Raw genomic sequence first — 230,686 nt, 5'->3', positions numbered from 1 at the left:
GATAATCGAGCAAAAGAAAGTCTGGTTGTTGATTTTATCCATCAAACCGATTTAGATAAAATTCCTGATAAAGCAACTATCATTGATGAATTTTTCCGCTTTGCTCAGCAAGAGCAAAAAAGAGAAGCGGATAGCTTAATTGATAGCGAAAGTTTAAATATAGATGCAGCAAAACGGTATATAATGACCTCTCTCAAACGAGAATATGCTAGCGAAAATGGGACAGATTTAAATGATCTTCTACCTAAAATGAGCCCGTTAAATCCACAATATAAGACTAAAAAACAGACGGTTTTTCAGAAAATCGTGGCTTTTGTAGAGAAGTTTAAAGGGATTGGCGGATTTTTATCTTAAAGTATATATGGGTTATGTCCCATCCTTCTTTTATAATCAAGCAATTTAAAATTTGTAACATCATTCTGATATAGAAAACTATGGCATTACTTAATTTATCCAACGCCTATTTAGGCTTTGGCGATCATCCTTTATTAGATCACACCGAATTACACATTGAGCCGGGCGAGCGGGTTTGCTTGGTCGGGCGCAACGGGGCGGGCAAATCAACTTTAATGAAAGTGCTTGCCGGCGAAGTGCAGCTTGATGACGGCAAGTTAATTTTTGAAAAAGATATTGTGGTGGCTCGTCTTGAGCAAGACCCACCTCGTCATATTCAAGATACGGTGTTTGACTATGTAGCGGAAGGTATCGCCCATTTAAGTGATCTTTTAAAGCAATATCACCACATTTCGCAGCAAATGCTGACCAATTACAGCGATGAGTTGTTGGCAAAATTGTCCCATATTCAAGCCCAATTAGAACATAACAACGGCTGGCAGTTTGAAAATCGGATTCAAGACACCTTGAAATTATTGGAGCTTGATCCTGAAAAACGCCTATGCGAATTATCGGGAGGTTGGGTTCGCCGTGCCGCTCTTGCTCGTGCCTTAGTGGCTGATCCGGATATTTTATTATTAGACGAGCCGACTAACCACTTGGATGTGGAAGCGATCACGTGGCTTGAAGATTTATTGCTCAATTTTAAAGGCTCGATCATCTTTATTTCCCACGACCGTTCGTTTATCCGCAAAATGGCGACCCGTATTGTGGATTTAGACCGCGGCAAATTGGTTTCTTATCCGAGCAATTACGATCAATATTTGGCAGAAAAAGCCGAAGATTTACGGGTTGAAGCTTTACAAAATGAGTTGTTTGACAAGAAACTCGCCCAAGAAGAAGTTTGGATTCGCCAAGGCATTAAGGCTCGCCGTACGCGTAATGAAGGGCGTGTGCGTGCGTTAAAAGCCTTGCGGGAAGAACGCCGTAACCGCCGTGAGGTGCAAGGTACTGCGAAAATTCAGCTCGACCAAACTGCACGCTCCGGCAAAATTGTGTTTGAGCTTGAAAATGCAAGTTATGAAATTGAGGGCAAAACGTTGCTCAAAAACTTTACAGCAACGATTCAACGTGGCGATAAAATTGCTTTAGTTGGTCCGAACGGTTGTGGTAAAACGACTTTCATTAAGCTCTTGTTAGGCGAATTACAGCCAACTTCTGGTTCAATTCGCTGCGGTACAAAATTAGAGGTTGCCTATTTCGACCAGTACCGTGCTGAGTTGGATTTAGAAAAAACCGTAATGGATAACGTGGCTGATGGCAAACAAGATGTGGAAGTTAATGGCGTGAAACGCCATGTGTTGGGCTATCTGCAAGATTTCCTCTTCCCACCGAAACGGGCGATGACCCCGGTGAAAGCCTTGTCGGGTGGGGAACGTAACCGTTTGTTATTGGCAAAATTATTGCTGAAACCGAATAATTTATTGATTCTGGACGAACCGACCAATGATTTGGATGTGGAAACGCTAGAGCTGTTGGAAGAGATGCTTGCCGATTATCAAGGCACGTTGCTGGTGGTGAGCCACGACCGTCAATTTATTGATAACACGGTGGAAGAGTGCTACTTCTTTGAAGGCAACGGCGTGCTGAATAAATATATCGGCGGCTATTTTGATGCGAAACAGCAGCAAGATAATTACCACGCTACCCGTGCAGATAATTTGCAAAATTCCGCTAAAAAAGAACCGCTTGCAGCAGAACAACCGAAGCAAGAAAAGCCAAAAAATGAAGCGAAAAAGGTCAAGCTTTCTTACAAAGACCAACGTGAGCTGGATGAGTTGCCTGCAAAAATGGAAGCCTTAGAAGCCGAAATTGAAGCTCTGCAAACCGAGGTAAACAGTGCTGATTTCTTTGCTAAAGATCAGGCTTACACTCAAGCGAAATTACAGCAGCTTGCGGATACAGAACTCGCGTTAGAGCAAGCCTTTGAGCGTTGGGAAGAGTTGGAAAATATTAAAAATGGGAACGTTTAAAATGGCAGAGAGAATCGACAACTACGAACAGCGCTTTGGTGGCATTGGTCGCCTTTATACGCCTGAGGGGCTGGAAAAGCTACGCCGTTCGCATATTTGTGTAATTGGCATTGGTGGCGTGGGGTCTTGGGCGGTAGAAGCTTTGGTTCGTTCGGGCATCGGAAAAATTACCATGATTGATATGGATGATATTTGTGTGACCAACATCAATCGCCAAATTCATGCAATGAGTGGCACGGTGGCTCAGCTGAAAACCGAGGCAATGAAAGAACGCATTGAGCGAATTAACCCTGAATGTGCGGTGGAGATTATTGATGATTTTATCACCCCTGAAAATATTCCGGACTACCTTAATCGTGACTATGATTATGTAATTGATGCGATTGACTCGGTGAAAACTAAGGCGGCTTTAATTGCTTACTGTAAGCGTAATAAAATCAAATTAATTACTACCGGCGGGGCCGGAGGGCAGACTGACCCAACACAAATTCGGATTACCGATTTAAGCAAAACCGTGCAAGATCCTCTGGCGGCAATGGTTCGTGCCTTATTGCGTAAAGAGTATGGATTTAGCAATAAAAGTAAATTTGGTGTGGAATGTGTTTCATCTACTCAGCAATTAATTTTCCCGAAAATGGGGGAGGGTTGTGAAATTTCCGCTACAATGAATTGTGCCAACGGCTTTGGTGCGGTAACAATGGTCACTGCAACTTTCGGTTTTTTTGCGGTTAGCCGTGTAATTGATAAACTATTGAAGTAACAAGCGGTCTTATTTGAAGAATATCTTGCAAAAAAGGAGCGAAAATGGCAGTACACAGAGTAAACCCGAAAGGTAGTATGGAGCAGCTTTCCCATTTGGAAATGCAATTATTGGCAAAAAATACGCAAGGGAATTTATATCAACTTTATCGTAATTGCTCATTAGCAGTCCTGAATTCAGGAGCTCATACGGATGACAGTCGAGCCTTGTTAAATCAGTATCCTGATTTTGAAATCCGCCTACTCACTCGTGAAAAAGGCGTATCGCTGGAGTTACATAACCCACCGGAAAGTGCCTTTGTTGATGGCAAGATGATCTTAAATATTCAATACCATCTTTTTGCGGTGTTAAGGGATATTGTGTTTGTTAATGCGTTGAAAAATACGATCCGACCGTTTGAAGAAACCTCTTTGGAGACTTTAACAACCAATACGGTATTTTCAATTTTGCGTAATGCAAAAGCGATTGAAATGAATACTGATCCAAATTTAGTTGTGTGCTGGGGCGGCCATTCTATCAATGAAATCGAATACCAATATTGCCGCGCAGTAGGGCAAGAATTTGGCTTGCGTGAACTTAATATTGTGACCGGCTGTGGTGCTGGGGTGATGGAAGCTCCGATGAAAGGAGCGGCAATCGGCCATGCTAATCAGCGTTATAAAAATGGGCGTTTTATTGGGATTACTGAGCCATCGATTATTGCTTCTGAGCCACCTAACCCGATTGTTAATGAATTGGTGATTATGCCGGATATTGAAAAACGCTTAGAAGCCTTTGTGCGTTTGGGACATGCGATTGTAGTTTTTCCGGGTGGTCCGGGTACGTTGGAAGAATTACTTTATATTATCGGTATTAAATTAAATCCGGCGAATCATGCACAAAAATTACCGCTTATCTTAACAGCCCCGAAGGAGTCGGCAGAATATTTTTACGCTATTGATAAATTTATTGGCAAGGTATTGGGTGAGGAAGCTCGTAGTTTGTATGAAATCATTATTGATGATCCGGTTTTGGTTGCACGTAAAGTGAAACAATCTATGTATGAAGTTAAAAATAGCCGTTATGAAAGTGGCGATGCTTACAGTTTTAATTGGTCGTTAAAGATTGAAGAAGATTTTATCAAGCCGTTTATTCCAACTCATGAGAATATGGCGAATTTGGACTTGAGTCTAAATCAGCCTTCAGAGAAGTTAGCAGCGAATTTACGTCGTGCTTTTTCCGGCATTGTAGCAGGGAATATTAAGCCGGAAACTTCAGACTTAATTGAAAAATACGGTGTATTTAAATTGCACGGTGATAAGGCTTTAATGGAGAGTATTGATCAGCTGCTAGAAAATTTTATCGTTCAGCATCGTATGAAGATACCGACAGGAGACGCTTATCAACCATGCTACGAAATTATAAAAAATTAAGCTGATAGAGACAGATTTATGTATTTAAAGCAGATTGAAATTTCAGGTTTTCGTGGTATTAATCGCTTATCTCTCCCTTTACTTCCCAATATGGTATTAATTGGTGAGAATGCATGGGGAAAATCAAGCTTAATTGATGCCCTTAGCCTGATTTTTAATCTTGAAAATGAGTTATATCAGTTTACTTTTAAAGATTTTCATATCCAATATTCTCAAACGCCTAAGCAAGTGCAAGATATTGAACTTGTGTTTACTTTTTCTGAAGAACAGGTAGATGAGCATTTATCGGAAAGATTTTCTCCTTATCTCTCGTTCTTTTTTTCTTTAAATGAGCAGTTGCGGCAATTGTCGCTAAAAGTCAGCGGTAAATTAACCAAAGATAGTGTGATAACTGAATATCATTTTGTCGATCACCATTTAAAACCGATTTCACTTAATCAATCTGAAAAACTTATTAAGCGTTTTATTCGGCAACATTCGGTTTACCGCCTACGTGATGCACGTTTGAATAAGCGGGTACATGATGAGCTACTTCTACAGAGTCACTATGAGAATCAAGATGAGTTTCAACGAGAGCTAAGTGCACTTTCCTCGCTTTTGAAATATTATTTTCTAACGGCTCAAAGTCGTACTTTGATGAAAACCGGTATGCAAGATACCAGCTTATGGTGGGAAAAGGTGAAATCGCTATGTTTGCGTCTTAAGCAGAATGAGATCCTAAGAGAGAAAGTTCAACACCATATTTCAGCATTATTTTTGTTCAATCAAGAAGCTAATAGCATAGATAAGCCGATTATCCTATTTGAAGATCTTAATGCTCAATTACACCCTAGAATGATCGCGATTTTTTGGGAATTGCTAAGCTTGTTACCAAGCCAACGTATTACCACAACCAATTCAATGGAGGTGGTTTCTCAAGTGCCTTTAAAAGAAATTTGCCGTCTGGTTCGCTATCAAGATCATACTCAGGCTTATCTTTTAGATAGAAGCCATCTTGGTAGAGATGATTTGCGGAAATTGACCTTCCATATTCATCATAACCGCGGCTTGGTTTTATTTGCTCGAGCGTGGATTTTAGTAGAAGGCGAAACAGAAGTATGGATTCTAAGCGAGCTGGCAAGATTGCTTGAGATTAATTTGGAAATGGAAGGTATCAAAATTGTCGAATTTGCCCAATGTGGGCTACGTCCGCTTATCAAATATGCAAGAGCAATGGGGATTGAATGGTATGTTTTAACCGATGGTGATGAGGCAGGGAAGCGTTATACAGAAACAGTTAAAAGTATGGACGAAGATTTTTCTAAGCGCTTGACTACTTTGCCACAAAAGGATATTGAACATTTCTTCTATAAAGCGGGGTTACGCAATGTATTTGTCCGTTTAGCAAATTGGCGCTCACAAGAAAAATTTCCGATATCTTATATTATTAAACGAGCTATCCAACAGACATCAAAGCCCGATTTAGCGATTGCTTTATCTAATGAAATGCGAAATCGAAGTGAACATTCCGTTCCGCCTTTATTTAAAAAATTGTTTATAGATGTGCTAGCGTTGATAAATAAGGAGAGTCAATTGAATACAAGCGGTTAAATTTAGCAAAAAATTTGCAAATTTTAACCGCTTATTATCAGTTAAGCTTGAGCTTTATTGATTAAGAACTGAGTCAATAAAGAAACCGGGCGACCTGTTGCCCCTTTGGCTGCACCTGATTTCCAAGCAGTACCTGCGATATCAAGATGTGCCCAGGTATATTTTTTGGTGAAGTTAGATAAGAATTGTCCTGCGGTAATCGCCCCACCTAAACGCCCGCCGATGTTGGCTAAATCAGCAAAGTTCGATTTAAGCTGCTCTTGGTATTCCTCGCCAAGAGGCAAACGCCATGCTTTGTCATCAGATTGATCTGCTGCATGTAATAATTCATTTGCCAAGCTATTAGAGGTACTCATCAAACCGCTGTTATGATTACCAAGAGCAATCATACAAGCGCCTGTTAAAGTGGCAATATCAATAACTAATTCCGGCTCAAAACGCTCAACATAGGTAAGAGTATCGCATAGTACCAAACGTCCTTCTGCATCGGTATTTAACACTTCAACTGTTAAGCCGGACATCGTAGTAAGAATATCGCCCGGGCGGTAAGCTTTACCATCTACTGCATTTTCACAACCGGCTAAAAGTCCAATGACATTAAGCGGTAATTTCATTTCAGCAACCGCTTTCATTGTGCCGTAAACACTTGCTGCACCGCACATATCATATTTCATTTCGTCCATTGCTTCAGCCGGCTTGATAGATAAACCACCTGAGTCGAAAGTTAAGCCTTTTCCAACCAGCACTATCGGCTTATCTTGAGGATTTGGGCTACCTTTATATTCAATGACTGCCAAGAATGCCTCATTTTCCGAAGCTCGAGAAACCGCTAAATAGGCGTTCATTCCCAATGTCGCCATTTCTGCTTCATTAATAATAGTTGTTGATATAGCTTCATATTCCTCCGCTAAGCCTTGAGCTAATTGGGATAAATATTTTGGATTGCAAACATTAGGTGGACAATTTGCTACATTTTTAGCACTTGTGATGCCTAATGCAACAGCTTTGCCGTGTTCTAATGCTCGTTCTGCATCGGCTAAATCTTTGCGATGGGCAACATTAAAAATTACGCGGCGTAACTCACGGCGCACTTCCGGCTTGATGCTTTTGAAATCGTTATAGGCATATTGGTTTTCTTGAATAGCCTCAACGGCAAATCGCACATTCCAATAAGGCGTTCTGGCTTTAACATGTAATTCTGTTAAAAAACAGACCATTTCCATTGAGCCGGTTTCATTAATTGCTTGAACGGTTTTTTGGATAATTTGTTTATATTGACGTTCGGTTAATTCTCGTTCTTTACCGCAGCCGACTAATAACACTCTATCAGCGGGTACATTCGGCACATTGTGTAATAAGAGAGTTTGGCCTGCCTTGCCTTCTAAATCACCTCGTCTGAGTAAGGCGCTGATATAGCCTTGACTTAATTTGTCAAGTTGTTCTGCAGAGGAAGACAAGCGTCTTGGTTCATAGACTCCAACGACCAAGCATGCTGTTCGTTGTTTTTCTACACTGCCGTTTTTTACACTAAATTCCATTATTATCTCCTTTTAAGTGAGCTAAAATTGCGGTTAACTTAACGATTAATGAGTTAAATTACAAGTAGTTATAGCGGAAAATATACCCTTAAATATAAATTTTAAACAGATTATTGTTTAAGGTTGAAATTTTGCTAAATTTTGTTGTCAAAAAAGGCGATTTGACTTGTTTGTAGGGCTGCTTACTTTATACTAGCAGGGGATTTTGATACCGAATGGAAGAGTGGAGAGAACATGAAACGGTTGTTTAGAAAGAGCCTGATTATCGGCATAGCCGGATTATTTATGCACACATTAGCTGTTGCAAATGAAGAGGCGAACATTACACGTTATGAGCAGGCAAAAGTACGTCTATCTTACGAAGGCAGTGTTGGAAATTTGCTTCAACAGTTATCTCAGCGTCTGAAAGTCGGTTTTATTGCCTATGATATTGATATTAATCGTAAAGTCGTCATCCAAAATGAGAATGAAACAGCGATTAAAATGATTCAAGAGCAGATTGAAAATCAGTTATCTGATGCGGATATTCGTTTTGAAAAAATTGGTAGTCGTCTTTTTATTGTTATCTCTGCCAAAGGTGGAGAGCCTTTAATAAAGGCTCCAACGCAAGGAGAGCAGTTTGTGGGCGATATTGTGTTTGAAAGCTCAGAGGAGAAAACAGAGATTGCTTCAAATGCCCCAGCTAATAATGCGAGCTCAAACCGATTACAAGAAATTTTTAATATTGCGACAGATAAAGCATCTTTAGCGGCAGTTAAAAATAAAAAAGCACCTCAATATAAAACGGTGAGCAAAGAGAATTTGGGGCTAAAAAATATTCGGGTAACGCCACTCGGTACATTTTTGATTTTTGAAAGCGATATTGAAGCAGCAAAATTTAAAGTAACAGGGCAGTTTGAAGAGATGGCACAAGGCGAAAATATTGTTGCAATTTTGCATCAAAACAGCAATCCGCCGGCTAAAATAGAAATAGAAAACGAGCAAGGCAAGAAATTAATTCTTGAAGTTCATGCTGTTCAATCTAAAACGCAGAAGAAAAAATGAAAACAGAGTGATAAAAGCGCACGGTTGAATCCGTGCGTTATTATTTTCAACGCGTGATTTTTTAGCGTAAAAAAGGTATCATTACCAGTTCATATAAGCATAGATTTAGTGGATTTTGCAAAATATTTGGAAAAAAAGACCGCTTGTATCTATTCGATTTTTAGGATTTTTAAACATAATAGAGATAAAAACCGTGATTTTAAGTCGATATTTAACCAAAGAGATATTTAAAAGCCAAGTAGCGATATTGTTTATCCTATTATTGATATTCTTCTGTCAACAATTAGTCAGAGTGTTAAGTTCTGCGGTCAGTGGTAAAGTACCGGCAGATTTAGTGGTTAGCCTATTAGGTTTAGGTATGCCGACTATGGCACAATTAATGCTGCCGTTATCGCTTTTTATTGCCTTACTATTAACGTTGGGGCGTTTTTATGCGGAAAGCGAAATTACGGTTATGCGCGCTTGCGGTATTGGACAAGGTTTATTGGTGAAAGCCGCGATGTTTTTGTCTATTTTTACCACCGCACTGGCGGTATATAACGTTTTTTGGCTTACTCCATGGGCAATTAATAAGCAAAGTGAAATCTTAGCAGAGGCAAAAGCAAACCCTCGCTTTGCAGCTCTTTCTGCCGGACAATTTATGTCTGCCGGTGGCTATGTTTTATTTATTGATAATATTAAAAATAATAACTTAAACGATATTTATGTTTTCCAACCTGAACAACAGAAAAAAAACAAGCCATCGGTTGTAGTTGCTGAAACAGGGACGTTACAAGGTTTACCTAACGGAGATCAAGTGCTGACCCTTTCAGAGAGTAAACGCTTTGAAGGGACGCCTCAAAGTGCGGATTTCCGTATTTCACATTTTGAGCATTATTCTGCTTATTTAGGCTATCAAGATGTTAATTCTGATGAAAAATTAGTTCAGCGTGCCAGTTTTACCCAATTAATGGAAAGTAAAACCCCTGAGGCAAAAGCAGAATTGCATTGGCGTTTAGCCTTGATTTTTGCTGTACCGCTGATGGCATTATTAGCCGTGCCGATGAGTAGTGTTAACCCTCGCCAAGGGCGTTTTGCTAAATTATTACCGGCACTATTGCTTTATTTAATCTATTTCTTACTACAAAGCTCGTTGAAATCTTCCGGTGCTTTAGGCAAAGTGAATCCTGAGATTTTAATGCCGGCAGTATCAATTGCATTTTTGCTGTTAGGCATTTTGCTCAATGTTTGGGATAGTAAATTTATGTCGAAATTACGTTATCGTTTTAGTGCTAAATCTTTTACCAATAAGGCGGTCGCATAATGAAACTTTTCTCAATGAATATTTTAGAACGCTATATCGGCAAAACGATTTTATCTGCTATTTTCTTAACCCTATTTATGCTTGTGGGGCTTGGTGCGATCATTAAATTTGTAGAAGAATTTCGTGATGTCGGGCGTGGTTCTTATGATGGTTTAAAAGCAGCCTATTACACTTTTTTGACCATCCCCCGAGATATCGAAACCTTTTTCCCGATTGCTGCTTTATTAGGTTCATTACTTGGCTTAGGTAATCTTGCCAGCCGTAGTGAATTGGTTGTTATGCAGGCTTCCGGTTTTTCCCGTTTTCGCATTGGTTTAGCGGTAATGAAAACCGCGTTACCCCTTGTGATTTTTACCATGATTATCGGTGAGTGGGGCGTGCCGCAAACAGAGCAATTTGCTCGTAATATGCGTTCTGTGGCACAAAGTGGCGGTTCAATGATCGCAACTAAAGACGGTTTTTGGGCGAAAGACGATAATTCTTTTATCTATATCAAACGTATCAATAATGAGAAAAGTCTGAGCAATATTCTTATTTACGAATTTGGTGAAGGTGAGCAAAAACGTGAGTTACAATCAGTGCTAAAAGCAGGATCGGCAAAATATGACGATGGCAAAGGTTGGATGCTTTCAAAAGTGGAAAAGTCGCAAGTAGGTGATAATCAAATTGAGCAGGCAAAACAGCCGGATCAAATTTGGCAAACCAGCCTTACACCAAGTAAGTTAGGTATTGTTTCACTTAAACCGGAATCGCTTTCTATCTCGGGATTAGCGGATTATGTTGGTTTCTTAAAAGATACCGGACAAGATTCAAAGCGTTTTGAAATTACCTTCTGGCGTAAGATTTTCCAGCCGATCTCAATGGCGGTGATGATGTTGCTTGCGATCTCCTTTATCTTCGGACCGCTTCGTAGTAGCACGATGGGAGCGAAGATAGTGATCGGTATCGTCGCCGGTTTTATGTTCTACGTTGCCAATATTGTGTTTGGCAACTTAAGTTTAATTGCCACTTGGCTACCCGTGCCGATTGGTGCCCTGATTCCAAGTTTGCTTTGCTTAATTGTCGTTTGGTGGCTGTTAAGCAAAAAACGTGATTAATATCTTTTAACAAGCGGTAATTTTTGCAAAATTTTTTGCAAAAACGACCGCTTGTATATTCTTTAAATTCTAATGCTTATGTCTGATTGTCGTTTCGTTCATTTAAAGGTTCACAGTGATTTCTCAATGATTAACGGTTTAGCCAAAGTGAAACCCTTAGTCAAAGCGGCGGTTGCCAATAATATGGTGGCGATGGGCTTAACCGATTTTACCAACTTTTGTGGCTTGGTTAAGTTCTATGGAGAAGCTTTAGGAGCTGGGATTAAGCCTATTATCGGGGCGGATATTTATGTACGTACTGAAGCGGGTAGCGAAGAATATTTTGAACTCACTTTACTTGCTAAAAATAATAAAGGCTATCACCATATTACCCAAATTCTTTCTCGTGCTTACCAAAGCGGTTATGTAGAATTTCCATTAGTAGAACGTGAGTGGCTTGCTGAACTAAATGAGGGCATTATTGTTCTGTCCGGCGGTCGAATGGGCGATGTGGGCAAGGCATTATTAAAAGAAAATCTGCATGAAGCGGCAGAAAAGCTGGCCTTTTATCAGCACTATTTTCCTAATCATTTCTATCTCTCTCTTTGTCGCACAGGGCGTACTGATGAAGAACGCTACATTAAACAAGCGGTCGAATTTGCACAAAAAAATGCAATTCCTCTGGTTGCGGTTAATGATGTCGTTTTTTTAAAAGAAGATGATTTCGACGCTCATGAAATCCGTGTAGCCATTCATGATAGCTTTACTTTAGATGATCCCAAACGCCCGAAAAAATATTCTTCAAAACAATATTTTCGTAGCGAAGAAGAGATGTGTCATTTGTTTGCCGATCTACCTAGTGCATTAGCAAATACGGTCGAAATTGCTAAACGTTGCTCGGTAACCGTTCGTTTAGGCGAATATTTTCTGCCTAATTTCCCAACGGGCGATCTTTCTACCGAAGATTTTTTAGTCAAAAAATCGCAAGAAGGCTTGGAAGAACGTTTGGAATTTCTATTTCCTGATCCTGAAATCCGTAAAGAAAAACGCCCTGTTTATGATGAACGTTTGCAGGTTGAGTTAGATGTAATCAATCAGATGGGCTTTCCGGGTTACTTTTTGATCGTGATGGAATTTATTCAATGGTCTAAAGATAATGATATTCCGGTTGGCCCGGGGCGTGGTTCGGGAGCGGGCTCGTTAGTGGCTTATGCACTAAAAATTACTGATTTGGATCCATTGGAATTTGACTTGCTTTTTGAGCGTTTCCTGAATCCGGAGCGTGTTTCTATGCCCGATTTTGATGTCGATTTCTGTATGGATGGGCGAGATCGTGTAATTGAGCATGTGGCAGAAACTTATGGTCGTCAAGCCGTATCACAAATTATCACATTCGGAACGATGGCGGCAAAAGCCGTTATTCGCGATGTGGGGCGTGTGCTTGGGCATCCGTATAGCTTTGTGGACAGAATTTCTAAACTGATTCCGCCTGATCCGGGTATGACTTTAGAAAAAGCCTTCGCTGCAGAACCTAAATTGCCAGAGCTTTATGAAGCTGATGAAGAAGTTAAAGATCTGATTGATATGGCCCGTAAGCTTGAAGGAGTAACCCGTAATGCCGGTAAACACGCCGGTGGTGTGGTGATTGCACCGACTGCGATTACTGATTTCTCGCCGCTTTATTGCGACTCTGAGGGGCTTCATCCTGTTACCCATTTTGATAAAAATGATGTGGAATATGCAGGGCTGGTAAAATTTGACTTCTTGGGCTTGCGTACCTTAACCATTATTAAATGGGCATTAGAGATGGTTAATGCTCGTTTGGAAAGGGAAGGTAAACAGCCTGTTCGGATTGAAAGTATTCCGCTTGATGATAAGAAATCTTTTGACCTTTTATTAGCTGCGAAAACAACGGCGGTATTCCAGCTTGAAAGTCGTGGGATGAAAGATCTGATTTCACGCCTTAAACCAGACTGTTTTGAAGATATTATCGCGTTGGTGGCATTATTCCGTCCCGGTCCGCTTGAATCTGGCATGGTGCAGAACTTTATTGACCGTAAACACGGTAAAGAAGAGGTGTCTTACCCTGATCCGCAATACCAGCACGAGTGCTTAAAGCCTATTTTGGAGCCAACTTATGGGGTTATTGTTTATCAAGAGCAGGTGATGCAAATTGCCCAAGAGCTTGCTGGCTATACATTGGGCGGAGCGGATTTACTTCGCCGTGCAATGGGTAAGAAAAAACCGGAAGAGATGGCTGCTCAACGTGAAGTCTTTGAAAAAGGGGCAGAGTCTAAAGGAATTGACGGTAAATTAGCCGGTCAGATTTTTGACTTGGTAGAAAAGTTTGCCGGCTATGGGTTTAATAAATCGCACTCGGCAGCCTATGCACTGGTCTCTTATCAAACTCTTTGGCTCAAAGCTCATTATCCTGCGGAATTTATGGCCGCGGTAATGACCTCCGAGATGGATAATACCGATAAGATCGTCGGATTTTATGATGAGTGTATTAATATGGGGCTAACGGTTGTGCCACCGGATGTAAATAGCGGTAAGCATCGTTTTAGCGTCAATGAAAAAGGTGAGATTGTTTACGGTTTAGGCGCAATTAAAGGTGTAGGTGAGGGGCCGATTGAAGCGATTTTAGACGCTCGACATCAAGGGGGGCGTTTTACCGATCTGTTTGATTTAACTGCTCGCGTGGATCTGAAAAAGATTAACCGCCGTACCTTTGAGAGCCTAATTATGTCGGGTGCTTTTGATAAATTAGGCCCACATCGTGCAGCCTTAATGAAAAACTTAGAAGATGCACTAAAAGCCTCCGATCAGCATAGTAAAATGGAAGAGTTAGGGCAGAGCGATATGTTCGGTGTACTAACCGAAACCCCTGAAGAGGTACAAAATGCTTATGCCAATACGCCGAAATGGTCGGAGCAAAAGGTCTTAGAGGGGGAGCGTGCGACCTTAGGGCTTTATTTGAGCGGGCATCCGATTGGTCGGTTCTTAAAAGAACTTTCGCATTATTCACCAAATCGATTAAATGAGTTACAGCCAACTTTCCGCGGGCAGATGGCAACGGTGTCGGGTATGGTGATGGCATCAAGAGTGGCTGTCACCAAGCGGGGAAGCCGTATTGGTATCGCGACTATTGAAGATCGTTCGGGTAAGTTGGATATTACCCTTTTCTCCGAAGCTTTAGAGAATTTTGGTCATTTAATGCAGCAAGATCAGATTATTGTTGCTACCGGCTCAATTCAGTTTGATGACTTTAGCGGTGGGCTGAAAATGTCGGCAAGGGAAGTGTTATCGCTTGATGAAGCTCGAGCCAGATTTGCGAAGAGTTTGGCGTTAGCGATTAATCAGGAACAATTATCTGCAGATTTTATTAAAAAATTGACCGCTATCATCAGCCCATATAAAGAGGGAACACTACCGTTACATTTCTATTACCAAAGCCCAGAGGGCAGAGTATTGCTTAAAGGCGGGGTTGAATGGCGGATAAACCCGAATGAGGTAATGTTTAATGAGCTAAAAGAATTACTCGGAGAAAGTGCGGTTGAATTAGAATTTGAATGGTAGAGTTAAAAATAATAAAGGTGAGCTTTTGCCCACCTTTATTCTTATATGCTTATTTGTACTTTTTGTGATATTCACGTTTGATAATTTCAAGATCTGAAATCATCATTTTCGCTTCTTGTAACTCACCAGCTTGGACTTTTTCATCAGCTTTTTTCACCACATCAATCAGTTTTTGCATACCGGCTTGATAATCGTCTTGAGCTGCTTTATCACCTTCTACGCTATTTGGAAAGATAGCCTTAGTTTTCTCTGTGATTTGAATGAAATCCTGAGCGGTTTGTGTAAATTCTTCGATAGAATTAGCTCGCATTAATTTATTTGCATTCATATTCATTTGCATCATTTCCATTTTAATGCTTTGAGCGTGGCTTAATGTTGAAAATGCAAATAAAGTTGTTGCTAAAAAGAGTTTAAGTTTCATAGTCTTCCCCACATAAAAAAACAAATTCTAATCTATTAACTTGCCAATATGCAATATTTCTTAGAAAATACACCGCTTACGCTTTTCACTTTTGAAAAGCCCTGACTTGTTATCAGAAAAGAGAATTACCTATGACATTAAAATACGCCAAACCTGAGCTACTTTCGCCTGCAGGTTCTTTAAAAAATATGCGTTATGCCTTTGCTTACGGGGCAGATGCGATTTACGCCGGTCAGCCACGCTATAGCTTGCGTGTGCGTAATAATGAATTTAACCACGCTAATTTAAAAATTGCGATTGATGAAGCCCACGCTTTAGGCAAGAAATTTTATGTGGTAGTAAATATCGCACCACATAACTCAAAACTAAAAACCTTTATTAAAGACTTAAAAGTTGTAGTGGATATGAAGCCAGATGCCCTGATTATGTCAGATCCGGGCTTGATTATGCTTGTGCGTGAAAATTTTCCGGAAATGGATATTCATCTTTCGGTGCAAGCGAATGCAGTAAACTGGGCAACAGTGAAATTCTGGCATCAAATGGGTTTAACCCGAGTAATCTTATCTCGTGAATTATCTCTTGAAGAAATTGAAGAAATCCGCGAACAAGTGCCGGATATGGAACTTGAGATCTTCGTCCACGGTGCATTATGTATGGCGTATTCAGGTCGTTGCTTGCTTTCAGGCTATATCAATAAACGTGACCCAAACCAAGGAACTTGTACTAATGCTTGTCGTTGGGAATACAAAATGGAAGAGGGTAAAGTAGATGAAGTCGGTCAAATCGTACCAAAATACGAGCCTGAAATTGAAGTGAAAAATGTGGCTCCGACTTTAGGTAATGGTGAGTCAACCGATAAAGTTTTCCTTTATACGGAATCACAACGTCCAGACGAGCAAATGACCGCCTTTGAAGATGAACACGGCACCTATTTTATGAACTCAAAAGATTTGCGTGCAGTACAACATGTTGAGCGTTTAACGCAAATGGGGGTGCATTCACTTAAAATTGAAGGACGTACTAAATCGTTTTATTACTGTGCAAGAACCGCACAGGTTTATCGTAAAGCGATTGATGATGCTGCAGCCGGAAAACCGTTTGATGAAAGTTTAATGGATACCCTTGAAAGCCTTGCACATCGTGGCTATACAGAAGGTTTCTTACGTCGTCATACACATGATGAATATCAAAATTACGAATACGGTTATTCTATTTCAGAGCGTCAGCAATTTGTTGGTGAATTTACCGGCAAACGCAATGAGCAAGGAATGGCTGAAGTGGCGGTAAAAAATAAATTTCTAGTGGGCGATTCCGTAGAAATGATGACGCCAAAGGGCAATATTGTGTTTAAAATTGAGCGTATGTTAAATCGTAAGCATGAAAATGTAGAGGCAGCTCTCGGTGACGGGCATTTTGTCTTTTTAGATGTACCGTCAGATATTGATCTGGATTTTGCTTTACTAATGCGTAATTTGGTCAATACTAATACACGTAATCCGCACCAAGCCTAATTTTTGAATAAAATAGGATTAAACCACGAAATAGAGCCTATTTCGTGGTTTTATTTTATGTATAATAGTAAGTTGTTTGCAAAAAATGACCGCTTGTAAAGGAAAGTCCATGCTGCGTCTATTATATATTTGTTTAAGTTATTTCTTACAGCCTCTTGTTCTGTTTTTAATGTGGTATAAAGGTCGTAAGCAACCTGCTTATAGAAAGCGTTTATGGGAGCGTTACGGTATCTATGATGAGTTGGAAAAGCCGAAAGCAAAAGGTGTGGTTATTCATGCTGCATCTGTTGGGGAAGTGATTGCAGCAACACCTTTGATTAAAGCAATTAGCAAAAAATATCCTGATCTTCCTTTAATTATTACAACTGTTACGCCAACCGGATCTGATCGCGTGCATGCGGTATTTGGGGAATCAGTATCACACTTTTATTTGCCTTATGATCTGCCGGATGCTATTGAGCGTTTTTTAAATTTTGTTGATCCAAAACTGATTATTGTCATCGAGACTGAATTGTGGCCTAACTTAATCCGCAAAGTGAACTTACGTAAAATTCCGTTTGTGATTGCCAATGCTCGATTATCGCCTCGTTCTGCAAAACGTTATGGTTGGGTTAAACAGAATATTAAAGTGATATTGAATCAAATTTCATTGATTATGGCTCAAGATGAAGTAAGTTCAGAGCGATATCTTAATTTAGGCTATGATGCTAAAAAGTTGGTGAATACCGGAAACTTAAAATTTGATTTAGAAATTACGCCGGCACTTTATGATGAAGTGCAGGAAACAAAGAGAAAACTAAATTTAGTTAATCGACCTGTTTGGATTGTGGGTAGTACGCATGAAGGCGAAGAAAAGCTAATTTTAGATGCGCATAAGATATTATTAGAATCTTACCCTGATTTAGTGCTGATTTTAGTTCCTCGCCATCCGGAGCGTTTCAATTTAGTTGAAATGCTCATTGAAAAATCAGAGCTAAATTATATCAAACGTTCTGCGAATAAAGCCTTAGATAAAAATACGCAAGTTTTATTAGGTGATACTATGGGTGAGATGATGTTGTTATACGGCTTATCAGATATTGCCTTTGTTGGCGGTAGCTTGGTTAAACACGGTGGACATAATCCACTTGAGCCGATAGCCTTCAAAATTCCGGTCATATCCGGTTTATTTACCCACAATTTTCCGGAAGTGTTTGAGAAGTTACGCCAAGTAAGAGGAGTAATTGAAATTGAAAGCTCTGTAGAAGCAGTAACTGAAAGCATTAAATTATTAAGAGAAAACCCTCAAATTGGGCAAGAGATTGCAAAATCAGGTTTTAGTGTGTTGATGGAAAATCAAGGGGCATTAAAACGTCATATTGATCTACTTACCCCTTATTTAGAGAAATAAAATGAGTTACAAAGTTATTTATGCTGGTACCTTTGATCCGATCACCAATGGGCATTTAGATGTGATTAGAAAAGCATCGCTACTCTTTAGCGAAGTAATAGTAGCGGTAGCTGAAAATTCAAGCAAACAGCCGCTTTTCAGCTTAGATGAGCGTGTTAAATTAGTAAAGGAAAGCTGTATAGAATTAGGGAATATTGAAGTGATTGGCTTTAGTGGTTTGCTTGCTGATTTTGCTAAATCACATAATGCTAAGGCGTTGATTCGTGGTATTCGAGGGGCTGATGATATTGACTATGAAATTCAACTGGCTCAGCTAAATCAAAAATTATCGGGTAGTTTAGAAACGATTTTTTTCCCTCCTTCGGTGGAATGGCGCTATCTCTCTTCTACAATGGTCAGAGAAATTTATCGACATCATGGTGATATTAGCCAATTCGTGCCGCAAGCGGTCAAAAATGCCCTAAATCTTACAAATAAGAAATTGCAAAATTAAGGTAAGAAAATGAACCAAGATAAACAGAATTTAATTTGGATGGACCTTGAAATGACAGGCTTAGATCCGGAAAAAGAACGTATTATTGAGATCGCTACCATTGTTACTGACAAAGATCTGAATATTTTAGCTGAAGGACCGGTTATCGCAGTACATCAATCCGACGAATTATTAGCAAAAATGAGCGAATGGTGTGTTAAAACTCATACAGCAAATGGCTTAATTGAACGGGTGAGAGCGAGTAAATTAACTGAACGTGCGGCAGAATTACGCACACTTGATTTTTTAAAACGTTGGGTACCGAAGGGAGTTTCCCCGATTTGTGGCAATAGCATTGCGCAGGATAAACGTTTTCTTTATAAATATATGCCGGATTTAGCAGATTATTTTCACTATCGCCATTTAGATGTTAGCACTTTAAAAGAGCTGGCAAGCCGTTGGAAGCCGGAATTATTGGAAAAATTTTCTAAAGGCAATACACATCTGGCATTAGATGATATTCGCGAATCGATTAATGAATTAAAATTTTATCGGGAACATTTTATTAATTTAGATGAAAATAATGGATAATTCACTTTCTTTTTACTGTGAAAATGAAACTAAATTACTTGAATTTGGTCAATCATTCGCAGCAAAACTTAAAAGCTATTTGTTGCAAGAACCGTCACACTCATTGGTGATTTATTTAAATGGTGAACTAGGAGCAGGCAAGACCACCTTAACACGTAGTATTGTTCGAGCATTGGGACACCAAGGTAATGTGAAAAGCCCGACTTATACGTTAGTTGAGGAATATCAATTGAATCCGATAAGTGTATATCACTTTGACCTATACCGTTTATCCGATCCGGAAGAGCTGGAGTTCATGGGAATTCGAGATTATTTTAAACCCCAAACACTCTGCCTGCTGGAATGGGCAAGCAAAGGTGAAGGCATGATTCCATATGCCGATTTTGTGATCCAAATTGATTATTTGAGTGATGGGCGACAGCTTACTTTGGTAGCTCAAAACCAAATAGCAGCAGACATTTTTGTAAATTTTAATCAGAATTAGACCGCTTGTAGGGAAGGGAATGAATAAGGTTATCAAATATATTGTTTTTAGTGCATTAAGTGTATTCAGTTTTTCTACTTTCGCAAAAACGATAGTAGCAATTGATGCCGGACATGGTGGCAAAGACCCCGGTGCAATCGGCAAAAATTTGGGGCTGAAAGAAAAAAACGTCACACTTGCGATCTCAAAAGAACTAAAAGCCTTATTAGATGCCGATCCTAACTTTAAAGCAGTTATGACACGCAGCGGAGACTATTTTATCCAATTGCCTGAGCGAACTGAAATTGCCCGTAAACACAAAGCGGATTTACTGATTTCTATCCATGCGGACTCATCTCCAAAATCAGATTCTATTAAAGGGGCTTCGGTTTGGGTGCTTTCTAACAGCCGAGCCAGTGATGAAATGGGGAAATGGCTTGAAGACCATGAAAAGCAATCTGAATTATTGGGAGGGGCTGGCTCAGTGCTCTCTAGCAATAACGAGCGTTATTTAAACCAAACCGTACTTGATTTGCAATTTTCTCATTCACAACGTTCCGGTTATGAATTAGGTAAAAGTATTTTAGCGAAAATGGGAAATATAGCATCACTTGCAAAATCTTTCCCACAGCATGCCAGCCTTAGTGTACTTCGTTCACCGGATATTACCTCGGTATTAGTGGAAACCGGCTTTTTATCTAATGCTACAGAAGAAGCAAAATTGGCAAGCCCCAATTATCGTCGTCAAATTGCACAAGCCATTTATAAAGGTTTAATTACCTATCGTGCTCAAAATTCGGTTTCAGTTTCCGGCTCAACAAGCAATAAAAAAGCGGTAAAAGAAGAAAAAATAGAGCCAAAATCTAAGGCAGATTCTACAAAAGAATCAAACAAAAGAGAGAATAAAGAAACTAAGAAAGACAGTAAAAACAACAAGGAAGATAATAAAAAAGAGCAATCAAAAGCTGATACTAAAGAAAAACAGACCGATAAGCAAAAAGCTAATAAAAAGGAAGATGTAAAAGAAAAATCGTCCAATAAAGAAAAAGAGAAGAAAACCTCAGAAGAAAGAACAACTTCTAAAAAGGAAATTAAAGTCTCTTCAAATGGCTATCACGTTGTGCAGAAGGACGAAACAGTTTACTCAATTGCCCGAGCTTACGGCACTACGCCACAAAAATTAAGTGAGCTGAATAATCTTAAAAATTATCAGATTACAGTGGGTAAAAAATTGAAGGTGAAATAAGAGATAAAGGCTGATGAATCAATTGATCATCAGCCTTTTTACTGGATTAAGGAACCGCTAGAATTCGGCAATTACATAAATCATCACTTTCGAATTCGGTTACATCACCTGCTACTTTATTTGGAATTGGGAATAAGCGAACGGTAAGTGGCTTGTTTAGTCTAAATGCCATTGTGCCGGTATCTCGCATTAGTGCTGCAATTTGCTCAATGGTTGCTTCACTCGAAATTGGCACAGTATCAAGCCCAATGCCACAGACGGCACTATAAGTCAGTAGTGCTCGGATATCGAATTGCTCTTTTTGTGTGCCTTCAGCCAGTCCTAAATCTTCTGTTACTGCAAGCATTAATCCGGAAAACCCGACAAGCGGTACATTTTTGACAGATTTAAACACTTTTGTCAGCAGGGCAGAGGCTTCAACTGTGCCAGCGGCGCCAAAGAAAGGGACACCCATTAATTCATAAACTTCTGTCATGGAAGCACAATTTTTAGATGGAGCGGCCGAGCTATCCATTCCGGCGAATTCAAATTTCAATGAATCTTTTACCGAATTTACGGCACTTAGAATTTCATCAACGTGATATTGTAAGGCTTGAGACATTGTTTCATAGCATTGGTGATAAAAATCATTATGCTGAGTTTGTTTTAGCTCTTTTAATACTGCAACCAGCAAGTCAGGTGTTTCCAAGCCAATCACAAAGCTATTTGGTAGCTGGCTTGAATGATAGCTTGCCGGAAAATAAGGAATGAATGGCTTGCAGTTAAAGTTAACGGTAAAGTTAAAGTTCCCTTCTCCTCTAGGGGTAATTTCAGCAATCTGTTTTATAATTTGAGCAGAGTGCAAAATCTTTTCATTATCTAAAATACCAAATTCATCTAAATCAACATTCACGCAAGCATTAGATAAATCACCATAGTTTAAGATGAGTTCCGGCAATAATGCAAGCTCTTCAGCCGTTTTAGCTTCACCAATAGCAAATCGGATGCGTAAACCACTATCGCTTAGCTGGCTTAATAACTGTTTTAGATAAGCTAAATCTTGTTTAGCCGTTTCAATACTGGTTAAATCTAAGTATTCGCCAAAGCCATTTGTTACAATCCGAATAGATTGCAAAATATACCCTTGTTTTTGGATTGCAGGAACGAGAATATCAAATTCGGCTTTAGCCGATTTCAATGCATCTTGCCATTGTGATTTATCTTTCGTTAGGCTTAAAAATAATGTTATCGTTCGTACACGACAAAGGGATTTATTTTGGTAGGTTTGCATTAATTCACTCCTTATATTTATGTTATGGTTCTTATCTGAATTGATTTTTACAAAAAAACTCTAAAAATTAACCGCTTGTTAAAGCAAGTAATTCCATCTGCATAATACTATAAGTTCGTATATTTAGAGTAGAAGTTTATTTGTTGCTGAATTCTACAAACGATTATTTTCCCTCCTTGAAAGAGCTGTTTACAGCTTTACAGCATTGGCAAGCCAACATTTAAAAATATTGCTCTTTATGATTGCTTGGTTTAGCCAAACCGCCGGCAAGTAGGGGTGTTTTATCCTCTAGGGCTACCACCTCTACTACTCCAACCGCAAAAGCTCCGGTGCACTGAAGGCGGTGATCGAAGCTCTGCGTTGGAAAGGCGAACAAGCGGTCTAAATTCGACGGAAATTTGCAAAATTTTGCTAGAAAATCACCGCTTGTTGGCTTAAAGTGTGAATTGTTTTTTTATTTAAAAGGTGAATGTTATGGACTTTTACATATTGGTTGCAATTATTGGAATCGTTATAGTTATTGCTATATCGCTTTTTATTGCATTGCTATTCCGCCGGGTCGTAAAGACCAATGAAGTACACATCGTGCAATCGGGAGGTAAGACGATATCTTACGGTAAAGATACCGGCAATGGTAATGTTTATTATGCGTTTCCTTCTTGGTTGCCGCTGATTGGGGTCAGTACGATCGTGCTACCGGTCTCGGTGTTCTCGATTAAAATTGATAACTATGAAGCCTATGATTTAGAGCGTTTACCTTTTGTGGTGGATATTACCGCGTTTTTCCGTGTGGCAGATAGCAATTTAGCTGCGCAGCGTGTTTCGGATTTTCACGATATGAATATCCAACTGGTTGATATTATTCAAGGCTCGGTGCGTTCTATTTTATCTAGCCGTAATCTAAATGATATTTTGCAGGTGCGTTCTGAATTGGGTGATGATTTTACTGCTGCCGTCAAAGAACAGTTGAAAAATTGGGGGATTGAGCCGGTGAAAAACATTGAGCTGATGGATATTCGGGATAGCGGTGGTTCTAAAGTAATTTTCAATATTATGGAAATTAAAAAATCCTTTATTGAAAAAGAGAGCCGTGTTGAAGTGGCTCGTAACCAAAAAGAAGCACAGATTGCCGAAATTGAAGCGAAGAAAGAGGCGGATGTAAAACGTCAAGAAGCAGAAAAAGAAGTAGGCTTAAAAACCGTTGAAAATCAGCGTGAGGTGGCGGTTTCTAATGAGCAAGCTCAACAGTTGGTGAAACAGCAAGAAAAAATCACCAAAGAGCGTGAAATGGAGGTAAAACGGGTTGCGGAAGTAAAGCAAGCTGAAATTGCTAAAGATGTAGAAATTGTGAAAGCGGATCAAGATAAACGCACTCAAGAAATTAAAGCAGAAGCAAATCGAAATGCGTTAATTATTAATTCAGAAGCCGAGAAACAACACCAAATTTTGGTGGCTGAAGGGGAAAAACAAAAAGCATTTTTGGAGGCAGAAGCTTTATTGGAAACTAAAGATAAAGAGGCTCAAGGTATTGCTAAAATTGGTTCGGCTGAAGCTGAAGCTAAACAAAAATTGGAAATCTCTTTAGTATCGGGGCAGATTGAGCTGGCAAGAGAAATTGGTGGAAATGAGGGCTATCAACAATATCTGGTCAGTATTCGCCAAATTGAAGCGAATCAAGCTATTGGTATTGAGCAAGCCAAAGCACTTTCACATTCTGATATGAAATTTATCATTAATGATGCACGTGTAGATAAAGGGATTCAGCGGGTAGGTGAGCTTTTTAGTTCAACAGGCGGTACAAAAATTGCTGCAACCTTAGAGGGCTTAAATCAGTCTGAATTAGGCAAGGCATTAATTGAGAAGCTTTTAGGTCATTCTCAAGGTAAGCCGTCAGAAAAAGAGTAATAAATAAAGGTTGGTAAATTTTATGTTTACCAACCTTTTATTTTTTGGGCTTTTTAATAATTATTTAACGCTTATTTTCCATAAAACGCTTTGGTCATAATCGCTTCCATGTCTTCAATCATGGCCAAGCGTGGGTTTGCCGGGGTGCATTGGTCTTCAAATGCGTTTAAGGCAAGTTCACGGCGGGCTGCCAAGAACTCTTGTTCATCAACGCCTTGTTCACGTAAAGACATTTTTACACCGCAGCGCTCCGCTAAGTCATGCACTGCTTTTGCGTAAGATTCTACCCCTTGTTCTGGTGTGTCTGCCGGTAAGCCGAGCATGCGGGCAATGTCTTGGAAGCGGATATCTGCCACGTAGTTAGTATATTTTGGCCAAGTAGCAACTTTTGTTGGGCGGGTGCCGTTATAGCGGATAACATGTGGTAGTAAAATCGCGTTAGTACGCCCATGAATAGTATGGAATTTACCGCCGATTTTATGTGCCATTGAGTGACAAATTCCTAGGAATGCGTTGGCAAATGCCATACCTGCCATGGTTGAGGCGTTGTGCATTTTCTCACGAGCCACTTCGTCAAACTCTTTGACTGATTTCTCTAAGTTTTCAAATACTAACTTGATCGCTTGTAGAGCTAAACCGTCGGTATAGTCGTTGGCTAAAATTGAGGTGTAAGCCTCGGTTGCGTGGGTTAATACGTCTAAGCCGGTATCTGCTGCCACGTGGGATGGAACAGTCATCACCAGAGCAGGATCGACAATCGCAATGGTTGGGGTGAGCGAGTAGTCTGCTAATGGGTATTTGATATCGCCATCGGTAATTACCGCAAATGGTGTGACTTCAGAGCCTGTACCGGAAGTCGTTGGAATGCCGACAAATTTTGCTTTACGTCCCAATTGTGGGAATTTGAATGCACGTTTGCGAATATCCATGAATTTTTGCACTAAATCACGGAAATCGACTTCCGGTTGTTCATAGAATAACCACATGATTTTCGCCGCATCCATTGGTGAGCCACCGCCTAAGGCAATGATGGTATCCGGCTGGAAGCTACGCATTAATTCCGTGCCGCGTTTGACGGTGTCTAAACTTGGGTTTGGCTCAACGTCAGCAAAAAGTTGGTAAGTAATTGGATTACGGCGTTGGCGTAGTTGTTCGGTAATTCTATCTACAAAGCCTAAATCTACCATTGAACGGTCTGTTACGATCATCACTTTGTGGACATCGTGCATAGATTTTAAATATTGGATTGAATCACGCTCAAAGTAGATTTTTGATGGCACTTTAAACCATTGCATATTGTTTCTCCGTCTGCCCACACGTTTGATATTAAGTAAGTTCACTGCACTGACGTTGTTGCCTACGGAGTTTTTACCGTAAGAGCCACAACCTAAAGTGAGAGAAGGTAAGAAGGAGTTATATACATCACCAATGCCTCCAAAGGTAGATGGTGAGTTCCAAATCACACGAATGGCTTTAACACGTTCACCGAAGGTTTTAGCTAATTCTTTGTTTTCGGTATGAATTGCTGCACTATGACCTAAACCGTGAAAGTTCACCATTGCTTCGGATAATTCCAAGCCTTGTTCGGTAGAGTTAGATTTGAGTAGGGCAAGTACAGGAGAGAGTTTTTCACGTGTGAGAGGTTCGCCTTCACCTACAAAGGCACATTCTGCTAATAGAATATTGGTTTTTTCAGGCACTTTAAAGCCTGCTTGCTCGGCAATCCAGGCTGCAGGTTTACCCACAACTGCGGCATTTAATTTTGCCCCTGCACAGTTTTCATCTTTTGCTTTATCTACGCCGAAAATATATTTTTCAAGCAAGGCTTTCTCTTTTTTATTGACTAAATACACACCGTAAGATTGCATTTCTTTAATAAATTCGGCATAGATTTCTTTATCCACAATTGCCGCTTGCTCAGAAGCACAAATCATTCCATTATCGAATGATTTCGACATCACAATATCATAAACTGCTTGTTTTAGTTTTGCGGTTTTTTCCACATAAGCCGGTACATTACCTGCCCCTACGCCTAAAGCCGGTTTTCCACAAGAATAGGCGGCTTCAACCATGGCATTTCCTCCGGTTGCAAGAATAGTGGCAATGCCAGGATGTTTCATTAAAGCAGAGGTGCCTTCCATTGAGGGTTGAGCAAGCCATTGTACGCAGTTTTCCGGTGCGCCTGCTGCAACAGCTGCATCTCGTACAATTTGAGCTGCATGTGCTGAGCATTGCTGGGCAGATGGGTGGAAGGCAAATACGATAGGATTACGGGTTTTAAGAGCGATGAGGGCTTTGAAAATAGTTGTTGAGGTTGGGTTGGTGGTTGGCGTGATACCGCAGACAACACCGACCGGGTCGGCTATTTCGGTAATGCCTGTTACATCATCTTCATTAATGATACCGGCAGTTTTTAAATGTCGCATATTATTGACAACATATTCGCAGGCAAACAGGTTTTTAGTTGCTTTATCTTCGAATACACCGCGACCGGTTTCTTCATAAGCGTGCATTGCTAAAATACCATGTTTATCTAATGCGGCAACAGAAGCTTTAGCAACAATGAAATCGACTTGCTCTTGGTTGAGTTTTTTAAACTCTTCAAGTGCTTTTAAGCCTTTTTCAACAAGCGAATTAACTTCCGCTTGGGCATCGTATGGTTGAGTGTGTTTAGCCATAGTTTGGTTCCTCATAAGTTTAAATTTGATAATTTTTTTAACTTTTGAAATTATTACCCAAAAGAGTTATTTTGTCGTTAAAAATTATACTTCTTGATGTGTTGTTTTGATCTATATCAAGGTTTTAAAAAATGACATATATGCTATAAAATATAAATACGTTTATTTATATATTCTTGAAGAAAAATCACTTAATTTTGATTAATACCAACTAGATAGAGATGATTATTTTTGGCAGTTTGAGGCAAAAAGTGTTAGGATGGGTTACTGACAAGTTTGTTTTAGATTAAAGATTTATGAAGGATATTTTACGTATTGCAACCCGCCAAAGCCCACTCGCTTTGTGGCAGGCTAATTTTGTAAAAAGCGAATTAGAAAAATATTTTCCTAATTTGTCTGTTGAACTGGTGACTATGGTAACAAAAGGCGATGTTATTTTAGATACTCCTTTGGCAAAAATTGGCGGTAAAGGATTGTTCGTTAAAGAATTAGAACTGGCGTTATTGGAAAATCGGGCAGATATCGCGGTACATTCAATGAAAGACGTGCCAATGAGTTTTCCGGAAGGATTAGGGTTAGCGGTAATTTGCGAGCGTGAAGATCCAAGAGATGCTTTTGTTTCAAATAAATTTAGTAGCTTGGATGAATTGCCGGCAGGTTCGGTTATAGGGACTTCCAGTTTACGCCGTCAATGTCAATTAATGGCGAAATATCCTCATTTAACAGTAAAATCTTTACGAGGAAATGTGGGGACTCGTTTGAGTAAATTAGATAATGGTGAATATGATGCTATTATTTTAGCCTCTGCAGGTTTAATCCGTTTAGGGTTAAAAGAGAGAATTCGAAGCTATATTCCGGTCGAGCAATCGTTACCGGCCGCAGGGCAAGGTGCAGTAGGTATTGAAACTAGAGTAAACGATGAGCGTATTTTAAACTATGTTGCAAAATTAAATCATAATTCGACCGCTTGTTGTGTGATAGCTGAGCGTGCGATGAACACTCGTTTGCAAGGCGGATGTCAAGTGCCGATTGGTGGTTTTGCGACGTTAGCAGGCGATGAGATTACATTGAATGCCTTAGTAGGCTCGCTAGATGGTTCACAAATTATTCGAGCTTCCGGTAAAGCTAATATACAAAATGCCGAGCAGTTGGGTATCTCGGTTGCTGAGCAATTATTGGCACAAGGTGCAGATAAAATTTTGGCAGAAGTTTATAAAGACAACGCATAAGATAATGAATGTACTTGTTACACGTCCTGACAGTAGGGGACAAGAATTAGCCGATATGTTGAATGAGCAGCAAATTTTTGCTATTCATCAACCGCTATTTACAATTGAGGCCGGCAAAGATCTGCCGCAGCTTCCATCCGTTTTATCCCGTTTGAAATCGGGAGATTATGTTTTTTCTGTGTCGCCTAATGCAGTGGAATATGCGGTTAAAACGCTTGCTGATACAGGATTTCATTTCCGTGCTGATCTGAAATATTTGGCGGTAGGGCAAAGAACGGCTAAATATTTTACAGAAAAAGCTGAACAAGCGGTCATTTATCCGATAGAATCTGAAAATAGTGAGGGAGTATTAGAGCTGCCTGAAATGCAGAATTTACGAGATAAGACAATTTTGATTTTAAGGGCAAATTCTGGTCGGGAATTGTTAGCTGAAAAAGCGACTTTGCGTGGGGCAAATGTACAATATCTTGAATGTTATCAAAGAGTTCCTGTAACCGATGATATTCCTGAAAAAATCAGCTTATGTAAGCGTTTAGGTGTGGATACAGTTGTAATTACCAGTAGTGAAATTTTAACTTCATTGTTTGAGCAGACAAAAGAGAGTTGCCGTGAATGGTTGCTGGGGTGTAACCTTGTAGTAGTAAGTAATCGCATTGCAAAAATTGCCAGACAGATGGGCTGGCAAGCAGAGCAGATTTTTTTATCATATAAAGCTGATAATGTAAGCTTAATGAATACATTATTTAAAATTGACAACAAATCTAACTAAGGTGGCGAGTATGTCAAGACAAAAAAAAGTACTTGAACAAGTAGAAAATAAGATTGAAGAAGTGGGAGATAAGACTCAACAAGCGGTCGATTCTACAGAATCTTTTGCAAAAAAGGAGGCTGAGAAGGCTGTTATGAATGAGTCTGCTGAAAATATTACTCAAGTTGAAGAAAATATTTCTACTGAAAAAGCAGTAGAAGAAAAAGTTCTCGTTCAGCAAAAATCAAGTGGTAAAGGGTTAGCATTATTATCTTTATTAGTGGCTCTTGCTGTAGGTGGTGCCGGCTATTTTCTAGGAAATCAAAAATTTAATGAGCTTGATGCTCAAATTAAAGCAGTTTCTAAGAAAGTAACTTTGCAAATGCCGGTACAAACTGCACTGGAAATGCCGAATTTTGATAATGAAAAAGCACAAATTAATGAACTTGCAGCACATTACCAAAAAGCGTTAGAGCGTATTAGTCAGCTTGAAAACGCACAAACCGGCTATACTCAGCAAATTAGTGGATTACAGTTACAGCTACAAAAATTAAATAATACTTCTGGTTCTGATAAAACATTCTGGTTGTTATCTGAAGCTGATTTCCTATTAAATAATGCACTCCGTAAAGTCGTATTGGATAACGATATTGAAACAGCAAAAAATCTTTTATTGGAAGCAGATCAAGTATTAACGCAAGTGCCTACTGCCATTAATGTGCGTGACGCAATTAAGGCTGATTTAAATACGTTAGCGAATATTAATGTTGTCGACCAAAATGCGTTAATGCAGCGTGTAGCAAATTTAGCTAATAAATTAGATGACTTGCCTATTTTAGAAAATGAGCAAAATCAAGCATTGAATTCAAACAATCAAGTAACGGATTCAATTGAAGATTGGAAAACCAATTTGGAGAAAAATGCGACTTCTTTCTTAGATCATTTTATTCGTATTTCTAAACGTAATGAAGCCGATGAAAAAGCTTTTGTTGCACCAAATCAAGAAATTTATTTGCGTGAAAATATTCGCTTACGTCTTCAAATTGCGATTTTAGCAATTCCACGTCAACAAAGTGAGTTGTATAAAAAATCGTTACAAACGGTAGGTTCTTGGATAAGAAGTTATTTTGAAACCTCAAATGAAAATGTGCAAAATTTCTTAAAAGAGATGGATGACTTAGCGGAGCAAACTATTTATGTAGATGCGCCTGATTCATTACAAAGTTTGAAAGTATTAGCACAGCAAATTAATAAAGTACCTCAGGCAGTTGAAAAAGTAGAAATTCAAGCTGAAAAAGAGCTAGAGCAAGTTGAGCCGGTGAAAGAAGATGCAACTTCTGAACAACCACAATCGACAAAGCCTTCAGTACAATAAAAGGAGAATAATATTATGTTTAGAACTCTCTTTTTAATGCTTTTATTATTAGCCGGGTTGATTTCAGGTCCTTACCTCGCAGGTAGTCAAGGCTATGTAAGAATTGAAACTGCATCAACAGTGATTGAAATGAGCATTGTGATGCTAGTAGTTTTCTTTGTTATAGCGATGGCGGTAGTTTATGGCTTGGAATGGATATTTACCAAAGTTTGTAGAATGAGTAGTGGCGCATATAACTGGTTTTCAACCCGTAAACATAAAAAAGCACAGCAGGAGACCCTAGAAGGTCTAATGCGTATGAGCGAAGGTAATTATTCCAAAGCAGAAAAATTATTCAGTAAAAACGCTAAACACGCCGATGAACCCGTGCTTAATTTAATTAAAGCAGCAGAAGCTGCACAACAAAACGGGGATGATTTGGCGGCAAACAAATATTTGATTAAAGCCGCTGAAATTGCCGGGCCAAATAATGTAGCGGTGGAATTATCCCGCACTAAAATTTTGTTACAGCAAGGTAAGATCCCCGCAGCTCGTACAGCGATTGATAGTTTATTAGAACTTGCTCCGCATAACGATGAAGTTTTACGTTTGGCTATTCAAATCTACAAAGATTCTAAAGCCTATGTGGCGTTAGACAGATTACTAACTGAAATCGGGCAACGCAGTTTCTTAACCGCAGAAGAGTACGCCGAGTTAGAGCATTTTGTAGATGATGGTTTACAGGATGAACGTTTACAAGAAGAAGGGCAAGAAGGGCTATTGTATTGGTGGGAAAACCAACCAAACCGCCGTCGTAAATCGGTGTATAGCCGTGTAGGTGTGGTGAAACGTTTAATTGATAGTGATGATCACCAATCAGCGGAAGACATAGCGTTAGAAACCTTAAAGAAATTTGAGGATGAACAACTAAACAGCTTGTTTGTTCAGCTTACACGCTTACAGGTTGCTTCAGACAGCAAATTATTAAAAGTGTTAGCAAAACGTGCAGATAAAGCAAATGTAAAATATACAGATGATTACGCAAGAGCATTAGGTTATATTTATACACGTGACGGCGAATACCAAAAAGCGAAAGTACAATTTGAGTTGTTATTAGAACATGATGAGTGTATTGCAGATGATCGTATTATGGCGTTACATGTGGCAGAGCAAACAAATGATATAGTACTTGCAAATCGCATTCGTGAAGAAAACTTAAAACAGGTCAACATGGATGTTCAAGCTAAAGCAGATGGCATTCTTGCCTTGCCTGAAAATCTAAATGAAAGCAAGACATTATAGTATTTAATAAAATAGCAGGAAGTTCCTGCTATTTTTTTACTTTAATTAAGCTTTTTTCGAAAACAATTTCATTATAGGTAAGATAATAATACAACAAATTAAGCCGACTATAATACCTACAACTAAATCAACGAACATTAAATAGTTTGGCGCGATTTGTAATTTCTCTACAAAATGATGGATTGCCGGTAAGCTATGGGAAAAGATTCCACCTCCTACTAAGAACATTGCGATAGTACCAATAACAGAAAGTGTTTTCATAAACCAAGGCATTGTAAATAATAAGCCTTTCCCGATCGCTTGTGAGAACGCACTTTTTTTACGCATTAGCCACAAACCGATGTCATCTAACTTAACGATTAAGCCTACTAAGCCGTAAACAAACACGGTAATGCCGATACCGATAGCAGAAAGAGATAAGATTTTAATGAGAGTAGAGGAGTCTTGTAAAACCCCTAAAGCAATAATGATAATTTCGGCTGATAAAATAAAATCTGTACGGATAGCACCTTTAATTTTATCTTTTTCCGACAGTTCTTCGGATTCGCTATGCTCGTTTTTATGTAAGAATTTGTGCAGTAATTTTTCTACACCTTCAAAGCATAAATAAGCTCCACCGATCATCAACAATGGGATGATAGCTTGAGGCAGAAATACTGATAGAAGTAAGGCAAGTGGAATTAAGATCACTTTATTGATAAATGAACCTTTTGCAACTGCCCAAACAATAGGTAATTCGCGTTCAGGTAAGATATTTTTACCGCTGACTTGATTCGCATTTAAGGCTAAATCATCGCCAATCACACCTGCTGTTTTTTTTGCTGCAACTTTTGTCATAATAGACACATCGTCTAGCACAGCTGCAATATCGTCTAACAAAGTAAATAATGACGCAAATGCCATATTTTTTCCTCAATATTGGATTTATAAAAAAGCCGAACTTTTCAGCTCGGCTCTCATATTTAATATTTGAAATTAGCGACGTAAACCTAAACGTGCGATAGTTTCTGAATATTTAGCAAGATCAGTACGTTTTAAGTAGTCTAATAATTTACGACGACGAGAAACCATACGTAATAAACCGCGACGACCATGGTGATCTTTTTTATGCTCAGCAAAGTGTGCTTGTAAGTGGTTGATTTGAGCTGTTAATAATGCAATTTGCACTTCTGATGAACCAGTATCTTTTGCATCACGACCAAATTCAGCAACGATTTTTGCTTTTGCTTCTACGCTTAGAGACATTTTAATTTCCTTTTTGTTAAGGGTTGATAATACATCAATAGCCGATCTCTAACCCAGCTACGACAGGAATTGTAAATTCTAAAGAGAAAGCGGTTAAATTTCAATAAAAATTTGCAATTTATTTCTAACTCCAGAAAGAGTATAATCAATGCCAATTTTTATCAATAGATTTAGGAATTTTTAAATGATTGAAAGTATGCATGAGCGGACGAATGGACCGGTATTTAAAATTATTTTTGCATTGATCTCTATTTCATTTGTCATAGGTGGTATTAGTGGTGGCTTAATTTCATCTGATAACTCAATTGCTAAAGTCAATGGAGAGGAAATCAGCCAGCAAGTGTTTAATAATGCAGTAAGTCGTCAGCAAAATATTTTGAATGCAGAAATGGGTAGCCGTTTTTGGGATTTAATGGATAATCCCGAATATGCTGCTCAATTTAATCAATCTGTACTGAACGGCTTAGTGGATGAAGAGCTCTTACGGCAATATGCAAAACAGTTAAAGCTTGGTATTAGTGCTGAGCAAATTAAGTCGGAAATTGTAAACAGCCAAATTTTCCAACAAGACGGCAAATTCAGCAACGATTTATATCAACAAACTTTACGTAATAACGGCTTAAGTGCAGATGGTTATGCAGCGATTGTGCACGAAGGTATGTTGCAATCTCAGCTACAAGAAGGCATCGTAAACAGCGATTTTACCGTACCGGCACAGCAAGAGCTATTGGCAAAATTGTTATTACAACAGCGTGAAGTGCGTTTAGCGGAATATTCAATTGCAAAAGAAATGCCAAATCAGATCGCTTCACAAGAAGAATTGAAAGCTTATTATGATGCCAATAAAGCAAAATTATTAGCGCCTGAAAAATTAGTAGTTGAATATGTGTCTCTTTCACCAAAAGATATTGAGAAAAAAGTCCAAATTACTGATGAGCAGATTCAAACTTATTACGACCGTAATAAATCTGAATATATAACAAAAGGCGAAGCTCATTTAGCTCATATTCAATTAACTAATGAAGAGCAAGCAAAAGCAGTTGAACAAGAGCTAAAAAATGGTGCAGATTTTGCTACTTTAGCAAAAGCGAAGTCGATTGATAGCTTGTCTGCCGCCCATGGCGGTGATTTAGGTTGGGCTAAAGCGGGTACTTTCCCAAAAGCATTTGAAGATGCAATAGTAAATTTAAATGCGGGTCAAATCAGTAATGTGGTGAAAGTGGATAATGCTTACCATATTATCAAAGTGCTGGAACGCAAGCCGGAACAGGTTATTGAATTAGCTCAAGTAAAAGATCGTATAGTGGATACTATTCGTCAAGAATTAGTACTAACCGAATATTCAAATACTGCTCGTGAAATGGCAAACAAAGCATTTGAAAATAATAGCTCATTGGAAGAAGTTGCAAAAGCAGGTGGTGTTGAATTACAAAAAACAGCACAATTTACTCGAGCAAATGTACCTGCAGCTTTACAGCATGAAAAAGTGTTAAAAGCGTTATTTGATGGGGAGTTACGTCAAAATAAGCAAAATTCTGATGCTCTAGAAATTGGTACGGAAACTCAACCGAAAACCTTATTCGTACGAGTGAGTGAATATGATGCTGAGCGTGTGCAAACTTTTGATGAAGCAAAGGCTGCAGTTGAGAATTTCGTAAAAGCTGAGAAAGCGGAAAAAGCGTTACAGAGTAAGGCTGATGAAGCTCTTAAAGCATTAAATGAAGGTAAAACAACTGATGTGAAATTTAATGCACCACAAACTTTAGTGTATATGCAAGCAGAGGTGGAGAATCCGACCTTAGCCAAAACGGTGTTTGCAATGAAAAAAGAGGCAGACAAAACAAGCTATCAAGTTGCGCGCAACCAACAAGGTGATATTGTGATTGTTGCATTAGATAAAATCAAGGAGGGAGATGCTGAAAAATTTAATACTTTAGCTCCACAATTCGCAGAAGCAAATCGTTTGATTTTACGTAATGAATTGTTAAAGGATCTTCGTGCAAGAGCTTCTATTGAAGTGAATGAAGAATTTATTAATCAGTCATCTCGTTAATTGTCTAAGTTTTTAAACTAAAAGTGCCCATAATCTGAAATGGTTTTGTGGCTTTTAGTTTTGTCTCCTTTTAAATTACGCTATATAATCATGTAGAAATATCGTTATTTGAGACCGTTGTTGTGGATATTATTGTTAATTTTGCTATCTATCTTCAGTTCTTTATCGGGCTTTTTGCTATTGTAAATCCATTTGGTTCTTTGCCGATTTTTTTCAGTATGACTGCCCATCAATATGAGGGGGAGCGTAATCGTACAAGTTTGGTTACTGCTGTATCAATTGGCATTATTTTGCTTGTCAGTCTTTACTTTGGAAACTTGATTTTAAATGCCTTCAGTATTTCTTTAAGCTCATTTAGAGTTGCCGGTGGGATTTTGATTGTTAGTATTGCGATGACAATGATCAGCGGTAAACTGGGCGAACATAAACAAAATAAAGAAGAAAAAAATGAGGATATTACTGAATATGAAAATATAGGTGTTGTCCCGCTTGCTATGCCGATTATGGCAGGCCCGGGGGCAATAGGTTCAACGATAGTTTGGGGAACTAGGTACCATAATTGGGAGGATTATGTCGGATTTAGCCTTGCTATTATTATTTTTGCATTGATCTGTTATATTTTATTTCGTTATTCAGCTCCTCTGGTTAAGAAATTAGGTAGAACCGGATCGAATGTTGTGACCCGTATCATGGGGTTGATTTTAATGGCACTTGGCATTGAAATTATTGTAGCGGGGATTACTACACTATTCCCCGGGCTTCTTGTTTAATAACCTTGATTCGTTTTTAGGAGACTTATGTTTAAATCTCTACAAGCGGTTAAATTTGTAAAAAAACTGGCAAAAATAACCGCTTGCATGCTACTCATTACTGCTTGTGACAAACTAAATAGTCCTAAATCAACTCAAATCTCACCAATTGAAAGCCACACTAGTGAGCTATTAAAGCGTGCAATTTATTCAGATATATTTGTACTTGATCCTCATAAGGTGAATGCTTCTGCAGATGCGGCACCCTTAAGAGATCTATTAGTGGGTTTAATGGCATACGATGCTAAAGGTGATATCATTCCTGCAATTGCTCAGAATGGATTTAGCGAAGATGGAAAAGAGTGGTTGTTCATTTTAAATGAGAAGGCAAAATGGTCAAATGGCGATGCAGTTACCGCACACGATTTTGTTGCTAGCTGGCAGCGTTTAATTGAACCACAAAATTGCTCACCTCTTGCAAAATATCTAGTCTATATGGGCGTAGAAAATGCGAAAGCGATTCAAGATAAAGAAAAAGAGGCCTCTGAGTTAGGTGTCGTAGCATTAAACGATCATTCTCTACAAATTCGCTTAAATCATCCTAATTATTTATTGCCGGAAATGTTGGCACATGCCGCATTATTACCTACCTATCACGGTATAGCTCCAAATTCAGAAAATTTTGTTAGTAATGGTGCTTACCAACTTGAAGAAATAATACCCAATAAAATGGTATTAAAAGCAGTAGATACAAATATTCCCTTTCAAACAGTAGAATATCAGTTAATTAAACCGGTTGATAATTATACTCGCTTTGATATTGTGGAAAATCCACTTTACAGCCAAAAAACGAATATTGTGAAATTTCCACGTCTATGCTCTTATTATTATGAATTTAACTTTAGTGACCCAATACTAAGTAAAAAAGAGATTCGAGAAGCATTAAGAACAATGGTTGCGTCTGCAAAGATTGGTCAAGAGCATGGCATTCCAAGCCAATCTGTTATGCCACATAATCTGATCAAAGATAGAGAAAAAACTTGGAATCCGATAGTTGTTGAGCAGTTATTAACAAAAGCAGGGATTCATCAAGATAATCCGTTGAAACTGAAGCTGTTATATGATGAAAGTCATATCAATATTAAGATTGCAAACCAAATTACTCGAACGCTTTCACAATCTGAGCTATTTCAAATTACACCTAAAATGGTTGATTGGGAAACCTTAAGTAAATTGAGATATCATAAGGAGTTCCAGTTAATAAGATCAGGTTGGTGTGCAGATTATCCTGATCCTGTGATGTTTTTACAGAAATTTCACTCCAGGAGTCCAGATAATCATTCAAATTATAAAAATGAATTAGTTGATCAAAAACTTGAACGACTACAATTAGAAAACTTAAGTTTAGAAGAGCGTAATCAACTGATTTTAGATATTAATGAACTGCTTTATCATGATGTAGCAGTGCTACCGCTATTTCAATACCAGCATCGGGTTGGGATGGTTTCCTCCCTTTTAGGTATTGATCTTAATAATGATAGCGAAGTAATTTATAGCAAGGATCTACAACGTGTTTCAGCACAAAAGGATTAATATGATGAATCAATTAACAGAGCAGCAACTTGTTGAAATTAAAAGTGTTTTACAACAATTTTCGCACCCAACATTGCAAAAAGATCTTATCGCATTAAATGCTTTTAAAAAGGCAGAGTTAGGTGGAAGTATTTTACGAATTGAAATAACTATGCCCTTTGCTTGGAATGGTGGTTTTCAGGCACTAAAATCAGAGACTGAAGAAAAATTGAAGCAAGTTGCAGCAGCAAGCGGTGTAAAATGGGTACTAAATTACCAAATTGCTACCTTAAAACGTGCGAATAAGCATCCGGCTGTGAATGGTGTGAAAAATATTATTGCGGTTACTTCTGGTAAAGGTGGCGTAGGGAAATCGACTACATCAGTAAACTTAGCATTAGCGTTGCAAGCCCAAGGAGCAAGAGTGGGGATTTTGGATGCGGATATTTATGGTCCATCAATTCCCCATATGCTGGGAGCAAAAGACCAACGTCCGACTTCACCGGATAATAAGCACATCACACCAATTATCGCACATGGTCTGCAATCTAATTCAATTGGTTATTTAATGGATGAAGATAATGCAACCATTTGGCGGGGCCCAATGGCAAGTAGTGCGTTAAGCCAGCTACTGAATGAAACTTGGTGGAATGAATTGGATTATTTAGTGATTGATATGCCGCCGGGTACGGGGGATATTCAATTAACGCTTTCTCAGCAAATTCCGGTAACAGGTGCGATTGTTGTTACTACTCCACAAGATATTGCACTATTAGACGCTATTAAAGGAATTTCAATGTTTGAGAAAGTTTCTGTACCGGTGCTTGGTGTGGTGGAAAATATGTCGATGCATATTTGCTCAAACTGTGGTCACCATGAAGCCATTTTTGGGACCGGTGGGGCAGATAAAATAGCACAAAAATATGGAACTCAAGTGTTAGCACAACTGCCGCTACATATCCGTTTACGTGAAGATTTAGATGCCGGTGTGCCAACGGTTGCTGCGGCACCGGATCATGAGATTAGTCAGGCCTATTTTGCCTTAGCGGAAAAAGTAGCTGCTGAGCTCTACTGGCAGGGAAGTGTGATTCCATCCGAGATTATGATTAGAGAAGTAAAATAGGATCAGAGATTTTTGTTTTAGGGACGCACTTTGGTGCGTCCTTATAGTTTTAGCTATTGCTTAACCATTTCTCAACTAATTCTTTCGTGGTTTCTTTATGCACCCACATACTGCCAAGTTCCGGGTGAGGGAATTTGCTGTGGTTATAGCCAACAAATTGACGGAAATCAAACACCGCGTGCGGGTAGCCGTTGATCAGCAAGAAGGCTTGATAACCGCTTTCGTCCCAACAAATTTCTACTCGGCGTGGCTCGTGTAGCGAGTTTTGTTCAATATCACTAATGCTAAAAACAAATAAGCTATCTACCACCGGCTGTTCGGTTTGGTGTAAATCCATTGCATAAAAATAGCCGGTTTCTTCATCAATTTCAAACATCACCACCAAATGTTCATGCTGAGTGGAATGAGCCCCATTGCGGTAAGGTTCATTGAGTAAAATGTGATCGGTTAAAACAGAGTAGAGCATTGAGTTATCCTTATATAGAAAAATGCCACTGATTTCTCAGTGGCATTTGCAATTTTATATCAGCAATTACGCTTGACCTTTAATCTCACGACGACCGTTGAACGGAGCCGGTGTGCCAGCACGTTCTAACGCTTCTTCGATACGGATTAATTGGTTGTATTTCGCTACACGGTCAGAACGGCTCATAGAACCGGTTTTGATTTGACCTGCTGCTGTACCAACTGCTAAATCTGCAATGGTCGCATCTTCAGTTTCGCCTGAGCGGTGAGAGATGACTGCGGTGTAACCTGCATCTTTCGCCATCTTAATCGCTGCTAAGGTTTCAGTTAATGAACCGATTTGGTTGAATTTGATTAAGATAGAGTTTGCGATGCCGTTTTCGATACCACGAGCCAAGATTTTGGTGTTGGTTACGAATAAGTCATCACCTACTAATTGAACCTTGTCGCCTAATACTTTAGTTTGGTATGCGAAACCTTCCCAGTCAGACTCGTCTTGACCGTCTTCGATAGACACGATTGGGTACTCTTTGCATAAGCCTTCTAAGTAATGAGTGAATTCTTGTGAAGTGAAGGTTTTGCCTTCGCCTTTCATATCGTACACGTTACGTTCTTTATCATAGAACTCAGAAGATGCACAGTCCATTGCTAAAGTTACATCTTTACCTAACACATAACCCGCTTTTTCTACCGCTTCTTTAATACATGCTAATGCATCAGCATTAGACGCTAAGTTTGGTGCGAAACCACCTTCGTCACCTACCGCAGTATTTAAGCCTTTTGCTTTTAATACTTTTGCAAGATTGTGGAATACTTCTGCACCAATGCGTAATGCTTCTTTTAATGTTGATGCACCAACCGGTTGAATCATAAATTCTTGAATATCAACGTTGTTATCTGCGTGTTCACCACCGTTGATGATGTTCATCATCGGTAACGGCATAGAGTAAACGCCCGGAGTACCGTTTAATTCAGCGATGTAAGCATAAAGAGGTAAACCTTTAGATGCCGCTGCCGCTTTAGCGGTTGCTAAAGAAACGGCTAAGATTGCGTTTGCACCGAATTTAGATTTGTTTTCTGTACCGTCTAAATCGATCATGATTTGGTCGATTTCTGCTTGTGCAGTACCTTCTTTACCTACAAGTGCATTTGCAATTTCGTTGTTTACTGCTGAAACCGCTTTTAATACGCCTTTACCTAAGAAACGACCTTTATCGCCATCACGTAATTCTAATGCTTCACGTGAACCGGTAGAAGCACCAGATGGAGCAGCTGCTAAACCAACAAAGCCACCTTCTAAGTGAACTTCTGCTTCAACAGTTGGGTTACCACGAGAGTCGATGATTTCACGACCGATTACTTTAACAATTTTTGCCATTGTTGATATCCTCTAATGTGAGAGTTAATAGAAAAAAAGAATAGATATATATTAAAGCGATTTTCTGCTTTTGTCTTTTAAAAACCGCAATTCCGACAAATAATTTATCACTAATTTGATCTAAGACGATATTCGCTAAGATTATAGCAATATTTGCAAAAAACGGCAAAAAATTGACCCCTTGTAATGCTTACTTTTTGACTAAAAACGCCAAGGTTTCGTAGTGTGCAGTATGCGGAAACATATCAAAAAGTTGTACTTTGTGTAATTCATAATTGGTCAGTGATTCAAAGTCTTTTGCCATTGAATTAGCATTACAACTTGAATAAATCAAATAGGGCGAGCCGAGCTGATCAAGAAATTCTGCTAACGGTTTGCCAATACCTCGGCGAGGTGGATTGACAATCACTAAATCTGGCGTTGAGCCGGTTTCATTTAACGCAAATTGAGCTGAATCTAGTGAGGCGAATTTTACTTTATTTAAGCCAAGTTCGTTTGCTGATTTAGTTGCACTTTCAATAGCTGAAGCTGAAATCTCAATGCCGGTTAATTCCACATTAGGATTTTGACAAGCCAAGGTATTGGCACAATGTAAGCCAAAGCCGCCGACACCGCAGAAAAGATCCCAAAATTTTCCAATGGGCAAATCTTTAATCCATGTTTGTGCTGTCCGATAAAGTTCACTGGCAACTTGTGGATTAGTCTGAAAAAAGCCTTGTGGACGAATAAACAGCGGTACTCCGTTGAAATATTCTTTAATCACTTTCTGTTCAGTAAGAAAAATTTCCTTTTCGCCCTCGAGTAAAGCTGCGTGTTGGGGCTGAATATTAAGGCTCACCACTGAGTTTGTAGGCAACTTTTCCAACAGCTTTGGCAGCTCTCGTTCGACTAATGCTCGTTTGGTTTCGCTTCTTACCACAAAGCGTAACATAAGTGATTGATTATATTGGCTTTCGGTAATCAGAATATATTTCAGCTCACCTTTTTTCTTCGCAATGTTATACGGCACCAAGCCTGCTCGGGCGATAAAGTCTTTCAGAATGGGAAATAGTGTCGTAAATGAAGTAGGGTAGAGTGAGCAGTCGGTTAAATCAATGCCGCTTTGCACATCATTTTGATCTTTTAAAATACCGAGAATCGGACGTTCCACACTGCCGGAAACTATCATTTTGGCTTTATTGCGAAAATGAGAAAGAGGAGAGGAGACAAGCGGTAATATTTCCGTTTTATTTTGCAAAATAAAAGGTGAAATTAACCGCTTGAGATCAGCTAATTTATCGGATAATTGAGTGCTATAAGGCTTTTCAAGCCATTGGCAAGAAGTACAATTACCACGTTCAAAATGAGAACATTGCAACATATTAGGCATTGGCTTCTTTCCACTCTAACCATTTGTTTTGTAAGGTGGTTAGCTCAAGTTGTGCTCGCTTGTAGCGGGAGCTATTTTCCAGCTCTTGCCAACTGATTGTTTTACGTTTCATCAATGATAAATGACGTTCTTTTTGAGCTTGGGTTGGTTGATATTTCAAGCTATCTAATACTTGAACAACGCCACCCGGTTCATTGCAAAGTAAGAGTAAATCACAACCTGCTTGAATAGCTTTTTCCGAACGTTCTACGAAATTCCCCATAAAACCGGCACCTTTCATGCCTAAATCGTCTGAGAAAATTACACCGTTGAAATTTAATTGTTTACGTAGCACTTCTTTTAACCAATAGATTGAGCCGCTTGCAGGCTGGCTATCACATTGGGTATAAACTACGTGTGCAGGCATAATTGCGGAAAGCTTACCTTTAGAAATAAGCTGTTTGAATGGTTGGATATCGTGCTCAAAAATCATTTCTCGTGGACGATCATCAAAAGGGGTTTCTAAATGTGAATCGGCTAATACATGCCCGTGACCGGGGAAGTGCTTACCTGTGGTCGCCATGCCTATTTCAATCATGCCATCGATGAAAGCCTCAGCTATCGGTAAAATTGCACTGGGATCTTGCCCAAATGAACGGTCGCCAATTGCTTTGCATTCATGGCCTAAATCCAATACGGGGGCAAAACTTAAATCAATGTCTAATGCAAACATTTCAGCAGCCATTAGCCAGCCTGATTCTTTTGCGATTTGGGTAGCTTCGGCTTCGGTTGTGGCAAGTTGTTTGAAAGATTGCATTGCCGGTAATTTGGTAAACCCTTCACGGAAACGTTGCACACGTCCGCCTTCTTGATCGACTGTAATCAACAGTGGCTTTTTCACCCTTTGGCGAATGTCTTTCACTAATGCTTGCATTTGGGCTTTATCATAAAAATTACGGGTAAATAAAATCAGCCCTGAAACCAGAGGATGTTCTAACATTTCCACTTCTTCTTGGGTAAGTTCTTTATCTTTAATATCAATCAGTAACATAATTTTGAGTTAGAATAATTTGTAAAAAAATTGGGTAAAACGACCGCTTGTTAGGGGTATTGTACATTAAAAAGCCCTTGATTTTCATCAAGGGCTGTTAAAAGGATAAGCAATTATACTTGTTCAAGCTTTTCTTGATTGCTACGCATCTTTATGTTGAGCATTTCCACAATCACGGAGAAGCCCATTGCGGTGTAAACAGCTGCTTTTGGTATGTGAATATCGAAACCTTCGGCAATTAATACGATACCGATTAAAATCAAGAAGGCGAGTGCTAAGTTTTTGATAGTTGGATTATTATCTACGAAATCGCCAATGCTTTTTGCTGCTAACATCATCACTGCCACTGCAATCACAATCGCGATTACCATAACCGGAATATCTTTTGCCATTGCAACAGCCGTAATCACAGAATCAAGCGAGAATACAACATCAAAAATGGCAATTTGAGTTAAAATCATGAAAAAGCTTGCTGTTTTACTAGTTGCTTGGTTTTCTTCATGGGATTCGGCAGCGATAGATTCTTTTAATTCCATTGCACTTTTTACGATAAGGAAAATACCGCCGAGTAATAAAATCAGATCACGTCCAGAAATTTCATTGCCTGCAACGTTAAAGAGAGGATCGACCAAGCGCATCATCCAAGCGAACGAAAGTAATAGCAGGATGCGGGTTCCCATCGCAAGAGCCAAGCCAATAATACGTGCAGATTGGCGTTGATGTACTGGTAGGCGAGAAACCAAAATACTAATTACAATAATATTATCGATACCTAACACGATTTCAAGCCCGGTTAAGGTTAAAAGTGCGATCCAGGCTTCGGGGTTTGCAATCCAATCAAACATAAAATATCCTTCAAAAAATAGGGGGATTAATTGTTTTTTTCTATCCAAAAAAGGAGGACATCATATAGAGAGTTGAGCAAAATTTAAAGGGGGTAATGCAAAAAGTTTTGTAAAATTTCAGCCGTAAATTGTTTGCGTAAATAAAAGCCTAAAGGCAGAGATTGCACCAGCTCACCTTTATTATTGATCGCGGGGGCAAGTGAGTGGCTATTCCTACCTTTTGGGCGAAGCTGCAATACCTCTCCAAGTGTAGCGTTAATTTCATTAAGCTTACCTAACACAATCATTTCCATAAGCTCTTCCCAATCCTGTTGCAGACGATATTCTTGCTCAACGGAAGGCGACCATAAAATCGGCTGCCCTATATGGCGTTGGTAGAGTGGAATTGTGCGTTTACCTTCAACCGGAATCCATAAAACACGAGAGAGTTTATGTCGAACATGGCAACTTTGCCAAGTAATGCCATTATTCTGTGTTAGTGGCGCAAGGCTGACAAAGGTTGTTTCTAAAGGCAAGCCTTTTTCATTAACAGGAATAGTTTTAAGTTCAATACCAAGGTGTGCAAAATCTTGTTCGGCTTTACTACCGGCTTTTGCACCTAATGCCGTTTCAATTAACATACCCACCCAGCCTTTATCTCGTTTTAAATCCATGGGTATAGGCATATTCAACATTTCGGCAATTTCACCTAAGGTAAAGCCTGCCAACCATTGTGCTTTGGTTAGCAATTCCTGTTCAGTATGAGAAAAGCTGGCAAGCTGAGGCGAATTTTTCATAGAGAAGAAAGGATACAAGCGGTCAAATTCTATTATTTTTTTGCAATTTGTAGGGCGAATCAATATTCGCCCTTTTCGATATTATCGGCTGTAGTAGGGAGGATTCATTTTAACCCTAATAATATTCTACATCCAAGCATTGCTACGAATAACACCCACGGCAATGCCTTCAATCTCAATATATTCTTGGGTTGGGTTGACCACAATTGGCTTTAACTCATCGTTTTCAGGATGCAAATAGATTAATTCGCCTTTTTTCTCTAAGCGTTTAACGGTGACTTCATCATTAACACGGGCAACAACCACTTGACCGTTACGGGCCGAGTTAGTTTTATGAACGGCTAATAAGTCGCCATCCAAAATACCGATTTTTTCCATGGAATTGCCGTTTACTTTTAGTAAATAGTCAGCAGCCGGGTTAAACATCGCACCGTTTACCGGATAATGATTTTCTACGTGTTCAACAGCTAAGATAGGGGTGCCGGCAGCCACTTTACCAATAAGCGGTAAGCCTTCATCTGCGTCATTAGCTGCTTCAGCTTCATCATTAACCAAAATACGAATGCCTCGAGATGTGCCTGAAAGCATCTCAATATAGCCTTTACGGGCAAGTGCTTTTAAATGCTCTTCTGCTGCGTTGGGTGACTTAAAGCCTATTTCTCTCGCAATTTCCACACGTGTTGGAGGCATTCCTGTCTTTTCAATATGATTTTTTACGAAATCAAAAATTTCTTGTTGGCGAGCAGTTAAATGTTTACGCATTTGAATATCCTTACTGGCTTTATATACAGAAAATGTTGATAGTATATACAGTATTTTTGGTTTTGTAACTAATAATTTCACAAAATTATGTAAAAAATTATGGTAGAATGGTGTGTCTTAGAGGTTAGACCTCCAAAAATAACTATTCTAAAGGGATATTAATATGTCTGGCTTATTAAATTGTTATCGAACCCTATTAAATTTACCTCTTTCACTTTTAGTGAAGTCTCGTGCTATTCCTAATGATCCTATAAGAGAATTGGCACTCAACCTTGAGCAACCTATTGTCTATGTGTTGCCATATACCTCACAAACCGATTTATTGATTTTACAAAAAAACTGTTTGGCATTAAATTTACCCGATCCATTGCAAGATAATATGATTGATGGTCAGACTTTACCCCGTTTTGTCTTTTTAGACGAAGGTCGCCGTTTCTTTAAATCAAAGGGGGCAAAAAGCGAAACAGAATCGCTTTTTTATCGTTATTTAGATTTACATCGTGAAAATCAAGAGTTAGATGTGCAAATAGTGCCTGTCTCTGTGTTATGGGGGCGAGCTCCGGGTAAAGAAGATGCTCGCTATTTACAGGTTTTAACCTCATTCCAACGCTTTATTTCAATGATTTGGTCGGGGCGTGATAATTTTGTCCGTTTTTCTCAGGCGGTATCTTTGCGTTATATGGTTACCGAGCATGGAGCGGATGAAAAAATTGCTCAAAAAGTGGCAAGGGTAGCTAAAATTCACTTTGCTAAATTACGTTATTCTGCAATGGGACCTCGTTTGCCTAATCGTGAGGCAATGTTTAATAAAATCCTTAATTCTGAGGTGATTCAAGCCGCCATTGCAGAAGAAGCTAAAAAATCTTCTCCGGAAAAAGCGCGTAAAGAAGCTGAAAAAATTATTAATGAAATTGCCGCAGATGTAAAACATGAGAGCTTAAGAGTAGCAGATCGTGTGTTAAGTTGGCTTTGGAATAAATTATATCAAGGCATTAATGTAAAAAACGCTGATCGTGTACGTAAATTAGCCTTGGAAGGGCATGAGATTGTTTATGTGCCGTGTCACCGTAGTCACATGGACTATTTGCTTTTATCTTATTTACTTTATCATCAAGGTTTAGTTCCACCACATATTGCTGCCGGTATTAATCTGAATTTCTGGCCGGCAGGTCCGATTTTCCGTAGCTGGGGAGCATTCTTTATTCGTCGTACTTTTAAAGGAAATCGCCTGTATTCTACAATTTTCCGTGAATATTTAGCAGAGTTATTTTATCGCGGTTATTCGGTGGAGTATTTCATCGAAGGGGGGCGTTCTCGTACAGGACGTTTGTTAGAACCAAAAACAGGTATGATGTCGATGACCTTACAGGCTCTTCAGCGTGGTTTAAATCGTCCGCTTAGCATTGTGCCTGTGTACATCGGTTATGAGCATGTGCTTGAAGTAGATACTTACGCTAAAGAATTACGCGGTGCAGCCAAAGAGAAAGAGAATGCGGGTTTGGTGTTGCGTGTGATTAAAAAACTGAAAAATTTAGGGCAGGGTTATGTTAATTTTGGTGAGCCGATTCAAGTAAATAATTACCTTAATCAACATTTCCCTGAGTGGAAAGAGTCATCGGAGGATAATCGTCCTAAATGGTTAAATGAGGCTGTAGATAACATCGCAAACCAAGTGATGGTCAATATTAATAAGGCGGCAGCGGTAAATGCGAAAAACTTGGTCGGTTCTGCTTTATTAGCGTCCCGTCAGCGTGCGTTATCTCGTGAGCAGGTAATTGAACAGCTGGAAAGTTATGTTCAGTTATTTAGAAATGTGCCTTATTCAAAAGAGGTTACTTTACCCGAAGAGTCTGTGGAAGATATGTTAAATCATGTTATCCAATTGCCTCGTTCAGGCGTTTGCATTGAAAAAGATAGTTTTGGTGAGTTGATTCGTTTAGATAGAGAATCAGCCGTACTGATGACTTATTATCGTAACAATGTTCAGCATCTGTTTGTATTGCCGGCTTTAGTGGCAAGTATGGTGTTACACCACGAAGCGATTTCAAAAGATTTGGTAATTCAAGCAGTAAACCGAATTTATCCGTTCTTACAAGCTGAATTATTCCTACATTTTAAACAAGAGGAAGTCAGCAAGCATATTGAAGCTATTATTGCAGAATTTGTTCGCCAAGGTGTAATTAAAAACGAAAGCGATATGTTGATGATTAGCCGTCCGCATATCCGTACACTACAACTGCACTCTGCGGGCGTGCGTGAGATTTTACAACGCTACTATATCAGCTTGAGTGTGTTACTCGAGCAGCCGGGAATCAGCCGAGGTGCTTTGGAAAAAGAGAGTAGTTCGATTGCTCAGCGTTTATCCGTATTACACGGCATTAACGCACCGGAATTCTTTGATAAAGCAATTTTCTCAACCTTTAGTGCAAGCTTAAAAGAGCAAGGATATTTCGATGCTTCAGATAATTTGGTTGTTGAAAAAGTTAAAGAAACGGAAAGTTTGCTATGTAGCTTAATTTCAATTGAAGTTCAACAAACTATTCAAGGTTCTATGGTAAAACTTGAAGTGGAAAAAACAGAGCAAATTGAAGTTGAGAAAAAAACTCAGAAAGAGGCGTAAGCAAGCGGTTATTTTTACGTTAAAATTTGCAAATTAGAGATGAAATAAAAAAGCTGAATGTAGCAACATTCAGCTTTTTTAATTTTTAATACAAAAAGATTATTTCGGTTCGCCAATTGGTAAAATGGTTCTACCAAAGCTTTCGTTGATAATATCTGCAGCGGCTAAGTAGAATGCACAGAATGCAGTTAATAAACCAAAGTTTCCACCAATATTTGTTAACGAACTGTTATGGGTAAAGTCACCTGCGGCTAACAAGTAGAATGTAATGGTTAAGAATAAGAAAATCGCTTGTAATGCACGAGCTTTCGCAAGAGTGCCAATAAACATCATTAATGTAAATGTTCCCCAAGCTACTAAATACCAGCCGATAAATTCCGGCGATACTGTTGATGCGAAAAATACTTTAAATAATGCAAAAGACCACCAGAATGCACCGTAGCTAGTGAAAGCAGTAAAACCAAAAGTATTACCTTTAGCGAATTCAAACATACCTGCGATCATCTGTGCTGTACCACCGAATGCAAATCCCATTGCTAATACTAAGCCTACATTTTCACCGCTGAATGTGCCATTGTTGATTAAGCTAAGTAAAAAAGTAGTCAATGCAAAACCGCATAAACCGAGCGGAGCCGGGTTAGTTCCTGAATTTGGAGCTGACATTTAAAACCTCTATATTGTTATTTTTTGCGTAAATTAACGCTATTTAATTCCTATGATTTCTCTAAAAAGAGAGATCATTTTTCGACCTAAAATTTAGGGCGATAAAGTATAGCGATTTTGCAATGAATTGACTAGAAATTTCATATTTTATAGCAGTTTTTTGTGAAATTTTTCAGAAAATCGACCGCTTATTATGTTTTAAGTTGTTATTGATGAATGAGAGATTAAAACACAACAAATGATTGCTACTTTTTATTTTTTTAATTTGGCTCGCTATAAATGAGCGGTATTATTAAAATCAATAACTTCAACCTTACCGTTATCTACTTTCACTTTTGTAATCGCGGTGTTGATCACAAAGCAATGTTTTTCTTCATTACGGAAATCTTGCCAAGGAATACCTTTTAACACTGCGGTTAATAAAGTAAGCGTCATGCCATGAGAGACGATTAATACATGCTGATCATTTTTATGCAGTTCAGCAATGTGGTTAAATGCATTGGTAACGCGTTGATAAAGCTGCTCAAACACCTCGCCTCCATTGCTTTGGGCTTGGTATTCCGCCGGTGTGCGCTTCATTACCCAATATTCGTCATGTTCTTGTAAATCAACAGATTTTACGCCCTCCCAAGAGCCAAAATTAAATTCATTGAGTCCCCAGTGGTGGAAATGGGGAATATTGGATAGCTCATTTTCTGCTAAAATATAGTTAGCGGTATCTTGGGCGCGTTTTTGCATACTGGAATAGGCAGCACGAAATGGAATATTTTTAAGGGCAACTCCGGCTTTTTTCGCTCCGTTAATCCCTTCTTCTACTAAAGCTGAATCGCCTGAACCTTGTAATCTACCTTCAATATTCCAGACGGTTTTACCATGTCTGACTAAATAAATTGTAAGTGCCATTGAATTTCCTTGTTAAAATAATCAAAAAATTAAAAGAGATTATAGCAAAATGAATACAGAATTGATGATTTGTTATCAACATCATGATTTTATTATTATCAATAAGCCTGAGGGGGTAAGCGTGCATAAAGACGAGGAAGAGATTGGCTTAACTGAACAGGTAGCAAAACAGCTTAATGTCGAACAGGTTTGGCTGGTTCACCGTTTAGATAAAATCACCTCCGGCTTATTGATTTTAGCTTTAAATAAAGAGGCCGCAGTGCGGTTTTATCATTTGTTCGAGCAGCACAAAATTCAGAAAACTTACTGGGCGTTGAGTGATAAAAAGCCGAAGAAAAAGCAAGGAAAGATTGTGGGGGATATGGAAAAATCCCGTAATGGGGCATGGAAGCTGTGCCATAGTAAAGAAAATCCCGCAGTCACACAATTTACCTCTTACTCTGTCGAAGTTCCTTTACGCCATTTTCTTCTGCAACCCAAAACCGGCAAAACACATCAGTTAAGGGTTGCGATGAAAAGCTTAGGTAGCCCGATTTTAGGTGATAGGCTCTATTCGGGAACGGCAGCAGATAGAGTTTACTTACATGCTTATCAGCTTGATTTTGAATATGATGGCGAAAGAATCTGCGTAAATGCAGAGCCTACAAGCGGTCAACTTTGGCAAAAAATTTGCCAATAGATAAGCTTATTTTACCAACCGCGATAACGCCCAAATCCATGATGATATCCTATGCTAGGATAAATTACAGGCCTTACAATTTGTGTTGCAGTGCTTTTAGCTCGTTTATCACTTTGGTTTAATGGCTCGTCATTTGGTTTCTCATTTGGATTAACAGTTTGTTTGGAGATAATACGTTGTTGGTAATCTGCCACTGCTTGCATATCCATTGGCACACTACTCTGTTGAACTGGTGTTGAGCAAGCTGTTAGCATTGCTGGTAAGGTAATTAAAATCAGTTTTTTCATATTTCCCTCATTTGCAAAAAATATCAGCTTTTTGACCGCTTATTTGGAATTTAATTCATGAAAATAGTCTATTTTCTAATAAAAAAGGACGCCTATTAAGGGGCGTCCTCATCTCTATTCTTTAAATTAAAGAGCAGATTTTGCTTTTTCAACAAGTTCTGCGAAAGCAACTTTGTCGAATACAGCGATGTCAGCTAAGATCTTACGGTCAATTTCAACAGATGCTTTTTTCAAGCCGTTGATGAATTTGCTGTAAGATAAACCATTTTGACGAGCAGCCGCGTTGATACGAGCAATCCATAATTGACGGAATTGACGTTTACGTTGACGGCGGTCACGGTAAGCATATTGACCAGCTTTAATCACTGCTTGGAACGCAACGCGATAAACACGCGAACGCGCACCATAATAACCTTTAGCAGCCTTAAGAACTTTCTTATGGCGTGCTCTTGCAATAACACCACGTTTTACACGAGCCATTATTTAATCTCCTAAATTGTCTTTGGGCATTTGCCCACATTTATAAACTAAAAATTAACTAATCCGTACGTCCGTACTTATCTACGCAACCTAAAAAAGGCTTATGCGTATGGTAAGCAGGCTACTACTAATACTTGGTCAGCTTTTGCAACCATTGATTTGTGACGTAAGTGACGTTTACGTTTAGTGGTTTTCTTAGTCAAAATGTGACGTAAGTGAGATTGTTTACGTTTGAAACCGCCTGAAGCTGTTTTTTTGAAACGCTTAGCAGCACCACGTACTGTTTTAATTTTAGGCATTGTTTTAAAAACTCCGCATTGTTTAAGTTTACTTCATTGTCATTAGGCGGATTACACATTCTGAAGCCGAATAATCATTCGGCTATATGGAAATCTCTTGGAAGCACTAATCACATTCCTATGCAATTAACATTACTATTTCAAAGCAAATCAGGCTGCTGAGTCTGCCTGTTTGCTTTGTTGCTTAAAAAAGCTTGCGAATTTTAGCGAAAATATGACCGCTATGCAAGTAAAAATAATAGATTATTCCGATAAAAAAGCACATAAAAATTATGTGCTTTATATAAGGTCAGATTATTTTTTCTTAGGTGCGATGACCATTACCACTTGACGACCTTCAAGTTTGCCCGGTGCTGATTCGATCATTGCGACTTCTGCTGTATCGGCTTTTACACGCTCTAATACGTCCATACCAATTTCTTGGTGAGCCATTTCACGACCACGGAAACGCACGGTAATTTTTACTTTATCGCCGTCTTCCAAGAAGCGCATAATACTGCGAAGTTTCACTTGGTAATCACCTTCATCAGTACCCGGACGGAATTTGATTTCCTTCACTTGGACAACTTTTTGTTTTTTCTTTTGCTCTTTTGCAGCTTTTTCTTTTTCGTAGATGAACTTACCATAGTTCATAATACGACAAACCGGTGGTTCAGCATTTGGGCTAATTTCAACTAAGTCTAACTCAGCTTCTTCAGCCTTTGCTAATGCTTCTTGAATTGATACGATACCAACTTGTTCACCATTTTCATCGGTTAGGCGAACTTCTTTCACGCCACGAATTTCATCATTAAGACGGTGGGCACGATTTGTCTGAACACGTTTTACAGGTTTAATAGTATAATTCCTTCTAGGTTGGTTAAAATCGAGTGCATAGCAGACGATATATATTGTTATAGTGCTCGTTTTTATCTGTATAGAAAACAGGTAAACGGGCGAATTTTATAGGATTTTCAAACTATATGCAATAATCAATGCTTAGTTTACAGCCTATTTTCGGTTATTTTGATGTTCTTTGATTAAGGTCATAAAAGCTTCGCCAAAACGCTCAAATTTCCTTTCCCCTACACCGTTTATTTCTAACATTTCTATTTTACTTGTCGGCAAAAATTCTGCCATTTCTTGTAAAGTCGCATCATTGAAAACAATATAAGGTGGAATATTTTCTTTATCTGCAATTTGTTTACGCAGGAAGCGTAACCGAGCAAAGAGATCTTTATCATAACGTTGGCTGGTTTGTTTCTGAACGAATGCCGTAGCTGAAATACCTAAACGTGGTAATGCCAGTTGTAGAGGTTTCTCTCCGCGTAAAAAAGCTCTGGCACTTTCTGTAAGTTGTAGCGCAGAGTGATTAGCAATATTTTGATAAATTAGTCCTAAGTGAATGAGTTGTCGAATCACATTCAACCAGTAATTTTGGCTTTGTTCTTTGCCGATACCGTAAACGGATAGGGTATCGTGATTATGTTCACGAATTTTAAGATTATTCATACCCCGCAATACAGCAATTACATGGTGTTGGCCAAAAATTTGACCTGTACGATAGATTACAGACATGACTTTTTGTGCATCGAGTAAGCCATCATATTTCTGTGGAGGGTCTAAACAGATATCGCAGTTTTTACAAGCTTCTTGCTTGTGTTCACCGAAATAGTTAAGTAGCACTAATCTGCGACAGGTTTGTGATTCAGCAAATGCTCCTATGGCTTGTAGTTTATGCTGTTTAATATTACGTTGCTCGCTTTCCGGTTCTTCCAGTAGTATTTTTTGTAACCAAGCATAATCAGTTGGATCGTAGAAAAGAACGGCTTCTGAGGGTAAATCATCTCGTCCTGCTCGCCCTGTTTCTTGATAGTAAGATTCAATTGAGCGAGGTAAGTCAAAGTGCACTACAAAACGAACATTTGATTTATTAATTCCCATTCCAAAGGCAATGGTTGCCACTACAATTTGGATATTATCCCGCTGAAAGGCATTTTGTACTACTTCACGTTGTTCAAAACTCATACCAGCGTGATAACCCATAACACTAATTTTGCGTGCAGAGAGTTTCTCGGTAATTTCTTCTACTTTTTTACGACTATTACAGTAAATAATGCCGCTTTTACCTTGCTGTTTATGGATAAACTGGACTAGCTGTTCTAACGGTTTGAATTTTTCTTGCACTGTATAGCGAATATTAGGGCGGTCAAAACTGCCTAAATAAATATGTGGCTGCTGTAAGCGTAAATGATGCAGAATGTCTGCTCGAGTTGTAGGATCTGCCGTGGCAGTTAAGGCCATTAACGGTACATTTGGAAAGGTATTACGTAATCTACCAAGTAAGGTATATTCCGGGCGGAAATCATGTCCCCATTGGGAAACACAATGAGCTTCATCTACCGCAATAAAACTGATTTTACATAGTGAAATAAATTGGAAGAAGCCTTGAGTCATTACTTTTTCTGGTGAAAGATAAAGGAGTTTTAATTGTCCGGATAAAGCTTTTTGCTCGACTTGCTGCTGCTCTTCAATGCTTTGGGTTGAATTGAGATAAGCGGCTTCAATACCGTTAGTAATGAGCTGATCAACCTGATCTTTCATTAACGAAATCAGTGGTGAGATCACAAGGGTGATGCCTTCCAAGCAAAGGGCAGGCACTTGATAGCAAAGAGATTTTCCACCACCGGTCGTCATAATGACTAAGCAATCGCGCTTTTCTAAAACGGCATTAATGACTTCTTCTTGCCCGTCTCGGAATTTTTGGTAGCCAAAAACATTATTTAAAACAGAAATTGCGGTGGTGTTCATTGTGTATTATTTTGTTGAGGCGAAAGAGCCTGCAAGCGGTCTATTTTTAGGAAAAATTTGCAAATGTTACAAGGACGCACATAGCGTCCTGCAAGATTATTAGAATGTAATTTCTTCACCGTGTCTGGCAAAGGCTTCGGTTAAGTGTTGCCAAAAGTTACGACCTTCCGCAGTGACCCATTCGCCCGCTACATTTTTAAAATGGAAACCACCTAATTTGCTAGCAAGCCAAAGCTCTAACATCGCTTCTTGTTTGTTGATGATGATTTGAGATTCATCGTCAAAGGTTAGGGTACAAACCGCACCTTGAATTTCGGTGTCCACCGATAAACCTTCGTTATCAATGGTTTCTTCAATTTGCTGCCATACTTGCTCTACGGCTTGGTGGAATTGTGCTGTGTTCATTTTATTCTCCAAAATATTTAGGGAACAAGCGGTTAGATTTGCAAAATATTTTACAAATTTGACCGCTTGCGATCATTTAATTGAGGGAAGTTCCGTCATCGCCCAGCGTGGTTTTACGCTCACGCTTAAGTCGGTTTGTTCGCCATTTTTTAAGCGTAAAAAGCCGGTATAGGCAATCATTGCTCCGTTATCGGTGCAAAATTGTGGGCGAGGGTAGAATACTTCGCCTTTTAATTTTTTCATCATATCGGCAACATCTGCTCGTAATTGCTTATTGGCACTTACTCCACCTGCCATTACCAGCCGTTTATAACCGGTTTGCTCTAAAGCACGCTTGCATTTGATTAAAATGGTATCGACAACAGCTTGTTGGAATGCATGAGCAATATCGCAACGAGTTTGTTCGTCTAGCTCGCTATTTTCATTTAGATTCGCTTTAATAGTATTCGCAGCAAAGGTTTTTAAGCCAGAGAAGCTAAAATCTAAGCCCGGGCGGTCGGTCATTGGACGTGGAAATTTAAAACGCTCCGGTGTACCTGATTCGGCAAGTTTTGACATTGCAACCCCTGCCGGATAGTCTAAACCCAATAGTTTGCCGGTTTTATCAAATGCTTCACCGGCAGCATCATCAATGGATTCGCCCATTAATTCGTACTGACCAATTCCATCGACTTTGACTAATTGAGTATGCCCACCGGAGATCAGCAATGCAACAAAAGGGAATTCGGGGGCATTTTCTTCAAGCATTGGGGCGAGTAAATGCCCTTCCATGTGATGAACACCAAGAGCCGGTACTTGCCATGCATAAGCAAGGGATCGCGCTATGGTTGCTCCAACAAGTAAGGCTCCAACTAATCCCGGCCCTGCGGTGTAAGCAATACCGTCAATATCAGTAGAGCTAAGCCCTGCTTCTTTTAAAGCTTCGTGAATTAAAGGTAGTGTTTTTCGGATATGATCACGAGAGGCAAGCTCCGGCACAACACCGCCATAATCTGCGTGCATATCAATTTGGCTATAGAGTTGATTGGCAACTAATCCTTTTTCTTCATCATAAATTGCAACCCCTGTTTCATCACAAGAGGTTTCAATACCTAAAATTCGCATGATTTCCTTAAGTTAATTTTTAAATTAATGAGACTAAAAGGGGCGAATACTCGCCCCCTGAAATTATCTTATGCCTGATTAAAATTGCTCGCCGTATTTCGGTTTTTCAGGATTTGGTAAGGTTTTGTTTTCGTATTCTTGAATTAAAGCATCCGTTTTTTGTTCAGAGTCTTGAATTCCCATTTGCTTAAATGCTTCTTTTAAATATGGAAGTGCTTCTTTAGTAGCCATAGTATTTGGGTAGAAGCGTAACATTTCTTCAACTCGGTTTACGACGGCCACGTAGGCGTTACGTTTATCGTAGAATTTTACTGTTGATAATTCATGTTCAGCTAGGCGGTTGAATAAGTAGTTCATCCAGTTTTGAGCATCTTGAGCATACTGACTTTGAGGGTAGTGCTGCACGATAGTCTGGAAGTTACCGTAAGCATTACGAACGTTGTCAACAGCTCGAGAAGCTCTGTTTACGCCAAAGAAATCTTGAATAAAGTTATCGCTTAAACGTGCGTTAGAAAGGCCAGCTAAGTAGAATACATAATCCATGTTTGCTGAATTCGGGTAAGAGCGAGCAAAACGCTCTGCGGCATCTAAGGCTTTATAATATTCAGCCACTTTATATTGTGCATAAATTAAACTTAATTGAGTCTGCTCCCCAATACCTGTATATTGACCACCTTTAGCACCCACAGCTTCTAAATAGCGAATGGCGGAGTTATAATCACCATCTTGTAAATAATTTTGGCCTTTGCTATAAAGATCTTGAACAGGGGATGATTCAAGTTCTTTATTAGAACTTGAACAACCGGCGACCATAAGCCCTGCTAATACTAAAGTGGCAAGAGATTTAAATTTACGCATATGTTTTACCTATAAAAAGTGTCTGGAACGGAAAGTTCATGTACAATGTCCTCAGACTAAGAATAACTTATGAAGTTCATCTCTATTTTATATAACATCAAGCAAGTAAGCAAATGACTAATTAGGATTTATTATTTAATGACTCAACAAATGATTTTAAAAGCGGAAGTTACTGCAGATTTATTAGGGGCTCGTTTAGATCAGGCTCTCGCTCAGCTTTTTCCGGATTATTCCCGCTCACGCATTAAGGTTTGGATTGAAAGTGATTTAGTGAAAGTAAACGGTAATATTGTCAACAAAGCAAGAGAAAAAGTCTTTGGTGGAGAAAGTGTTGAAATTGCAGCCGAAATAGAGGAAGAAATCCGTTTTGAACCGCAAGATATTCCATTAAATATTGTTTATGAAGACGATGATATTTTAGTAATTAATAAGCCAAAAGATTTAGTTGTGCATCCGGGGGCCGGTAATCCGGACGGCACAGTATTAAATGCGTTATTGCATTATTACCCACCGATTGCAGAAGTGCCGCGTGCTGGCATTGTTCATCGTTTAGATAAAGATACCACAGGCTTAATGGTGGTAGCGAAAAATATTCCTGCTCAAACCCATTTAGTTACAGCCTTGCAAAAACGTAGAATCACCCGTGAATATGAAGCGGTAGCAAGCGGCATTATGACCCAAGGTGGAAAAGTGGATGAGCCGATGGCTCGTCATCCCACCAAACGCACTGCGATGGCAGTTCATCCGATGGGTAAACCTGCAGTAACACATTATCGTATTATGGAACGTTTCCGTAACTATACACGTTTACGCTTGCGTTTAGAAACCGGGCGTACTCATCAAATTCGTGTACACATGGCCCATATTGCTCACCCGTTGTTGGGAGATCAGCTTTATGGTGGCAGACCTCGTCCACCGAAAGGGGCAAGTGAAGAATTTTTAGCGGTATTACGTGGATTCCAGCGTCAGGCATTACATGCAACAATGCTCAGATTAGAACACCCAATTACAGGTGAGTTGATGGAATGGCACGCTCCACTACCGGAAGATTTCATTGAACTGATTCAAGCTTTAAAAGCAGATTATGAACTTTATAAAGATGAGTTAGATTATTAAAATTTAAAGTTGCATTTGATTTTCAAAGTTGTTATAGTCGAATCGTTTTCATAACTAACCAAAAAAATAAGGAGCCTATTATGAAAAAATTAGTATTAGCAATTTTAGCAACAGCAACATTCTTAACTGCTTGCAATACTGTTGATGGTGTGGGTAAAGATGTTGAGAAAGCAGGTGAGAAAATCCAAAAAACTGCTCAATAATTATTTAAAAAAAGCCTCTGAAATTTCCAGAGGCTTTTTTTTCTTACCAAATTAAACTAATTAAAAAAATTAACATCATCGGAAATTCTAACATCCCAATCTGTTTTACATTCCAACCCAAACCAGGCACAACAATTGCTCTGGATAATGCAATTAAATAAGCAAAAAAGACCGCTTGCATGGAGCATATAATATAAAGTATTGCCAATAATAAATGTGAGAGAATACTTATTTCCATATAAATTGGGTTGCGACGTTCCCTCACCATACTTTTAACATAAAATGTGGTCGCGATAAAAAATAAGGTTGGATGGAGTAAAATTTCAAAATTATAGCTTTCGCTTACCAAATAGAAACTTGCCATGCCTATTACGCCAAAAATTAAAATACCGGCAATATCATTGAATAAATTACGTTCATCTTTTTGTTTTGCATAATAAATTTGAGTCAGTCCAAGCGGTAGAATTATCACTAAAAATTGCAAAATAGTCGGTTTGGTATAAATCACCGGCAAGGCAAAAAGAAGGCTAAGCCCAAAATAGATTTTTGCCCATTTTTTGTTACGCTCGGTGGGCTTTTTGCTAAATAGTGCCAGAAACGGGTAGGAGAACAGGTAAAGTGATAACCACGAAAGAACGAAAAAAATGTGCAAAGGGATAAACTGACTTTCTATGATGGCATAAATAAAGGGTAAAATTGCCATTGCTAATGCACCATGTTGATTGGAAATTACAGGTTTATCTTGTAGTATCATACTTTCCTTCTGATTCGGATATCAATAAAAAAGGCGACTAAAACAGTCGCCTTTTAATTCTAAGAAAAGTTAGAATAATTTTCTAGAGGCTTCGTACAATTCTTCTTTAAACGGACGACGCATATTATTAATCGCATCAATAATATCGTGGTGAACTAATTGTTCGTTTTGAATCCCTACACAGTGACCGCCAAAACCTTGTAGTAATAATTCTACTGCATAAACCCCCATGCGAGAGGCTAGAATACGGTCAAACGCACAAGGCGAACCACCACGTTGAATGTGACCTAACACCGTTGCACGGGTTTCATTACCAAAGCGAGCTTCGATTTCTTTAGCAAGCGCATGTACATCGGTCATTAATTCGGTAATCGCAATGATTGAGTGACGTTTGCCTTTATGGAAGCCTTCTTCGATACTTCTCATCAATGATTCTTTATCTAAGCCTTTTTCCGGCACGATAACGTATTCACAACCACCTGCTAAGGCAGCACTTAAGGTTAAATCACCACAATGGCGGCCCATAATTTCCACAATCGAAATACGTTGGTGAGAGCTTGAGGTATCACGTAAGCGGTCAATTGCATCTAATGCGGTTTCTAATGCCGTTTGATAACCGATGGTGTAGTCGGTTCCGACAATATCATTATCAATCGTGCCGGGAATACCAATGCACGGGTAGCCGAATTCTTCGGTTAATAATTTTGCGCCCATATAAGAGCCATCCCCACCGATAACAACTAGCGCGTCAATATGATATTTCTTCAATGTTTCAACACATTTTTTACGGACTTCAGGTCTTTTAAAATCAGGAAAGCGTGCAGAGCCTAGGAAAGTACCGCCACGATTGATGGTTTCTGACACAGAACGTCTATCAAGTGGGATGACTTTATCGTGATAAAGTCCATAATAACCATCTTGGATACCGCAAACTTCTAAACCTTCATTTAATGCAGTACGCACAACACCACGAATAGCCGCATTCATACCCGGAGCATCGCCACCACTAGTTAATACTGCGATTTTTTTGATTTGTTTACTCATCTAAAAACACCTTGTTGATAAATTAAAGTTAAATTGAAAACTGGTGCAAAGGTTACAATATTCAGCCTTTTCGTTCTACTAAAAAATGCGTATTTTTTGATTTAATTCTAGCTATTCCCGTAAAATGGCTAAAGCAAAATCTAAAGCGTTGAAAAACTGTTCAACATCTTCTTGAGTATTATAATGAGCCAATGAGATTCGAAGTGTTCCGACCTCATCCAAATAACGTAAATAAGGTTTGGCACAATGCTCACCATGGCGAATGGCAATTTTACTTTGGGTTAAAAAGGCAGCAATATCAGCAGGGTGCTGATCTTTTATAATAAAGCTGATTGTCGGGGTGTTTTGCTGCCCGATAATTTGTAAATTTTGATAAGAATTTAACCGCTTGCGAGCGTATTCCGCTAAAGCATAAAGTTGATTATTCAGCCCTGAGAAATCGACTTTTTCTAACCATGCCAGTACCTGCCCGAAGCCAATAATACCGGCAATATTTGGCGTGCCTGCTTCCAATCGGTAAGGCAAATCTGCTACAGTCAGCTCACTTTCAGTAATGTTTTTCAGCATTTTGCCGCCGAATACAAGCGGTCGAATTTGTTCCAAACTTTGCAATTTGCCGGTCAGCACCCCAACACCGTTCGGACCATACATTTTATGGGAGGAAAAGGCGTAGAAATCGGCATCTAGTTTCTGCACGTCCACTTGCTCCGAACAGACCGCTTGAGCAATATCCAACAGGATTTTCGCCGAAGAATGCTGGCGAATAATCGGAATTAAGGTTTCCACAGGCTGACGCACGCCGCTCACATTTGAAACTAAATTTAATGCCACAATCTTGGTTTTAGGCGATAACACTTGCTTTAACGTTTCAGGTTGAATTTGATAATCTGCATTTAACGGCAAAACAATTAATTTAGCCTGCCTGCGTTCTACCAACTGCTGCCAAGGAATAAAATTGGCATGATGTTCGGCAATTGAAATGACGATTTCATCGTCTTTCTCAATTTGATGTTCTAATCCGTAGGCAACCAAGTTAATACTTTGCGTTGTGCCGCTTGTCCAAATTACAGCTTCACGAGCTGCCACATTAAAGCGTTTCATCACCAAATCACGAGCCAGTTCATATTGCTGAGTTTGCGGCAAATCATACTGACTGCGATGCACTGAACCGGCAGAAGCATAAAATTCAGAGGTTGTTTGGATTAGTACATTTGGTTTCAGTGTTGTCGCCGCAGAGTCTAAATAAGTCCAGCCTTTAGCTTGGGTAAAAAAGGGGAAATAGGTACGAAATTGGGTGTTAGGCATAAGTTAATTCCTAAGATTTTTTTGAAAATTTAGTTACCAAGAAAGCACTTATTATAGAGAAATGTTTTGAGATAAGAAGCATTTCAAGAAATAAATAGATTTATTTTGTTAAATTTTTGTTAAATCGGAGTTGACTAATAAAATTGTTTTTTTATAAAATCCGCATAAAAAATATGGTCTATTTGGAGAGGTAAAAAATAAACTTACTAACGTATGAGAAGAATAAGATAATCTATATTTTTTTGGAATGCTCTGAAATATATTCTATTCATTTTAACCTAAGGGAGGTTATATGAAATCTTTTTTAAAAAATACGAATAAAATCATAAATATGTTTTTGTTTTATATTTTTATATATTGTATGTCGTTAATAATATCATCATTTTTTAATGTGCATGTTGCTTATTTTTATTTTGGAATATTGATTTTTCTTTACTGTTTTAATAAGTTGAAAAATATTTATCCTTGATAAATAGGTGTTTTATTGAATTAATAATATTTGGTTTAGGAAAAGTAATGAAAGAATTAGCGATTTTAATGTTGAACCTTTTTATTCATCTAGGGTTGATTATTACCCCTTCCTATTTTGTTTTTTCTTTTTTTTATAAAAAATTATTTTTAAAAGATAAAGTTTTTTTAATGGTGTTTCTATTTATAATATTAAGTTTTTTGTTTTTTTATATTGAAAAATTATTTTTGACTTATTTTAATATTTACCCAGTGATAATTTATTTTTAACGCAAAGGAGAATTAAAATTGAAAGATTTAACTATTAATGATTGTCAGCTTATTTATGGTGGATTTTCTGGATTAATACTAAGAGGAGCTTTAAAAGGAGCAGCAGCTGGCACAGCCTACTATGGAGCAAGTAATATTAGTAATCCAGAAAATATGACTTTTCAAGGAGCTTTGGGAGCCGCTGCTGGAGGAGCAGTAGGTGGAGGTATAGGTGCGAAATTTGGTTCTTGGGGGGCTTCTACGATAGGTGGTGTTGTTTCAGGAATATCTGATAATATAATTAAGAGTATGGGGGATGATATTCGAGGAAACAGTAATAATAAGTCAGGTTCAAACTATGATTGTGGTGATGGTACAGATTATCAAGGCTAGTGGAGATGAAAATGAAGATTCAATTTCCAATTTCTTATCAAGAATTTTGTGAAAATTATTTTGAGAAACAGCCTTTATTAATGAAAGGAGCAATAAAGCAACAAGATTTACTCTCTTGGAATGCTATCAATGAAGTATTACCTCGTTGTGATTTACTTTCTGAAGATGCAATTAAAGTAATGTATAAAGGCAAAAGAGTACATAAGAAAGATTATTTAGAAGAATATAATGATCTAGGTACTATTCGTTATAAATTTCAAGAAGAGCATTTGTATAGTTTTTTAAGAGATGGTGCAACGTTAGTTGCTAATGGTATTGTTAATGAACCAAGTGTAGATTGCTTTTCACAAGAAATAGCTCAATTTACTGGCTGCCATATTTTTTCAAGTTTATATATTGCTTTTAATACTGAGCGGTCTTTTAAAAGTCATTGGGATAGTCGTGATATTTTTGCGGTGCAAATGCAAGGTAAAAAACGTTGGATTATTCATGCCCCAACTTTTAAAAATCCATTATATATGCATCATAGTAAGGATATGCCTGAATATGCTCCTAATCTTGATGATGTTTATATGGACATTGTTCTTGAAGCTGGTGATATTCTTTATTTACCTCGTGGCTGGTGGCACGATCCTATTCCTGTTGGAGAAGAAACTGTGCATTTAGCTGTAGGCATTTTTCCTGCTTATACTCATAACTATCTGACTTGGGTATCTCAAAATATGGTTGAGAAAGAAATTGCCCGAGCTTCTTTATCGCACTATGAGTCAGATAAAGAGTTGATAGTACAGCTGGCAGAACAAACAGCAGAATATATTAAAGATAAAGAGAATTATCGCAAATTTATAGAGAATTTTTATGATCAGAAGCGGGTTGAAAAGCCGCTTAATTTAGAAACTTTAGGAAATTATCAATATAATTCTATTTTAGAAAATCAAAAAATTTCATTTAAAACCAAAAATCACTACTTTGGTTATGAAGATAAGATAATTTCAAATGGATATGGTATTTCTCTTGACGAAGAGTTTGGAAATGTTATTAAATTTCTTAAACGGGGGCAGGAAGTTTCATTAAATGATATTTTAGAAAAAGTATCAGAAGATAAACGAGATAAAGTTTCTCAGCTTATTTGGCAGTTATCTTATATTGGCGTTCTAAAATTGAGTTAAATATGTAAGGGTTTTCATATATAGTTATTTTGTTAGCCTCATAATAGATGCTAATATTAAAATAATTTATTTGGTTAAACTATTTGTTCTCTACGTTTAATTCTAAATATAGTAATCTTATAAGTTATCCTGAATAATTCAGAAAAAATAGAGTATGACAGATGTTTAAGAGAGAATAAGACTTATTTCATAAATAGCAATCATTGAATAATATATCTTGTCTGTATAGATGTAAGATTCATTAATGTATGTAATTAAATTTTAGTGTGGGTGTTTTATGAGATTTGTTACTGTAATTTATATTGCATTTGTTTATCCATTGTTACCATTCGAGTGTAATACAGCTGTTTATGATATAGTGTTGTTTTGCTTTTTGTTTGCTTATTCTCTTCTTAAGAAGAAATGTTAGTGATATATTTATTTAGGCTGATAGTATTCAACTTTTTTAACATACTTATTCTACTAACTTTATATGTTTATAAGATTAATTTTTAATGTATATAAAAATAAATATACTAATGTAGTAGTATGAAATTGGTATTATATGTTCAGAGAAGAAGCTATTGCGTATCAGTCAAAAAAATGGAAGAGCACAGCTGTACTATTTAGCAGAGTGCCTTCATGGTTAGTCTTTTCCATTTCTTTCTTCATTTTTGCTGCATTTATTCTATTTGTTGTTTTTGGTAGTTACACCCGCCGTGAAACAGTAGTAGGCGAGCTGGTGATGCAAGCACACCCGATTATCCTTTCTGCCCCGAAGTCAGGCTATATTTCCGAAAGCTATATTGAACCTCATCAGCAAGTGAAAAAGGGCGATCCGTTATTTAAAATTACCCTAGATAGAATTACTCATAGTGGAAATATCAATGTTAATTCTATTCTTTCTTTGAAATCACAAATTATTGCAACGGAGAAAGCGATTGACGCATTGCAGAAGAATAAAGCTGAAAGTATTGCCAGCCTTGAAAAGCAGATAAAGAACAATCGCAAAATATATCAAGATAAGCAGACTTATATTGTAGAAGTCGAAAAAAGTATGCTGGACTATGCCGATTTAATTAAACGGTATGAGAAACTATTAAAAGTCGGGCATTCCAGCCACGATGAAGTAAATCTGCAAAAGTCACGCTATTTTCAACAGAAATCGTTATTTAATGAATTAAAGCAGGAGATTGTTCAACTACAGTCTGCGATATTAAATTTAGAGAATGACATTGAAACTCGCAAAACGGAGTTTGATAACCAAATTATTCGTTATGAAATACAAAAAAGTGATTTATCTATTCGTTTAATGGAGTTTGAGTCCATTTCAGAGATTATGGTGAATGCCTCATTAGACGGCAAAATTGAAAGCACCAATGTGACGGTTGGGCAAATTATTAAAGAAAATGATCCGCTTGCACAAATCCTTCCCTATAATAAAGGCGACTATCAATTAGTGATGTGGGTGCCAAATAGTGCGATTTCCTTTATTAAAACAGGGGATGAAGTGAATATTCGCTACGAAGCATTTCCGTTTGAAAAATTTGGACAGTTTAAGGGAGAAATTAAAACGATTTCAACTTTGCCTGCTTCTTTGCAGGAATTAAGTTTCTATAAAAATCTACCCCTAAGTTAGACCAGGGAATTCCTCTTTATAAGATTATCGTGGATATTGCTGATCAAAATGTGCAATATAATGATAAGACTCTCTATTTTATGAGTGGAATGAAAGCAGAAGCTACACTATTTTTAGAAAATCGGAAACTCTATGAATGGATGCTCTTTCCTATTTATCAGCTTCGTAAAAATATGGAGTAAATAATGAAAGGAATCGATCAGTTAAAATTTGGTTTTCTGCGAAAAATGCCGATGATTTTACAAACGGAAACGGCTGAATGTGGTTTAGCGTGTTTGGCAATGGTGCTAGGTTATTATGGAAAGAATACTAATTTATTTGAACTGCGCAGCCAATATGGTACCTCTTCCCACGGGATAAATCTGCAAACATTGATGTCGGTTGCCAAAGATTGTGGCTTAATTACTCGTGCCTTATCCCTAGAATTAGAAGAAGTCTCTCAGCTCCGTTTACCTTGTATTCTGCATTGGGATTTTAATCATTTCGTTGTTTTAACGCAGGCAACAGAAAAATATTTCATTATTCACGATCCTGCATTTGGTAAACGGAAATTATCTAAAGCAGAATTTTCGAACCATTTTACCGGTGTAGCATTAGAAGTCTGGACGGAAGTAAAATTCGAGAAAACCAAAAATCAAAATACCATTAGTTTATATGAAACATTAAAGCATATTTCCGGCATTAAAGGGGCATTAGTGAAAATTTTTGCTCTTTCAATGTTAATTGAATTGATTGCCTTGTTAATGCCGATTGGTACGCAATTAGTGATGGATCACGTTATGCAAGCAAAAGATCAATCATTATTATTGATTATTTGTATTGGTTTATTCCTATTTACGTTTTTTCGCACAGCAATCAGTATGTTTCGCGCTTGGATTTCTTTGAAAATGAGTTATTTAATTGATTTTCAATGGACAGCCAGTTTCTTTTCTCATCTATTAAAATTACCGCTAGATTTCTTCGAAAAGCGACAAGTTGGCGATATTCACTCTCGATTTAGCTCACTCAAAACGATTCAAAAAACCTTAACCTCCAGTATCGTTGCAACCATTATTGATACGATTATGATCATTAGTTTAATCATTATGATGGTGCTATATGGTGGTTGGTTGTTTTGGGTCGTACTTGCATTCTCCTTTATCTATTTTATATTAAGAATGATCACCTATTTGGTTTACCGTCAAATGAATGAAGAGCAAATTATTAAAGGTGCTAAAGCACATTCTCATTTTATGGAAACCTTATATGGTATTATAACGTTAAAATCATTAGGGTTAGAAAGTAAACGACAAGAGCAGTGGATGTCTTTAAATGCGGACGCATTTAATACTTCAATTAAAGTTACTAAATTCGATATGCTATTTTCAGGCATTCATACTTTTATTTCAACCATTGAGCAGATTTTAATTCTTTGGATTGGAGCAACGATGGTGATTGAAAATGTGATGACACTGGGTATGTTTGTTGCCTTTAATGCTTATCGTGGATCATTTTCTGCTCGAATGGGAAATTTAATTGATATTGTATTTAATCTTAAAATTTTATCATTACATCGGGAGCGTATTGCTGACATTGCTTTAAATGAAGTCGAAGATGAAACGAAATACCAAGAGATAATTATTGAAAATCATCAAGCCAATTTGGAAATAAAAGATCTCTGTTTTAAATATGATCCTTTTGCTAAACATGTGATTGAGCGTTTAAATTTAACCGTTAAAAGCGGTGAAAGTGTTGCTATTACGGCACCCTCCGGTTATGGAAAAACCACATTATTAAAACTGATCGCTGGTTTATTAAAACCGACTTCAGGCACTATCTTTTTTAACGGTGTTGATATTTACCAACTGGGATTAACACAATATCGTACTCAAATTACTTGTGTATTACAGGAAGATAAATTCTTTTCCGGCTCTATTTTGGAAAATATTGTTAGTTTTGAAAGTAATTATAATCGGGAATGGGCAATTGAATGTGCAAAATTAGCCAATATTCACGATGATATTATGGCAATGCCGATGAATTATGAAACTTTATTAGGTGAATTGGGTAATAATTTATCTTGCGGCCAACGTCAGCGACTATTTATTGCCAGAGCTTTATATAAAAAGCCCCAAATTTTATTGATGGATGAAGCAACTAGCCATTTAGATGAATCTAATGAAAGTGTAGTGAATGAAGCAATTTCACAGCTTAAAATCACTCGTATTATTGTCGCACACAGGCAGTCAACTATTCATTCGGCTGATAGAATAGTCGATTTAAATAAGCTAAATTAATTCCTATTTTGTTGGGATTGGCGGTAAAGTTTGTTGCAAGGAATACCGTCATTATTGCCGTCTAATTCTTTCCAACCACATTGGTGGAAGTAGTGCTGAGCCATTTTATAATTACCAATTTGGTTACAACTAAGTTTGGTTTGGCAGTTGATGGCATTGGAAATATTTGCAAAATTTTCTCTTTTTTTAACCGCTTGTGAGTGAGTTGGTTGGATATCACCTTTTCGCCATTCGGAGGGTACAATAGGATTAGGAGCTTGCCATAGCCCTACTTTAGCCTTTTGGGCTTTATCTTGAGCTTGTTGGTAGCCAGCTTCTTTGTTATAGGCCCATGCCATGCCTTGTTGAATGAGAGTTAAATTGATATTTTTTCCGTTTTCATCATAGACAACTGCAAGCATACGTTGGTATCGGTCATAGCCGCTGATTTTAAGCGTAATATTCTTCTTAAAGACTAAATTTGCCAGAGCTTGTTTGGCTTTGGTTCCGTAAGGTTGAGTTTGTTCTGGTGCATCAATATGTTGTAGTCTGACTTTAAGAGAAGTTTTATTGATTAAGCAGCTTAGCGTATCGCCATCGCTAATAGCCACTACTTTGCATTGAAGTGTGTGTTTGGCAGCGTAGCTAACCGCTGCGGATAAAAACCAGAAAATAAGAGTATAGAAATATTTCATAAAATAAAAATATAGGGTGTAAACACCCCATATTTTATCAGATTTTATCTGTTTTTGATTATTTGCTTTTTTTCAGTCTGGTAAAGAAATCTTTAGTTTCTGTCAGTATAACCTTACGTAATGCAATAAGTGCAATTAAATTCGGGAATGCCATTAATCCGTTTACAATATCGGCGATTGTCCAAATGGTGTCTAATTTTAAAAATGGTGCAGTGGCGATTAAGATAATAAAGAGCAAGCGGTATAGCTTAATGTATTGAGTGCGACCACGGGTTAAATAGACAAAGCAGCGTTCACCGTAATAACACCAGCCTAAAATTGTAGTGAAAGCGAAGAAAATCAAGCCAATGGTTACAATGACTGCACCAAATGGGCTATCTAAACCTTGAGTGAATGCGGTTGTTGTTAATGCAGCACCTTTTGCTTCTCCCATCCAAGCCCCTGAAATCACGATAACAAGACCTGTCATAGTACAGACAATAATAGTATCTAAAAATGTACCGGTCATTGAAATCAAGCCTTGGCGTACAGGCTCTTTTGTTTGAGCTGCTGCTGCTGCAATCGGGGCTGAGCCTAGGCCTGATTCATTGGAGAAAATCCCCCGAGCAACCCCGAGTTGAATGGCTTGCATAACGGTAAAACCAAATGCGCCACCTAATGCAGCTTGTGGATCAAAGGCTGCGTGAACAATAGTTACAACTGCCGCAGGTACTTTTTCTGCATTAAGTAAAATAACGCATAGTGAAGCTACTACATAACCAATTGCCATAAATGGCACTACGATAGTAGCAATTTTTGAAATGCGTTTTACGCCACCTAAAATAATGGCAGCAACAATTAAGGTCAAAATAATTGCAGTGAAGATAATAGGTACGTCAAAGGTTGATTCCAGCACAGTAGTAATACCGTTTACTTGCGGGAAGGTACCGATACCAAATAAAGCAACTAAAACACCGAAAAAAGCAAAAGCTTTGGCAAGCCAACGCCAATTTTTACCCATACCCAGTTCGATATAATACATTGGGCCTCCGGCAACAAAACCGGATTTGTCTTTAGTGCGGTATTTAATCGCAAGTAAGCCCTCTGCATATTTAGTTGCCATACCGAATAAAGCGATTAGCCACATCCAAAATAATGCACCGGGTCCACCTGAGTGAATTGCGGTCGCAACACCGACAATATTTCCGGTGCCGATAGTCGCGGCTAATGCAGTTGAAAGGGCGGCAAAAGCGGAAATATCGCCGGATTGGCCTTTGCCGGTTTCCGGCTTGAACATATAAACGAATGCACGTCCAAGTTGGGTGAATTGAATGCCTTTTAATGCAAGTGTGAGGTATAGCCCTACACCTGAGATCAAAATAAGTAGGGGGGCGCCCCAAATAAAACTATTGATATGGCTTAAAATAGTGTCGATAGACATTTGAAAATTCCTCGTAAAAACTGCTTACAAGGAAAGAAAAGGAATGATAGAAACAAGCGGTAAAAAAACGGTAAATTTTTGCAAAAAACAGGCAAAATATGACCGCTTGTAGCCACTACGTTGAGTTCACTTTTCTCCCCTGTCCTTTTGCCTGAGCGTTTCACACATTAAGAAGCTAATGTATTTTCGCCTTCGGCGTCCATTTTCTATTTACTAATTACTAAAATAGAGTGGATCTCTCCAAGGGTTCGTCCAGTAACAGTCCTCGCAACTAAGAAAGTCGCACCTGAAAGAGTTTACCTCGTCGGTGAAATGTTAATTCATTTCTCTCCAGCTACCTTCATCCGAACAGTCTGATTTATTTCATAAAATGAAATAAAAAAGAGTTGCCAAATTCTAGCAACTCTTTTTGATTCGTCAAGGGTAATTTAGCGATATTTTTTACCTTTTGGTGCCTCTTCTAAATCACTAAATAGCACGGCATATTTTTGTGTCGCTTTATTTGATTCTAATGCTACTTTACATGCCATAGTAAGTGGTACGGAAAGTAACATTCCAACTGTGCCGAGTAGCCATCCCCAAAATAGAAGAGAGAGAAACACAACAAGGGTAGAAAGCCCCAGTTTTTTACCCATTAATTTAGGTTCTAGTGCATTACCAATAATCATATTAATAACAACGATACCGACTAACGTACCTAGCCCTGTTGAAAAGCCATTTAGTACCAGTGCTTGAATCACAATCGGAATGCCGGCTAGAATTGAACCGATATTCGGCACATAATTAAGTAAAAAAGTCAGTATTGCCCATAATATAGCATATTGTACATCTAAAGATTCTAACAATATCCACACCAAGCTTCCGGTCAGCAGACTAACAAAAGTTTTTACGCCAAGGTAGCCAATAACACCGTCAAGCACTTGGTTGATGTACTCTTTTTCATTTCTAAGATCATCATCGGGGCTAAGTGCTAAGGCTAATTTATATTTTGCAACAGGCATTTCCAATAGCATAAAAATGACAACTAAAAAGATAACAAAGATATTGGATAATGCGCCTGAAAGCCCCATCAACAGCTTACTTACCAAATTCATGAGTGCACTTGGGTCAAATTTACTCATGATTTCTTCTTGTGAAAGCGAAAGTGGTATATGCCATTTTTGTGCGAATGCTATTACCGCGTTTACTCGAGAAGAAAGCTGAGTTTTATATTGGGGGATAGAGTTGGTAAATTCTTGCAATGTATTGTTAATGATGCCTGCGAGAAATGTAAACCCTAATATAAACGCAATAAGTAATATGGTAATTGCTAACCATAGTGGGATTTTCCGTTTAGTCATAAATTTGATCATCGGTGAGCAAATGATCGCAATAAACAGAGAAAGCAAAAATGGTACAACAATTTCATTTGATAATTTAATACCCGCTAAAATAATAATAATCGAAGCAATGGCGACAAGTGTTTTAGTGGAATGTGTCATAAAAATCCTTATTACAAGCGGTCAAAAATCAGTAATTTTTTACTTACTACACTTCGGCAAAGCCTAGGCTCAAATGCAAGTATTGGGCAACTTAGTGATTTTCAAACCAACTTTCTAAAATTAAACAAGCAGAAATGGAATCTACTTTCTCTTTTTTTAATGCCTTATAACCACCACGAGAAAAAATTTCAGCTCTCGCTTCAACAGTGGTTAAACGCTCGTCTTGTAACTCCACAGGTAGATTAAATCTGCCATTTAAGCGATTGGCAAATTTTTTCGCTCGTTGGGTTAAAGGTTGTTCGGTTCCGTCCATATTTAGTGGTAATCCGACAACTAATAGATCCGGTTTCCATTCTTTTAACAATTTACCGATTTCTTCCCAATTGGGAATACCGTCTTGGGCTTTAAAAGCCGGTAAGTTTTGCGCTGTTCCGGTAATACTTTGGCCTACAGCGCAGCCGATACTGTTTGTTCCAAAATCAAATGCGATTACAGTTTTTGGCATTAAGCTCTCCCTGCTTTTGAGGGGATGCTTAAAATCCCCATCATCTCATAGGCTTCTGACCAACGTTCTAAATAGCTTGTTTCAAAGAGCGTTTTTTCATTCGCATCCGACACAATCCAATAATTTTGTGCAATCTCTTGCTCAAGTTGGCTGCTTCGCCAGGTTGAGCAACCTAAGCAAACAATAAATTTTTCCGGCGATTTTGGTGTACCGAAAGAGTCTAGCACATCTCCGGAAGTTGTTAACGTAATTTTATCGGTGATCGGATAGGTGTGGATAAAGTCATTTGCTGTTTTAGTGTGAATAATAAATCCCCGATCTTGATTAACCGGCCCGCCGCTTAATACCATTTGATCTTTTTTATAATCACGCTGATTCGCCATTTGGAAATCCATGCGGGTAATAAGCTCAAGTACAGATAGATCGGTTGGAGTATTAATCACAACACCCATCGCACCTTGTTGATTATGTTCGCAAATATAGATAACTGTGCGATCAAAATATTCATCATCCATTTCCGGTGTCGCAATTAAAAATTTACCTTGCAAATTTTCTAACATTAAATATCTCCAAAACACACCTGCAATGCCGTAATTGCAGCAAGTGATGCGGTTTCTGTACGTAATACACGTTTGCCCAATAAGACTTCGGTAAAGCCTTCAGATTCAGTCATAGCAATTTCTTCTGCGGATAATCCACCCTCAGAGCCAATCAATAAACGAACACCGGCTGTAGGCATATTAGGTAATTGGCGAATTGTGTATTTGGCTCGTGGGTGCAGATTAAGTTTAAGCATCTCATCCTGTTCTTTACACCAGTCTGTTAGTTTCATAATCGGGCGAATTTCGGGGATTTCATTTCTTCCACATTGCTCGCAAGCTGCAATCGCAATTTTTTGCCATTGTTGTAGTTTTTTATCTTGTCGCTCGTCGTTAAGTTTTACTCCACACCGTTCTGACCAAAGTGGCGTGATAGTTTTAACTCCAAGTTCCACCGATTTTTGAATGGTAAACTCCATGCGATCGCCACGAGAAATCACTTGCCCTAAATGAATAGGTAAATTGGATTCTCTGTTATCTAGCTCACTTGAGTCAATTTTTGCAATAATTTGTTTTTTTTCGACCGCTTGTAAAGTTGCATTAAAAATGTGGTTCGAACCGTCAAATAAAATAATTTGCTCGCCTGCTTTCATACGCAAAACACGTCCAACATGATTGGCGGCATCTTCGCTTAAAACGCAACTTTGTTGATAGGCTAGTGGTTCAGGGTGATAAATTCTTGGGATTCTCATTGGGTATATATCTATTTAAAATCAAAGGCAGACTAATCAATTCAGATTGTCTGCCTTATATTAAGGATAAATGCTTGAACAGTAAATTAAATTTTGTGTTACTTTTTATTGCTTTTGAATAACAGCATCGAAATGAATAAACCACAAGCGGTCAAATTTTTCCTATTTTTTGCAAAAAACAGAAGAAATTTAACCGCTTGTATAGCCTTATAAAGGCAGGTTATTTGAATTGATGAATAGCGTTTGCCACTTCGTTGTCGTTATAAATTGCTTTTACAACATCAGAGTAAGCTTGGTCTAACACTTTTTTGATTTCATCATTATCGGCACCGAATGCACCTTCATAGCCACGAGTTGCGTTGAAGTTTTTGCTGAAGTTGCCTCTTGCACCTTGAACGGTAACTTCAACACCTACTTGAGCATCTGCTTTATAGCGTAAGTTACCTTGTTCTACAGTTGCAAAGAATTTACGGATATTGACGATAACATTCGCATTTGCCGCACCTTGTACAATTTGAAAGCCTTTAGCGTTTAAGTCTTGTTGTACTGCTTGTTGGAACATCGCTGCAACTTCCGGTACTGCCGTTAAGCGAATTACTTCACCGTTTTTGGTGTAACTTGCGATTTCGCGTGAGGTACGTAAATCTTGAGTCATTACACTTACCGCAGCGGTTTGGTTATTGGTATTAAATACCGCAGTTGGTGTTGGGGTAGAGAATGTAAGTGTATTTGATTGGTTTTGGCAGCCTGTTAATAATGCTGCGGCAAGGGTAGTTGCTAAAACTAATGTTTTTTTAGAGAGTTTCATATATTAAGTCCTTCCTTTTAAAGAAATTGTGAGAAATATCTTTGCTAGTATAGTATTATTCTATTTTAATTTTCAATTAAAGAGAGCAAAAATGTCAGTAGAACAGACAATTATTCAGAAAATTAATTCCGAATTTTCGCCCGTTTTATGCAAGATTGAAAACGAAAGCTATATGCACAGTTCGGGCAGAGGGGCTGAATCTCATTTTAAATTAACCTTGGTTTCGGATAAATTTGAGGGGCAAAGGGCAGTCGCGCGTCATCGAGCAGTGTATGCTTGTTTGGCGGAAGAATTAGCAAAGGGTGTTCATGCTTTAGCATTGCATTTATATACTACCGCGGAATGGGATGCTATTGATGGAAGAGTACCTGATTCGCCAAATTGTTTGGGAATCGGTCATTAATTGATTAAAAAGTGATTTATTTTATTTTGTAAATAAAATGCTTGAAAATTATCAGCAATATTGATATATTTACGCCCATCTTTTTGTTTGTTTCGGTGAGATGTCCGAGTGGTTGAAGGAGCACGCCTGGAAAGCGTGTATATGCGAAAGTGTATCGGGGGTTCGAATCCCCCTCTCACCGCCATTCATACTGAAAGATTCCTTACTGTTTTCATAGATATTTCCTTGGTTAAGTTAAAGTAGATAATACTTTTTCATTTTTAGGTTATCCCCAAGCATACCTTGCTTGGGGATTTTTTTATGGCAGAATCAGGGGCGGAAAATAAAAAAGAGATTCGTGAGAATCTCTTTTAACTCATGTTTAACGTACCTTTTGCAGTTTATAATTGTGTTTGCTTTTTACCGTGTTACCGTTTGGATCGCAAATTTCAACATGACTGTCAGATACTTGGAATGCAAGGTTGCCGGAAGCTTTTTCTAAGCGAATTACATTGGTTTTGTTAGGCTCCCAGCTATAAGTGCCGTTATCACGGTAAGCATATTCTTTTTTATCTTTGAAATATACAGTGTCATATTGGTAAGTTTTATCGGCATTTAAGGTAAGTTTTGCTTGGATTTTTTCACAATCTACACAAGGTAATTCACCCGCATAAATGCCTGTTACGCTTTTTTGTGGTAGTAATGAACACGCACTTAAGATTGCCGCTGTAAATCCAACTAATGCGATTTTTTTCATACCATTTTCCTCTTCTATTAAGTTATTTAATGCTTGGATTTACTCTAAATTCAAGTTGCGTTATTTCAGGTAAATCTGTTTGTATCTGTTGTAGTAATGTTATTTGCTGTAATATTAAGCCCTGACGAACGGTAGCATTTTGCACATTAATGATAAGTTGATTATCAACTAAATTTGCTACACGGTAAAGTCCACGATATGACCCGGGCAGTAATTTTTCCACTTTTTGATTCAAATTATTGATGAAGTTTGCTTTTTCGACAAGTCGGCTAAGAGTAGAGTTCTGTAAAACTTCATTAATATTTTTAGGTGCTGAATTTTTCATCTTTTTACCATTTTTGTCAGTTTTCTACTTGATTTTACGTTACTTGACCCAATAATTTGCTTATTCTACTTAAATTTAGCGTATAATCACTTAAATTTTCGATTTAATCTATTTTAATGAACTTATTTTTTAGACACTTTCATAAAAATCCGTTTTGGTCGCAATTACTCTTAGGTATGTTTGCGATGCTTGTCTTACCTGAAATTCAAGCAATAAATCCAAATGAAAGTGAGCAAGAAACTGTTATCAATCAATCTGTTGTGCAATATGCTCAGTCTGGGTCTGATGCTGAACAACAATCTCCCTTTATCGTAGAACAACGCAATTTGCTTGTGGAAATTAAACCACAAGCGGTCAGTTTTTGCGAATTTTTTGCAAAATCTTACCGCTTCGATAGACAAAATGTGTATCCGATTCGAGCCGGTCCGGTTGCTTAAATATAAATTTTAGCTTCACCATCATAAAACTTTACATATTTATATTTAGGATTTAGGAAAAATACAATGATTTCAAAATTAATGACAGCTATTTTCGGCTCAAGCAATGACCGTATCTTAAAGCGTTTAAAAAAACGTGTTGCACAAATTAATAAATTAGAGCCTGTTTTTGAGCAATTATCTGATGCAGAATTACAAGCAAAAACCACAGAATTTAAACAACGTTTAGCGGAAGGTGCCAGCCTAGACAGCTTGTTGCCCGAAGCCTTTGCTACCGTGCGTGAAGCAAGCCGCCGTGTAATGGGAATGCGTCCATTTGATGTGCAATTAATTGGCGGTATGGTGCTAACAGAGCGTAATATTGCCGAAATGCGTACCGGTGAAGGTAAAACTTTAACCGCAACCCTACCTTGTTATTTAAATGCCTTAACCGGTAGAGGGGTTCATGTGGTGACGGTAAATGATTACCTTGCCCGCCGAGATGCGGAAACAAACCGTCCCTTATTTGAGTTTTTAGGCTTAACTGTTGCCGTGAATGTGCCGGGCTTACCACCGGAGGTAAAACGTGCTGCCTACCAAGCGGATATTACTTATTCTACTAATAGTGAATTAGGTTTCGACTATTTGCGTGATAATTTGGCTCACGATAAAAACGAACGTTTCCAGCGTGAATTGCACTACGCTTTAGTGGATGAAGTGGATTCAATCTTAATTGACGAAGCCCGTACACCGCTTATTATTTCCGGACCGGCGGAAGATGCCACCCAAATTTATCAAGCGGTAGATCAAATTATTCCACACCTTATCCAGCAAGATAAAGAAGATACCGAAGAATATACCGGCGAAGGAGATTTTACGGTTGATCTGAAAAATAAACAGGCTCATTTAACCGAGCGTGGTATGGTAAAGGTAGAAGATTTCCTTACCCAAATGGGCTTAATGGAAGAGGGCGAGAGTTTATATCACCCGGCTCGTATTTCGCTACTACATCATGTTAGTGCGGCATTGCGTGCACATAAGCTATTTGAACGTAATGTGGACTACATTGTAAAAGACGGTGAAGTGGTTATTATTGATGAACACACCGGCCGTACTATGGCAGGTCGTCGTTGGTCAGATGGCTTACACCAAGCCATTGAAGCGAAAGAGCGTGTGAATATTCAAGGCGAAAACCAAACTGTTGCTTCTATTACTTACCAAAACTATTTCCGTTTATATGAAAAATTAGCGGGGATGACGGGAACAGCAGACACCGAAGCCTTTGAGTTCCAACAAATTTATGGCTTAAACACGGTTGTGATTCCAACTAATAAGCCGGTGATTCGTGATGACCGCACAGACTTAATGTTCAAAAGCGAAGCGGAGAAGTTTGCGGCAATTATTCATGAAATTAAAGATTGTATTGAACGCAAACAACCGGTATTAGTTGGTACGGCATCTGTTGAAAAATCGGAATTACTCTCTGCAGAATTAACCAAAGCGGGTATTCCTCATAACGTATTAAATGCGAAATTCCATGCCCAAGAGGCGGAAATTGTTGCCGAAGCAGGTGCACCGGGTGCGGTTACTATTGCAACTAATATGGCTGGTCGTGGTACCGATATTGTGCTTGGTGGTAACTGGAAAATGGAAATTGCCAAGTTAGAAAATCCAACCCAAGAGCAAATTGATGCAATCAAAGCCGCGTGGCAAGAGCGTTATGAAACGGTGATGAAAGCCGGTGGGCTGCATATTATCGGTACAGAACGCCACGAATCTCGCCGTATTGATAACCAGCTACGTGGTCGTTCCGGTCGTCAGGGAGACCCGGGTTCATCACGCTTCTATTTATCGCTAGATGATGCGTTAATGCGTATCTATCTCAACGAAGGTAAACTTAATATGATGCGTAAAGCCTTTACCGAAGAGGGAGAGGCTATGGAGTCAAAGTTATTGACTAAAGTAATTGCATCGGCACAGGCAAAAGTAGAAGCCCATAACTTTGACGGTCGTAAAAACTTATTACAATATGATGATGTTGCGAACGAGCAACGTAAAGTCATTTATGAACAACGTAATCATTTATTGGAAACGGATGATATTGCTGCAATGATTGAAACCATCCGTGAAGATGTATTTGATAGCACCATCAGCCAATATATTCCGCCGCAATCTATTGAAGAAATGTGGGATGTGCCCGGCTTAGAAGAGCGTTTACAACGTGAATTTGGCTTAGAGTTACCGATTTCTCACTGGTTAGAAACAGAAAAAGATCTCCATGAAGAAACCTTGCGTGAGCGTATCTTAAATATTGCGAAAGAAGAGTATAAAGCTAAGGAAGAAAAAGTTGGCTCGGAAGTGATGCGTAACTTTGAAAAAGGGGTAATGCTGCAAAACCTTGATGAATTATGGAAAGAGCATTTATCGTCAATGGATTACTTGCGCAAAGGGATTCACTTACGCGGCTATGCTCAAAAAGACCCAAAACAAGAGTACAAAAAAGAGTCTTTTGCAATGTTTACCAATATGCTTAACACCTTAAAATTAAATGTGATTAGCATTTTAAGCCGTATTCAAGTGCGTAGCCAAGAGGAGATAGAAGCTGCTCAACGCCAACAAGCTGCAATAGAAGCGGAGGCTGCCAAACAATCTGTACAGGAAGCTGATGTTGTTACAAATGCAGAAGCATTAACAGACGAAGAGCTGGCAAATTTAAATATCGGCCGTAACGATCCTTGCCCTTGTGGTTCAGGTAAGAAATACAAACATTGCCACGGTAACAAGGCGAAATACGCATAGTTAAACAAGCGGTCATATTTGGCAAAAAATTTGCAAGCGATTTGCAAAAAAATGTCTAAATATGACCGCTTGAGATTTATTTGAGGTAAGAAATGATGTCAAAACCTATTGTTCAAGTCTCAGCAGGGATTATCCGTAACGAATTTGGGCAGATTTATTTAACTCAACGTTTAGAGGGGCAGGATTTTGCACAATCTTTAGAATTCCCCGGCGGTAAAGTCGATGCGGGTGAAACTCCCGAGGAAGCGCTAAAACGTGAATTGGAAGAAGAAATCGGTATTCAGGTGCTAAGTGCTTTCCCGTATGACTCTTTTAGCTTTGAATATCCAAACAAGATCATTGAATTTTTCTTCTATTTAGTTGAAGAATGGGTGAATGAACCTTTTGGTCGAGAGGGGCAAGAAGGCTTTTGGATTGCTCAATCCGATTTAGACGAAGGCGCTTTCCCTCCGGCAAATGCAGAATTAATTAAGCGTTTAAAAGCAGAAGTGTAATCTCTAATAAATTGACGTAAGGGCGAATCACTATTCGCCCTTTCTTTTTGGCAAAATTTTAGTAAAAAATGACCGCTTGATATACCTAATAGATGATGATTGTACCGGATTTAGCACAATTTATGCTATTGAGGGGCGTCATTAAAGAATGGTAATAAAATAATAGAAGCAGGAATCGTAATTGGTGCTGCAATGACCGCAATAGTGTCATCAAAGCTAAATTCTATGTTTTTCTGATAACTTTTCGCTTTAGCAATTATAGGTTGCTTAAATTTATACTTTTCTAGTATTTCCTCACGGTTTTTAAACCGTGTGATTTTCCCTCCAAGACCGGCATAGCTTTTCCATAGATATTCTTTTGAATGATTAAATTCAAAGCCTAACTTTTGTAGAGCTTGAATATCGCTCATACCTAAATTTTTTACAAGAAATTGCGGGCTGTACTGAATTTGAATATTTTCATCATAGATTTATAAGGTAATTCGGTGATTATTGATCTTGCTTCCATACGGACCTTGAAGAAGTTTATTCAAAAAATAGATAACATCTGAAGCTTTTGTATTCCCCACCAGAGTTTTATCAAATACCGCATCAATTGTGGAACCAATGAAATAAATTTTATCCGTTTCAACCAAAATAGCTTGCACAGGCTCCCCAAACTCTTTTCCTCTAAAATCATAACTTTCGTTAAAGCATGCGGAGAGGAACCATAGTGAGCAGAGCATTAAGTATTTTTTCATTTTATTATCCTATCTTTAAATTAAGAGTTTAAATGATAAAGAGAATTTGAGGTTTTCTAAACATAAACCGATTTTTTAAGGATAATGTTTTATCAAAAACGGTCAAATTTGTAAAATTTTTTACAAATTTGACCGCTTGCTCTTGAAACTCCGAAATCTGCCTTTATATTGTTAAGCATTGCGCTTTTGGGCGTAAAATTTTAATCATTTAATTTTAAGAGAAGGAACATAGCATGGCACTTCGTCCATTACACGATAAAGTTATTTTAAAACGTGAAGAAATTGAAACAAAATCAGCTGGTGGTATTGTTTTAACCGGTTCGGCAGCAACAAAATCTACCCGTGGCAAAGTAATTGCCGTAGGTAGTGGCCGTATTTTAGATAATGGCTCAGTTCAGCCCTTAGCGGTTAAAGTAGGTGATGTGGTGATCTTCAATGAAGGTTATGGCGTTAAAACTGAAAAAATTGATGGCGAAGAAGTGTTAATTCTTGCAGAACACGATATTTTAGCGATTGTGGAATAATTCTTAAAATAAGGAAAACAAAAATGGCAGCAAAAGACGTTAAATTTGGTAATGATGCACGCGTAAAAATGTTAAAAGGCGTGAATATTTTAGCTGATGCAGTAAAAGTCACTTTAGGCCCGAAAGGTCGCAATGTGGTATTAGACCGTGCTTACGGTGCACCGACTATCACGAAAGATGGTGTGTCTGTGGCTCGTGAAATCGAATTAGAAGATAAATTCGAGAATATGGGGGCACAAATGGTGAAAGAAGTAGCGTCTAAAGCGAACGATGCGGCAGGCGACGGTACAACTACTGCGACTGTGTTAGCTCAAGCGATTGTAAACGAGGGCTTAAAAGCCGTTGCCGCAGGCATGAACCCGATGGATTTAAAACGCGGTATTGATAAAGCGGTTGCCGCGGTGGTAGAAGAGTTAAAAGCGATCTCAAAACCATGCGAAACCTCAAAAGAAATTGAGCAAGTAGGTACTATTTCTGCAAACTCTGATTCAACCGTTGGCCAATTAATTGCTCAAGCAATGGAAAAAGTGGGCAAAGAAGGTGTGATTACGGTTGAAGACGGTACAGGTTTAGAAGATGCGTTAGATGTGGTTGAAGGTATGCAGTTCGACCGTGGTTATTTATCGCCATATTTCATCAACAAGCCGGAAGCGGGTACGGTTGAGTTAGAAAATCCATACATTCTTTTAGTAGATAAAAAAGTATCTAACATTCGTGAATTATTACCGGTGTTAGAAGGTGTGGCAAAAGCAGGTAAACCGTTATTAATTATTGCTGAAGATATTGAAGGTGAAGCATTAGCAACTTTAGTGGTAAACACAATGCGTGGCATTGTGAAAGTGGCTGCAGTAAAAGCACCAGGCTTTGGTGACCGCCGTAAAGCAATGTTGCAAGATATTGCGATCTTAACAGCCGGTACTGTGATTTCTGAAGAGATCGGCATGGAGCTTGAGAAAGCAACTTTAGAAGAGTTAGGCCAAGCAAAACGTGTGGTGATTAGCAAAGATAACACGACTATTATTGACGGTATTGGCGATGAAACTCAAATTAAAGGGCGTGTAGCTCAAATTCGTCAGCAAATTGAAGATTCAACTTCAGATTATGATAAAGAAAAACTGCAAGAGCGTGTTGCAAAATTAGCCGGAGGTGTTGCGGTAATCAAAGTAGGTGCAGCAACAGAAGTGGCGATGAAAGAGAAGAAAGATCGCGTTGATGATGCTCTTCATGCAACCCGTGCAGCGGTGGAAGAAGGTATTGTTCCGGGAGGTGGTGTAGCATTAGTGCGTGCAGCAACCAAAGTAGGTGCAACCTTAACCGGTGATAACGAAGAGCAAAATGTGGGAATTAAACTTGCATTGCGTGCAATGGAAGCTCCATTACGTCAAATCGTCGCGAATGCCGGTGAAGAGGCTTCAGTAGTGGCACGTAACGTGAAAGACGGCAGCGGTAACTTCGGCTATAACGCAGGCACTGAGCAATATGGTGATATGCTTGAAATGGGAATTTTAGATCCGACTAAAGTAACCCGTTCGGCATTGCAATTCGCAGCATCTATTGCGGGCTTGATGATCACAACAGAATGTATGATCACCGATCTTCCTAAAGAAGAAAAATTAGACCCGGCTGCAATGGGCGGTATGGGTGGAATGGGCGGAATGATGTAATCCCATTATTGATTTAAATAAATGAAAGCTACTGAAAAATCAATTCAGTAGCTTTTTTAATTACTAGAAGTGATAGTACAAGCGGTCAAATTTACTAAAAAATTTGCAAATAAAAAACCAAGCTATTTAAGCTTGGCTTTAAAATTATTGGTGTTTCTGTTTAAGGGTATTTAATGCTGTTAAACCTTTCTCACAACTTTTAAGTTGTAGAGCAGAATCCATTTTTAAGATTTGCTGTTTGGTTGAAGAAAGTTTATTTTTCATTTTGCTGACTTGTGTATGTGTACCTGGTTGTTTTTCTGCATCAGATACAAGTTTGTCTGCGGTATTAAACATTTTCTCACATTCAGCCGGTAATGTTTTACTTAAAGTAGGTTTTGCAACTGTAAGTGATGAGGTTTTAACACTCGCGACGGCAGTAGCTGAAATAAAGGCTCCGGCAATCAGCGTTATTCCTAAAATTCTTGTTAGCATGCGTTCTCCACACATTAAGTGTTTATTTGAAATGATGCTTTTATCTATTTAGTGTTTAGTGATAAAGCGAAAGGATACTATCAAAAGTTTAATTTAAAGTCATCTATAATTTGATCTTTTTTCTGAAATAGATCGATAAAACTGAAATATAATAAAATGGTAAAATATTTGTAACCAAATTGTTATTTATTCCCTTGTCATCTAGTCGGGTATATAACATTTATTATATAAATTAATCAATTTTGTGAACAATATAACAAAATTGCTATTTTTTAATTAGCTATTTACAGGTAGAATAACTGCCGACACTTTATTATATAATTAACCAATTTGGGTTATTTGTTAGAATTTAGTGAAATTTGTGGGTGATTACTTTTTAGTAATCTAAATGTTCAAATTAGTATATTAATAATAAGAGGTTTGAGATGTTAGACGTAGTAGAACTCTCACGTTTGCAGTTTGCTTTGACTGCACTCTATCACTTCTTATTCGTACCACTTACATTAGGTCTTTCTTTCATTCTTGTTGTGATGGAAACACTTTATGTAACTACGGGTAAAGAAGTATATAAAGATATGACTAAATTCTGGGGTAAGTTATTCGGTATTAACTTTGCTCTAGGGATTACAACTGGTATTACAATGGAATTCCAGTTTGGTATGAACTGGTCGTACTATTCTCATTATGTGGGTGACATTTTTGGTGCTCCATTAGCAATTGAAGGTTTAATGGCTTTCTTCCTTGAATCTACATTTGTGGGATTGTTCTTCTTCGGTTGGGATCGTTTATCAAAAGGTAAACATTTATTAACAACATACTGTGTTGCATTTGGTTCTAATCTATCAGCGTTATGGATCTTAGTCGCGAATGGTTGGATGCAAAATCCTGTTGCTTCAGAATTCAATTTTGAAACCATGCGTATGGAGCTTGTTAGTTTCTCTGAGCTTCTTTTAAACCCTGTTACACAATCTAAATTCTTACATACTGTCACAGCCGGTTATACCTGTGGTGCTATTTTCGTATTAGGTATTAGTTCTTACTATATCTTAAAAGGTCGTGATTTAGGATTTGCGAAACGTTCATTCTCTGTTGGTGCAAGTTTTGGTATTCTGGCTATTATTTCTGTTCTTGTCATGGGTGATGAGTCTGGGTATGAAATCGGGAAAGCTCAGCCAACTAAATTAGCTGCTATGGAAGGGGAGTTTGAAACTCAGCCTGCACCTGCGGCTTGGAATGCTTTTGTGATTCCAAATACAGCTGAAATGAAAAATGAATTCTCAATTCATATTCCTTATGCAGCAGGTATCATTGCAACTCGTTCTTTAGATACTGAAATTAAAGGCTTAAAAGATATTCGTGTAGTTAATGAACAACGTGTTCGTAACGGTATTCAGGCTTATGCTTTATTAGAAAAACTGCGCTCAGGTAATTATACAGAAGCAGATAAAGCTGCATTTAAAGATGTTCAAAAAGATTTAGGTTTTGGTTTATTGTTAAAACAATATACGCCTAATGTTGTAGATGCAACTGAAGAGCAAATTCAAAAAGCAGCAGACAATACTATTCCGAATGTAGGACCTACATTCTGGGCATTCCGTATTATGATGATTGCTGGTGGCTTGATGTTGTTCTTAATTATCTTTGCATTCTGCCAGAATATACGCGGAACTGTAGGTAATAACCGTTTCTTATTAAAAGCCTTATTATGGGGTATTCCATTACCTTGGATCGCAATCGAAGCCGGTTGGTTCTTAGCAGAATATGGTCGTCAGCCATGGGCTATCTATGAAATTTTACCTGTAGGTGTTGCAAACTCTGCGCTTACAGCAGGTGAGCTCTGGTTTACGATTGGTTTATTATGTGGTCTATACACACTATTCTTAGTTGTGGAAATGTATTTAATGTTTAAATATGGTCGTCTTGGTCCAAGCTCATTAAAAACAGGCCGCTATCACTTTGAACAATCTGCAAAATAATAGGGGTTAAAAATGATCGATTATGAAATTCTCCGCTTTATTTGGTGGATCTTAATTGCGGTATTGTTAATTGGTTTTGCCATTACAGATGGTTTTACCATGGGAGTATTAAATCTTTTACCTGTAATTGGTAAAAGCAATGTTGAACGCCGTATTATGATCAACACTGTTGCTCCACATTGGGATGGTAACCAAGTATGGTTATTAACTGCAGGCGGTGCAATATTTGCTGCTTGGCCAACAGTATATGCGACCTCTTTCTCAGGTTTCTATATTGCAATGGTACTTGTATTAGCTGCATTATTCTTCCGCCCGGTTGGTTTTGAATATCGTGCTAAAATTGATGATTCAAAATGGCGTAGTGCCTGGGATTGGGGGCTATTCCTCGGTGGATTTGTCCCATCATTAGTATTTGGGGTTGCATTTGGTAACTTATTGCAAGGTGTTCCATTTGAATTTAATGGGATTAACCAATCTCTATATACAGGTTCATTCTTAGGTTTACTAAATCCATTTGCCTTGTTATGCGGTATTGTGAGTTTAATGATGTTAGTAACTCAAGGTGCAACTTGGTTACAGATGAAAACAACAGATGAGCTACGCAATAATTCAAGAAAAGTGGCACAAGTTTCTGCACTAGTAGTATTGGTAGCATTCGTTATTGCTGGTGTATGGTTATCTTTCAAAGATGGTTTTGTGCTGACTAGTGAATTAGATCGCAATGCTCAATCATTACTGACTAATAAAACAGTTGCAGTTGAAACAGCAGCATGGTTTAGAAATTATACAGAAATGCCAGTTTTATGGATTATTCCTGCATTAGTTGCAATTGGTGCATTATTAACGGTTGTTAGTTCAAAGGCGAATCGTTCTGGCTGGGCATTTTTCTCATCTTCTGTGATGCTTACAGGGGTGATTTTAACAGCAGCGGTTTCGATGTTCCCGTTCATTATGCCATCGATTACACACCCTGAGATGAGTTTAACTGTTTGGGATTCAACAGCAAGTCAATATACATTAACGGTAATGCTTATTGTTGCATGTATTTTTGTACCAACCGTTTTAGGCTATACCATCTGGTCATATATCAAAATGTATGGTCGTTTAGATGCTAGCTATTTAGAAGAAAACAAAGCAGCTTACTAATAAGGAGAGTTTATTATGTTTTATGTAACTTGGGTCTTAGGTGTAATGCTTGCAATTTTCTTTGCAACCGTTATCACAATCAGTATTGAAAAAACAGGTAAGTTTGACGAGTAATGATTAATGCTCTTTATAACTTAACAGCAAAGGGCTTGCTAAAAGCCCTTTCTTTCATTTTAGCTACAGCATTAGTTGCAATGATTTTGCTAAATTCTACCGCTTTCGCTACACATTTTGGTGGTAGAATACCTTATTTGGTTATTCTTGTATTTTATGGTATGGCTATTTTATGGATTCATGGGGTTGGATTTGAAATTAAATCGACTCTCTGGAAAGTTATTTTCTTACCATTGATTGGTTATTGTATCGTTATTCCATCTTTATGGATCCTATTAGTGAGATAGAGGCTTTGACGCCTCTTTTTTATTGGCTTGAGTTTAAAATATTTTTACTATTTTAGTATAAAATCTACTTGCACAAAGATTCTTCTATCTCTAAAATAACATATAGTTTGCGCCTAAATTTTGGGCGTTTTTTTCATTTTGAATAAGAGAAATGAGATCTATGAATTTTCCGATTCGAGTTTATTATGAAGATACGGATGCTGGTGGTGTTGTTTATCATGCGAATTATCTTAATTTTTTTGAACGTGCAAGAACGGAGTTTTTAAGGCAGTACCATTTTTCTCAGCAGGCACTCTTTGCTCAATCACTTGCTTTTGTAGTGAAAAAAATCGAGATAGAGTATAAACTGCCTGCTCGCTTAGATGATTTGTTAACGGTCGAAACGACTCTATCAGAATGTAAAAAAGCCACTCTTATATTTGAACAAAAATTGTGTAAAGATGGAGTGTGTTTGAGTAGTGCAACGGTGATTGTTGCAAGTGTTGATCTTGTCAAAATGAAACCGGTGGCAATTCCTGATGATATACGTCAAGCATTACAAATAAAGTAATTTTATATTTAAAAAACTATTCGGAGTTTTATTAATGCAAACTGAATTTAGCCTTCTATCGTTATTTTTAGAAGCAAGTATTGTAGTAAAGATCGTTATGTTGATCCTCATTGTCTTCTCAATTTTATCTTGGGCAGTCATTATTCAGCGTAGCAAAGTATTAACTAAGACCCTTAAAGATTCACTGGCATTTGAAGATCGTTTTTGGTCTGGTGAAGATTTAAATCGTTTACATCAAGGGCTGGAAAATCGTCGTGAAGCATTAAATGGTGCTGAGCAGATTTTTTATGTTGGTTTTAAAGAATTTACCCGTTTACAACAAGCAAATCCAGATGCTCCGGAATCGATTATTCAGGGTTCTACTCGCGCGATGAATTTGGCACTAAACCGTGAAATGGAAAGCTTAGAAAACTACATTCCCTTCTTAGGCACGGTAGGTTCAATTAGTCCGTATATCGGTTTATTTGGTACAGTATGGGGAATTATGCACTCCTTTATGGGGTTAAGTGCCGTGAAGCAAGCAACATTACAATCTGTTGCACCGGGTATTGCAGAGGCGCTAATTGCAACAGCGATTGGTTTATTTGCAGCTATTCCGGCTGTAATGGCATACAACCGTTTAAATTTACGCTTAGGTAAGGTTGAACAAAATTATGTGAATTTTATTGATGAATTTACTACCTTACTTCACCGTCAGGCGTTCTCAAAAAAATAAGTAGTAGAGGCGGTTTGCAAAATTTTATAAAAATTCAACCGCTTGATAATAAGTGTGAATAGCACATAAAGATTAATCATAGGTGTCCAAGCACCTTAAAAGAGGAAGTTATGTCTCGTCGTTTAAAACGTAATGACATTAAATCTGAAATTAATATCGTACCATTCCTAGACGTGTTATTGGTGTTGTTGCTTATTTTTATGGCAACAGCACCAATTATTAGTCAGAGTGTGGAAGTTAATTTACCGGAAGATACACACAGCCAATCGGTTTCTAATGAAGATAAAACGCCTGTTATTTTAGAAGTCGCAGGTGTTGGCGAGTATAAATTAAAAATTGATGGTAACTATATACAAAGTAATGGACAGGATAATCTTTCGGAAGCTGAAGTGATTGCTTATGCAGGAGAGGCTTTCCAAAAAGATAATAATACTTTGTTTTTGGTTGCCGGTGATAAAGTTGTACCTTATGAAGAGATCATGAAAGGTATCACATTACTTAAAGATGCAGGTATTAAATCAGTAGGTTTAATGACCGAAGGTAAATAATAAGCCAAGGATACAGTGTGAAATCTCAACAAGATAGACTAGAGCTTGCAGTTATTATTTCAATCTTATTACATATATTGTTAATTGGATTATTATTACTCGGGTCTCTTTTCACGAAAACAGAGCTTGCTGCCGCTGGTGGTAGTGGTGGAGATAGCGATAGCTTTGAGGCTGTGATGGTTGATACAGGGCAGGTTGCCGCAGAGTATGGTCAGTTAGTGGCGGAAAAAAAAGGAACTAAAAAACCAGAAGTAGAGCCTAAAGAATCGAAGAAAGAAACTGTTGAGGAAGTGGAAGATAAACCGACTCCGGAGGAAATCCAAGAGCAAAAGCAAGCCCAGCTAGCTGCTATTCAAGAAAAACAACGTCAAAAAGAAATTGAACGTCAAGAAAAACTTGAAGAGCAGAAAAAGCAGGAGCAAGCTAAGCAAGAAGAATTGAAAAAGCAGCAAGCAGAAGAAGCAACCCGCAAAAAAGCTGCTGAGGCAGCCAAGTTAAAAGCGGATGCAGAAGCGAAACGTTTAGAAGCTGCTGCAAAACAAGCTGAAGAAGAGAAAAAAGCAAAAGAAGCTCAGCAAAAATTGGAACAACAGAAGAAAGTTGAAGCTGAGAAGAAATTACAAGAGCAGAAAGAGCTTCAAGAAAAATTAGCTAAAGAAGCTAAGGAGAAAGCGGAAAAAGAAGCCAAAGCGAAGGCTGAAAAAGAAGCTAAAGAAAAAGCCGAGAAAGAAGCCAAAGCGAAAGCTGAAAAAGAAGCTAAGGAAAAAGCTGAGAAAGAAGCCAAAGCAAAGGCCGAAAAGGCAGCTAAAGAAAAAGCAGAAAAAGAGGCAAAAGCTAAAGCAGCCGCTGAAGAAAAAGCTGCACAAGCTAAGAAGAATCAGGCATTGGATGACTTCCTAAGTGGCGGTGATGTCGGTGGTGGTTCAAGCAAAGGTGGTAATAAGAATTCATCTGGTTCACAGGGCTCTGGTGGTACAAGTGGCTTAGGGCAAGGTGCAAATGTAGATGGTAATGCATACGGTCAGAGAATTAAGAAATTAATTCAGTCTAAATATCGTGTTGATCCGAGTTTTGCCGGCAAGCAATGCGATGTTAAGATTTTCTTAAGTCGAGACGGTACAATTACTAACTATCAAGTTATAAGTGGAGATAAGGCAGTTTGTGATGCAGCTGTAAGTGCAATTGTGGCAACTAGGAAGGTTCCAGCAGCACCATCGGATGCAGTGTATAATATGTTTAAATCACCAACACTTGATTTTAGTTTAAGAGTTAAATAATTTAGAGGATTAAAAATGAAATTATTCTCTCGTATAGCGGGTGTAATAAGCATTGTGTCTGCATTAGTCTCTACATCAGTAGTTGCAGATTCAGATGTTCGGATTTCAATTGATGAAGGGGTGAGTATGGCACAACCGATTGCGGTTGTACCATTTAAGTCCAGTGGTGTACCTGCAGATGTAGCCCAGATCATTTCTGACGATTTGCGAAATAGTGGTAAATTTACACCGCTTGAACGTTCTCAAATGCCGGCACAGCCAGGTTCTGCAAGTGAAGTAGTTGCAGATCAATGGAGCGCTATCGGTATTGATAACATCATTGTTGGTCAAGTTAGCCCTGCAGGCGGTGGTTATAATGTTGCTTATCAGTTAATTGATACATTAGGTACATCGGGTACTGCAGGTGGTGTTATTGCTCAAGGTTCATTTATTGTGCCGGCAGCACAAATTCGCCAAGGTGCTCATACTGTAAGTGATGAAGTTTTTGAAAAATTGACCCAAATTCGTGGTGCATTCAGAACAAAAATTGCATACGTTGTTCAACGTGGAGTATCATCATACGAATTAAGAGTATCAGATTACGATGGTTTTAATGCATTTACAGTCACTAAAAGTAAAGAACCTTTGATGTCACCAGAATGGTCTCCGGATGGTAGTCGTTTAGCTTATGTAACGTTTGAAAACAAAAAAGCACAAGTTGTAGTACACGATTTGCGTTCGGGATCACGCCGAGTGGTTGCAGCATTGAAAGGGCATAACGGTGCACCATCATTCTCACCGGATGGTTCTCGTATTGCTTTTGCATCAAATCAAGATGGTGAGTTAAATATTTATGTTGTGGGTAGTTCTGGTGGTACGCCAAGTAAATTAACAGCAAATGCTGGTAATAACACAGAACCGAGCTGGTCACCGGATGGAAGTTCAATCTACTTTACTTCAGACCGTGCAGGCTCTCCACAAGTTTACAGAATGAGTTCATCAGGTGGTGGTGTAAGCCCAATGGGTGGTCGAGGTAGCTATAATGCTAAAGTATCATCTGATGGTAAGAATCTAATCATGATTGCCGGTGATAAAGTTGTGAAACGCGATCTCGCTTCGGGTGGCACAGAAGTATTGAGTTCAACTTTCTTAGACGAAAGTCCAAGCATTTCACCAAATGGCATCATGGTTATTTATAGCTCTACCAAAGGTACGAGCAAAGTGCTACAATTGGTGTCAGCAGATGGGCGTTTTAAAGCTAATTTGCCTGGAGCAGGTGGACATTATAAATTCCCTGCATGGTCACCATATTTGATCAAATAATAAATATTCTCTTCTATTAGGAGCAACAAATGAAAAAATTTGCTAAAATATTAATGGTAGCAGTACCAGCTTTCGCATTAGCAGCATGTAGCAGCTCATCTGATGATGCAGCAGCTAATGCAAACGCAAACGCAGCAAACGTAGCTGGTGAGTTCGGTGGCTTAACAGCTGAACAATTAAAATCACAATACAATACAGTATACTTCGGTTTCGATAGCTATGCAGTTGAAGGTGAATACCGTCAATTATTAGACGCTCACGCTCAATTATTAGCTAAAACTCAAGGTAATGTAACTGTTGCTGGTCACGCTGATGAGCGTGGTACTCCAGAGTACAACATCGCATTAGGTCAAAAACGTGCAGATGCAGTTAAAAGTTACTTAGCAGCTAAAGGTGCTAACAACACTTCAACTGTGTCTTACGGTGAAGAGAAACCAGCTGTATTAGGTCACTCTGAAGCTGATTACGCGAAAAACCGTCGTGCAGTTTTAGAATACTAATCCTTAGTTGATTCTATTACATTGAAGCCCTGAGTTATCAGGGCTTTATTTTTATCCTATTTGCTCTTATATCAATTATCAATCTCGCTCAACTTTAAACATTTCTAAAACAGCGTTATAGAATCACCAAACATAATTGTTTTCTTTTTGAGCTTGATATTATGGCCTTTTATCCCCATTAATTACTTAATTAGCTTTAGTCTAGTTTGATGGATGTTTCTTTTGCCTAGAAAACAAGCAAAATGAAAAATTAATCTTTGTGGCAAATTTTGCTAGAATAGCTGCAATAGTCTTTATAGAAAGGATTGAAAATGCAATTTATCGGAAAAATCGTTGGCTTTATTTTAGGTTATCAAATGTTTCACGGTCTATTCGGTGGAATATTAGGTGCTTTTATCGGACATCTGGCTGATAAAAAACTTTATGAATTAGGCTCAGTTCGTTCCAGTATTTTTGGTAAGAATTTAACCCGTCAATCATTATTTACCCAAACTACCTTTGCCGTTTTAGGACATATAGCAAAAGCAAAAGGTCGTGTAACTGAGGCTGATATTGAATTAGCAAGAGCATTAATGGCTCGTTTAAAACTAGATGATGCAGCCCAGCAGTTAGCACAAAATGCTTTTACTTTAGGTAAAGAGGCTGATTTCCCATTACGCCAAGTAATTCAAGAATTTAGGGAAGCTTGCGGACAAAGAACGGACTTATTACGCTTTTTTGTGGAAGTGCAGATGCAAGCCGCATTGCAAGATGGTGAACTAGATGCTAAAGAGCAACAAATTCTCTTTACCATTGCTGAAATAATGGGGATGTCTCGTTTCCAATTTGAACAAATGATTGCGATGATTATTGCAGCCCAGCAATTCCGTACAGGAGGTTATTATCAACAAACAAACGGTGGATATCAGCAATCGCAGAGCAGCTCTTATGGAAGCTATCATCAATCAAGCAATGCACCAAGTATTGAGGCTGCTTATACTGTATTGGGGGTAACCGCACAAGACGATCACAATACCGTAAAACGTGCTTACCGTAAGCTGATGAATGAACATCATCCCGATAAATTAGCAGCTAAAGGTTTACCTGATGAAATGATGGAACTCGCCAAAGAGAAAGCACAACAAATTCAAGCTGCTTATGACTTAATCTGCAAAATCAAAGGATGGAAATAATGGACTCACGTTTGCATATTATTCCGCTGTTTTTAGCTATATTGATTACGGTAGTTGCAATTTGGTCCGGGCTGAATCCAACAGACAGAGCGGTTTGGTATGCGGAGGTGTTTCCTATTTTTGTGGTTTTTGCCTTATTAATTGTTACTTACCCTAAATTCCAATTTAGCAGTTTAGCTTATTTTTTTATGTCGCTTTGGTTGATCATGCATTTAATTGGAGCAAAATATACCTTTGCCAATGTGCCGTTTGATTGGGCGAATCAGTTTCTTACCCCAATTTTAGGTGAAGAACGCAACCATTTTGACCGTGTGGCTCACTATATTATCGGTTTCTACAGTTTTCCAATGGCAGAGTGGCTGATGCGTAAGCGTAAATGTGGAATGGGAGTTGCTTTTTTCTTCTCACTTTTCTTTATTATGGCGGTAGCGGCTTGCTATGAAATTATTGAATGGCAATATGCAGTAATTGAAGGCGGCAATGCAGGTATCGAATTTTTAGGCTCGCAAGGCGATATTTGGGATGCACAAAAAGATATGCTTGCTGATACCCTTGGTGCTTTAACTGCATTGAGTATTTATCTCGTTGCACGCCCTGATTTACATATTAGAGATAGACATTTTTAACTTTTCAAGCGGTTATTTTTTCTCAGTTTTTTGCAAATTTTTGTCAAAAGTGCTTGCGTTTGAACATTGGCTTTGCCGATAAGTGCGGGTGTGGAGAGTAAATGTAACCGCTTGTATTTTTATTTTAGATAATGAACACAATTCCAAAAGTGATTCTTGCCCCTATGCAAGGGGTGTTAGATCCATTTGTCCGCCAGCTTTTAACGTCTGTAAATGAATATGATCTCTGCATTTCTGAATTTGTGCGGGTTGTTGAGCAACGTTTACCGAAAAAAGCGTTTTACCGACTTGCTCCTGAATTATACCAAAGTGGATTGACCGACTCCGGCACGCCTGTTCGGGTACAAATTTTAGGGCAACATCCTCAGTGGCTTGCAGAAAACGCGGCGTTAGCGATTGAACTTGGCTCGCACGGGGTTGATCTCAACTGTGGTTGTCCGTCAAAAACAGTGAATGGTAGCAATGGCGGAGCATCGTTATTAAAAGATCCGGATTTAATTTACCGAGCGACTCTTGCAATGCGGCAAGCAGTTCCTACCGATAAAATTGTGTCGGTAAAAGTTCGTTTAGGTTGGGATTCCGCCGAGCAATGCTTTGAAATTGCCGATGCGGTGGCTCAAGGTGGAGCGAATGAAATCACGGTTCATGGGCGAACAAAATCGGATGGCTATCGGGCAGAACGCATTAATTGGCCAGCAATTAGTGAAATTCAAAAACGGCTCACTATTCCAGTGATTGCCAACGGCGAAATTTGGGATTTTGAATCTGCAAAAAATTGTCAAAAAATCACCGCTTGTAATGCGTTGATGATTGGGCGTGGGGCATTAAATACGCCAAATTTAAGTAAAGTAATTAAATATAATGAGCCGAAAATGGTTTGGAATGAGGTATTACAACTGCTATACCGATACGTCAAAATGGAAAATCATCAAGACACCGGTTTTTATCATGTTGCCCGGATTAAACAATGGCTACGTTATCTTGATAAAGAATATCCGCAAGCGGTGGAATTATTTGAAATTTTAAAAACCGAACACGGATATGATGGTCTAAAAGCACATATTGAAAATGCAGTAGAGCAGCTATAGTAATCCATGTAAAGGGTAAGCGATGACAAAACAAATTTTTAATGAATCAGAGGTTGTTCACTCTGAAAAAATCGAGCCGAAACAAGAATTCGATATCAATGAAGTACTGGTTGAAGATGATGTAAAACAGGTTGAGGCAGAGCTGATTATTGAAGAAAGCCTAAAACCTTCTCGCTTTTGGATTAGGGTATTGCTGGCAACGCTTATTTTATTTGGAGTGGCGGTAATTGCTCAAAGTGTTCAATGGCTGATGGATACTTTTCAACGAAAAGAGTGGATCTATTTCGCTTTTTCTATTGTCTTTTTTATTATCAGCCTGACAGGTATTGGGGCGGTAATTTCCGAATGGCGGAAATTGGTTTATTTGCGTAAGCATCAACAAAATCAACAAACCAGCCGACAATTATTACTGGAAAATTTACCCTCAAATGATGGCGAACAAGCGGTTAAATTTTGCGAAAATATTGCAAATAATCTGAAAAATTTGCCGTCGGTGACACAATCGGAAAAACGTTGGAAAAGCCAGCTCAATGAAGCCTATAACGCAAAAGAAGTGCTATATCTGTTTAGCGAAAATGTGCTAAAACCGATTGATAAAGACGTGAAAAGATTGATTTCTAAAAATGCAGCGGAAAATGCAGTGATTGTTGCAGTTAGCCCTCTTGCGATAGTAGATGTGTTGCTGATGGCGGCAAGAAATATTGCGTTAGTGAATAAAATTACGCGAGCATACGGAATGGAGCTGGGTTACATCAGCCGTCTAAAACTGTTTCGGATGGTGTTAAGTAATATGGTGTTCGCCGGTGCTACGGAAATTGCGACTGATGTAGGGATGGATTTCTTTTCGCAAAACCTTACCGCAAAACTCTCACTTCGAGCGGCTCAAGGTATTGGCGTGGGGTTACTCACCGCAAGGCTAGGTATTAAAGCGATGGAGTTTTGCCGCCCTATTGCCTTCCAAGCTAACGAACGCCCGAAAATTTCTGCTATTCGCCAAGAATTACTCACCTCAATGAAAGACAGGGTGTTTAGTAAAAGTGAAATAAGGGAAAAAGAGAGAGTTTAATTTTATAGCGCATTTTGGCAATCAAAAAGCCGATTAAGTTTTTTAATCGGCTTTTCTTGTTTATAGAGGTTAATGGCGGAAATGACGCATTCCTGTGAGTACCATGGCCATACCGTGTTCGTTTGCAGCATCAATTACTTCTTGATCACGCATTGAACCACCTGGGTGGATTACGCAAGTAATTCCGACTTTCGCCGCTGCATCAATACCATCACGGAATGGGAAAAATGCATCAGATGCCATCACACAACCTGCAACTTCTAAGCCTTCATCTTCGGCTTTAATGCCGGCAATTTTCGCTGAATAGACACGACTCATTTGACCGGCACCGATACCGATAGTCTGACCGTTTTTCGCATACACAATCGCATTTGATTTCACATATTTCGCCACTTTCCAGCAGAATAATAAATCTTTCAATTCCGCTTCTGTTGGTTTGCGTTCAGATACCACTTGTAAATCTTCGATTGAAACTGACCCTTGATCCGCATCTTGCACCAATAAGCCGCCGTTCACACGTTTGTAATCTAAACGTTTTTCTGCTTGGCTAAATTCACCGCACTCTAACACACGCACGTTTTTCTTCTTAGCCAGAGCTTCTTTAGCCTCTTCAGAAATACTTGGGGCGATAATCACTTCCACAAATTGGCGTTCTGCAATGGTGTTTGCTGTTTCACCGTCTAATTCACAGTTAAAAGCGATAATGCCACCGAATGCAGAAGTTGGGTCGGTTTGGTAAGCGCGGTTATAGGCTTCCAAAATATCTTCACCTAGCGCCACACCGCAAGGGTTAGCGTGTTTAACGATCACACAAGCCGGTTGTGAAAATTCTTTCACACATTCAAGAGCGGCATCGGTATCAGCAATATTGTTGTAAGAAAGGGCTTTTCCTTGTAGCTGTTTTGCGGTGGAAACAGACGCTTCTTTCACTTCATTTTCCACATAGAACGCAGCATTTTGGTGAGCATTTTCACCGTAACGCATGGTTTGCTTACGCACAAAGTTAAGGTTTAATGTACGAGGGAATTGACCGCACACTTGAGTTAAATCTTCTTCCTCAGCCCCTTGATAAGGTGGCACTTTCTGGCCGAAGTAGTTGGCAATCATTGAGTCGTATTGTGCCGTATGTTCAAATGCTTTTATTGCCAAGTTGAAGCGAGTTTCTAAGGTCAAACTGTTTTGGTTTTGATCCATTTCAGCAAGAATCGCATCAAAATCGTTGTTACTTACCACAATCGCCACATCTTTATGGTTTTTGGCGGCAGAACGCACCATAGTTGGTCCACCAATATCAATATTTTCCACAGCATCTTCAAGACTACAATTTGGATTAGCAACTGTTTGTGCAAAAGGGTAAAGATTGACGACCACCATATCAATGCGTTCGATACCATGCTGATTCATTACTTCATCATCTGTATCACGACGACCTAAAATCCCGCCGTGTACTTTCGGGTGAAGGGTTTTCACGCGACCGCCCATCATTTCAGGGAAGCCGGTGTAGTCAGATACTTCCGTGACAGGTAAACCCGCTTCAGCCAATAATTTCGCTGTGCCGCCTGTAGAAAGCAATTTTACACCGCGGGCTACGAGCCCTTGTGCAAATTCGACAATGCCTTTTTTATCAGACACACTTAATAACGCTTGTTGAATCGCCATTTTTTCTAAGTTCCTTAAAATGAGTGTTAAAATGTGAAATAAAATGCGGATATTATAAGGCAAACGTTTGCTTTTTTCATCTGCAAGCGGTCGAATTTACGCAAAAATTTGCAACGTATTTTTGCAAAAATGTTTAAAAATATAACCGCTTGCAAGCTTTTTGAAACCCAATAAAATACCAAGAGAAAACACCTACAACAGGAGGCATTATGATTAATCATAATTTAGAGAATTTAGAATTTGAATATTTCGATGAAAACGGCGTAAAAGCGGGAAAATTGCGTTATCGCTACATTAAAGAAAATGTGATTGATGCTTACACCACAAGGGTGGATGAAGCCTTTCAAGGCAAAGGTATTGCCGGCGAGCTTTACAACGCTTTAATGGCTTTTGCAGTAGAAAATAACCTCAAAATCAAACCAAGTTGTAGTTATATTGATGTGAAAATGCAACGAAGCCATCGAGATTTAATTGCTTAGAGAAGATCAAGCGGTCGTAAAATATCGGAAATTTACGACCGCTTGTGTCATTTATTCATTAAATAACGCCATATATAAGCTATTTTCAAAGGCATTGAGTGGAGCACGTTTAGTTTTGCTTTCCAGCTCGCCTGTAGAATAGCCGTTGATAAACTGCACAAAGGCGATGCGTTCGCCTCGGGCGTTTTTCATAAAGCCGGCGAGGTTGTAAACGCCTTTTAGAGCGCCGGTTTTGGCAATCAGGTTTTTCGCCAGCGGCTCGCTGGAAATGGAGCCTCTGCCGGAAATCGTGCCGTCTACGCCCGCAATGGGAAAGGAGTCAAATAGCTGTAAAGTCGCTTCATTTTTTGCGATATATTCCAAAGTTTCCAGCATTGTATTAGCGCTGACCTGATTATGACGGGAAAGCCCTGAGCCATCAGCAACCACACTATTATTAAAATGAATGTTCGCTTTAGATTTCAAGAAATTACGAATCACATAACTACCGAGCTGGAAAGAGGCCGGGCGGTTATGTTGTTTATTGGCAATCGTTCTAAATAGGGCATCAGCAATTTGGTTATCTGATTTTTTCATCATTTTTTTCAGCAAAATCGGTAACGGCTCAGAATAATGTTCTGCCAGTAACGCGCCTGCTTGGGTATTCAGTGGCTCTTTGATTTGTCCGTTAAACTCAATACCTAAATTTTTTAAGTGAGATTTGATAATATTGGCCCCGTAGTTGCTTGGATCTTGTACCGAGAAACTTAAGCCGAAAGGCTGAGATTGGCGAGCCATGCAGCCTTTAATTTGATAGCGGTTGTTATCGTTCACCACAACATCAAGTTGGCAAAAAGGTGCTTCTTTACCATCTACGATATAAGCAGAGCTAAAAACTTGTACCGGGTAAGAAGATGGCACGTTAATTTTAGCGAAATTGCCAATATGTTGATCGGCATCTAAAGTCACATAAAAACAGTTATGATCCACGTTAATTGCTGCCGGTGGTGCGTTAAAACACATGGTTAAATCATTCCAAATCCAACCGGAGGCTTTGTCGTGGCTGGCAAAAACAGATGTATCTAAAATCAAATCACCTTCAATTTTTGTAATGTTTTGTTGCTTTAATTTGCTAATTAATTGATAAATTTGACCGCTTGTTAGTTCTGGATCTCCGGTAAAGCGAGCAATCAAATTCCCTTTTAATATGCCGTTTTCAATAGAGCCGTTGGTTAATAATGCCGTTTGAAAACGGAAATCATCGCCTAAAGCTAATTTAGCTGCCAATGCGGTAAAGACTTTTTGCGTACTTGCCGGTAGCATAAAGATATCACTTTGATATTGGGTAATAATTTGGTTAGTCTCTAAATTTTTCGCAATAAAACTTACTGAGGTACCCGGTGGTAAGGCTTTTATGATTTCAGTAGTGTTGATTTCTGCCTGTGTAAAGGTTGGGATAAATAAAGCAGATAAGACAAATTTTTGAAAAAAAGTGCGAGTGAAATTTTTAAAAACCATAATACATAATAAAAGGGGAGTTGAAATTTTTAACGAGAAATTGAATAATAGCCCTTTCAATTTCATTCGTAAACCGATAATTTTTAGTAAGGAAATAGATTTAATGAAACAAATTCCTATGACTGTGCGTGGTGCAGAGCAACTACGTGAAGAATTGGATTTTTTGAAAAATGTGCGTCGTCCGCAAATTATTGATGCAATCGCAGAAGCTCGTGAACACGGTGATTTAAAAGAAAACGCCGAATATCATGCTGCACGTGAGCAGCAAGGATTCTGTGAAGGTCGTATTCAAGAAATTGAAGGTAAGTTAGGTAATGCTCAAATTATTGATGTCACCAAAATGGCGAATAACGGCAAAGTGATTTTTGGGGCAACTGTTGAGTTAGTGAACACAGATACTGATGAGGAAGTGACTTATCGTATAGTGGGTGATGATGAAGCGAATATTAAGGAAGGCTTAATTTCGGTCAATTCACCGATTGCCCGTGGATTAATCGGCAAAGAAGTGGATGATTCCGTTAGTATTACCACCCCGGGCGGTAAAGTTGAATTTGATATTGTGGGCGTAGAATATATTTAGTTGCTCTCTAAAAAATTTAAAGCCATTTGAGGGAACTCAAATGGCTTTTTTGCTATTTAAACAATACGTTAAACAATCTCACTCGGCACGAAGAAATAGGCGATTTCTCGTTTGGCAGAGTCTTCCGAATCTGAACCATGAACGGAATTTTCACGCATACTTAATGCATATAAATCACGAATTGTGCCTTTTTCACGATTCTCCGGGTTTGTTGCGCCCATTAATGTGCGGTAGTGAGAAATTGCCTCTTCACCTTCTAAAACAGACACTACAATCGGACCGGAGATCATAAAATCTACTAAAGGCTCAAAAAATTCTTTGCCTTTGTGTTCTGCATAAAAGCCTTCGGCTTGTTCACGTGTAAGGTGAAGACGCTTGAGGGCTTTAACCGTTAAACCTGCCGATTCTAAATGTGCCAGAATCTTGCCGATAAGATTGCGGCGGGTTGCATCGGGTTTTATGATAGAAAGGGTTTGTTGGATCATATAGTTTCTCCTATTTCACCTGCATTCCCGGTTGTACACCGCTATCTGCATCTAGCAAGAATAAATTTGCACCGCCTGAGCCGGCTGATAAGATCATTCCCTCAGACAAGCCAAATGACATTTTGCGTGGTGCAAGATTCGCAATTACAATTACGAAACGTCCGATCAACTCTTCCGGGTTCGGGTAGGCTGCTTTAATGCCTGAAAACACCTGACGTTTATGGTCGCCTAAATCCAGTTCAAAGCGGAGCATTTTGTCTGATTTCGGCACTGCTTCGCAGTTTAATACTTTCGCTGCTCGTAAATCTAATTTAGCGAAATCATCAATGGTGATTTCAGGTGCAATCGGTTCAATTGCAGAATTTTCTTGATTTTCCACCGCTTGTTTTCCTTTTTCTGTTTTGTTAGATTCTTTGCTCGGCTCTTTGTTAGCTTCCGCAAATAACGCTTTGGTTTCTTCAATTACCGCATCAATTTGTTTTTTCTCAAGGCGAGAGAATAACGCCTTAAATGGCGAAAGGGTATGCCCTAATAACGGATTGGCGATGTTATCCCACGTTAATGTGGTCTGTAAAAATGCCTCTGAACGTTCTGCCAGTTGCGGTAGTACAGGTTTTAAGTAGCTCATTAAAATACGGAATAACTCAATACCCATTGAGCAAACCGCTTGTAATTCCGCATCTTTGCCTTCTTCTTTTGCGATCACCCAAGGAGCTTTGTCGTCAATATATTTATTCGCTTTATCGGTTAACTCCATAATTACACGAATTGCCTTGTTAAATTCACGGCTTTCATAGTAATTGGCAATGGTGTCCGCTTGAGCGATAAAATCGTTGAAAAGTGCCTGATCATCCAATTTATCTGCTAATTTACCCTCAAAACGTTTGGTAATAAAGCCTGCATTACGGGAAGCAAGATTCACCAATTTATTGACGATATCGCTATTTACACGTTGTATAAAATCTTCAAGACTGAAGTCTAAATCTTCAATGCGGTCGTTTAATTTTGCCGCATAGTAGTAACGCAAACATTCCGGATCGATATGCTTTAAATAGGTACCGGCTTGAATGAATGTGCCACGAGATTTCGACATTTTCGCTCCATCTACCGTTACATAACCGTGAGCGAATACATTCGTTGGCTTGCGATAACCGCTGCCTTCTAACATTGCCGGCCAGAACAGACTGTGGAAATAGACAATATCTTTGCCGATAAAGTGATAAAGCTCGGTCTGCGAATCTTTCTGCCAAAATTCCTCAAAGTTAATGCCTTTGCGGTCGCATAAATTTTTAAACGATGCTATATAGCCGATAGGCGCATCGAGCCATACATAGAAGAATTTGCCCGGTGCATCGGGAATTTCAAAGCCGAAATAAGGGGCATCACGGCTGATGTCCCATTGCTGTAAGCCACTTTCAAACCACTCTTGCATTTTGTTAGCAATTTCAGATTGTAACGAGCCGGAGCGAGTCCACTCTTTTAACATTCCTTCAAAGCTTGGTAAATCAAAGAAGAAATGCTCAGATTCTTTCACCACCGGCGTTGAGCCGGAAACTGCCGAACGTGGATTAATCAAATCCATCGGGCTATAAGTAGAGGCACACACTTCGCAATTATCGCCATATTGATCTTCTGCTTTACATTTCGGGCAAGTGCCTTTCACAAAACGATCCGGCAGGAACATATTTTTTTCAGGATCAAAAAGCTGTGAAATGACTTTGCTCTTAATAAAACCGTTGGCTCGTAATTTTTTATAGATTTCGGTGGTGATTTCACGGTTTTCTTCGCTGTGGGTAGAGTGATAATTATCAAAGCTGATATTAAAGCCTTCAAAATCGGCAATATGATCTGCTTTGGCTTTTTCGATAAGTTGCTCAGGAGTAATACCTAATTTATTGGCGTTAAGCATAATCGGTGTGCCGTGTGCATCATCGGCACAGACAAAATGTACTTCATTGCCACGCATACGTTGAAAACGCACCCAAATATCCGCTTGAATATGCTCAAGCATATGACCTAAATGAATTGCACCGTTAGCATAAGGCAAGGCACAAGTAACAAGCATTTTTCGTTTTTGATTAGACATTCTTTTTCTCATTAATTTTCGGTAAAAATTGTCAGTTATTTTAGCAAAAAGGTGGAGGACTTTCCAGCAAGCTAAATTTATTAGAGCTTTGTGCCAACAAGCGGTAGAATAATCATTAAATTTTGCAAATGATTGGGGATAATCAATGCGACAAATTCAGCTTTATCGCTACCGCTTACCGATTCAAACAGGCGTGGTATTACGCAAACAGACTTTAACTGAACGGACAGGCTTACTCGTTAAACTTCAGCAAGATGAGCAAATCGGCTGGGGGGAAATTGCACCGTTACCAACATTTAGTAAAGAGTCGTTAGAACAAGCGGAACATCAAGCCAAAGCGTGGCTGAAAGCGTGGCAAATCGGGCAAGAAACAGAATTTAATTCCCTGTTCCCCTCAGTTGCTTTTGGGTTAAGCTGTGCATTGGCGGAATTGAATGGAGAATTGGGCGAGCAAGGCAATTATCAATCTGCCGTTTTATGCTATGGTGATTTTTCAAAATTTCAGCCTACGGTTAGGCTTGGTAAATTAAAAATCGGCGTAGATCCTGCAAGCGAGGGCGAACAAGCAAATCTATTGCTGAACACTTTCCCGAATTTACAACTCAGGCTTGATGCCAACCGCCTATGGAGCTTAGAACAAGCGGTCCAATTTGCCGAAAAAATTGCAAATGTAAACAAGCCCAGAATCCAATTTATTGAAGAACCTTGCCAAACAGCTGAACTGTCTCGCCAATTTGCCGAGCAAACCAACATTGCGATAGCGTGGGATGAAACAGTACGAGAACCGAATCTTGTGGTAAAAAAAGAGAAAAATTTGACCGCTATTGTGCTAAAACCGACGCTTATCGGCTCCATTGAAAAATGCAAAATGTTAATTGAGCAAGCTCATCAGTTGGGCATTGCTGCGGTCATCAGTTCAAGCCTTGAAAGTAGTTTAGGGCTAACTCAGCTTGCAAGGCTTGCTTTTCAATACACCCCAAACAGTAAGCCGGGGTTAGATACGCTGAATTTAATGCAGCATCAATTATTGAGAGAATGGCAGGGTTCAACCTTACCGCTTGTGGACGAACAGAGCCAATTTGTGTGGGAAGTTGTGGTATAATTGTGGGCAATTTTTAAAAGAATGTAGCTCCCCTCTTTAGCAAAGAGGGGAGGGGAGATTTGGCAGAAGTAATAAACGGAGAAAATAGCTTTTGAAATTATCAATATTATTGATTCTTGCATTATTTGTTTATTCTCTTCGCTAGTCTTTCCTGCCAAATCTCTCCTAGCCCCTCTTTGCTAAAGAGGGGAACGTGTCCAAATGTAAATTATAAAGAAAAGAGAAACTATGCGTTTAGATAAATTCATTGCCGAAAATACCGGCTTAACCCGTTCCCAAGCAGCGAAAGTATTGAAAAGCGGCGAAGTTACCGTCAATGGTAAAATTGAAAAAAGCGGAGCAGCAAAAATTAGCCAAGACGATGAAATTTGTTACCAAGGTGAACGTCTTAATTGGATGGAAGAAGGGCAGTATTTTATGCTCTATAAACCACAAGGCTATATTTGTTCCCATGATGATGGTGGATATCCAACCGTATTCCATTTTTTTGACTATCCGTTGATGAGCAAATTACATACTGCCGGACGATTAGATGTGGATACTACAGGGTTAGTATTATTAACCGATGATGGAAAATGGTCGCATCGTGTTACCTCGCCCAAATACCATTGCGAGAAAACGTATCTGGTAACACTTGCCGATCCTGTAGAAGATTTTTATGCAGAAAAATTAGCGGAAGGCATTTTGCTGCGTGGCGAAAAAGACCCGACGTTGCCTGCTCAACTTGAGATTTTAGATGATTACAATGTTAACCTCACTATCAGTGAAGGGCGTTACCATCAAGTAAAACGTATGTTTGCTGCCTTAGGTAATAAAGTTGAGGCTTTACACCGTTGGCGAATTGGCGATGTAGTGTTAGATGAAGAGTTAGCTGAGGGGGAATTCCGCCCGCTTACACAAACAGAAATTGAGAGTTTTTGATGGAAAATAAAAGACCCGAACCCAGTTTTTTTATCATTTTAGGGATGATGGCAATGCTACCGCCTTTGGCGATTGATATGTACTTGCCCTCATTTTTGGATATCGCTAAAGATTTAGCGATATCGCAAGAAAAGGTACAAACTACCTTGGCGGTATTCACTTTAGGCTTCGGTTGTGGGCAGCTTTTCTGGGGACCGATGGCAGACAGCTTTGGTCGAAAGGTAATTATTTTAATCGGGCTGATAGGCTCGGCGATCGCCGCTTATTTTCTTACTCAAGTGGAAAATATCGAAACCTTTTATCTGTTACGCTTAATTCAAGGTTTGTGTGCCGCTGCACCGGCAGTTGTGCTAGGGGCATTAGTGCGGGACTTGTTCGAGAAGAATCTGTTTGCCAGATTAATGTCGGTAATTATGATTATTTCAATGCTTGCTCCACTGCTCGCTCCGATTATTGGCGGCTATGTTGCTAAATATTTCCATTGGCACTCGATTTTTTATGTGCTGGTAGCAATGGGACTGCTTTGTGTAGCGTTGATAAGCTGGAAGATCCCTGAAACTTTGCCTGTGGAAAAACGCTTACCGCTCAGTTTTGGAAAAAGTCTGAAAAATTTCTCTGAACTTTTGTTACATAAACCGACCTTGGGTTATGTCCTTATTGGCGGCTTAACCTTTGCCGGTATTTTCTGTTTTCTCACCTCAGGCTCGATTGTTTACATCGGCATTTACGGCATTTCGAAGGAATATTTTGGTTACTTTTTCGGCTTGAATATGGTGGTGATGGTGATAATGACTGCTATCAACAGCAAAATGGTGGTTAAAGTTGGCTCGGAAAGAATGTTACAAATTGCCTTAGCGTTACAGGTAATCAGCGGAATTTGGCTTGCTTTAGTAGCTCTGTTAGATTTAGGATTCTGGGCGATGGCTCTTGGTGTGCCGTTTTATATCGGAATGCTTTCCACCATCGGCAGCAACGCCTCGGCTGCCATTTTAGACCGCTACCCACAAATGGCAGGCACAGCAAACGGCGTTGCCGGCACGGCACGATTTGGTATTGCTTCGCTTGTTGGGGCAGGGCTTTCCCATATTGCGATTACCAGCGAAGCCCCGATGTTGTATGCAATGGCGTTGTGTACCATTACCGCAGGGGTGGTTTATTATTTTCTCTGTTACCAGAGAAATTAATTAAAAGACTGTTTCAATACTTTTTTTGGCTATTTGCGAAACAACGAAATCGACTCTAAATGCCCTGTGTGAGGGAACATATCAATCATCGCCACTTTTTCCAATCGGTAGCCGAATTGCAGCAGTTTTTCCGCATCTCTCACTAAGGTTGCCGGATTGCAAGAAACATAGACAATTTGCTCGGGGTTTAAGGCTGCAAGGTGGTCTAAACAAAATAATGCCCCGTTGCGTGCCGGGTCGAGTAGCACTTTATTAAAAGGCGCTTTCGCCCACGGTTTATTGGCAAAAGGTTCGTCCAAATTGGTTTGGTAAAATTCCACATTTTTTAGACCGCTTGTAGCCGCATTTAACCGAGCCTGTTCCACCATCGGCTCAACCCCTTCAATACCGACTACCGATTTAGCGATTTTGGCAATCGGGAGAGTGAAATTGCCCATTCCGCAGAATAAGTCGAGCACTCGATCATTTTCATTCAACTCTAGCCATTCAAGGGCTTTTACCACCATTTTTTCATTTAACACGCCGTTTACCTGAATAAAATCACGAATGGAAAAATGCAGTTTCAAACCTTGAATTTCATAATAAGGCAGCTCACCGCACAGATGTTCGAGCTGATTTTCCTCACACATCAGAAAAACGGCGAGCGAATTTTGTGTGGCGAATTGCAGTAAATTTTCACGATCTTGTGCTGATAATTGCCCTAAATGGCGTAAAAAGAGGGCAATAGTATTATCAGCACTGACCAATTCAATATGCCCCAATTTTTTCTTATTTTGCCAATTGGCGACAAGGTGTTGCAGTTTCGAAATCAGGTTTGAGAGTGGCTCAACCAACACTTCACACTCTGCAAGCGGTATGATTTGGTTGGAATTTTGCAAACGAAAACCCATTGCCAATTTGCCGTTTTGGATAGCAATGCTTAATTTGGCACGGCGGCGGTAGGCTTTATCATTGCCTGCAATCATCGGCTGGAAAGCAATGGCTTCGGTTTGCAATTTTTGTAGTCGTTGAAATAGGGCGTTTTGTTTGGCTTCACGTTGCAATTCAAGCGAAATATGCTGCATTTGGCAGCCACCGCATTTGTTGTAAAGTTCACAGCTTGGCATGATGCGATTTGCAGATTTCTTTAGAATTTTGACCGCTTGCCCACGACCATATTGGCGTTTTTCCTCAATCACTTTGAATTCAATTTGCTCATCGGGTAGGGCATTTTCAATAAACCATGTTTTGCCGTTAATTTTGGCAATGCCTAAGCCTTGATAATCCAAAGATTGAATTTGCACGTGTTGTAAAACGGTCTGTTTTGTTGCTTTTTTTGCAGATTTTTCAGAATAAAAAATAGCCATTTAAGATGATAAAATAGTCAAAAATAGGTGTATTATATAAGAAAAGCCTTTTGGGGAAAATGGAGGAAAAATGATTTCATCAGTTTGGACTGAACGCTATTTGAGCGATAAAAAACGCGAAGATGACCACCGATCACCTTTTCAGCGAGATAGAGCAAGGCTTCTGCATTCGGAAGCCTTTCGCTGCTTGCAAGCAAAAACCCAAATTCATGCAGTGGGGGAGGATGATTTTTACCGTACCCGCTTAACTCATTCGTTAGAAGTCGCACAAATCGGCAATAGCTTGCGGGAAAAATTATTAGCGGATTGGAAAGGCTTCCAAGCAGTTTGCTCTGAGCCGAATGTAACAACAGATCCTGAAATTTTAAATGCGTTATTGCCTTCTAGTAGCTTAATTGAGTCTCTCTGTTTTGCTCACGATATCGGGCACCCACCGTTTGGGCATGGTGGCGAAATGGCGTTGAACTATAAAATGTATGCCTTTGGCGGCTTTGAGGGCAATGCACAATCCTTTCGCATTATGACCCAGCTGGAGCCTTACACAGAAAATGCGGGCATGAACTTGGTTCGCCGCACAGTGCTTGGCGTGATTAAATATCCGGCGTTGTTATCAAAAACTTCGCCTGTTAAGCCACCTGAGATTACAGATGCCCGCCATATTAACTTGCACCATTTTCCGCAAAGTAAAGGGATTTATGATGACGACAAGCATTTTTTTGAATGGGTGCTGAAACTGTTAAGCGAAAAAGACAGAATGCAGTTTTGTTCGGTCGAACCGAATAAAGATCCGAACCAGCCGAATAAAACACGTTATAAATCGCTTGATTGCAGCATTATGGAATTAGCCGATGATATTGCTTACGGTGTACACGATTTGGAAGACGCAATTGTGGGCGGAATGGTTACGCCGCAATCTTGGCAAAATGCAGAAAAATTACTGGCTGAATGTGAATCGGACTGGGTGCACGAGCGTCTTGTGGAGATTCGCCAAAAGCTCTTTTCTCAGCATCGCTATGAACGTAAGGATGTGATTGGGGCTTTGGTAAATCATTTCATTACCCATGTACGCTGGCTAGAGCTGCCGGAATTTGACGAGCCTCTGCTTCGTTATAACGCTTATTTGCCGGCAAATGTAGCGTGCGTGCTGAAAATTCTTAAAGATTTTGTCTATCAATATGTCATTTGCGATGTAAAAACTCAGCGGGTAGAGCGCAAAGGGCAACGAATTTTAATGGAGCTGTTTGATATTTTGAGCAGTGATCCGATGAGATTATTGCCGAATAACATCCGTGAACGTTGGAAAAATGCGCACGAAAGTAGGCGTGCAAGGGTGATTTGTGACTATTTGGCGAGTATGTCTGACGGCCAAGCTTTTAAACTTTATGAAAGTTTGTAATGAACTAAATTGATTTGTTAAAGTCTGAAGTAAGAGCTTTACTTTTAATAGGAGATTATAATGAAAGCTATCACAAAAACATTAGTTATTTTAACCCCATTTTTATCAGCAACTGCTTTTGCAGGTAATCCAATTCCGGCTGAAATTTATCAACCGCAAGGCGAAATGGTGAAATCTGAACGTCAGAAAGATGGGGACTTTGAGGTAGAATACAAAGTTCAAAGCAAGGATGTGCGTGGATTAGCCGAAAAAGCGACAGATCATGCTAAAAGCCAAGGTTTCACCGTGCTGGAGTCTAAAATTAATAATGACGATGCAGATTTAAAATTCAAACGTGGCACACAAGAGTTGGATGTCGATATTGAAACTAAAGGCAACCATATTGAATATAAAGCAGAATTAGATGCTAAAAAATAATTTGCAAAATTAAAACTAAAAAAGACCGCTTGTAAGATAACCTATATTACAAGCGGTCTTTTTATTGCTCGCTGGCGTTCAAACCTCAAGCGTTTGTCGCGTTTTTGCAAAAATAGTCGAGCGGGATAATAAGAGAATTTGATAAAATACTAACTTAAATAACAATAATGACATTTAACTATTTAGAGGAAAAGGATGTTTGTAGTCGGTCAACGTTGGCTAAGTGAATCAGAAAATAATTTAGGTTTAGGCATTGTAAAGGCGGTAGATAACCGCACAGTAACACTTCATTTCCCGGCAGCAGAGGAAGAGCGTGTTTATGCTATTTCAGCGGCACCTTTGGCTCGTGTGCAATTTCAAGCGGGGGACCGAATCACCAGCCTTGACGGATGGCAGCTTGAGGTGAGCGATGTGGTTGAAAATCAAGGTGCCGTTATTTATTTAGGTAAACGGGTAGATAATAACGAAGAAGCTGTGCTACCTGAAATGCTGCTCGATCATAAAATCAGTTTTAGCAAGCCGCAAGATAGATTGTTTTCCGCTCAAATTGATAGAAGTGATCGTTTTGCATTACGTTTTCGAGCGTTGGAACATCAACAGGCGCAATACCAATCACCTCTACGCGGCTTACGCGGTATTCGTGTGAGCCTCATTCCCCACCAGCTTCATATTGCCAAAGAAGTGGGACAGCGACTTTCGCCTCGCGTGTTGTTAGCCGATGAAGTCGGATTAGGCAAAACCATCGAAGCCGGAATGATTTTACAGCAACAGCTTTTTTCCGGACGAGCAGAGAGGGTTCTTGTGCTTGTGCCGGAAAGTTTACAACATCAATGGCTGGTAGAAATGCTTCGCCGCTTTAATCTTAAATTCTCTCTTTTTGATGAGGAACGCTGCGGCGATTTCGATAAAAAAGATGAAGATGGTGAGGATGTAAATGAAAATCCGTTTGAGAGTGAATCATTGGTGATCACTTCGATTAATTGGCTGGAAACAGCCCCTGCTCGAGCCAAGCAGCTCACCGAGGCCGAGTGGGATTTAATGATTGTGGATGAAGCTCACCATTTGGAATGGTCGGAAAATGTGCCTTCTCTGGCTTATCAGCTGGTTGAACAATTAGCCAAGCAGATTCCGTCTGTACTACTTTTAACAGCAACACCGGAGCAATTAGGACAAGAAAGCCATTTTGCCCGTTTAGCATTATTAGATGCCGATCGCTTTTTTGACTACCAAACTTTTGTTGCCGAGCAAGCCCAATATAAGCCGGTAGCGGATGCGGTAGCAACATTGATCAATGATAAACCGCTCAGTAATGATGAACAAAATGCGATTTCCGAGCTACTAAGCGAGCAAGATACCGAGCCGATGTTCCGTGCTATTAATAGCAAAAAATCGGACGAAAATGACCGCTTGCAAGCCCGTCAAGAGCTTATTAATGAGCTGATTGACCGTCACGGCACTAGCCGGGTATTGTTCCGTAATACCCGCCAAGGTGTAAAAGGCTTTCCGCATCGTGAATATCACCAAATCAGCCTTGAAATGCCCAAGCAGTATGCGAATGCGCTAAAGGTAATGGCGATGATGGGAAGTATTAACCAAAAGGATTTGCTTTACCCGGAATGTTTATTCCAGCGAATGAACCCAAATGCAAAATGGGTAGAGTTTGATCCTCGTATTGAGTGGTTGATTACCTTCTTAAAAAATCATCGTGATGAAAAAGTCTTGGTGATCTGTAAACAAGCCGATACTGCGATAGCGTTAGAGCAGGTTTTACGTGAGCGTGAAGCAATTCGTTCTGCTGTTTTCCACGAAAAAATGTCGATTGTAGAACGAGATAAAGCAGCTGCCTACTTTGCTCAACAGGAAGAGGGAGCGCAGGTACTAATTAGTTCAAGCATTGGATCGGAAGGGAGAAACTTCCAATTTGCTAAAGATTTAGTGCTGTTTAATTTACCGGATAATCCGGATTTATTGGAACAGAGTATCGGACGTTTAGATCGCATTGGGCAAAAAAGTAATATTCAAATTTATGTGCCTTGTTTTAACCATTCGGCGCAACAAATTTTGGCTCAGTGGTATCACCTGGGCTTAAATGCTTTTGAAGAAACTTGTCCGATAGGGACAGCAATTTTCCGAGAGTTAGGCGAAGAACTACAGGGTTTCGTGCAAAATCCTGAAATTTCGGAGCCGTTTAACGACTTTTTAGCGAGAACTTATAAACGCCGGCAGGCATTAAAAGCGGAGCTGGAGAAAGGGCGAGATCGACTTTTAGAGATCAATTCCAATGGCGGTGAAGTTGCTCACCAATTAGCAAATGAGATTGCCCAAGAGGATAATAATCCGCACTTGGTAAGTTTTGCGCTGAATTTATTTGATGTCATCGGCTTAGAGCAAGAAGATTTGGGGGAAAAGAGTATTGTGATTAGCCCAACAGGACACATGCTTGTGCCGGATTTCCCTGGGCTTACAGAGGAGGGAACGACTATTACCTTTGATCGCCAATTGGCCCTAATGCGTGAAGATGTAGAGTTTTTAACCTGGGATCATCCCATGATCCGAAATGGTATTGACTTAATCACTTCCGGTGATATCGGTAAAGTTGCGATTTCTTTGTTGATAAATAAAGGGCTCCCAGCAGGTACATTACTGTTAGAAGCCATTTATGTAGTAGAGGCCCAAGCTCCGAAAGGGTTGAATTTAACTCGGTTCTTGCCGCCTACGCCTATTCGGATTTTGATGGATAATAAAGGTAATAATATTGCACCGCAAGTGTCATTTACAGCCCTTGAACGTCAGCTAAAACCGATGAATAAGCAGATGGCAAATAAAATTGCGAAAATGGCACGTCTTGATATTGAAAAATTGATTAAAGCAAGTGAAAAAGCTATTGTTAGTTTGGCAAAAGAGATTATTGATTCGGCAAAGTTTGAGGCAAATAGCAAATTAAAAGCAGAATTACACCGCTTGGAATCGCTGAAAATGGTAAATAAAAACATTCGAGCAGATGAAGTGGAGGCTCTAGAGCAGCAGTTAAAGGAGACTTTAGCACAGCTTGAAACCGCAAATTACCGTTTAGACTGCTTGCGTGTGATTGTGAGTAATAAAGAGTAGCTTAAAGATAAATAATATGGCATTAATTGAATATAACCCACCGCTTGAGCCTTTTTTAAATGAGGTTTATCGGGACAATCATATTTTAGTGATTAACAAACCGAGCGGACTACTGTCGGTGCCGGGCAATCGCCCGGAATATTTTGACAGTGCGATGACTCGCATTCAGAAAAAATATGGTTTTACCGAGCCGGCTCACCGTTTGGATATGGCAACCAGCGGGATTCTTCTGTTCGCCTTAAGCAAAGCGGCGGAAAAAGAGCTGAAACGTCAATTTCGTGAGCGTGAGCCCCAAAAGCACTATATTGCGTTACTTTGGGGCAAACTAGGCGATAAAGTGGGCGATAAAGGTGAGATGAATTTTCCTTTAATTTGCGATTGGGAAAACCGCCCACGCCAGAAAATTTGTTATGAGCGAGGCAAGAAAGCCATTACTCATTATGAAATTCTAGCACATAATGCCAATAATACGACTCGTGTAAAATTAACACCTATTACCGGGCGCTCGCACCAGTTACGAGTGCATAGTTTGGCATTAGGACATCCCATCATTGGTGATAAATTTTATGCTAATCCGCTGGCAAAAAGCCTATCTCCTCGCTTGTGCCTACACGCAGAATCGCTCACCATTACTCATCCGATTACAGGTGAGCGGATGACTTTTACTGCAGCTCCGGATTTTTAATTATTTCAGTAGGTTTTTGTAGTATTCCCAATCAAAATATTGTCCGGGGTCGATTTTACGATCCGGGGCAATATTGCTATGCCCTGTAATCCGTTCATCAGTAATCTGCGGATAGCTTTTTTGAATCGCTTTAGTCAGTTTGACTAAAGCATGGTATTGGGCTTTAGTAAAAGGCTGATTGTTACTGCCCTCCAGCTCAATACCGATAGAATATTCGTTGCATTTGTCTCTCCCTTCAAAGCAAGAAATGCCCGCGTGCCATGCCATATTATTAAAATTCACATATTGAGTGATTTCGCCTGTGCGATTAATTAAGCAATGGGCTGACACTTTCAATTCTTTAATTTCTTCAAAATAGGGATGGATGCTTGGGTCTAGCGTACCTTGGAAAAAACGATCAATAAAATTCCCTCCAAATTCTTCTGGTGGTAGGCTGATATAGTGAATCACCAGCAGTGAAATATCATTTTCATTCGGCCGTTGGCTGAAATGCGGAGAGGGAACTTGTTTTTGGTTGGTTAAACAACCGTTTTCAATTTTGAATTTTGGCATAGTCTAAAAAGATTGAATCGGGTAGAATGAGGCTTATTTTACTAGATAAAGAGAAGAATATATATGCTAAGTTATCGCCACAGTTTCCATGCAGGAAATCACGCTGATGTGCTAAAACACATTGTTCAGCTGTTGATTTTGCGTTCATTAAAAGAAAAAGAGAAAGGTTTTTTATATCTAGATACGCATTCAGGGGTAGGGCGTTACAGCCTACTCAGTGCTGAATCGGAAAAAACAGGGGAATATTTAGAAGGCGTTGCTCGCTTGTGGGAACGTGATGATTTGCCGGAAGATGTCGCGTTTTATATTAATGAGCTGAAAAAAATCAACCGTGGCGAAAAGTTAAAATATTATGCAGGTTCTCCGCTATTGGCTGTACAGCAATTACGTGAGCAAGATAGAGCTATTTTAACCGAACTTCATCCCAATGATTTCCCACTTTTACGCCAAGAATTTGCTAAAGCGAAAAATGTGCAAACCAAGCGTGAAAACGGTTTCCAACAATTAAAATCAGCCTTGCCACCGAAAGAACGCCGAGGGTTTGTGTTAATCGATCCACCTTATGAACTAAAAGAAGATTATGAACTGGTGGTAAAAGCGATTGAAGAAGGCTACAAACGTTTTGCAACAGGTGTGTATGCGATTTGGTATCCGGTGGTGTTACGCCAACATACTAAACGTATTGTACGTGGTGGTTTGCAGGAAACTGGCATTCGCAAAATTCTGCAAATCGAGTTGGCGGTTCGTCCGGATAGTGATAAACGAGGAATGACCGCAAGTGGAATGATTGTCATCAACCCACCTTGGCAGCTTGAGCAACAGATGAAAAATATTCTGCCTTATTTAACCGAAGTGCTTGTGCCGGAAGGGATGGGTTCTTGGACGGTAGAATGGATTACGCCTGAGTAATTTATACAAATACTTGTGCTTGAATCTTGGCTTTGCCAATCGCTCAGAGAAGCGAGCGTAGTAAGTAAAATTTTTGCTAAAAATAACCGCTTGTCAGAACAGGAAAAAAGATATGCAACAATACAAACACGACTTTATTGAATTTGCTTTAAGCCGTAATGTACTGAAATTTGGTGAATTTGCCTTAAAATCGGGGCGAATTAGCCCCTATTTCTTCAATGCCGGGCTTTTTAACACCGGGCGTGATTTAGCCAAACTAGGCGAATATTACGCACAGGCAATTCAAGCCTCACAGATTGATTATGATGTGCTGTTTGGTCCTGCCTACAAAGGCATTCCGATTGCAACTACTGTTGCGGTGGCTTTAGCTAACCAATTTGATGTGGATAAGCCTTGTTGTTTTAACCGCAAAGAAGCGAAAGATCACGGTGAAGGGGGGAATTTAATCGGCGCACCACTCAAAGGCAAAATTTTATTGGTAGATGATGTGATTACTGCCGGCACAGCAATTCGTGAATCAATGGAAATTATCAATGCAAACAATGCCGAGCTTGCCGGTGTATTAATTGCGTTAAACCGTAAAGAAAAGGGCAAAGGTGAACTCTCTGCGATTCAAGAAGTTGAACGTGATTATGACTGCGAAGTATTTTCCATTGTGGACTTTGATGATTTAGTTGCCTTTATTGAAAAATCCCCACAATACGCCCCTTATTTACCAAAAATGCGTGAATACCGTGAAAAGTATGGTATCTAGATGAAATTTTTTCATCGTAAAGTCAGATAATTTTCAACTTAGTTTGAGGAATTTATCTTGTTCATCCGGCTTAATTCACTTAGGATAAAAACATCATATTAACGTACATTAATTAGGAAGATTATGGCAAACAAAACATTACCTTTCCACGCGGATACCGTGGGTTCATATTTGCGTTCAGATGCTTGGAAAAAAGCACATTCAGATTACAAATCAGGTCAAATTTCTCTTGAAGAGCGTGATGAAGTTATAGAAACTGAGGTTAAAAAATTAGTTGATGCGCAGCTTGAGGCAGGAATCCAAGTGGTAACAGACGGTGAGTACCATCGTTCTTGGTGGCATATTGATTTTTTAGAAAATCTGAATGGCATTGAGGGATATGTGCCGGAAAAAGCTTATGCTTTTAAAGGTGTTGAAGTTCGCCCATATAATACTCGTTGTTGTGGTAAAGTTTCTTGGAATCCAAACCATCCGTTTATTGAGCATTTCAAAAAATTCAATGCAATTGTTGGCGGCCGTGCAGTAGCAAAATTTACTATTCCAAGCCCAAATCAATTAATGTATCCAATTCAATGGGACCACGGTATTTATGCAACGCGTGAGAAATTTGCTAAAGATGTGCAGCAAGCTTATAAAGAGGCGATTAAAGCCTTTTATGAAGCGGGTTGTCGCTATTTGCAGATTGATGATGTTTATTGGGGGTCCTTATGTAATAACTTTGGGCAACCGACATTTGAAGCAGATAAAGCTCAGGCAGTGGCAAATATTCAAGCTATTTTAGCAGATAAGCCGGCAGATATGACTATTACTACCCATGTTTGCCGTGGTAACTATAAATCCTCTTATTTATTAACAGGGGCTTACGATCCAATTGCGGATGGTTTATTCGGTCAAACCAATTATGATGGCTATTTCTTAGAATATGATGATGAGCGTTCAGGAGGATTTGAACCGTTAAAGCATTTTGCCAATAATAAAGGGCGCGTAGTATTAGGCTTAATCAGCTCTAAATTCCCCGAATTGGAAGATAAAGAGCAGATCAAAGCACGCATTCAAGAGGCAGCAAAATATGTACCGTTAGAGCAGCTTTGTTTAAGCCCACAATGCGGTTTTGCTTCGACGGAAGAGGGTAATATTATGTCCGAAGCTCAGCAATGGGCAAAGGTTCGCTTTGTGGAGGAAATTGCTAAAGAAGTTTGGGGCGCAGATTAATTTCTTTATAGTTATAAAAAAGTAAAAATGCCTGATTTTTGATCTGCACCCCAAAAGTTGGACACTTAAACCAACTGATTAAGGTGCAGATTTTTTATGGGTAAACATTATTCAACAGAATTTAAACTCCACGTCATTCAACAAGTGTTAAATCATCAAATGGGAGTGCGGGAAGTGGCTCAGCATTTTTCTATTTCAACCCACTCTTCCGTAGTAATGTGGTTGCAACGCTTTGAAAAATACGGTATCAATGGGCTTTTACGACAACCCAATAAGAAAAAATCTAATATGCCAAAATCCCTATTTGATGGTTCAAAAAAAGTTAAAAATCCCAATGATGTCAATGAATTACTTAAACGCATTGAATACCTTGAGGCGGAAAATGCTTGCTTAAAAAAGCTCAAGGAGTTGGACGAGAAAAAACTCAGGCGGAAAAAAGACATATCGTGAATGCCTTGAAATCACAGTATAAATTACCCTTGTTGCTGAAAATTATGGCGTTACCACGTTCAACCTTTTACTATTCGCCCACAGACACGTCACATCAAGTGATAAGAGCGGAAATTTTAGCCCTTTATCAAGAAAATGAGGGGCGTGACGGCTATCGCATGCTGCGGGCTAAACTCCAGGCAAAAGGGATTTTTATGAGTGGGAAGACGGTACTTTCGCATATGCAGGCATTGAACATTCAGTCACAGGTAAAAGTCAAACGTTGTCAAAAATACGGGAAAACAAGCCATATTGCCCCGAATTTACTTGAACGGGATTTTAACACCAGCAAATTGAAACAGAAACTTGTGACGGATGTGACAGAATTTAGGGTAGGCAATGAGAAGCTGTATTTATCGCCGATGATGGATTTAGCCAATCGTGAAATTATTGCCTATCATATCAGCCGTCGCCCCAATTTTGCTCTGGTGGCCACGATGTTGAAGAAAACACTTGCTCAACTCAGTGAAACGGATGTGCCAATAATCCACAGCGACCAAGGCTGTTTATATGGACTGGCGCGTTGGCGGAAGATGCTGATTCGGGAAGATGGCTCGCCCTATGCGGTTCAAAGCATGAGTCGGCGAGGGAACTGTTATGATAATGCGGTAATGGAAAGCTTTTTTAGCCTATTAAAATCCGAGTGTTTTTATGGGCGCCAATTTACGACGGTTGATGAACTGGAAGACGCATTACACAACCATATTCGGTATTACAATGAACACCGAATTAAGGCGAGCTTAAATAATTTGAGCCCTGTGCAATACAGAGCTCAATATTTAAGTTAATTTATAAACTGTCCAAGTTTATGGGTGCAGATCATTTATCGGGCATTTTTTATAAGTGTTTTACAAGCTATTTGATTCGTTCAAACCCTTGTGCTAAATCCTCAATTAAATCTTCCACAGCTTCCAGACCTACGTGAATACGAATTAATGTACCGGTTAATTTGCGATTAATTGCCGGGCGGATACGCGCAATTTCTTCCGGTTGGTTGGCTAAAATTAAAGATTCAAATCCGCCCCAAGAGTATGCCATTGAAAATAACTCAAAATGTTCTAAGAATTGAGCCAGCTTTTCGTTGGATAACTTTTCGTAAAGTTCAAAGGAAAATAGACCGCTTGAGCCTAGGAAATCACGTTGAAAGAACTCGTGCCCGGGGCAGCTTGAGAGCGCAGGATGGTAAACTGCTTTGACTTCCGGTCGTTCTGTCAACCATTTCGCAATCTCAATGCTGCTCTGTTCGTGTTGTTTTAAGCGGATGCCTAAAGTGCGTAGTCCACGAGCTGTGATATAGGCGGAATCAGCATCCACCATTTGCCCCATTAGATAGGAGCCCTCTCGTAGTTGATCCCAGCAGCGTGCATTCGCAACTGCCGTACCAATCATCACATCGGAGTGACCGACCAAATATTTGGTTCCGGCTTGGATAGAAATATCAATGTCATATTTTAAAGCAGGAAATAGCACGCCGGCAGACCATGTATTATCGATCATAATGATAATATCAGGGTTCACTTCTCGTGCAACTCTGACTAAAGTAGGAATATCAGGTATTTCCATTGTTAATGAACTCGGTGATTCTAAAAATAATACTTTAGTATTAGGCTGTATCAATTTACGTAAATTTTCATCGATCATTGGATCATAGAATGTAGTAGAGATCCCCATTCGCTTTAATACGGCATGACAAAAATCTTGAGTTGGTTCGTAGGCAGCAGCGGTCATTAAGATATTATCGCCTTGTGAAACGAATGCTAAGATAGCATTCGTTACTGCAGCAGCTCCGCAAGGATAAAGGTAGCAACCCACGCCACCTTCTAACTCGCACATTGCTTCTTGCAATGAAAAATGAGTTAGTGTGCCACGGCGACCATAAAATAATGCCCCCTTATAGCGGTTTTGAGTAGCTGTTTTTTTATCTTCAAGAGTATCAAAAACTAATGAGGAAGCACGTTGAATTACACTATTAACAGCTCCTTGGGTATAGCGTTTTTTACGTCCTGTATGCACAAGTTTGGTGGAAAGATTTTTATAGTTTGACATTATATTTCCTTATAGGATTGTTCTTATAAAATAGACAAGCGGTAAGATTTTGCAAAATTTTTACAAAATCTTACCGCTTGCAAAATGATTAACGGAACATAAAATGTTGTTTTTGCTGGCTACGTTTGAACTGGCTTACCAAGGAGAGTGCTGCTAAAACAAGATAAATTGCAAAGGTAAAAATAAGCCATTGTGCCATTGAAAATCCTAGCATTTCCCATTGACTTTGGCTGCAATTCACAGGACCTGGAGCAAAAACATCCGGTAGCCATTTATCAAGAGGTAATGTTTGGGGAAAATCCACTTTAAATTCACATTGATTCCAAGGTGATGGATTAACTTGATAATCGTGGTGTTTGAGTGAAAGGGTAAATCCTTTTAATGCACTACCAAGCCAAATAAGAATAGCTAGCCAACGAAGAATTGCGTAACGGTTGCCGATAAAACCTAAAATACCGGCAAACAGAATGCCAAATAAAGCAACCCGTTCATAAATACACATTACACAAGGAACAAGCCCCATACCATGTTGGAAATAAAGGGCAACACCTTCAAGCAAAATGCAACTTAATGTCAGTAAAAACCAAGCATTGCGTGAAAGGGACAGATTTTTAAAGTAATGGAGCATAGCGTGTTCCTCGTTTTATAAAGCTAAAGCATTCTACCTGATTTAAGGTAGATTATCTACCTTCTAGCGTATTACTATCCACCCCCAATTGAGCATCATCTCTGTTAATGATGGTAGCAAGAATTCCAATGATAAGAATCCAATAATTGACAGAACGATAGTATAAGGTAATGCCATATAAACCATTCTACCGTAGGAGAGTTTAATTAACGGTGCGAACGAGGAAGTCAGCAAGAATAAGAAGGCAGCCTGACCATTTGGTGTTGCTACAGAAGGTAGGTTTGTTCCTGTATTAATTGCAACAGCAATTAAATCGAACTGTTCTCGGCTGATGATGCTTGAATCTAATGCTGTTTTTGCCTCATTGATATAAACTGTGCCGACAAACACGTTATCGGAAATCATAGAGAGCAAACCGTTAAAAATGTAGAACAGTGAGAGTTGCGAATGTGGTTCAGCGGATAAGACAAAGCTAATGATTGGTTCGAATAATTTTAAGTCAATAATAACAGCAACTACAGAGAAGAATACAATAAGCAATGCGGTAAAAGGCATTGATTCTTGGAATGCTTTACCTAGAGTGTGTTCATCGGTAATACCACAGAATGCCGTGCAGATGATGATAATAGTTAAACCAATAATACCTACATCGGCAAGATGTAATGCTAAACCAATAATCAACCACACTCCGGCAATTGCTTGAACTAACATTTTAAAGCGATCTTGCTTAGACATTTTTTGCTCTTTTAGCTGGTTGTAACGAGCAAGAACTACCCAAACTTTGCGTGGTAATCTGTCGCCATAGCCGAATATTTTATATTTCTCAACAATAAAACAAGTAGCTGCACCACAAATTAAAACAGGTAAGCTAACAGGTAAAACGCGTAGTAAAAATTCTATAAATCCCCATTCTGCTTGAGAGGCAATAATCAGATTTTGTGGTTCGCCAACCATTGTCATAACGCCACCTAAGGCTGACCCTACCCCGGCGTGCATTAATAAACTTCTTAGGAAACCTCTGAATTGCTCTAAAATTTCTTTGTTGGTGAGGATTTTTTCATCATTAGTAATGTCGGTAGAGTCTTCAAAACTATTACCTGAGGCGACTTTGTGATAGACCCCATAGAAGCCTGTTCCTACACTGATAATCACCGCAATAACGGTTAAAGCATCTAAGAAGGCAGATAAGAAGGCTGCACTTAAGCAGAATGCAAGCGATAGAATTTTCTTCGAGTGAATTGCAACTAATAATTTTGTAAAAATATAAAGCAGAAGTTGCTTCATAAAATAGATACCGGCAACCATGAACATTAAAAGCAAGATTACATCAAAGTTGCTTATAATTTCTTCCTTTATGTGGTGTGGGGAAGTCATGCCGATAAAAACTGCCTCAATGGCTAACAATCCGCCCGGTTGTAAGGGATAGCATTTTAGTGCCATGGCCAGTGTAAAAATAAATTCTGCTACGAGAAACCAACCGGCAGCAAAGGGGCTGATAAATAAATAGATGAGAGGGTTAATGACTAAAAAAGCCAAAATACACAGTTTGTACCATTCTGGGCTTTTACCTAAAAAACTTTTAAAAAGAGTATCAATATGACTCATGTAAAACCTCAAAAATTGTAAATCGATATTGCATTGTAATCTAGTTTAGATTAAAGGATAATAGCCATATTAGATTTTTTAGTTATATAATTGATTCTAGATAAAGAATAGTTAAATTTTAGATTTAAACATAATTTTGTTATGTTCTTGTGGATGTTATCTATGGATAAAAACGATATTTTAAGGGCTCAAAGCCCGGCCGCACTGGCAGAGGAATACATTGTAAAAAGTATCTGGAGTAACCATTTCCCGCCAGGCTCTGATTTACCTGCTGAGCGAGATTTGGCAGAGCGTATAGGGGTTACAAGAACAACATTACGTGAGGTTTTACAGCGCTTAGCTCGTGAAGGTTGGCTGAATATTCAGCATGGTAAACCGACAAGAGTAAATGATATATGGGAAACAGCCGGACCTAATATTATTGGCACTATCATTAAATTAGATAAAAATTATTTACCGGTTATTATTGCAAATGTTGTATCTTTACGTACACGTATGGCCGAGGCTTATATACCTGAAGCTATCTTGTGTGAACCTGAAGAGTGTATCAAATTATTTTCTGAGTTAGAGTGTTTAGAAAATACGGCTCAAGCTTATGCCGAATTTGATTACGCTTTATTTAGGCAATTTACCTTTTTAGCCAATAAGCCTGTTTATGCATTGATTTTAAACAGTTTTAAATCAATGTATCATCAAGTGGCAAAAATCTTCTTTACTGATGAAAATAACCGTCACTTAACTCTTAGTTTTTATCGTACATTGCTAGCAGCTTGTATTGCAAAAGATCATGAAAAAGCCGCCGCTTGTATGGCAAAAAATCGTCAGTCAAGCAGTGAAATTTGGAAAAAACTCTCAGTGAATATCCCAGAGAGTTTTGGTAAGCTTTAAAAGGTATCATTTTGAACGAAATTATATTTAGCTTAGAACCACAAGATAACGCACGTTTGCAGTCTTTATGTGGAGCGTTTGATGAGCATCTGGCATTAATTGAAAAAAGTTTTAATCTGATTATTGCACGTCAAGGATTTAACTTCACCGTGCAATCGGCAGATGAAAACCATTATTCGGCAACCTTGATTCAAAATAGCGTCAAGCTGATTAAGCAGCTTTATAACGAAACTGCCCCTATTAAAGGCAAAATTAAAGAACTTGATTTAGAAGATGTGCATCTTGCTATTCAAGAAAGCCGAATGTTATTGCAAAATCAGTGGCAATCCAGCGTGCAAGGTGAGATATCAATTAAGACTAAACGAGGTGTTATTAAGCCGCGAGGTGAGCATCAACAAGCCTATCTGCGTAATATTTTAAGCCATGATATTAGTTTTGGTATTGGACCTGCCGGTACAGGTAAAACATTTTTAGCGGTGGCTGCTGCGGTGGAATCGTTGGAACGACAAGAAATTCGACGTATTTTGCTGACCCGTCCGGCGGTTGAGGCCGGAGAGAAATTAGGTTTCTTGCCCGGTGATTTAGGGCAAAAAATCGAACCTTATTTACGTCCGTTATATGATGCCCTGTTTGAAATGCTGGGTTTTGAAAAAGCACAAAAGCTGATGGAACGAGGCGTGATTGAAATCGCTCCGCTCGCTTATATGCGTGGACGAACGCTAAATGACGCCTTTATTATTTTAGATGAAAGCCAAAATACCACCACCGAGCAGATGAAAATGTTCTTAACCCGTATTGGCTTTAATTCAAAGGCGGTAATTACGGGCGATGTTACTCAAGTAGATTTACCTCGTAGCCAAAAATCTGGATTAAAACACGCAATGGAAGTGTTGAAAGATGTGCCGGAACTGAGCTTTAATTTCTTCGATAGCAAAGATATTGTTCGTCATCCGGTAGTGGCTAAAATTGTTCAAGCCTATGATGCTTGGGAAGCGATAGATGAAGAACGCCGAGAGCAACGCAAGCTTGAAAAGCTGGCTCTTGAGCAAGAAAAAATCCTCGCACAAGCAGAAACTTTATAACTCAAGCGGTCATATTTGCAAGATTTTTTGCAAATATGACCGCTTGTAAACAATAAAAAAGCGGGAATCAAATTCCCGCTTTTTATTTTATAACAGAATTATAAAATTTCTTTTGCTTTAGCTACTACGTTTTCAACAGTAAAGCCGAAAAGTTTGAATAGTTGGTCAGCAGGTGCTGATTCACCAAAGCTATTCATACCAACAATACGACCTTCAAAGCCAACATATTTGTACCAGAAATCAGATAGCTGGGCTTCAATTGCAACTCGTTTGGTTACTGAACGAGGTAATACTGATTCACGATATGCTTCATCTTGTTTGTCAAACACGTTGGTGCTTGGCATTGAAACAACACGTACTTTCACACCTTCAGAGGCTAATACATCTGCTGCTTTCATTGCTAAATCAACTTCTGAACCTGTTGCGATGAGGATTAAATCCGGGCAACCGCCTTTTTCACAACATTCACGTAAGATATAACCACCGCGAGCAACATTGGCTAATTGCTCAGGATTACGCTCTTGTTGAGCCAAGTTTTGACGGGTAAAGATTAATGCACTTGGACCATCTTTACGCTCAACCGCTGCTTTCCAAGCAACAGCTGACTCCACTTGGTCTGCCGGACGCCATGTTTCTAAGTTTGGAATAAAGCGTAATGAAGCTGTTTGTTCTACAGGTTGGTGTGTTGGACCATCTTCACCTAAACCGATAGAGTCGTGAGTATAGACAAATAATGCACGTTGTTTCATTAATGCTGCCATACGAACTGCATTGTGAGCGTATTCATAGAACATTAAGAATGTTGCACCGTAAGGAATGAAACCACCGTGTAAAGCAATACCGTTCATAATAGCGGACATACCAAACTCACGCACACCATAGTTGATGTAGTTACCATCTACATTGTGATCGGCTCGGATTGGTTTTGAGCCAGACCATAATGTTAAGTTTGAGCTCGCTAAGTCTGCTGAACCACCTAAGAATTCAGGTAAGATATGAGCGTAAGCTTCAATTGCATTTTGTGATGCTTTACGACTTGCGATAGTTGCCGGATTCGCCTGTAATTTTTCAATAAATGCTTTGCTTTCTGCTTCCCAGTTTGCCGGTAATTCACCAGCAGTACGGCGTTTGAATTCCGCTGCTAATTCAGGATAAGCGACTTCATAGGCTGCAAATTTTGCATTCCAATCTTTCTCAGCTAAAGTGCCTTTACCTTTTGCGTCCCATTCTGAATAGATATCTGCCGGGATTTCAAATGGTGCGTGTTCCCAGCCTAAGAATTCACGGGAAGCTTGAATTTCTGCATCACCTAATGGTGCACCATGGCAATCATGAGATGCTGATTTATTTGGTGAGCCATACCCGATAATTGTTTTACAAATAATTAAGGTTGGACGCTCTTTTTCTGCTTGTGCATTCTCAATTGCAAATTTGATTTGCTCAGGGTTATGACCATCTACATTACGGATAACTTGCCAGCCATAAGACTCAAAGCGTTGTGCGGTATCATCAGTGAACCAACCGTCAACGTGACCATCAATTGAAATATTGTTGTCATCGTAGAATGCAATTAATTTGCCTAAACCTAATGTACCGGCTAATGAACATGCTTCATGCGATACACCTTCCATTAAACAGCCATCACCTAAGAATGCGTAGGTATAGTGGTTTACAATTTCATGACCTTCGCGATTAAATTGTGCAGCAAGTGTTTTTTCTGCAATAGCCATACCCACTGCATTGGTAATGCCTTGACCTAAAGGGCCGGTTGTTGTTTCAACACCCGGAGCGTAGCCATACTCAGGATGACCTGGAGTTTTAGAGTGTAATTGACGGAATTGTTTTAAATCTTCAATAGAAAGATCATAGCCGGTCAAATGAAGTAAGCTATAAATTAGCATTGAACCATGGCCGTTTGATAGAACGAAACGGTCGCGATCTGCCCATTTAGGATTAGTCGGGTTATGTTTTAAAAAATCACGCCATAAAACTTCAGCAATATCAGCCATACCCATTGGTGCACCAGGGTGCCCGGAGTTAGCTTTTTGTACTGCATCCATACTTAAAAAACGAATTGCATTTGCAAGTTTTTTACGTTCTGCCATGTGTTTACTCCTAGTAAAGAATGTTGTATATAAATGTGAGAAAATTGGTCCGTTGATTCTAACCAGTTTTTAAGAAAAACTCAAAAAATCTAAATATAAAAAATGTGATCTATCTCACAAAAATGTGATTATATGATGATTTTTTGTGATTGTTTTTGATTTTTTTTGCCATGGGATTTGCTGCTTTAATTTCAAGAGAATGACTTGCTAATTCTTTATAACAGTTGTATTTAATGGTTGATCTCGGCTACAAATTTATCTAGAATATGCACTCTTTTTAGGCGTTGAGCAAATGCTCAATATTTTTATTAATCACATATGGTACCTATTAGCGGTAGAGAGTCTAACAAGATAGGTGGCGATATGGCTTCTTATGAGGTTCCCCAATGAAACAAAATATTCATCCAGAATATAAAGAAATTACTGCAACATGTTCTTGCGGTAATGTAGTTAAAACCCGCTCAACAGTAGGTAAAGATTTAAACTTAGACGTATGTGGTAACTGCCACCCGTTCTACACTGGTAAACAACGTGTTGTTGACACCGGTGGTCGTGTTGAGCGCTTTAACAAACGTTTCAGCATCCCAAGCACAAAATAATTTAGTTATTGCAAACCCCGCATATGCGGGGTTTTGTCTATTTAAGGTTGATTAGATATGTTAGCAAAAGTTGAGAAATTAATTGATGAAATTAATAAAGTACATTTAGCTTTTTCACTAGATTATTTTGAATCCGGTAAAATTGAAAAAGTAAATCTCAAACATACACTAGCCAACGTCCCTGTAGAACATATTTTAGCGTATCGACTAAATTTACACGAATCTATTAATGACTATTTATACCGTGCTGATTTATATGATACCCATTATTTTTATCGAGTAAAAACTTCAGAGTCTATTCTTTATAAAATTGAACGCTTTAATCAACGTAGCGAGGGTTATCCTGTAAATAGTATTTTAAATGATATATTTGGTGCAAGAATCATTGTTGATAGTGAAACTATTCAACAAGTAATGGATAATTTAGATGAATGGAAAGAAAAGTATGGTTTGAAAAATTGGTATTTACGAGATAAAGAAGAATATATTGGTATTCATATTTATTTTAAAAATGCGAGCAACTTTTATTACCCTTGGGAATTACAAGTCTGGGATAAGAAAGATTCGGAGAGAAATATTCAAAGCCATATGAAGCATAAACGTAATTTTATATAATTATTGCAATAAGGAATATAAGTGAAAATATTATTTTTACATAAATGGTTGATTATGGGAGGGATAGAAAGGATTCTAGTAAACTATCTCTCAATATTGCAAGATGAAAAAAATCTCCATATAGATGTACTTATTGATTATGATAAAGAAAATAATGTATTTCATCGATTAATTCCAAGTGGTATGAATGTTGATTATTTGTTTAATAATCACTACTGTTCATATAAAGAAAATTTATATTCTGAAAGAAATAAAAATTGGCTAAAAAAGATTAAATACAAATTCTTTAATTTTAAAGAGAAAATGGTTAAACGGAAAAGTTTGATGGATTATATCTCAAAAGGAATGTATGATATTATAATTAATTTTAGTAATCATTTTGATTCTTATATCATTTTTGAAGAATTGACGTGTCCCGTGATTAGATGGCAGCATTTGGCAATAGATAATAATATTAGAGAAAAAGATATAAAGATTTTAAATAAATACCATAAAGTTATTACAATTTGTGAGGATATGAAAAAGCAGTTAATTAATTTTATACCCTCTGATAAAATAGAAGTTTTATTTAATCCAATAGAAGTGAATAAAGTACTTAAACTATCTAATGAGAGCACTCCAGTTGAATATGAATTTGGTTATTTAGTACAAGTCGCTAGATTGGATAAAATAAAAAGACATTCAGATTTGATTGCTATTTTTAGTCAATTGGTTAATAGTGGTAGAAAAGAGAAATTATTAATTATTGGTGGTGGACCAGAATTCTATAATTTAAAAAATTTAATTAATGATTTAAGTTTGCAAGAAAGTTGTTATTTACTAGGTGAAATAGAAAATCCATATCCTTACATAAAAAATGCCAAGCTATTTCTTCACACCTCAGAAAGAGAAGGTTTACCTACGGTATTACTTGAAAGTATAATTTTAAATACTCCAGTAGTAGCAATGGACTGTCCAACAGGACCAAGAGAAATTTTAGATAATGGAAGATGTGGTGAGCTTGTTGAAATGGGAAATAAAGAGGAATTTATTTACAAAACTCTAGTATTACTAGAGGAACAAGAGAAAATCAATTATTATAAAAATAATATGAATATTCATATTAAAAAATTTAGTGAGTTTGAAATCAAAAGAAAATTTCTATCACTTATTTATCAGATGACAGGAATTAATAATGAAAAAATTTAAAGTAGCACTACTTATTAATGAATATTTTGGAGCTTTAGGTACAGGATTTGGTGGATATGGTTTTTTAGCGCGTAGATTGATTACTAAATACTTGAATAATGATAATGTGCAAGTTGATGTTCTACTAAAAACCACATCAAGAAATTTTGGTATATTTGCTAGAAAACATAATGTTGATGGAGTCAATGTCTATGAGATACCTAAAAAAGAATGGTTTGCAAAAAGATGGTTAAAAAGTCAAAATTATGATGCTTACTTAAGCATTGAGACTACTTTTGATCTACCTATAATGATTGAGCCAAATAAAGAGAAAAAATTAATTTTTTGGATTCAAGACCCTAGACCATTAAGTGATTGGGATGAAATTAATACAGTAAAACTGTTTCCTGAGTCCTGCTATTATGATCAAAAAGCCTATGATAATGTACATCAACTTTATAAGGAAAATAGAATCAAATTTGTATCTCAAGGATATTTTTTAAATGATAAAGCTAAAGAACTCTATCGCCTAGATGACGATGTAGAGATTACTTATTTGCCAAATCCGATTGAAATTGATGAGCAATTTGATGTAACTACTTATCCTAAAAAAGACATTATTATTTTCTTAGGACGTATTGAATCAGTTAAGCGAGGTTGGTTATTCTGTGAGATAGCTAAAAAATGCCCTGAATATAATTTTTATATGTTAGGGCAAACATTCTATGATGCAGAGAGAAATTCCGAAATTATCAATCAATATAAGAATGTTCCAAATTTACATTTTGTTGGCCACGTAGATGGTGAAGTAAAAAATCAGTATCTAAAAGATGCAAAGATTTTAATTAATACCTCTATTCACGAAGCATTACCGATTTCATTTTTGGAAGCGTTATCTTATGGAACTTTATTAGTTAGTAATCAGAATCCGGAAAATTTAACAGCTAAATTTGGTGTGGATGTTGGTACTGTTTTAGGTGATGGATTTGAATCCGTTTCACTTTATGTAAATGCTGTCAGAGAGATAATACAGAATGATGAGAAACGTACTAAATTGGCATTAGAGGCGGTAGAATATATTAAAGAGGTTCATAATATGCCGAAATTTATTGCTGATATGACACGTATATTATCGCAAACTGTTAATAAGGAGTAAGTTATGGAAGTTTTTGTTATTAGTTTAGAAATGAATAATGAAGAAAGACGAACTCATATCCAAAATGAGTTTGCTAAACACGGTATCCCATTTAAATTCTTTAATGCAATAACACCTTCTCAATTGTCTGAAGTTAAGTTAAAATTTAATATAAATACGGATAACTCACAACTTACGCAAGGGGAGCTTGCTTGTCTGTTTAGTCATTTATCTCTGTATTTATATATGATTGAGAAAAATCTGGAAAAAATATGTATTTTTGAAGATGATATTTATTTATCAAAATATAGTAAAATAGTAATAAATGAAATATCTAGTATTGAATCGGATTTCGATATTTTAAAGCTAGAGAAGTCTTTATCATATATTTCAACTTCATTTTTTTCAGTTAAGAAGTTAAATAATATTTTTAATATATATGAATTAAAAAGTGAGCATTTGGGGGCTGCAGGATATGTGATATCACTGAATTTTGCCAAAGTATTATTTGAAAATATAGAAACTTGGATGGTTTCTAAGCAGCCTATAGATATCTTATTATTTAATAAATTATTAAATAAAGGTTTTAAAGTATGGCAAACCTTGCCTGCTGTTTGTGTACAGGACTTTATTAAATATGGTGAAGATAAAAATTTTCCTAGTGCATTAGAATATGAGAGAGCTGGGAAATATGAAATTATTGAATATAAAAAATCTAGATTTATTTTAACCAGAGTATTTAAGGAATTTTTGAGACCATTTAGACGAATTCAAAATAGAATTAAGTTACTGTTACTTAATAAGGTAAACTTTTATGAATAATCTACCCCCTATTTTTATCATCAGTTTAAAAAATTCTTCACGCAGAAAAGAAATCTCGGAAAGACTAAATAGCTTAGGGTTAGAGTTTCAATTTTTTGACGCAGTATATGGTAAAGAGCTTACAAAAGAACAGCTCAACCAAGTTGATTTTGAATTCTATCCGCAAAAGTATGCGGCAAGAAAACCATTAACATTGGGAGAAATAGGTTGTGCATTAAGCCATATAAAAATGTATGAGTATATTGTCAATAATAATATTCCAGAAGCAATTATTTTGGAAGATGATGCGATAGTATCTCTTTATTTTAAGCAAATTTTAGCGGATGTATTAAAAAAAGTACCATATCGTAGAGAAATTATTTTTTTCGATCACGGTAAGGCAAAAGTATTTCCATTTATGAAAAATTTAGTAGAGCGTTATCGCCTAGCAAGATATTTAAAGCCTTCAAAAAACTCTAAACGTTCTATTATTAGAACGACTGCTTATTTAATTACTCAAGAAGGAGCTAAGAAATTACTTAAATTTGCTTATCCAGTTCGCTTGCCATCTGATTTTTTAACTGGCTTGATACAAATGACAAATATTCATGCTTATGGTGTAGAACCTGCTTGTGTTTTTGGTGGGCATATTTCAGAAATTGATGAGATTGAGAATAGATATAAATAAATCGATTGGTATTCAGCGTAATGAAAATCTTCAAGAAATTAATTCTTTCTTTATTGGAAAAACGCCATATTCTGGATGATAAAGTTTTACATTCTGCAGTAATTAACTCTATTCTCATTCGCCCTCTTGGCTGGGCGATTGGTGATGCAGTAGTTCATACAGCACATATCAATCAGCTTAGGAAACTTTATCCTAATGCAAAAATTGGAGTAGTGGTTGCCTCTGGTAATAAAATAATCTATGAGCATTCTCAATTGGTTGATTGTTATATTTATAGGAACCTAGTAGATTATATTAGAAATTATAAAAAATGGGATTTAGTTATTGATTTTGAAAATAATTTTAATACATCTTCTCTACTAATGGACAGGATTATTAATCCTGAATATATTGCAATTTTTAGAAAGTATCATAAAAATCATTACAATTTGGATAATGTTAAAAATTATAATTTCTATTATCCACAAGAAGCTAGTGAGAAATTAAGTAATTATTTATTAAACTCAGGATTTAATCTTAATAATAGTTTATCTATTGAATATAGTATTTTAAAAACTCAGTCAGAACATGATGATAAAGTATCAGATATATGGACATCGGGTAAATACAGATTGCTATTATGTCCTTATGGCAGTAAACGTAAGATTCCTGCCAATGAATTAGTGGTATTACTTAATCAGTCTATTATAGAAAAGGCTGAAGAAATAGATATTATTTTAAGTTATACAGAATTATCTCAAGAGTATTATCAAGAACTTAAACAAAATTGTCCGAATTTAAATATTCGATTATCGCCTAAGATGTCATTAAGTGAATATTTATCTTTGGTTGCAAGTGCAGATTTTGTGATTGCTGTTGATGGTGGTGCATTGCATATTGCATGTGCATTTCAAAAACCATTATTAAGTTTTTTTGCTAAAAGTATGCCGAATATGGGAACGTGGGAGCCATTACTTTTGCCAAGTACGCCTCATTTTAAAGTTTTAACTAAAAATGATGTAGGGACAAATTCTAATTTGACTGAAAATTTTGAACTTTCCAAAGCAATTAACTGGCTTAAACATTATTTGGAAGAAAATTGTGTATGAAAATAAAATTATTTTTACAAAAAATTCGCCTATTTCTAGGGAAATATATCCTTGATCGAAAAAGGGAATGTAAATCTCTTGTAATATCACCTGAAAAAATTCTTTTTTTACGACAGGATGGGAAAATAGGAGATTATATTGTTAGCTCATTTGTTTTTCGTGAGTTAAAAAAGCAAAAGAATGATTTAACAATAGGAATTGTTTGCACAAAAAAAGATGCTTATTTATACAAGAAAAATCCATATATTGATCATATCTACTATGTAAAAAAACGTAATATATTAGATTATATAAAATGTGGAATAAGATTAAGCAAAGAAAAATATGATATTGTGGTTGATCCGACAATTTTAATAAGAAACAGAGATCTTTTACTTTTACGGTTGATTAATGCTAAGTATTATATTGGTTATCAGAAAGAGAGTTATCAGCTTTTTAATATAAATATTAAAACTCCTCAGCATTTTTCTGAAATATATAAAACCGCACTAGAAATGGTAGGGTTTAAAGTTGATGATGATAGTTATGACATACCATTCGATAAAACATCACAAGATGAAATAATGACATATTTGGATAAGAATGAAATTAAAAATTATATTGCAATTAATTTTTTTGGGGCCGCTAATTCAAGAAAGGTTAGTTACGATAATATAATAAGATATATTGAATATCTAAAAAAAATTATACCAAGTAAACCTCTTATATTACTTAGTTATCCCGATGTTTTTGAGGAATTAAGCTCAATATCAAAAAAATATCAAGGTGTTTATGTACCACCAACAAAGACTATTTTTAATACTATTGAGTTAATTAGGACTGCAGAAGTTATTATTTCACCTGATACAGCAACGGTGCATATTGCATCCGGTCTGAATAAAAAAATAATTGCTCTTTATGGAGATGGTATAGAAAATTTTACTCATTGGAGACCATTAAATAAATCAGAAACCCATATTTTGTTTTATAAGGAAAATATCAATGAAATTTCTCCTGAACAAATAAAGCCGGAATGGTTAGTGGATTAAAAATATGGAATTCCAAAGCCTTAAACTTTTCCTAGACATCGCCCAAACCCGTAGTTTTATTCGTAGTGCGGAGAAAAACTATATGACGGCTTCCACACTCACTCGCCATATTCAGCGAATGGAGGAGGAGTTGGGACAGCCGTTGTTTCTACGGGATAATCGCCAAGTGCATTTAACGGAAGCTGGTGAAAAATTTTTGGAATTTGCTAAACAAAGCTGGACGGAATGGCAGCAGCTTCAACACCAACTTTCACCAACTCAAGGGGAATTAGAAGGTGAGTTGAAAGTATTCTGTTCGGTAACGGCAGCCTATAGTCATTTACCTCAGATTTTGTCACGTTTTCGTCAAGTTCATCCCAAGGTAGAAATTAAACTGAGTACGGGCGACCCGGCTCAGGCAGTGCATGAAGTGCAATCATTATCAGCAGATATTTCTGTTGCAGGTAAGCCGGCGTTTTTACCAAATAACATTGTTTTTCATTATATTGATGATATTAAGCTCTCAATTATTGCTCCTCGCGTAGCCTGTGCAGCAACGCAAATTTTGCAGCAGTCACCGATAGATTGGAAAAATGTTCCCTTTATTTTGCCGGTTAATGGACCGGTAAGAAAACGTATTGATCGTTGGTTTAAAGAACAGAAAATTAAAGAACCTCGAATTTATGCTACGGTCAGCGGGCATGAAGCCATAGTGCCGATGGTAGCTCTTGGCTTTGGAGTAGCCTTGCTGCCTGATGTAGTGATTAAACATAGTCCGATGAATAATCAGGTCTCTTATTTGAATTTGCCTTTCCCAATTACACCTTTTGAGTTGGGTATTTGTGTTCAACAAAAACGCCTTCAAGAACCGATTCTTGAAGCATTCTGGGCATTATTGCCACATATCAATCCATAATAAACAAGCGGTTATTTTTTCGCAAAATTTTGCAAGAAAATAACCGCTTGTATGTTAGAGCAGTTTGCACTGCTCTATATTTTTGAGAAATTATTGAACCACTGCTTTAGTACGTGATTTTTTCACTTTGATTTGTGCTTTTGGCATCACGTCAATTCCCATTGGTGGGTTTTCAAGGGCGATTGCCAGCACTTCATCAATGGTTTCAACTGCATGGATATTCAGGGCTGCTTTAGCATTTTCTGGAATTTCCTCTAAGTCTTTCTCATTCTCTTTCGGAATAATTACGGTAGTAATGCCACCACGGTGTGCTGCAAGTAATTTCTCTTTGAGGCCGCCGATTGGAAGTACTTTTCCACGTAGGCTGATTTCCCCTGTCATTGCGACTTCTTTACGAACAGGGTTACCTGTGAGGCTAGAAATTAATGCAGTACACATCGCAATACCCGCACTTGGACCATCTTTAGGCGTTGCACCATCCGGCACGTGAACGTGAATATCACGTTTCTCGTAGAAGTCTTCCGCAATACCTAATTTTTCTGCTCTGGCTCGTACTACCATCATTGCCGCTTGGATAGATTCTTTCATCACATCGCCTAGTGAGCCGGTGTACGAGAATTTGCCTTTACCGGTTACCGATGTAGTTTCAATAGTTAATAAATCTCCACCTACTTCTGTCCAAGCTAGCCCTGTCACCTCACCAATACGGTTTTGACTGTCCATTTTGCCGTAGTCAAAGCGTTTGACACCTAAATAGTCTTCGATATTATGCTCAGAGACCGTAATAGATTTCAGTTTTTTATCCAACACTAGTGCTTTTACGGCTTTACGGCAGATTTTAGCAATTTCACGCTCAAGCCCACGTACGCCGGCTTCACGGGTGTAGTAGCGGATAATGCTTAAAATTGCACTGTCTTCAACCACTAATTCACCTTCTTTTAAGCCGTTATTTTCCTGCTGTTTTGCCAGTAAGTGGTCACGGGCAATGTGCATTTTTTCATCTTCGGTATAACCGGAAAGACGAATAACTTCCATACGATCTAATAATGCCGGCGGAATATTCATGGAGTTTGAAGTTGCCACAAACATGACATCTGATAAATCGTAGTCCACTTCCAAATAGTGATCGTTAAAGGCTTTGTTTTGCTCAGGGTCTAACACTTCAAGTAAGGCAGAGGCAGGGTCACCACGCATATCTTGAGCCATTTTGTCGATTTCATCTAACAAGAATAGCGGATTACGTACACCCACTTTTGCCATTTTCATCATTAATTGCCCCGGCATTGAGCCAATGTAGGTACGGCGATGGCCACGGATCTCCGCTTCATCACGTACACCACCTAATGCCATACGCACATATTTACGTCCTGTTGCATTGGCAATAGATTGACCTAATGAAGTTTTTCCCACGCCCGGTGGGCCAACTAAGCAAAGAATAGGCCCTTTTAATTTGTTTAAACGGCTTTGCACTGCAAGGTATTCGACAATGCGTTCTTTCACACGTTCTAAACCGTAGTGATCTTTATCTAAAACTGCTTGGGCTTTGGCTAAATCTTTTTTGACTGCCGATTTTGTATGCCAAGGCATTTGTAAAATCCAGTCAATATAGCCACGCACCACGGTTGCTTCAGAAGAGCTTTGTGGCATTGCTTTGAGCTTTCTAAATTCAGCATCAAGCTTTTCTTTGACTTCGGTTGGTAATTTTGCCGCATCAATTTTTTCTTTAAGCTTATCTAACTCACTCTGCTCGACATCATCTCCATTGCCTAGCTCTTTTTGGATCGCTTTGATTTGTTCATTAAGGTAGTAATCACGTTGGTTTTTTTCCATTTGTTGCTTCACACGGTTACGGATACGGGTTTCAGTTTCAAGTGTATCCATCTCCGTTGCCATCGCAATTAATAGAGCATCAAAACGAGCAATTAGATTTGCTTCTTCTAAAAGTTCCTGTTTTTTCTTCACTGGGGCAATTAGATTGGAAGCAATAGTATCTGCCAAGCGGTCTTCAAGTGTGATTCTTTGCAATTTAGGCAAAATTTCAGCCGGAATTTTCTTATTATTTTTAACGTAATTTTCAAATTCCGCGAGAGTAGTTTTAGCAATAGTTTTTAACTCTTCATTTTCCTCATCATATTCAGAGTTGATCGGTTGAACTTCCGCCCAAAAGCCTTTTTCGTCATCATGAATCTGTTCAATTTTGGCACGACTTTGACCCTCAACCAATACTTTTACCGTCCCGTCCGGTAGGTTAAGCATTTGAATGATATTGGCAACCACCCCAACGTTATACATATCTTCGCTATTAGGGTCTTCTTTATTTGGATCTTGCTGAGTAACTAAAAACAGCTGTTTATTTGAATCCATCGCCGAGCGTAGGGCTTGAATTGATTTTTCACGTCCTACAAATAACGGCATAACCATATAAGGGAATACCACCACATCGCGTAACGGAAGTAGTGGTAATTCAATTGTTTTCTTTCTTCTTGGTGCCATAAATTTGCTCTCTTTATCTCACATAAAATGTAATTTACCCATTATGAGGACGAATTTATGAAAAACAAGGGAAAATTTGATTTAAATTAAAAAAACTCAATGTAATCAAGCTCATATTATTTTTCGATTTAATCAATCGTTAAAAACTTACTAAAGTAGTCAAATTCTTACTTGACATCACAAGCGAATGAAAGCAGAATTCTTGCCAAATTTTTATCTTCAGGGCAGGGTGAAATTCCCGATCGGCGGTAAAGTCCGCGAGCGAAACGAAAAAGGTTTGGCAGGAACCGGTGAAACTCCGGTACCGACAGTATAGTCTGGATGGAAGAAGAGTCAAAAATCGTAAAAATACCGTACAAGCGGTTGTTTTTTGCGTCTTTTTTGCAAGCCTTGAGATCGTGTGATTTCAAGGCTTTATTATTTTAAATTAAGTTGGCATTTGCAAAATTTTAAAGAAATTTGACCGCTTGTATTTAAAATAATCTTTCATCACGCCCTCAATTTCTGACTTAATCCGCTAAAAACCATGACTGATGCTCAATATATGGCTTATGCCATCGAACTTGCCAAAAAAGCCCAAGGCTGGACAAATCCGAATCCTCTAGTCGGCTGTGTGATTGTTAAAAACGGCAAAATCGTCGCTGAGGGATACCATGAAAAATATGGCAAATGGCATGCTGAACGTAACGCAATTTTAAATTCTCAGCAAGATTTAACAGGTGCAACGGCTTATGTCACGTTAGAGCCTTGTTGCCATCATGGAAAAACGCCTCCGTGTTCAGATTTATTAATTGAACGTGGTATTCAAAAAATCTTTATCGGCTCTCGTGATCCAAATCCGCTGGTTTCCGGTAACGGGGCTATGCAGTTGAAAGCGGCAGGTATTGAAGTGGTTGAAGATTTTATGCGAGCGGAATGTGATGAACTGAACCCGATTTTCTTCCACTATATTCAAACCAAGCTCCCTTATGTGTTGCTGAAATATGCGATGACCGCGGATGGTAAAATTGCGACTAGCACAGGCGAATCGAAATGGATTACAGGCGAGTTAGCTCGGGCAAAAGTGCAACAAACCCGTCATCAATATAGTGCAATTATGGTGGGTGTGGAAACGGTGTTAGCGGACGATCCAGTGCTTAACAGCCGAATGGAAAATGCGAAACAGCCGGTGCGGATTGTGTGTGATAGCCGACTACGCACGCCACTGGATTGCAAATTGGTTCAAACAGCCAAAGAATATCGCACCATCATCGCCACCGTAAATGATGACAAAGTTTCTCATGAGCCTTACCAACGGTTTGGCGTGGAAGTGATAGTCGTCGAAGCTGATAACAAGCGGGTGAATTTACCGAAACTTTTGCAAAAATTAGGCGAAATGCAAATTGACAGTTTATTAATTGAAGGTGGTTCCAGCCTGAATTTTAGTGCGTTAAAAGCCGGTTGTGTAAATAGAATACATTGCTATATTGCACCGAAATTAGTAGGTGGCAAGGCTGCAAAAACACCCATTGGTGGAGAAGGGATTGCTGAGTTATCTCAGGCAGTACAATTAACGCTGAAATCAACCGAGCTGATTGGTGAAGATATTTTGTTGGATTATGAGGTAAGTTCCTCTTTTAGATAAAGAGGCATAGCATGGGGAAAATAATTAATGTTTACAGGGATTATTGAAGAAGTAGGCAGTATCGCCCAAATTAAAAAACAGGGCGAGTTTGCGGTTGTAACAATAAAGGCAAAAAAAATTCTAAAAGATGTACACTTGGGCGATAGCATTGCAGTAAATGGGGTTTGTTTAACGGTAACTTCTTTTACAACAGAACAATTTACCGCAGATGTGATGTCTGAAACGCTTAAGCGAACTTCGTTAGGTGAATTAGGCATGAATAGTCCTGTTAATCTTGAACGTGCTATGGCAGCTAACGGACGTTTTGGCGGGCATATTGTGTCAGGACATATTGATGGTACAGGCACAATTGCAGAGATTACTCCGGCAGACAATGCCACTTGGTATCGTATTCAAACCTCGCCAAAATTAATGCGTTATATTATTGAAAAAGGCTCAATTACTATTGATGGTATTAGTTTAACGGTGGTAGATACCGATGAAAACTCATTTCGTGTTTCAATTATTCCACACACTATTAAAGAAACCAATCTTGGCACTAAAAAAGTCGGTAGTTTGGTGAATTTAGAAAATGATATTGTAGGCAAATATATTGAACAGTTTTTATTAAAAAAAGAAGTGGAAAATCCGGCGAGTAAATTGACGGTCGATTTTCTGAAAAATGCAGGTTTTTAAAATTAGAAAGGATCAACAATGTTTAAATTTTCCCCTGTAGAAGAGGCAATTAAAGCCATTCGAGAAGGCAAAATTATTTTAGTAAGCGATGATGCTGACCGTGAAAATGAGGGTGATTTTATCTGTGCAGCAGAATTTGCTACACCGGAGAATATCAATTTTATGGCAACTTATGGTAAAGGGTTGATTTGTACGCCAATTTCCGAAGAACTTGCCGGAAAACTGAATTTTCATCCTATGGTGGCGGTAAACCAAGATAACCATCAAACTGCTTTTAGCGTGTCGATTGACCATGTAGAGACCAGTACAGGTATTTCTGCTTTTGAACGCTCTTTGACCTGTCTGAAAATGTTGGATGACAATGCGAAAGCAGATGATTTTCGTCGTCCGGGGCATATTTTTCCATTAGTGGCTAAAAAAGGTGGAGTATTAGTGCGCAATGGGCATACTGAGGCAACTGTGGATTTAGCTCGTCTTGCGGGCTTAAAGCCGGCTGGCTTATGTTGCGAAATTATGGCAGCAGATGGCACAATGATGCAGATGCCGGAATTACAAGCATTCGCACAAAAACATAATATGCCGTTTATTACTATTCAGCAATTACAGGAATACCGCAGAAAATATGACAGTCTGGTAGATATGGTTTCTGTGGTAAAAATGCCAACTAAATTTGGTGAATTTAAAGCCCATAGCTTTGTAGAAACTATCTCAGGCAAAGAACATGTTGCTTTAGTAAAAGGTGAGATTGGCGATGGTGAGAATGTGTTATGCCGTATTCATTCCGAGTGTTTAACAGGCGATGCGTTCGGTTCACAACGTTGTGACTGTGGGCAGCAATTTGCTGCAGCAATGAACCAAGTCGAAGCTGAAGGGCGTGGTGTGGTGCTTTATCTTCGCCAAGAAGGACGAGGTATTGGCTTAATTAACAAACTGCGTGCGTATGAATTGCAAGATAAAGGGATGGATACAGTTGAAGCGAATCTAGCTTTAGGCTTTAAAGATGATGAACGTGAATATTACATTGCTGCTCAGATGTTTGAGAAATTAGGGGTGAAATCTATCCGCTTATTAACCAATAATCCGGCTAAAATTGAAGGTTTAGTTGAGCAAGGACTGAATGTGGTTGCCCGTGAACCGATTATGGTTGAACCAAATGAACACGATTTGGAATATTTAAAAGTTAAACAGCATAAAATGCGACACATGTTTAATTTTTAATAAGAATAAGCTCTTTCCTACAAGAGAGAAAGAATCAGAATATCAATTTATTTTTTATAAGGAAAACAAAAAATGGCAACATTTCAAGGTAACTACATTGCAAGCGGATTAAAATTCGGTATCGTGGCGACTAACTGGCACAAAATCTTTATTGATCAATTACTGAATGGCGCAACTGACAAACTACTGCGTCACGGTGTAGAAGCAGAAAACATTGATACCGTTTGGGTGCCGGGGGCGTTGGAAATCTCAATTGCCGCGAAAAAAATGGCACAAAGCGGTCGTTACGATGCGATCATCTGCTTAGGCGCTGTAGTGCGTGGTGCAACCAGTCATTATGATGTAGTGGTAAATGAATCAGCAAAAGGTATCAGTACCTCTGCTCTGGAAACCGGAGTACCGATTATTAACGGCATTTTAACTGTAGAAAACTTAGAGCAAGCGATTGAGCGTTCAGGCACTAAAGCCGGTAATAAAGGCGAAGAGTGTGCAATGGTTGCAATTGAAATGGCTAACCTATTAAAAGCATTAGGCTAAGAGAAAAATTAAATCCCCTTAGAAGAAAATTCTACGGGGATTTTTATATCTGGTGAAGGCTATTTTCGTCTAAAGACAAATCCTAATAGGATACACAAGGCACTTAGTCCATAAATCAGCCAATTACCGAATTGTTTGAATGGTGTATCACTTTGAGTCGGATGAATGGTCGCAGTGAGTACATCAGCCGTGAACTGCGAAAGTTGATGAACAACTTTTCCATTTGCATCCACAATTGCGGTGATACCTGTATTCGCCGCACGCAGAAGCGGTTTGCCCAGTTCTAATGCACGCATTCTTGCCATTTGGAAATGCTGCCAAGGCCCGATAGATGAACCAAACCAAGCATCATTAGTAATGGTTAGCAAATAATCGGCATTCTGGCTTTTTTGGTTTTGTTGCACCTGATCACCAAAAATGATTTCATAACAAATCGCCATATTAAATCGATTGCTTTTTGCGAAAATCGGGCTTTGAATAAAGCTGCCTTGAGATAAATTAATCGGCAGAATAAATACTTCTCGCATCCAATCCAGTATTGAACCGAACGGCACATATTCGCCAAACGGCACAAGGTGATGTTTATTGTAGCGATTCTCCGTTGCTAAAGAGTAAGGTTTTTCCACATCTCCCAACAGTACCGCGCTATTGAATAACTCTTCTTCTGTATTTTGGTAGAGTGTACCGATAACCACTTCACTACCACTTTGGGTGGCAGCTTGATCTAATGAGGCAAGAATAGGTGTAATCTGATTTTCAAGGGCTGGAATGGCAGATTCCGGCAGCACAATGACCTCACTTTTTCCCAGCAGAGGCGTAATTAATTGTTTATAAGTATTTACGCTGTGGCTGAAATGTTCCGGATTCCACTTTATTTTTTGCTCAATATTTCCTTGTACAAGGCTGACAACAAGCGGTTGTTTTTCTTTGTCAATTTGCACAAAGTTAATAAAGCGAGTTGCAGAACTCAGAGCAAAAATGACCGCTAGTACCATTAATGTCGGTACGCCTTTAGCCTCTTTTTTTAGTAGTAAGACTAAATAAGCGCCGGTAGCCATGACCAAAAAGGTTAAACCTTCCACGCCCAATATAGGGGCGATGCCGGCAAACGGGCTGTCGATAAGACTATAACCGAATTGTAGCCAAGGGAAGCCTGTGAATACAACACCACGTAGATATTCGGTGAAGGTGAAAATTGCCGCTAACGCAAAAGGTTGGGTAAGTTTGCTTTTATGCGAGATTACACTAAATAGCAAATTGTAAAGAGCTAAATAACAGGCAAGTAGGAAAACAGCAATATAGCTTACGATAGTTGGTACGCCACCAAATTGTGTCATGCTTACGGAAACCCAGCTTACACCGGCACAAAAATAACCGACAGACCAACTCAATGTTGACCATAGTGCAGCTTTACGGTTTGACAATGTTGCAGCCCAAATTAAGCCCGAAGCAGCAATAAAAGCGACAGGCCAAATATCAAAAGGGGAGTAAGCAAATGTGCCACTTGCTCCAAGGAATAAGGTAAGCAAGCAAGCGGTTAAAATTGGGGGATTTTTTGCAAAATTCATAGGTTATTCGAAATAATAACGGCACGCCTAAACGTGCCTGAAGTTATATTAAAAACTTATTCTTCTTCTGATTGAGTATGTTGTTCCATTTTTTCCAACTGCTCATCAGATAAGGTTACTCTCAACTGAATAAGCTGGCGACTGTTGGCAGAGGTCACTTTAAAACTCAGTCCGTCTAATTCAATCTGCTCATCTCGTTTGGGGAAATAGCCGAACGCTTTCATTACTAATCCGCCAATGGTATCTGCCTCTTCATCATTAAAATTAGTAGCGAAGAAATCGTTAAATTTTTTAATATCTGTTAGCGGTAAAATAGCATAGGTGTGCCTTGAAAGCTGACGAATAGGTTTTACTTCCTCTTCGTCAAATTCATCGTCAATATCACCAACAATTTGTTCAAGAATATCTTCAATTGTTACCAAGCCGGAAACCGCACCAAACTCATCTACTACGACTGCCATGTGAAAACGCTCAGAACGGAATTCTTTTAACATTCGATCCACCCGTTTACTTTCCGGCACAATCACCGCAGGGCGTAGAATTTCCGGTAGATTGAACGGTTCAGAATCGGTACGGAGATATTTCAGTAAATCCTTAGAATGGAGAATGCCTTCAATTGTATCTTTTTCGCCACGAATGACAGGAAAACGGGAGTGTGCCGTTTCGATAATTAAATCAAGGCAAGCATCAAGAGGCTCATTAGCATCAATAAAAGCAATTTGAGCTCGGGGAATCATAATATCGCGAACGCGTAATTCTGAAATTTCCATTACGCCTTCGATCATCTCTTTGGTATCGCTGTCAATCAGCTCGTTTTCGACTGAGTCTCGGATAACTTCTACTAAATCTTCACGATTTTTGGGCTCATTTTGAAAAAGCCCGCTAAATAAGCTATGTAAAATAGATTTTTTCTCTGATTTTTCCGTTGTATTTACACTTTGCTGTTCATCACTCATAGTTTTTTTCCATTAGAATAATTACGCTTATAATAAGCAAATTAGAGGACAAATCAAATAAAACATTGCTATTTTTACCCAAATTAGCATAGGATAAGCAAAATATTTTTATTTCCTCACTATTTTAGGAGTTTTATATGAAATTAACCAAGATGGCAGTCGCATTAAGTGCCTTATTAATTAGTTCTATAAGTGTTGCAGGTACTTTAAGTTCCTCACATTTTGTCGATATTTTGGCTTTCGACGGCCAGCGAGTGAAATCAGGGACTAAATCGGTACAAATCAGCGAAAATAAAACTCACCAAGTGGTAGTTGAAGTCGCTGGTACAGTTGAAGGTGATTTCTTTACTTCAGATCAGATTATTTTAACTTTCCAAGGTAGCGCAGAGAATGCAATTTTAGAAGCTCCAAGACTGAATTCAAAATTAGATTTGCGCAAATTCAATGAAAATCAAACTGTAAGCATTAAAACCGATTCCGGCAAGGTGATTTCACATAAACAGGATTTTTTAAAAGGCGAAGGCTTTTTGGCTTCAACTCGTGTAGAAGAGAATTTATCTAAATATAACTTAGGAAAATATCCGGCATCAGTTGAAAAATTTGCGAATGCGCCGTTCGAAGCGAAAGGGCAAATGGTGGTTGATACGAAAAATGTATCTGAAGAACAGTTACAGGTGCTATTCCAAAAGGCAGACAAAGAAACGCAAAAGCGTTTCTTAGATTGGGCGAAGAAAAACGCAAAATAATAAGCGTTTAATCTAACAAGCGGTCATTTTTGCAAAAAAATTACCAAAAATGACCGCTTGTTATTTCTTTACATTACCAACAATAGTGGCAATAACGCCAGCCGCTATATCCATACATCCATTCTCTTTGATAATTCCAACGCATTTGCTCTAGCTCTTCTTGTGCGATGTAATTTTGCCAAGCTATTTTGTAGCAGGCTTGGAATATTGGGTCATTGACTTTTTCGCTATAACGTTTCTTGAAGATCTTTTCTTCTTTTTCCGTTTGGCTAAGTGGTGGATTAAATTGCTGATGCATCAGCTCGGCAGTCTCTGCATCACATTGCTGAGCTAATTTGACTTGTAAGTCTTGTTCTGCTCGAACCTGTTTGGCTCGGCGTTCAGCTTGCTGCTCCGGAGTTAAAGCGCAAGCTGTTAACATTAATGATAATGAAAGGATTAAACCTAATTTAAACATTTTCATTTTCAAGCCCTCTATATTTATTTGATTAGATTATTTATTCAGTATTCTCTTGCTCGCTTTCTTCCAGCTCATCAGCCATAGCACTGAGTGCATCGCGGGTTAATTGAGCGAGTGCTTTATAAAATCCGATGTCAAAAGCTTCTACTTTCCCTAAAAATTGGCTAGCTGATGGTAGTAAGAATTGCTCGAATAATTGTTTTTGTGCCTGTGTAGAGTCGAGATTATCTTCAATCCAAGAGGCCGTTAATAGTAATAAGGCAATATGATCTGGATTCTCAAGTTCAGGCATTGCCCGATCTTGACGGAATTGAATAAAATCGTCAACCGATAATCCATAGGCCGAAATTGTTGTAGCAATAGAGCCTGACTGAGCAAAAAGTGCTTGATAGCTTGACTCTAATTGCGTAGGGTTAGAAGCGAATTTTTGCAAAGAGGAAAGTGCATTTTCACTTTGGGCATCAGTGCTAAGTGCCCAATGTTGTTGTAAACCACCTTTTGCAATCCAATTGAAAGTACCCGCTAAAATCGGGTCGGTTGGAGTGCGATAGAATAAGTTACCGAATAAACGGCAGAGTAATGAAAAATCGTTAATGCTTGTTTCGCTCATAATAAATAATTGTGTAAATATAAGATATAGTTAGTAGTATAGCAGAAATAAAAATAAGAGAGGATAAAATGAAATATATTGGTGCTCATGTTAGTGCGTCCGGCGGTGTCGAGAATGCAGTATTGCGTTCAGTAGAAATAGGGGCAAATGCCTTTGCTTTATTTACAAAAAATCAACGGCAATGGCAAGCTCCAGCTTTAAAAGCAGATACCATTGAAAAATTTAAGCGATTTTGTCAGGTACATCATTTTAGTGCCGAGCAAATTTTACCACATGATAGTTATTTAATTAATTTGGGTAATCCGGAGGCGGATGCTTTGGCTAAGTCGCGTGAGGCATTTATTGATGAAATGACAAGAGCGAATCAGCTAGGCCTGAAATTACTAAACTTCCATCCAGGTGCACATTTGAAAAAAATTTCGGAAGAAGATTGTTTATCTAGAATTGCGGAGTCGATTAATATAGCAGTAGAAAAAGTGCCTAATGTGATTGCAGTCATTGAAAATACGGCAGGGCAAGGCTCTAATTTAGGTTGGCATTTTGATCATTTAGCGAAAATTATTGAGCAGGTGGAAGATAAAAGCAGAGTAGGAGTTTGTTTAGATACCTGCCATTTATATTCTGCCGGCTATGATATTAGTTCCTATGAAAAAAGTGAGGCTGTTTTTAAAGATTTTGAGCAAACCGTTGGTTTTAACTATTTAAAAGGAATGCATTTAAACGGCTCAAAGACTCCCTTGGGTAGCCGCGTTGACCGTCATCATACTTTAAGAGAAGGCACAATCGGCACAGAAGTATTTGAGTTTATTATGCAAAATGCAAATTTTGATCGCATTCCGCTTATTTTAGAAACAATTTCGCCTGAAATTTGGGCAGAAGAGATAAAATTTCTTCGCACATTGGAACTAAAATAAGTTATACTGGTCTGAGTTGTGGGTCTGGAGAAATCCAGACCATTGTTTTATTTATTTTTTGATCTTTGAGAAGATCTTCACTAAGGAATTAACCGCTGTAATTGTTCTGGCGAGACGAGATATAAATTATGAAAAAAAATCTTTTTGCAACGACTTTTAAACCTTTATTGATTACTTCTATTTTGGCAGTTTTTGGAGGATATTCCTCTATTGCAGCCGCAAGTTTAAGTTCTAAACCTGCAACACCAAACCAAATTATTGCAAGTAAAGCAGAAAGATTATCTAAATCTTCCATCTCTTTAACTAATCGTCCGACTATTTCAGTTAATTCTAATTTTAGCCGCATTAATAGTGTTTACCATAATTGGGCTGGAACTCGTTATAGAATGGGGGGCACAACTAAAGCCGGTATTGATTGTTCGGCATTTGTGCGTGAAGTAATGGACAAGGCTTTCAACAAAGATATGCCTCGTTCAACCGCAGAACAACGCTATGTCGGCCGTTCTATTTCAAAATCAGATCTTCGTCCGGGAGATTTAGTCTTCTTCCGCAAAAATAATCATGTAGGCGTTTATATTGGTAACGGTAAATTTGTTCACGCAAGTTCAAGCCGTGGTGTCACTACGAGTTCATTATCAGAAAGTTACTGGTCAAGAACTTACACCCAATCTCGCCGAGTAATTTAATTATTTTGTAGATTAAAGGACACTCTTATTTATAAAAGTGTCCTTTATCGCTTTTTTATTATCATCTTCATTAGGCTACACGTTGTTTTGTTTGAGTAAATGTTCCACGTGTACGCATTTGGTGCACGACATTCATAATTACACCTGAAATTTCGATTTCATCCCAATTTTTAATGCGTAGGTTTGGTTCACTGACGTCTAATGAGAATAAGATTTTTTCTTTAATTCCATAAGTATTTTCGATTTCGTTAAAAAATTGGTAGAACTTATATTCTCCATTTTTTTCAATAACCAGTAGATCATTGACTAAGTATTGATCAGTGTTTTCCACAATCAATAAGTCATCCAGCTCAATTCCCCAAGCGAGTAGATTAGGGTTTTTAACATGAATAAAGAATGTTTCTGTTGGGCGTTTAATACAAAGTGAATTTAAATCTAATTTAACAGAGCGGTTACTGTTAAAGTCACGATAAAGTGGAATAGGTTGATGTGATACTGTTTTAGCACTAATGCGTGTAACTGAAGCCATGGTAAAATCCTCAATATGTGTTTTTATACAGGGTATTTTACTGGGTAAAATACCAGTGTCAATAGTTTGAGCAAAATTTTTTGTAAATTTAACCAGTATTTTGACCGCTTGTAGGTTAATTAGAGAGAATAAAAAAGCACCACTAGGGTGCTTCTTATTGCTAAAAGCTGATATTATAAGCTTTCTGTAAATGTGCGAGTAATAACATCACGTTGTTGCTCTGGGGTCAATGAGTTAAAACGAACTGCATAGCCAGAAACACGGATTGTTAATTGAGGATATTTCTCTGGGTTTTTGATTGCATCTTCCAATGTTTCACGGCGTAAAACATTTACGTTTAAGTGCTGACCACCTTCAACTTTAATAGTTGGTGCAACATTAACCGGTACTTCACGATATGCAATTTGACCTAAGTCACTGATTGCAACAATTTGATCTTCTTGGTAACCTGCTTTAGCAGCTAGGCAGCGAGCTTCGTTTTTAGCTTCATCTAATAACCAGAATGAATTCAATAAGTTGCTGTTTGCTGACTCAGTGATTTGTACACCTTTGATCATTTTAATTTCTCCTAATAAAATAGCAGTTAAAGTGAAAATTACAAAAAAATTTTAAATATTCAAATTTATTTGAAGCTATTTTACCCTTTTTGAGATAAAAAGCGATAAAAATTTAACCAAATTTGAAGATAAATATATTAATTGATTAAAAAGTAGTCATTTAGGGTGTTGTTATGAAAACTTGGACAGAAGCTTTAGGCGAAGAAAAACAAAAAAGTTATTTTCAGCATATTTTGCAATATGTGCATAATGAACGGTTAGCAGGTAAGGTCATTTATCCGCCTCAAAATGAGGTATTTAGTGCTTTTGCTTTGACAGAATTTAGCGAGGTGAAAGTAGTTATTCTTGGGCAAGATCCTTACCATGGGCCGAATCAAGCTCATGGTTTGGCTTTTTCAGTAAAACCGCCTATTGCTCCCCCTCCTTCTTTGCTCAATATGTATAAAGAACTATCTGATGATATTGAAGGATTTCAAATTCCTCAACATGGTTATCTAGTTGATTGGGCAAAACAAGGCGTGTTTATGTTGAATACGGTATTAACAGTTGAACAAAGCAGAGCTAACTCTCATGCTCAAATTGGTTGGGAAATTTTTACCGATAAAGTGATCGCACAGTTAAATACTTACCGTGAAAATTTAGTTTTCTTGCTTTGGGGAAGCCATGCTCAGAGAAAAGGGCAGTTTATTGACCGTAACCGTCACTTGGTTCTGACTTGTCCTCATCCATCGCCACTTTCTGCTTATCGTGGATTTTTTGGATGTAAGCATTTTTCAAAAACCAATAGATATTTGCTTTCGAAAGGAATAGCTCCGATTAATTGGCAATTACGGCTAGAAATAGATTATTAATAACAGTATTGCATAATATTTACGTAAAAGACCAATCTAATAAAAGATTGGTCTTTTACGTAAGAGAAATAAATTTGTCTAGATTATTATGTGTATATTAATTAAAACATTAAATTTATTTTTTCTTTAATATCATCGAGCAATTGGTAACGTTTCTTATACATAGAACGTTTTTTGCTCGGTATGATATTTAATGGTTTTCTCTCAATATTATTATTCAATAACCAATAATCATTTTTTATAAGAATAGCATTATTCTCTCGCCAAAAAATATCGTAATTGAATAATAATCTGGAATGGTCATTCCAACGGTATTTTGCTTGTCTTTTATGAGGGATTCCGAGTAATTCTAAATTAAATTTCTCAGCAATTAATTTAAATATATAAATCAGCATAAACATAGGGCGAATACCATATAGTTGTTTAGTAGCTGATTTTATAAGATCCTGTGCAGATTTACTGTTAGGTCCTTGTATTGAGGAAATTAGAATTTTATTTGCCTCTAATAAGGTAAAAGAAGCATCGTAGATATGCTCTTTTTGATTATTTCTAATATTTAATGAAAAGAAACCTTCCAGGGGATCGATTTGATTAATGCTAAGATATAAATTCAGTTCATCACTTAATTTGGCAATACAAACCTCTTGCTGTGTTACAAGTTGATTGCAAAAATTTATTCTGAATAAATTTTCAAAACGCGTAAAGTTTTCTTTGATAGCTTTTAATCTTTGTTTTTTATTAAAAGTTTTATCACAGTAAGTATCTAAAAGTGTATTAACCCTATATAAGTTTTGATTAAATAATTTTGCCCATAAAGGCGAATTGTTTAAGTAATTTGTCAATTGAATACATTGGGTTGAACACCATACCTTGCGGAAGCTGTAACGAAAATATTCTCTTAGTAGCTTAGATGGTCTTTTTTCATTTGGAAATGTTTCAGTAAATTTGGGGAAATGAAATAATTTCTTCATAAGATTGTTTGAATGTAAATACTATAATTAGAGTTAAAAGGATATAGGCACAAGCAAAGCAAGCCTGTGCCACTTTTAGGTTTGGAATAATTAGTTAGAAAGTTAAGCCGATATTGGTTTTCCAACCAAAAGCATTCGTTGATTTTATGCGATCATAATCAACATTCGCAGAAACGAACCAATTTTTATATTGGAACTGCATGCCGGCTTCAAGATTTAAAGCATGGTTACGTTTTTGTGTCGCATAGCTTTGTAATGGGTAGCCATTGAGTTGACTGGTAATTTTACTTTCTTTTCCTTTTACTCGATGTAAGTAGTTCAAACCAACATAAGGCGAAATACTGCCTTGCTCAAATTTAACGGTGTATTTTAATTTCACACTCGGTGTGAGATTAATATCGTTATAGCGAAGAGCTGCGGTATTTGTTGCAAGTTCGCCTTTTTCATTGAGAGCTTTCATTCTCGTTTGAATGAACTGAACCCCTAGGCTTGGTTCAATTATCCAAGTTTGAGGCATAAATTGATAACCGACACGAATTTCTCCCCCCATATGATGCCCTTTGTTTTGAGCCTGACCGAGCTGAGATTTTTTGTACCAACGGCGTTGGTTGTATTTCTGCTGCCCAAATTGCAGTGCTAACTCACTAAACCAATGATCGGCTAAAGGATAACGTAATCCAATATTTAAGCTTGTCTGTTTTAGGTCTGCATGAGCAAAATCTTTGTCCATATGATGATTTTTTCGCATTAATGTTGCACTCAATAATGCGTTATCATTGAACTTATGGCTCAAACCGAGAGTAGATGAGTTCTGTTTAATTGCCACTTTAGAATGTTTTTGGCCACTATGCTCAAGCCAAACTGACGTTTTTTGTGGTGAATAGGCTGCAGTAAATAAATTATGCTGAACATGGCTAAGTTGTTTTGCATTTTGATGACGCAATAATGCTAAAGCATCAGCATAAATATGATTAGAAACCGCATAATGTAGCTGACCTAATTTCTTTTGCTCTAATGCAGATTGTAGCCAGTCATTATATACCCCCTGACGATATGCAAATGAGCTGGTTCTAAGTTGATTTAATAGGCTCAGTCCAGACTTGGCATTATCACTGGCATTAGGATCAGTAAAGGCTTTATTTGAATTGACTTTCGCAATAATTTCAGACTGTTTAAAATAGAGATCTTGCATTAAGCCTTTATTGGCTAAATTTTTATTATCAATTAGTTTTGTGAACCCACCTTGATAGCTCGCCTTATCATGAAGTTTTACAACAGTAGCTGAAATACTACCTTGTTTACTATTTTCCGTTAATTTATCAGCAATTTTTAACGAACCATTTAGCTGAATAATTGCTTTATCTTTACCAATTAAACCATTACTATCCAATAAGGTTAATTGGCTATTTTCAGTAGCCATATAACCTTGCCTAATTTCAGTTTGATTTACACCTAAATGGGCATTATTTTTCACTTGTTTGGATTGAGTAATTCCGCTTAAGTTGAGTCTGCCTTGTTCAACATCAATTCGGGCAATATTATTTTTACCGGCTAAATCTAATGATTTTTCACCTTGCTTGGTAAATTTAAATTTACTTGAGAAATCATTTTTCCAGCGATCATCTCGTGTCACATTAACCGTTTCATCATTTAAAAATTGACTCGGGCCATTAATCGCCTTGGCTATATTAATCACTCCCCAGCCATATTTATCATCTACCCCTTTTTCACCAAGATCGGTTGCAGTGGTTAATAAAGTATCACGAATTTGCGTTGGGGCTAGATAGTTAAAACGTTCTTTTAAGATAGCTAAAGCTCCTGTAACTACAGGTGCGGCAAGGGATGTTCCTTGTTCTTTAGCAAGATTATATTGCGGTTTAAGTTTACTATCTGGAACGGCATTGAGGACCGCAAGATCTCCGGGGGCGGCAACGCACCAATTTTTACTTACACCACAATGGTTAGAGTATTTCGTGAGATTATTTTTATTATCTACAGCCACAACTGATAGGTAGTGTTTTTCCAGTTCGGGTAGGTAACGAGGTAACATTGCCATCACACCAACTTGCTTTTTACTCTCATTTCCTGCCGCAAAGACTAATAACGTATTTTTCCTTTTGGCATTTAAGACTGCTTGAAGCAGTGAATTTTGTTTATCTGTTGATAGAGAATGATAAAGTTTATCGAAATCGGCAATATTATCGCTGATAGGATCAAGATTCCAACTATTATTAATGGAGAATAGATTTCGTTCGACAAGCTTATTTAAAGCGGTTGCCCACTCTAAGCGTTCAAATGAGAGCCTTTTTTCTTTAGTGAGTAATAAATCATCTTTGGCAAGCTCATCAAAATTAGGTTTTTGGTTTTTTGAATCCCCCTGACCTTCGTCCTCACTTTCTGATTGCTGTGCTTCAGCAATTAATTCAGCTAAGCTTCGGTTTGGAGTATTTGTTGCAATGTGAATCTCAGCATCTTTAGCTACACCACCTTTAAAGCCATCTTTTTTGGAAGCTTTCGCTGAAATAACGCCGGATACCCCTAAGCCATGAGTTTCAAATAGAGCTGTTAGACCTTTTTTTCCATTCTGTTCGACGGGTTTTACTTCAAATTGCAAGTAACTCGGATCATAGGTTAGCACTTTTCCATCTGGTGAAGTTAGTTTAAAACTAGATGGGTGAAGTTTTGATGAATTCAGTGGATGTTGAACAACAAACCCGCCATCTAGTACACCTAATTTCACTCCCTTACCACTATATTTAGAACTGATCTCATCCGAAAGCTTAATGCCTGAATGAGGCGATTCCAAAGAGTCTGCGTAGGCTACGCTAGTAGATAAGAAAGTAGAAATGGCGATTGCAATACAGCTTTTATTAAAATAATATTTTTCAAGCATTTATAGTCTCCTTATAAAAAAAATGGGATTATACCTATGATGTCTATTATTGCAAATAGTTCTCATCTTTTTTGATTTACCTCAAGTTTTTTATGGATAATTAAACTTATATTTTGAGAGTGAAAGAATTTATGTGGGATGCTTGATATAAGGTAAGAGATCCAAGCGGTCAGATTTGCAATATTTTTTGCAAATCTGACCGCTTGTATGCTATAGGAATGTTAATTTATTGCAGAAATGACATTCAAAATCCGCTTATCGGAAATAGGATATTTGGTGCCGATTTGCTGGGCAAATAGGCTCACTCTCAGTTCTTCAATCATGTAACGAATTTCTAATATTTCATCTGGAATTGCTTTAGATTTTGGCAGTTTTGCTAATAGTTGCTTATAAGCATTTTGCATTTGCTCTATTCTGAGCATTTTAGCTCTATCGGTGTTAGTGTCGGTACCGAGTTTATCCAAACGTTTATCAATGGCACTAAGGTAACGATATAAATCACCCAAGCGTTGATGACCGGTTTTAGTGACAAAATCGGGGTAAATTAGCCCTTGAATTTGAGCTTTAATATCTGAGAGAGCAAACGCCATCGTAAAATCCATTTTGCCTTTCATTCGCTTGTTAATTTCAAAGGCGAGAGTCAGACATTTTTCAACCTGTAACGCTATTTCAGCCGTTGTATCATTTAGGTTTGCCCGCACAAATTCGTGTAACGCTTGGAATTTTTCCTCATTCCATACAAAGCCACCAAATTCTTCCACTAATTTATCCACCGCACAGGCAATACAGTCATCAATTAAGTCCAACACCTTGCCGAACGGGGCGAAATACAAGCCGAGTTTCGCTTTATTCGGCAGTTTTTCGTGCAGATATTTAATTGGTGAAGGCACATTTAACAGCAACAAACGACGTAAGCCGGCTTGCATTGCACGTGCTTGTTCGAACTCGGTTTCAAACAATTTAATGCCGACAGACTCTTTTTCATCCACAATCGCAGGGTAGGCTTTAACACTAAAATGCTGTTTTTTCTGCTCGTAGAACTGTGGCAGTTCGGCAAAGCTCCAAACGTGGATGCCACTTTGCTCAATGCCGTCATCAGCAATGTTTGAAAGCGTATTTTGCACTTGGTCTTTTAACGAAAACTTCAACTCATCTAAGTTCTCACTTTCGGCAATTTTCTTGCCTTTTTCATCAATCACCCGGAAAGTCATTCGTAAATGAGCCGGTAGTTGGCTGAGATCCCAAAGTTCGGATTCCACCGTCACACCCGTCATTCGTCTTAACTCATAGGTTAAACTTTCCAGCAACGGCTTAGCGAACGGCTCGGCTTTCGCTAAAAAGGCGTCTGCATAATTTGGTGCCGGCACAAAATTACGGCGAGCGGCTTTTGGCAAGGATTTAATCAAGGAAACCACTAATTCGTGTCGTAATCCGGGAATTTGCCAATCAAAGCCCTCCGGTTCAATTTGGTTTAATAACGGCAGCGGAATATGTACTGTGACACCATCATGCTCTTTGCCGATTTCAAATTGGTACGTTAATTTCAGCTTAAGCTGGCCTTGATGCCAGAAATTCGGGAAATCCAGCTCACTGACTTTGTTTGCCTCTTCATTAATTAAGAACGATTTTTCAAAGTTAAGCAATTCCGGATTTTGCTTGCTCGCCTGTTTCCACCAACTGTCAAAATGTTTGCTTGACACTACTTCTGTGCCGACACGTTGGTCGTAGAAATCAAACAGCACTTGCTCGTCAACCAAAATATCACGGCGGCGGGATTTATGCTCTAAGTCTTCTACTTCCTTGATCAAGCGGTTATTTTCTTTAAAAAATTTGTAATTATTGTGCCAATCACCTTCCACCATAGCCGAGCGGATAAAAATTTCACGGCAGGTTTCAGGAGCGATAGTCCCATAATTTACAGGACGATTTGCCACAATCGGCAAGCCATAGAGCGACACCTTTTCATACGCCATCACTGAGCCTTTGGATTTCGACCAGTGCGGCTCGCTGTAACTACTTTTTACTAAATGTTGGGCCAAAGGTTCAATCCATTCAGGTTCGATTTTGGCAACGGTTCTTGCCCATAGCTTTGTCGTTTCAACTAGCTCAGAAGCGACAATCCATTTCGGCTGCTTTTTAAACAGTATCGAATTAGGGAAAATAAAAAATTGGGCGTTTCTTGCCCCTAAATAGTACATTTTTTCATTGTCTTTCAGCCCAATGTGGGAAAGCAACCCGCTAAGTAAAGCAGTATGAATTTGCTGATAATTTGCCTCTAGGCTATTAATCGGCAAGCCCATTTCACGCACAGCAAGACGAAGTTGGTGATAAATATCTTGCCACTCACGCACTCGTAGATAATTTAAGTAATCCTTTTGGCAGAGCTTGCGGAACTGGTTTTTCGTCAGCTCTTTTTGTTGCGTTTGGATAAATTTCCACAGATTCACAAATGCCAAGAAATCCGAATCTTTATCGGCGAAACGGCGATGTTTGTCATCTGCTGATTGATGTTTTTCTTGCGGACGCTCTCTCGGATCTTGAATCGAAAGGGCAGACACAATCATCATCACTTCGTGCAAACTGCCGTTTTTGGCGGCCTCGATCACCATTCGCCCTAAACGTGGGTCGATAGGGAGTTGGGCGAGTTGTTTACCAATAGTTGTAAGCTCACGTATCTCACCGTGTTTGGTTTTCTTATGGTGAAATGCCTGGAGTTCTTCCAATAGGCGAATACCATCTTGCACTTGGCGAACATCAGGCGAGTCTACAAATGGGAAGTTGGCAATATCAGACAGACCAAGCGATGCCATTTGCAAAATAACAGAGGCAAGGTTAGTCCGCAGAATTTCCGGATCGGTAAATTGTGGGCGATTGTTAAAATCTTCCTCAGAGTAGAGGCGAATACAAATACCTTCGGAAATACGACCACATCGCCCTTTTCGCTGATTTGCCGAGGCTTGTGATATCGGCTCAATCGGCAAGCGTTGGACTTTGGTGCGGTAGCTGTATCGGGAAATGCGTGCCGTGCCGGTGTCGATTACGTATTTGATATTAGGAATAGTAAGTGAGGTTTCCGCCACATTAGTTGCTAAAATAACTCGATTTAAGCCACTCGGTTTAAAAATACGTTGTTGCTCTTCAGCAGATAATCGGGCGTAGAGTGGAAGAATTTCGGTAAAGCGAAGCTCTTGTTTTTCCAATGCCTCGGCGGTATCTCGAATTTCTCGCTCACCGTTCATAAAAATTAAAATATCGCCACGTCCTTCCGCTTGCAGCTCATCGACCGCATTTAAAATCCCTTGCAGTTGGTCTTGATCTTTTTCTTCTCCATTTTCATCAAAAATAGGCGGGCGGTAACGCACTTCCACAGGAAAAGTCCGTCCCGAAACTTCGATAATCGGTGCGTTATTAAAATGTTTGGAGAAGCGTTCCACATCAATGGTCGCCGAGGTGATGATCACTTTCAGATCGGGGCGTTTGTGCAGAATTTGTTTGAGATAGCCCAAGATAAAATCGTTATTGAGCGAGCGTTCGTGGGCTTCGTCAATAATCAATGTGTCGTACTGGTTGAAATAGCGGTCGTGCTGAATTTCGGCGAGCAAAATTCCGTCCGTCATCAGTTTGATGAGGCTGTTTTCGCCGACTTGATCGTTAAAACGTACCTTGTAACCGACCGTGTCACCGAGTTCGGATTTAAGCTCTTCGGCAATGCGAGTGGCGACCGAGCGAGCCGCAATTCGGCGGGGCTGGGTATGGCCGATCAAGCCTTTCACCCCACGCCCGAGTTCCAAACACATTTTCGGTAACTGGGTAGTTTTACCCGAGCCGGTTTCACCCGCAATCACCACCACCTGATTTTCGCTAATCAGTTTCAAAATTTCTTCACGGCGGGCGGAGACAGGAAGATCAGGGTAGTCGATTTTGAGGCTTTGAGCGTGCTGAGTGCGTGCGAAAAAGCGATCCTGACAAGTAGCGAGGTCTTGCGAAATCTCGGCTAAAACCGACCGCTTGTTGGCCTCGTTTTTGATATTTTCTGCCCCTTTTAGGCGAGCAGACAAACGGCGATAGTCGCTTGTGGTGATGTTTTCAAGTTTGACAAGCGGTTGATTTTTCTTATTTTTTTGCAATTCAGCCATTACGATTTTCCTAGCACGAGCGATAAAATGCCAGCGGCAATCAATGGTCCTACCGGTACGCCTTTCAAAAATGCCACGCCGATGACGGTGCCGATCAGCAAGCCCGTCACCAAAATCGGCTGACCGCCCATTAAGCTGACTCCACGTCCGCCGAGCCACGCGACAATCACGCCGGCAACGATGGCGAGAGCCATTTTCCAGTTGAGAAATTGGGCTAATTCAGGAATCGCAATCCGCCCCGAAACCAGCGGAGCTAACACGCCAATGGTTAAAATAATGATCCCGAGTTTCAAGCCGTATTGATCGACAAACGGGAGGTATTTGGAAAGGAGTGTTTGTTGCATAATCAGCAACACTGCCGCAGAAATGGTGACTGCACTGTTTTGGCTGACTAAGCCGAGTACAATCAGCACAACCAGCAGCAGAGCAACGGAATTAAGTTGTAGTGTCATAGTATTAAAATGTAAAACCCCTTACTTCGGGTAAGTAAGGGAGAGAGGATATTTTCTGGTCATCATGCCAAATTGAATATTAAGCAGCAACCATCACCATTGCCGGGCGAATTACACGCCCCTGTAAAGTGTAGCCTTTTTGTAATACGCTGCTGATATGATTAGCTTCAATTCCTTCTGCCGGTTGCATTGAAATAGCTTCGTGTAATTCCGGGTTGAAAGCCTCACCTACCTCACCAATTGAAACAACACCAAATTTGGCTAAGGTGCTAATGAATTCTTTATGAGTCATTTCCACTCCGTCAACTAAGGCTTGGGTAGTTTCATCGGTTACCGCTTTGTCTAACGCATCTAAGCCACGTTCTAAATTATCCACTACGGTTAGTAATTCTTTTGAGAATTTTTCTAGCGCGAATTTATGTGCTTTTTCAACATCTTGCTCGGCGCGACGGCGGATGTTTTGAATTTCTGCTTGCGCACGGAGTTGGATATCTTGCTCACGTTTATCGGCTTCAAGAATATAGGCTTCCAGCTCGGCAATTTTGTCTTGAGCGGCAGCTAATGGATCAATCTCAATTTTTTCTTGTTCTTCTATTACTTCTTCCATTTGAATTTCTTCATTTTTAATTTCTTCTTGAACATTTTCGTTTGTTGTCATTTTTAACCTCTAGCTCTAAATAAATATTAAATCCCAAAAGGATAAATCTCCCTTAATATAGCGATAAATCAGGGGATTTCAAGTTTTGAGAAGAAATTTTAATGAAAAATGACCTTTTCAATAAGAAAAGGCTTGCAAAATCTAGGGGGTAGCTTACAATTTCCCAGTCTTTTTAATGCCCTTAGGCAAGGCTATATTTTTTACTCACTTTTCTTTAACGGAGAAAACTTAAATGAAAAAATTAGCAGGTTTATTTGCAGCCGGTTTAGCAACAGTTGCATTAACAGCATGTAATGAAGAAAAAGGCACGGAGCCGAAAGCCGCTGCTGATGCGAAACCACAAGCAACAAATCAAACAGTTCATCTTTATACTTGGACTGAATATGTACCTGAAGGCTTGTTAGATGAATTTACCAAAGAAACCGGCATTAAAGTAGAAGTTTCAAGTCTTGAATCTAACGAAACAATGTACGCGAAATTAAAATTACAAGGTAAAGATGGCGGTTATGATGTTATCGCTCCATCAAATTACTTTGTTTCTAAAATGGCAAAAGAAGGAATGTTAGCGGAATTAGATCATGCTCAACTTCCGGTTATTAAAGAGTTAAACCAAGATTGGTTAAACAAACCTTATGATCTAGGCAACAAATACTCATTACCACAGCTATTAGGTGCGCCGGGTATTGCGTTTAATACAGCAGATTACAAAGGTGAAACCTTCAATTCTTGGGGTGATTTATGGAAACCTGAATTCGCAGGTAAAGTTCAATTATTAGATGATGCTCGTGAAGTATTTAATATTGCGTTATTAAAATTAGGTAAAAACCCGAATACAACGAATCCGGATGATATTAAAGCAGCATTTGAAGAGTTGAAAAAATTACGTCCAAACGTACTTTCATTCACTTCTGATAACCCGGCTAACTCATTCATTTCCGGTGAGGTTTCTGTAGGTCAGTTATGGAACGGCTCTGTACGCATTGCGAAGAAAGAAAATGCACCTGTTGATATGGTATTCCCAAAAGAAGGCCCGGTGCTTTGGGTAGATACATTAGCGATCCCTGCTAGTGCGAAAAATAAAGAAAATGCACATAAACTCATTAACTACTTGTTAAGTGCAAAAGTTTCTGAACAATTAACCTTAGCGATTGGTTATCCAACTTCAAACGTGGAAGCGTTAAAAGTATTACCAAAAGAGATTACGGAAGATACTGCAATTTATCCGTCTGCAGAAATTTTACAAAAATCTCAATGGCAAGATGACGTTGGCGATGCAATTGAACTTTACGAAAAATACTATCAAGAATTAAAAGCAGCAAAATAATGGCTGATTAATTATGAAACCTCCGAAAGACTTTCGGAGGTTTTTGTTTTTTAATCGCTCGTTCTATTCAATTTCTGGCTGAAACTGCAAAAAATTTGGAAAAAACGACCGCTTTCTCAAGTATAATGATAATAGTATTTTAAGAGGTGAGTATGAATTTTCAATGGCACGCATATCCTGATAATGCCCGTAAATTATTTAAACTATCATGGCCGATTTTTATCTCCCAACTTTCCGCATCGGGGATGGGCTTAGCTGATATTGTAATGGCAGGCTTAGTCAGCGATGATGATGTTTCTGCAATTGCGGTAAGTAATTCTATTTACTTCCCCCTTTTCCTGTTTGTGTTGGGGTTACTCAATGCTATTACGCCGACGGTATCTTATTTAAACGGATCTGGTAATCGACATTTAATTGCACACCAAATCAGACAAGGTGTGTGGTTGGTGTTGGTAACCTCTGTGCCATTGATTGCCATTTTTCTTAACAGCCACCTCATTTTAGATTTAATGGATACTCCGGCTGAATTTTCTCTGAAATCACAGCAATATTTGGCCGTAATAGCGATAGGGCTTATTCCTGCACTATTAGGCATTAATTTACGTTGTATGAATGATGGTTTGTCTAATCCGAAACCGGCAATGCGAATTACTTTTTTCGGCTTGTTACTTAACATTCCACTTAACTATATTTTTATTTTTGGTAAATTTGGTTTACCTGAAATGGGGGCGGTTGGTTGTGGGGTAGCAACCGCCATTGTAAACTGGATTATGTTCTTGCTAATGCTACATTACTGTTACCGTAATCCATCACAAAAAGACATTAAATTATTTGAAAAATGGTTAGAGGCACCAAGCGGTCAAACTTTACTAAAACTTTGCAAATTAGGCTTACCGATCGCTTTTGCTACTTTTACTGAAGTCATGTTATTTTCAACTTCAGCGTTGTTTCTTTCTCCTCTTGGCTCGCAAGTAGTGGCGAGTCATCAAGCGGCATTGCAGACCAGCTCACTGTTTTTTATGATACCGATGTCATTTGGGATTGCTACCACTATTGTAATAGGGCAAATGCTCGGACAGAAAAATGTGCAAGGAGCAAAAGTGCTAAGCTACCATGCTTTAATTACTGCGGCGTTGCTTGCTATTATTGCTGCGATCATTATTATTTTGTTTAATAATTTAATTCCGCATGCTTTCAGTAGTGATCCTATTTCTATCTCGATCGCTGCCAATTTATTGATTTTTGCGGCGATATACCAAATTCCGGATGCGATACAAGCAGTGGCTAACGGCATTTTGCGTGGTTATAAACACACTAAGCCGATTTTATATGTTACGGTTTTTTGTTATTGGGTGGTGAGTATGCCATTAGGCTACATTTTAGCTAGGACAAATTGGATTGTTCAGCCTATGGCTGCTCAAGGTTTCTGGCTCGTTTTCTGCATTGGTTTAAGTCTTGCCAGCGGATTACTGTTGTGGCAGATGAGAAAAATTCAATCGATTTCGGAAATACAATTAATTGATAAATTAGAGAGAATTAAATAATAGAATCTCTGCTATTACTGTTAGGATAGCAGGGATTTTCACTTTATATAATAACTACTTATGAAAAAGCTCAATCCTATTGATTTACCTTTAAATAAATCGGTGTTAATTGAAGCCTCAGCCGGCACAGGTAAAACCTTCACTATTGCCAATATCTATTTACGCTTATTGCTAGGAGTTGGCTGTTTGCCTCTTACGGTAGAGCAAATTTTGGTGGTTACTTTTACCAAAGCGGCTACTGAAGAATTAAAAGATCGAATTCGTAAAAATATTCAGCAATGTTCTGATTTTTTACAAGATAAATCAAATGGATTAGATACTCAAAGCAAAGAGAAGCCTTACCATAATAATCTCGATTTTTTAACTCAGCTGTATCCAAAAATTGACAACATTCACGAGGCCTTATTACGCTTAAGTATTGCCGAGAGAGAGGTGGATACTGCAAGTGTATTCACTATTCACGGCTTTTGTCAAAAAATGCTGGTGCAGTTTGCCTTTGAATCCGGGGTTCGGTTTGATTTAGATTTACAGCCAAATCAGAGCGAGCTATTCAAAAAATTAAGTGAAGAGGTATGGCGAGAGCAGTTTTATCCGCAAAATTTAGCCGCAACGGAAGTGATTTCTGCTGAGCTTAGTACACCTTTAGCAGCTTTGGCAGCGGTTAAGCCTTATATAAATGGAGAATTGCCTAAAGTAGCAAAAGTAGAAAATTTTGTTACCGCTTTAGAAAAATATAATCATTTTATCACTGAAATCAAAGCCGATTGGCAAGCAAATAGTGAGGAATTAGTAAACCTTATCCGCAATGATCTTGCCAAAAAAATCACTTTGCACGGTGGTTGGTATAAAGCTACAGCTTTTGAAGAGGCTGTGTTGGTGATGAACCAATGGGCGAACTCTAACAATCGTTATTTACCCGAAGAATTTTATTTATTTACTGCAGATAGAATCGCTGACGGCACAAAGAAAAACTGTGAGCCGATGAGTGTTTCTCATCTTGTAAAAAATCAGGCTTTTTGGACCGCTTACAAACAGGATTTCGCGCAAAGTTTATCTTCCGTGCTATTGTACCAATTTTTAGTCGCGTTAAAAGAAAAGCTCTCTGACTATAAGCAAAATCATTCGGAGCGTAGTTTTGATGATCTTTTAACGATGCTGAATCACGCCCTAAAACAGCCGGACATAGGTAAAGCTTTAGCTCAGAAAATTCGAGCGATTTACCCTTTTGCGATGATCGATGAATTTCAAGATACAGACCTCACTCAATATGAGATTTTTAGCCAAATTTTTATGACAGACAATAAAGGGAATGGCTTTATTATGATTGGCGATCCCAAACAGTCTATCTATAAATTCCGAGGCGCAGATATCTTCACTTACTTAAGTGCAGCCAAACAGGCAAATGAACAGTTTACTCTTGGGAAAAACTGGCGTTCTTTGCCACCTGTGGTACAAGCGGTCAATAATTTGTTTCATTTTGCAGATAGCGAACATTCCCCTTTTATCTATCAAGGCATTGGTTTTCATCCTGTTGAAGCAGATGATTCAAAGGGGAACCTTGTGAGTGAGCAAGGGCATTTTGTTTGCTATACCACTGAAAAAACAAAATTGGATGATTTTGCTGAAATCTGTGCTTATCAAATCCATCAGCAATTAAAAGCAATGGCAGAGGGCAAATTCGGGCTTGAGAAAGATAAGGAGTTTAAAGCGTTTGCAGCAAAAGATATTGCGATTTTAGTGCGTAAAGGCTCGCAAGCAAAACGTATTAAAAAAGCCTTAGAAAAGCGTAATATTAAATCGGTCTATTTGGCAGAATCGGCAAGTGTGTTTAGCTCGGAAATTGCCGCCGAACTTTACTGGTTACTGCAAGCCGGCTTGAATCCCTATAATACCAAAACATTGTTTTCTGCTTTAGGTTCAACGCTTTGGGGGCTGAGTGCTGCGGAAATTCATCGTTATAAAACAGATGAAATATTGCTTGATATTAAAGTAAATCAGTTTGTGGAATATAACACAATTTGGAAAGAGCAAGGCATTTTGCCGATGTTGCATAAACTCTATCTTGAACAAGGTATTATCCAACGTTTGAAAGGAATGCAGGGCTCAGACCGATTGATTACAGATTTATTGCATTTAACTGAAATTTTACAAGAGCAATCTCAATCGTTGGAATCTGAGGCAGAACTTGTTCGTTGGTATGAGAGACAAATTCAGTCCCCGGATTATGAAGACGAGCAGCAGCTTAGGCTGGAAAGCGAGGAAGAGCTGATTAAAATTGTGACTATTCATGGTTCAAAAGGATTGCAATATCCAATTGTTTGGTTGCCGTTTGCTTCACAAAAAAGTGACAGTAATAATTTAGACAATTTAGGTGTATTTCGTAATGAAAACGGAGAAATAGATTGGTATTTTGGTTCAATTGATGAGAATGTGCAGCAATCTCTGCAAAATGAAGAATATGCAGAAGATTTGCGTCTATTTTATGTGGCATTAACTCGGGCAGAATCTCAGATTAATCTGATTTTACCCTCTGAGATTTCAGGTTGGAGTCCGCTACATTATTTATTAAGTGAAGGAGGAACAGCGGAGAAAGTAGTTGTGTCTGAGGCCTTATCTAGCAAAGCAATTTGGGATAAGCCGATTGAGTTGAGTAATGAATTACCGTTTGAACGTTGGGAACAAGTTGAGCAAAGAGAGAATTATCAAGCAAAAAGCTTTGAGGGTAATATTCGTGTAGTGGGGCAGATTACCAGCTTTTCATCTCTCTATGCACAACATGAGCGTTTAAGTGAAGGTAAAAGTTATCGGGTAGCGAACTTTGCACAAGATCGTGATGAGAATGTGGAAATTATCGAAACCGATTATGTCGGAGAATTTAGCGTATTTTCGCCATATCACTTTCCACATGGTACAAAGGTTGGAACAGTGTTACACAGTTTTTTTGAGCATTGCCGCTTTGGACAACCGATTGAGCAGGAAAGTGTAGCAAAGATGTGTGAGCAGCTTGATTTATCAGAAGAGTGGATTGAGCCTGTAATACAATGGTTGGAGCGTATTTTAGCAACACCGTTGGCGGGAGCAGGTTTTAGTTTAAATGAGGTAAATGAAAAACAGCGTTTGAACGAATGGCAGTTCTATCTGCGTTTAAAAAACGATAAGGCGCTAGTGCTTCTCAATAAGTTGCTTAAACAACACACCATATTGGCTAAGCATCTTCCAGAACTTCGATTTCCACAGTTAGAAGGCTTTGTACGAGGTTTTGTGGATTGTATAGTGCAGATGAACGGGAAGTTCTATGTGATTGACTATAAATCAAACTTCCTGGGGCATTTGCCACAAAATTACGCTTTTGAGCATCTTCAGCGGGAAATGGGCAAACATCGTTATGATGTGCAATATTTACTTTATACCCTTGCTGTTCATCGTTATTTAACTTCTCGATTAGGTGAAAATTATGATTATGAACGTGATTTCGGTGGAGCTGTCTATCTTTTCTTAAGAGCAATGGATGGTAAGAGTGAAAATGGCGTTTATTTTGATAAACCAAGCAAAGCCTTGATAGAAGAGATAGATCGGTTATTTGGGTAGATATTACGGAAAAATGGATTACACTTAAAATAACATTTAAGTGAATAAAAAATTGACTTCGTGTGTACGCGTGTGTATTATGAAATCTGATTAAGACGGAAGGAGGAATAATGCACTCACGCGACTTAATCAAAGAACTTAAAGCCTCTGGCTGTGAATTTGTTAGGCATGAGAAAGGCGATCATCAAATTTGGTATTCTCCAAATACGAAAAAAGCCTTTATAGTACCTCATCCAAAACAATATTTGCCCATCGGGACTTTATGTTCGATCAAAAAATCGGCAGGGCTTTTATAGCCCTGCCGAGCTTAAATAAAGGAGTGACTTATGTTATTTACTGTTGGTATTGAAAGTCCTAAAAGAGAGCACGAATCCTTTGGATTGTGTGTGCCAGCACTTTGTACTGATGAATTTAGCTGTTTCAGTGCGGCAGATACGGTTGAAGATATTTTGCCAATAGTAACTGAGGCGATACATTTAGTTTTAGAAACGATGGTAGAGGAAGGCAAGGATGTAACTACTATTAAAGATTTAGGATTTCTATCCTATAAACAGAATGAGGATTTTAATTATTGTGATAGCTGGTTGCTGGTTGATATTGATATTACTGCATACTTAGGTAAACGCCAACGTGTGAATATTGTATTACCGCAGTATTTATTAGATCGTATTGATAATAAAGTAGCAAGTAGTTCCGCGTATAAAGATCGTAGTCATTTCTTAGCGATCGCAGCACAACGTGAGCTACAGCAATCCCAAGTTTTATAAATAGTTAACTGCTTATGCACTTTCATAAGCAGTTATGTGTTATTTATGGGCTCACTTTTTTAGGAAATACATATTATGCTTCATACCAAATTTTGTTGATATAAAGCAGAATTTTTCCTAATGGAGTTTCGACCCGAATTTCATCATCAATCTGTTTACCGATCAATGCTCTGGCTACAGGGGAGTCGATAGAGATCCAATTTTTCGCAGGATCAAATTCATCACAGCCTACAATGCGATATTGTTTGGCTTCGCCATCCTCGTTTTCTAATTCTACCCAAGCACCGAAAAAGACTTTTCCCTCTTGTTTAGGATGATAATCTACGATTTGCAGAACTTCTAAACGTTTTGAGAGAAAACGCACACGACGGTCAATTTCTCGTAGCCTACGTTTACCATAAATGTATTCGGCATTTTCACTGCGATCGCCAAGAGCGGCAGCATCAGAAACCGCTTGAGTTACTTTTGGCCGTTCTTCTTTCCATAAAAACTTTAGTTCTTGATCTAAGGCTTGCCAGCCTGCTCGGGTAATATAGTTGGATTTAGCCATATTTTTTCCTTCTTTGCTTGAGTAACAAGCGGTCAAATTAAGCTAATTTCTTGCAAATTTTTGCTTAAAAATGACCGCTTGTCCGATTAAGTTTATTTTGAAAGTAATAAGTTGGCTAAAGTTTTCATCCCAATACCGGTAGCACCTGCTGCCCATAAATCGCTAGCAGACTTACGGAAGGTTGCGGAGGCATCAATATGCAGCCAATTTTGCTGATAGTTTTCCACAAAGTAGGATAAAAATGCGGTAGCGGTACTTGCTCCGGCGCCGACCGGTACTGAACCGATGTTGGCAATATCGGCAAAAGAGGAGGAAATTTGTCCGCGGTGAAACTCTTCAAAAGGTAAACGCCAGAACGGTTCGTTTTCCGCTTTAGCGGAGCAGAGTAGAGCTGCAGTTAAATCATCGTCCATTGATAATACTGAGTGATAGTCATTGCCGACGGCTACTTTTGCTGCACCTGTAAGGGTCGCTGCATCAATGATAAATTGAGGATTTTGTTCGCAAGCATCAATTAAACCGTCTGCTAGTACCAAACGTCCTTCGGCATCGGTGTTTAAAACTTCCACTGTCACATTATTGCGGTAGGTAATAATATCTCCGAGTTTGAATGCATTGTGGCTAACCATATTTTCCGCACAGCAGAGATAGAGTTTAACTCGTTGATTTAAGCCTTTGCTAATGGCAAATGCTAAAGTCCCTGTTAATAAAGCGGCGCCTCCCATATCAGTACGCATCGTCGTCATACTGTCGCTGGGTTTGATGCTGTATCCGCCGGTATCGAAAGTAATACCTTTGCCGACTAAACAGGCAAGAACAGGCGCATTTTCATCACCGCTTGGATTAAAGTCTAATTTAAGTAAAGCAGGTGGGTTGATAGAGCCTTTTCCGACAGTCCAAATGCCGTGATAACCTTTTTCTTTTAATGTTTCTCCATGAATAATTTCATAAGAAACCGTATTCGCATTTGCACTGTTTTGGATAAATTCAGCCGCTTGTTGAGCTAATTTTTGAGGAGTTAAACGGTCAGATGGCTCGTTGATAAGCTCTCTGATGAAAGTTGAGCATTTTAGACGATATTCAAATTCTGTTTGTTGTTCGCCTAAGTTTGGATATTCAACTGTGCCTTGGCTGCGAACCGAGGTAAAACCTTGATGAAATGCCCAGCAGGCTTCTAAATGCCAGCCGTCGCCTGAAAGTTTGACATTTAAAATACCTTGGTTTTTGATTTTTCTGGCTGCTTTTTGAATAGTAGCGAGATCGTTTGTTGTATTATGGATAATAAAGCTGTGATTATCGGCTGAAAGAATCGCATTTTTCCCCCAAATTTCCGGAGCAGCTTGTTGCGAAAGCATAATATTCATTGACGTCATTTTAGTCTTCCTTTAATTGGTTCAAGTGCGGTTATCCTAACAAAATTTTGCAAAACTATATAGAAAAATGACCGCTTGTAACGATTAACGTATAAGCGGCCACATTTACAAAATGGTATAAAGTAGCAAGTGATTAATTATTTTCCGTCCCATGCTTTAATTGCATTGTGGCGAATTTTGATTCGGTTTTCAACATTGCCTTTGTAGTAGTCTTTGTCTAAACCACCTTCCCAGTCACCATAATTAGGATTTGGTAGTATGATGAATTTCTTACCGAATAGTTTGCTGTTTTCACTGACAAAAGCTCGGCGTTCAGCATTTGATTTACGGTAGGTCGCATCACCAAAATCATTTAAGTTATCCCCGATATAAAGGACTATCTCATAACCTTGCTTTTCAATTTCTTCGAAACGAGGTGTTTTGTTCGATTTATCTTTCTTCAGAAATAAAGTTTGTTCATTTACACCGGTAAAACCTAGTTTTTTCATATCATCAATGGTAGCGGCTTTTTCATTGCTGTCTTTACGGTTAGAGACATAGAATACGGTGCCTTTTTGGCTATTTACATAGTTGTTAAATTCAACTGCACCGGCAATTGCGCCTGTTTGGCGTGCGTTAACCCAGCGAGTCCAGCTTTCACTATCAAATAACTGATGGTTTTTCACTTGCCAGCCGGCATAAGGACTGTTATCTACCATTGTTTCGTCTAGATCAACGACAACAGCTTTTTTCTTTCCTTTTTTAGCTTTTGCCTGATCAAAAGCTACTTTTGCAGTATTAAATGCTTGATGAGCCAGTGCTTGATATTCGCCGGATTGTTGTACCCAGTTGACACCTAAGGTGGCTTGCTCTTGCAACACCATCTCATGGTGTTTATCATTTTTTTGATGATGACTACAAGCACTTAGAGTTAAGATTGCTACCGTTGTAAGTAGAGGGAGTTTTAGCGTTTTCATACAATATCCTTAATTTTATTGTTGATAAGGGAATGGTATTATACTTAAGAATGATAGGTCCTTGCTACATTTTTTGATGCTAATTATTTAAATAGAATTGCAATATATAGGGAATATGCCCTATGTGTTTAATAAATGAAACGGTTGATTTCACAAAAAATATGTAAAATCAACCGCTTGTTATTTTAAGTTAGAAGATTCTTGGCCCCCGGGCAGAGCTGACTTTCTCATCATTTGCACGTTGAGTTAAGATCACTTGATCTCCTTCATTGATACCGGATAAAACTTCTGTATTTTGACCATCAGCCATTCCAAGAGTAATAGCTTTTTCCACAGAGATACCGTTTTCCAGCACATTTACGTAGTTCTCTTTACCTCGTTTTTTAATAACCGATGTTGGAATTACCAGCACTTGCTCCCGTTTTGCAATAGTGATTCGAGCCTGTGTTGTCATGCCTATACGTAAGCTGTTATCTGGATTATCTACCAATAAATTAGCATAGTAATAAATTGCCTCGGTATTGCCGGATTTCTCTGTGTAGTTATTATCGGTGAGATTTGTTAAGGCAGGATCAATGCTATCAATGGTTGCATTATATTCCCGCTCCGGTTCGGCTAGTGTCGTAAAATTCACCTCTTGCCCTGTTTTAACCTGTGCAATATCACCTTCCGAAATCTCTAATTTTATTAACATTTTGGATAAATCTGCTACTTGAACTATAGTTGGAGAAGTTTGGTTTGCATTAACTGTCTGCCCGACTGAAACTGGTACTGAAACAATTACTCCCTCTATTGGTGAGATGAGCTGAGTATAATTTAAGTTAGTTTTGGCATTATTAACGGAGATTTCAGCGGATTTAATTTGAGCTTTAATGTTATCAACATTTGCTTTTGCCGATGCTAGCGTGTTTTTGGCTGTTTCTAAATCGCTTAAAGAAGTGCTGTTTGCTTTATACAATTTAGTTAAACGGTTGTAATTAGATTGCGCAACCTCAAGTGCGACTTTCGCTGAGCTTAATTGTGCTTGATAGGCAGAGAGTTGTGCTTCTGCAGTGCTTAAACTATTGCTTTGGTTGCTTGAATCGATCTCTGCAATCAAATCACCTTGTTTAACTTTTTGCCCAAGTTTAACATAAAGATTTTGGATTTTACCTGAAACTTGAGCCCCTACCTCAGTGCGTTTATTGGCACGAACAGAGCCGGTCGCAAGTACTTTTTTATCAATGCTGGTGCGTGTTACCTGCTCGGTAATATAATGAATCTGTTCATTTTTTTGTTGTTGATTGTAGTAGAAATATCCACCTATTCCGATAGTGGTAATTAGCACAAGTAGGGCTAATGGTTTTAGTTTCATAGTATTCCTTTAAGTTGGTGTGAGGTACAAGCGGTCAAAATTGAGTTATTTTTTGCAAAAATTTAAATAATGCCGAATATGTCTCGAATATAGCTGGCAACGGCTTCATCTTTATTGTTACCAATAACTTCATTATTGGGTAATAATGCTTTTAAGCGTGGGTCAGCATTTGCCATTAGGCAGCCTTTTCCTGCAGCAGCGAGCATTTCTGCATCATTCATACCATCCCCAAAAGCGATACAGTCTTTTAGAGTATAGCCTCGTAATTTGACCAATTTTTCCAAAGAGTTAGCTTTGCAAACTCCCTTTGCCATTACTTCTAGACAGAGCAGCGCTGAGTAGGTCATCTGTACACTATCTCCATAATTCGCTTGAATGTAATGTTCAATTGGAATTAGAGCTTCGGGTGTTTTACCGATAAAGAAGACTTTTTCGGTTTGTTTACCATGATGATTCGCAAAATTTATTACTTGGTAGCTAAAACCAGAATCTTGGTGATATTTTTTTAGCTCTTCGATTTCTTTATTAATAAACCATGTATCGCCTTGATAGCTATTTAAACAGACATTTTTATCATCAAATTTAATATTCATGAGTGCTAAGGCAATATCTTCGGGCAAATGTCGGTTAATTAATGTATTGCCGTTTAAATCATTGGCTCTTGCGCCGTTTGAGGTAACCAGCATTGCATTTTTTACCTTCACTTTACGGATAATGTGTGAGACATCAGGGTAATTTCGACCTGTAGCGAAAAAGATATCCACGCCTTGTTGGGATAATTTTTCCAGGGTCTCTATAGTAAAACGACCGATTTTATGATCGGCATTCAAAAGGGTACCGTCAAGATCTGAAATAATGGCACGAAAAGGTAAATTCATAATATATCCTTAAAACTTAAAATTGGTGAAAAGGTATCAAATTTGAGTTCAAACTTCAAAGAAAATAGTGTTATAGCTTTTTTTAAAAAAATTAACAAAAAATTAAAAAATATTTTTGAAAGTTGAAATATTTAATTTTGTATTTAAAGGTAAAGTATTCTCTTAAATTAATAAGTGCAAATGGTTTTTTTATCTAAATTAAATTGCTTTATTAGATAAATCATCTGTTTTTATTACTCAAAAATAAAGGGTAACCGTTTGCGTTAGGTAAAAATACTATTGACATTACTTTGGATGAAGATAATATACATCCATTACCGAATAACAATGAAACATAAACACACACAACACAATATGGAAAAATTTACCCTTCTCCGATTATCTCTATTATCGTATTCTGTGCGAGTATAGAGATTGTCTGGAGAAAGTAAATGGACTATCCACATCTTGCCCGCACTTTAACCTGCGGGCTTTTTTTTATTAGGTAAAAATATTTCAAAATAATTAAGGATTTTCTATGAGCAATAATATTATTATTTTTGATACAACTTTACGTGATGGCGAACAATCATTAAAAGCAAGTCTAACAGTAAAAGAAAAATTACAAATTGCATTGGCATTAGAGCGTTTAGGCGTTGATGTAATGGAAGTTGGTTTTCCGGTTTCTTCATCCGGTGATTTTGAGTCTGTTCAAACAATTGCACGCCATATTAAAAATAGCCGTGTAGCGGCACTTTCTCGTGCGGTCGCAAAAGATATTGATGCAGCTTATGAAGCATTAAAAGTGGCGGAGGCTTTTCGTATCCACACCTTTATTGCAAGTTCAGCCTTACACGTTGAAGCAAAATTAAAACGCTCTTTTGATGATGTTGTTGAAATGGCTGTTGCGGCAGTAAAACGTGCCAGAGGTTATACCGATGATGTGGAATTTTCCTGTGAAGATGCCGGTCGTACAGGTATTGATAACATCTGCCGTATTGTTGAAGCAGCGATTAATGCAGGTGCAACTACAGTGAATATTCCGGACACTGTAGGGTTCTGTTTACCGAATGAATACGGCAATATTATTCATCAGGTAATGAATCGTGTTCCAAATATTGATAAAGCGGTGGTATCGGTTCACTGCCATAATGATTTAGGTATGGCAACTGCGAATTCATTAACTGCAATTCAAAATGGTGCAAGACAGATTGAATGTACAATTAACGGTATTGGTGAACGAGCAGGTAATACCGCCTTAGAAGAAGTTGTTATGGCAATCAAGACCCGCCAAGAATTCTTAGGCGTGGATACTCGTATTAACACGCAAGAAATTCACCGAGTGAGTCAAATGGTAAGCCAATTGTGTAATATGCCTATTCAACCGAATAAAGCGATTGTAGGCAGTAATGCTTTTGCTCATTCTTCAGGTATTCACCAAGACGGTATGCTTAAAAATAAAAATACCTATGAAATTATGTCGCCGGAGACTATTGGTTTGAAAAAAGAGAAGTTGAATTTAACTGCTCGTTCAGGCCGTGCTGCGGTGAAAGGGCATATGGCAGATATGGGTTATACTGAAACCGATTATGATTTGGATAAATTATATGAGGCATTCTTACAGTTAGCAGATAAAAAAGGTCAGGTGTTTGACTATGATTTGGAAGCTCTAGCATTTATTGATATGCAGCAAGGTGATGAAGACAGATTAAAATTAGATGTTATTACCTCACAAACTATTAGCACATTGCCGGCTTCTGCTTTCGTTCAAGTTGAGTTAGACGGCAAGCGAATGAACCAAACTTCAAATGGCGGAAATGGACCGGTAGATGCGGTTTATAATGCGATTATGCAAATTGTCGGAATGGATTTGAAAATGTCACATTATAATTTAACTGCGAAAGGTGAAGGGGCGGAAGCTTTGGGACAAGTGGATATTGTAGTTGAATACGAGGGTAGAAAATTCCATGGTGTAGGCTTGGCAACAGACATTGTGGAAAGTTCTGCAAGAGCCTTAATCCATGCTATCAATGCGATTTACCGTTCACAAAAAGTAGCGGATTTAAAATCGAAGAAATAGTTGTCGCTTATCTGTGATAAAATATTACAAGCGGTCAGATTTTTTGAAAATTTTGCAAATTTTCGATAAAATCCGACCGCTTTCTTAATTCTGTCTTAGGCATGATTAAGAAACTAAAAAATTTCACGTAAAAAATATTAAATTTTTTGAACTTTTTATCGTAAGGTACACACTAATGGAGTGTGTGCAATGGAAATGACACAGTTTATTATTAGGAGAGTCCGCAGTTGAGCGAACAGATCACCGACCAAGAATTAGTCGAAAAAGCACAAAAAGGTGATAAAAAAGCATTTAATTTACTTGTGGTACGTTATCAAAACCGTGTAGCCGGTTTGCTTACTCGCTATGTCGCAAGAGATGATATTCCGGATATTGTGCAAGAATCTTTTATTAAGGCTTACCGTTCTTTAGCATCTTTTCGCGGGGAAAGTGCTTTTTATACGTGGCTTTATAGAATAGCAGTGAATACTGCAAAGAATCATTTGACCTCTTTAGGTAGAAGACCGCCTAAAGAGGATATTTTAGCAGAAGATGCTGAGAGCTATGATGTAGGTGTTCAGTTACGAGAAAGTGATACACCGGAAAATTTAGTGCTATCTGAAGAATTAAAGCGTGTTGTATTTGATACGATTGAGAATTTGCCGGATGAATTGAAAACCGCAATTCGATTAAGAGAATTGGAAGGTTTAAGTTATGAAGAAATTGCTGAAGTCATGGAATGCCCGGTAGGTACAGTTCGTTCACGAATTTTCCGAGCTAGAGAAGCGATTGATGCGAAAGTCAATCCGCTTATGCAGTAATCAGAATTTTGAAGTATTAGTTAGTATAGAATAGATGTAAAAATCATTGGAGTCGATTATGCAACAAAGCATTATTCAACAGAACGAGTACCTTTCAGCTTATATGGATGGGCAGGGTGTTGATACGGATTTTGTCGAAACATTAACAAGTAGCCCGGAGTTAAAGCAAAAGTGGGCAAGCTATCATACTATTCGTAGTATGATGCACGGAGATGAAATTATTTTAGGTAATGATTTCTCTGCAAAAATGGAGGCCTTGCTTGAAAACGAAGAAATCGACGCATTACCTTCTGAAGAGAAAAATAAACAACCTAAAGGTTTGCTGCTTAAACTTAAACGCTGGAGTACACCGATTATGCAAGCCGGTATCGCTGCCTCTGTATGTTTAGTTGCTGTTTTAGGTGTGAATTCTTTTAACCATAAAGATGAGGTTGCTCAAGCTCAACCCAATATCTTGCAAACTCTACCGTTTAGCAATTCTATTGAAGCTGTAAGCTACAATGCTCCGGCTAATGCTCAGCCGACAGCAGAGCAGTTGGAAGTTCAGCAGCGTAGAATAAATGCGTTATTAGAAAATCATGAATTACAACGCCGTACTAATAATGTAATTCTAACTGAAACTGAAAAAGAGAAGGCGCAGACTTCAAATATAGAGACTCAAGAAGAGGGTCAGAAATAATTTATTGAGATAAGTTAGCGAAAAGCCACGTAATGGACAGATAATTACGTGGCTTTTTGTATGTAAATGTATCTAAAAGACAAGAAATTACCAACAAATAGCGAAATCATAGAAAATTTTTGATAGAATGTGCCAGATTTAGTTGATTAGAGAATAAGTATGTTTGTTAAGATGAAAAAATATGTGTTTCTATTTATTCTTATTTTTGCTCAATCTACTCTTTCTTGGGCAGAAACAGGGGTAAAACCCCCCTTGTCTTATTTAGAAGCAATGACACAAGCACATAAAAAATCAACTTATGAACTACTTTATATTTTGCAAACGGAAGGAGATGTGGAATCTTTTCGTCTACGACATACCTTTATGGATGGCAAAGAGTATGCTCAATTGTTAAATCTAGATCGTAGCCGCGAAGAGATTATTCTAAAAAATCAAACTATTAGTTATTTGGGATACAATTTTCGTCCGTTTAGTTTAAATACCCCTCATATTCTTGATAACCTGCCTAATGTTCTTTATGCCGATTATGTAAATTTAAAAGGCTATGTTTTTTTAGATTCGGGTAAAGACCGTATTGCCGATCGAATTGCCCGAGTAATCCGAATCGTGCCAAATGATAATTTACGCCATTCTTATACACTTTGGATTGATGATGAAAGCCATTTATTGCTAAAAAGCCAATTACGCAGTGTTGATAATGCTGTTTTAGAAGAGTTTAGAGTGCTGCATTTATATCGGGCTAAGGAGCTTGAGCTGATTGCTTCTGCAATTGAATCACTTGTGCTACCAGCATTGACTTCAATCAATATAGAAGCATTGAAATCACAGCATAATTGGGAAGTTGATTGGTTACCAACAGGTTTTAACTTAATTGAAAACCAGACGATGAATGGGGCAATGTATAAACTTGAAAATGAAAGTATTGATAGTCGTTTATATAGCGATGGTTTATCTACATTAAATATTTATGTTATGCCAAGCCAAGGTGTTAATTTTAATGAGTACGCTTGGCAACAAGGAAAATTGACGATTTTAAATCAAACAGTAAATGATAAAGATATTGTGATTATTGGCGAAATTCCTATTCAATCAGCTAAGCAGATCCTACAAAGTATTCGATTTTTAGGAGAGGCTAACTAATGATGATGGAGCAGGCTACTGTTGTAGCGTATAAAAGTGGTGTTGCAGTTGTTCAATGCTATGCTAAACGCGGTTGTGGAGGTTGTTCTGCTAATTCTATGTGTGGAACAACCGCTTTATCTGCATTAGTTGGAGAAAAAACAGCGCCTAAATTTAGTATTAAAGTGGATGAGCCACTACAAATTGGGGATGAAATTAAACTTGGACTGCCTGAAAACACTTTGCTGGAAAGTGTAGGGCTAATTTACGGTTTGCCACTATTCGTATTGATAATGACAGCGGTCATATTTTCACAATTTTTTGCAAATGAACTTATTGTTTTACTCACAATGTTGCTTTTTACAGGAATAACTTTCTGGGCTGTGAAAAAATGTATAGATAAACGCAGCAGGCAAGCACATTTTTCGCCTATATTTTTAGGCAAAGTTTAGGAGACTATCATGGAAAAAATATGGTTTAAGAATTACCCTCCCTATTCACCACAAACAATTGAGACTAATCAATATGAATCTTTAGTCGAAATGTTTGAAGCGGCGATACAGCGTCATCCTGATATGCCGGCTTATATTAATATGGGGCAAATTCTGACCTTCCGTAAATTAGAAGAACGCAGTCGATCATTTGCAGCTTATTTACAAAATGAATTGCGTTTACAGAAAGGCGATCGTATTGCGTTAATGATGCCCAATTTATTACAGTATCCCATTGCCTTATTTGGTGCTTTACGTGCGGGGTTGGTAGTGGTGAATGTGAATCCACTTTATACCCCACGCGAATTAGAGCATCAGCTAAATGATAGCGGAGCAAAAGCGATTGTCATTGTGTCTAACTTTGCGGCTACATTAGAAAAAGTGGTTTTTAATACCAACATTAAACACGTTATTTTAACTCGAATGGGCGATCAGCTCTCATTTGGTAAACGTACATTGGTTAATTTTGTTGTTAAATATATTAAGAAGTTAGTACCTAAATATAAGTTGCCTCATGCAGTAAGTTTTCGTGAAGCTTTAAGTATTGGTAAGCAAAGACAATATGTTAAGCCGACAATTAATAGTGCCGAGCTTGCTTTTTTACAATACACAGGTGGGACAACCGGTGTGGCTAAAGGCGCAATGCTGACGCATCAAAATCTTATCGCTAATATGATGCAAGCAAAATGGATTGTTGAACCGTTATTAGGAAGCTCATCTAATCTTATCGGGGTAGTACCACTGCCACTATATCATGTGCTTGCATTATCGCTAAACTGCCTATTATTCCTTGAATTGGGGATTACAGGTTTATTCATTACTAACCCTCGTGATATTCCGGGCTTTATTAAAGAATTAAAAAAATATCGTGTTTCTGTGATTACAGGCGTAAATACCCTTTTCAATGCCTTATTAAATCATGAAAGCTTAAAAGAAGTTGATTTTTCTTCGTTGAAATTAAGTGTAGGCGGTGGTGCAGCAATTCAATCTAATGTTGCCAAACGTTGGCATGACTTAACAGGTTGCCATATTATTGAAGGCTATGGAATGACCGAATGTTCCCCGTTGATTTCCGCAACGCGTGGAGATTCGCAGGAATATTCTGGTTCTATTGGTGTGCCTGTACCTAATACCGATATCCGTATTGTAGATGATGAAGGTAATGAAGTACCGCTTGGTGAGCGCGGAGAATTATTAGTAAAAGGCCCTCAAGTGATGCAAGGGTATTGGAACCGCCCGGATGAAACAGTAGAAGTATTAAAAGATGGTTGGATGGCGACGGGGGATATTGTCGAGATGGGGCAAGATCTTAATTTACGCATTGTCGATCGCAAAAAAGATATGATTATTGTGTCGGGTTTTAATGTTTATCCAACTGAAATTGAAGAAGTTATCTCACAAAATCCGAAAGTTAACGAGGTGGTTGCTATTGGTGTGCCAAATCCGGCTTCCGGTGAGAGTATTAAAATTTTTGTGACGAAAAAAGAGGAAAGCCTGACACGTGATGAATTGCGTACTTACTGCCGTCAATTTTTAACCGGCTATAAAATTCCACGAGATATTGAATTCCGTGATGAGCTACCAAAAAGTAATGTAGGCAAAATTCTTCGTCGAGTATTAAAAGATGAAGAATTGGCAAAAATCAAAAATAGTGCATAAATTCTTTCAAAGGGGAACTTAAAATGAAAATTGTTGAAGTAAAACACCCGCTTGTAAAGCATAAATTAGGCTTAATGCGTGAAGCGGACATTAGCACCAAAGATTTCCGTGAGCTTGCAAATGAAATAGGCAGTTTACTGACTTATGAAGCAACCAAAGATTTGGAGATGGAAGAAGTTGAAATTGATGGTTGGAGTGGTGATAAAGTTGCAGTTGAGCGTATCAAAGGCAAGAAAGTCACAGTTGTGCCTATTTTACGAGCAGGTTTAGGTATGATGGATGGTGTGTTAGAGCATATTCCGAGTGCCCGTATTAGTGTTGTTGGCATTTACCGTGATGAAGAAACGCTACAACCTGTGCCTTATTTTAAAAAATTAGCTAATGATGTAGACGAGCGTTTAGCCATTATCACTGACCCAATGTTAGCAACCGGTGGTTCAATGGTTGCCACTATCGATCTGCTAAAAGAAGCAGGTTGTAAACATATCAAGGTATTAGTTTTAGTTGCAGCACCTGAAGGAGTTAAGGTTTTAGAAGAAGCCCATCCGGATGTTGAGCTTTATACCGCTTCAATTGACAGCCATTTAAACGAAAAAGGCTATATCATCCCGGGTTTGGGCGATGCGGGCGATAAAATTTTCGGTACGAAATAATTTTCTCTCATCTCAATACACAAGCGGTTATATTTGCAAAATTTTTTACAAATATAACCGCTTGTTGTTTCTATCTTATCTTAGCTTTTTAGCAATCTTCATCGGCAATTTCTTCAAGATTATCCACTTCTGGTGGGTTATCGCATAACCAATTTGCTAAGCGCACATAATCTTTAATGGTTAAATTTTCTGCACGAGCAGTTAAATCAATCTCTAATGCTTCAAGTTGTTCTGCACTAAAGAGTGTTGATAGAGCATTACGCAATGTCTTACGGCGTTGGTTAAAGGCTTGTGTTGTTACACGGTTTAGCCAGTAAACATCTTTAACCGGGTAAGGTAATTGTTTGTAAGGTACTAAACGCACAACGGCAGAATCCACTTTAGGTGCAGGCTTAAAGGCTGTAGGCGGTACTTCAAGTACAGGCATTACTTGGCAATAATATTGCGCCATAATGGTCAATCTACCATAAGCTTTACTGTTAGGTGCGGCACATAAACGTTTTACTACCTCTTTTTGCAGCATAAAGTGCATATCTTCAATCAAATCATGGAATTTGAATAGGTGAAATATTAATGGAGTAGAAATATTATACGGTAAGTTACCAAATACTCGCACTGCTTCATTTTCAGCTAAATTCAGACTTTCAAAATATTCACGAAAATTAAAACGTAGAGCATCTTGTTCAATCACTGTTAATTTTTGATTTAGGAATGGGTGATGGCGAAGACGTTCTGCTAAATCACGGTCTAATTCTACTACCGTTAATTTATCGACAAGTTCTGCTACAGGCTCGGTTAAAGCGCCTAAACCCGGGCCAATTTCTAATAGAAACTGACCGTTTTTAGGGTTGATTGCAGAAACAATACCATCAATTATATTCATATCGTATAAGAAGTTTTGCCCGAAACGTTTACGAGCGGTATGACCTAAATGTTTTTTGGAATTTGGTGAACTCATTTTTATCCTTTTTAGTAATAAGAAAAGAACCCCGCAATGCGAGGTTCTTAGAATCTATTTAATTATTGACCAATGTATTGAATATTTGCAGTGCTTCTTAATGCTTTGATCCAATCTTTGGAAGCCTCCTCAGCTTGTTTGGTGATTAGCTGCTGATAAGCTCGTTGGTGATAAGCATCTTCGGTTCTATCTCCTTCACGGACATCAGTAATTTTAAGAATATGCCAACCGAATTGCGATTTAAATGGCGCAGAAATTTGATCTTTTTTCATTTTTGCAGCTACATTTGCGAATGCAGGATCATAAATCTCTAAGATATTAAAACCTAAATCCCCGCCATCTGCAGCAGAAGCATAATCAACAGAGTTTTCTTTTGCAGCTTGCTCAAAAGTAGTCTTACCGGCTTTGATATCAGCAGCTAAACTATTTAATTTTGCTTTTGCTTGTGCATCATTTAAGATTGGGTTAGTTTTAAGCAGAATATGGCTTACACGGTGTTCTTTACCTAAAACCGTTTTGAGTTTACCGGCTGCTTTATCTTTTGCCATTAATTCTTGGGCTAAAGATTTAACTTGCTCTGGTGCAACTTGAATAGATCTGCTGATACTGATATGGCGAACCTGTTCCATTGCCATTTGTTGAGCAATATTGCGTTTAAATTGTTCAAGTGTAATGCCTTGGTAGTCTAAAGCATCTAATAGCTGACCATAGGTAATACCGTTTTGGATAGCCACATTTTCAACTGCTTGGTTAACTGCCGAAGGGCTAATGGTAATACCCGCTTCTTTGGTGACTTGTTGAACTAATATATCATCAATCACTTGATCAATGGCAGCACGGTGAGCCGTTTCAGACACTTTTTTCTTGCCTAAAATACGTTGCACTTGGCTGGCCATCACCGGCGTATCATTAACTAAAGCTACAACGCGTTCTTCAAAAGCGTGAGCAGTTTGGGTAAGACTAAATGTAGCAACGGCTACAGCAAATAATGATTTTACTAATTTCATTTTTATAACAATCCTAGTGGAGATAATAAGTAATACCTTTCATTAGAGATAATTTTATAGAAAAGGTTCACGAAACTTAAGCAGTTTCTTCATTCAAAGCAGGAACTAAGACCACTTGATTAATTCCATCATAATGTGATGTTTGGACTTGAATCTGTTCATTTTTTGCCGTAGGAATATTTTTCCCGACATAATCTGCTCGAATAGGTAACTCACGATGTCCACGATCGACAAATATTACCAACTCAATACGAGCAGCCCGCCCAAAATCTAATAAAGCATCTAATGCAGCCCGAATGGTTCTGCCGGTAAATAGCACATCATCAACCAAAATTACTTTTTTACCATTGAGATTGAGCTGATTATCGGCACCGGTAAAGACCGGATCCTGATAAATTAAATCTAAATCATCACGATAGAAAGTAATATCTAATGCCATACTAGGTAAATGGATATCAGATAACTCAGCTATACGTTTTTGAATTAACTCAGCAATTTCAGCTCCTCGACGCTTAATACCTACAATAACCACATTTTGCATATCCCCGTGTTTTTCGATAATTTGATGCGAAATACGAGATATCGTTCGCTGAAATTGCTCAGTATCAATTATGATTTTTTTCATAGTCATTATAATGCTTGAATTTTCTTAATTACATTGGTAGTAGAGCAACCGTTCTCAAAGTTTAATACTTTAACTTCTCCGCCGTTTGCCCAAACTTCTTGACTGCCTGCAATCTCTTCTGGCTTATAGTCTCCCCCTTTGACTAAAAGATCAGGGAGAATTTCACCGATTAAACGTTGTGGCGTATCTTCATCAAAAGGCACAACCCAATCCACAGAGGCTAAGCCCGCTAGTACTGCCATACGAGCATCTAAATTGTTAATTGGGCGAGATTCACCTTTTAAACGTTTAACCGAGTTATCCGTATTCACAGCCACAATTAAACGATCACCTAATTTACGGGCATTCTCTAAGTAGGAAACATGCCCCGGATGAAGGATATCAAAGCAGCCATTGGTCATTACGATTTTCTCACCACGTTTTTTAGCTTCATCGGTAATAACTTTTAATTCTGCTTCAGAAACGATTCCAAACCCGGTTTCCGCACGCTGATGCACTGCATTTTCAAGCTCAACAGGGCTTACAGTTGATGTACCTAGTTTACCGACTACTACACCTGCTGCCGCATTAGCTAAATAGCAAGCCTCTTCATAAGGGCGGCCATCTGCAATGGCTGTTGCAAGTACGCTGATAACAGTATCACCGGCACCGGTTACATCATAAACTTCTTTAGCTTGAGTTGGTAAGTGGTAAGGTTCTTTACCGGCACGTAGCAAGGTCATTCCTTTTTCGGAACGAGTGACTAACAAGGCTGAAAGCTCAAAGTCTGCAATCATTTTTAAGCCTTTTGCTACAATATCCTCTTCATCTTTACAATGTCCGACTACTGCTTCAAATTCTGACATATTTGGTGTTAGAAGCGTTGCCCCACGATAGCGTTCAAAATCTGTGCCTTTTGGATCGATTAGCACAGGCACATTCGCTTGGCGGGCAATTTGAATCATTTGCTGTACCGATTCTAATGTACCTTTGCCGTAATCAGATAAAATCAAGGCACCGTAAGCGGTAATTTCTTGAGAAAGTTTTGCAAGTAGAGCACTAGAGTCTACATTATGGAAACCCTCTTCAAAATCCAAGCGTAATAATTGTTGATGACGCGATAAAATCCGCAATTTTGTAATAGTTGGATGGGAATCAATTGCTACACAGTGGTTTTGGATATTATATGAATTGAGCAATTTATCTAACGCATTGCCGGCATCATCTTGTCCAATCAAACCGTGCAATGCCACAGGCACACCAAGGCTTGCGATATTCATTGCTACGTTTGCCGCACCGCCTGCACGCTCTTCAATATCTTGTACTTTTACTACCGGAACCGGGGCTTCAGGCGAAATACGATTAGTTGCACCAAACCAGTAGCGGTCTAACATAACATCACCAAGCACTAACACTTTGGCATTATTAAATTTCGGAGAATATTGCATCATCATAGTTTTGCTCCTTTATCAAATTTCCCTTTCTTTTTTTCTACAATTTGAAAGGGAGATTTGTTTAATTATTTCTTACTTTTTTTAATAAACTTCATCAAACGCTTGCGTTTACGTAATTGGTTTGGTGTGAGTTTATTTTTCTTACCGGCAAATGGGTTATTCCCTTCTTGGAACAGAATACGAATTGGCGAGCCGATAATTTTTAAACTCTTACGGAAATAGTTGCTCAAATAGCGTTTGTAAGAGTCTGCTAATTTTTCCACTTGGTTACCGTGAATCACGATAATTGGTGGATTATAACCACCCGGGTGGGCGTATTTTAATTTGACTCGACGACCATTAACCAATGGAGGCTGATGCTCATCTGCCGCCATGCGCAAGATTCGGGTGAGCATTGAGGTTGAAGTTTTTTGGGTTGCACAAGCATAAGCTTCTTTAACAGAATCAAATAAATTACCAACGCCTGAACCGTGTAATGCAGAAATAAAATGCACACGGGCAAAGTCAATAAAATCTAAACGGCGATCTAATTCAGATTTCACTTGATCTTTAATATCTTGCGATAAACCGTCCCACTTATTTACCACAATCACTAAAGAGCGACCGGCATTTAAGATAAAGCCTAATAGCGATAAATCTTGGTCTGAAATTCCTTCACGAGCATCAATGGTTAAAAGCACCACGTTAGCATCTTGGATAGCTTGTAAGGTTTTAATTACCGAGAATTTTTCAACCGCTAAATTGACTTTACCACGCTTACGTACGCCCGCGGTGTCAATAATAGTATATTGCTGACCATCACGTTCCATTGGAATATAGATAGAGTCACGAGTGGTGCCGGGCATGTCGTAAACCACCACACGTTCTTCACCTAAAATACGGTTGGTGAGGGTTGATTTTCCTACATTTGGTCTGCCGACAATCGCAATTTTGATGTTCTTATCTTCAATGGATTCTTCAGCTTCTTCTAAGGCTTCATCTAATAATGCGGTATCTTCTTCATTCTCAAAGTCGAAGTCGGTATCCCATTCATCGTCTTCATCATTTGCAAAATTTTCATCGGAATCGACCGCTTGATCGGCATTGAGCTGTTCGCCAAGAGGGGCTAAAACTTGCTCGATAAGTTGAGTAACACCACGCCCTTGAGCGGCAGCGATTTGTTCTACTTCGCCTAAGCCAAGTTGATAGAATTCAGCACAGTGGGAATCAGCATCAATACCGTCTGTTTTGTTTGCCACTACTACAGTCGTTTTTTCACGTTGGCGTAAATATTGAGCAATGCCAATATCCGCAGGCAATAAGCCTGCACGGGCATCGACTAAAAATAGTACTACATCGGCTTCTTCAATCGCCAGTAGCGACTGTTCTGCCATTTTTTCTTCCACACCTTCTTCCGTTCCATCAATACCGCCGGTGTCGATCACGATAAAATCATAGCCACCAATATTAGCGTGGCCATATTTACGGTCACGGGTTAAGCCGGGGAAATCGGCTACTAAGGCATCACGGGTGCGGGTTAAACGGTTAAATAGGGTTGATTTACCAACATTTGGTCTGCCGACAAGGGCAACAACAGGAGTCATTTTATATCCTTCTAATATTCAATCATTTGCAATTGCTTTGCAAAAATTGGCTCATTATAGCTGAAATTTGAGTAATATGAAATTGCGAGAAAGCGAGAATGCACAAGCGGTCGTTTTTTATCAATTTTTTGCAGGCGTGAATAATTGTAAAAAATTCGCGAAAAATAACCGCTTGTATCCTCTTATTTGAACGATTAATGCTATAGGTAAACTTTGTTCTTCAATAGCAAATATTGAGCAGAAAGTCAGATGGATTGGTGTATAATAAGCAGAGTTTTATATTCAGTTTATCCAAGTTATTTCCTTAATTTGATTTAAGATAGGTTAGGGATATTGAGGGAATTATTTGATGAAGAAATCATTTATTTTCAAAAAAATGGTGTTGGTTTCACTGTGTTCCTTACCTTTAGCGAATATGGTAAATGCCCAGACACCTTTGAAAGACATTTTACAGGTTGCGTTAGTCACAGATCCTACTTTAGATGAGGCGCGAGCTAATATTGGGGCGGCAGAAAGTCAGAGGAAAATTTCTGAAGCGGGGCATCATCCGATTGTGTCGGTTTCCAATACGGGAGTAATTGCTCAAAAACGTACTTATTCTAGTGAAAGACGTTCCGGTCCGGCAATTAACGGTAAGCTTAACCTTTACTCTTGGGGAGCAGTTGAGGCTGAAATTGAACGTGATCAGCATAAACAGGATTATTTCCAACATAAATTTACTGAAACCAGAGAGCAAGTCGGGCGTCAGATTGGTGAGCTATATTTAACAGCATTGCGTGCAAAAGAAAATATTGCCATTTATAAAGAGAGTTTAAAACGACACGATAAGTTAATCAGAGATCTAAAAGTGATTGTGAGCTATGACGGTGGCCGTGTTTCGGAGTTAAATGAAGCTTTATCACGGCGTAATCAGACAGAGGCGATGCTTTTGCAGTTTGAGCGAACTATGCACAATGCTTTAAGTCGTTTGAGTCGTTATACAAGTAAAATGCTAACGGAACAAGATTTAATGGATCCATTTGCTAAGGTGTCTGCTGAGCAATTTATTGCCCAATATCATAACTCAAATATTGACACAAATCCGACTTTTTTGGCACAGCAAAAAGAGTTTGAAAGTGCTAAGGCAGGGGTTGAAGCAGCTAAAGCCCGTCGTAAACCTACGATTAATTTAGAAGGTTCTGCCAGCCGGCTTGAGCGTGAGGTTTATGTGAATGTGTCATGGGATATCTATAACCCTGCCAGCAAATATCAAGAGCAGCAAAGTTATTATTCTCAAAAAGCGGCTGAGGCAAAATTACAGGAAATTGAGCTAGAAGTCTCGCAACAGGGGAGAACAGCTGAAATTGATATGGTTCGTAACCAGAAATTGGCACAGGTTGCGAATAAGCAAATTAGTTTACAGAAGAACGTGGTAAAGGATACTGAGCTTCAATTTGAGATTGCTATGAAATCACTGATTGATGTGTTGGATGCTTATCAAGAATTAACGGCGGTGCAAGCTACGGAAGTTTCGGCTCGTAATGATTTCCGTGATGCGGCATTGCTTTATTTAGTTTCACAATCTCGAGTTTCGGCTTGGGCCGGTGTAACTTCCCTTTCTCTAAAATAAAGAGTAAAAAAGAATGAAATCAGTAATTGAACATATTTCATTAGTAACCCAAATATATGGTAACCCGATTGCTCAAGAAGCATTGGCTGCTCAAGTAGTAAGGGGTGCTTCTAATAAAGTGAATTTTTATTCGGTGGTTGAAGTTTTACGTAGTTACGGGTTTGAAAATTCGATTTCAGCTCGTCCATTACAAGAGATTCCCAGCCTTTCTGTACCTGTTGTGGCTATTTTAAAAAATGAAGAAGCGGTTGTTATCACTAAAATTGAAGGGAAAGGGTTAGATCGACGTTACACCATTCGACAATCTGGTGATGGGGAGCAAATTTTAGAACATCGTACATTGGAGGAAAATTATTTGGGCTACTGCTGGTTTATTAAGCCTAAAATGGTATCTGATGTGCGTTCGGAACTGCCTGAATACCATATGCCTAAGTCATGGTTTTGGAAAGTGATTTGGCGTTTTAAAAGCTATTATTATCAAGTTATCCTTGCCAGTTTTATTATTAATTTTTTGGCTTTGGTTAGTTCATTGTATGTAATGAATGTTTACGATCGTGTTATTCCAAATCAAACTTACGAAACATTATGGGCGCTGAGTATCGGGGTAGTAATCGCTATTTTCTTTGAGTTTATCGCAAGAATAATTCGAGGTCATTTAACTGATGTAGCAGGAAAGAAAGCGGATCTGATTATTAGTTCGGCGCTATTTAGGCGAATAATGGCGTTGCGGTTAATTGATAAGCCGGTTTCGTCTGGCTCTTATGCCAATAATTTACGTGAATTTGAATCGGTTCGCGAATTTATGACCAGTGCGAGCTTATTGGCATTGGTGGATTTACCTTTCCTATTTTTGTTCATTTTTGTGATTTATTTGGTGGGCGGCATCTTGGCGTTTGTACCAATGGTAATGATTGTGCTGGTTTTAGTAGTCGGCTTTGCGGTACAACCTAAACTATCAGCCTTTCTAAATGAATCTATGCGTGAATCTTCTCAGCGTCAAGGTTTGATTGTTGAAGCACTTGATGGTATTGAAACACTTAAGTCAAACAACGCAGTAAATTGGGCTCAGCAGCGTTGGGATAATTATACGGCAAAAGTTTCCGCTTCCCAGATTAAGGTTAAGGATTTAAGTAACTTTGTCACGAGCTTTGCTACGAAAATCCAGCAACTTAATACGGTTTGTTTAGTGGTCTTAGGTGCCTATATGGTACATGCTGAATCAGAGGCTAATCGTATTACAATTGGTGCAATTATTGCATCAGTGTTACTTTCCGGGCGTGCGTTATCACCAGTTGGGCAAATTGCTTCATTGGCTATTCGTTTTCAGCAGGCAAAATTGGCATTAAAAGGTATTGATGCGATTATTGAACGCCCGATTGAACGTGATGTTGCCCGTCAATATATCACGCTTAAACAAGTATTTGGTAAAATCGGATTCCAAAATGTCTCTTTTCAATACAATAAAGAGGTTGCGGATGTTGTCAGCGAGCTAAATTTAACCATACAAGCGGGTGAAAAAGTGGCGATTTTAGGCAAAATCGGCAGTGGAAAAAGTACTTTGCTTAAGCTGGCCTCAGGTTTATATGAGCCGATAAAAGGCGGTGTGAGTTTAGATGATGTGGATATTCGCCAACTCGATCCAAATTATTTGCGTAGTAAAGTAGCTTTATTAGGACAATCTGAGAGATTATTTTTAGGTACTTTACGTGAGAATCTTGAGATGGCTCGAATGGATAATTTATCTGACGATAGAGTATTGATTTCGGCTTTACAACGTTTTGGATTATTACCTCTAATACAAAAACACCCTAAAGGACTGGATATGCCGTTAGGAGAGAATGGCATGGGTTTATCCGGCGGGCAGAAACAGTTAATAGCGTTAGCTCGTATGACAATTAAAGATCCAAAAGTTGTTTTGTTAGATGAACCTACCAGTGATTTAGATCAATCTTCAGAAGAGATGGTGTTAAATGCATTGACACATTGGTTGGCTAATAGAACCTTGGTGGTGGTGACTCATCGTCCTCAGGTATTGAAGTTGGTTAATCGAATTATTGTGATGGATAATGGCAAAATTGTTATGGATGGCCCGAGAGATGAAATCTTAGCCCGTTTACAAAAACAGCCACAAGCTAAAAAACAGGAACCTGCTACTACAGAACCTAAGGAAGTATAATGAGTAACAATCATTCAATTGAAAAAGTGAAAAAGTCGGATTTATCTCTGATTAACGATTTAAATGCGGCATTGCAGGTAGAAAAACATCATAAATCTTTTGCGGTCATTATTCTTTTTTCCATTTTTTTGGCAGTATTTGTCATTTGGGCTTATTTGAGTCCGCTTGAAGAGGTTACCCGTGGTCAGGGAAGCGTGATTCCAAGTAGCCGAGAGCAAATTGTGCAGAGTTTAGATCCGGGTATTATCAGAGAAATGAAGGTAAAAGAAGGAGATATTGTTGAAAAAGATCAAATCTTACTTACCTTAGACGATACCCGTAGTTCTGCAATTTTGCGCGAAAGTGAAGCGAAAGTACAAAACTTAGAGGCGATAGTTAGCCGTTTACAAGCAGAGGCTTATGGAATTGCCTTGAAATTTCCGGATGATATTGCCAAAGAAGTGAAGGAAAGAGAGCTTGCCGCTTATAATGCTCGCCGCAGAGCAATGCAGGATAGTATTGCCGGCTTATCTAAAAGCAAGGCGTTATTAGATAAAGAGATTGCTATCGTGCAACCTATGGTGAAAAAAGGAGTAATGTCAGAAGTTGAACTCTTAAGAATGCAACGCCAATCTTCGGATATTGCCCAGCAGATCACCGAACGAAAAAATAAATATGCTGCAGATGCAAGTAATGAATTAGTTCAATCGGAATCAGAATTGGCACAGGCGCGTGAAAATATGGTTATGCGGGCAGATCCTGTAGAAAGATCGCAAATTAAAGCCCCGTTACGTGGTGTGGTGAAAAATATTAGAATCAATACTGTTGGTGGAGTAGTTCAAGCAGGGCAAGATATTCTAGAAATTGTACCGCTTGATGATAAGTTGATTGTTCAGGCCTATATTAGCCCTAAAGATGTCGCTTTTATTCGCACAGGACAAGATGCTTTGATTAAAGTAAGTGCCTACGATTACTCAATTTATGGAGGATTAGAAGGGAAAGTTATTTTAATTAGTCCTGATACCTTACAAGATGAAAGACGACCAAGTGAGTTAAAATTAAATGCCGAGCAATCTTATTATCGTGTTTTAGTAGAAACTTCAGGCAGCTATATTACTGATAAAGCAGGGAATAAATTAGATATTTCTCCCGGAATGACGGCAACTGTGGATATCAAAACCGGTGAAAAAACAATTTTCCAATATTTAATTAAGCCGATCACCAGAATGAAGCAGGCTTTACAGGAAAGATAACTTAAAAAACGATTAAAAATAAATACCTTTAATAGTTGCCTATTTAAAGGTATTTTTTTATTTATCAATTTTCAAATCTTAGGGCTTTTGAGAAACTTTGCAAGCCAGTGGAGTTCCCATTTTTTGCCATCGCTTGTAAGGCCTGAGTGGGAGCATGTAAAAGTTGGTTAGTCAGTTTATAACTTAACTCATGTAGTACTTTTTCGCTATCCTGTCCTTGGCTTATTGCTTGCAGTGCTTTTTCCAGCAATTCTTGACGGATTTGTTCTGCATCTTGGCGGTAGCGTTTGATTAAATCGCTCGATTGTTGCTGTTTAAGCCATTCAAAAAAAGCTTTGCTCTCTTCTTTAACAATCTCTGCTGCTTGTTTAGCGGCTTCCTCTCGCTGGGCCATATTACGCTGAATAATATTTTGCAAATCATCTACGCTGTAAGCATAGACACCGTCTAACTCTCCGGCTTTCTCATCAATATCACGTGGTACGGCAATATCAATGAGTAGCAATGGGTCAAATTGACGCTGTTTTTGGGCAATACTTACCATCTCTTGGGTAATTAAGGTATCAGGACTGCCGGTAGAGCTAATGACTACGTCTGCCTGGTTTAAGCCCAATTGTAATGCACTGAGGGAGATAATTTGCAAGGGTGAATTTAATTTTTCCGCCAACATTTCTGCTCGAATATGAGTACGGTTAGCTACCATAATATTTTGGGCACCGTGTTGGATTAAATAGCGAGCGACCAGTTCAATGGTTTCACCGGCTCCAACAAGCAAGAAACGCAATTTACTGAAATTATCAAAAATTTGGCGAGCCAAGCCACAAGCAGCATAAGCAACCGATACTGCTTGACTACCGATTTCTGTTTCAGAACGCACTCGTTTTGCAGTGGCAAAAGTCCGTTGGAATAAGCGGGAAAGTTTAGTAGAAATAGTCCGCTGATGTTGTTGATAGAAATTTTCGCTATATTGATAAGCTTGCTTAACTTGCCCGAGAATTTGCGGTTCACCTAAAATCAGCGAATCTAAACCACTTGCTACTTTCATAAGATGGTTAGCCGCTTCTAGGTTCTGCTTGAAATATAGACATTCCTGCAGTTCGGCTTCATTTAGCTGATGGATATGCGCAAACCATCGTAAGCATTGTTCACGCCATTGAATATTTTCAAGGCTGTTTTCTTGAGGCGAAATATTTGGTTGATGAAAATAGAGTTCGGTACGATTGCAAGTTGAAAGAATAACAACACTATCAGCTAAGCCGTTTTGTTGGATTTGCTCAAGAGCCAGCTCACGTTTGTTATCTACAAACGCGACTTTTTCCCTCAATCCGACAGAGGCGGTTTTATGATTAATACCTAAGGCTAAAATTGTCATTACTACTCACAAGCGTAAATATTCGATTTAAAAATAAAAACGCCAATATTGTAATCAAGAGCGTAACTCTGTGCAAATGATTGTGCCAATAGGTTTGATTTATCACAATGTTATTACCTCTTAATGAGTAATGTGATTTCAAGGTTGGCATTAAATTTTCATAAAAGGGTAAATTTTTTTTGAAATTCCACGTATAATTAGCCTTCATTCCGAGCTGTTACAAGCGGTTATTTTTTCGTGAAATTTTACAAGGAGGCTGAATGGTTGCAATTCGTTATTCCCACCAACTTGACCCGAATAATTTTGAATTGGCGAGTTGGAGTGAGAGCTTGAATATGTCGCCGGTTACCTTTGAAAAAATTCAACAGGCTTGGTTGTATGCTCAAGAAAAGCTGGATACCGATTATAGTTTGATGTGGTATGGCATCGAAATGGTGGAGGTGCTACACGGACTGAATATGGATGATGACAGCCTCGTTGCAGCCTTACTATTTCCTCTCGTTAAGCACAATATTATTGATTTGGTTCAATTAAAAGACGATTTTAGCAATCAAATTAAGAATTTGGTGAAAGGTGTTCTCGAAATGGAGAATATTCGCCAATTAAGTGCTAACAATGTCTCGGATCTGCAAATTGATAATATTCGTCGAATGTTGCTTGCAATGGTTGATGATTTCCGCTGTGTGGTTATCAAATTAGCCGAGCGGATCGCCTATTTGCGTGAAGGTCGCCACCACTCGGAAGAAGATACGGTTCTAGCTGCTAAAGAGTGTTCACATGTTTATGCCCCCCTTGCTAACCGTTTAGGCATTGGTCAGCTTAAATGGGAGCTGGAAGATTATTGCTTCCGTATTCTTCACCCTGTCTCTTATACCCAAATTGCCAAATTTGATTTAGCTGAACGCAGATTAGATCGTGAACGCTATATTGCAAATTTTGTGGCAGATTTGACCGCTTGTTTATCGCCTGAAATTGAGAGCGTGCAGATTTACGGCCGTCCGAAGCATATTTACAGCATTTGGAAAAAAATGCAGAAAAAGAGTTTGAAGTTCAATCAGTTATTTGATATTCGTGCGGTCCGCGTCATTGTTCCTACCTTGGAAGATTGTTATACCGCTTTGGGTATTATTCATACCAAATACCAACATCTGCCGGAACATTTTGATGATTATATCGCAAACCCGAAACCGAACGGCTATCAATCTCTGCATACTGTTGTGTTAGGTGAGGGAGATAAAGCGATTGAAGTCCAAATTCGTACTCAACAAATGCACGATGATGCAGAGCTTGGTGTCGCTGCTCACTGGAAGTATAAAGAAGGGGCGACAGCAGGGCGTTCGGGTTATGAGGAAAAAATTGTTTGGTTACGTAAATTACTTGAATGGCAAAATGATCTTGCCGATTCCGGTGATATGGTGGCAGAAATGCGTTCACAAATATTTGATGATCGTGTTTATGTCTTTACGCCAAGAGGTGAGGTAATTGATTTACCACAAAAAGCCACACCACTTGATTTTGCTTATGCGATTCATAGTGAAATCGGACATCGTTGTATTGGGGCAAAAGTAGCCGGGCGAATTGTACCCTTTACTTACCATTTACAAATGGGTGATCAAGTTGAGATCATCACTCAAAAACAACCAAATCCAAGCCGAGATTGGCTCAATCCAAATGCGGGGTTTGTAAATACAGGCAAGGCTCGCTCGAAAATCATCGCTTGGTTTAAAAAATTAGATAGAGAAAAGCATATTCCAATTGGTAAAGAAGCGCTTGAAGCAGAGATGGCGAAATATGGCTTTACCCTTAAACAGATTGAAGAATACGCTTTACCTCGTTACAACCTCAAACAGTTTGATGATCTATATGCTGGCATTGGTGGTGGCGATATTCGCTTAAATCAACTGATGCACTACCTGCAATCTAAATTAATCAAACCAACTGCTGAGCAAGAAGATGAAGCGGTGTTAAAGCAGGTAAACAAAAACAGTAATCAACCAAAGCAAAGCAAAGGCTATGTGATTGTTGAAGGTGTAGGGAATTTAATGCACTCCATTGCCCGCTGTTGTCAGCCGATTCCGGGCGATGAAATAGTCGGTTATATTACTCAAGGGCGAGGAATCTCCATTCATCGAGCCGATTGTGAACAACTATATGAGTTGCTCAGTATTAACCCTGAGCGGGTTGTTGAAGCCGATTGGGGAGAAGGCTATGCTTCGGGACTAAGTTTGACTATTCGCGTAATTGCTAATGACCGTAACGGTTTATTACGAGATGTAAGTGCAATCATGGCAAATGAGAAAGTCAATGTGCTTGGGGTATCCAGCCGTACTGATGTCAAACGTAGCATTGCTACCATTGATATGGAAATTCAGCTCAATAATGTAGAAATTTTAAATAAATTATTAGCCAGAGTAGCCCAATTAGATGATGTGATTGAGGCAAAACGTCTATCCAGTTAAGCACGTGGAATTTGTAAAAATTTGATAAAAAACGACCGCTTGTCGGATTAAAAAGAGAACAATAATGGAAAAATTAGTGATTTTAGGCTCAACCGGATCTATTGGGAAAAGTACCTTATCGGTTGTAGACAAAAATAAAGAAAAATATGAGGTTTTTGCTTTAGTAGGGGGACGAAATGTAGCGTTGATGGCGGAACAATGTCAACAATATCAACCTCAGTTTGCAGCATTAGATGATGAAGATGCTGCTTTAGCACTTAAAAGCGAGCTATCGAAATTAAAGCTAAAAACAGAAGTATTAGCCGGACAACAAGCGATTTGTGATCTTTCTGCGCATCCACAGGTGGATATGGTGATGGCGGCAATTGTAGGCGCAGCCGGTTTATTGCCGACGCTTTCAGCTGTTAAAGCGGGTAAAAAGGTTTTATTGGCAAATAAAGAATCGCTGGTAACTTGTGGTCAGCTTTTTATTGATGAGGCCAGTCGGTCCGGCGCAAAATTACTGCCTGTCGATAGCGAACATAATGCAATTTTCCAAGCCTTACCACCAGAAGCACAACAGAAAGTTGGTTTTTGTCCGTTATCTGAATTGGGGGTGAGCAAAATTATCTTAACCGGTTCGGGTGGGCCGTTTAGAACCAAGCCATTGACTGAGTTTGAGAACATTACCCCGGCTCAAGCGGTGGCTCATCCAAATTGGTCTATGGGTAAAAAGATTTCGGTAGATTCGGCAACGATGATGAACAAAGGCTTAGAATATATCGAAGCTCGTTGGTTGTTCAATGCTAGTGCCGATGAGATGGAAATTATTATCCATCCACAATCTATTATTCACTCGATGGTACGTTATATTGATGGTTCAGTGATTGCTCAAATGGGAAATCCGGATATGTGTACTCCAATTGCTCACACAATGGCATATCCAAATCGTATTGATGCTGGTGTGGCGCCATTAGATTTCTTTAAGTTAAAAGAATTGACTTTTATTGAACCGGATTTTTCTCGTTATCCGAACTTAAAATTAGCTATTCAAGCCTTTGCCGAAGGGCAGTATGCAACAACTGCAATGAATGCGGCAAATGAAATTGCGGTTGAGGCATTTTTACATGAACAAATTCGTTTTATTGATATTGTGAACATAAACCGGACTGTAGTTGAAAATATCGCACCAATTCAAGTTAAAGAAATTGCCGATGTGCTACATATTGATAAGTTGGCAAGAGAATTGGCTAAACAAGCGGTGATGCAGCTATAATTTTAAACGCAGAGATAAAAAATGCCTACAAATCTGTAGGCATTTTTTTATGAGTTAGTTTGCTTTTTTGCTGATAGTTACACCGGTAAATCCAAAGATAAGGGTTAGGATTAAGCAGAGATAGCAGAAGAAAGCATAAGGCAAATAATCAATTACAGAGACATTGAGTACGCTACTGATAAATACACCACAAACGCTCCATGGCACCAGAGGGTTGATTACTGTACCTGCATCTTCTAAAGTACGTGAGAGGTTTTTCGGCTCTAAGCCTAAACGTTCGTAAGTGGAGCGGAAAGTATTGCCTGATAATAATAGGCTCAAATATTGTTCTCCGATTAAGACATTAATTCCCACCGCAGTGCTTGCTACTACAAGCGTAACTCGCCCTGTACTGGTTAAGAAACCTTTGATACCTTCGAGTAAAGCCGGTAATACGCCAAGAGCTTGCAATAATCCACCTAAACTTAGTGCTAATACCACAATACTGATGGTAAAGAACATGCTGCTAATGCCACCACGAGAAATGAGTGAGGCAACTTCACCTAAGTTTAAGTTTTCTGCAGGTTTGTATCCTGTGAAAAAGTAAGAACCGAGTTGTTCTAGGCTAGGAGAGCTATGTGTGTAAGTAATAATAAGTGATAATACAACAGTAGTAACGATAATATAGATTGAATTTACACGTTTTATCGCCATTAAAATTAAGGTGGCGAAAGGTAGTAATGAATAACCATGAATTAACCCAGTGGCTTGTAAATTCGTTTTTAAGTTTTCAATATTAGCGAAATCGTATACATCAGCAGGTTCGGTCAATAACCAAAGGAAAATAGCAGTTAAGATCCATGCAGGAATAGTGGTGTACATCATGTTGCGGATATGCGCAAACATATCAATACTTACCGTTGAAGCTGCGATAGCTGTGGTATCTGAAAGTGGTGACATTTTATCGCCAAAGAATGCCCCTGATACTACGGCACCGGCAACAATTGCAGGATCAGCTCCGAAAGCTGAACCCATTCCAATAAAGGCAACGCCGATAGTAGCTGTTGTAGTTAAACTACTCCCTAATGCAACACCTGTAATAGAGCTTAATGCAAAAGCTGAGATATAGAAAAATTCAGGTGAAATACTGGTTAAGCCGTAATACATTAAAGTTGGAATTGCGCCGGACATCATTAATGCAGAAACTAATAACCCGATGAAAAAGAATAAATAAATAGCGCCAATGCCCGACATTAAGCCTTTAGCCATACCTTCTTGCATATCTTTAAAAGGAATTTTATTGACTAAGCCGAAAAGTAATAAGGTAATGACAACCAATAAAATAGAAATTTGAGGAACCCAACCTAGTTTGATCATGGTTACCCCTAAAATAAAAACAGTGATAATAGACAATAACACTGCGGTACTCGGTTTTAGCTTAAGCAGGTAGCTATTCATTTGTACTCCTAAGGTAATTTTAATTTTTGATGCCTAAAACAAGGTTTGCATTATAGACTAATTTTACTTAACTAAGTAGTGTGCGCCTAAACTCTTCTCATTCAACATTTGATTAACTACTAACTGAGCGGTTTTTAATGCGTTGTAAATTTCAATTCCTTGAAATTGTGCGTGATAAATCGGGTCGAATCTTTGTTCCAATTGCGCTAATTCATTTAATAATAGGGTGAGATTTTCAACGGTACGATAAATATTTGCATATAATGCCATTTTTTCGCGAATAGTTGAAAGCACTTCACTGGAGGTAAGTGTTAGCTGTGCATTAGGCGGTGTAAGCTGATTTAATGAATTTTCTACCTCTGCAAGCGGTAATATTTTGTGATTTTTTTGCAAATGAGTTGCAAGCGAATGTTTAATTTTAGCGATTGAACGTTTGGCAAACACCAAACCACCGCCTACTGAATTACCCCCCATACGATTTGCCCCTTCGATACAATGAGCAATTTCACCAATAGCAAATAAACCTTGAACATGGCTTTCCCCCCATTCATCAATCTGAATTCCACCATTACAGCTGTGAGCAAAAGGCTTAATTGCAATTTTATTTTTGACTAAATCAATTCCTACCTCATTTTTCAGCCAGCTTAGATAGACTGTATAAAATTCTTCTTTATCTTCATAGAGTTTAGGGCTGTATTTAAGATAAACTCCTTTTTCAGACGGATTTTCTAATAAATGTTTCATCATGACTAAATCAAATTCCACACAGTCAAAGTCAAGGCTAAATGGGGCATAGTGGCTTCTTTCAAGCATCATTTTAGCAAATTGTTCTGTGCTTAAATGTGGAAACAGATTATTGCCATGAGAGTCGGTAATTTCGTTCACATATTTTAGGGTATGTTCACCAAATAAAACTTTATATTTAGGTTCAACAAAGGCAGGAATAAATTGGATAAAGGGTAAATTGACCAATTTTGCCCCGGCTTTTTGAGCGATGGAGTGCAAAGAGCCAATGACATCTACAGGGTAAAGATTATCTTTATACAACCCTGCAATGCCGCCAGCTGCCAAAATAATATAGGGGGTTTTGCAAAAAATATACGAAATTTGACCGCTTGTATTAAGCGAGAACACCGCACCTTCTACTTGATTATTCTCGCTGACAATATGTAACAGGGTAGCATTTTCATAAAAAGGAATTTGCTGCTCTTCTAAAATTTGTTTGGCACGAATTGCAGACTCTCGCCAATCTTTAATCAGATAAATCGGTCTTGGATATTTAGCAAAGCAAGCCGGGCGATTGTCGTTACGTTTCCAAGGCTTGAAACCAATTCGATTTAATAATTCAATTGCTTGAGGAGAATCTTCAATATAGGCTTGCACCACATTAGGATTAATTTTGCCTTGACCGATACGCTCAATATCTTCTCGAAAATGGGCGTGATCGCTTTCATCACCTGTTACTTGAATCCCAAGGGTTGCTTTAAGCGGAAAATAGCTCGCTCCTGAGCCAATGGTCGATTTGCTGATAAGCAGCGCATTGAGGCCCTTGTTTTTTGCCTCAACAGCCGCTGAAAGCCCGGCAATGCCGGATCCTACAATGAGTAAATCGGTTTCTATAGTTTGAGTAATTTTAATCATATTCGATTTCTAAAAAACAAGCGGTAAAATTCTGTTGAAATTTTACCGCTTGTATAATCAAAGCTCAACCTAAAGCTGAATTAGAGTAGAGAAGGCGCCGCCTCAATTAAGGTGCGAGTGTATTCTTTCGTCGGATTTTCAAATACATCTACCGCATTTCCCATTTCCACAATTTGTCCGCCATTCATTACCACGATTCGGTCGGAAACTTGGTGAACAGTTTGTAAGTCATGTGAAATAAATACCATCGCAAGATTTAGCTCTTTTTTCAAATCGGCTAACAGGTTAAGTACCTGTGCACGAACTGATACATCAAGGGCTGAGGTTGGTTCATCAGCTACAATCAGTTTTGGATTTAATGCTAATGCACGAGCAATTGCAACCCGTTGTTTTTGACCGCCCGATAAACGGGTTGGCTCAACCAGTGCAGCTGAGCGTGGTAAACCTACACGAGAAAGTAAGTCGTAAACGCGTTTTTCACGCTCTTGCGGTTGTAAAATATTATGAATATCCATTGGATCTTTTAAAATATCCAACACTCTCATACGAGGATTCAGTGCTGTTGCCGGGTCTTGGAAAATTACAGACACTTGGCTGCCGAAATATTTACGTGCTTGTGCACTACCATATTTCATTTCCAAACCGTTGAATTTTACTGTGCCGGAAGTCGGCTTTTGCAAGCCGATAATCACATTCGCAAGGGTTGATTTGCCACAGCCAGATTGACCTACTAAGCCAACTGTTTCACCTGCGTGGATAGCAAGGCTGACATCATTAACCGCGGTGAATTTTTTCGGGTTAAATAATGTACCATCACGGGAGGCAAATTGGACAACAATATTGGATAGTTCAATAATCGGTTGTTCTTTGACGAATTTCATACTCATAGTATTGCCCTCCTCTATACTTCTTTAGCGGCTTGTTTATCTTCTAAGTGTGATGCCCAGAAGTGTTGTGGATGATCACCTGTCGGTACAAGTTTCAACCGTTGCTCAGGGTTTGCATCCGGTCTTAATGAACGGCTTGCAAAACGGTCACCTTTGGCAAAATCGAACGGTGAAGGTACACTGCCCGGAATTTGATATAAGCGTTCAGCACGAAGTTCGGTTGAAAGCACAGAGCCTAATAGGCCACGGGTATATTCGTGAGTCGGGTTTGCCAACAATGGAGTTGTTGGAGCGGTTTCAATCACTTGACCTGCATACATTACCGTAATGTGGTGTGCAATTTGTGCCACTAACGCTAAGTCGTGGCTTACGAATACCATTGCAAAACCAAGCTTTTCACGTAATTCATTTAATAGTTTAATCACTTCGGCTTGAACAGTTACGTCTAATGCTGTTGTCGGCTCATCGGCAATTAACAGTTTCGGCTCACGGGCTAATGCCATTGCAATTAACACACGTTGACGTTGCCCCCCGGAAAGCTCATGTGGATAGCGGTTAAGCGTTTTTTCAGGATCTAATTTCACCCATTTTAATAAAGTCTCGGCAGATTGTTTACCACCACGGCTAATTAATTGTGCCATTTGGTCTTTAATACGCATTGATGGGTTTAACGCACTCAACGCATCTTGGTAAATCATTGAGATTTCATGACCACGTAGAGCATTCAAATCTGCAGATTCCAATAAGTTATGTTGTTTGCCTGAACGGTCGGTGAACAGAATTTCACCGGTAATTTTTGCCGTTTTCGGTAATAATCCCATAATAGAGAATGCTGTAATAGATTTACCACAACCTGATTCACCTACTAATCCCATTGTTTCACCTTCATGAACGGTAAAGCTGATGTTATCTACAAGCGGAGTTTCACCGTAACGATTTGGGAAGCGAATGGATAAGTTTTTCACTTGTAGAATTGGTTTTGCATTCGGGTTTAATTGCATACGGTCAGTACGCGTTGTTTCTTTTTCATTTAATTTGAGTAAGTAACGTTTTAACGCAAGTGTTTCAGACATTGCTTCTTGAACATCTGTTGCTAACGGTTTAGCTACATCTTCTTTGCTTTGGGTAGAACGTTTAAGTTTTGGATTCACTAATGCATCAGTTAAACCTTCAGCAAGAATGTTTAATGCCAATACAGTTAATAAAATCATAATACCGGCAAAGGTTGTTGCCCACCAGAAACCACTTAATACTAAGTTACGACCTTCAGATAAGATATTACCCCAAGATGGGAACGGAGGTTGTACACCGGCACCTAAGAATGAAAGTGAAGCCTCAAATACAATTGCATCGGCAACCATTACTGTTGCGAATACCAATACAGGGGCTGCGGTATTACGTACTACGTGTTTTAAAAGAATATAAGTACGGCTACCACCGATTACACGCTCTGCACGCACATAATCTTCTTCCCACTGAGCCACCACGTTTGCACGTACAACACGAGCGAGCTGTGGCGTATAAACTATCGCAATGGTTACGATAATTACAGGGACAGAGTTACCAAAGGTAGCAAGTAATACAGCCGCTAATGCGATACCCGGAAATGCCATTAAGATATCCATAAATCGCATAATCACTTCGTTACCGAATTTGTCTGCGGTTGCCGCGGTTGCACCTAAGATACTACCAAAGATAATGGCAACGCCTACCGCGCCTAAACCGATAAATAGTGATGTTCTTGCACCCCATACCATACGCGAGAAAATATCACGTCCTAAGCGGTCTGTACCGAATAAATATTCGCTGCTTGGAGCTTGCACAGGGCGAATTGTTTGTAGCGGGTCGTAAGTTGCAACCCAAGGGGCAAATACGGCAACTAATGCGACAAATACAATAAAGAATAGGGCGATTTTTGAACTTGTTGATAATGCTCTAAATCTTGCACCGCCTGAAGCAAGTCGAGCAGCTAATCCTTGGCGAAACATATTATAAACTCCGAATTTTTGGATTAATGAGCAAGTAGAGAATATCAACAATGATATTCACCAACACGAAAGTAAATGCAATGGTTAAAACCACACCTTGCACAAGGTTTAAGTCGTGGTTAACAATACCATTAAAAATTAATTTACCCATGCCCGGTAAGTCGAAGATTTGTTCAATAACCACCGCACCACCTAATAAGTATCCTACACGTAAACCTAATACGGTAACAGGAGTAATTAATGCATTACGTAATACGTTATGGCGGATAACAGTTGGGTAAGGCACGCCATTACCGATTGCAGTACGTACATAGTCTTTATCCATTTCTTCTACCATTGTTGTACGCACAACACGAATTAATGAGGCACATACCGGTACAGCAAGGGCAAGTGATGGGAGAATCATTGAGTTTACATAGCCTTTCGGATCTTCACTAAACGGCACAAAGCCGCCTGAAGGTAACCAGTCTAACTTAAGAGAGAAGTATTGGATTAATAAAATACCCAACCAGAAAGAAGGTGTTGCAACCGCAGCGACAGAAATTAAACGGATGAGTTGGTCTACCCAAGTATCACGGTAAAGTGCAGCAGTTACACCTAAAGTGAAAGAGACAATAGCAGCTAAAAATACACCGATAAAAGTCAACTGTAATGTAAGTGGGAATGCTTTGGCAATCATATCCACAATAGGCTGTTCCGGTGGTGTTGTCATCCCGAAATCAAGTACGAATAGATTACCTAAAAAGCGAAGATATTGAACAATGAGAGGATCGTTTAACCCGTGTTGCTCACGGTAAATTTCTTTTGCTGCTTCGCTAGCGCTTTCACCAAGTGCGACCGTTGCCGGATCACCGGGGGTAAATTGTAGAACGATAAATACAAGGGCAGTTACGCCTAAGATCATTACCGGCAGAGCCATAAGGCGACGCCATAATAATCGGAGTATAATTTCCATTTTCTTCTCCTTGAGTGTAGTTACACTCCAAAAATAATTCTAAGTTTACCTACACAATAAAATAATCAGCATGTAGGATTATAAATGAAAATATAGACAGAGGTGATAAGAATTTTGAGTGATATAAGCAATATAGCTTAAAATTACATCTTTTAAGTTTTATGCAAGCGGTAAAATTTTGAGAGAATTTTACCGCTTGCTTTCGCTTGCTTTATTAGTCTTTACGATTATTTAGCCAGACCAACACCAATGAATGACATACCTGTTGTTGGTAACGGTTGGAAACCGGTTAATACTTTGTCATTCCAAGCAGTTGGTAATTTACGGTGAATAATCGGATAAAGTGGAACTTGTTCAGCAATGATATTAATCGCTTTTGTCCAAGCCTCTTTAGATGCCGCAGGATTTTTTGCAGCTTCATCAAGTAGTTTTTGAACTTCTGCATATTCAGCTGTTTCAGACCAACGGAAGCGGCGTTTCGGCCATACATCACCACGATACCACCAGCTTAATAATAAGTCTAAGTCATTACCGAATACAGATGGGTCACCCGGGGCAACAACTACTTCATAGGCACCTTTATCTACATGAGTGCCATATAATGCACCTGATTGTAAGTGTTTAAGTGATACTTTAACGCCTTTTAATGCGTTCCAAGACTCAAGAATTAATGGCGCACACTCTTTTACCCAAGAGTGGTCTGTTGCTAATAATTCAAACTTCAACTCTTTTACACCAGCTTCGGCTAATAACGCTTCTGCTTTTGCTTTATCAAAATCATATTGCGATGTTGCTTTTACGTAATCCGGGTGAGTATCTTGAACATAAGAACTGGCTGCTTTTGCATTGCCTAAGAATACCACATCGATTAATTTTTGTGTGTCTAAACCATAGTGTAATGCTTGGCGAACTTTCGGATTGTTAAACGGTGCTTTTTCACAGTTAAACATTAAGAATAATAAGCCAAATGATTGTACTGACTCCACTTTACCTTTACGTTTTAAACGCTCTGCATCTAAGTAAGGTACAGATTCAATTGCTTGTACACGACCTGATTCTTGTGCGGTTACACGCGCTGCATCATCAGATAATAAGAACCAAGTCATTTTTTCTACTTGAGCCGGATATTGACCATTGTAGTCTGCGAATGCTTCAAACACGATACGGTCATCTTTAGTCGCAGAAACAAATTTATATGGACCGGTACCAACCGGGCTTGCGTCAAATGCAGCTTGGCCTGCTTCCACTAATGCTTTTGGTACGATTTTAACGATAGTTAAACGCTCTTTGAATAACGCAAATGGATATTTCAATTTGAATTCAACGACTTTTTCATCAACTTTTTTCACCGTATCAATAAATGGAATGAACTGTGCGAAAAGTGATGCTTTTGCCGGATCTAATACTCGCTCAAATGAGTAAACTACGTCTTCTGTAGTTACCGGGTTACCGTTATGGAATTTTGCTCCGTCGCGTAATGTGATACGATAAGTAACATCATCTACTTTTTCAGGTTCTGCCGCAGCTAATGCTAAATATGGCTTACGAGTGGCTGGGTGCAAGTCCACGAGGCCTTCAAAAATATGGAGGTTTGCCGCCATTGATGAAGCACCACTTGAGGTAAGAGGGTCGAATCCGGTTGAGATAGGATAAGCGATTCCCGCTTCAATAGCTGAGCCGGCACTGGGTGCGGCAACCGCTTTAGAGGTAAAAGTACCTAAAGTCCCACTAAATGCCATACCGGCGCCAACACCAGCCATTAATTTCATAAAACCACGACGAGATTCGTTGTGTTCAAAATGTTTTGTCATAGTAACGCTCCTTTGAGGTCGTATCATTTTATTGAAGTGAATTTGTCAAAACTCACGATTATTTTGAATCAAATTTATCATATCATTAACTGTGAAGTGGTAAAGCGGCAATGTTTGAATTTGTGATCTAGTTCACGAAAAATCTTTACTTTCCACCTAGCCTGCTTTTCGCTATTATTTAGCACCATATAGAAATATAACGAAATATTCACAGTGACACTAATTCTACCCCCTTTAAGCCTTTATATCCATATTCCTTGGTGTGTGCAAAAATGCCCTTATTGCGATTTTAATTCTCATGCCCAAAAAGGATTGATTCCCGAACAGGAATATATTCAGCATCTACTTGCAGATTTATCGCAAGATTTGACCGCTTACCAGGCAGCTATTGGCGATCGCAAACTACATTCTATTTTTATTGGCGGCGGCACACCAAGTCTTTTTTCTGCTGAGGGAATTAGCCACCTATTAAATGAAGTAGAAAAACGCATTGCTTTCGAACCCAATATTGAAATTACATTAGAAGCCAACCCCGGTACTGCTGAAGCCGAACGTTTTTTAGGTTACGCTCACGGTGGAGTGACTCGTATTTCAATGGGGATTCAAAGTTTCGAGCAGGAAAAATTACTTAAATTAGGGCGAATTCACGATGCGAACGAGGCAAAACAAGCGGTTATTTTTGCTCAAAATTCTGCAAAATCAGGCTTACAAAGTTTCAATATTGATTTAATGCACGGTTTGCCGAATCAATCGGTTAAGCAAGCCTTGGCGGATTTAGAAACCGGCATTTCGCTCAATCCTCCGCATTTATCGTGGTATCAACTTACTATTGAGCCAAACACGATGTTCTACTACCGCAAGCCGACTTTGCCCGATGATGACCAATTGTGGGATATTTTCGAGCAAGGGCATCAACTTTTAACCGCTGCCGGCTATGAGCAATATGAAACTTCAGCCTATGCGAAAAAAGGCTTTCAATGCCGACACAATTTAAATTATTGGCGATTTGGCGATTACCTCGCTATTGGTTGTGGTGCACATGGTAAAATCAGCTACCCTAATGGTGAAATTTACCGTTTTTCCAAAACTAAGCACCCCAAGGGATATATGCGGGGGGAATACCGCTACAGCCAAGATTTGGTTGAGCTCGAGGATCGCCCCTTTGAGTTTTTTATGAACCGCTTCCGCTTACTTGAAGCTACGCCCAAGCAAGAGTTTGAATGGTTTACGGGATTAGACCGAGAAGTCGTTCGTCCAACAATGGAATGGGCGCTAAGCCAAAACTATATTTCTGAAACCCCAACCCATTGGCAAATTACTCAACACGGAAAACTGTTTTTAAATGAACTATTGGAAGGTTTTTTGGAATAGTTTGCAAGAAAATAGCAAAATTCAACCGCTTGTCATGAAAATGACAAGCGATTTTTTGTGATCTCGCTCGAAAAAATCTGATTTTTTACTAGACAAAAAAACAGTATTCAGTAGGATACCTCTCACGAATAAGGAGAGTTTATGACCAGCAAACAAATCCGCAATAGCACCGCTGAATTTTTGATTTTTACTCAACAAAATAGCGAAGAAAATATCACCGTTCGCTATGAAAATAATGAAATTTGGCTCACGCAAAAGTTGATTGCACAGCTTTTTGACTGTTCAACTGACAATGTTTCTCTACATTTGAAAAATATTTTTAATAGTGGTGAGCTTGATGTTAATTCAGTTACCGAGGATTTCTCGGTAACTGCCGCAGATGGCAAAAACTACAAGACCAAACATTACAATCTTGATGCGGTGATTTCAGTCGGCTATCGAGTGAACTCTATTCGGGCAACTCAATTTCGCCAATGGGCAACGAAAATTCTGCGGGATTTTGCTCAAAAAGGTTATGTGATTGATCGCCAAAGAATGGAAAACGGTACTTTTCTAAACGAAGACTATTTTGAACAGTTACTGGCTGAGATTAGGGAAATTCGTTTATCAGAGCGGCGTTTTTACCAAAAAATTACTGATATTTACGCCACTGCTGTGGATTACAACAAAGATACACCAACGACTAAGCAATTTTTTGCAACAGTACAAAATAAATTACATTTTGCGATTCACCAACATACTGCCGCTGAATTGATTTATGAACGAGCAGATAGTGAAAAACCGAATATGGGGCTGACTAATTGGGCAAAATCACCCGATGGCAAGATCTTAAAAAGTGATGTGGCGGTTGCAAAAAATTATTTAACTGCGGAAGAGCTCAAAGAATTAGGACTGATTGTGAATGCCTTTTTAGATTTAGCCGAAAGACGAGCGAGACGTAAAATTCCAATGACAATGGAAGATTGGGCGAAACGATTGGATATTTTCTTGAATGCTGATGATTTGCCACTTTTGGCAAATAAAGGAAAAATCAGTCTTGAGTCAGCCAAATTACACGCTGAAAGTGAATTTGAAAAATATCGGATAGTGCAAGATAGACTGTTTGAAAGTGATTTTGACAAAGTATTAAAGGAAGCCTTACTCACTGAAAATCAGTATTGCCCGAAGTTATAAGAGAAAACGGCTATAAGGTGCAAATTTTTTGCCAAGTCTGACCGCTTGCCGTGTATAATGCAAGCGGTCTTTTTTTAGGAATTTTTTACAAATGAACAGATTACAAACAGGCGATAAAGCTCCTGAATTTACATTGCTCGATCAAAACGAAAATAGCATTTCCTTAAACCAATTTCGAGGCAAAAAAGTGTTGGTTTATTTCTACCCGAAAGCTCTTACACCCGGCTGCACCACACAAGCGTGCGGCTTGCGTGATAGTAAATCAGAGCTAGATGAATTGAATGTAGTGGTGCTTGGTATTAGCCCGGATTTACCGAAAAAATTGGCTCAATTTGTTGAGAAAAAGGAACTGAATTTTACTTTATTATCTGATCCTGAACACAAAATTGCTGAAGCCTTTGGCGTGTGGGGTGAGAAAAAATTCTTAGGTAAAACTTATGATGGTATTCACCGCATTAGCTTTTTAGTCAATGAGCAAGGCGTGATTGAGCAAGTTTTCGATAAATTCAAAACCGGCGAGCATCACCAAATGATCGTAGATTATGTGCGAGGTCAATAATGGGTAAAAAAGCGATTTTTTTAGACCGTGACGGCACACTGAATATCGATCACGGCTATGTGCATAAAATTGATGATTTTCAATTTATCGAAGGTGTCGGCAAAACGCTCAAACAGCTGCAAGATAAAGGCTATTTGCTGGTGCTGGTCACTAACCAATCAGGGATTGCACGTGGCTATTTTAGCGAAGATCAATTTATGCAATTAACCGAATGGATGGACTGGTCGCTGGATGAAGATTACGGCGTGGTGCTAGACGGCATCTATTACTGCCCGCATCACCCTGAGGGCAAAGGTGAATACCGAGAAGATTGTGATTGCCGCAAGCCAAAAGCAGGCATGTTTTTGCAGGCGATCAAAGATTTAAACATTGAGCCTGCACAATCTTATATGGTAGGCGATAAATTAGAAGATATGCTTGCTGCTGAAAACGCAGGCGTGAAAACAAAAGTGTTAGTACGTACCGGTAAAGCAATAACCCCAGAAGGTGAAGCCAAAGCGGATTTAGTGCTAGACAGTTTGGTAGATATAATCAGATATATTAAGTAATTTTTATTGTGAGATAAATTAATCCTCCCACAAAAGGAGGAGTAAGGAAATAAATGAACTACAACGACAAATCTCTTGATGCCTTAAAACTAGGGCAAAAAACAGAATATAAAAGCGAATATGATCCAACTTTACTACAAACAGTCCCTCGCAAACTCAATCGTGACGGTTTAGGTATTACTGAAACTCAGCCCTTTAATCAAGGTGCTGATATTTGGACTTGCTACGAACTTTCTTGGTTGAACCGAAACGGTTTACCACAGGTGGCGATTGCTGATGTAGCGATTGATTTCCAAAGTGAAAACTTAATTGAATCGAAAAGCTTTAAGCTCTACTTAAATAGTTTTAATCAATCAAAATTTGATTCAATAGAAGCTGTAGAAAAGACTATCCAAGCTGATCTTGCTCATTGTGCAAGCGGTCAAGTTTCAGTAAAAATTTACAAATTAGGCCACTACACTCAGCAGCCGATTGTAGATTTTGAAGGCGAATGCATTGACGAGCAGGATATTCAAATTGATAGCTATGCCTTTTCTACCGATTATTTGGAAAATGTGGCAAGCGGTGAAGCGGTGGAAGAAACGTTAGTCAGCCATTTGCTGAAATCAAACTGCTTAATTACTTCTCAACCTGACTGGGGCAGCGTACAAATTTGCTACCAAGGTAAAAAATTAGATCGTGAAAAACTATTGCGCTATCTGGTTTCTTTCCGTGAGCACAATGAATTCCACGAGCAGTGTGTGGAGCGGATTTTCTGTGATTTAATGCAGTTCGCCAAACCGGAAAAACTGACTGTTTACGCACGCTACACAAGACGGGGTGGTTTGGATATTAATCCGTTTCGTTCCAATTTTGAAAGTGTGCCGGAAAATTTACGAATGGCAAGGCAGTAAATCATTTGTTACTTTCTTTGCTTCGCCAAAGAAAGTAACCAAAGAAAGGCGACCCGAACTTCGCTGCTTTCTTCGCTTTGTTTGAATTTGCTTGACGAAAAAATTTAAAACTCGCTTGCTTTGCAAGCTCAGACACTAAATTTTTTCTACAAATTCAAAGTCGCTCAGGCAGCTCAGACGGGACAAGGGAGCAACAATTAGAGAATGATGAAAGACTATTACATCGGCGTAATGTCCGGCACCAGCCTTGATGGCGTGGATATTGCCTTAATGGATTTTGCAAAAAATCCCCCCAAAATGGCCGCTTGTGATTTCATCCCAATGCCGGAAGATTTACGTTCAGATATTTCTGCGTTGCTGAAAAGAGGCGAAACCACGTTGCAAAAATTCGGTGAAATTGACCACCGTTTGGGCTTGCTTTATGCCGAAAGCATTAATGCTTTTTTAGCAAAAAATCAACTTAAAGCAGAAGATATTACTGCCATTGGCTGCCATGGGCAAACAGTCTGGCATTCGCCAAATTCTGATTACCCATTTACTACCCAAATTGGCAATATGAATCTAGTTGCCGCTCAAACGGGCATTACTACTATTGCCGATTTTCGCCGAAAAGATATGGCGTTTGGTGGGCAAGGGGCACCACTTGTGCCGGCATTTCACCAAGCAATTTTCGGTTCCTCAAACCGTTTAACGGTGGTGCTGAACATTGGGGGCATCAGCAATATTTCGGTGTTAAACCCTCATCAACCCACCATTGGTTATGATGTGGGGGCAGGTAATACGCTGATGGATAGTTGGATAGAAAAACATCAAGGCAAAAGGTACGATAAAAACGGTGAATGGGCGATGAGTGGCGAGGTGGATGAAGCTCTGCTTGCGGAATTACTAAATGAGCCGTTTTTTGCCAAAGCACCGCCGAAAAGCACCGGGCGAGAGCTGTTTAATTTAAGCTGGCTTGCAAAAAAATTACAAAATTTTACCGCTTGTAAGCCCGAAGATGTGCAACGCACCTTAGCTGAATTTACCGCACAAAGCATTGCTAATGAATTAGTTCGATTAGAAAATACACTGCCTTGCTTGCTGTTAGTCTGTGGGGGCGGAGCGAGAAACCCGTTATTAATGGCACGTTTATCCGCCTTACTACCAAACTGGAACGTGACAATAACAAATGACTACGACTTAGATATTGATTATGTAGAAGCAGCTGCATTTGCTTGGCTTGCTTATCAACGTATACACAATTTGCCTAGTAATATGCCAAGCGTGACAGGGGCAAAACAGGCGGTTAGCTTAGGCGTGATTTATCCTGCCGAATAAATGCAAAAGAGAGTAAAAGCTAAAATGAGCGAAAAAAATTTACTGAACGCCCTAGGGCAGATGATTACCGAGCAGCGTAACCCGAATTCAATGAAAATTGATGAGCTTTCAGCATTAGAGATTCTGCAGGTTATCAATAATGAAGATAAGCAAGTGCCGCTTGCAGTGGAAAAATGTTTACCGCAAATTGCCTTGGCAGTAGAAAAAATTGTAGCAGCATTTCAGCAAGATGGGCGATTGATTTATATCGGGGCAGGGACAAGCGGTCGCCTAGGTGTGTTAGATGCTTCAGAATGTCCGCCCACTTATGGCGTAAAACCTGAAATGGTGGTGGGGTTAATTGCCGGTGGCGAGAGAGCTTTACGCTTCCCGGTTGAAGGGGCAGAAGATAACCGTGAGCAGGGGAAAATAGATTTACAAGCGGTCAATTTTTGTGAAAAAGATGTATTAGTCGGTATTGCAGCAAGTGGGCGAACGCCTTATGTCCTTGGGGCGATAGAGTATGCCAATAGTCTTGGGGCGACTACCGTTTCGATCGCCAGTAACCCTGATTCTGTAATGGCGCAAATGGCTGATATTGCAATCGATACTGTTGTAGGAGCAGAAGTGCTGACAGGTTCCAGCCGAATGAAATCGGGTACGGCACAAAAATTAGTGCTGAATATGTTGACGACAACTTCGATGATTTTAATCGGCAAATGCTACCAAAATTTGATGGTGGATGTGCAGGCTACTAACGAAAAACTGAAAGCTCGAGCAATTCGTATTGTGATGCAAGCTACAGATTGCCAACCTGAGCAGGCTGAATTTACGTTACAAGTAGCAGAAAATAACGCTAAATTAGCAATTATGATGATTTTAGGTAATTTAGATAAGCAAGAGGCCGAAAGTTTATTAGCACAAAATCAAGGAAGGTTGCAAAAAGCACTCGCCGTTTGATTGTAAGGACGCACCATGTGCGTCCCAATTTTATTTGCAAAAAATAATCTAATTTTGACCGCTTGCGGATGCACTCGGCACATCTCTACAAATGAGCTTATTAAGCAAATAAATGTCGATGTTTTATTAACTCTTCTTTAGTTAAACTAAACACCCCTAATCCACCATGTTCAAATTCAAGCCAATTAAACGGCACAGTTGGAAATTGTTCGATTAAATGCACCATACTGTTACCTACTTCACACACAAGCAGACCGTTATCGTTTAGATAATCAGCTGCTTCGGCAAGAATTCGTTTGGTTATATCCAAACCATCTGCCCCGGAACCTAATGCCAATTCCGGCTCATGGTGAAATTCTTGAGGCATATCGCCTAAATCTTCAGCATCCACATAAGGTGGGTTGGTAACAATGAGATCGTATTTATCTTGCGGAATATCATTAAATAAATCAGAGCTAATTGGAAATACTCGGTGTGAAACTTGGTGACGTTCAATATTAATTTGAGCAACATCTAAGGCATCAAGGGATAAATCTACTGCATCAACCTCTGCCTCAGGAAATCGCTCTGCACAGGCAATCGCAATACAGCCGCTACCGGTACACATATCTAAAATACGGTGCGGTTCATTTTTAATAATGCCTTTAAAGCCTTTTTTAATCAGTTCACCAATTGGTGAACGTGGCGCAATCACACGCTCATCCACATAATATTCAGCACCACAGAACCAGGCAGAGTTGGTTAAATAAGCAACCGGTTTGCGAGATCCTAAACGTTCAAATACTAAGTTAATTATGCGTTCTTTTTCTACTTGGGTTAAGCGAGAGGAGTAGAGTGCTTCAGGCACATCAATAGGCAAATGAACAGCAGCAAGCACAAGCTGTTGAGCTTCATCCCAAGCGTTATCGTAACCGTGTCCATAATAGAGATCGGAAGCGTTAAAATAGCTATAGATCCAACGCATCATATCTTGAATAGTAGCTAGATCATCAGCTACCGGTAGAGAAGAAATTTCATCAAGAAGTTCGGTATTGTATTTAAACATTTTTGTTGCCTTATCTTTGGTTAGATTTTGGGATTTGTGAAATTGCTGTTTTATACCATATTTCGCTTTATGTTAGAATGTAAAAGTGAATGAAAAGGACAAGATTATGACTAATAAAATGCTAGATGATGAATTTGCCTTATTTAGAGAGGCAGCAAAAGGCACGAAAAAAATCAAACAAGATACCTTTGTGCCGAAAAGTGAGCCCCGCAAAAAATTAAATGAGTTAAGAGAGCTGAAAGAAAAAGCCGATACTGAATTTTATTTTTCTGATGAATATGAACCACTGTTAAAAGAGGAAAATGAGAAGGTCAAATATCTGCGTGAAGATATAGATCCTTATATCCTTAAACAGCTTCGCCGTGGTGATTTCCAACCGGAACTGTTTTTAGATTTACACGGTTTGAGCCGAGAAAAAGCGAAGAAAGAATTAGCTGCTTTGATTTTGGCTTGTGAGAGAGAGAAAGTTTATTGTGCCAGTATTATGACCGGCTTTGGTACGCGTACGCTAAAAGATCAAATTCCTCGCTGGTTAGTGCAGCATCCGAAAATTATTGCCTTACACCAAGCTCCGAAAGAGTGGGGCGGAGATGCCGCCATTCTTATTTTAGTAGAGCAGCCGGAAAATCCGGAAAAAATGTTTGGACGGTAATTTTGTGAGAAAAAGTGTAAAATTTTCATAAAAAATGACCGCTTGGAGTTATTTTTATTGAGAAAGGATAAGTGATGTCAGAAAAAACGTTTCAAACCCTATCTGCATTATTAGATTCACACCAAGCTCGTTACCGAGTGGTTGAGCATTCTTCTGCCGGTAAGTCGGAAGAAGTGGCAAAAATTCGAGGAACTGAACTTGGGCAAGGTGCAAAAGCGTTAGTTTGTAAAGTGAAAGGTAATGGTGTAAAACAAGCTGTACTTGCTATATTACCGGCAGATTACCAAGCAGATTTAAGCAAAGTGGCTGAACATCTTGGCGGGCTTAGAGCTTCATTGGCAAGCCCGGCAGAGGTAGCAGAATTGACAGACTGTGTATTTGGCGCTATTCCGCCTTTTAGTTTTCATGCAGACTTAATGTTAGTTGCCGATCCTAGTTTACTGGAGCGTTATGATGAGCTTGCTTTTAATGGCGGCACTTTGGAACGTTCGATTATCTTGAGTACCGAAGACTATAAAAGCATTGTTAATCCCACATTAGTGAAATTTGCGAAATCTTAAATGAATCCCTCATACCAGCGTGTATGAGGTTTTTTATGGTGCTAAAAATTCTACAATTTTACCAATCGCGACATCCATTAATTTCGGATTAGAAAAAGCGTGATCTGCTCCTTCAACAGGCAGTAATTCGATCACATTATTTTCTGCAAACTGCTGTGAAACGCTTAACGGTACCATTTCATCTTCCGTACCGTGCAAAATAAGAATGTTATCTGCCACATCCAGATAATCATTTTGGAAAATATCGCCTGCTTTCAACTCATCAAAAAATGCTTTGCTGATTTTCATTTGGCGATCAAACCCCCACAAAATTTCTTTACCTTTTGCCAGTTTTTGACGCTCCTCTTCACTCATTCTGTTCATCAATGAATAGTAAATTTGCACCGCAGGCGAACGCAACACGATTTTACGAAACGGATTGCCGTTCTCAGCGATATATTTTAACGTTAAATAACCACCGAAACTGGTGCCGTAGGCATAGATATTTTGGACATTGAGGGTATTGTGTACGTAATCGATCACAAGTTGAAGATAAGCCTGACACTCCGCCACCGATAATTTTTTTCGGGCGTCCGCCCCGTGGCAAGGGAAATCAAAGGCAATTGCCGCATAACCTTTATATTTTGAAGTTAAACGCTCACCGAATTTAGTGTTTGATTTTAACTCTTTTGATGAGCCGAAACCGTGTAGAATAACCACTATATTATCAATGGCATTCAAGTCTTTTTCATAAAATAATTTACAACGAACACTAAACCCTTGTTCGTTAATATCGAATAATTTTTCCATTTTTATGCTCGTGCAGTAAGATCTTCCTCTTTTACTCAAGAGGAGTCGGATTCCGAATATTGAGGTAAAAATTCCAGCTATTCTAGCATTTTTTAAGTACAAGCGGTCGGATCAGCGGATTTAATTGCAAATTTTCCACAAAATTTTACCGCTTGCTACTAGCCAAGTTTTAGGCATGTTTATAGAATACGCACTCCATTTTCAAAAGGAGAAATGAAATGTTACAACTTGTTTTCGCTATTTTATGTAGCGTAACTGTCGGTGTGTTGATTAAATTTGCCCGTCAAAGAGGGATTAGAATTGACCAAAGTATTGCGGTGAATTATATCATCACAACAACCCTTACTTTTTTACTACTCAAGCCAGATTTTCAAGGACAATCAATTACAGATATTATGGCGAATAACCCTTCTGCCTATATTTTTGTGATTTTAAGTATTACTTTGCCGACTATTTTCTTGGTACAAGCAAAAGCCCTAGAATTTGCGGGTATTATCCGTACTGATGCGGCACAACGTTTATCATTATTCCTACCGATTTTGGCTGCTTTTACCATTTTTGGCGAACAAGTTACCCATAATAAATTAATTGCGTTACTATTAGCCTTTATTGCCTTAGGCTGCTTATTATGGAAGGGTAATCAAGGCATGGAAAAAGGCGGTAAAATTGCGATTATCAGCCTTGCTCTGGTTTGGGTTGGCTATGGCGTGAACGATATTTTATTTAAACAAATAGCGAAATCCGGCTCAGCGTTTCCGGTCACATTAGCGATTGCCTTTATCGGCGCCGGCTGCTTTATGTTTATCTATTTACTGCTAAAACGCACCCAATGGCACGTGCCGAGTGTTTTAACAGGATTATTACTGGGAGTGCTGAATTTCGGTAATATTTTATTCTACATTCAAGCCCACCAAGCGATGAAAGACGACCCAACTCTGGTCTTTACCGGCATGAACTTAGGCGTGATTTGCTTAGGCACTTTTATTGGCGCATTTTTCTTTAAAGAAAAAATCCACCGCGTGAATTACCTCGGGGTAGCGATTGCGATTATTGCCATTATCTGTCTATTCTACTGGCGTTAATTTAACCGGCATTTGTCTTTGGCAAATGCCTTTATTTTATATCTCTTCTCAACATCATCTCCCCTTTATATAAAAATAGTGTAAAATTCGGAAAAAATCTTACCGCTTGTAACCTTTATCGGGACGATATTCAATCAAGGATCAAATAATGAAACTGAAAGCCTTATCCATCGCCATTTTGGCGACCACTTTTGCTACTCAAACTGTTGCGCAAACACCGACCGAAAAGCCGCCTTTTTATAACCAAATCGAATCAGGTTATGATTTAGTGTTTAACGATCAAAATTATCGCTCGGTTGAGTCTGAAGTTAAAGGTGAGAAAATTCGGTTCCGTGCCTTTGAGCATATTGTATATGTGGCTAAGCCGCTTGAGCCGGAATATCAAACCATTAACTTTTATGTGCCGGAGGCCTATTTTAACAATGGTGAAATTAATGGCTATAAGGCTGATACCGCCCCGATTTTCTTACCCAATTCTATAGGTGGTTATATGCCGGCAAAAGCGGCAACTTATGAACAGAAAGGGCGTAATGATGAGGAAAGTGCAATTTTGGTTGCGCTGTCTAAGGGGTATGTGGTTGCAAGTGTTGGGGCGAGAGGCAGAACGCTGCAAAAAGACGGCAAATATATCGGTAAAGCCCCGGCAGTGATTGTAGATTTAAAATCAGCGGTGCGTTATTTGCACGCCAATGATGAGCAAATGCCGGGTGATGCCAATAAAATTATCTCAAACGGCACCAGTGCCGGTGGAGCGGTGTCGGCTTTATTAGGGGCTTCAGCGGATCATTTCGATTATGAGCCTTATTTCCAAGAAATCGGGGCGTTAAAGGCAAGCGATAAAATTTTTGCCGTATCTGCGTATTGCCCGATTACCAATCTTGAAAATGCGGATATTGCCTATGAGTGGCAATTTAACGGCGTAAATGAGTATAGCCGGATTGACTTGAGCAAGTTGAATTCAGCAGAATACAATGATCGTTCAAAACCACTGCCAAAAATAGAAGGTGCGTTGAATGAACAGGAGATTAAACTCTCCAATGAATTGGCGACACGTTTCCCTACTTATTTAAACAGCTTGCATTTAACCGATGAAAAGGGTAATCCGCTTACCTTAGATTCACAAGGGAAAGGCACGTTTAAGGATTATTTGGCGGATATAATGAAGAAATCTGCAAATCAGGCTTATGCTCAATTATCAGAAAACAATGAAGCACAGAAAGCCTTTCAGGAAATCAATTGGTTATCTTTTGAAAAAGGAAAAATCACTGATTTGGATTGGTTCGGCTATATTTTTTCGGCAAAACGTATGAAATCCCCCACTGCATTTGATGCGTTAAATGCCGGTTCAGCGGAAAATAATTTATTTGGTTCGGTAACGGAAAATAATCGCCATTTCACCTTATTCGGGCAGGAAAACGGTACAAATAAGGAGGCGAATATTGCCGAGCCACAAATTGTAAAGCTAATGAACCCAATGCACTATCTGGATAACCCAAATGCGGCAGAGCATTGGCGCATTCGTGTTGGCATGGAAGACAGGGACACTTCCCACGCCATTTCTGCCATTTTAGCAATTAAATTGCAAATGGCAGGTAAAAATGTGAGTTATGAAACTCCGTGGGGTATAGGGCATAAAGGTGATTATGATTTAAACGAACTGTTCCAATGGGCAGATGGAATTATCAAAGGCAAAAAAGAGTAGGTTAAAATAAGGCAGATAACACGAGATCTGCCTTTTTTATAGATGGAATGAATGTATGCAAGTTAAAAAATTTAGTCAAAGATATGTGAACTGGGTACTCAGATTAGGACGGCTGAAAGCAACTATTTTAGGCTTTTTTGTAGTGGCAATTTCTGCCATTTTAATTCAAAGTGCGCTAACTTATTTGTTTATCGGACAAATTGTGGTGATGGATATTTTACGTTCCATTGCTTTTGGGTTGATTTCTGCTCCATTTGTGTTGTATTTCTTTACCTTGTTGGTGGAGAAATTAGAGCGCTCTCGCTTGAAGTTGGAAAAAGTTGTGCTTGATTTAGAAGAACTTCGTGAGCAGGATGCCTATTTGAATGCGAAATTAGAAAAAAATAACCGTGATAAAACCATTTTAATGGCAACTATTAGCCACGAATTACGCACGCCGCTTAACGGTATTATCGGCTTAAGCCAAATTTTGCTGGATGATGAACCAAACGAAAAACAGTATGAATATCTAAAAACCATTAATATGAGTGCCATCGCACTTGCCCATATTTTTGGCGATATTATTGATTTGGAAAAAATCGACAGCAGCCGTATTGAGCTTTTCCGCAAAGAGGTGGAATTTCAGCAGCTAATTAATGATATTGCTAACTTTGCCGAGTTTATGGCGGGTGAGAAAAATATTCAGTTTGAGCTGAATTATCCACCGAATTTACCGAAATATATCTACATCGACCACGCCCGTCTTAATCAAATTTTGTGGAATTTAATCAGCAATGCAGTGAAGTTTACGCCAACAAGCGGTCAAATTTCCTTAGAAATTTGCCAATTAGGCAAAGAGCAGTTTAGTTTTAGTTTAACGGATTCCGGCATTGGTATCCCTGAAAAAGATCAACGCAAAATTTTTGATATGTTCTATCAAGCGGAAAACTCTAAAGAGAAAAAAGCGCAAGGTAGCGGCATTGGGCTGTCGGTTGCTAAGCGGATCGCGAAATTAATGGGAGGTGATTTGGTTGTGGCAAGTAAAGAGCATCAAGGTTCGACTTTCACCCTAACCGTTCATGCAGATAGTGCGGAAACTAAACCAACTTTGGAAATTCAAAACCATGCCTTGAAGGTATTGCTGGTTGAAGATATTGAAATGAATGTGGTGATCGCACGAGTAATGTTGCAAAAGTTTGGTTGTGATGTAGATGTGGCGATGACGGGCGAAGAAGCCTTTGAACTCTTTGAGCAACACAGTTATGACCTGATTTTATTAGACATTCAACTGCCTGATATTAGTGGATTTGAGATAGCTCAAACTCTTAGAAATCGCTATGAAAATGAAGAAATTGATTATTTACCGATCTTGATTGCTTTGACTGCCAACGTGATTCAAACCAAAAAAGATTACCAAATGCAGGGAATGGATGATGTGCTACGCAAACCGCTCTCTTTGGAGGAGCTGGCAAATTGTTTGAATCACTATTTTGATCATAGCTTTATGCAAGATTCTGATGAAAAACGACCGCTTGTAAGCGATGAAAATCCCGATTTATGTTATAGCACCCGAATATTAAAGGAATTAATTGAGGTAATGGGCAAGGAGGCTGTGCTGGCAAATATGGAGCTGTTTGCGAACCTAATGCCAAGCTATCAGGAAAATTTACGTCGCTATATTGCAGATTGGAAGATGGCTCCTTCAGCCGAATATCGTAAATTAGCCGCTGAAGAAGCTCATAAAATCAAAGGTGCGTTAGCTTCGGTTGGTTTGCATAAGCTACAACAAGTAGCACAGCTGGCTCAAACCGATAATGGAGATATGTGGGAAGCCCATATTGAGAGATGGGCCGAGCAAATTTATGCACAATGGCAAGCAGATTTGCAAGAGGCGAAAGAATTTGTGAGTAGTCACTAAAAACAAAGCCTGATTAATTGCAATTAATCAGGCTTTTTTATCGCTTTTCCCATTTCTTCGTTTTAGGTTTTACAAATTCAATCCCTTGATTTTTATAACTAATTCCTTCCAACCTAAGCAAGAAACGCTTATTCGGCAGACCTCCTCCAAAGCCGGTGAGAGATTGATTTCTCCCTAACACGCGGTGGCAAGGTACTAAAATAGATATCGGGTTACGTCCAACCGCACCACCTACAGCACGCATTGCATTAGGTTTGCCGAGTTGGGCGGCAATTTCACCATAAGTGGTGGTTTGCCCGTAGGGGATCGTTCTTAAGATTGTCCACACCGATTTTTGAAAATCGGTCCCGATAAAATGTAGAAAGTCCAGTTGGCTGAAATTCAGTTTTTCTCCGGCAAAATAGCGGTCTAAAATTTCATGAGTTTTGCAAAAAATTTCAAAAATTTGACCGCTTGTAGCACTTGCCTTGATGAAATTTTGCAACGAGGTAGTTTGTTGCTCTTGTTCAAATTCAATATAAATTAAACCCTCTGCTTGAGCAAGCAAAAGCAATCTGCCCACAGGGCTTTGATAGTAGTCATAGTAAATTTGTGATGTCATCTGAAATACCTATAAAAAAGACGTGTAAGCTAAGTTTACACGTCTTTTAGTTTCCATTCACATTAGAATTTATAATTTACATTTAAACCGTATAGGTTAGCACGTGATTTCACATTAAATACCGCGCTACCTTCTTTAAATTGGTTTTTTGAGCCTCTTAAGTGAGCATAACCAAAATCAGCAGAAAGGTTCGGGTTGAAACGATAGGTTGCACCTACGCTATACCAAGTACGATCGGTATCCGGAATTGAGATTGACGGACTGGTTACACTTGCAGTCTCGTCATAAGCAATACCTGTACGTAAGGTTAATGCTTCGTTTACATCATAAGAGAAACCTAATGCTACGCGTGAAGAGTCATTATAGTTCTCTTCTTTGTGAAGTAGAACATTGCCAGACTCACCATAAGCGGTTAAGGCTTTGAATTTTTCCCATTCGGTACGTTTATAGCTATATTGCATTGCTAATTTATCGGTTAATTTATGATAACCTGAGATTTCCCAGTAAGCAGGTAAGTGTAAGCTTAAACGTCCCGGAATTTCTTTTCCTCCGGTTGCTTGACTGATCGGGGATTGAGCTGCAATTACAGGATTACTTAATAAAGCATTGAACACAGCTGGGAAAGCATTAGAATATTGGCCTTTAAATTTCACATTTACGGCAGAGTGATAAGCAAAACCTAAACGGTTTCTTTCATTGATTTCATAAAGTAAGCCGGCATTCCAACCTAAGCTCCATTCATCACCGCTTAAACGAGCAATTTCGGTGCCGTTTTTCAATTGTGCTAATGTTGCTGCAGCTGTTGGTGCAACAGTGCTTAAGCGGTTTGCTAAAACTTTTCCGCCTACCCCTAAATGACGAATTAATTCCGCTTTAGAGTAAATGGCATTTAAGCCTGCCCCCACGCTGAAACCGTAACCTAATTTATATGCTCCGCTTACGTTAAAGTTAATTGATTGTAGTTGCGTGTTACCACCATACATACCAGCGTTAAAATCCGGATTGAAACGAGATTTTAAACCGTAGTTTACGTTGATGCCACCACCCACTGCAAAGCGATCGTTAACCGGTGAAACGATATATAAATTAGGAACTAATGCGGTTGGAATAATATTTTTTTGCGAAGCTTTAAATATGCCACCTAAGTTACCATCAACATCAACATCTGCATTTACTACAATACCGCCTGCAGAAAATTCGGTTTGTTTGAATAGAGTCATTAATGCCGGGTTAGTTGCTACTACAGAAGCATTATCAGCTACTGCTGCGTTACCTGCATAAGCCATACCTAAGCCTGAAGTCGAAATTTCAGCTAATTGGAATGCTGCCGCGTGAGCACCGACAGAACTTAATGCAACTAATGAGGCCACTAATGTTTTAGAAAATTTTGTCATAATAATCTCTCAAATATAATTAATAATAGTTTTAATATAAAATATTAGACGTTAAAAAATAACCCACAGATTCTAGGGGTATGGAGTGAGGCTATCAATTAAATTTTAATAAAAAGCTTACTGCTCCGATCAGTGTTGAGTGAAAAATGAACAAATTGTTATATCGGATGAGAGTTTATTTTGGTATTTCTATTATTTATTTCGTATAATTGATAACAATTTATGCAGACTTTTTTAATATATAAAACCTTTCACACTAATTAGTTGTAAATGATTGACTAAATTAGTGGGGTATATCAAAATTTAACACATCTTCCAGACGATTTTCTGGACAAAATCAACGAGGAGATTTTATGAAACTTACCTCAAAAGGGCGTTATGCAGTAACTGCCATTTTAGATATTGCTTTACATGGAAAATCAGAGCCGGTGAGTTTAGCTGATATTTCGGATCGTCAAGCTATTTCGCTTTCGTACTTAGAACAACTTTTTGCACAGCTTCGCCGTGATGGTATTGTGCAAAGTGTTCGAGGACCAGGTGGTGGCTATCAATTAGGCAAGAAGCCTGAAGACATTAGCGTGGGAATGATTATTGCTGCTGTTAATGAGAATATTGATGTCACTAAATGTAAAGGTAGTGGTAATTGCCGTAAAGATTCTCAATGTTTAACTCATTCTTTGTGGGAGCGATTAGAAGAGCAAATTGAACAGTTTTTAGGCACGATTTCTCTTGCTGATTTGGCAGCGGAACATGCTGACCATGATTGTGAAAAAGAGCATTGTCACGATCATCCTCATCATCACTAATTGCAAATTTTTTATTAAAGATAACCGCTTGGGTTATTTTAATCAGGAGTAAAAATGAAATTACCAATTTATTTGGATTATGCAGCAACTACGCCAATGGACGAGCGTGTTGCAAAAAAAATGATGGAATATATGACCAAAGATGGCATCTTTGGTAATCCGGCTTCTCGTTCCCATAAATTTGGCTGGGAAGCAGAGGAAGCGGTAGATGTTGCTCGTAACCAAATTGCAGATCTTATCGGCGCAGACAGTCGTGAAATCGTATTCACTTCAGGTGCAACTGAATCTGACAATCTTGCTATTAAAGGTGCTGCACATTTCTACCAAACAAAAGGTAAACATATCATTACCGTTAAAACCGAACATAAAGCAGTATTAGATACTTGCCGTCAGTTAGAGCGTGAAGGTTTTGAGGTAACTTACTTAGATCCTGAAGAAGATGGTTTATTAGATCTGGCAAAATTAGAAGCGGCAATTCGTCCAGATACTATCGTTATTTCTGTCATGCACGTGAATAATGAAATGGGTGTGATTCAACCGATTAAAGAGATTGGTGCCATTTGCCGTGCGAAAAAAATTATTTTCCACGTTGATGCAACTCAATCTGTAGGTAAAATTCCGGTAAATGTACAAGAATTAAATGTAGATTTAATGTCTTTCTCTAGCCATAAATTATACGGACCGAAAGGTATCGGTGGCTTATATGTTTGCCGTAAACCACGTGTGCGTTTAGAAGCGATTATTCACGGTGGTGGTCATGAGCGTGGTATGCGTTCAGGTACATTACCTGTTCACCAAATTGTGGGGATGGGTGAAGCATACCGTATTGCGAAAGAAGAAATGGCAAGCGAGATGGCTCGTTTAACCGTATTACGTGACCGTTTATACAATGGCTTTAAAGATATTGAAGAAGTTTATGTGAACGGTTCAATGGAAGAAGGTAAACGCGTGGGTTCAAACTTAAATATCAGCTTTAACTTTGTTGAAGGTGAATCTTTAATGATGTCATTGCGTGATATCGCAGTTTCATCCGGTTCTGCTTGTACTTCGGCAAGTTTAGAGCCATCTTACGTGTTACGCGCTATCGGTCGTGATGATGAATTAGCTCACAGCTCAATTCGTTTTACATTAGGTCGTTGGACAACGGAAGAAGAAATTGATCACACAATTGAGATCGTGAAAAAAGCGATTGTGAAATTACGCGAACTTTCGCCACTTTGGGAAATGTTCAAGGAAGGTGTGGATTTATCTAAAATCGAGTGGAACCACCACTAATTCAGAAAAATTTTGTTATGTGCTTGCTGTGTTGTTTTGTTTCGCTGTGCATTTACACTGTTTTCAACGAAACGTCTTGTAATCACAAGCAAAATTTCCCTGAACGGATTAATGAATTATATTAAGAAGGAATACAAAAATGGCATATAGTGAGAAAGTAATCGATCATTACGAAAATCCTCGTAACGTAGGTACCTTTGACAAGGAAGCCTCAGACATCGGTACAGGCATGGTGGGTGCACCAGCTTGTGGTGATATCTTACGTTTACAAATTAAAGTGAACGAGCAAGGTATTATTGAAGATGCTCGCTTTAAAGCGTATGGCTGTGGTTCTGCAATTGCATCAAGCTCTTTAATTACCGAATGGGTAAAAGGTAAGTCTTTAGATGAAGCCGGTGCAATCAAAAACAGCGATATTGCAGAAGAACTGGAATTACCGCCGGTAAAAGTACACTGCTCAATTTTAGCAGAAGATGCTATCAAAGCGGCGATTGCGGATTATAAAGAGAAGCAAGCGAAGTAATTGATGCTTTGCAAGCGGTCGATTTTGCAAAATTTTTAGCAAAAAAGACCGCTTGCATTCGTTTTTCTATCTTGATTTAATTCATTCATAAAGGACACAATAATGAGCATAAGCTTAACTGAATCTGCTGCAAACCGAGTACGTACTTTTCTTGAAAATCGTGGGAAGGGGATTGGTTTAAGGCTTGGAGTAAAAACCTCCGGTTGCTCTGGATTGGCATATGTACTTGAATTTGTAGATGCATTAAATGAAGACGATAAAGTATTCGAACAACATGGCGTTAAAGTGATTGTGGATGAAAAAAGTCTTGTCTATTTAAGTGGGACTGAATTGGACTATGTAAAAGAAGGCTTAAACGAAGGATTTAAATACAACAACCCAAATGTAAAAAATGAATGTGGTTGTGGTGAAAGTTTCAGCGTATAGGAATGAAAATGCTTAATCCATTTACACTTTTTGATTTGCCTGTTCAGTTTCAGCTTGATAACGCCCGGCTTTCGGAGCGTTATCTTGCTTTACAAAAACAGCTTCATCCAGACAATTTTGCAAGTTGTTCTCAAGCAGAACAGCTTGCTGCAGTACAAAAATCGGCAGATGTTAATGAAGCTTTGTATATCTTAAAAGACCCGATTTTACGTGCTGAAGCAATTATTCATATCCATACTGGTGAGCAGAAAGATTTAGAAAAACAAAGTGCCAAGGATATGGCATTTTTAATGCAGCAACTTGAATGGCGTGAGAGTTTGGAGAGTATTGAATCTGCAAAAAATGAGACAAAACTGATCACTTTCCAAAGTGAAATTGAAAATACACACAAACAGATTTTGGTACAGTTAGATACTGCACTTTCAAATCAAGAATGGCAAAAAGCCTTTGACATTTGCGATAAGCTTCGTTTCACTAAAAAATTGTTAACGGAAATTGAGCGAGTCGAAGAGAAACTTTTAGGCTTATAATTAAATTACCATTAAGTAGGGATTATGAATAAGCAACAAAAAACAATCGTTCTAGCTGCTGATTATCGTGTTGAATCCCAATTGCTTTGTGTGATTAAATCAATTTGTTATTATAATCAAGATATTGAGTTCTATTTATTGAACCCGGATTTCCCTAAAGAGTGGTTTTCATCTCTCAATGAGAAATTATCAAAATGTAGTTGTAGCATAAGAGATGTAAAAGTCGATTTGGATGTTTTAAAAGAATTCCCAATTTTTCAACATATTCAATCGGGGGCGACTTTCTACCGCTATTTTATTGCAGATATAGTTAAGTCAGAAAAAGCTTTATATCTGGATTATGATTTGGTCGTTAATGGCTCCCTTGAACCATATTTTAACTTAGAGCTTGGTGAAAACTATATTGCTGCAAGTGTTGATGAACTTGGCCTTCAGATAGGTGGCAGAGGAAAATGTTTTAATGCCGGTGTTATGGTAATTAATGTGCCTTTGTGGAAAGAATATGGAATATCTGGGCAGGCACTATCACTTTCAAAAGAAATAATTCATAAAGTGCCGGATGCTGATCAAAGTATTCTGAATCTGCTTTTTAAAGACAGATGGCTAGAATTGGATAATAATTTTAACTATTTAGTCGGTACAGAAGTTTATTATATAAACCAAAATCAAACAGAGTTGATTCGTCGTAAAGACAACGAGATCCCTTTGATTGTGCATTATAATACAGCTAATAAACCTTGGAAGCCAATATATGGGCTACCATTAAGAGAATTGTATTGGGAATATTACTCTTTAGATTGGTCTGAAATTACTCAATGCCACATTTCTTAATAATATTATGTATCCTATGATAGGATTGGAATGCAATGAAAAGCTTAGAAGAATTATTAGATAAGCAATCCGCTTGGTTAATTTTAAGAGATTGGTTCGCACAGGCGAAAAATCATTACGAAATTTTAGTAAGTTATCCTGAATATGCGGGAAGTGCTTTAATCGGCATGCAACTTTCTACCCGTTCTCCTCTTGGTGCAATTGTTTATGAAACCGGAGGGATTTTTATTGACCATGGCTGGTTACGCATTTTAGGCTCGGGAAATGAAAAATTGCCACGTGGTTTATTTGATTGGAATTTTGGTAAAACCTTTAAACAGTCAGGTGAGCAACCTAGTCACTTATTAGTAGCAGATGATGCTATCGGTGGCTATTTCGCGATTAATGCGGGTGGCATTGGTGATAAAGTCGGGCAGATTTATTATCATCATCCCAAAAAGCAGCAATGGGAATGTTTAAGTTTAGGTTATTCCGAATTTTTAGGCTGGGCATTATCGGGTGATTTAAATGCTTTTTACCAAGCACTACGCTGGGAAAACTGGCAAGCTGATATTACAAAACTGCAAGGTCATCAAATATTAGATTTAGAAAGTAAAATTGCAGTGCCGATAGAACGCCACTACCAAGGTGTATTTGCCCCTGAGAATATGGGATATTCGGTGGCTTAGTTTTTATACTATAAACTGCTGTTTGTAGGTTGCTCTCTCCCACAAGGGGAGAGAGCTATAATTAGAGAGATAAAAATACAATGGCATTACTTCAAATTGCTGAACCGGGTCAAACTACAGCACCACATCAACATAGATTAGCGGTGGGTATTGATTTAGGAACAACAAATTCATTAGTGGCAACGGTTCGTAGCGGACAACCTCAAGTGTTGCTAGATGAAAAAGAAAGAGCATTAGTGCCGTCTGTGGTGCATTATGCTGAAATAGAAAAAACGGTTGGAGTTGATGCTTTTGCAAAAGCAGCACTAGACCCACAAAATACGGTGATTTCAGCTAAACGCTTAATCGGACGTTCACTTGCGGATGTAGAGCAACGTTATAGCAATCTTCCTTATCAATTTATTGCAAGTGAAAATGGCTTGCCATTAATTAAAACCAATCAAGGTAATAAAAGTCCGGTTGAGGTTTCTGCAGATATTTTAAGCTATTTGACTCAGTTTGCTGAACAGCGTTTAGGTGGTGAGCTATCTGGTGTAGTGATTACTGTGCCGGCTTATTTTGATGATGCACAACGCCAAAGCACAAAAGACGCAGCACGCCTAGCCGGGTTAAATGTATTACGTTTATTAAATGAACCGACAGCTGCAGCTATTGCTTATGGATTAGACAGCGGACAAGAAGGGGTGATTGCCGTTTACGATTTAGGCGGCGGCACTTTTGATTTATCCATTTTACGCTTACGTAAAGGTGTGTTTGAGGTGCTTGCAACTGCAGGCGATACTGCACTTGGTGGGGATGATTTCGACCATCTATTAGCTGAGTGGATTGCCGAACAAGCAAATTATAAACCGCAAACGGCGAATGAACAGCGAGAGTTATTGACCCTTGCAACTCAAACAAAAACAGCTCTTTCTCAAGCGGTCGAAATTGAAGTAAATTTTGCAAATTGGGCAGGTACAGTCAGCCGTTTGCAATTTAATGAGTTAATTCAACCGCTTGTAAAACGCTCTATAATCACTTGCCGTCGCGCATTAAAAGATGCCGGAGTGGAAGTTGAAGAAGTAAGCGAAGTAGTAATGGTAGGCGGATCAACCCGCGTTCCATTTGTACGTGAAAGTGTTGGTGAGTTTTTTGGTAAAACGCCATTAACATCTATTGATCCTGATAAAGTGGTAGCTATTGGGGCTGCAATACAAGCTGATATTTTAGTAGGTAATAAGCCGGATGCGGATATGTTGTTGCTGGATGTAGTGCCACTTTCATTAGGTATTGAAACAATGGGTGGTTTAGTAGAAAAAATTATTCCACGAAATACCACAATTCCGGTTGCTCGAGCACAAGAGTTCACTACCGGAAAAGATGGGCAAACAGCAATGACTATCCACGTGCTACAAGGTGAACGTGAATTAGTAGAAGATTGTCGCTCATTAGGCAAGATTTCATTGCGAGGAATTCCGGCAATGGCGGCAGGTGTGGCACAAGTTCGTGTCACTTACCAAGTAGATGCAGATGGTTTGTTGAATGTAACTGCTATGGAGAAATCTACGAAAGTGCAGGCTTCGATTCAAATTAAACCGTCTTATGGGCTAACAGATGAAGAAATCACTCAAATGATTAAATCGTCTATGCTTAATGCGAAAGACGATATGGAGTCGCGTCAGCTGGTAGAACAGCGAGTTGAAGCAGATCGTGTTATTGATAGTGTGATGGTTGCATTGAAAGAAGATGGTTCGCAAGTACTCAGTATTGAAGAATTTAAAGCAATTGAGGCAGAATTAGCTCGTTTAATTGAGCTAAAAGCCGGCACAGATCGCTTTGCTATTCAGCAAGGTATCAAAGATTTAGACTTAGCTACCCAAGAGTTTGCTGCACGCAGAATGAATTTATCTATTCAAAAGGCATTATCTGGTAAAAAAATGGATGATTTTGCATAAGGAATTTTTATGTCTAATTATGTAAAAACTAAACTTTCAGAGCAATTTAGAACGGTTGCGGTGGAGTTTGATTTAGAAGATAACCGTATTTTTGAACTTGGTGAGCGGATTAATGCTGAATATGAAGTCGCTTATATGAACGGTTATAATTGGACAGCATTTTTAAGAGCTTACCTTAGTATTTATTGTCCAAGCCTATTGGAGTTATTAGAAGAAGATCCTGAAGCAGGATGTTATTATGCCACTTACCCGCTTTCAGAGAAAAGCAAAGAGAAAGCTCGTGAGCTAAAAAATATTATTGTTTATCTAGTTGAGCATGAGGATGAAATTTTAAACTTCATCGGTGAACATCTAGAGAATATTGAATGGGATTAGTAAAAGGAAACTTAAAATGCCAAAGATTGTTTTTCTTCCACACGAAGAGTTTTGCCCGGAAGGTATGGTTGTTGAAGCTAACGCAGGTGATAACTTATTAGAAGTTGCACACGAAGCTGGAGTAGAGATCCATCATGCTTGCGACTGCTCTTGTGCTTGTACCACTTGTCACGTTGTAATTCGTGAAGGATTTGACTCTTTAAATGACACTACCGACCAAGAAGAAGATATGCTAGACAAAGCTTGGGGTTTAGAAATGGACAGCCGTTTAAGCTGCCAATGTATTGTAGGCACTGAAGACTTGGTTGTTGAAATTCCAAAATATAACTTAAATCATGCAAATGAGGCTGCACACTAATGAAATGGACTGATACGCGAATGATCGCAGAAAATCTGTATGATATGAATCCGGATTTAGATCCAACTACGGTACGTTTTACCGATATGCACAAATGGATTTGTGAAATGGAAGATTTCGATGATGATCCGGAAGCATCAAACGAACATATTTTAGAAGCGATTTTAACCATTTGGTTAGAAGAGTACGAGTAAATAACGAAAAACCTAAAGTAAAAACTTTAGGTTTTTTGCTATCTAAATAAGGGAGGATTCATTAAGAAATGAATCCTTCCTTAATTTTTAATATGGAAAACTACAGAGAATAGATCCCTTGTAGTGAATAGACATTAAATTGCTGAATATGTTTAATGCCTTCTACTATTGCATCAGCAGCAGCTATTGTTGTATAGACGGGTACGCGTTGCTGTAATGCAGTACGACGAATCTCATGACTATCTGTAATTACTTCCGACTCACCATTAACAGTGTTCACCAGTAGCGCAATTTCCCCATTTTTAATCGCATCAACAATATGTGGCCGCCCTTCGCGGACTTTATTGACGGTTTGCACCGCAATGCCGTGTTCGCGTAGGAATTTTGCCGTGCCGAAAGTGGCGCACAAGCCGTAGCCCTGTTCTTGGAAGCGTTTGGCGATATCCAGAACCGCGTTTTTGTCCTGCTCAACCACAGAAATAAACACTTTGCCAACTTTCGGGATACGTTCGCCTGCGCCGAGCTGCGCTTTGAAGAAGGCTTCGGCAAAAGTTTGCCCCACGCCCATCACTTCGCCCGTTGAGCGCATTTCCGGCCCTAAAATGGTGTCCACGCCCGGGAATTTAATGAATGGGAAGACCGCTTCTTTCACAAAGAATTTACTTGGAATGATCTCTTCGGTTGCCCCTAACTCGGTGAGAGTTTCACCTGCCATTACACGAGCAGCGATTTTTGCTAAAGGTCTCCCTGTCGCTTTACTCACAAATGGCACAGTACGGCTGGCGCGTGGGTTTACTTCGAGAACATAAACAACATCATTTTGTACCGCAAATTGCACGTTCATCAAGCCTTTTACGCCGAGTGCAAATGCCATTTCACGGGTTTGGCGGCGAATTTCGTCCAGAATCTCACTGTTTAACGAGTATGCTGGCAGCGAACAAGCACTGTCGCCGCTGTGAATGCCGGCTTGTTCAACGTGTTGCATAATGCCACCGATCAGCACATTTTCGCCATCGCAAATGCAGTCCACATCGACTTCAATCGCATTATTTAAGAAATGATCGAGCAAAATCGGGCTGTCATTAGAGACAGACACTGCTTCGCGCATATATTTGTTCAGCTCTTCATCGTTATAGACGATCTGCATCGCACGGCCACCCAGTACATAAGACGGACGCACTACCAGCGGATAGCCCACTTCATTCGCCAGTTCCACCGCTTCCAACGCATTGCGCGCGGTGCGGTTTGCCGGCTGTTTTAAGCCGAGTTCATGCAGAATTTGTTGGAAACGCTCACGGTCTTCGGCGGCATCAATGCTGTCGGCAGAGGTGCCGATGATGTTCACACTGTTCTCATGCAACGCATTTGCCAGTTTGAGCGGGGTTTGACCGCCGTAGTGTACTATCACGCCCCACGGTTTCTCCACACGCACGATTTCCAGCACATCTTCGAGCGTCAGCGGCTCGAAATATAAGCGGTCGGAGGTGTCAAAATCGGTCGAAACGGTTTCCGGGTTACAGTTCACCATAATCGTTTCAAAACCGGCTTCACGCAGAGCAAGGCTGGCGTGGACGCAGCAGTAGTCGAACTCAATTCCCTGCCCGATACGGTTCGGGCCACCGCCTAAAATCATCACTTTTTTGCGATCACTTGGGCTGGCTTCGCACTCTTCTTCATAAGTGGAATAGAGATAAGCGGTGTCGCTGGCAAATTCCGCCGCGCAGGTATCAACCCGTTTATACACCGGCAACACGCCATGAGTATGGCGATAATCACGCACCAATTTTTCACTCACTTTGGTGAGCTGGGCAATCCGTTTATCCGAGAAGCCTTTACGTTTTAAACGGCGGATTTCCTCTTTGTCTAAATCACTAAACTGTTTTTTCTCAAGAGCCAGCTCTTCTTGCACCAGATCTTGAATTTGCACCAAAAACCACGGATCGATTTTGGAATAGTGATGTACCTCGTCCAGAGAAAAGCCCGCGCCGAATGCGTCCGCCACATACAAAATGCGGTTCGGGCCGGGATTAGCCAGTTCACGACGGATTTTTTCAGGTTCTTCGGAGAGCAGATTAAACCCGCAAATGCCCGTTTCCAAGCCACGCAAGGCTTTCTGCAAGCTTTCTTGGAAAGTTCTACCCATCGCCATCACTTCACCCACTGATTTCATTTGAGTCGTCAATCGGTCATCTGCGTTGGCAAATTTTTCAAAAGCGAAACGGGGGATTTTGGTGACCACATAGTCAAGCGTCGGCTCGAACGAAGCAGGAATTAAGCCGCCAGTGATGTCATTACGCAATTCATTAAGCGTATAGCCCACCGCCAATTTAGCCGCCACTTTGGTAATCGGGAAGCCGGTCGCTTTGGAAGCGAGGGCAGACGAGCGGCTTACACGCGGATTCATTTCAATCACGATCATCTCACCGTTTTCAGGGTTGATCGCAAACTGCACGTTCGAACCGCCGGTATCTACGCCGATTTCACGCAACACCGCCAGCGAGGCGTTACGCATAATCTGGTACTCTTTATCGGTTAGCGTTTGCGCCGGAGCAACGGTGATCGAATCGCCCGTATGCACACCCATTGGGTCGAAGTTCTCAATCGAACAGACGATAATGCAGTTGTCCGCCTTGTCGCGCACCACTTCCATTTCGTACTCTTTCCAGCCCAGTACTGATTGCTCAATTAATAGCTCGTGGGTTGGAGAGGCTTCAAAACCACGCTCGCAAATCGCCATAAATTCATCACGGTTATAGGCAATCCCCCCGCCTGAACCGCCCATGGTGAAAGACGGGCGAATTAAGGTCGGGAAGCCAACTTTCTCTTGCGCCGCAAGGGCTTCTTCAAAACTGTGGGCGATAAAGGATTTTGGGCAGTGCAAGCCGATTTTTTCCATCGCCGCTTTAAAACGCCCTCGGTCTTCGGCTTTATCAATCGCATCTTCGCTCGCACCGATCAGCTCCACGCCGTATTGTTTCAACACGCCGTGTTTGGAAAGTGCCAAGGCGCAGTTCAACGCCGTCTGCCCGCCCATCGTTGGCAAAATCGCGTCTGGGCGTTCTTTTTCAATAATTTTCGCCACCGTTTGCCACTCAATCGGCTCAATATAGGTCACGTCCGCCATATTCGGATCGGTCATAATCGTGGCTGGGTTGGAATTGACCAACACCACTTTATAGCCCTCTTCACGCAAGGCCTTGCACGCTTGCGCTCCGGAATAGTCAAATTCACACGCCTGCCCAATGACAATCGGGCCGGCACCGATGATTAAAATTGTGTTTATGTCTGTACGTTTTGGCATTTTGGTATCTATCTCTGGTAGGGTGCAACTTGTTGCACCATAAAATTCAATATCGTTATCGGTGCAACAAGTTGCACCCTACATTTTACAAGCGGTGATTTCTTGTAGGTTTTTTACAAAATCCAACCACTTGTTACCCCTTCGCTTTTCTCATCTCATCAATAAACCGATCAAACAGATACGCCACGTCATTCGGGCCGGGGCTGGCTTCGGGGTGGCCTTGGAAGGAGAAGGCGGAACGGTCGGTTAGTGTGATACCTTGCACCGTGCCGTCAAATAATGAACGGTGGGTCACACGCACGTTTGATGGCAAGCTCGCTTCGTCCACTTCAAAACCGTGGTTTTGGCTGGTAATCAGCACTTTTTGAGTATCAAGATCTTGCACGGGGTGGTTTGCACCATGGTGGCCGAACGCCATTTTTTTGGTTTTCGCCCCCGCGGCTAAGCCTAACAGTTGATGCCCTAAACAGATACCGAAAATCGGTTTGTTGGTTTCTAATAGTTTGCGGATAGCAGTAATGGCGTAGTCACACGGCTCAGGGTCGCCCGGGCCGTTGGAAAGGAAAATCCCGTCCGGATTTAACGCCAACACCGCATCCGCTGAGGTTTTGGCTGGCACAACAGTCAAACGACAGCCCCGTTCGGCAAGCATCCGCAAAATGTTGTGTTTTACACCGTAGTCATAGGCAACCACGTGAAATTCGGTAGCTTTTTGTGGCTGGTAACCTGCGCCAAGTTGCCATTCGCCTTGCGTCCATTGGTAGAGTTCGTTGCAAGTGACTTCTTTGGCGAGATCTTTGCCTGCCATTGAGCCGAAACTGTTCGCAGACTCACGCGCTTTTTCGACATTTTCCGCCGTATGCTTGCCAACCAAAATACAGCCGGCCTGCGCACCTTTATTACGCAAAATACGGGTTAAGCGGCGGGTGTCGATGTCAGCAATGGCAACAATTTTGTGTTGAATTAAGTAATCGGAAAGGGAAAGATGAGAGCGAAAATTGCTATGCAGCAGAGGGAGATCTCGAATAATGAGGCCGGCAGCGCACACCTTGGGCGATTCCAAATCTTCCAAGTTTGCCCCTGTGTTACCTATGTGGGGGTAAGTGAGCGTGACGATTTGGTGGGTGTAAGATGGGTCAGTCAGAATTTCTTGATAGCCGGTCATCGCAGTGTTAAACACCACTTCACCAATCGTATGACCTTGATAACCAATGGATTTTCCGTAAAACACAGATCCATCAGCAAGAACCAAAATGGCAGGTTGAAACATATTTTACTCCTAAAATAAATATGGGTTGGTACTTATGAGTCGCCATTAACCTTTGCTAGAAGTAGGCGGCTAATTTTAATTTGGCAATCGTTTGCGTGCAAGTCATATTTATAAAATACAATAAAGTGAATTTTTATGCAATATTTTAACATAAAAATTCACTTTAAAATTTTTTAATAGAAGATTTACTATCAAGAGTCGTTATTGTTTGAACTGATATTTTAGTTCTTTAACTACATAAGCTCGCCGTTTGTTGAGTTCCTCTCGAATTGCTTGCTTTTCAAAGCCGTCTTGAATAACTTGTTGTACATCAATGCTAAGAGCGGCTTGGTAGTAAGTTTGGGCGAGTTTGGCTTGGGGGTAGTCGCGGTTTTCAAAGCCGAGTCTGCCTCGGGCATCGGCCTCACAAGCTAATAAGAAATCAAAAAAGCGTTTAGGTTTTCGCCAAACATCAAGTGCATTGAATAGTTTTATCACCGTTTCTGGGCGAAGCTCTGCGATTTTATGGCAGTGAGAGTGATATTCCGTTACTAAGGAGGCAAACTCTTTGATTTCACTTGGGGTTTTTAAGCGGTTAGCGAGATCGCGGGTGGGTTTAATGCCTTTGGTTTCGTGTCCGTAGTGATGAGGCAAAATCTCCTGTGGAGTTAGGCCTTTGCCGAGGTCGTGGCAAAGGGCGGCAAAGAGTAAAGCGGTCGGATTTTCTGCTTTTTTTGCAAGTTGTTTTGCTTGCTTCACCACCATTAAGGTGTGAATGCCGGAGTCAATTTCAGGGTGATGTTGAGGTGGTTGTGGCACGCCAAAGAGTCTATCCACTTCAGGAAATAGCACTTGTAATGCTCCCACTTCACGCAAGATTTCGAAATAGATATGCGGGGCAGGGGTAGTAAACGCTTTTTCGGTTTCAAGCCAGACGCGTTCGGCGGTGAGGTGTGCCAGCTCGCCACAAGCGGTCATTTTTTGCATTAATTTTACCGTTTCCTCGGCAATTTTAAAGCCAAAAGGGTGGAAGCAGGCGGCAAAACGTGCGACCCTTAAAACGCGTAGCGGATCTTCAGCAAATGCCGGAGAAATATGGCGTAAAATGCGGTTTTCTAAATCAGCAACACCGCCGTAAGGGTCGTGAAGCGTGCCTTGTTGATCTTTTGCTATCGCATTGATGGTGAGATCGCGGCGGATTAAATCCTGCTCAAGGGTGACCTCAGGCGAGAAATCGCAAATAAAGCCGTTGTAGCCATTGCCGTTTTTTCGTTCTTGGCGGGCAAGGGCGTATTCTTCTTTGGTTTCAGGGTGCAAAAAGACCGGGAAATCTGCCCCGACTTGTTGAAACCCTTGAGCGGTTAATTGCTCGGCAGTTGCCCCAACTACCAGAAAATCACGGTCTTTCACATCCAGACCAAGCAGTTGGTCTCGAACCGCACCGCCGACTAAATAGATATCCATTTGCAAAATTCTCTAAAAATATGACCGCTTACATATCGGTTTTTTCTTTAAATTCACATAAATCTTCAATAATGCACGAGCCGCAGCGGGGCTTACGGGCAACACAGGTGTAGCGACCGTGTAAAATCAACCAATGATGAACATCCACCTTAAATTCATCGGGGACGACTTTAAGTAGTTTTTCTTCCACCTGCACTACATTTTTGCCGGGAGCGAAATTAGTGCGGTTGGCAACACGGAAAATATGAGTATCCACCGCAATAGTTGGATGCCCGAAAGCGGTATTCATCACCACATTGGCGGTTTTTCTGCCCACACCGGCAAGGGCTTCAAGAGCTTCTCGGTCTTCCGGCACTTCGCCGTTATGCTTTTCAATTAAATCTCGGCAGGTTTTGATGATATTTTCTGCCTTGTTGTTAAATAGCCCGATAGTTTTTATGTACTCTTTTAAGCCGTCTAAGCCTAGATCTAAAATTGCTTGCGGTGTATTTGCTACAGGGAATAATTTGTCGGTGGCTTTATTTACTCCTTTGTCTGTTGCTTGAGCAGAAAGAATCACGGCAATCAACAATTCAAATGGATTGCTATAGTTTAATTCCGTTGTTGGGTGTGGGTTTTCATTGCGTAAGCGAGTTAAAATTTCAACACGTTTTGCTTTATTCATTTAGTTAAAAATTCCTTGTTCGTAGAGCATTTTTGCCACCATCGCAAACGACATCGTCACTAGCATTGGGCGGATTAACTGTTTACCTTTGGTCATCACCATTTTAGCCCCTAAGGTGCCGCCGATAAATTGACCTGCCATCATAATTAAGCCGACTTTCCAAACGACTGCACCACCAAGAGTAAAGAAAATCAGCGATGCAAAATTAGAGGTAAAATTAATTACTTTTGCATGGGCAACCGATTTTGATAGGTTAAAACCAAGCAGCAAAATAAAGGCAAGTGTCATAAAAGAGCCAGCTGCGGGCCCAAACATTCCATCATAAAAGCCAAGTGCCGCAGCCACAAAAGCAAACATCGAAAAACTTATTCTTTGTTTTCGATCTTCATCGCCAATAGTCGGGCTAAATAAAAAATAGATTCCGATAATTAAAATTAAAAAAGGCAGTAATTTTTTTAAAAATTCCACATCAATATGCTGTACGAAAATTGTGCCGGCAGCTGAACCTATAAAAGTAAATAAAATGAGATACCAAATTTGCTTTAAATTGACCGCTTTCTTACGAATAAAATAAAAAGAGGAGGAAAAAGAACCTCCACAGGCTTGTAGTTTATTTGTGCCTAAAGCCATTGCAGGAGGAAGACCGGCAGCCATTAATGCCGGAATAGTCAGTAAGCCACCGCCACCGGCAATAGCATCAATAAAGCCGGCTAGCATACCTACAGCAAATAAGATGGCTAAAATATCCATTCCTAATTCCATTAGTACACCACCATTTCGTCACTATGCACAGCAACCGAACCAAATTCGTAACCAAGCAGAGATTCGATCTCTTTCGATTTCTTGCCTTTAATTCGCAGCAAGGCTTCGCTGCTATAGCGGGCAATGCCTAAAGCAATTGCTTTTCCTTCTTGATTAAAAATTTTGATTACCTCACCTCGGGTAAATTCTCCTTTGATTTCCGAAACCCCAACAGGCAGTAGTGATTTGTGGGCAAGTAGTGCTTTTTCTGCTCCAAGATCGACTACGATTTCGCCTACTTGTGGAGCGGCAAATAACCAACGTTTTCTGCCTTCCAAGCGGTCAGATTGCACTAAAAATTTACTACCGATAGCTTCACCTTTAGCCAAATCTACTAAAACATTCGCTCTAGAACCTGA

At 38.9% G+C, this 230,686-nt stretch carries 213 protein-coding genes, 1 tRNA gene and 2 riboswitches (2 of these 216 only partly in view); of the genes, 127 read left to right on the top strand and 87 right to left on the bottom strand.

Going from position 1 to position 230,686, the window contains the following annotated elements:
• The 5 genes from A6B41_RS07760 to A6B41_RS07740 form a co-directional block, all read left to right on the top strand.
• On the top strand, window positions 1–354 hold the final stretch of the coding sequence (locus A6B41_RS07760) for a type I restriction endonuclease subunit R (RefSeq protein WP_027074208.1). 2,709 nt of this gene lie to the left of the window's left edge; 354 of the gene's 3,063 nt are visible here — the last part of the coding sequence; the start codon falls outside the window, past its left edge; it ends in the stop codon at window positions 352–354.
• An 80-nt stretch (window positions 355–434) separates the two neighbouring features.
• Window positions 435–2,366, top strand: a complete 1,932-nt coding sequence (locus tag A6B41_RS07755; RefSeq protein WP_027074209.1) for an ABC transporter ATP-binding protein — start codon at window positions 435–437, stop codon at window positions 2,364–2,366.
• Between the two features lies 1 nt (window position 2,367).
• A complete protein-coding gene (tcdA, locus tag A6B41_RS07750) occupies window positions 2,368–3,126 on the top strand; it encodes a tRNA cyclic N6-threonylcarbamoyladenosine(37) synthase TcdA (protein ID WP_027074210.1) in 759 nt (252 codons plus the stop codon).
• Between the two features lie 44 nt (window positions 3,127–3,170).
• Window positions 3,171–4,538, top strand: coding sequence for a nucleotide 5'-monophosphate nucleosidase PpnN (ppnN, locus tag A6B41_RS07745; RefSeq protein WP_027074211.1), 1,368 nt, complete (start codon window positions 3,171–3,173; stop codon window positions 4,536–4,538).
• Between the two features lie 18 nt (window positions 4,539–4,556).
• Complete coding sequence (locus A6B41_RS07740) at window positions 4,557–6,128, top strand: DUF2813 domain-containing protein (RefSeq protein WP_027074212.1); 1,572 nt, start codon at window positions 4,557–4,559, stop codon at window positions 6,126–6,128.
• Between the two features lie 41 nt (window positions 6,129–6,169).
• Here the strand turns inward: A6B41_RS07740 and pepA are convergent, their stop codons facing one another.
• Window positions 6,170–7,666, bottom strand: a complete 1,497-nt coding sequence (pepA, locus tag A6B41_RS07735) for a leucyl aminopeptidase (RefSeq protein WP_027074213.1) — start codon at window positions 7,664–7,666, stop codon at window positions 6,170–6,172.
• Between the two features lie 234 nt (window positions 7,667–7,900).
• Between pepA and A6B41_RS07730 the strand changes: the two genes are divergently transcribed.
• The 4 genes from A6B41_RS07730 to dnaE all read left to right on the top strand — a co-directional run bounded on the left by A6B41_RS07730 (window position 7,901) and on the right by dnaE (window position 14,668).
• Window positions 7,901–8,710 carry a hypothetical protein gene (locus tag A6B41_RS07730; protein ID WP_027074214.1) on the top strand — a complete coding sequence of 270 codons (810 nt, stop codon included), beginning with the start codon at window positions 7,901–7,903 and terminating at the stop codon, window positions 8,708–8,710.
• Between the two features lie 193 nt (window positions 8,711–8,903).
• The gene (gene lptF, locus A6B41_RS07725) at window positions 8,904–10,013 is read left to right on the top strand and encodes an LPS export ABC transporter permease LptF (RefSeq protein WP_027074215.1); all 1,110 of its coding nucleotides are present in this window, start codon (window positions 8,904–8,906) and stop codon (window positions 10,011–10,013) included.
• Window positions 10,013–11,110: an LPS export ABC transporter permease LptG gene (gene lptG / locus A6B41_RS07720; RefSeq protein ID WP_027074216.1), complete on the top strand. Its 1,098-nt coding sequence runs from the start codon at window positions 10,013–10,015 to the stop codon at window positions 11,108–11,110. The genes lptF and lptG overlap by 1 nt, the downstream gene beginning before the upstream one ends.
• A gap of 78 nt (window positions 11,111–11,188) precedes the next feature.
• Complete coding sequence (gene dnaE, locus A6B41_RS07715; RefSeq protein WP_027074217.1) at window positions 11,189–14,668, top strand: DNA polymerase III subunit alpha; 3,480 nt, start codon at window positions 11,189–11,191, stop codon at window positions 14,666–14,668.
• A 49-nt stretch (window positions 14,669–14,717) separates the two neighbouring features.
• On the opposite strand, the gene A6B41_RS07710 is transcribed toward dnaE, so the two are convergent.
• Window positions 14,718–15,089, bottom strand: a complete 372-nt coding sequence (locus A6B41_RS07710) for a cytochrome b562 (RefSeq protein ID WP_027074218.1) — start codon at window positions 15,087–15,089, stop codon at window positions 14,718–14,720.
• A 131-nt stretch (window positions 15,090–15,220) separates the two neighbouring features.
• Here A6B41_RS07710 and trhP point away from each other — a divergent pair, with 131 nt between their 5' ends.
• The 6 genes from trhP (at window position 15,221) to A6B41_RS07680 (ending at window position 20,762) form a co-directional block, all read left to right on the top strand.
• Entirely contained in the window at window positions 15,221–16,600 is a 1,380-nt protein-coding gene (gene trhP / locus A6B41_RS07705) for a prephenate-dependent tRNA uridine(34) hydroxylase TrhP (RefSeq protein WP_027074219.1), read from the top strand.
• Window positions 16,601–16,709: 109 nt separating this feature from the next.
• The gene (gene waaA, locus A6B41_RS07700; protein WP_027074220.1) at window positions 16,710–17,990 is read left to right on the top strand and encodes a lipid IV(A) 3-deoxy-D-manno-octulosonic acid transferase; all 1,281 of its coding nucleotides are present in this window, start codon (window positions 16,710–16,712) and stop codon (window positions 17,988–17,990) included.
• A gap of 1 nt (window position 17,991) precedes the next feature.
• On the top strand, window positions 17,992–18,483 hold the full coding sequence (gene coaD / locus A6B41_RS07695; RefSeq protein WP_027074221.1) for a pantetheine-phosphate adenylyltransferase: 492 nt from the start codon (window positions 17,992–17,994) through the stop codon (window positions 18,481–18,483).
• A 9-nt stretch (window positions 18,484–18,492) separates the two neighbouring features.
• Window positions 18,493–19,053 (top strand): oligoribonuclease, encoded by a 561-nt coding sequence (gene orn, locus A6B41_RS07690; protein ID WP_027074222.1) that lies wholly within the window; start codon window positions 18,493–18,495, stop codon window positions 19,051–19,053.
• Complete coding sequence (tsaE, locus tag A6B41_RS07685; RefSeq protein WP_027074223.1) at window positions 19,046–19,537, top strand: tRNA (adenosine(37)-N6)-threonylcarbamoyltransferase complex ATPase subunit type 1 TsaE; 492 nt, start codon at window positions 19,046–19,048, stop codon at window positions 19,535–19,537. The genes orn and tsaE overlap by 8 nt, the downstream gene beginning before the upstream one ends.
• Before the next feature lie 19 nt (window positions 19,538–19,556).
• Entirely contained in the window at window positions 19,557–20,762 is a 1,206-nt protein-coding gene (locus tag A6B41_RS07680; protein ID WP_027074224.1) for an N-acetylmuramoyl-L-alanine amidase, read from the top strand.
• Between the two features lie 46 nt (window positions 20,763–20,808).
• Here the strand turns inward: A6B41_RS07680 and A6B41_RS07675 are convergent, their stop codons facing one another.
• A complete protein-coding gene (locus A6B41_RS07675) occupies window positions 20,809–22,032 on the bottom strand; it encodes a DUF711 family protein (protein WP_027074225.1) in 1,224 nt (407 codons plus the stop codon).
• A 474-nt stretch (window positions 22,033–22,506) separates the two neighbouring features.
• Between A6B41_RS07675 and A6B41_RS07670 the strand changes: the two genes are divergently transcribed.
• On the top strand, window positions 22,507–23,937 hold the full coding sequence (locus A6B41_RS07670) for an SPFH domain-containing protein (RefSeq protein WP_027074226.1): 1,431 nt from the start codon (window positions 22,507–22,509) through the stop codon (window positions 23,935–23,937).
• 71 nt (window positions 23,938–24,008) lie between these two features.
• On the opposite strand, the gene adhE is transcribed toward A6B41_RS07670, so the two are convergent.
• Window positions 24,009–26,615: a bifunctional acetaldehyde-CoA/alcohol dehydrogenase gene (gene adhE, locus A6B41_RS07665; RefSeq protein WP_032847387.1), complete on the bottom strand. Its 2,607-nt coding sequence runs from the start codon at window positions 26,613–26,615 to the stop codon at window positions 24,009–24,011.
• Between the two features lie 296 nt (window positions 26,616–26,911).
• Here adhE and hemC point away from each other — a divergent pair, with 296 nt between their 5' ends.
• From hemC to A6B41_RS07645, 4 genes are read left to right on the top strand one after another with little or no spacing between them, the layout of a single operon-like run.
• Window positions 26,912–27,844, top strand: coding sequence for a hydroxymethylbilane synthase (gene hemC, locus A6B41_RS07660; RefSeq protein ID WP_027074228.1), 933 nt, complete (start codon window positions 26,912–26,914; stop codon window positions 27,842–27,844).
• 4 nt (window positions 27,845–27,848) lie between these two features.
• Entirely contained in the window at window positions 27,849–28,613 is a 765-nt protein-coding gene (locus A6B41_RS07655; protein ID WP_027074229.1) for a uroporphyrinogen-III synthase, read from the top strand.
• Window positions 28,614–28,623: 10 nt separating this feature from the next.
• Entirely contained in the window at window positions 28,624–29,967 is a 1,344-nt protein-coding gene (locus tag A6B41_RS07650; RefSeq protein WP_027074230.1) for a uroporphyrinogen-III C-methyltransferase, read from the top strand.
• Between the two features lie 15 nt (window positions 29,968–29,982).
• Complete coding sequence (locus A6B41_RS07645; RefSeq protein ID WP_032847389.1) at window positions 29,983–31,248, top strand: heme biosynthesis protein HemY; 1,266 nt, start codon at window positions 29,983–29,985, stop codon at window positions 31,246–31,248.
• A 45-nt stretch (window positions 31,249–31,293) separates the two neighbouring features.
• Here the strand turns inward: A6B41_RS07645 and A6B41_RS07640 are convergent, their stop codons facing one another.
• Together A6B41_RS07640 and rpsO are read right to left on the bottom strand one after the other, a co-directional pair.
• On the bottom strand, window positions 31,294–32,151 hold the full coding sequence (locus A6B41_RS07640) for a DUF808 domain-containing protein (protein ID WP_027074232.1): 858 nt from the start codon (window positions 32,149–32,151) through the stop codon (window positions 31,294–31,296).
• A 72-nt stretch (window positions 32,152–32,223) separates the two neighbouring features.
• Window positions 32,224–32,493: a 30S ribosomal protein S15 gene (gene rpsO / locus A6B41_RS07635; protein WP_005597777.1), complete on the bottom strand. Its 270-nt coding sequence runs from the start codon at window positions 32,491–32,493 to the stop codon at window positions 32,224–32,226.
• Window positions 32,494–32,677: 184 nt separating this feature from the next.
• Between rpsO and A6B41_RS07630 the strand changes: the two genes are divergently transcribed.
• The 4 genes from A6B41_RS07630 to apbC all read left to right on the top strand — a co-directional run bounded on the left by A6B41_RS07630 (window position 32,678) and on the right by apbC (window position 37,990).
• Window positions 32,678–34,546 (top strand): SurA N-terminal domain-containing protein, encoded by a 1,869-nt coding sequence (locus A6B41_RS07630; protein WP_027074233.1) that lies wholly within the window; start codon window positions 32,678–32,680, stop codon window positions 34,544–34,546.
• A gap of 122 nt (window positions 34,547–34,668) precedes the next feature.
• Window positions 34,669–35,316, top strand: a complete 648-nt coding sequence (locus tag A6B41_RS07625) for a YchE family NAAT transporter (protein ID WP_027074234.1) — start codon at window positions 34,669–34,671, stop codon at window positions 35,314–35,316.
• A 27-nt stretch (window positions 35,317–35,343) separates the two neighbouring features.
• Window positions 35,344–36,888 (top strand): peptide ABC transporter substrate-binding protein, encoded by a 1,545-nt coding sequence (locus A6B41_RS07620; protein ID WP_027074235.1) that lies wholly within the window; start codon window positions 35,344–35,346, stop codon window positions 36,886–36,888.
• A gap of 4 nt (window positions 36,889–36,892) precedes the next feature.
• The gene (gene apbC, locus A6B41_RS07615) at window positions 36,893–37,990 is read left to right on the top strand and encodes an iron-sulfur cluster carrier protein ApbC (protein ID WP_027074236.1); all 1,098 of its coding nucleotides are present in this window, start codon (window positions 36,893–36,895) and stop codon (window positions 37,988–37,990) included.
• Between the two features lie 49 nt (window positions 37,991–38,039).
• Here the strand turns inward: apbC and A6B41_RS07610 are convergent, their stop codons facing one another.
• The 7 genes from A6B41_RS07610 to lexA all read right to left on the bottom strand — a co-directional run bounded on the left by A6B41_RS07610 (window position 38,040) and on the right by lexA (window position 44,615).
• Window positions 38,040–38,456, bottom strand: a complete 417-nt coding sequence (locus tag A6B41_RS07610) for a DUF2251 domain-containing protein (protein WP_027074237.1) — start codon at window positions 38,454–38,456, stop codon at window positions 38,040–38,042.
• A 66-nt stretch (window positions 38,457–38,522) separates the two neighbouring features.
• On the bottom strand, window positions 38,523–39,833 hold the full coding sequence (gene eno / locus A6B41_RS07605; protein ID WP_027074238.1) for a phosphopyruvate hydratase: 1,311 nt from the start codon (window positions 39,831–39,833) through the stop codon (window positions 38,523–38,525).
• Window positions 39,834–40,023: 190 nt separating this feature from the next.
• Window positions 40,024–41,202 (bottom strand): 23S rRNA (uracil(747)-C(5))-methyltransferase RlmC, encoded by a 1,179-nt coding sequence (gene rlmC / locus A6B41_RS07600; RefSeq protein WP_027074240.1) that lies wholly within the window; start codon window positions 41,200–41,202, stop codon window positions 40,024–40,026.
• Window positions 41,195–42,232: a beta-N-acetylhexosaminidase gene (gene nagZ / locus A6B41_RS07595; protein WP_027074241.1), complete on the bottom strand. Its 1,038-nt coding sequence runs from the start codon at window positions 42,230–42,232 to the stop codon at window positions 41,195–41,197. The genes rlmC and nagZ overlap by 8 nt, the downstream gene beginning before the upstream one ends.
• Window positions 42,233–42,345: 113 nt before the next feature.
• Window positions 42,346–43,077 carry a TerC family protein gene (locus A6B41_RS07590; protein ID WP_027074242.1) on the bottom strand — a complete coding sequence of 244 codons (732 nt, stop codon included), beginning with the start codon at window positions 43,075–43,077 and terminating at the stop codon, window positions 42,346–42,348.
• An 83-nt stretch (window positions 43,078–43,160) separates the two neighbouring features.
• Window positions 43,161–43,853 carry a DNA mismatch repair endonuclease MutH gene (gene mutH, locus A6B41_RS07585; RefSeq protein WP_027074243.1) on the bottom strand — a complete coding sequence of 231 codons (693 nt, stop codon included), beginning with the start codon at window positions 43,851–43,853 and terminating at the stop codon, window positions 43,161–43,163.
• 126 nt (window positions 43,854–43,979) lie between these two features.
• On the bottom strand, window positions 43,980–44,615 hold the full coding sequence (lexA, locus tag A6B41_RS07580; protein WP_027074244.1) for a transcriptional repressor LexA: 636 nt from the start codon (window positions 44,613–44,615) through the stop codon (window positions 43,980–43,982).
• Between the two features lie 163 nt (window positions 44,616–44,778).
• Here lexA and plsB point away from each other — a divergent pair, with 163 nt between their 5' ends.
• The gene (gene plsB / locus A6B41_RS07575; protein WP_027074245.1) at window positions 44,779–47,235 is read left to right on the top strand and encodes a glycerol-3-phosphate 1-O-acyltransferase PlsB; all 2,457 of its coding nucleotides are present in this window, start codon (window positions 44,779–44,781) and stop codon (window positions 47,233–47,235) included.
• A gap of 99 nt (window positions 47,236–47,334) precedes the next feature.
• Here plsB and A6B41_RS07570 read toward each other — a convergent pair whose 3' ends face one another.
• Both A6B41_RS07570 and A6B41_RS07565 read right to left on the bottom strand, forming a co-directional pair.
• Window positions 47,335–47,898 (bottom strand): acetate uptake transporter, encoded by a 564-nt coding sequence (locus A6B41_RS07570; RefSeq protein WP_027074246.1) that lies wholly within the window; start codon window positions 47,896–47,898, stop codon window positions 47,335–47,337.
• A 273-nt stretch (window positions 47,899–48,171) separates the two neighbouring features.
• Window positions 48,172–48,801 carry a histidine phosphatase family protein gene (locus A6B41_RS07565; protein WP_027074247.1) on the bottom strand — a complete coding sequence of 210 codons (630 nt, stop codon included), beginning with the start codon at window positions 48,799–48,801 and terminating at the stop codon, window positions 48,172–48,174.
• Between the two features lie 49 nt (window positions 48,802–48,850).
• Between A6B41_RS07565 and A6B41_RS07560 the strand changes: the two genes are divergently transcribed.
• Window positions 48,851–49,480, top strand: coding sequence for a TIGR01621 family pseudouridine synthase (locus tag A6B41_RS07560; protein WP_027074248.1), 630 nt, complete (start codon window positions 48,851–48,853; stop codon window positions 49,478–49,480).
• Between the two features lie 11 nt (window positions 49,481–49,491).
• On the opposite strand, the gene A6B41_RS07555 is transcribed toward A6B41_RS07560, so the two are convergent.
• From A6B41_RS07555 to A6B41_RS07520, 8 genes are all read right to left on the bottom strand, one after another.
• A complete protein-coding gene (locus A6B41_RS07555; RefSeq protein WP_027074249.1) occupies window positions 49,492–49,767 on the bottom strand; it encodes a hypothetical protein in 276 nt (91 codons plus the stop codon).
• Between the two features lie 126 nt (window positions 49,768–49,893).
• Entirely contained in the window at window positions 49,894–50,247 is a 354-nt protein-coding gene (rplT, locus tag A6B41_RS07550; protein WP_027074250.1) for a 50S ribosomal protein L20, read from the bottom strand.
• A 101-nt stretch (window positions 50,248–50,348) separates the two neighbouring features.
• Window positions 50,349–50,546: a 50S ribosomal protein L35 gene (rpmI, locus tag A6B41_RS07545; RefSeq protein WP_005596065.1), complete on the bottom strand. Its 198-nt coding sequence runs from the start codon at window positions 50,544–50,546 to the stop codon at window positions 50,349–50,351.
• 294 nt (window positions 50,547–50,840) lie between these two features.
• Window positions 50,841–51,383, bottom strand: a complete 543-nt coding sequence (infC, locus tag A6B41_RS07540) for a translation initiation factor IF-3 (RefSeq protein WP_080686561.1) — start codon at window positions 51,381–51,383, stop codon at window positions 50,841–50,843.
• A gap of 153 nt (window positions 51,384–51,536) precedes the next feature.
• The gene (gene recQ / locus A6B41_RS07535) at window positions 51,537–53,336 is read right to left on the bottom strand and encodes a DNA helicase RecQ (RefSeq protein WP_027074252.1); all 1,800 of its coding nucleotides are present in this window, start codon (window positions 53,334–53,336) and stop codon (window positions 51,537–51,539) included.
• A gap of 99 nt (window positions 53,337–53,435) precedes the next feature.
• Window positions 53,436–53,741, bottom strand: coding sequence for an iron donor protein CyaY (gene cyaY / locus A6B41_RS07530; RefSeq protein WP_027074253.1), 306 nt, complete (start codon window positions 53,739–53,741; stop codon window positions 53,436–53,438).
• A gap of 72 nt (window positions 53,742–53,813) precedes the next feature.
• Entirely contained in the window at window positions 53,814–54,845 is a 1,032-nt protein-coding gene (gene tsaD, locus A6B41_RS07525; RefSeq protein ID WP_027074254.1) for a tRNA (adenosine(37)-N6)-threonylcarbamoyltransferase complex transferase subunit TsaD, read from the bottom strand.
• A gap of 78 nt (window positions 54,846–54,923) precedes the next feature.
• Window positions 54,924–55,703 carry an outer membrane protein assembly factor BamD gene (locus tag A6B41_RS07520; RefSeq protein WP_027074255.1) on the bottom strand — a complete coding sequence of 260 codons (780 nt, stop codon included), beginning with the start codon at window positions 55,701–55,703 and terminating at the stop codon, window positions 54,924–54,926.
• A gap of 138 nt (window positions 55,704–55,841) precedes the next feature.
• Here A6B41_RS07520 and rluD point away from each other — a divergent pair, with 138 nt between their 5' ends.
• Both rluD and A6B41_RS07510 read left to right on the top strand, forming a co-directional pair.
• Window positions 55,842–56,819, top strand: a complete 978-nt coding sequence (rluD, locus tag A6B41_RS07515) for a 23S rRNA pseudouridine(1911/1915/1917) synthase RluD (RefSeq protein WP_027074256.1) — start codon at window positions 55,842–55,844, stop codon at window positions 56,817–56,819.
• Window positions 56,820–56,899: 80 nt separating this feature from the next.
• On the top strand, window positions 56,900–57,022 hold the full coding sequence (locus A6B41_RS07510) for an entericidin A/B family lipoprotein (protein WP_032847392.1): 123 nt from the start codon (window positions 56,900–56,902) through the stop codon (window positions 57,020–57,022).
• Between the two features lie 43 nt (window positions 57,023–57,065).
• On the opposite strand, the gene A6B41_RS07505 is transcribed toward A6B41_RS07510, so the two are convergent.
• The 3 genes from A6B41_RS07505 to A6B41_RS07495 all read right to left on the bottom strand — a co-directional run bounded on the left by A6B41_RS07505 (window position 57,066) and on the right by A6B41_RS07495 (window position 60,125).
• On the bottom strand, window positions 57,066–57,773 hold the full coding sequence (locus tag A6B41_RS07505; protein ID WP_027074257.1) for a YwiC-like family protein: 708 nt from the start codon (window positions 57,771–57,773) through the stop codon (window positions 57,066–57,068).
• Between the two features lie 72 nt (window positions 57,774–57,845).
• Entirely contained in the window at window positions 57,846–58,820 is a 975-nt protein-coding gene (gene pfkA / locus A6B41_RS07500; protein WP_027074258.1) for a 6-phosphofructokinase, read from the bottom strand.
• Window positions 58,821–58,931: 111 nt separating this feature from the next.
• The gene (locus tag A6B41_RS07495; protein WP_027074259.1) at window positions 58,932–60,125 is read right to left on the bottom strand and encodes an aminotransferase class V-fold PLP-dependent enzyme; all 1,194 of its coding nucleotides are present in this window, start codon (window positions 60,123–60,125) and stop codon (window positions 58,932–58,934) included.
• 516 nt (window positions 60,126–60,641) lie between these two features.
• Between A6B41_RS07495 and A6B41_RS07490 the strand changes: the two genes are divergently transcribed.
• The 5 genes from A6B41_RS07490 to A6B41_RS07470 all read left to right on the top strand — a co-directional run bounded on the left by A6B41_RS07490 (window position 60,642) and on the right by A6B41_RS07470 (window position 66,298).
• Window positions 60,642–60,863, top strand: coding sequence for a hypothetical protein (locus tag A6B41_RS07490; RefSeq protein ID WP_027074260.1), 222 nt, complete (start codon window positions 60,642–60,644; stop codon window positions 60,861–60,863).
• Between the two features lie 18 nt (window positions 60,864–60,881).
• Window positions 60,882–61,235 carry a hypothetical protein gene (locus A6B41_RS07485; protein ID WP_050436781.1) on the top strand — a complete coding sequence of 118 codons (354 nt, stop codon included), beginning with the start codon at window positions 60,882–60,884 and terminating at the stop codon, window positions 61,233–61,235.
• Between the two features lie 11 nt (window positions 61,236–61,246).
• A complete protein-coding gene (locus A6B41_RS07480) occupies window positions 61,247–62,404 on the top strand; it encodes a cupin domain-containing protein (protein ID WP_084493748.1) in 1,158 nt (385 codons plus the stop codon).
• 613 nt (window positions 62,405–63,017) lie between these two features.
• Window positions 63,018–64,022 carry an HlyD family secretion protein gene (locus A6B41_RS07475; protein WP_237052461.1) on the top strand — a complete coding sequence of 335 codons (1,005 nt, stop codon included), beginning with the start codon at window positions 63,018–63,020 and terminating at the stop codon, window positions 64,020–64,022.
• A 185-nt stretch (window positions 64,023–64,207) separates the two neighbouring features.
• Window positions 64,208–66,298, top strand: a complete 2,091-nt coding sequence (locus A6B41_RS07470) for a peptidase domain-containing ABC transporter (RefSeq protein ID WP_027074263.1) — start codon at window positions 64,208–64,210, stop codon at window positions 66,296–66,298.
• On the opposite strand, the gene A6B41_RS07465 is transcribed toward A6B41_RS07470, so the two are convergent.
• From A6B41_RS07465 to A6B41_RS07435, 7 genes are all read right to left on the bottom strand, one after another.
• Window positions 66,295–66,972, bottom strand: a complete 678-nt coding sequence (locus A6B41_RS07465) for a thermonuclease family protein (protein WP_027074264.1) — start codon at window positions 66,970–66,972, stop codon at window positions 66,295–66,297. The two genes, A6B41_RS07470 and A6B41_RS07465, sit on opposite strands and share 4 nt — an antisense overlap.
• Before the next feature lie 58 nt (window positions 66,973–67,030).
• Window positions 67,031–68,392, bottom strand: coding sequence for an alanine/glycine:cation symporter family protein (locus A6B41_RS07460; protein ID WP_027074265.1), 1,362 nt, complete (start codon window positions 68,390–68,392; stop codon window positions 67,031–67,033).
• 129 nt (window positions 68,393–68,521) lie between these two features.
• Window positions 68,522–68,646, bottom strand: a riboswitch (glycine riboswitch).
• A gap of 174 nt (window positions 68,647–68,820) precedes the next feature.
• Window positions 68,821–69,873 carry an AI-2E family transporter gene (locus tag A6B41_RS07455; protein WP_027074266.1) on the bottom strand — a complete coding sequence of 351 codons (1,053 nt, stop codon included), beginning with the start codon at window positions 69,871–69,873 and terminating at the stop codon, window positions 68,821–68,823.
• A gap of 91 nt (window positions 69,874–69,964) precedes the next feature.
• Window positions 69,965–70,378 carry a Holliday junction resolvase RuvX gene (gene ruvX, locus A6B41_RS07450; RefSeq protein WP_027074267.1) on the bottom strand — a complete coding sequence of 138 codons (414 nt, stop codon included), beginning with the start codon at window positions 70,376–70,378 and terminating at the stop codon, window positions 69,965–69,967.
• Window positions 70,378–70,938, bottom strand: a complete 561-nt coding sequence (locus tag A6B41_RS07445) for a YqgE/AlgH family protein (RefSeq protein ID WP_027074268.1) — start codon at window positions 70,936–70,938, stop codon at window positions 70,378–70,380. Before A6B41_RS07445 ends, ruvX begins: the two co-directional genes overlap by 1 nt.
• Window positions 70,938–71,669, bottom strand: a complete 732-nt coding sequence (gene rsmE / locus A6B41_RS07440; RefSeq protein ID WP_027074269.1) for a 16S rRNA (uracil(1498)-N(3))-methyltransferase — start codon at window positions 71,667–71,669, stop codon at window positions 70,938–70,940. The genes A6B41_RS07445 and rsmE overlap by 1 nt, the downstream gene beginning before the upstream one ends.
• A 220-nt stretch (window positions 71,670–71,889) precedes the next feature.
• Window positions 71,890–72,477, bottom strand: coding sequence for a YajG family lipoprotein (locus A6B41_RS07435; RefSeq protein ID WP_027074270.1), 588 nt, complete (start codon window positions 72,475–72,477; stop codon window positions 71,890–71,892).
• Between the two features lie 91 nt (window positions 72,478–72,568).
• Between A6B41_RS07435 and A6B41_RS07430 the strand changes: the two genes are divergently transcribed.
• Complete coding sequence (locus A6B41_RS07430; protein WP_027074271.1) at window positions 72,569–72,880, top strand: BolA family protein; 312 nt, start codon at window positions 72,569–72,571, stop codon at window positions 72,878–72,880.
• Window positions 72,881–72,974: 94 nt separating this feature from the next.
• Window positions 72,975–73,064: transfer RNA gene (locus A6B41_RS07425), tRNA-Ser, on the top strand.
• Between the two features lie 177 nt (window positions 73,065–73,241).
• Here the strand turns inward: A6B41_RS07425 and A6B41_RS07420 are convergent.
• Together A6B41_RS07420 and A6B41_RS07415 are read right to left on the bottom strand one after the other, a co-directional pair.
• On the bottom strand, window positions 73,242–73,616 hold the full coding sequence (locus tag A6B41_RS07420) for a copper resistance protein NlpE (RefSeq protein WP_027074272.1): 375 nt from the start codon (window positions 73,614–73,616) through the stop codon (window positions 73,242–73,244).
• Window positions 73,617–73,638: 22 nt separating this feature from the next.
• Window positions 73,639–73,941 carry a DciA family protein gene (locus A6B41_RS07415; protein ID WP_027074273.1) on the bottom strand — a complete coding sequence of 101 codons (303 nt, stop codon included), beginning with the start codon at window positions 73,939–73,941 and terminating at the stop codon, window positions 73,639–73,641.
• Window positions 73,942–74,057: 116 nt separating this feature from the next.
• Here A6B41_RS07415 and secM point away from each other — a divergent pair, with 116 nt between their 5' ends.
• The 3 genes from secM (at window position 74,058) to mutT (ending at window position 77,650) form a co-directional block, all read left to right on the top strand.
• On the top strand, window positions 74,058–74,378 hold the full coding sequence (gene secM, locus A6B41_RS07410; protein WP_027074274.1) for a secA translation cis-regulator SecM: 321 nt from the start codon (window positions 74,058–74,060) through the stop codon (window positions 74,376–74,378).
• A 66-nt stretch (window positions 74,379–74,444) separates the two neighbouring features.
• Window positions 74,445–77,156 (top strand): preprotein translocase subunit SecA, encoded by a 2,712-nt coding sequence (secA, locus tag A6B41_RS07405; protein WP_027074275.1) that lies wholly within the window; start codon window positions 74,445–74,447, stop codon window positions 77,154–77,156.
• 95 nt (window positions 77,157–77,251) lie between these two features.
• On the top strand, window positions 77,252–77,650 hold the full coding sequence (gene mutT, locus A6B41_RS07400; protein ID WP_027074276.1) for an 8-oxo-dGTP diphosphatase MutT: 399 nt from the start codon (window positions 77,252–77,254) through the stop codon (window positions 77,648–77,650).
• A 125-nt stretch (window positions 77,651–77,775) separates the two neighbouring features.
• On the opposite strand, the gene A6B41_RS11190 is transcribed toward mutT, so the two are convergent.
• Both A6B41_RS11190 and A6B41_RS11185 read right to left on the bottom strand, forming a co-directional pair.
• On the bottom strand, window positions 77,776–78,060 hold the full coding sequence (locus A6B41_RS11190; protein ID WP_237052459.1) for a hypothetical protein: 285 nt from the start codon (window positions 78,058–78,060) through the stop codon (window positions 77,776–77,778).
• A gap of 60 nt (window positions 78,061–78,120) precedes the next feature.
• The gene (locus A6B41_RS11185) at window positions 78,121–78,390 is read right to left on the bottom strand and encodes a hypothetical protein (protein ID WP_237052458.1); all 270 of its coding nucleotides are present in this window, start codon (window positions 78,388–78,390) and stop codon (window positions 78,121–78,123) included.
• A gap of 233 nt (window positions 78,391–78,623) precedes the next feature.
• Between A6B41_RS11185 and A6B41_RS07390 the strand changes: the two genes are divergently transcribed.
• Together A6B41_RS07390 and groL are read left to right on the top strand one after the other, a co-directional pair.
• On the top strand, window positions 78,624–78,914 hold the full coding sequence (locus A6B41_RS07390) for a co-chaperone GroES (protein WP_027074277.1): 291 nt from the start codon (window positions 78,624–78,626) through the stop codon (window positions 78,912–78,914).
• 23 nt (window positions 78,915–78,937) lie between these two features.
• Complete coding sequence (gene groL, locus A6B41_RS07385; RefSeq protein ID WP_027074278.1) at window positions 78,938–80,578, top strand: chaperonin GroEL; 1,641 nt, start codon at window positions 78,938–78,940, stop codon at window positions 80,576–80,578.
• 144 nt (window positions 80,579–80,722) lie between these two features.
• Here the strand turns inward: groL and A6B41_RS07380 are convergent, their stop codons facing one another.
• A complete protein-coding gene (locus tag A6B41_RS07380) occupies window positions 80,723–81,052 on the bottom strand; it encodes a DUF5339 domain-containing protein (protein WP_027074279.1) in 330 nt (109 codons plus the stop codon).
• A gap of 425 nt (window positions 81,053–81,477) precedes the next feature.
• On the opposite strand from A6B41_RS07380, the gene A6B41_RS07375 reads away from it, so the two are divergent.
• The 14 genes from A6B41_RS07375 to A6B41_RS07310 all read left to right on the top strand — a co-directional run bounded on the left by A6B41_RS07375 (window position 81,478) and on the right by A6B41_RS07310 (window position 93,419).
• Window positions 81,478–83,028: a cytochrome ubiquinol oxidase subunit I gene (locus tag A6B41_RS07375; RefSeq protein ID WP_027074280.1), complete on the top strand. Its 1,551-nt coding sequence runs from the start codon at window positions 81,478–81,480 to the stop codon at window positions 83,026–83,028.
• A gap of 12 nt (window positions 83,029–83,040) precedes the next feature.
• Window positions 83,041–84,174 (top strand): cytochrome d ubiquinol oxidase subunit II, encoded by a 1,134-nt coding sequence (cydB, locus tag A6B41_RS07370; protein ID WP_027074281.1) that lies wholly within the window; start codon window positions 83,041–83,043, stop codon window positions 84,172–84,174.
• 15 nt (window positions 84,175–84,189) lie between these two features.
• Window positions 84,190–84,288, top strand: a complete 99-nt coding sequence (locus A6B41_RS07365) for a cytochrome bd oxidase small subunit, CydX/CbdX family (RefSeq protein WP_080686558.1) — start codon at window positions 84,190–84,192, stop codon at window positions 84,286–84,288.
• Complete coding sequence (gene ybgE / locus A6B41_RS07360) at window positions 84,288–84,575, top strand: cyd operon protein YbgE (protein ID WP_027074282.1); 288 nt, start codon at window positions 84,288–84,290, stop codon at window positions 84,573–84,575. Before A6B41_RS07365 ends, ybgE begins: the two co-directional genes overlap by 1 nt.
• A 160-nt stretch (window positions 84,576–84,735) precedes the next feature.
• Window positions 84,736–85,125, top strand: coding sequence for a tol-pal system-associated acyl-CoA thioesterase (gene ybgC, locus A6B41_RS07355; protein ID WP_027074283.1), 390 nt, complete (start codon window positions 84,736–84,738; stop codon window positions 85,123–85,125).
• A gap of 34 nt (window positions 85,126–85,159) precedes the next feature.
• Entirely contained in the window at window positions 85,160–85,840 is a 681-nt protein-coding gene (gene tolQ, locus A6B41_RS07350; protein WP_027074284.1) for a protein TolQ, read from the top strand.
• A gap of 110 nt (window positions 85,841–85,950) precedes the next feature.
• On the top strand, window positions 85,951–86,388 hold the full coding sequence (gene tolR, locus A6B41_RS07345) for a colicin uptake protein TolR (RefSeq protein ID WP_027074285.1): 438 nt from the start codon (window positions 85,951–85,953) through the stop codon (window positions 86,386–86,388).
• Between the two features lie 17 nt (window positions 86,389–86,405).
• Window positions 86,406–87,665 carry a cell envelope integrity protein TolA gene (gene tolA, locus A6B41_RS07340; protein ID WP_027074286.1) on the top strand — a complete coding sequence of 420 codons (1,260 nt, stop codon included), beginning with the start codon at window positions 86,406–86,408 and terminating at the stop codon, window positions 87,663–87,665.
• 15 nt (window positions 87,666–87,680) lie between these two features.
• Window positions 87,681–88,967 carry a Tol-Pal system beta propeller repeat protein TolB gene (gene tolB / locus A6B41_RS07335; protein ID WP_027074287.1) on the top strand — a complete coding sequence of 429 codons (1,287 nt, stop codon included), beginning with the start codon at window positions 87,681–87,683 and terminating at the stop codon, window positions 88,965–88,967.
• Between the two features lie 29 nt (window positions 88,968–88,996).
• Window positions 88,997–89,467, top strand: a complete 471-nt coding sequence (gene pal, locus A6B41_RS07330; RefSeq protein ID WP_027074288.1) for a peptidoglycan-associated lipoprotein Pal — start codon at window positions 88,997–88,999, stop codon at window positions 89,465–89,467.
• 311 nt (window positions 89,468–89,778) lie between these two features.
• Window positions 89,779–90,639: a co-chaperone DjlA gene (gene djlA / locus A6B41_RS07325; RefSeq protein ID WP_027074289.1), complete on the top strand. Its 861-nt coding sequence runs from the start codon at window positions 89,779–89,781 to the stop codon at window positions 90,637–90,639.
• Window positions 90,639–91,265, top strand: coding sequence for a DUF2238 domain-containing protein (locus tag A6B41_RS07320; RefSeq protein ID WP_027074290.1), 627 nt, complete (start codon window positions 90,639–90,641; stop codon window positions 91,263–91,265). The genes djlA and A6B41_RS07320 overlap by 1 nt, the downstream gene beginning before the upstream one ends.
• A 131-nt stretch (window positions 91,266–91,396) precedes the next feature.
• Entirely contained in the window at window positions 91,397–92,353 is a 957-nt protein-coding gene (gene dusC, locus A6B41_RS07315) for a tRNA dihydrouridine(16) synthase DusC (protein ID WP_027074291.1), read from the top strand.
• A gap of 22 nt (window positions 92,354–92,375) precedes the next feature.
• Window positions 92,376–93,419: a TIGR01620 family protein gene (locus A6B41_RS07310; RefSeq protein WP_027074292.1), complete on the top strand. Its 1,044-nt coding sequence runs from the start codon at window positions 92,376–92,378 to the stop codon at window positions 93,417–93,419.
• Window positions 93,420–93,488: 69 nt separating this feature from the next.
• Here the strand turns inward: A6B41_RS07310 and purH are convergent, their stop codons facing one another.
• Complete coding sequence (gene purH, locus A6B41_RS07305; RefSeq protein ID WP_027074293.1) at window positions 93,489–95,078, bottom strand: bifunctional phosphoribosylaminoimidazolecarboxamide formyltransferase/IMP cyclohydrolase; 1,590 nt, start codon at window positions 95,076–95,078, stop codon at window positions 93,489–93,491.
• A 209-nt stretch (window positions 95,079–95,287) separates the two neighbouring features.
• Between purH and A6B41_RS07300 the strand changes: the two genes are divergently transcribed.
• Window positions 95,288–95,557, top strand: coding sequence for a GNAT family N-acetyltransferase (locus A6B41_RS07300; protein WP_027074294.1), 270 nt, complete (start codon window positions 95,288–95,290; stop codon window positions 95,555–95,557).
• Window positions 95,558–95,608: 51 nt separating this feature from the next.
• On the opposite strand, the gene dacB is transcribed toward A6B41_RS07300, so the two are convergent.
• The gene (gene dacB / locus A6B41_RS07295; protein WP_027074295.1) at window positions 95,609–97,054 is read right to left on the bottom strand and encodes a serine-type D-Ala-D-Ala carboxypeptidase; all 1,446 of its coding nucleotides are present in this window, start codon (window positions 97,052–97,054) and stop codon (window positions 95,609–95,611) included.
• A gap of 103 nt (window positions 97,055–97,157) precedes the next feature.
• Here dacB and greA point away from each other — a divergent pair, with 103 nt between their 5' ends.
• Complete coding sequence (gene greA / locus A6B41_RS07290) at window positions 97,158–97,634, top strand: transcription elongation factor GreA (RefSeq protein WP_027074296.1); 477 nt, start codon at window positions 97,158–97,160, stop codon at window positions 97,632–97,634.
• A gap of 68 nt (window positions 97,635–97,702) precedes the next feature.
• Here the strand turns inward: greA and ndk are convergent, their stop codons facing one another.
• Both ndk and metG read right to left on the bottom strand, forming a co-directional pair.
• Complete coding sequence (gene ndk / locus A6B41_RS07285; protein ID WP_027074297.1) at window positions 97,703–98,119, bottom strand: nucleoside-diphosphate kinase; 417 nt, start codon at window positions 98,117–98,119, stop codon at window positions 97,703–97,705.
• A 10-nt stretch (window positions 98,120–98,129) separates the two neighbouring features.
• Window positions 98,130–100,244 (bottom strand): methionine--tRNA ligase, encoded by a 2,115-nt coding sequence (gene metG / locus A6B41_RS07280; RefSeq protein ID WP_257792937.1) that lies wholly within the window; start codon window positions 100,242–100,244, stop codon window positions 98,130–98,132.
• Window positions 100,245–100,350: 106 nt separating this feature from the next.
• Between metG and menC the strand changes: the two genes are divergently transcribed.
• From menC to A6B41_RS07265, 3 genes are all read left to right on the top strand, one after another.
• Complete coding sequence (gene menC, locus A6B41_RS07275; protein ID WP_027074299.1) at window positions 100,351–101,307, top strand: o-succinylbenzoate synthase; 957 nt, start codon at window positions 100,351–100,353, stop codon at window positions 101,305–101,307.
• Between the two features lie 228 nt (window positions 101,308–101,535).
• Complete coding sequence (rsuA, locus tag A6B41_RS07270) at window positions 101,536–102,228, top strand: 16S rRNA pseudouridine(516) synthase RsuA (protein WP_027074300.1); 693 nt, start codon at window positions 101,536–101,538, stop codon at window positions 102,226–102,228.
• Window positions 102,228–103,412: a Bcr/CflA family multidrug efflux MFS transporter gene (locus A6B41_RS07265; RefSeq protein ID WP_027074301.1), complete on the top strand. Its 1,185-nt coding sequence runs from the start codon at window positions 102,228–102,230 to the stop codon at window positions 103,410–103,412. The genes rsuA and A6B41_RS07265 overlap by 1 nt, the downstream gene beginning before the upstream one ends.
• 29 nt (window positions 103,413–103,441) lie before the next feature.
• Here A6B41_RS07265 and rlmD read toward each other — a convergent pair whose 3' ends face one another.
• On the bottom strand, window positions 103,442–104,758 hold the full coding sequence (rlmD, locus tag A6B41_RS07260) for a 23S rRNA (uracil(1939)-C(5))-methyltransferase RlmD (RefSeq protein WP_027074302.1): 1,317 nt from the start codon (window positions 104,756–104,758) through the stop codon (window positions 103,442–103,444).
• A gap of 70 nt (window positions 104,759–104,828) precedes the next feature.
• Here rlmD and A6B41_RS07255 point away from each other — a divergent pair, with 70 nt between their 5' ends.
• From A6B41_RS07255 to rluA, 4 genes are all read left to right on the top strand, one after another.
• Window positions 104,829–106,154 carry an anti-phage deoxyguanosine triphosphatase gene (locus tag A6B41_RS07255; RefSeq protein ID WP_027074303.1) on the top strand — a complete coding sequence of 442 codons (1,326 nt, stop codon included), beginning with the start codon at window positions 104,829–104,831 and terminating at the stop codon, window positions 106,152–106,154.
• Window positions 106,155–106,214: 60 nt separating this feature from the next.
• Window positions 106,215–106,571: a hypothetical protein gene (locus tag A6B41_RS07250; RefSeq protein WP_027074304.1), complete on the top strand. Its 357-nt coding sequence runs from the start codon at window positions 106,215–106,217 to the stop codon at window positions 106,569–106,571.
• A 195-nt stretch (window positions 106,572–106,766) separates the two neighbouring features.
• On the top strand, window positions 106,767–109,679 hold the full coding sequence (rapA, locus tag A6B41_RS07245; RefSeq protein WP_027074305.1) for an RNA polymerase-associated protein RapA: 2,913 nt from the start codon (window positions 106,767–106,769) through the stop codon (window positions 109,677–109,679).
• Window positions 109,680–109,695: 16 nt separating this feature from the next.
• Window positions 109,696–110,364, top strand: a complete 669-nt coding sequence (gene rluA / locus A6B41_RS07240; RefSeq protein ID WP_027074306.1) for a bifunctional tRNA pseudouridine(32) synthase/23S rRNA pseudouridine(746) synthase RluA — start codon at window positions 109,696–109,698, stop codon at window positions 110,362–110,364.
• On the opposite strand, the gene ampD is transcribed toward rluA, so the two are convergent.
• Window positions 110,365–110,916, bottom strand: coding sequence for a 1,6-anhydro-N-acetylmuramyl-L-alanine amidase AmpD (gene ampD, locus A6B41_RS07235; protein WP_027074307.1), 552 nt, complete (start codon window positions 110,914–110,916; stop codon window positions 110,365–110,367).
• Between the two features lie 63 nt (window positions 110,917–110,979).
• Between ampD and A6B41_RS07230 the strand changes: the two genes are divergently transcribed.
• The 5 genes from A6B41_RS07230 (at window position 110,980) to A6B41_RS07210 (ending at window position 115,068) form a co-directional block, all read left to right on the top strand.
• A complete protein-coding gene (locus tag A6B41_RS07230; RefSeq protein WP_027074308.1) occupies window positions 110,980–111,825 on the top strand; it encodes a 23S rRNA (adenine(2030)-N(6))-methyltransferase RlmJ in 846 nt (281 codons plus the stop codon).
• Window positions 111,826–111,937: 112 nt separating this feature from the next.
• Window positions 111,938–112,579 (top strand): orotate phosphoribosyltransferase, encoded by a 642-nt coding sequence (pyrE, locus tag A6B41_RS07225; protein WP_027074309.1) that lies wholly within the window; start codon window positions 111,938–111,940, stop codon window positions 112,577–112,579.
• A 123-nt stretch (window positions 112,580–112,702) separates the two neighbouring features.
• The gene (locus A6B41_RS07220; protein ID WP_027074310.1) at window positions 112,703–113,791 is read left to right on the top strand and encodes a 5-methyltetrahydropteroyltriglutamate--homocysteine S-methyltransferase; all 1,089 of its coding nucleotides are present in this window, start codon (window positions 112,703–112,705) and stop codon (window positions 113,789–113,791) included.
• Window positions 113,792–113,887: 96 nt separating this feature from the next.
• Window positions 113,888–114,241: a helix-turn-helix domain-containing protein gene (locus A6B41_RS07215; RefSeq protein ID WP_027074311.1), complete on the top strand. Its 354-nt coding sequence runs from the start codon at window positions 113,888–113,890 to the stop codon at window positions 114,239–114,241.
• Window positions 114,238–115,068 carry an IS3 family transposase gene (locus tag A6B41_RS07210; RefSeq protein ID WP_237052514.1) on the top strand — a complete coding sequence of 277 codons (831 nt, stop codon included), beginning with the start codon at window positions 114,238–114,240 and terminating at the stop codon, window positions 115,066–115,068. The genes A6B41_RS07215 and A6B41_RS07210 overlap by 4 nt, the downstream gene beginning before the upstream one ends.
• Before the next feature lie 67 nt (window positions 115,069–115,135).
• Here A6B41_RS07210 and metC read toward each other — a convergent pair whose 3' ends face one another.
• The 3 genes from metC to nhaB all read right to left on the bottom strand — a co-directional run bounded on the left by metC (window position 115,136) and on the right by nhaB (window position 118,559).
• Window positions 115,136–116,326: a cystathionine beta-lyase gene (gene metC, locus A6B41_RS07205; RefSeq protein WP_027074313.1), complete on the bottom strand. Its 1,191-nt coding sequence runs from the start codon at window positions 116,324–116,326 to the stop codon at window positions 115,136–115,138.
• 88 nt (window positions 116,327–116,414) lie between these two features.
• Entirely contained in the window at window positions 116,415–116,954 is a 540-nt protein-coding gene (dsbB, locus tag A6B41_RS07200; protein WP_027074314.1) for a disulfide bond formation protein DsbB, read from the bottom strand.
• Window positions 116,955–117,017: 63 nt separating this feature from the next.
• On the bottom strand, window positions 117,018–118,559 hold the full coding sequence (gene nhaB, locus A6B41_RS07195; protein WP_027074315.1) for a sodium/proton antiporter NhaB: 1,542 nt from the start codon (window positions 118,557–118,559) through the stop codon (window positions 117,018–117,020).
• A gap of 162 nt (window positions 118,560–118,721) precedes the next feature.
• Between nhaB and fadR the strand changes: the two genes are divergently transcribed.
• Together fadR and A6B41_RS07185 are read left to right on the top strand one after the other, a co-directional pair.
• On the top strand, window positions 118,722–119,447 hold the full coding sequence (gene fadR, locus A6B41_RS07190; protein WP_027074316.1) for a fatty acid metabolism transcriptional regulator FadR: 726 nt from the start codon (window positions 118,722–118,724) through the stop codon (window positions 119,445–119,447).
• An 11-nt stretch (window positions 119,448–119,458) separates the two neighbouring features.
• Window positions 119,459–120,529, top strand: a complete 1,071-nt coding sequence (locus A6B41_RS07185) for a PhoH family protein (protein WP_027074317.1) — start codon at window positions 119,459–119,461, stop codon at window positions 120,527–120,529.
• A gap of 98 nt (window positions 120,530–120,627) precedes the next feature.
• On the opposite strand, the gene tkt is transcribed toward A6B41_RS07185, so the two are convergent.
• Window positions 120,628–122,634: a transketolase gene (gene tkt / locus A6B41_RS07180; protein WP_027074318.1), complete on the bottom strand. Its 2,007-nt coding sequence runs from the start codon at window positions 122,632–122,634 to the stop codon at window positions 120,628–120,630.
• 386 nt (window positions 122,635–123,020) lie between these two features.
• Here tkt and rpmE point away from each other — a divergent pair, with 386 nt between their 5' ends.
• The 9 genes from rpmE to ilvY are packed head-to-tail and all read left to right on the top strand — an operon-like array spanning window position 123,021 to window position 130,650.
• Complete coding sequence (rpmE, locus tag A6B41_RS07175) at window positions 123,021–123,233, top strand: 50S ribosomal protein L31 (RefSeq protein WP_027074319.1); 213 nt, start codon at window positions 123,021–123,023, stop codon at window positions 123,231–123,233.
• A gap of 57 nt (window positions 123,234–123,290) precedes the next feature.
• Window positions 123,291–123,848, top strand: a complete 558-nt coding sequence (locus tag A6B41_RS07170) for a nucleotidyltransferase family protein (protein ID WP_027074320.1) — start codon at window positions 123,291–123,293, stop codon at window positions 123,846–123,848.
• Window positions 123,849–123,869: 21 nt separating this feature from the next.
• The gene (locus tag A6B41_RS07165) at window positions 123,870–125,036 is read left to right on the top strand and encodes a glycosyltransferase (RefSeq protein WP_027074321.1); all 1,167 of its coding nucleotides are present in this window, start codon (window positions 123,870–123,872) and stop codon (window positions 125,034–125,036) included.
• Window positions 125,023–126,171, top strand: a complete 1,149-nt coding sequence (locus A6B41_RS07160) for a glycosyltransferase family 4 protein (RefSeq protein ID WP_027074322.1) — start codon at window positions 125,023–125,025, stop codon at window positions 126,169–126,171. Before A6B41_RS07165 ends, A6B41_RS07160 begins: the two co-directional genes overlap by 14 nt.
• 3 nt (window positions 126,172–126,174) lie before the next feature.
• The gene (locus A6B41_RS07155; protein WP_032847413.1) at window positions 126,175–126,972 is read left to right on the top strand and encodes a glycosyltransferase family 25 protein; all 798 of its coding nucleotides are present in this window, start codon (window positions 126,175–126,177) and stop codon (window positions 126,970–126,972) included.
• Window positions 126,965–127,639, top strand: a complete 675-nt coding sequence (locus tag A6B41_RS07150; protein ID WP_027074323.1) for a glycosyltransferase family 25 protein — start codon at window positions 126,965–126,967, stop codon at window positions 127,637–127,639. The genes A6B41_RS07155 and A6B41_RS07150 overlap by 8 nt, the downstream gene beginning before the upstream one ends.
• Window positions 127,640–127,659: 20 nt before the next feature.
• A complete protein-coding gene (locus A6B41_RS07145; protein WP_084493751.1) occupies window positions 127,660–128,727 on the top strand; it encodes a glycosyltransferase family 9 protein in 1,068 nt (355 codons plus the stop codon).
• Window positions 128,724–129,755, top strand: coding sequence for a glycosyltransferase family 9 protein (locus A6B41_RS07140; RefSeq protein WP_027074324.1), 1,032 nt, complete (start codon window positions 128,724–128,726; stop codon window positions 129,753–129,755). Before A6B41_RS07145 ends, A6B41_RS07140 begins: the two co-directional genes overlap by 4 nt.
• A 4-nt stretch (window positions 129,756–129,759) precedes the next feature.
• Entirely contained in the window at window positions 129,760–130,650 is an 891-nt protein-coding gene (ilvY, locus tag A6B41_RS07135; protein WP_027074325.1) for an HTH-type transcriptional activator IlvY, read from the top strand.
• 90 nt (window positions 130,651–130,740) lie between these two features.
• On the opposite strand, the gene lon is transcribed toward ilvY, so the two are convergent.
• Window positions 130,741–133,143 carry an endopeptidase La gene (lon, locus tag A6B41_RS07130; protein ID WP_027074326.1) on the bottom strand — a complete coding sequence of 801 codons (2,403 nt, stop codon included), beginning with the start codon at window positions 133,141–133,143 and terminating at the stop codon, window positions 130,741–130,743.
• Window positions 133,144–133,354: 211 nt separating this feature from the next.
• A riboswitch (FMN riboswitch) is annotated at window positions 133,355–133,480 on the top strand.
• 189 nt (window positions 133,481–133,669) lie between these two features.
• Here lon and ribD point away from each other — a divergent pair.
• The 4 genes from ribD to ribH all read left to right on the top strand — a co-directional run bounded on the left by ribD (window position 133,670) and on the right by ribH (window position 137,197).
• Entirely contained in the window at window positions 133,670–134,767 is a 1,098-nt protein-coding gene (ribD, locus tag A6B41_RS07125) for a bifunctional diaminohydroxyphosphoribosylaminopyrimidine deaminase/5-amino-6-(5-phosphoribosylamino)uracil reductase RibD (protein ID WP_027074327.1), read from the top strand.
• 27 nt (window positions 134,768–134,794) lie between these two features.
• A complete protein-coding gene (gene ribE, locus A6B41_RS07120) occupies window positions 134,795–135,442 on the top strand; it encodes a riboflavin synthase (protein WP_027074328.1) in 648 nt (215 codons plus the stop codon).
• A gap of 18 nt (window positions 135,443–135,460) precedes the next feature.
• Window positions 135,461–136,660: a bifunctional 3,4-dihydroxy-2-butanone-4-phosphate synthase/GTP cyclohydrolase II gene (locus A6B41_RS07115; RefSeq protein ID WP_027074329.1), complete on the top strand. Its 1,200-nt coding sequence runs from the start codon at window positions 135,461–135,463 to the stop codon at window positions 136,658–136,660.
• A 72-nt stretch (window positions 136,661–136,732) separates the two neighbouring features.
• Window positions 136,733–137,197: a 6,7-dimethyl-8-ribityllumazine synthase gene (gene ribH, locus A6B41_RS07110; protein WP_027074330.1), complete on the top strand. Its 465-nt coding sequence runs from the start codon at window positions 136,733–136,735 to the stop codon at window positions 137,195–137,197.
• A gap of 59 nt (window positions 137,198–137,256) precedes the next feature.
• Here ribH and lnt read toward each other — a convergent pair whose 3' ends face one another.
• Together lnt and corC are read right to left on the bottom strand one after the other, a co-directional pair.
• The gene (lnt, locus tag A6B41_RS07105) at window positions 137,257–138,765 is read right to left on the bottom strand and encodes an apolipoprotein N-acyltransferase (protein WP_027074331.1); all 1,509 of its coding nucleotides are present in this window, start codon (window positions 138,763–138,765) and stop codon (window positions 137,257–137,259) included.
• Window positions 138,766–138,821: 56 nt separating this feature from the next.
• Window positions 138,822–139,721 carry a CNNM family magnesium/cobalt transport protein CorC gene (gene corC, locus A6B41_RS07100; protein ID WP_027074332.1) on the bottom strand — a complete coding sequence of 300 codons (900 nt, stop codon included), beginning with the start codon at window positions 139,719–139,721 and terminating at the stop codon, window positions 138,822–138,824.
• A gap of 137 nt (window positions 139,722–139,858) precedes the next feature.
• Here corC and A6B41_RS07095 point away from each other — a divergent pair, with 137 nt between their 5' ends.
• Complete coding sequence (locus tag A6B41_RS07095) at window positions 139,859–140,467, top strand: DUF2057 family protein (RefSeq protein WP_027074333.1); 609 nt, start codon at window positions 139,859–139,861, stop codon at window positions 140,465–140,467.
• Between the two features lie 73 nt (window positions 140,468–140,540).
• Here the strand turns inward: A6B41_RS07095 and A6B41_RS07090 are convergent, their stop codons facing one another.
• Together A6B41_RS07090 and A6B41_RS07085 are read right to left on the bottom strand one after the other, a co-directional pair.
• The gene (locus tag A6B41_RS07090) at window positions 140,541–140,930 is read right to left on the bottom strand and encodes a hypothetical protein (RefSeq protein ID WP_027074334.1); all 390 of its coding nucleotides are present in this window, start codon (window positions 140,928–140,930) and stop codon (window positions 140,541–140,543) included.
• 34 nt (window positions 140,931–140,964) lie between these two features.
• Window positions 140,965–141,537: a TorD/DmsD family molecular chaperone gene (locus A6B41_RS07085; protein ID WP_027074335.1), complete on the bottom strand. Its 573-nt coding sequence runs from the start codon at window positions 141,535–141,537 to the stop codon at window positions 140,965–140,967.
• Window positions 141,538–141,605: 68 nt separating this feature from the next.
• Here A6B41_RS07085 and nfo point away from each other — a divergent pair, with 68 nt between their 5' ends.
• A complete protein-coding gene (gene nfo / locus A6B41_RS07080) occupies window positions 141,606–142,451 on the top strand; it encodes a deoxyribonuclease IV (RefSeq protein ID WP_027074336.1) in 846 nt (281 codons plus the stop codon).
• A 128-nt stretch (window positions 142,452–142,579) separates the two neighbouring features.
• The gene (locus tag A6B41_RS07075) at window positions 142,580–143,137 is read left to right on the top strand and encodes an NlpC/P60 family protein (RefSeq protein WP_027074337.1); all 558 of its coding nucleotides are present in this window, start codon (window positions 142,580–142,582) and stop codon (window positions 143,135–143,137) included.
• Between the two features lie 70 nt (window positions 143,138–143,207).
• Here A6B41_RS07075 and A6B41_RS07070 read toward each other — a convergent pair whose 3' ends face one another.
• The gene (locus A6B41_RS07070) at window positions 143,208–143,666 is read right to left on the bottom strand and encodes a LexA family protein (RefSeq protein WP_027074338.1); all 459 of its coding nucleotides are present in this window, start codon (window positions 143,664–143,666) and stop codon (window positions 143,208–143,210) included.
• A gap of 173 nt (window positions 143,667–143,839) precedes the next feature.
• Window positions 143,840–144,223: an autonomous glycyl radical cofactor GrcA gene (gene grcA / locus A6B41_RS07065; protein ID WP_027074339.1), complete on the bottom strand. Its 384-nt coding sequence runs from the start codon at window positions 144,221–144,223 to the stop codon at window positions 143,840–143,842.
• Window positions 144,224–144,396: 173 nt separating this feature from the next.
• On the opposite strand from grcA, the gene ung reads away from it, so the two are divergent.
• Complete coding sequence (ung, locus tag A6B41_RS07060; protein ID WP_027074340.1) at window positions 144,397–145,074, top strand: uracil-DNA glycosylase; 678 nt, start codon at window positions 144,397–144,399, stop codon at window positions 145,072–145,074.
• 101 nt (window positions 145,075–145,175) lie between these two features.
• Here ung and A6B41_RS07055 read toward each other — a convergent pair whose 3' ends face one another.
• The 5 genes from A6B41_RS07055 to grpE all read right to left on the bottom strand — a co-directional run bounded on the left by A6B41_RS07055 (window position 145,176) and on the right by grpE (window position 154,184).
• Window positions 145,176–146,045: a VirK/YbjX family protein gene (locus A6B41_RS07055; protein WP_027074341.1), complete on the bottom strand. Its 870-nt coding sequence runs from the start codon at window positions 146,043–146,045 to the stop codon at window positions 145,176–145,178.
• A gap of 94 nt (window positions 146,046–146,139) precedes the next feature.
• The gene (locus tag A6B41_RS07050) at window positions 146,140–148,938 is read right to left on the bottom strand and encodes a S8 family serine peptidase (RefSeq protein WP_027074342.1); all 2,799 of its coding nucleotides are present in this window, start codon (window positions 148,936–148,938) and stop codon (window positions 146,140–146,142) included.
• Between the two features lie 221 nt (window positions 148,939–149,159).
• On the bottom strand, window positions 149,160–153,074 hold the full coding sequence (gene hrpA, locus A6B41_RS07045; protein ID WP_027074343.1) for an ATP-dependent RNA helicase HrpA: 3,915 nt from the start codon (window positions 153,072–153,074) through the stop codon (window positions 149,160–149,162).
• On the bottom strand, window positions 153,074–153,526 hold the full coding sequence (locus tag A6B41_RS07040) for a DUF441 domain-containing protein (protein WP_027074344.1): 453 nt from the start codon (window positions 153,524–153,526) through the stop codon (window positions 153,074–153,076). Before A6B41_RS07040 ends, hrpA begins: the two co-directional genes overlap by 1 nt.
• A 79-nt stretch (window positions 153,527–153,605) precedes the next feature.
• Complete coding sequence (grpE, locus tag A6B41_RS07035; RefSeq protein ID WP_027074345.1) at window positions 153,606–154,184, bottom strand: nucleotide exchange factor GrpE; 579 nt, start codon at window positions 154,182–154,184, stop codon at window positions 153,606–153,608.
• Between the two features lie 232 nt (window positions 154,185–154,416).
• Here grpE and A6B41_RS07030 point away from each other — a divergent pair, with 232 nt between their 5' ends.
• From A6B41_RS07030 to A6B41_RS07010, 5 genes are all read left to right on the top strand, one after another.
• Window positions 154,417–155,508, top strand: a complete 1,092-nt coding sequence (locus A6B41_RS07030; RefSeq protein ID WP_027074346.1) for an extracellular solute-binding protein — start codon at window positions 154,417–154,419, stop codon at window positions 155,506–155,508.
• Window positions 155,509–155,660: 152 nt separating this feature from the next.
• Complete coding sequence (locus A6B41_RS07025; protein WP_027074347.1) at window positions 155,661–157,052, top strand: MATE family efflux transporter; 1,392 nt, start codon at window positions 155,661–155,663, stop codon at window positions 157,050–157,052.
• Window positions 157,053–157,112: 60 nt separating this feature from the next.
• Entirely contained in the window at window positions 157,113–160,640 is a 3,528-nt protein-coding gene (gene recB, locus A6B41_RS07020; protein WP_027074348.1) for an exodeoxyribonuclease V subunit beta, read from the top strand.
• A gap of 110 nt (window positions 160,641–160,750) precedes the next feature.
• Window positions 160,751–160,936, top strand: a complete 186-nt coding sequence (locus A6B41_RS07015) for a type II toxin-antitoxin system HicA family toxin (RefSeq protein WP_027074349.1) — start codon at window positions 160,751–160,753, stop codon at window positions 160,934–160,936.
• Window positions 160,937–160,966: 30 nt separating this feature from the next.
• Window positions 160,967–161,407, top strand: a complete 441-nt coding sequence (locus A6B41_RS07010) for a type II toxin-antitoxin system HicB family antitoxin (RefSeq protein ID WP_027074350.1) — start codon at window positions 160,967–160,969, stop codon at window positions 161,405–161,407.
• Window positions 161,408–161,480: 73 nt separating this feature from the next.
• On the opposite strand, the gene greB is transcribed toward A6B41_RS07010, so the two are convergent.
• From greB to A6B41_RS06985, 5 genes are all read right to left on the bottom strand, one after another.
• Complete coding sequence (gene greB, locus A6B41_RS07005) at window positions 161,481–161,957, bottom strand: transcription elongation factor GreB (protein ID WP_027074351.1); 477 nt, start codon at window positions 161,955–161,957, stop codon at window positions 161,481–161,483.
• 92 nt (window positions 161,958–162,049) lie between these two features.
• Window positions 162,050–163,330 carry an aminopeptidase PepB gene (gene pepB / locus A6B41_RS07000; RefSeq protein ID WP_027074352.1) on the bottom strand — a complete coding sequence of 427 codons (1,281 nt, stop codon included), beginning with the start codon at window positions 163,328–163,330 and terminating at the stop codon, window positions 162,050–162,052.
• A 137-nt stretch (window positions 163,331–163,467) separates the two neighbouring features.
• Window positions 163,468–164,286, bottom strand: coding sequence for a 5'-nucleotidase, lipoprotein e(P4) family (locus tag A6B41_RS06995; RefSeq protein WP_027074353.1), 819 nt, complete (start codon window positions 164,284–164,286; stop codon window positions 163,468–163,470).
• A 190-nt stretch (window positions 164,287–164,476) separates the two neighbouring features.
• On the bottom strand, window positions 164,477–165,640 hold the full coding sequence (locus A6B41_RS06990; RefSeq protein ID WP_027074354.1) for an efflux RND transporter periplasmic adaptor subunit: 1,164 nt from the start codon (window positions 165,638–165,640) through the stop codon (window positions 164,477–164,479).
• A gap of 62 nt (window positions 165,641–165,702) precedes the next feature.
• Window positions 165,703–166,518 carry a Cof-type HAD-IIB family hydrolase gene (locus A6B41_RS06985; RefSeq protein ID WP_027074355.1) on the bottom strand — a complete coding sequence of 272 codons (816 nt, stop codon included), beginning with the start codon at window positions 166,516–166,518 and terminating at the stop codon, window positions 165,703–165,705.
• A gap of 517 nt (window positions 166,519–167,035) precedes the next feature.
• On the opposite strand from A6B41_RS06985, the gene leuA reads away from it, so the two are divergent.
• The 7 genes from leuA to upp all read left to right on the top strand — a co-directional run bounded on the left by leuA (window position 167,036) and on the right by upp (window position 173,978).
• On the top strand, window positions 167,036–168,577 hold the full coding sequence (gene leuA, locus A6B41_RS06980; protein ID WP_027074356.1) for a 2-isopropylmalate synthase: 1,542 nt from the start codon (window positions 167,036–167,038) through the stop codon (window positions 168,575–168,577).
• A 227-nt stretch (window positions 168,578–168,804) separates the two neighbouring features.
• On the top strand, window positions 168,805–169,377 hold the full coding sequence (rpoE, locus tag A6B41_RS06975; RefSeq protein WP_027074357.1) for an RNA polymerase sigma factor RpoE: 573 nt from the start codon (window positions 168,805–168,807) through the stop codon (window positions 169,375–169,377).
• 58 nt (window positions 169,378–169,435) lie between these two features.
• Entirely contained in the window at window positions 169,436–170,056 is a 621-nt protein-coding gene (locus tag A6B41_RS06970) for a sigma-E factor negative regulatory protein (RefSeq protein WP_084493752.1), read from the top strand.
• Window positions 170,057–170,215: 159 nt separating this feature from the next.
• Window positions 170,216–171,196: a MucB/RseB C-terminal domain-containing protein gene (locus A6B41_RS06965; RefSeq protein WP_027074359.1), complete on the top strand. Its 981-nt coding sequence runs from the start codon at window positions 170,216–170,218 to the stop codon at window positions 171,194–171,196.
• Window positions 171,196–171,627, top strand: coding sequence for a SoxR reducing system RseC family protein (locus A6B41_RS06960; RefSeq protein ID WP_027074360.1), 432 nt, complete (start codon window positions 171,196–171,198; stop codon window positions 171,625–171,627). The genes A6B41_RS06965 and A6B41_RS06960 overlap by 1 nt, the downstream gene beginning before the upstream one ends.
• 9 nt (window positions 171,628–171,636) lie before the next feature.
• Window positions 171,637–173,325, top strand: a complete 1,689-nt coding sequence (gene fadD, locus A6B41_RS06955) for a long-chain-fatty-acid--CoA ligase FadD (RefSeq protein WP_027074361.1) — start codon at window positions 171,637–171,639, stop codon at window positions 173,323–173,325.
• Between the two features lie 23 nt (window positions 173,326–173,348).
• Complete coding sequence (gene upp / locus A6B41_RS06950; RefSeq protein ID WP_027074362.1) at window positions 173,349–173,978, top strand: uracil phosphoribosyltransferase; 630 nt, start codon at window positions 173,349–173,351, stop codon at window positions 173,976–173,978.
• An 88-nt stretch (window positions 173,979–174,066) separates the two neighbouring features.
• Here upp and rsmA read toward each other — a convergent pair whose 3' ends face one another.
• The 5 genes from rsmA to der form a co-directional block, all read right to left on the bottom strand.
• Window positions 174,067–174,936, bottom strand: a complete 870-nt coding sequence (gene rsmA, locus A6B41_RS06945; protein WP_027074363.1) for a 16S rRNA (adenine(1518)-N(6)/adenine(1519)-N(6))-dimethyltransferase RsmA — start codon at window positions 174,934–174,936, stop codon at window positions 174,067–174,069.
• A 62-nt stretch (window positions 174,937–174,998) separates the two neighbouring features.
• Window positions 174,999–175,943: a peptidylprolyl isomerase gene (locus tag A6B41_RS06940; RefSeq protein WP_027074364.1), complete on the bottom strand. Its 945-nt coding sequence runs from the start codon at window positions 175,941–175,943 to the stop codon at window positions 174,999–175,001.
• A 76-nt stretch (window positions 175,944–176,019) separates the two neighbouring features.
• A complete protein-coding gene (gene pyrR, locus A6B41_RS06935) occupies window positions 176,020–176,568 on the bottom strand; it encodes a bifunctional pyr operon transcriptional regulator/uracil phosphoribosyltransferase PyrR (protein WP_027074365.1) in 549 nt (182 codons plus the stop codon).
• Between the two features lie 5 nt (window positions 176,569–176,573).
• Window positions 176,574–178,001, bottom strand: a complete 1,428-nt coding sequence (gene hldE / locus A6B41_RS06930) for a bifunctional D-glycero-beta-D-manno-heptose-7-phosphate kinase/D-glycero-beta-D-manno-heptose 1-phosphate adenylyltransferase HldE (RefSeq protein WP_027074366.1) — start codon at window positions 177,999–178,001, stop codon at window positions 176,574–176,576.
• 65 nt (window positions 178,002–178,066) lie between these two features.
• On the bottom strand, window positions 178,067–179,584 hold the full coding sequence (der, locus tag A6B41_RS06925) for a ribosome biogenesis GTPase Der (protein ID WP_027074367.1): 1,518 nt from the start codon (window positions 179,582–179,584) through the stop codon (window positions 178,067–178,069).
• A 349-nt stretch (window positions 179,585–179,933) separates the two neighbouring features.
• On the opposite strand from der, the gene A6B41_RS06920 reads away from it, so the two are divergent.
• Genes A6B41_RS06920 through A6B41_RS06910 form a run of 3 tightly spaced genes read left to right on the top strand, consistent with a single transcriptional unit; the run spans window position 179,934 to window position 184,601 of the window.
• Window positions 179,934–181,193 (top strand): TolC family protein, encoded by a 1,260-nt coding sequence (locus A6B41_RS06920; RefSeq protein WP_027074368.1) that lies wholly within the window; start codon window positions 179,934–179,936, stop codon window positions 181,191–181,193.
• Between the two features lie 13 nt (window positions 181,194–181,206).
• Complete coding sequence (locus tag A6B41_RS06915) at window positions 181,207–183,369, top strand: type I secretion system permease/ATPase (protein WP_027074369.1); 2,163 nt, start codon at window positions 181,207–181,209, stop codon at window positions 183,367–183,369.
• Window positions 183,369–184,601, top strand: coding sequence for an HlyD family type I secretion periplasmic adaptor subunit (locus tag A6B41_RS06910; protein WP_027074370.1), 1,233 nt, complete (start codon window positions 183,369–183,371; stop codon window positions 184,599–184,601). Before A6B41_RS06915 ends, A6B41_RS06910 begins: the two co-directional genes overlap by 1 nt.
• Before the next feature lie 64 nt (window positions 184,602–184,665).
• On the opposite strand, the gene hemA is transcribed toward A6B41_RS06910, so the two are convergent.
• Window positions 184,666–185,973, bottom strand: a complete 1,308-nt coding sequence (gene hemA / locus A6B41_RS06905) for a glutamyl-tRNA reductase (RefSeq protein WP_027074371.1) — start codon at window positions 185,971–185,973, stop codon at window positions 184,666–184,668.
• 260 nt (window positions 185,974–186,233) lie between these two features.
• Between hemA and relA the strand changes: the two genes are divergently transcribed.
• Both relA and ispC read left to right on the top strand, forming a co-directional pair.
• The gene (gene relA / locus A6B41_RS06900; protein ID WP_027074372.1) at window positions 186,234–188,432 is read left to right on the top strand and encodes a GTP diphosphokinase; all 2,199 of its coding nucleotides are present in this window, start codon (window positions 186,234–186,236) and stop codon (window positions 188,430–188,432) included.
• A 64-nt stretch (window positions 188,433–188,496) separates the two neighbouring features.
• Window positions 188,497–189,687: a 1-deoxy-D-xylulose-5-phosphate reductoisomerase gene (gene ispC, locus A6B41_RS06895; RefSeq protein ID WP_027074373.1), complete on the top strand. Its 1,191-nt coding sequence runs from the start codon at window positions 188,497–188,499 to the stop codon at window positions 189,685–189,687.
• Window positions 189,688–189,741: 54 nt separating this feature from the next.
• Here the strand turns inward: ispC and nhaC are convergent, their stop codons facing one another.
• The 6 genes from nhaC to A6B41_RS06865 form a co-directional block, all read right to left on the bottom strand.
• Window positions 189,742–191,142, bottom strand: coding sequence for a Na+/H+ antiporter NhaC (nhaC, locus tag A6B41_RS06890; RefSeq protein WP_257792936.1), 1,401 nt, complete (start codon window positions 191,140–191,142; stop codon window positions 189,742–189,744).
• A 45-nt stretch (window positions 191,143–191,187) separates the two neighbouring features.
• Window positions 191,188–192,765, bottom strand: coding sequence for an FAD-binding protein (locus A6B41_RS06885; RefSeq protein ID WP_027074375.1), 1,578 nt, complete (start codon window positions 192,763–192,765; stop codon window positions 191,188–191,190).
• 80 nt (window positions 192,766–192,845) lie between these two features.
• Window positions 192,846–193,652 (bottom strand): ABC transporter ATP-binding protein, encoded by an 807-nt coding sequence (locus tag A6B41_RS06880; RefSeq protein ID WP_027074376.1) that lies wholly within the window; start codon window positions 193,650–193,652, stop codon window positions 192,846–192,848.
• A gap of 14 nt (window positions 193,653–193,666) precedes the next feature.
• Window positions 193,667–195,640 carry a dipeptide/oligopeptide/nickel ABC transporter permease/ATP-binding protein gene (locus A6B41_RS06875; RefSeq protein ID WP_027074377.1) on the bottom strand — a complete coding sequence of 658 codons (1,974 nt, stop codon included), beginning with the start codon at window positions 195,638–195,640 and terminating at the stop codon, window positions 193,667–193,669.
• Between the two features lies 1 nt (window position 195,641).
• Window positions 195,642–196,595 (bottom strand): ABC transporter permease, encoded by a 954-nt coding sequence (locus A6B41_RS06870; RefSeq protein WP_027074378.1) that lies wholly within the window; start codon window positions 196,593–196,595, stop codon window positions 195,642–195,644.
• A gap of 227 nt (window positions 196,596–196,822) precedes the next feature.
• A complete protein-coding gene (locus tag A6B41_RS06865) occupies window positions 196,823–198,406 on the bottom strand; it encodes an ABC transporter substrate-binding protein (protein WP_027074379.1) in 1,584 nt (527 codons plus the stop codon).
• 213 nt (window positions 198,407–198,619) lie between these two features.
• On the opposite strand from A6B41_RS06865, the gene hemW reads away from it, so the two are divergent.
• The 7 genes from hemW (at window position 198,620) to murQ (ending at window position 205,206) form a co-directional block, all read left to right on the top strand.
• Window positions 198,620–199,777 (top strand): radical SAM family heme chaperone HemW, encoded by a 1,158-nt coding sequence (hemW, locus tag A6B41_RS06860; protein WP_027074380.1) that lies wholly within the window; start codon window positions 198,620–198,622, stop codon window positions 199,775–199,777.
• 141 nt (window positions 199,778–199,918) lie between these two features.
• Window positions 199,919–200,950 (top strand): virulence RhuM family protein, encoded by a 1,032-nt coding sequence (locus A6B41_RS06855; RefSeq protein ID WP_027074381.1) that lies wholly within the window; start codon window positions 199,919–199,921, stop codon window positions 200,948–200,950.
• A 91-nt stretch (window positions 200,951–201,041) separates the two neighbouring features.
• Window positions 201,042–201,509 carry a thioredoxin-dependent thiol peroxidase gene (bcp, locus tag A6B41_RS06850; RefSeq protein ID WP_027074382.1) on the top strand — a complete coding sequence of 156 codons (468 nt, stop codon included), beginning with the start codon at window positions 201,042–201,044 and terminating at the stop codon, window positions 201,507–201,509.
• A complete protein-coding gene (gene gmhB / locus A6B41_RS06845) occupies window positions 201,509–202,057 on the top strand; it encodes a D-glycero-beta-D-manno-heptose 1,7-bisphosphate 7-phosphatase (RefSeq protein ID WP_027074383.1) in 549 nt (182 codons plus the stop codon). Before bcp ends, gmhB begins: the two co-directional genes overlap by 1 nt.
• Window positions 202,058–202,110: 53 nt before the next feature.
• Window positions 202,111–202,950 carry an NADPH-dependent 7-cyano-7-deazaguanine reductase QueF gene (gene queF, locus A6B41_RS06840; protein ID WP_027074384.1) on the top strand — a complete coding sequence of 280 codons (840 nt, stop codon included), beginning with the start codon at window positions 202,111–202,113 and terminating at the stop codon, window positions 202,948–202,950.
• Window positions 202,951–203,154: 204 nt separating this feature from the next.
• Window positions 203,155–204,267 (top strand): anhydro-N-acetylmuramic acid kinase, encoded by a 1,113-nt coding sequence (locus tag A6B41_RS06835; RefSeq protein ID WP_027074385.1) that lies wholly within the window; start codon window positions 203,155–203,157, stop codon window positions 204,265–204,267.
• A gap of 24 nt (window positions 204,268–204,291) precedes the next feature.
• Complete coding sequence (gene murQ / locus A6B41_RS06830) at window positions 204,292–205,206, top strand: N-acetylmuramic acid 6-phosphate etherase (protein WP_027074386.1); 915 nt, start codon at window positions 204,292–204,294, stop codon at window positions 205,204–205,206.
• A gap of 100 nt (window positions 205,207–205,306) precedes the next feature.
• Here murQ and prmB read toward each other — a convergent pair whose 3' ends face one another.
• The gene (gene prmB, locus A6B41_RS06825; RefSeq protein WP_027074387.1) at window positions 205,307–206,251 is read right to left on the bottom strand and encodes a 50S ribosomal protein L3 N(5)-glutamine methyltransferase; all 945 of its coding nucleotides are present in this window, start codon (window positions 206,249–206,251) and stop codon (window positions 205,307–205,309) included.
• Between the two features lie 118 nt (window positions 206,252–206,369).
• Here prmB and smrB point away from each other — a divergent pair, with 118 nt between their 5' ends.
• Both smrB and A6B41_RS06815 read left to right on the top strand, forming a co-directional pair.
• Window positions 206,370–206,903: an endonuclease SmrB gene (gene smrB, locus A6B41_RS06820; protein ID WP_027074388.1), complete on the top strand. Its 534-nt coding sequence runs from the start codon at window positions 206,370–206,372 to the stop codon at window positions 206,901–206,903.
• Between the two features lie 74 nt (window positions 206,904–206,977).
• Entirely contained in the window at window positions 206,978–207,463 is a 486-nt protein-coding gene (locus A6B41_RS06815) for a YbaK/prolyl-tRNA synthetase associated domain-containing protein (RefSeq protein ID WP_027074389.1), read from the top strand.
• A gap of 33 nt (window positions 207,464–207,496) precedes the next feature.
• Here the strand turns inward: A6B41_RS06815 and A6B41_RS06810 are convergent, their stop codons facing one another.
• Window positions 207,497–208,252, bottom strand: coding sequence for an alpha/beta hydrolase (locus tag A6B41_RS06810; RefSeq protein WP_027074390.1), 756 nt, complete (start codon window positions 208,250–208,252; stop codon window positions 207,497–207,499).
• 218 nt (window positions 208,253–208,470) lie between these two features.
• On the opposite strand from A6B41_RS06810, the gene A6B41_RS06805 reads away from it, so the two are divergent.
• From A6B41_RS06805 to A6B41_RS06795, 3 genes are all read left to right on the top strand, one after another.
• Window positions 208,471–209,334, top strand: coding sequence for a hypothetical protein (locus tag A6B41_RS06805; RefSeq protein ID WP_027074391.1), 864 nt, complete (start codon window positions 208,471–208,473; stop codon window positions 209,332–209,334).
• A gap of 148 nt (window positions 209,335–209,482) precedes the next feature.
• A complete protein-coding gene (locus tag A6B41_RS06800; RefSeq protein WP_027074392.1) occupies window positions 209,483–211,036 on the top strand; it encodes a subtype B tannase in 1,554 nt (517 codons plus the stop codon).
• A 55-nt stretch (window positions 211,037–211,091) separates the two neighbouring features.
• Window positions 211,092–212,933 carry an ATP-binding protein gene (locus A6B41_RS06795; RefSeq protein WP_027074393.1) on the top strand — a complete coding sequence of 614 codons (1,842 nt, stop codon included), beginning with the start codon at window positions 211,092–211,094 and terminating at the stop codon, window positions 212,931–212,933.
• 37 nt (window positions 212,934–212,970) lie between these two features.
• On the opposite strand, the gene A6B41_RS06790 is transcribed toward A6B41_RS06795, so the two are convergent.
• Together A6B41_RS06790 and A6B41_RS06785 are read right to left on the bottom strand one after the other, a co-directional pair.
• Window positions 212,971–213,534, bottom strand: a complete 564-nt coding sequence (locus A6B41_RS06790; protein ID WP_027074394.1) for a methylated-DNA--[protein]-cysteine S-methyltransferase — start codon at window positions 213,532–213,534, stop codon at window positions 212,971–212,973.
• Window positions 213,535–213,596: 62 nt separating this feature from the next.
• On the bottom strand, window positions 213,597–214,928 hold the full coding sequence (locus A6B41_RS06785; protein WP_027074395.1) for a porin: 1,332 nt from the start codon (window positions 214,926–214,928) through the stop codon (window positions 213,597–213,599).
• A gap of 353 nt (window positions 214,929–215,281) precedes the next feature.
• On the opposite strand from A6B41_RS06785, the gene iscR reads away from it, so the two are divergent.
• The 11 genes from iscR to iscX all read left to right on the top strand — a co-directional run bounded on the left by iscR (window position 215,282) and on the right by iscX (window position 222,848).
• A complete protein-coding gene (gene iscR / locus A6B41_RS06780) occupies window positions 215,282–215,734 on the top strand; it encodes a Fe-S cluster assembly transcriptional regulator IscR (protein ID WP_027074396.1) in 453 nt (150 codons plus the stop codon).
• A 54-nt stretch (window positions 215,735–215,788) separates the two neighbouring features.
• Window positions 215,789–217,009, top strand: coding sequence for an IscS subfamily cysteine desulfurase (locus A6B41_RS06775; RefSeq protein ID WP_027074397.1), 1,221 nt, complete (start codon window positions 215,789–215,791; stop codon window positions 217,007–217,009).
• 139 nt (window positions 217,010–217,148) lie between these two features.
• Window positions 217,149–217,532, top strand: a complete 384-nt coding sequence (iscU, locus tag A6B41_RS06770; RefSeq protein WP_027074398.1) for a Fe-S cluster assembly scaffold IscU — start codon at window positions 217,149–217,151, stop codon at window positions 217,530–217,532.
• Window positions 217,533–217,634: 102 nt separating this feature from the next.
• Window positions 217,635–217,958, top strand: coding sequence for an iron-sulfur cluster assembly protein IscA (iscA, locus tag A6B41_RS06765; RefSeq protein WP_027074399.1), 324 nt, complete (start codon window positions 217,635–217,637; stop codon window positions 217,956–217,958).
• Window positions 217,959–217,966: 8 nt separating this feature from the next.
• Window positions 217,967–218,488 carry a Fe-S protein assembly co-chaperone HscB gene (gene hscB / locus A6B41_RS06760; RefSeq protein ID WP_027074400.1) on the top strand — a complete coding sequence of 174 codons (522 nt, stop codon included), beginning with the start codon at window positions 217,967–217,969 and terminating at the stop codon, window positions 218,486–218,488.
• Between the two features lie 24 nt (window positions 218,489–218,512).
• Window positions 218,513–219,319 (top strand): glycosyltransferase family 8 protein, encoded by an 807-nt coding sequence (locus A6B41_RS06755; protein ID WP_032847423.1) that lies wholly within the window; start codon window positions 218,513–218,515, stop codon window positions 219,317–219,319.
• Window positions 219,320–219,354: 35 nt separating this feature from the next.
• On the top strand, window positions 219,355–219,987 hold the full coding sequence (locus A6B41_RS06750; protein WP_027074402.1) for a DUF2625 family protein: 633 nt from the start codon (window positions 219,355–219,357) through the stop codon (window positions 219,985–219,987).
• Between the two features lie 80 nt (window positions 219,988–220,067).
• Window positions 220,068–221,921, top strand: a complete 1,854-nt coding sequence (hscA, locus tag A6B41_RS06745; protein WP_027074403.1) for a Fe-S protein assembly chaperone HscA — start codon at window positions 220,068–220,070, stop codon at window positions 221,919–221,921.
• Between the two features lie 9 nt (window positions 221,922–221,930).
• A complete protein-coding gene (locus tag A6B41_RS06740; protein ID WP_027074404.1) occupies window positions 221,931–222,296 on the top strand; it encodes an Imm51 family immunity protein in 366 nt (121 codons plus the stop codon).
• Window positions 222,297–222,312: 16 nt separating this feature from the next.
• Window positions 222,313–222,654, top strand: coding sequence for an ISC system 2Fe-2S type ferredoxin (fdx, locus tag A6B41_RS06735; protein WP_027074405.1), 342 nt, complete (start codon window positions 222,313–222,315; stop codon window positions 222,652–222,654).
• Window positions 222,654–222,848 (top strand): Fe-S cluster assembly protein IscX, encoded by a 195-nt coding sequence (iscX, locus tag A6B41_RS06730; protein ID WP_006248391.1) that lies wholly within the window; start codon window positions 222,654–222,656, stop codon window positions 222,846–222,848. Before fdx ends, iscX begins: the two co-directional genes overlap by 1 nt.
• A 100-nt stretch (window positions 222,849–222,948) precedes the next feature.
• Here iscX and carB read toward each other — a convergent pair whose 3' ends face one another.
• The 6 genes from carB to proB form a co-directional block, all read right to left on the bottom strand.
• The gene (carB, locus tag A6B41_RS06725) at window positions 222,949–226,149 is read right to left on the bottom strand and encodes a carbamoyl-phosphate synthase large subunit (RefSeq protein WP_027074406.1); all 3,201 of its coding nucleotides are present in this window, start codon (window positions 226,147–226,149) and stop codon (window positions 222,949–222,951) included.
• Between the two features lie 133 nt (window positions 226,150–226,282).
• Entirely contained in the window at window positions 226,283–227,419 is a 1,137-nt protein-coding gene (gene carA / locus A6B41_RS06720; RefSeq protein WP_027074407.1) for a glutamine-hydrolyzing carbamoyl-phosphate synthase small subunit, read from the bottom strand.
• A 201-nt stretch (window positions 227,420–227,620) separates the two neighbouring features.
• On the bottom strand, window positions 227,621–228,862 hold the full coding sequence (locus A6B41_RS06715; protein ID WP_027074408.1) for a multifunctional CCA addition/repair protein: 1,242 nt from the start codon (window positions 228,860–228,862) through the stop codon (window positions 227,621–227,623).
• Window positions 228,863–228,890: 28 nt separating this feature from the next.
• Window positions 228,891–229,526 (bottom strand): endonuclease III, encoded by a 636-nt coding sequence (gene nth / locus A6B41_RS06710; protein WP_027074409.1) that lies wholly within the window; start codon window positions 229,524–229,526, stop codon window positions 228,891–228,893.
• A complete protein-coding gene (locus A6B41_RS06705) occupies window positions 229,527–230,288 on the bottom strand; it encodes a TSUP family transporter (protein ID WP_027074410.1) in 762 nt (253 codons plus the stop codon). It abuts the gene before it with no gap.
• A protein-coding gene (gene proB, locus A6B41_RS06700) for a glutamate 5-kinase (RefSeq protein ID WP_027074411.1) crosses the window boundary here: on the bottom strand, window positions 230,288–230,686 show its 3' portion. The gene runs 693 nt beyond the window's last position; the window shows 399 of its 1,092 coding nt (coding positions 694–1,092); its start codon lies beyond the right edge, outside the window — the gene reads right to left on this strand; the stop codon is at window positions 230,288–230,290. Before proB ends, A6B41_RS06705 begins: the two co-directional genes overlap by 1 nt.

The organism is Mannheimia granulomatis (assembly GCF_013377255.1).
Classification (GTDB): domain Bacteria; phylum Pseudomonadota; class Gammaproteobacteria; order Enterobacterales; family Pasteurellaceae; genus Mannheimia; species Mannheimia granulomatis.
The sequence above is the reverse complement of the archived record's forward strand: the minus strand, read 5'-3'. Positions and strand labels throughout refer to the sequence as shown.

What these genes read in the sequence shown, in the direction of transcription:
- ybgC (WP_027074283.1), top strand. Translation starts at nt 84,736, where the DNA reads ATGAATTTTCCGATTCGAGTTTATTATGAAGATACGGATGCTGGTGGT.
- A6B41_RS07755 (WP_027074209.1), top strand. Translation starts at nt 435, where the DNA reads ATGGCATTACTTAATTTATCCAACGCCTATTTAGGCTTTGGCGATCAT.
- A6B41_RS06940 (WP_027074364.1), bottom strand. Translation starts at nt 175,943, where the DNA reads ATGAAATTAGTAAAATCATTATTTGCTGTAGCCGTTGCTACATTTAGT.
- A6B41_RS07070 (WP_027074338.1), bottom strand. Translation starts at nt 143,666, where the DNA reads ATGGCTTCAGTTACACGCATTAGTGCTAAAACAGTATCACATCAACCT.
- A6B41_RS07010 (WP_027074350.1), top strand. Translation starts at nt 160,967, where the DNA reads ATGTTATTTACTGTTGGTATTGAAAGTCCTAAAAGAGAGCACGAATCC.
- smrB (WP_027074388.1), top strand. Translation starts at nt 206,370, where the DNA reads ATGCTAGATGATGAATTTGCCTTATTTAGAGAGGCAGCAAAAGGCACG.
- tcdA (WP_027074210.1), top strand. Translation starts at nt 2,368, where the DNA reads ATGGCAGAGAGAATCGACAACTACGAACAGCGCTTTGGTGGCATTGGT.
- A6B41_RS06750 (WP_027074402.1), top strand. Translation starts at nt 219,355, where the DNA reads ATGAAAAGCTTAGAAGAATTATTAGATAAGCAATCCGCTTGGTTAATT.
- A6B41_RS07570 (WP_027074246.1), bottom strand. Translation starts at nt 47,898, where the DNA reads ATGTCAGCTCCAAATTCAGGAACTAACCCGGCTCCGCTCGGTTTATGC.
- murQ (WP_027074386.1), top strand. Translation starts at nt 204,292, where the DNA reads ATGAGCGAAAAAAATTTACTGAACGCCCTAGGGCAGATGATTACCGAG.
- A6B41_RS07650 (WP_027074230.1), top strand. Translation starts at nt 28,624, where the DNA reads ATGTCAAGACAAAAAAAAGTACTTGAACAAGTAGAAAATAAGATTGAA.
- A6B41_RS07085 (WP_027074335.1), bottom strand. Translation starts at nt 141,537, where the DNA reads ATGAGCGAAACAAGCATTAACGATTTTTCATTACTCTGCCGTTTATTC.
- A6B41_RS07730 (WP_027074214.1), top strand. Translation starts at nt 7,901, where the DNA reads ATGAAACGGTTGTTTAGAAAGAGCCTGATTATCGGCATAGCCGGATTA.
- groL (WP_027074278.1), top strand. Translation starts at nt 78,938, where the DNA reads ATGGCAGCAAAAGACGTTAAATTTGGTAATGATGCACGCGTAAAAATG.
- A6B41_RS07265 (WP_027074301.1), top strand. Translation starts at nt 102,228, where the DNA reads ATGGAAAATAAAAGACCCGAACCCAGTTTTTTTATCATTTTAGGGATG.
- rluD (WP_027074256.1), top strand. Translation starts at nt 55,842, where the DNA reads ATGACTCAACAAATGATTTTAAAAGCGGAAGTTACTGCAGATTTATTA.
- A6B41_RS07115 (WP_027074329.1), top strand. Translation starts at nt 135,461, where the DNA reads ATGTTTAAATTTTCCCCTGTAGAAGAGGCAATTAAAGCCATTCGAGAA.
- A6B41_RS07150 (WP_027074323.1), top strand. Translation starts at nt 126,965, where the DNA reads ATGAATAATCTACCCCCTATTTTTATCATCAGTTTAAAAAATTCTTCA.
- iscR (WP_027074396.1), top strand. Translation starts at nt 215,282, where the DNA reads ATGAAACTTACCTCAAAAGGGCGTTATGCAGTAACTGCCATTTTAGAT.
- A6B41_RS06870 (WP_027074378.1), bottom strand. Translation starts at nt 196,595, where the DNA reads ATGGAAATTATACTCCGATTATTATGGCGTCGCCTTATGGCTCTGCCG.
- A6B41_RS06865 (WP_027074379.1), bottom strand. Translation starts at nt 198,406, where the DNA reads ATGACAAAACATTTTGAACACAACGAATCTCGTCGTGGTTTTATGAAA.
- eno (WP_027074238.1), bottom strand. Translation starts at nt 39,833, where the DNA reads ATGGCAAAAATTGTTAAAGTAATCGGTCGTGAAATCATCGACTCTCGT.
- pal (WP_027074288.1), top strand. Translation starts at nt 88,997, where the DNA reads ATGAAAAAATTTGCTAAAATATTAATGGTAGCAGTACCAGCTTTCGCA.
- rapA (WP_027074305.1), top strand. Translation starts at nt 106,767, where the DNA reads ATGTTTGTAGTCGGTCAACGTTGGCTAAGTGAATCAGAAAATAATTTA.
- tolQ (WP_027074284.1), top strand. Translation starts at nt 85,160, where the DNA reads ATGCAAACTGAATTTAGCCTTCTATCGTTATTTTTAGAAGCAAGTATT.
- recB (WP_027074348.1), top strand. Translation starts at nt 157,113, where the DNA reads ATGAAAAAGCTCAATCCTATTGATTTACCTTTAAATAAATCGGTGTTA.
- A6B41_RS06970 (WP_084493752.1), top strand. Translation starts at nt 169,436, where the DNA reads ATGCAACAAAGCATTATTCAACAGAACGAGTACCTTTCAGCTTATATG.
- recQ (WP_027074252.1), bottom strand. Translation starts at nt 53,336, where the DNA reads ATGAACACCACCGCAATTTCTGTTTTAAATAATGTTTTTGGCTACCAA.
- A6B41_RS06715 (WP_027074408.1), bottom strand. Translation starts at nt 228,862, where the DNA reads ATGGATATCTATTTAGTCGGCGGTGCGGTTCGAGACCAACTGCTTGGT.
- A6B41_RS06755 (WP_032847423.1), top strand. Translation starts at nt 218,513, where the DNA reads ATGAATAAGCAACAAAAAACAATCGTTCTAGCTGCTGATTATCGTGTT.
- A6B41_RS07090 (WP_027074334.1), bottom strand. Translation starts at nt 140,930, where the DNA reads ATGAAAATGTTTAAATTAGGTTTAATCCTTTCATTATCATTAATGTTA.
- A6B41_RS06835 (WP_027074385.1), top strand. Translation starts at nt 203,155, where the DNA reads ATGATGAAAGACTATTACATCGGCGTAATGTCCGGCACCAGCCTTGAT.
- pepA (WP_027074213.1), bottom strand. Translation starts at nt 7,666, where the DNA reads ATGGAATTTAGTGTAAAAAACGGCAGTGTAGAAAAACAACGAACAGCA.
- A6B41_RS07455 (WP_027074266.1), bottom strand. Translation starts at nt 69,873, where the DNA reads ATGACACATTCCACTAAAACACTTGTCGCCATTGCTTCGATTATTATT.
- A6B41_RS07510 (WP_032847392.1), top strand. Translation starts at nt 56,900, where the DNA reads ATGAAAAAATTAGTATTAGCAATTTTAGCAACAGCAACATTCTTAACT.
- upp (WP_027074362.1), top strand. Translation starts at nt 173,349, where the DNA reads ATGAAAATTGTTGAAGTAAAACACCCGCTTGTAAAGCATAAATTAGGC.
- rsuA (WP_027074300.1), top strand. Translation starts at nt 101,536, where the DNA reads ATGCGTTTAGATAAATTCATTGCCGAAAATACCGGCTTAACCCGTTCC.
- tsaD (WP_027074254.1), bottom strand. Translation starts at nt 54,845, where the DNA reads ATGCGAATTTTAGGTATTGAAACCTCTTGTGATGAAACAGGGGTTGCA.
- cydB (WP_027074281.1), top strand. Translation starts at nt 83,041, where the DNA reads ATGATCGATTATGAAATTCTCCGCTTTATTTGGTGGATCTTAATTGCG.
- pfkA (WP_027074258.1), bottom strand. Translation starts at nt 58,820, where the DNA reads ATGAGTAAACAAATCAAAAAAATCGCAGTATTAACTAGTGGTGGCGAT.
- A6B41_RS06705 (WP_027074410.1), bottom strand. Translation starts at nt 230,288, where the DNA reads ATGGAATTAGGAATGGATATTTTAGCCATCTTATTTGCTGTAGGTATG.
- A6B41_RS07050 (WP_027074342.1), bottom strand. Translation starts at nt 148,938, where the DNA reads ATGCTTGAAAAATATTATTTTAATAAAAGCTGTATTGCAATCGCCATT.
- A6B41_RS07015 (WP_027074349.1), top strand. Translation starts at nt 160,751, where the DNA reads ATGCACTCACGCGACTTAATCAAAGAACTTAAAGCCTCTGGCTGTGAA.
- A6B41_RS07145 (WP_084493751.1), top strand. Translation starts at nt 127,660, where the DNA reads ATGAAAATCTTCAAGAAATTAATTCTTTCTTTATTGGAAAAACGCCAT.
- A6B41_RS07140 (WP_027074324.1), top strand. Translation starts at nt 128,724, where the DNA reads ATGAAAATAAAATTATTTTTACAAAAAATTCGCCTATTTCTAGGGAAA.
- A6B41_RS07610 (WP_027074237.1), bottom strand. Translation starts at nt 38,456, where the DNA reads ATGCTCTACTCTGTTTTAACCGATCACATTTTACTCAATGAACCTTAC.
- A6B41_RS07445 (WP_027074268.1), bottom strand. Translation starts at nt 70,938, where the DNA reads ATGTTAGAAAATTTGCAAGGTAAATTTTTAATTGCGACACCGGAAATG.
- A6B41_RS06815 (WP_027074389.1), top strand. Translation starts at nt 206,978, where the DNA reads ATGTCAGAAAAAACGTTTCAAACCCTATCTGCATTATTAGATTCACAC.
- adhE (WP_032847387.1), bottom strand. Translation starts at nt 26,615, where the DNA reads ATGGCTAAACACACTCAACCATACGATGCCCAAGCGGAAGTTAATTCG.
- A6B41_RS07230 (WP_027074308.1), top strand. Translation starts at nt 110,980, where the DNA reads ATGCTAAGTTATCGCCACAGTTTCCATGCAGGAAATCACGCTGATGTG.
- corC (WP_027074332.1), bottom strand. Translation starts at nt 139,721, where the DNA reads ATGAGTGATGAACAGCAAAGTGTAAATACAACGGAAAAATCAGAGAAA.
- greA (WP_027074296.1), top strand. Translation starts at nt 97,158, where the DNA reads ATGAAACAAATTCCTATGACTGTGCGTGGTGCAGAGCAACTACGTGAA.
- hscB (WP_027074400.1), top strand. Translation starts at nt 217,967, where the DNA reads ATGCTTAATCCATTTACACTTTTTGATTTGCCTGTTCAGTTTCAGCTT.
- bcp (WP_027074382.1), top strand. Translation starts at nt 201,042, where the DNA reads ATGAACAGATTACAAACAGGCGATAAAGCTCCTGAATTTACATTGCTC.
- prmB (WP_027074387.1), bottom strand. Translation starts at nt 206,251, where the DNA reads ATGTTTAAATACAATACCGAACTTCTTGATGAAATTTCTTCTCTACCG.
- lon (WP_027074326.1), bottom strand. Translation starts at nt 133,143, where the DNA reads ATGGCACCAAGAAGAAAGAAAACAATTGAATTACCACTACTTCCGTTA.
- A6B41_RS07250 (WP_027074304.1), top strand. Translation starts at nt 106,215, where the DNA reads ATGAAAGCTATCACAAAAACATTAGTTATTTTAACCCCATTTTTATCA.
- A6B41_RS06855 (WP_027074381.1), top strand. Translation starts at nt 199,919, where the DNA reads ATGACCAGCAAACAAATCCGCAATAGCACCGCTGAATTTTTGATTTTT.
- A6B41_RS07480 (WP_084493748.1), top strand. Translation starts at nt 61,247, where the DNA reads ATGAAGATTCAATTTCCAATTTCTTATCAAGAATTTTGTGAAAATTAT.
- trhP (WP_027074219.1), top strand. Translation starts at nt 15,221, where the DNA reads ATGACATTAAAATACGCCAAACCTGAGCTACTTTCGCCTGCAGGTTCT.
- A6B41_RS06775 (WP_027074397.1), top strand. Translation starts at nt 215,789, where the DNA reads ATGAAATTACCAATTTATTTGGATTATGCAGCAACTACGCCAATGGAC.
- ruvX (WP_027074267.1), bottom strand. Translation starts at nt 70,378, where the DNA reads ATGCCAAAAACTGTAATCGCATTTGATTTTGGAACAAACAGTATCGGC.
- A6B41_RS07040 (WP_027074344.1), bottom strand. Translation starts at nt 153,526, where the DNA reads ATGACACTACAACTTAATTCCGTTGCTCTGCTGCTGGTTGTGCTGATT.
- A6B41_RS07215 (WP_027074311.1), top strand. Translation starts at nt 113,888, where the DNA reads ATGGGTAAACATTATTCAACAGAATTTAAACTCCACGTCATTCAACAA.
- A6B41_RS06810 (WP_027074390.1), bottom strand. Translation starts at nt 208,252, where the DNA reads ATGGAAAAATTATTCGATATTAACGAACAAGGGTTTAGTGTTCGTTGT.
- cyaY (WP_027074253.1), bottom strand. Translation starts at nt 53,741, where the DNA reads ATGAACACAGCACAATTCCACCAAGCCGTAGAGCAAGTATGGCAGCAA.
- ribE (WP_027074328.1), top strand. Translation starts at nt 134,795, where the DNA reads ATGTTTACAGGGATTATTGAAGAAGTAGGCAGTATCGCCCAAATTAAA.
- A6B41_RS07390 (WP_027074277.1), top strand. Translation starts at nt 78,624, where the DNA reads ATGGCACTTCGTCCATTACACGATAAAGTTATTTTAAAACGTGAAGAA.
- secM (WP_027074274.1), top strand. Translation starts at nt 74,058, where the DNA reads ATGAACTTATTTTTTAGACACTTTCATAAAAATCCGTTTTGGTCGCAA.
- queF (WP_027074384.1), top strand. Translation starts at nt 202,111, where the DNA reads ATGAACTACAACGACAAATCTCTTGATGCCTTAAAACTAGGGCAAAAA.
- rpsO (WP_005597777.1), bottom strand. Translation starts at nt 32,493, where the DNA reads ATGTCTCTAAGCGTAGAAGCAAAAGCAAAAATCGTTGCTGAATTTGGT.
- A6B41_RS06920 (WP_027074368.1), top strand. Translation starts at nt 179,934, where the DNA reads ATGAAGAAATCATTTATTTTCAAAAAAATGGTGTTGGTTTCACTGTGT.
- plsB (WP_027074245.1), top strand. Translation starts at nt 44,779, where the DNA reads ATGTCTGGCTTATTAAATTGTTATCGAACCCTATTAAATTTACCTCTT.
- lptG (WP_027074216.1), top strand. Translation starts at nt 10,013, where the DNA reads ATGAAACTTTTCTCAATGAATATTTTAGAACGCTATATCGGCAAAACG.
- ndk (WP_027074297.1), bottom strand. Translation starts at nt 98,119, where the DNA reads ATGATCCAACAAACCCTTTCTATCATAAAACCCGATGCAACCCGCCGC.
- A6B41_RS07655 (WP_027074229.1), top strand. Translation starts at nt 27,849, where the DNA reads ATGAATGTACTTGTTACACGTCCTGACAGTAGGGGACAAGAATTAGCC.
- A6B41_RS06880 (WP_027074376.1), bottom strand. Translation starts at nt 193,652, where the DNA reads ATGAGTATGAAATTCGTCAAAGAACAACCGATTATTGAACTATCCAAT.
- A6B41_RS06985 (WP_027074355.1), bottom strand. Translation starts at nt 166,518, where the DNA reads ATGAATTTACCTTTTCGTGCCATTATTTCAGATCTTGACGGTACCCTT.
- A6B41_RS07300 (WP_027074294.1), top strand. Translation starts at nt 95,288, where the DNA reads ATGATTAATCATAATTTAGAGAATTTAGAATTTGAATATTTCGATGAA.
- A6B41_RS11185 (WP_237052458.1), bottom strand. Translation starts at nt 78,390, where the DNA reads ATGAAAAAATACTTAATGCTCTGCTCACTATGGTTCCTCTCCGCATGC.
- waaA (WP_027074220.1), top strand. Translation starts at nt 16,710, where the DNA reads ATGCTGCGTCTATTATATATTTGTTTAAGTTATTTCTTACAGCCTCTT.
- dnaE (WP_027074217.1), top strand. Translation starts at nt 11,189, where the DNA reads ATGTCTGATTGTCGTTTCGTTCATTTAAAGGTTCACAGTGATTTCTCA.
- rsmE (WP_027074269.1), bottom strand. Translation starts at nt 71,669, where the DNA reads ATGAGAATCCCAAGAATTTATCACCCTGAACCACTAGCCTATCAACAA.
- A6B41_RS07320 (WP_027074290.1), top strand. Translation starts at nt 90,639, where the DNA reads ATGGACTCACGTTTGCATATTATTCCGCTGTTTTTAGCTATATTGATT.
- pepB (WP_027074352.1), bottom strand. Translation starts at nt 163,330, where the DNA reads ATGACGTCAATGAATATTATGCTTTCGCAACAAGCTGCTCCGGAAATT.
- grcA (WP_027074339.1), bottom strand. Translation starts at nt 144,223, where the DNA reads ATGATCAAAGGTGTACAAATCACTGAGTCAGCAAACAGCAACTTATTG.
- A6B41_RS07470 (WP_027074263.1), top strand. Translation starts at nt 64,208, where the DNA reads ATGAAAGGAATCGATCAGTTAAAATTTGGTTTTCTGCGAAAAATGCCG.
- A6B41_RS07675 (WP_027074225.1), bottom strand. Translation starts at nt 22,032, where the DNA reads ATGCAAACCTACCAAAATAAATCCCTTTGTCGTGTACGAACGATAACA.
- leuA (WP_027074356.1), top strand. Translation starts at nt 167,036, where the DNA reads ATGAGCAATAATATTATTATTTTTGATACAACTTTACGTGATGGCGAA.
- dacB (WP_027074295.1), bottom strand. Translation starts at nt 97,054, where the DNA reads ATGGTTTTTAAAAATTTCACTCGCACTTTTTTTCAAAAATTTGTCTTA.
- nhaB (WP_027074315.1), bottom strand. Translation starts at nt 118,559, where the DNA reads ATGAGTCATATTGATACTCTTTTTAAAAGTTTTTTAGGTAAAAGCCCA.
- greB (WP_027074351.1), bottom strand. Translation starts at nt 161,957, where the DNA reads ATGGCTAAATCCAACTATATTACCCGAGCAGGCTGGCAAGCCTTAGAT.
- lnt (WP_027074331.1), bottom strand. Translation starts at nt 138,765, where the DNA reads ATGAATTTTGCAAAAAATCCCCCAATTTTAACCGCTTGCTTGCTTACC.
- rpmE (WP_027074319.1), top strand. Translation starts at nt 123,021, where the DNA reads ATGAAACAAAATATTCATCCAGAATATAAAGAAATTACTGCAACATGT.
- pyrR (WP_027074365.1), bottom strand. Translation starts at nt 176,568, where the DNA reads ATGAAAAAAATCATAATTGATACTGAGCAATTTCAGCGAACGATATCT.
- A6B41_RS07670 (WP_027074226.1), top strand. Translation starts at nt 22,507, where the DNA reads ATGGACTTTTACATATTGGTTGCAATTATTGGAATCGTTATAGTTATT.
- A6B41_RS06800 (WP_027074392.1), top strand. Translation starts at nt 209,483, where the DNA reads ATGAAACTGAAAGCCTTATCCATCGCCATTTTGGCGACCACTTTTGCT.
- hemC (WP_027074228.1), top strand. Translation starts at nt 26,912, where the DNA reads ATGAAGGATATTTTACGTATTGCAACCCGCCAAAGCCCACTCGCTTTG.
- A6B41_RS07430 (WP_027074271.1), top strand. Translation starts at nt 72,569, where the DNA reads ATGTCAGTAGAACAGACAATTATTCAGAAAATTAATTCCGAATTTTCG.
- A6B41_RS06910 (WP_027074370.1), top strand. Translation starts at nt 183,369, where the DNA reads ATGAGTAACAATCATTCAATTGAAAAAGTGAAAAAGTCGGATTTATCT.
- mutH (WP_027074243.1), bottom strand. Translation starts at nt 43,853, where the DNA reads ATGAAAAATTCGCCTCAGCTTGCCAGCTTTTCTCATACTGAACAGGAA.
- A6B41_RS07645 (WP_032847389.1), top strand. Translation starts at nt 29,983, where the DNA reads ATGTTTAGAACTCTCTTTTTAATGCTTTTATTATTAGCCGGGTTGATT.
- iscX (WP_006248391.1), top strand. Translation starts at nt 222,654, where the DNA reads ATGAAATGGACTGATACGCGAATGATCGCAGAAAATCTGTATGATATG.
- nth (WP_027074409.1), bottom strand. Translation starts at nt 229,526, where the DNA reads ATGAATAAAGCAAAACGTGTTGAAATTTTAACTCGCTTACGCAATGAA.
- carA (WP_027074407.1), bottom strand. Translation starts at nt 227,419, where the DNA reads ATGTTTCAACCTGCCATTTTGGTTCTTGCTGATGGATCTGTGTTTTAC.
- A6B41_RS07255 (WP_027074303.1), top strand. Translation starts at nt 104,829, where the DNA reads ATGATTTCATCAGTTTGGACTGAACGCTATTTGAGCGATAAAAAACGC.
- A6B41_RS07520 (WP_027074255.1), bottom strand. Translation starts at nt 55,703, where the DNA reads ATGCGTAAATTTAAATCTCTTGCCACTTTAGTATTAGCAGGGCTTATG.
- fadD (WP_027074361.1), top strand. Translation starts at nt 171,637, where the DNA reads ATGGAAAAAATATGGTTTAAGAATTACCCTCCCTATTCACCACAAACA.
- metC (WP_027074313.1), bottom strand. Translation starts at nt 116,326, where the DNA reads ATGTCAAACTATAAAAATCTTTCCACCAAACTTGTGCATACAGGACGT.
- gmhB (WP_027074383.1), top strand. Translation starts at nt 201,509, where the DNA reads ATGGGTAAAAAAGCGATTTTTTTAGACCGTGACGGCACACTGAATATC.
- A6B41_RS07420 (WP_027074272.1), bottom strand. Translation starts at nt 73,616, where the DNA reads ATGAAAAAAATCGCATTAGTTGGATTTACAGCGGCAATCTTAAGTGCG.
- A6B41_RS11190 (WP_237052459.1), bottom strand. Translation starts at nt 78,060, where the DNA reads ATGAGCGATATTCAAGCTCTACAAAAGTTAGGCTTTGAATTTAATCAT.
- carB (WP_027074406.1), bottom strand. Translation starts at nt 226,149, where the DNA reads ATGCCAAAACGTACAGACATAAACACAATTTTAATCATCGGTGCCGGC.
- A6B41_RS06805 (WP_027074391.1), top strand. Translation starts at nt 208,471, where the DNA reads ATGTTACAACTTGTTTTCGCTATTTTATGTAGCGTAACTGTCGGTGTG.
- A6B41_RS06795 (WP_027074393.1), top strand. Translation starts at nt 211,092, where the DNA reads ATGCAAGTTAAAAAATTTAGTCAAAGATATGTGAACTGGGTACTCAGA.
- A6B41_RS07435 (WP_027074270.1), bottom strand. Translation starts at nt 72,477, where the DNA reads ATGAAACTCTCTAAAAAAACATTAGTTTTAGCAACTACCCTTGCCGCA.
- ampD (WP_027074307.1), bottom strand. Translation starts at nt 110,916, where the DNA reads ATGCCAAAATTCAAAATTGAAAACGGTTGTTTAACCAACCAAAAACAA.
- fadR (WP_027074316.1), top strand. Translation starts at nt 118,722, where the DNA reads ATGGATAAAAACGATATTTTAAGGGCTCAAAGCCCGGCCGCACTGGCA.
- A6B41_RS07565 (WP_027074247.1), bottom strand. Translation starts at nt 48,801, where the DNA reads ATGGCACTTACAATTTATTTAGTCAGACATGGTAAAACCGTCTGGAAT.
- tkt (WP_027074318.1), bottom strand. Translation starts at nt 122,634, where the DNA reads ATGGCAGAACGTAAAAAACTTGCAAATGCAATTCGTTTTTTAAGTATG.
- A6B41_RS07680 (WP_027074224.1), top strand. Translation starts at nt 19,557, where the DNA reads ATGAATAAGGTTATCAAATATATTGTTTTTAGTGCATTAAGTGTATTC.
- A6B41_RS07075 (WP_027074337.1), top strand. Translation starts at nt 142,580, where the DNA reads ATGAAAAAAAATCTTTTTGCAACGACTTTTAAACCTTTATTGATTACT.
- A6B41_RS06785 (WP_027074395.1), bottom strand. Translation starts at nt 214,928, where the DNA reads ATGACAAAATTTTCTAAAACATTAGTGGCCTCATTAGTTGCATTAAGT.
- rluA (WP_027074306.1), top strand. Translation starts at nt 109,696, where the DNA reads ATGGCATTAATTGAATATAACCCACCGCTTGAGCCTTTTTTAAATGAG.
- A6B41_RS06790 (WP_027074394.1), bottom strand. Translation starts at nt 213,534, where the DNA reads ATGACATCACAAATTTACTATGACTACTATCAAAGCCCTGTGGGCAGA.
- hemA (WP_027074371.1), bottom strand. Translation starts at nt 185,973, where the DNA reads ATGACAATTTTAGCCTTAGGTATTAATCATAAAACCGCCTCTGTCGGA.
- A6B41_RS07220 (WP_027074310.1), top strand. Translation starts at nt 112,703, where the DNA reads ATGGCAAACAAAACATTACCTTTCCACGCGGATACCGTGGGTTCATAT.
- tsaE (WP_027074223.1), top strand. Translation starts at nt 19,046, where the DNA reads ATGGATAATTCACTTTCTTTTTACTGTGAAAATGAAACTAAATTACTT.
- iscU (WP_027074398.1), top strand. Translation starts at nt 217,149, where the DNA reads ATGGCATATAGTGAGAAAGTAATCGATCATTACGAAAATCCTCGTAAC.
- dsbB (WP_027074314.1), bottom strand. Translation starts at nt 116,954, where the DNA reads ATGCTCCATTACTTTAAAAATCTGTCCCTTTCACGCAATGCTTGGTTT.
- A6B41_RS07025 (WP_027074347.1), top strand. Translation starts at nt 155,661, where the DNA reads ATGAATTTTCAATGGCACGCATATCCTGATAATGCCCGTAAATTATTT.
- A6B41_RS07710 (WP_027074218.1), bottom strand. Translation starts at nt 15,089, where the DNA reads ATGAAACTTAAACTCTTTTTAGCAACAACTTTATTTGCATTTTCAACA.
- A6B41_RS07055 (WP_027074341.1), bottom strand. Translation starts at nt 146,045, where the DNA reads ATGAAGAAATTATTTCATTTCCCCAAATTTACTGAAACATTTCCAAAT.
- fdx (WP_027074405.1), top strand. Translation starts at nt 222,313, where the DNA reads ATGCCAAAGATTGTTTTTCTTCCACACGAAGAGTTTTGCCCGGAAGGT.
- A6B41_RS07365 (WP_080686558.1), top strand. Translation starts at nt 84,190, where the DNA reads ATGTTTTATGTAACTTGGGTCTTAGGTGTAATGCTTGCAATTTTCTTT.
- apbC (WP_027074236.1), top strand. Translation starts at nt 36,893, where the DNA reads ATGAATCAATTAACAGAGCAGCAACTTGTTGAAATTAAAAGTGTTTTA.
- der (WP_027074367.1), bottom strand. Translation starts at nt 179,584, where the DNA reads ATGACTCCTGTTGTTGCCCTTGTCGGCAGACCAAATGTTGGTAAATCA.
- A6B41_RS07555 (WP_027074249.1), bottom strand. Translation starts at nt 49,767, where the DNA reads ATGAAAAAACTGATTTTAATTACCTTACCAGCAATGCTAACAGCTTGC.
- A6B41_RS06960 (WP_027074360.1), top strand. Translation starts at nt 171,196, where the DNA reads ATGATGATGGAGCAGGCTACTGTTGTAGCGTATAAAAGTGGTGTTGCA.
- ppnN (WP_027074211.1), top strand. Translation starts at nt 3,171, where the DNA reads ATGGCAGTACACAGAGTAAACCCGAAAGGTAGTATGGAGCAGCTTTCC.
- A6B41_RS07460 (WP_027074265.1), bottom strand. Translation starts at nt 68,392, where the DNA reads ATGTCTATCGACACTATTTTAAGCCATATCAATAGTTTTATTTGGGGC.
- A6B41_RS07170 (WP_027074320.1), top strand. Translation starts at nt 123,291, where the DNA reads ATGTTAGCAAAAGTTGAGAAATTAATTGATGAAATTAATAAAGTACAT.
- A6B41_RS07590 (WP_027074242.1), bottom strand. Translation starts at nt 43,077, where the DNA reads ATGTTTGATTGGATTGCAAACCCCGAAGCCTGGATCGCACTTTTAACC.
- coaD (WP_027074221.1), top strand. Translation starts at nt 17,992, where the DNA reads ATGAGTTACAAAGTTATTTATGCTGGTACCTTTGATCCGATCACCAAT.
- grpE (WP_027074345.1), bottom strand. Translation starts at nt 154,184, where the DNA reads ATGACAACAAACGAAAATGTTCAAGAAGAAATTAAAAATGAAGAAATT.
- rlmC (WP_027074240.1), bottom strand. Translation starts at nt 41,202, where the DNA reads ATGCCTAATATGTTGCAATGTTCTCATTTTGAACGTGGTAATTGTACT.
- rlmD (WP_027074302.1), bottom strand. Translation starts at nt 104,758, where the DNA reads ATGGCTATTTTTTATTCTGAAAAATCTGCAAAAAAAGCAACAAAACAG.
- tolB (WP_027074287.1), top strand. Translation starts at nt 87,681, where the DNA reads ATGAAATTATTCTCTCGTATAGCGGGTGTAATAAGCATTGTGTCTGCA.
- lexA (WP_027074244.1), bottom strand. Translation starts at nt 44,615, where the DNA reads ATGCGTAAACATTTAACTGCTCGCCAACAAGAAATTTTTGATTTCGTA.
- A6B41_RS07640 (WP_027074232.1), bottom strand. Translation starts at nt 32,151, where the DNA reads ATGGCATTTGCGTCATTATTTACTTTGTTAGACGATATTGCAGCTGTG.
- A6B41_RS07490 (WP_027074260.1), top strand. Translation starts at nt 60,642, where the DNA reads ATGAAAGAATTAGCGATTTTAATGTTGAACCTTTTTATTCATCTAGGG.
- A6B41_RS07030 (WP_027074346.1), top strand. Translation starts at nt 154,417, where the DNA reads ATGAAAAAATTAGCAGGTTTATTTGCAGCCGGTTTAGCAACAGTTGCA.
- purH (WP_027074293.1), bottom strand. Translation starts at nt 95,078, where the DNA reads ATGGCGATTCAACAAGCGTTATTAAGTGTGTCTGATAAAAAAGGCATT.
- A6B41_RS07160 (WP_027074322.1), top strand. Translation starts at nt 125,023, where the DNA reads ATGAAAAAATTTAAAGTAGCACTACTTATTAATGAATATTTTGGAGCT.
- hscA (WP_027074403.1), top strand. Translation starts at nt 220,068, where the DNA reads ATGGCATTACTTCAAATTGCTGAACCGGGTCAAACTACAGCACCACAT.
- rpmI (WP_005596065.1), bottom strand. Translation starts at nt 50,546, where the DNA reads ATGCCTAAAATTAAAACAGTACGTGGTGCTGCTAAGCGTTTCAAAAAA.
- hldE (WP_027074366.1), bottom strand. Translation starts at nt 178,001, where the DNA reads ATGATGATGCAATATTCTCCGAAATTTAATAATGCCAAAGTGTTAGTG.
- A6B41_RS07495 (WP_027074259.1), bottom strand. Translation starts at nt 60,125, where the DNA reads ATGCCTAACACCCAATTTCGTACCTATTTCCCCTTTTTTACCCAAGCT.
- rsmA (WP_027074363.1), bottom strand. Translation starts at nt 174,936, where the DNA reads ATGAGTTCACCAAATTCCAAAAAACATTTAGGTCATACCGCTCGTAAA.
- A6B41_RS06965 (WP_027074359.1), top strand. Translation starts at nt 170,216, where the DNA reads ATGTTTGTTAAGATGAAAAAATATGTGTTTCTATTTATTCTTATTTTT.
- ispC (WP_027074373.1), top strand. Translation starts at nt 188,497, where the DNA reads ATGGAAAAATTAGTGATTTTAGGCTCAACCGGATCTATTGGGAAAAGT.
- A6B41_RS06995 (WP_027074353.1), bottom strand. Translation starts at nt 164,286, where the DNA reads ATGAAAACGCTAAAACTCCCTCTACTTACAACGGTAGCAATCTTAACT.
- relA (WP_027074372.1), top strand. Translation starts at nt 186,234, where the DNA reads ATGGTTGCAATTCGTTATTCCCACCAACTTGACCCGAATAATTTTGAA.
- rplT (WP_027074250.1), bottom strand. Translation starts at nt 50,247, where the DNA reads ATGGCTCGTGTAAAACGTGGTGTTATTGCAAGAGCACGCCATAAGAAA.
- pyrE (WP_027074309.1), top strand. Translation starts at nt 111,938, where the DNA reads ATGCAACAATACAAACACGACTTTATTGAATTTGCTTTAAGCCGTAAT.
- A6B41_RS06885 (WP_027074375.1), bottom strand. Translation starts at nt 192,765, where the DNA reads ATGATTAAAATTACTCAAACTATAGAAACCGATTTACTCATTGTAGGA.
- mutT (WP_027074276.1), top strand. Translation starts at nt 77,252, where the DNA reads ATGTCAAAACCTATTGTTCAAGTCTCAGCAGGGATTATCCGTAACGAA.
- A6B41_RS07415 (WP_027074273.1), bottom strand. Translation starts at nt 73,941, where the DNA reads ATGAAAAATTCAGCACCTAAAAATATTAATGAAGTTTTACAGAACTCT.
- ilvY (WP_027074325.1), top strand. Translation starts at nt 129,760, where the DNA reads ATGGAATTCCAAAGCCTTAAACTTTTCCTAGACATCGCCCAAACCCGT.
- nfo (WP_027074336.1), top strand. Translation starts at nt 141,606, where the DNA reads ATGAAATATATTGGTGCTCATGTTAGTGCGTCCGGCGGTGTCGAGAAT.
- djlA (WP_027074289.1), top strand. Translation starts at nt 89,779, where the DNA reads ATGCAATTTATCGGAAAAATCGTTGGCTTTATTTTAGGTTATCAAATG.
- A6B41_RS07630 (WP_027074233.1), top strand. Translation starts at nt 32,678, where the DNA reads ATGATTGAAAGTATGCATGAGCGGACGAATGGACCGGTATTTAAAATT.
- A6B41_RS07380 (WP_027074279.1), bottom strand. Translation starts at nt 81,052, where the DNA reads ATGCTAACAAGAATTTTAGGAATAACGCTGATTGCCGGAGCCTTTATT.
- A6B41_RS07620 (WP_027074235.1), top strand. Translation starts at nt 35,344, where the DNA reads ATGTTTAAATCTCTACAAGCGGTTAAATTTGTAAAAAAACTGGCAAAA.
- A6B41_RS07375 (WP_027074280.1), top strand. Translation starts at nt 81,478, where the DNA reads ATGTTAGACGTAGTAGAACTCTCACGTTTGCAGTTTGCTTTGACTGCA.
- dusC (WP_027074291.1), top strand. Translation starts at nt 91,397, where the DNA reads ATGAACACAATTCCAAAAGTGATTCTTGCCCCTATGCAAGGGGTGTTA.
- A6B41_RS06875 (WP_027074377.1), bottom strand. Translation starts at nt 195,640, where the DNA reads ATGTTTCGCCAAGGATTAGCTGCTCGACTTGCTTCAGGCGGTGCAAGA.
- hrpA (WP_027074343.1), bottom strand. Translation starts at nt 153,074, where the DNA reads ATGGCTGAATTGCAAAAAAATAAGAAAAATCAACCGCTTGTCAAACTT.
- secA (WP_027074275.1), top strand. Translation starts at nt 74,445, where the DNA reads ATGATTTCAAAATTAATGACAGCTATTTTCGGCTCAAGCAATGACCGT.
- A6B41_RS07095 (WP_027074333.1), top strand. Translation starts at nt 139,859, where the DNA reads ATGAAATTAACCAAGATGGCAGTCGCATTAAGTGCCTTATTAATTAGT.
- menC (WP_027074299.1), top strand. Translation starts at nt 100,351, where the DNA reads ATGCGACAAATTCAGCTTTATCGCTACCGCTTACCGATTCAAACAGGC.
- nagZ (WP_027074241.1), bottom strand. Translation starts at nt 42,232, where the DNA reads ATGTTACTGATTGATATTAAAGATAAAGAACTTACCCAAGAAGAAGTG.
- A6B41_RS06740 (WP_027074404.1), top strand. Translation starts at nt 221,931, where the DNA reads ATGTCTAATTATGTAAAAACTAAACTTTCAGAGCAATTTAGAACGGTT.
- ribH (WP_027074330.1), top strand. Translation starts at nt 136,733, where the DNA reads ATGGCAACATTTCAAGGTAACTACATTGCAAGCGGATTAAAATTCGGT.
- ung (WP_027074340.1), top strand. Translation starts at nt 144,397, where the DNA reads ATGAAAACTTGGACAGAAGCTTTAGGCGAAGAAAAACAAAAAAGTTAT.
- tolR (WP_027074285.1), top strand. Translation starts at nt 85,951, where the DNA reads ATGTCTCGTCGTTTAAAACGTAATGACATTAAATCTGAAATTAATATC.
- A6B41_RS06915 (WP_027074369.1), top strand. Translation starts at nt 181,207, where the DNA reads ATGAAATCAGTAATTGAACATATTTCATTAGTAACCCAAATATATGGT.
- A6B41_RS07560 (WP_027074248.1), top strand. Translation starts at nt 48,851, where the DNA reads ATGAATACAGAATTGATGATTTGTTATCAACATCATGATTTTATTATT.
- A6B41_RS07740 (WP_027074212.1), top strand. Translation starts at nt 4,557, where the DNA reads ATGTATTTAAAGCAGATTGAAATTTCAGGTTTTCGTGGTATTAATCGC.
- A6B41_RS07465 (WP_027074264.1), bottom strand. Translation starts at nt 66,972, where the DNA reads ATGAAATATTTCTATACTCTTATTTTCTGGTTTTTATCCGCAGCGGTT.
- A6B41_RS06990 (WP_027074354.1), bottom strand. Translation starts at nt 165,640, where the DNA reads ATGAAACTAAAACCATTAGCCCTACTTGTGCTAATTACCACTATCGGA.
- ybgE (WP_027074282.1), top strand. Translation starts at nt 84,288, where the DNA reads ATGATTAATGCTCTTTATAACTTAACAGCAAAGGGCTTGCTAAAAGCC.
- iscA (WP_027074399.1), top strand. Translation starts at nt 217,635, where the DNA reads ATGAGCATAAGCTTAACTGAATCTGCTGCAAACCGAGTACGTACTTTT.
- A6B41_RS07155 (WP_032847413.1), top strand. Translation starts at nt 126,175, where the DNA reads ATGGAAGTTTTTGTTATTAGTTTAGAAATGAATAATGAAGAAAGACGA.
- ribD (WP_027074327.1), top strand. Translation starts at nt 133,670, where the DNA reads ATGACTGATGCTCAATATATGGCTTATGCCATCGAACTTGCCAAAAAA.
- A6B41_RS07310 (WP_027074292.1), top strand. Translation starts at nt 92,376, where the DNA reads ATGACAAAACAAATTTTTAATGAATCAGAGGTTGTTCACTCTGAAAAA.
- orn (WP_027074222.1), top strand. Translation starts at nt 18,493, where the DNA reads ATGAACCAAGATAAACAGAATTTAATTTGGATGGACCTTGAAATGACA.